A 230,686-nucleotide genomic window follows, 5' to 3' on the forward strand; every position below is an offset into this window, starting at 1 on the left:
CCGGCAGCAGAGCGCTATAACCTGTCTTTCAGAATCGACCGCTGGGTTGTTGATAACGCGTTTCTCTGGATCCACAAAAACCTGCAAAAGATCGGGCACATCGAGTTTTTTTCCATCAACCTTTCCGGCCAGTCAATCGGTGACGAAGCATTACTTAATCACATCATCAACCTGACAAATGAATTCAAACTACCCACGTCCCGAATCAAATTTGAAATCACTGAAACGGCAGCAATTGCGAACCTCAATGCCGCATATCGCTTTATTCAAACACTCAAAAAGCATGGCTACAGTTTCGCCCTCGATGATTTTGGCAGCGGTTTGTCATCTTTCGCCTACCTGAAAAACTTACCGGTGGACTATCTGAAAATAGACGGCATGTTTGTCAAAGATATCGCCGACGATCTGATCGATGAAGCGATGACCCGCTCCATCAACGATATAGGCCAGGTCATGGGGATGAAAACCATCGCCGAGTTCGTTGAAAGTCAGGTTATTGAGGAACGCCTGATAGCGATCGGGGTCGATTACGCTCAAGGTTATCATGTCAGTAAACCAGCACCTATAGACAGCCTTATTAACCCTGTACCAGAGCAAATCGAATAGATAACAAGCCGGGTAGATAGCGTCCAACCAGTTTCAGCAGCCATAAGGTAGAAAAATAATAATTCATGATTCTTCTACCCTCCACAGAAAGATACTCTTCATATTCAGATCACACAAAAACCTCTAGCCCCTTAGTTTTCATAAACATAGGGGTTTATACCTATAAAGACAAGCAGGTAATATTTTAATTAACCCGTATTTATACAGAGCATTTAACTTCTGTTTTAAATATTGACACTTATATAACCTGTTGACTTACCCACTATCCATCGCTAATGTTTAACGCCAGCTCACCCCAAAAGGGTACGACTGAACTTTATAGAATGACTACCGGCTTACCCGCCGGAACAATAAAAACAATATGTAGACCTGGCTGTGATCCAGCTAAGGTGAAAGGTAAAAATATGACATGCCGTCAATCCATCCGGCGCACACCGCTGTGCCAATCAGTTGTACCCGATAGTCAATTATTGATAGCCCGATACAGAACATTTGTACCGACAAGCACCTGACTCTTCGTTTTTCTGCTCCCTATTATCTGATTATCCGGTACCGGAAACTCCTGTTGGTTTTCAGAACCGAGCGCTATCTGTATCAAAAATCAGCCGTTCAAACAGATGATCAGGAAACAGAAGAAACACACTCTCAAATTGATGAAAACTCGCTACAGCTGAGTATTCAGAAAAGTTAAGCAATTCTGATTTAGGAAACACCGTTATGTCCGTTTTTAGTCATTCCGAATTTGATAACCATGAACAGGTTGTGTTCTGCCACGATGAGGCCACTGGCCTGAAAGCGATTATCGCCATTCATAACACTAATCGCGGCCCGGCACTGGGCGGCTGCCGTATGTGGCACTACACCAGCGATGAAGAAGCACTGAATGATGTGCTGCGCCTGTCTAAAGGGATGACCTACAAATCAGCCCTCGCCAATCTGGATCTGGGTGGTGGTAAATCAGTAATCATCGGCGATCCGCGCAAGCATAAAACTGAAGACCTGCTGGCTGCGATGGGACGCTTCCTTGAACGTACCGGCAATCAGTATATTGCCGCTGAAGACTCAGGCACTTCGGTACCGGACCTACAGGTAATGGGACGCGAAACTGCTAACGTGGCGGGAATCACTGAGCGTACCGGCATCGATGGCCTGCCATGCAATGGCGACCCATCCCCGGCTACCGCTTACGGCACCTTTATCGGCCTGAAAACCGCAGTTCAGTATCAACTGGATCGCACAGACCTGAAAGGTCTTAAGGTCGCCATTCAGGGTGTTGGCAATGTCGGCTATCGACTGGCCGAGCATCTGCATGACGCTGGCGCAGAACTCTTTGTTACCGATATCCATGAGGAACAGGTACAACGCGCTGTATCCGAGCTGGGTGCAACCGCGGTATCACAGAATGAGATTCTGTCACTGAATGTCGATGTCATAGCCCCTTGCGCCCTGGGTGCAGTACTGAATGATGAAAGCATTCCCCTGATCAAAGCAAAGGTCGTGGCTGGCGCCTCTAATAACCAGCTGGCATCCCAACGCCATGACCTGATGCTACGCGAACGCGGCATTCTCTACGCCCCGGACTACGTCCTCAATGCTGGCGGCATTATCGACATTTTCTATGAGCGAATCGGCCATGAACACACCAAGGTACGAGCTCATATCGAGACAATTGCCGACACCCTGACCGAAATTTTCCGCCGTGCCGATGCGCAGGACCGCCCTACCGGCGAGATCGCCAACGAGCTGGCTGAAGAACGCTTTATGAAGTAAAGCAAAACTAATTACTCCTGCAGCACTTATGCCCGTGACTTTTTTAAAAAAACGGGCTTTTTTTCTCTGAGCATAAAAATAAAATCTGGAGATAACCAATGACTGAACTGGTTCAGAATTCGGCGCTGGACGGCGCTGCCGATAATTCCCGCAAAGACCACCCGATGTGGTCCTCCCGCATGGCCTTTATCCTGGCCGCCAGCGGCTCAGCGGTAGGCCTGGGTAATATCTGGAAATTCCCTTATATCACCGGGGAGAACGGTGGCGGTGCCTTCGTACTGGTCTACCTGTTCTGTATTGCCCTGATCGGTATTCCGATCATGATCTCCGAGGTTATGATCGGTCGTCGCGGCGGCCGCAGCCCAGTTAACAGCATGCGCCAACTGGCTCAAAGTGATGCTCTGTCTAAACGTTGGGTCTGGATCGGCGGCATGGGTATGATCGCCTCCGTCCTTATCCTTTCTTTCTACTCTGTTATCGGTGGTTGGGCGCTGTCCTATGTCGGTAACTCTGCCAGCGGCCTGTTTGCTGGTGCCAGCACCGAGACTATCGGTGCAATGTTCGGCAACCTGTTAGCAGATCCTTATACCCTGCTGCTATGGCACTCCGTGTTTATGGTCTTGGTGATTATGATCGTTGCCCGCGGCCTCAGCTCTGGCATGGAAAAGGCGATCAATATCCTGATGCCTATCATGTTCGCCCTGCTGCTGGTTATGGTGGGCTACGCCATGAGCACCGATAACTTTGCTGAAGGTTTTGCCTTCCTGTTCCAGCCGGACTTCTCCAAGCTGACCACAGAAGGCGTACTGACCGCACTGGGCCATGCCTTCTTCACCCTGAGTCTGGGTATGGGTGTGATGATGGCTTACGGCTCTTACCTGCCTAAAAAGGTATCCATCGTTAAAACCGCTGTTACCGTTTCGATAGTAGATACCGTGGTTGCACTGCTGGCGGGTCTGGCGATCTTCCCTCTGGTATTTGCTAACGGTCTGGAAGCTGGCGCAGGTCCTGGTCTGATCTTCCAGACTTTGCCACTGGCCTTTGGTCAGATGAGCGGCGGTATACTGTTCGGCACCCTGTTCTTCGTATTGCTGGTTGTTGCCGCAGTCACCTCTGCAATCTCTCTGCTGGAGCCTGTCGTAGAATGGTTTGAAGAGCAAAAAGGCATCAACCGCCTGACAGCCACCCTGATCGGTGGTATCAGCATCTGGGGATTAGGCATTCTGACTATCCTGTCGCTGAATGTATGGTCTGACGTACACCCTCTGGGCATGTTTGAACGCTTCGAAGGTAAGACCTTCTTCGATCTCTTCGACTACGTTACTGCCAACCTGATGATGCCGCTTGGCGGCCTGGCCATTGCCATCTTCGTAGGCTGGTTTATGTCAAAGCAGGCGAGTGAAAACGAACTGGCTATGGGTAACGGCCTGGCTTACAAGCTGTTTATGTTCGTATTGCGCTTTATCACCCCGGCGGCGGTACTGGTAGTATTCATCTATAACCTGATGTAATTACATACTTCTTCACGGTAAAAGCCTCCTCTTCCGGAGGCTTTTTTATGTCATACGATGACTAAGAAGCCGACAATGCGTCATCAAAACCAGGCGCCTCATAAACCAATTAATACGAGCGCAGCAATAACTATCCAACTTAAAACAGCAGCATCAATTTCTTATTTAGTTTAATTTATACTTCACTGCATCCAAAACAGAATCATGGTCGTTTCTATGTTAGTTACTTAAATAACAACTGGAATCTGATAATGAAAAAAATTCTTAAGCCCCTCTCTTTTTTCCTTCTGGCGGCGGCAGTTAGCGCCTGCGCTACCAACACTGCGCAAAAAGATCCTGCCACAACTGCAGTTACACCATTGGGTGAGGTACTAACAACCCCCGAAGGCCTGACACTCTATACCTTTAGCAAAGACAGCCAGGGAATATCCAATTGCAACGGTGGCTGCGCCGAGAAATGGCCACCTTATATAGCAAACACTGAGATGGCTGTCGGTGATGACTATAGTGTTATCCGCCGCAGCAATGGTGATAAGCAGTGGACATACAAAGGAATGCCTCTGTACCGCTGGATTAAGGACCAGAAAACCGGTGACATTTCAGGCCACGGTATCAAAAACATCTGGTTTATAGCCCGGGCAGATGATGTACCGGTTAAGATATACCGTAATGCTGAAATCAGCGTATTAACTGACCTGAACCAGCGCAGCCTGTATGCTTTTGATAAAGACGACCAAGGCCAGTCAAACTGCTACGGCAAATGTGCAGAAATCTGGCCACCACTGTTTGCAGCCAAAGGCGCTAAGAAGAGCGGAGCCTTTGACATTACCGAACGTAAGGATGGCACGTTACAGTGGACATTGGACGGACACCCCCTGTACACCTGGGTTAAAGATCAGAAAGCCGGCGATATCACCGGCGACGGTGTGAAAGGAATCTGGCACGTAATAAAACAGCCATAATGAAGGTTCGGCCCGGCTACCCGGCCGGGCCTCTGAGGATGATAGTTTGAGTTCTGAAACTTTGGGTTCTGAAACTTTGGGTTCTGATACTTTAAGTTCCGCTGCTTTGAGTTCAAAAGCATGGAAAAAACAGATTGAGACGCTGCTGGGGCAAGTCAGGCTGAAGCATCAGCCTGCGTTTGAAAAACTCTATCAGCTGACCAGCGGCAAACTTTATGCGCTCATTCTGAAAATGATCCCGGACCCCGAACTGGCGGCCGATGCCTTGCAGGAAAGCTATACAAAAATCTGGCGGCAGGCGGATCGCTACCGCAGTGATCTGGGGGAAGACTGGGCCTGGTCCTGGATGTGCCAACTGACACGCAATACTGCAATTGATCGTATTCGTCAAACCGTGCGCCGACAAGAAACGCAGTTCGAAGAAGGTTTGCTGGAACACACCGTTGACCAGGATAGTTTTCTGGATGAACGGCGCGACCTGAATCGCTGCCTGCAAAGCATTAAGCAAGAACCCCGTCAGGCAATCATGCTGACCTACGTCTATGGTTTTTCAAATGCTGAACTGGCGGAGAAACTGAACACCCCATTAGGCACGCTAAAATCATGGATTCGTCGCGGTCTTAAGGAGCTACAGCAATGTCTGCAAAGTTGAATTCAGCACAGCGCTATAAGAACCCTGCTATCCGTTCCCATTTAGCCAGCCAATATGTACTTGCCACCCTGTCCAGCAGGGTACAACGACGCTTTGAAGCATTACTGAAAACTGATCCGGAACTGGAGCGGGAAGTCTATCAATGGCAACAGCGACTCGACCCTATGAACAACAATCTAAAAGAAGTCCCACCCCCGGAACGAGTTTGGTCTGAACTGAGCCAAACCCTGAACCTGAAAACCAATACAGCGACAAAACAGCAAGAGTCCTGGTGGCACCGCGGCTGGACAGCGATACCTATCTGGCGCTCAGCAACCGCAATGCTGGCGATCATCACCCTCTCTATCGCTATCTGGCCCAGTACCAACCAGATACAGTCGGTTGATTACCTTGCCGTCCTGCAATCAGATAGCAGCGTTGTGGAGCCTGAATTGGTAATTGCCGCCTATAAAGGTGCCAAGCCTGGAGAATCACATCTGCACTTACAATGGAATGATCGTGTAGAGAAAACCTCCACCAGCAATCTGACTTTATGGACTGTCAGTCGTGAAAATGGACAACAGATATCTCTCGGCCCGGTATCCGTAGCTGAAACCACCCGTTTACTGACACCGACTGAGTGGAAGCTGATTAAAAACAGCGCTGAATTACTACTAATAGAAGGCAACAGCCCCAGCGATCCAGTGCGCTTTCGAGGTCCATGCCTGCAGTTAAACCCATGGAATAAAGCCTAATAAAGTAATCTCTATAAGCGCTATCGGTAAGTAGCGCTAATGCTTAGGGAAGGTGCTAACAAGTCCCTTACGCCTCTGGCTTACAGAGAGATTGGAGATCAAGGCAATAATTACAGGCATACTGGTTGTACGTCGAAAATTATTAACACCGATATCCGATCTCTCTGAAAGCCCCGAAGGGCGAGCTCTATAACGGCCACCTGCTTTGTCAGCCAGTTTGAAAAGGTCCAGACATTTCACTGCTCTGTCTTTCGCGCATTTGGCCGTTTTATAGCCCGCAGAGAAAGCAAGGGACTTATTCGCACCTTCCTTAGCTCAGGAACAGAGGAATCGAAAATAGGTTAAACAACTATACTCATCTGACATTAAAAGATAACTGCGCGAAACATAATGCTACAACACTTTCCTCTACCTTCGATATGAACGCTGAACAATTTAATACTCCAGATTACGGATAAAGTTAAAGCCTCCTGCATCCGCTTTCATCCTGTACAGGCTGGCAGGCCTGCCCCGTTCAGAACGTTTATCCCCAGTATCAATCAGCAATTCAGCCTGTTCAATTCGGCGCCGGAATGATTTTTTCTGTAACGCCTTACCTATTAACAGCTCATGAACCTGCTGTAACTCAGGTAGCGTGAATACTTCAGGCAGAGCATAAGCCGGGACAATCGAATATAGCGCTTTCTGCCTAAGGCGCTCCCGGGCATCCACAATCAGTTGCCGGTGATCAAACGCGAGCTCAATATAATTAAGTTGCTCAACAGAGACCCACTGTACATCAGCAACAGAATCAATATGACTCTTACAGGCCTGAAAAGAAACCAATGCGGAATAACAGACCGTAACAGACCAGCCCCTTTTATCCCGTTGTGGCCCACCATAGGTTTTCAGCTGCTCTATATAGGGAGGTATTACGCCTGTTTTTTCCTTTAAACGCCGTAAAGCCGAATCAGACAGGCTCGAATCCAGCTGTAGATCAACAAACCCGCCGGGCAGCCCCCACTTACCCTGTTCAGGGTGATTAGCGCGCTCTACCAATAATACTTTAAGCTCACCTTCATGACAGGTAAACAAGACGCTATCCACAGTAATAAGTGGCGCTTCAAATTCCTGTTTATCGTAGTTTTCAAGATATTTCTGCTCACTCATCTTCAACCTGTCTCCCTCACTATTCGCCTCAATAGTAGATCCCCGAAGCAAGGCTATCAATTATTTTATTGTCCTTTAGACACTTTACTCCAATATCACCTTGACAATATTAGTGACTATTGGCCACTATATTAGTGACTAAACGACACTTAAAGGGTGAATATCATGTTTGGTATAAAATATTACAAAGCGGATTCTGCTACTTTCGTTATTAAAAGCGTCAACGGCCGCATCCGTAAAAAAGGCAAAGGGCTGAGCTTTTTTTATAACAAAGCAACCACATCTATCGCCGCTGTTCCGGTAAACGCCCAGGAGGCCCCCTTTGTTGCCAGCCTGCAAACTGCTGACTTCCAGACAGTTAAACTACAGGGACAAATTACTTACCAAATTGCAAAACCGGAGACAATTAACGAGATACTCAATTTCACTCTCAACAACAATGGTCTGTCATACCTTTCAGAAGATCCTATGAAGCTGAGTGACCGGATCATCAGAATCGTGCAAACCATTATTCAGAATGAGATTCAGAGCCGGACATTACGCCAGGCACTGAAACTTAATCAGTCTCTGGTTGAGCTGATCGGAAACCGCCTGCCAACAATGGAAACACTGCTAACTATGGGGGTAAGTGTTATTGATACTTCGATCAGCGCGATTACAGCAATGCCAGAAACTTCAAAAGCGCTGGAAGCTCAAGCCAGAGAAGAGATATTGAAAGAATCTGACGATGCGATCTACAGCCGCCGGGAATCAGCTGTAGAGCAGGAAAGAAAAATCAGAGAAGCAGAACTGCAAACCACACTTTCAGTACAGCAAAAAGAACAGGAGATCGAAGAGTCCAGAGTAGCTAACGAGCGAGCCCTGCTACGCAGTCAGACAGAAACTGAACAGGAACGGCTGCAGGCTGAAATTGATGCTGAAGATCAGCGTTCCCGTTTGGTAACGCTGAATGTGGAAAACCGAAAAATGGAAGCTGATGCAGAAGCTTATACGATCAGCACCCGGATGCAGGCTTTCAAAGAGCTGCCGGTTGAAAACCTGAAAGCTATCGCCCTGGCCAGTATGGAACCAGACCAGTTAATTGCGCAGGCCTTTGATTCACTGGCCCAGAACGCAGGAAAAATTGGTGAACTGAATATCAGCCCCGACCTGCTCGGACAGATAATCCGGAGGAGCTGAACTATGACCAACTCAAATCCATTCCGCTTCATCCTGATATACCGTAAAACTCGCTTACAGGAACTCATAGAGCGCTTTAATACCTGGCCCCAGGCCAGGTTCTATCTGGAACACAATCAGACAGACAGTGAAGACTATCTGCGGGAACACGACCTGTATAAACGACGTCTGGTAGAAGCAGAACAGACAATCAGGCCGTTAGGTAGGTTTCAGTTATTGGAACGCAGCTTCCTACCCAACTATCAATTCAGTCCAAATGATATCGTGGTCGTAATCGGCCAGGATGGACTGGTTGCAAATACCCTGAAGTACCTGAAAGGTCAGCCAGTAATTGCTATCAATCCCGAGCCCGATCGCTGGGACGGAGTCCTTCTGCCTTTTGAAATCGGACAGTTAACCAGCGTCTTAAAAGACACCATATCCGGCAACGTGGCGTCAAAAAACATCACTTTTGCCAGGGCATCAAGTAACGATGGTCAATCGATGTTGGCGGTTAACGATCTGTTTATAGGCCCGAAAAGCCACACATCAGCACGCTATAAAATCGACTGGAAAGGACAAACTGAAATTCAGAGTTCATCAGGAATTATTGTATCAACTGGTCTGGGCTCAACAGGCTGGTTTCAATCCATACTTGCTGGCGCTATCGGGGTAACGGGACAAGACAAACACGTTCTACAACAAGGTTTCGCCTGGGATGAACCACGTTTACAGTTTGCCGTGAGGGAACCTTTTCCCAGCCAGAATAGCGGGGTCAATATTGTATTCGGGGCTGTCGATATGAGATCCACTATCCAGCTTGAATCGCTGATGCCGGAAAACGGCGTAATTTTTTCAGATGGTATAGAAGCGGACTATATTCCCTTTAATGCTGGCGCCATTATTAAAGTAGATATTGCTGAAACCAGAGGAATGCTGATCTGTGAATAGATATTTTATCTCTCCATAAATCGGCCAAAGCTTGTTACAGCACCTTACTTCCAGACAAAAAAGGCATGCCCTTCGACACACTTTTAATTTTATTTTGGTAGCAGGGGCCAGATTTACTCGTTGCAGCCTGCAGGCTGTAACGCCCCTTAGGGCTTCGCGGCAAGCCGCTCGGTGCAAATTGTGCTCTAAGCACAATTAGTGATTCAAAACAGCCTGTTGACAGTTTTGCCCCTACGGGCATCGCCGCAAGCGGCTTGATGGTGATTGCTACGCAATCGCTGAACTGACGACCTTCTTGGACTTTGATGAAAAGCCGAGCCCGACGCTGTTCTTTGCCTTATTTCAGGCACAAAAAAAGGCGTATCTTACGACACACCTTTAATTATACGTTGGTAGCGGGGGCCAGCTTTAAACTGCCGACCTTCCGAGTCTTTATGAAGAGCCGAACCCGACGCTGCTCTTTGCCATATTTCGGGCAAAAAAAAGACCAACCTTTCGGTTAATCTGATTTTATACGTTGGTAGCGGGGGCCAGATTGACTCGTTACAGCCTGTAGGCTGCAACGCCCCTTCGGGCTTCGCGGCAAGCCGCTCCGTGCAAATTGTGCTCTAAGCACAATTAGTGAACTGACCAGCTCTCATCTGTCCCTTTTTCAAGGCAAAAAAAAGACCAACCTTTCGGTTAGTCTGATTTTATACGTTGGTAGCGGGGGCCAGATTTGAACTGACGACCTTCGGGTTATGAGCCCGACGAGCTACCAGGCTGCTCCACCCCGCATCAACGTGGGGCGAATCATACTGATCGACCTGACTAATAGCAAGAATAAATACGACCAAATAACAGAAAAAAAGCCAACCTCTCGGTTAGCTTCATCTTTTACGCTGGTAGCGGGAGTCAGCTTTAAACTGCCGACCTTCCCGAGCCCTTATAAAGAGTCGAGCCCGACGCATTTTTGTGCCTTATTTCAGGCACAAAAAAAAAGGCATGTCTTTCGACACACCTTTAATTATACGTTGGTAGCGGGGGCCAGATTGACTCGTTACAGCCTGTAGGCTGCAACGCCCCTTCGGGCTTCGCGGCAAGCCGCTCCGTGCAAATTGTGCTCTAAGCACAATTAGTGAACTTACCAGCTCTCATCTGTCCCTTTTTCAAAGCAAAAAAAAAGCCAACCTTTCGGTTAGCCTAATTTTATACGTTGGTAGCGGGGGGCAGGTTTGAACTGGCGACCTTCCTGAGTCTTTATGAAGAGCCGAGCCAGACGCTCTTCTTGCATCTTATTTCGGGCAAAAAAAAAGCCAACCTTTCGGTTAGTCTAATTTTATACGTTGGTAGCGGGGGGGGGGGCAGGTTTGAACTGGCGACCTTCCTGAGTCTTTATGAAGAGCCGAGCCAGACGCTCTTCTTGCATCTTATTTCGGGCAAAAAAAAAGCCAACCTTTCGGTTAGCCTTCTCTTTTCGTTGTGGTAGCGGGGGCCAGGCTTGAACTGCCGACCTTCCCGAGCCCTTATAAAGAGTCGAGCCCGACGCATTTCTGTGCCTTATTTCAGGCACAAAAAAAAGGCATGTCTTTCGACACACCTTTAATTATACGTTGGTAGCGGGGGCCTGATCTGAACTAATGAGCTTCCCGAGCCCTTATGAAGAGTCGAGCCCGACGCATTTTTGTGCCTTATTTCAGGCACAAAAAAAGGCATGTCTTTCGACACACCTTTAATTATACGTTGGTAGCGGGGGCCTGATCTGAACTAATGACCTTCCCGAGCCCTTATGAAGAGTCGAGCCCGACGCATTTTTGTGCCTTATTTCAGGCACAAAAAAAGGCATGTCTTTCGACACACCTTTAATTATACGTTGGTAGCGGGGGCCAGATTTGAACTGACGACCTTCGGGTTATGAGCCCGACGAGCTACCAGGCTGCTCCACCCCGCATCAACGTGGGGCGAATACTACTGAGCGGACTGACTAATAGCAAGAAAAAATATTAGTTTTCAATTAATTAATAACTATGTCTATTATAAGAGACAGATTATGCTTTCAGCGATAGTCCGAAACCGGAGGGCAGTAATGGCTCTAATCTATGTAATGGATCCGATGTGTAGCTGGTGCTATGCCTTTCATCCACACCTGAAAGAGTTGCTGACCAAGCTTAAACCAGGTATCAAAACCTACTGTTATATGGGCGGGCTGGCTCCCGACAGTGATGAGCCGATGCCAGCTGCGATGCAACAGGCGATACAACAAACCTGGCAGCAGATAGAAGCCAAAACCGGAGCCCCTTTTAATCAGGATTTCTGGCGCTTGTGCCACCCCCGCCGCTCTACCTACCCTGCTTGTCGTGCGATGATCAGCGCCGAGCTACTGGAGCCGGGCGCAGGTATGAAGATGGCTGAAATAATCCAACAAGGCTACTATCAGGAAGCCCGCAACCCATCAAACATTGACACCCTGATCGGTTTTGCTGAGAAAGTGGGCCTGGATAGGCAACGCTTTATCGAAACAATTCAGAGCACTGAGGCAGAACACACCCTGCAACAGGATCTGAGCTATTGCCAACAGCATAATATTACCGGCTTCCCCTATCTGGCATACGAGTCGGCAGGAAAGATCACTCCGCTGTGTATCGGCTATTGTGACCAGCAAACTCTGCTTAGCAGAGCCGCTCAGCTGGAATTAATTTAAGGCAAAAAAAACGGGAGCTAATTGCTCCCGCCTTTTGATCATTGCGCTCAGGATGTTCGCGCTATAGATACATCTTCAGCCTGCAAACCTTTATCACTCTCTTTGACTATAAAGCGTACGCTTTGCCCTTCAGATAGTGAACGATGGCCACGACCGCGGATATTACGGAAGTGAACAAATACATCATCGCCATTTTCACGGGTAATAAAGCCAAACCCCTTGGATACATTGAACCACTTAACCGTTCCCTGCTCCCTATCGTCATTCTCAGAGATATAGTCTTCATCTTCTGACTCTGATGAAGAGGAGCCCAGACCAGCGATAACACAGCTCACCAAAACAACAGCAAATACTAAAACCATATCCATAACTGGCAACTTGCCTTCACCTGGCAGCGATCCCTGAACAAAAAGGATGACTGCAGTAGCAAGTGCACTGACAACAACACTACGTATCAGTTGATTAACACTCATTGCGAATCTCTTATATTGATTAATGTAATTTCAAAAAAGAATCCAAAAAAAAAGAATCCTGATCATGTTATATACCTATTTTAATTTAACTATTCAATAGCTTAGGCAGATTTCATTAAAGTATTTTTAAATCAATACAGGCTATAATCTATAAACCTGTCCTACCCATCGGTGACAGCCTGTTTAATTTAGTTGGAATACCTACCCATGTCAGATCAACAACGGCTGGACGACCTGGAGTCCCGCCTCGCATTCCAGGAAGATTCTCTGGATAAAATGAGCGATGTAATGGCTCGCCAGTCACTGGAAATAGACAAGCTGACCCGAATGGTCAAACATCTGAATCAACAGGTGAAAACACTGGGTTCAGATAATATCAGCGCTCCGGAAGACGAGGCGCCACCGCCCCATTATTAAACTAAATATTTCACTACCAGAACCTAGGACCAGGGTGACGCCGTTGGCATCAGAAGCTTGCTATATGCAGCCAAACCGTGCAGTTTGGCTGAACCTCAATGGACTGGCGTGAACGCAAAAGTTAAACCAGTTTTTTCAGCGTATATATATCATACCGGCTGGATTTACCTTCCAGCTGGTAGCTCGGACTAACGCCCTGCAGTGATGGGCCTTCAATCAGCGGAGCCTTGCGCGAACGCTTAACCACAACCCGGTATTGTGCAGCATCCAGAGCTGCCCGAAGCAGTGCTTCCGCATCCATGTCATCCCCCACTACCGAACGGAACACCCGCATCTCTTTTTTAACCAGGGCAGACTTTTCGTTATGGGGGAACATCGGATCGACATACACAACATCCGGCCTCTCATCGCCTTGCAGGCTTTGTAACCAGTCAATACTATTCTGGTTAAAAAGGTGCATTCTGGCAGTAATCTCAGCCACCTCAGGTACCAGCGACGCACGCTCCAGACCGCTCTCCAACAGGCTATGGATAACCGGTGAACGCTCGACCATCTGCACCTCACAGCCCAGCGTGGCCAGGACAAAACTATCCCGTCCAAGTCCGGCTGTCACATCAGCAATCCGGGGACGTATAGAACCTTTTATACCTACCGCCTTGGCGATCATCTGGCCTTTACCGCCGCCAAACTTACGTCGGTGGTCCACGCTGCCACTGACAAAGTCAGCCATTACCGGTCCCGGTACTTTGCGCCCGGTCAATTGCAACTTGCAACCATCGATACCGACTAACAGTAGCAATCCATAATCGCATTTATCGATCTGAAAACGATTTAAAAAAGGCAATTGCAGGCGCTGTGCCAGCCGCTGCGCTGATTCAACATAGAAACTGTCTTCTGCAGCTACCGCCAGCTGCAACGCTTCGTCTTCTACTGATATCGACTTCTTACCCAATGTTGATCTACCCGTAACTGTCTGCAGAAATATTTGCTGAAAAACATGCCACACAACTACATGCCACATAATCAGGCGTCATAAATAAGACACTATTAACTATCTATAACCAGTGCCTGTGACTACCTGCCTATAACTAAGTATAAAATCAGATCACTATGCCATAAAGAATACAGCTAGTAATGCCACACCCAGCAGCATTCGGTAGATCACAAAAGGCAGCATACCGATCTTGTCTAACCACTTAAGGAAAAAGTGTATACAGCAAAATGCACTAACCGCAGCAATCCCTGTACCGGAAAGTAGCATAAGCCACTGCCCTGCCACGCCCGTCGAAGCTAGCTCTAAGGTTTTAAAAACACCTGCGCCAAGGATAACCGGAATAGACATAAGAAATGAAAAACGCGCGGCAGCCTGACGATCCAGTCCAAGCATAAGGCCTGCTGATATTGTAATGCCTGAGCGCGAAGTACCAGGGATCAAAGCGACCGCTTGGGCACAACCAATTGTGACAGCATCACGCAAAGAAAGACTGGTCAGGTTGCGCGCCTCGCTGCGACCAACATCAGCCCACCAGAGCAACCCACCAAAAATCATTGTGGTGCCCGCAATCACCAGCAGGCTTCGACCATAAAGATCAACCAGACCATGAAACATAAAGCCAAACATCAATGCTGGCAGCGTAGCAATCACCACAAACCAGGCGATACGTGCCTGCTCTCTATCATCCGAACTGGCCGCACTAACACAGCTTCTTGTCATAGTTAACAAATCATGACGAAAGAAATACAGCACAGCCAAAAGTGAGCCGATATGCACACCGACATCGAATGCCAGCCCCTGATCCTGCCAACCGAACAGTTGCGATGGCAAAATAAGATGCGCCGAACTAGAAATCGGCAAAAACTCCGTTAACCCCTGAATAACCGCCAGGGCGACTACCTGAAACCATTCCACTTTATACTCGTCCTTGTATAAATTCGATATTTTTCATTCAAAGAAGCTCACTGCTGATGCTTCTTTTTTTGTTGATCTTTCTTCTTCCAGGCTACTTCATCCCGTAAATAAACCGGCAAAGCATCGTCGGCTTTAACGGTTCGACCATTAGCTAACTCCTCTGCAGCAATCCTGACCATCGCCGCGGCCGTCGGATAAATCTCCAGCACCGGATCAGATACTGCGTCTTTTACTGCTGCAGGCATATCTTCCAGATACAGCCACCCTTTACCGGCAGCAAACCAGTTACCGCCATCCGGCTGTACTATTTCTGGCAGAACAATATCCTGCGGCGCACTGACCGTTTCAGAATCAAGTAATACAGGCAGCCCTGCTCTTATTTCATAGGCAGCAGAGTAAAGCTCATTCATCCGGGCATCGAGGGTACTGACTATACGCTCAACCCGGTATTTATCGGCACTAACCAGCGCAATAGCGGCCAGCGTCGATACCGGTATAACCGGAAGCTGCGCGGCAAATGCCAGGCCCTGAGCAACCCCGGTCGCAATCCTGATCCCGGCAAACGAGCCCGGACCACGGCCAAAAGCGACCGCATCGAGCTGACTAACTTTCAATCCAGCCTGATCCAATATCTCGGAAACCATCGGCAATAACTGCTTTGTATGCTGACGGGGGATAATGCGAAAATCTTCCCGGACCTCTCCGTCGATATACAGAGCGACTGAACAAGCGTCAGTAGAAGTATCCAGAGCTAGGATCTTGGCCATTTATGTAATCCGATGATAGGTGCTGATTGAGAAAGTTTTGCATTTTAATCGTTGTGCTTAGGAAACGCTATCTTCACCCCAGCGCGGTAACAACGACTGATCGATGTCCAGCTGATTTAGTATACGGGCAACAACAAAGTCGATCATATCGTCAATCGTCTGTGGCCGGTTATAAAATCCAGGGCTGGCTGGGATAACGACCGCCCCCATCCGGGTCAGCTTCAGCATGTGCTCCAGATGGATTTCAGAATAAGGCGCCTCGCGGGGAACAAGAATCAGTTTGCGCCGCTCTTTTAACGCCACATCTGCTGCCCGCTCAATCAAGGTGTTGCTGGCTCCGCAAGCGATAGCCGACAAAGTACTGGTACTACAGGGGCAAACCACCATCTTACTCGGAGCACCGGAACCGGAAGCAACCGGCGCCATCCACTGTTCTTTACCAAACACCCTGATCTGATCAGCCCGGGCGTCAAAACGGGAGATAAGGTACTCCATCTGCTCAGCAGATCCTCCCGGCAACGACTCATCAGTTTCAGTAGCAATTACCACCTGCGCTGCACGGGAAATCATAACAAACACCTGACAATTAGCCTGTATCAGACATTCCAGTAAGCGCAATCCGTATTGAACGCCGGAGGCTCCGGTGATCGCCAGGGTAACTGTTTCCCGATATTTATGAGTCATGCCTGATACCTGCATTTAATCATTCTGCTGTTAGCCTGCAAACTGCTGCTCCAGTGCTGAAACCAAACGGCTATGAATGCCATCAAAACCGCCGTTGCTCATAATAACCACATGGCTACCTGGCCGAATCGCGGCACACACCGATTCAATAATCTGGCCAGTACTGGTTGCCAGAGCTGCCGGCACCGGGCTGGCACTGATCAGATCATCCAGTGACCAGCCAAGGCCATCCGGTTGATACCAATACACCATATCAGCCATCCCCGTGGAAGCCGCCAACTGTTCACGGTGCAGCCCCATACGCATAGTATTAGAGCGCGGTTCTATAACTGCAATCACCGGAGCATCGCCGACCTGCGCACGAATCCCCTGCAAAGTGGTTTCGATCGCTGTCGGATGATGGGCAAAGTCGTCATACACTTTTACTGAGCCGATCTCGCCAATCAACTCCATGCGTCGCTTTACCCCGCCGAAGCGGCAAAGACCTTTGATACCGTGCTCCGTCTGTACGCCGACATGCCGGGCCGCGACCAGCGCCATCAATCCATTATTGACACTATGCAAACCTGTCATAGACCATGACACAACCCCGACAGACACTCCATCATGCAGTACTTCAAACCGAGTACCGTCATCCGTTAGCAAACGAGCCTGCCATTGCACCCCATCAACTATGACATTCAAATCTTTTTCGGTTATTGCCGTACGTACCACCGGCGTCCAGCAGCCCTGCTCAAGCACCTCTTCAAGAACCGGCTCGTTATGCGGCAGGATGAGCTGACCATTTTCAGGCACGATACGTACAAGATGATGGAATTGACGTTGAATCGCAGCAAGATCATCAAAGATATCAGCATGATCGAACTCAAGATTATTCAGGATCACTGTGCGCGGCCGGTAATGAACAAACTTGGAACGCTTATCAAAAAAAGCAGTATCGTATTCATCAGCCTCTATGACAAAAAACGGGCTACCACCCACCCGGGCTGAGCGATCAAAGTTTTTTGGCACGCCGCCAATCAGGAAGCCGGGCTCCATATCGGCGTATTCGAGCAACCAGGCCAGCATAGTCGCAGTAGTTGTTTTACCATGGGTTCCGGCCACAGCCAGCACCCACTTATCTTGCAACAGGTGTTCCGATAACCATTGCGGCCCCGAGGTATAGCGCAGGCCGCGCTCTAGCATATACTCGACACAGGGATTGCCCCGACTCATGGCATTGCCAACAATAATCATATCCGGGGCGGGCTCCAGCTGAGCCGGATCGAACCCCTCTATCAGCTCAATACCCTGGGCTTCCAACTGAGTACTCATCGGCGGATAAACATTGGCATCAGACCCGGTTACCTGATGCCCTAGCTCTTTAGCCAGCACCGCAAGACTGCCCATAAAAGTGCCGCAAACCCCCAGAATATGTACATGCACGGATAGTATCTCCAGATTGTCCTAGACCGTTATAACAATGGCGCTATGATAACAGCTTCATGTCTATAGTTTGGTGACTTTTTAACGATCTGCCGCTCCATATACGTGCTACATAACAGCTCACTAGATAAATTACACAGTATTTAAGACTTTTTAGCCTTAAATACTGTGTAATTCCCGACCAATTCAGCGTAAAATTGCCGCAACTTTTCCAGTCACCACACCTATAGGTTTACGGCACATGTTACTGCTGAACCAGCATCTGAAACATAATGACACTTCCGATGAACTGATCGAACTGATCGACAGCCTGATGCTCTCTTGTAAAGAGATTGCTATCAAGTTGCGTGAAGGCGCCCTTGCCGGCGTTTTAGGCACCTCTGAAGGAGTCAATGTTCAGGGCGAAACCCAGAAGAAACTGGATATCATCTCTAACGATATCCTCAAAGCAGTACTACTGGACAACCCAACCGTTGCCGGCGTCGCTTCCGAAGAGGAAGACCACCCGGTTCCTGGTAACCCTGATGGCAAATACCTGGTTACTTTTGACCCGCTCGACGGCTCATCAAACATCGATGTAAACGTATCGGTTGGCACAATCTTTTCCATTTTGGAATGCCCTGAGGGCGCCAATGGCGGCGATGACAGCGCTTATATGCAGAGCGGTCGCAAGCAGGTTGCAGCAGGTTATGTTCTCTATGGCCCTTGCGCAGTACTAGTGCTAACTACAGGCCAGGGCGTCAACATGTTTACCCTGAGCCACGGCGGTGATTTCATTCTGACCGAGGAAAACGTTCAGATCCCTGAGCTGACCCAGGAATTTGGCATCAACATGTCGAACCAGCGTTTCTGGGAACCAGAAATGCAGAGCTACGTTAACGATCTGCTGCAAGGCGAAGAAGGCCCTCTGGGCAAGCGTTACAACATGCGCTGGGTGGCATCAATGGTGGCTGAAGTTCACCGCATTCTGACTCGCGGCGGCATCTTTATGTACCCGTGGGATAAGCGCAATCCGTCAAAACCTGGCAAACTGCGCCTGATGTACGAAGGCAATCCAATGAGCTTCCTGATAGAACAGGCCGGCGGCTTAAGCACCACTTGTTACGACAACATTATGGATATTCAGCCAGAGAAGATTCATCAGCGTGTAGCTGTTGGCCTCGGCTCTAAAGCTGAAGTTGAAACCATGCTGAAGTATCACGCTAAAGACTAAATCCAATACCCACTGAATACGATATATGCTCTTTAAGTCGTATTCAGTTTTAAGCCCGGGACCGTATATAATTCGGCTTTGGTTTGAATACAGATTTCAACACTTTTAACAGGAAGGCGACACATGAGCTTCAATAAAGTATCTGCTGGTAAAGATCTGCCAAACGACATCAACGTAATCATCGAAATTCCGGCGGAAAGTTCTCCGGTAAAATACGAGATCGAAAAAGAAGAAGATGCGATCTTCGTTGACCGTTTCATGGCGGCGCCTATGTTCTACCCTGCAAATTACGGTTACATCAACAACACCCTGGCTGATGATGGCGATGCGCTGGACGTTCTGGTTCTGACCCCTTACCCGGTAATTCCTGGCTCTGTCATTCGTTGCCGTCCTGTTGGCGTTCTGAACATGACTGACGAAGCTGGCGAAGACGCTAAGCTGGTTGCAGTACCACACGACAAGCTGACCAAAGCATACAAAGATGTTAACGACATCGGCGATCTGCCACAGCTGACTCTGGATCGCATCAAGCATTTCTTCGAGAACTACAAAGGCCTGGAAGAGGGCAAGTGGGTTAAAGTTGAAGGTTGGGACAACGCTGATGCAGCCAAAGCCGCTATCATCGAATCTCAGAAAGCATACGAAGCTGCAAAGTAAGCTCTCGCTGTTTTTAAAAAAACCCGCTATCTGCGGGTTTTTTTGTGCCTTTGATTATTCAGCTGGGCACCATTTCTGTCCGTATATATCAACAATTGTCCGGTTCACGATACATGTTTTCTGCTAAAATCATATCCTTTCGTATCAGGCATTCTTGTTAGCTATAACAACTAACAATAACCACCAAAGGTAAATTTCGATGAAGTTTGAAGGTACCGAGCGCTACGTCGCCACCGATGATCTGCAGATGGCAGTTAACGCAGCAGCAACCTTGCAACGCCCGCTGTTAATTAAAGGCGAGCCGGGTACCGGTAAAACCATGCTGGCCGACGAGGTAGCCGGAGCCTTTGGCAAGAAACTGCTGCGCTGGCACATCAAATCCACCACTAAAGCTCAACAGGGATTGTATGATTACGATGCAGTATCCCGCCTGCGGGACTCTCAATTAGGCGATGACCGGGTTCATGATATTGCTAACTACATTAAGAAAGGGATGTTATGGCAGGCATTTGATTCCGACGAGCAGGTAGTACTGCTGATCGACGAGATCGACAAAGCCGATATAGAATTCCCTAACGACCTGCTGGTTGAACTGGATAAGATGGAATTCAGCGTTTACGAAACTGGTGAGCGGGTAGTTGCCAAACATCGACCTATCATTATTATCACCAGTAATAATGAAAAAGAGCTGCCGGATGCTTTCCTGCGCCGCTGCTTCTTTCACTACATCAGCTTCCCTGATGCCGATACAATGAAACAGATCGTCGATGTCCATTTCCCGGACATCCAGAAAGACCTTGTGAATGAAGCGCTGGAGATATTCTTCCAGGTGCGCTCGGTTAACGGCCTGAAGAAAAAACCTTCCACTTCTGAACTGATCGATTGGCTGAAATTGCTGCTAGCCGACAACATATCGACTGAACTATTACAAAACCGGGATAACTCTCAGGCGGTACCGCCACTGTATGGCGCTCTACTGAAGAGTGAGCAAGATGTACATATGCTACAACGCCTGGCCTTCATGGCGCGTCGCGAAAGCCGCTAAATAGAACAACAGGAGGCTTTATGTTAGTCGACTTTTTCTACACCCTGCGCAAAGCCAGGGTTCCGGTTACGATCAGGGAGCTACTGACCCTGCTGGAAGCGCTGGAACAGCATCTGGCGTTTGGTAGCTGGGATGATTTTTATCTGCTCGCCCGCACCTGCCTGGTTAAGGACGAAAAATACTTTGACCGTTTCGACCAGGCCTTCAGCCACTATTTCAAGGGCCTTGCCGAACTACCCGATCCGCTGGACAATCTGATCCCGGATGATTGGCTGGAATCGGATTTTATTCGCAATCTGAGCGACGAAGAAAAAGCTGAAATAGAAAAACTCGGCGGCCTGGACAAGCTGATGGAAACCCTGGCGCAACGCCTGGAAGAGCAGATGAAACGCCATGCCGGCGGCAGTAAATGGGTCGGTACCGGCGGCACTTCACCCTTCGGTCACAGCGGGTACAATCCTGAAGGGGTCCGCATCGGAGGACAGAGTAAGAACAAACGTGCGGTAAAAGTCTGGGAAAAACGTCAGTTCCGAGACCTGGATGACAATGTAGAGCTCGGTACCCGCAACATCAAAGTTGCCCTGCGCAAACTACGTAAGTTTGCCCGTACCGGCGCGGCTGAAGAGTTAGATCTGGATGACACTATCCGCTCTACCGCAAACAACGCAGGCCTGCTTGACCTGAAAATGGTTCCCGAACGACACAACGCTGCAAAGGTACTTCTATTTCTCGATGTTGGCGGCTCTATGGATCCATTCATTCGCCAGTGCGAACAGCTATTTTCCGCCGCCCGCACTGAATTCAAGCATCTGGAGTATTTCTACTTCCATAACTGTGTGTACGAAAAAGTTTGGAAAGACAATTCCCGCCGCTGGAATGAACATATCTCTATGTTTGATGTGCTGCATACTTATGGCAGGGATTATCGGGTGATCTTTGTTGGCGATGCCGCGATGGCGCCTTACGAAGTCAGTGAGCGATATGGCAGCGTTGAGCACCGTAATGAAGAATCCGGCGCTACCTGGCTACAGCGTATTACCGAAACCTGGGATAAAGCGATCTGGCTCAACCCCAGCCACGAACGCTACTGGGACTATACCGCCAGCACCCAGATGATCAGGAACCTGATGGATAACAAGATGTATCCGCTGACGCTGGAAGGCATGGACGCGGGGATTCGACATCTGTCGAAATAGGCAAACACAAAAAACGGGCATCGGCCCGTTTTTTTTATATCACAGTTACAATCAGTCGTAGTTGTAGAAACCACGCCCTGACTTACGCCCCAGATAACCGGCATCGACCATCTGTACCAACAGCGGGCATGGACGATACTTAGAATCCTTAAAGTTATCGTACAACACTTCCATAATACTGAGACAGGTATCCAGTCCAATCAGATCAGCCAACGCCAATGGCCCCATCGGATGACTCATACCCAGCTTCATTACGGTATCGATCTCTTCTGCAGAAGCCAGCCCTTCATAACGACAGAACACCGCCTCATTGATCATCGGCATGAGAATCCGGTTAGAAACAAAACCTGGCGCGTCTTTAACATCAACCGGCACCTTACTCATATCCAGCGACAGCTGCTTCACCGCATCAAATACTGCATCATCAGTTTGCAGAGCACGGATAATCTCCACCAACTGCATCATCGGTACCGGATTCATAAAGTGCATTCCGATCACCTGCCCCGGCCGGGAAGTCGCTGCCGCCAGACGGGTAATTGAGATCGAAGAAGTATTAGTCGCCAGAATAGCTTCCGGCTTACACACTTCATCCAAATTACGGAAGATAGTCTTCTTGATCGCCTCATCTTCGCTGGCTGCTTCCACCACAATATCCACATCCGACATCGCTGCCATATCAGTAGTCTGCAGAATACGGCTCAGCGCGGCATCAGCCTCGACCTGCGTCATCTTCTCTTTACTGACCATACGAGCCAGGCTTGAGCCAATAGCCTTCACACCACGGGTCAAAGCCTCATCATTCAGGTCAAACAGAACCACATCGAAGCCCGAGCATGCAGCAACCTGAGCGATACCACCACCCATCTGACCCGCACCGACTACACCAAACTTACTAATCGTCATTGTCCGCTCCGCTCTAAACTCAAAAGTGTAAAAATTGAATACAGTGTTCCACTGCAAGACCCTGAGCGCAACCCCAAAATAGGTACATACCCTTACGCCATATAAATATCAGCTAATTGAGATTGGCTAAGTCCCGGCTCTCTCATAACTGGCATACTAATCTTGTTATAATACATTGCAAAGATTCAGAGTAAGGAATAGAAAAGTGTCAAAGCAACAGCCGGGGCCAGGCAAACAGCTCCTGAAAAACATCTTCAAATTACTGCTGGCCTGCCTTTTGATCGGCGTTATCTGTGGCTATCTGTTTATAGAGCTTCCCGCCGGCACTCCCGCAGATGAACAGCTGCACTTCAGCGCCGCACTGGGCTTTGCCTACGGCAGCATCGCCAGCTTTATCGGCGCAGGCATATTGATCGCCCGCTACTTTATCCAGAACAGAAAAACCCGTTAGGCAAAAAAAGCGCCTTTAAACAGATATAAAAAAACCGGCCTGCAGCCGGTTTTTTTTTTAAAATAGGAAGCAAGCTTACTTCGCGTGGTCGATCAGATCATCAACCACTTCCTGCTCTTCATGCAGATCATCAGAAGACGCTTTATGCATTGGCAAGACCAGGTTCAGAACGATTGCCACAATGCCGCACAGGCTGACACCCTGCATACTGAAGCCGCCACTGCCTACAGACATACCGCCGATACCAAATACCAGGGTTGTAGCGACAATAACAAGGTTACGTTACTACCCGATTAGCACATATCCACTTTCGCCTTAACCAGACATACTATGCCTATCGAAGTAATTGCCTGGATATAAAAAAACCGGCCTGAGCCGGTTTTTTTTTAAAATAGGAAGCAAGCTTACTTCGCATGGTCGATCAGATCATCAACCACTTCCTGCTCTTCATGCAGATCATCAGAAGACGCTTTATGCATTGGCAAGACCAGGTTCAGAACGATTGCCACAATGCCGCACAGGCTGACACCCTGCATACTGAAGCCGCCACTGCCTACAGACATACCGCCGATACCAAATACCAGGGTTGTAGCGACAATAACAAGGTTACGTTACTACCCGATTAGCACATATCCACTTTCGCCTTAACCAGACATACTATGCGTATCGAAGTAATTGCCTGGATATAAAAAAACCGGCCTGAGCCGGTTTTTTTTTTAAAAATAGGAAGCAAGCTTACTTCGCATGGTCGATCAGATCATCAACCACTTTCTGCTCTTCATGCAGATCATCAGAAGACGCTTTATGCATTGGCAAGACCAGGTTCAGAACGATTGCCACAATGCCGCACAGGCTGACACCCTGCATACTGAAGCCGCCACTACCTACAGACATACCGCCGATACCAAATACCAGGGTTGTAGCGACAATAACAAGGTTACGTTACTACCCGATTAGCACATATCCACTTTCGCCTTAACCAGACATACTATGCGTATCGAAGTAATTGCCTGGATATAAAAAAACCGGCCTGAGCCGGTTTTTTTTAAAATAGGAAGCAAGCTTACTTCGCATGGTCGATCAGATCATCAACCACTTTCTGCTCTTCATGCAGATCATCAGAAGACGCTTTATGCATTGGCAAGACCAGGTTCAGAACGATTGCCACAATGCCGCACAGGCTGACACCCTGCATACTGAAGCCGCCACTGCCTACAGACATACCGCCGATACCAAATACCAGGGTTGTAGCGACAATAACAAGGTTACGTTGCTGCGCCATATCCACTTTAGCCTTGATCAGAGTATTCAGACCAACCGCTGCAATAGAACCAAACAGCAGAATCAGGATACCGCCCATAACCGGTGCCGGTATAGTCTGCAACAGCACACCAAACTTAGCCACAAACGCCAGCAGAATAGCAAACACTGCGGCCCAGACCATGATCATTGGATTAAATGAACGGGTCAGCATTACCGCACCGGTCACTTCTGAGTATGTGGTATTTGGCGGACCACCAAACAACGCTGCTGCCGAAGTTGCAACGCCATCGCCGAACAAAGTGCGGTGCAGGCCTGGCTTCTTGATATAATCCTTACCGGTCACACTACCGATCGCCAGCACATCGCCAACATGTTCAATAGCCGGCGCAATAGCAACCGGAATCATGAACAGAATGGCCTGCCAGTGAAACTCAGGGAGTGTAAACGCCGGTACGGCAATAAATGCAGCGTCATTAACGACCTGATAATCCACCATACCGAAGAAGTTAGCCATGATATAACCCACGACCACACCCGCCATAATCGGCAACAGACGGAAGATACCATGACCCAGGGTTGCCACCAGCAAAGTGGTTAACAATGCCGACATGGAAACAATCATCGCATCGACATAGGGAAACAGTTCAATACTGCCGTCGCCCGCTTTACCCATCGCCATATTCACCGCGATTGGCGCTAATCCTAAACCGATCACCATAATCACCGGACCAACAACTACCGGCGGCAACAGACGATGCAGAAATCCGGCACCGCGGAACTTAACGATCACTGCCAAAGACATATACACCAGACCGGCACAGAACAGCGCCCCCATAGTGGCAGGCATGCCCCAGGTCTGGGTGCTATAGATAATCGGTGCGATAAACACGAAGGAGGACGCTAGAAATACCGGTACCTGTCGTTTGGTAATAAACTGGAATATCAAAGTACCCAGGCCCGCAGTAAATAGCGCAACACTTGGATCCATTCCAGTCAGCAGCGGCATCAGAACCAGCGCACCAAATGCTACAAACAGCATCTGAGAACCCGCCAGCACGGTACGCCACATAGGCTCGTTGCCAGTCAGATCAGCCGGCTGTGAATTTGTTGAATGATTCATTCTCAGTATCTCCGACCTTACTTCGTTCCAAAGATTTTATCGCCGGCATCGCCCAGGCCCGGGATAATATAACCCTTTTCGTTCAGGTGGCTGTCGACCGCCGCTGTATACATTTCCACATCGGGATGCGCTTCCTGAACCGCCTTCACACCTTCCGGTGCAGCAACCAGAATCAATGCACGAATCGTTTTACAGCCAGCTTTTTTCAACATATCGATGGTGGCGTTCATAGAACCACCAGTCGCCAGCATTGGATCAATGATCAGCGCCATCCGCTCATCAATCTCTCCCGCCAGCTTTTCAAAATATGCAACAGGCTCCAGGGTTTCTTCATCCCGGTACAGACCCACGACACTGATTTTTGCACTTGGCACCAGCTCGAGTACGCCATCCAGCATACCAATACCCGCCCGCAGGATAGGTACTACAGTAATTTTCTTTCCCTTGATTCGCTCTGCAGTCATCTCACCGCACCAGCCTTCAAACTGATACTCTTCAGTTTCCAGATCCTTGGTCGCCTCATAAGTCAGCAAACAACCGACTTCAGCCGCCAACTGCCGGAAACTACGGGTACTGATATCAGCCGCCCGCATCAGGCCGATTTTATGTTTTACCAGTGGATGATTGATCTCGTTAATACGCATCGTATGGTTCTCACTTCAAGGCGTCAGGAAACAGTATTCAGCAAACCAGCCGGGATCTCCGTCTAATTTGCCACAAAATTCCCGGTATGATACTCGCTTGTAAGCAGAAAGTCTTAAGATAGTGTCAGAAAAAACACACCGAAAGGTCGAACAAAAGAGATGCCATGTATACAAAAACACCTATACAGACGGTACACTTGAACCAGATAAACAAAAACGCGCCCAAGCGCGTTTTTCCTAGCCAATAGCAAGTCTCTACACAACTTTTTAGCCAGTAATCTCTTCAAACAACGCAGTAAACTCATTGGTGAGCTTATGCTTAGGTGCAAAATAGATTAACGGCTTACATTCGTTATGGGATTCTTTCATCTTCACCGATGAGGATATTTTATTCTCAAGCACCGGCATGTCATCCGCCAGCAGGGCTTCAACAATCGATTTGGCCGCATTTGCACGGGGCTGATACTGATTCACCACGATACCTTCTACTTGCAAAGCCTCATTGTGGTCCTGCTGGGTTTCCTGAATGTTATACATCAGGCTATACAAAGCCTGTCGGGAAAACTCATCGCAGTCGAACGGGATCAGGCAGCTATCGGCAGTACAAAGTGCTGATAATGTATAGAAGTTGAAAGCCGGCGGGGTGTCGATAAAGATCGACTGATATTGATCAAGCTTAGACAAGGCATCACGCAGCTTATATATCTTATGTTTAGCTTCCAGCTTGGCATGCAGGTCACCCAGCTCAGGGTGAGATGGCAACAGATCCAGATTGTCATAGTCAGTGCTGTGGATAAACTCCGTGACCGGCTTAGGACTCATCTGAAAGCTCAGCGTCTGTTCGTAGAAATCTTTAATATCACCGACGGTATCATTAACCCGCTCACCCAGCAGATAATGACTGGTATTACACTGAGGATCGAGATCCACGACCAGGGTTTTAACCCCCTTACTGGCACTGATAGCAGCAAGGTTTGTGCTGATACTTGATTTTCCCACACCACCTTTCTGATTAAACACTACACGGATCATCTGGCATTCCTTTTAATCTTTAATTCAGCCACTCCCTGCTTTTCGATTACAGGCATCCTGCCCGACTCCTCATTCTGTTGCTGCCAGATACAAATCAGCCCTGCTCTAACAAACTACGCAGATCGATAATGGCCGCATTTGCACGGGATATATAGGATGCCATCACCAGCGAGTGGTTAGACAGTAAACCAAACTCGGTACCATTAAGAATCATCGGACTCCAGATAGTCGACTGGGTCGCCTCAAGCTCACGAACAATTTGACGCAGGCTGATCAGGGCATTTTTCTTCTCTAGTGCAGTCGCGAAATCGACCTCTACGGCCTTCAGTAGATGAATCAGCGCCCAGGCAGTACCTCGCGCTTCATAGAACACGTCGTCAATTTCCGTCCAGCTGGTTTTAACTTCCAGCTCAGAGGAAACCGATGTCGATTGTCGCGCATCAGCTTCACCGGCCAGATCGGTATTAACCCGCTTCTGTCCGACGCTGGCACTCAGGCGCTGAGACAAACTGCCGAGACGGGTAGAAACATCCGCCAACCAACCACGCAGATTATCAGCCCGGGCGTAAAACTGAGCATCTTGTTGCTGCGGGTCGGTCAGGCGAGTTTCATAGGCACGTAAATACTTAACAGCCTTACGGTACTCCCCCTCACTGGAGGGCAATAACCAACTGTTATTATCAAAGTGCAGCAGCGGCTCTGCCCCTTTAAGATCAACATCTTCAGTAGACTGAGATTGTGAACGACTGAAATCTTTACGCATTGCCCGCGACATATCCCGGGCCTGTACCAATACACCGAACTCCCAGTTAGGGATATTATCCAGCCACAGACCTGGCGGCAGACGATCATTAGACAGGTAGCCACCCGGCTTATCCAGCATCGTTTCAGTAATTCTGATCAGGCTTGATACCGTCGCGGAGCCGATCACCGGCTGTTCAGAACCATCCGCTTTCTGAACCGCAACGCTAGTTACCTCAAATGGTTCTTGCTCAGAGCTCCAGTAGATCCCCAACCCGACAGTAACTATCAGGTACAACATGATAGCCCCGGCCACCGAACCAATACCTTTTACACTCCCTGTAACAGCTACCAGCTTATCCCAGAAGGTAAACCACACACGCTGCAGCCAATCCATAAAGACACCTTTATCCCGTCATTTAAATACATATATTGCACTGCAATATGTCCGATTTTAGTAATAGGGTCAATGACTCCCCCAATAAACCCCGACTGCAACACATATATAAGCAAAAACGCATCCACAAACAGCGTTAGAAGCTAAGGTTATATTAAAGCCAACTTTAGTACCAAGTTGGTCAGAAAGCATACAGAACGTCGCCTATATTGATGTTAAAACACAATAAGTAGCAAATCTGTTTACACCCCTTCGCTTTTGCGGCAAACTAGCGAGTCTTTTATACCCATTTGGTCGCGATCATGCGTGGTTTGAGGCACATCTGATGGCAAAAATACTTGTTCTTAACGGTCCTAACCTGAATTTGCTCGGTACCCGCGAGCCCGAAGTTTATGGTGCCGATACATTACAGGATATTAACCTGCGCCTGACGACCATCGCATTACAGGCTGGTCATCAGCTGGATACCCTGCAATCCAATGCAGAGCATCAGCTGATCGACAGAATCCATCAGGCCCGTGACGAACAGATCGATTTTATCCTTATAAATCCAGCTGCTTTTACCCATACCAGCGTTGCCCTGCGCGATGCATTACTGGGTGTTGCTATTCCGTTCATTGAGATTCATATCTCGAACGTTCATGCCCGGGAAAGCTTCCGTCATCACTCCTACCTGTCCGATGTGGCAGTGGGTGTTATCTGCGGCCTCGGGGTACAGGGTTACGAATTCGCATTACAGTCCGCTATTAGCCGGATTGAAAACATTAACATCTGAATTTAGAGAATTTCATTAGCATGGATATTCGCAAAGTAAAAAAACTGATTGAACTGTTGGAAGAATCCAACATCAACGAAATCGAAATCAAAGAAGGCGAAGAGTCTGTTCGCATCAGCCGTGGCGCTACTGTTGTTGCAGCACCGGCTGCTGCGCCTGTTGCAGCAGCACCTGCGGCCGTAGCAGCACCTGTTGCGGCGGCGCCTGCTGCCGCAGCACCAGTAGCGCCAGCAACCACCGGTCATCAGGTACTGTCGCCGATGGTTGGCACCTTCTACCGTTCGCCATCACCTAGCTCCCCTTCTTTTATTGAAGTCGGTCAGACGGTTACAGCTGGCGACACTATCTGCATCATTGAAGCGATGAAGATGATGAACCAGATCGAAGCCGACAAATCGGGCGTTATCGAAGCGATTCTGGCTGAAGATGGTCAGCCGGTCGAATTCGATCAGCCGCTGGTTACTATCGTTTAAGCAATTCACCTGACGGGTTTACAACATGCTAGAAAAAGTTGTTATTGCCAACCGGGGTGAGATCGCGCTTCGCATCCTCCGGGCCTGTAAGGAACTGGGCATCAAAACAGTTGCGATCCACTCCACAGCGGATCGCGACCTGATGCACGTTCGACTTGCAGATGAAGCGGTATGTATCGGTCCTGCGTCCTCAACGCAAAGCTATCTGAACATCCCTGCAATTATTGCTGCGGCAGAAGTTACCGACTCGATGGGTATCCACCCGGGTTACGGTTTCCTCGCGGAAAATGCAGATTTTGCTGAACGCGTTGAGCAAAGCGGTTTTGCTTTTATCGGCCCTAAAGCGGAAACAATCCGCGTCATGGGTGATAAGGTTGCCGCAATCGAAGCGATGAAAAAGGCCGGCGTGCCAACGGTCCCCGGCTCCGACGGCGAACTGCCGGAAGATGGCGACAAGGTTAAAGCGATTGCCAAGCGCATCGGTTACCCGGTAATCATCAAGGCGGCTGCCGGTGGTGGTGGTCGTGGTATGCGAGTCGTTCACAATGAAGCTCACCTGCTGAATGCTATATACGTAACCAAAGCAGAAGCTAAAGGTGCTTTCGGCGACGATACGGTATACATGGAGAAGTTCCTGGAAAACCCACGTCACGTGGAAGTCCAGGTACTGTCCGACGGTCAGGGTAATGCTATTCACCTGTATGATCGTGACTGCTCAATGCAGCGTCGCCACCAGAAGGTAGTGGAAGAAGCACCTGCACCGATGATCGACGAAGAAGCTCGCGCCAAAGTGCTGCAGAGCTGCGTCGATGCCTGTATTGCTATCAATTACCGTGGCGCTGGTACTTTCGAGTTCCTGTATGAAGATGGTGGTTTCTACTTCATCGAGATGAACACCCGTGTTCAGGTGGAGCATCCTGTATCCGAGATGGTTACCGGTGTCGATATCGTCCGCGAACAGTTACTGATCGCATCCGGTCAGCCATTGTCACTGAAGCAGGAAGATATCAAACTGAACGGTCATTCTATCGAGTGCCGTATCAACGCCGAAGATCCGAAAACCTTCATGCCTTGCCCAGGTAAAATCACCCATTTCCACCCACCAGGTGGTATTGGCGTGCGGGTCGATTCTCACCTGTACAGTGGCTACAGCGTACCGCCACACTATGATTCACTGATCGCCAAGCTGATCACTTACGGCGAGACTCGTGAAGTCGCTCTGCGCCGAATGGAGATCGCTCTGGACGAGATGTTTATCGAGGGTATCCGCTGTAACATCCCATTGCATCAGGATATCATTCGCGATGCGAATTTTGCAGAAGGCGGTGTCAACATCCACTATCTGGAAAAGAAGCTGGGGCTCGATTGATCCCGGCTATCTGATCTGAAAGGCTAATTGATGTTAAAATTAGCTGATCTTAAAAAGCCTGTTTCTGACAGGTTTTTTTTTGCTTTAAACGCTTGCTATAACAAGCGTATACCTGCTATCACTGCATACATATTGTTTTTAAATATTGGGAATACTGATGCCCTGGTTACAGATCAAACTGGACGTTTTACCGGACAACGCTGAACAATACGAAGACCTGCTACTCGCTGCTGGCTGTGCCGCTGTAACATTGCAAGACTTGTCAGACCAGCCAATCTTTGAGCCGCCACTGGGCACCACCCCACTGTGGAGCAACACCGAACTAAGCGGGCTGTTTTCTGCCGATCACGATCTGGAAGCAACTACCCACTTCCTGCATAAGTCCCATCGCCAGCTATTCCCCAACAAACCATTTCCGACCATGAAAACCGAGATCCTGGAAGATAAGGACTGGGAACGCGAATGGATGGATAATTATCATCCGATGCAGTTCGGCGAGCGACTTTGGGTATGCCCAAGCTGGAAAGAAGCACCTAACCCTAATGCGGTTAACCTGATGCTTGACCCGGGCCTGGCATTTGGCACTGGTACTCATCCGACTACAGCCTTGTGCCTTAAGTTTCTCGATAGCCTCGAGCTGGACGGCAAACAAGTCGTCGATTACGGCTGTGGTTCAGGCATTCTTGGCATTGCCGCTTTATTGCTCGGCGCAGACCATGTGACTGCCGTCGATATTGATCCACAGGCACTTGAGGCCAGTGTCGACAACCTGGCCAGGAACAAACAGGCACCAGAAACAATGACTGTCTGCTTCCCGGAAAACACTCCAGAGATCGAAGCAGACCTTGTAATCGCTAACATTCTGGCAGGACCGTTAGTCGGCCTTGCTCCAACCTTGACCAAGCTGACCAAAACCGGAGGAAAGATAGTACTGTCCGGATTGCTCAGCCGCCAGGAAGAAGAGATCAGAGCGGCTTATGGCGACGCCTTCGAACTGGATCAGGTAGCCGAGTCAGAAGGCTGGATCAGAATCAACGGCATTAAGAAGTAACACCCTTTGACTATGATTCACCGCATTGTAACCGAGTGCCCTGCCTGCACTACCCGCTTTCAGGTAACCGACGGCCAGTTAAAGATTGCCAGCGGTAAGGTTCGATGCGGTTCATGCCTTGAAGTCTTCAACGCACAACTCTACCGCTGCGACGATATTAGTGATCCGGTAACATCGGTTTCAATATCGGCAGATGCAACACCGGAACAACCGTTCGAGCAGTTTGAAGTAGCTGAATTCATCCCGCCCCGACGTCGCTCCAGCAGTAGCCCGGAACAGAAGCATAATGAGGCCGGGGACTATAGCGAAAAGCAGATCAATCCGGAACATCAGGCCGTTGCAACAAATCCGGACGAGACAGAAAAAACTGAACATTCAGCGAGCCTGTTTCGCGATGAGTCCCTGACCGAACAGGTAAAGGCTGACTATGACACAGAGCCTGCAACAGCAATTGACCTGAACAAACCTGTTCAGGAACTGTTTCTTGAAACCCTGACCGGCCAGGCAACAACCGGACAAGCTGACGTGTCAGCGGACCCTGCCCTCTCTTCCCCATCACTTACAGAAAACCCCGAAGTGACAATCAACGCTCGGGACAGCTCTGCTACAGAGCATGCCTCACCATCAGAACCGACGTTAATGCAAACCCAGAATGAGCTAAACAACCCGGAACAACGACTCCAGCAGCGTTCGCCTGTCAATAGCATCCTCAGTGAACCGGTTATGATCAACAGCACCCGGCGTAAACCCGCGGCGTCAATTGGCTGGAGTCTGTTATCACTACTGACATTATTAGCCTTAATGGCACAGTTTCTCTGGTTTGAAAGAATCAGCTTGCGGCAGCAACCGATGCTGACCCCCTTCTATAGTCAGCTATGTCAGAGAGCCCCCTGCAATATGCCACTGCAGCGTGAAATCTCCAGCATTAGCACACAACAACTGATAGTGCAGCAACACCCTGAATATCAGGGCGCGCTCAATATCAGCGTTTTACTGGAAAACGCTGCTGGCTTCGAGCAACCCTACCCGGCAATTAAATTGTCATTTTCCGATCGTAAAGGCGAGCTGATCAGCCAACGCAAATTCCAGCCAGACGACTACCTGAGTAGCAGCGTAATAGATCCTCTGAAGATGCCGGTTAATCAGTCCGTTCAGGTTCGCCTGGAAATTCTCGATCCCGGTCGCAGAGCAGTAAGTTATCAGGCAGAGCTACTACCATCAAATAGCCTGACACCCTAGCAGAAAGCGCATACAGAACCCCCCTACCTAGCATTTTTCTGGTTTTTTGCAACACTAATAATGATCAAAAAACCATCAAAAACTGCTTGGCCCTTCCCCCCTGAAAGGGTATTATTGTCCGCCTTCCAAACGGCACAACAGTACGGGTTATGTTTCACTCCCGACGGTTGTTATTTCTTTAATTTTCAGGGTTGGCGCATGTTTCAGATCGGCCCCCATACCATTGCTAGCCAGGTCATTCTGGCACCAATGGCAGGCGTAACCGACTTACCGTTCCGACAACTGTGCAAACAGTTAGGCGCCGGTATGGTTGTATCTGAGATGGTGACCTCTGACACACGACTCTGGAATACCCGTAAATCCAGCTACCGCTTACAGAAAGATCAGGATGATGCTCTCTGCGTAGTACAGATTGCTGGCGGCGATCCACACATGATGGCTGAAGCAGCGCGAATTAATGCTGCTAACGGTGCGCATATTATCGATATAAATATGGGTTGCCCGGCGAAGAAAGTGTGTAATAAAGCTGCTGGTTCGGCATTGCTTAAAGATGAACAACTGGTTGCAGACATTCTCCAGGCAGCAGTCGCTGCTGTAGATATACCTGTAACGCTGAAGATCCGTACCGGTTGGGATACAAACAATCGAAATGGCGTCAGCATCGCCCGTATTGCAGAAGATGCGGGCATTAAGGCTCTGGCAGTACATGGCAGGACCCGGGCATGTGGTTATAAAGGGGAAGCGGAATACGACACTATCGCCGATATCCGTCAGGCGATATCTATTCCGCTATTCGCCAATGGCGATATCAATACACCACAAAAAGCCCGTCAGGTACTCGACCATACCGGTGCCAATGCAGTAATGCTTGGTCGTGCGGCCCAGGGAAACCCCTGGATTTTTCGCCAGATCAACCATTACCTGACGCAAGGTACCGAACTCCCCTGCCCCACCACTGAAGAAATACGCGACACCCTGCTAGGCCACCTGCAGGCATTGTATAACTTCTATGGTGACTACCTGGGTATCCGCATCGCCCGCAAACATGTGGGTTGGTACCTGAAGGATAAACAAGGGGCATCGGAGTTCAGAAAGGAATTTAACCGATTAGAAGAAACCCAACATCAGCTGGACAGCATCCGGAGCTATTTTTCGACCCTGCCCCGGACCGTAGCTGCAGCCTGAGTTAAGGTTCAATTTGGATTTTTGCAAGTGGATAACAAAACATTGAATACACAATTTAAAACCGGCGAATACGTAGAAGTCCAGGAGCGTACTTTGCGCGATAGCGTTGAAGTATCTATGAATAACTACTTCCATCAGCTGGATGGCCAGCCGGTCACAGACGTATACCAGATGGTACTCACTGAAATTGAAGCCCCGTTGTTTGAAGCTGTGATGACCTATACCAAGGACAATCAAACAAAAGCTTCAGAAGTATTGGGCCTGAATCGCGGTACCTTGCGCAAAAAGCTGAAGCAATACGGCTTGCTGTAATCAACTAAATTTCTTTAACTTACTTCAGAAGATTAAACCATGGCAGAGCAGAAAATCACTTCCGTTCGTCGCGCACTGATCAGTGTTTCCGACAAGACCGGTATCGTTGAATTCGCCCAGGCATTGAGCCAGCGCGGCGTTGAGATCCTTTCGACCGGCGGCACGTACAAGCTACTGAAAGACAGCGATGTTGCGGCGATCGAAGTTTCCGATTACACCGGTTTCCCGGAAATGATGGATGGTCGGGTTAAGACCCTGCACCCGAAAGTACATGGCGGTATTCTGGGCCGTCGTGGTACCGACGACGCGATCATGAACGAACACGGCATTACGCCGATCGACATGGTTGTCGTTAACCTGTATCCGTTTGAACAGGCGATAGCCCGTCCTGACTGTGATCTGCCTATGGCTATCGAGAACATCGATATCGGCGGTCCGACTATGGTTCGCTCTGCTGCGAAGAACCATAAAGATGTTGCCATCGTTGTTAATGCTGCCAACTACGACCGAATTATCAAAGAGCTGGATGAAAACAAGGGGCTGAGTCACCCGACCCGTTTTGATCTGGCTGTTCAGGCATTCGAACATACCGCAGCCTACGACGGTATGATCGCTAACTACCTGGGTGCTATCACCGATGGCAGCGAAGATGAGCCAGCAGATTTTCCACGTACCTTTAACACTCAGTTTGTTAAGGCTCAGGAGATGCGTTACGGCGAGAACCCACATCAGAAGGCTGCCTTCTACGTTGAAGCTAACCCGGCAGAAGCAAGCGTCGCTACGGCCCGTCAGCTGCAAGGTAAAGCGCTATCCTTCAATAACGTGGCAGACACCGATGCCGCCCTTGAATGCGTTAAACCATTTAATGAGCCAGCCTGTGTCATCGTTAAACACGCTAACCCGTGTGGCGTAGCCATTGGCTCTGACATTCTGGAAGCGTACAACAAAGCGTTCCAGACCGATCCAACCTCTGCTTTCGGCGGCATCATCGCCTTTAACCGAGAGCTGGATGCAGCAACGGCTCAGGCAATTGTCGAGCGTCAGTTTGTTGAAGTAATCATCGCACCAAGCGTTACTCAGGAAGCCTCGGATATCGTTGCCGGCAAGCCAAATGTACGTTTGCTTTCCTGCGGTGAATTATCAACCGATCGTGCCAGCCGTTTCGACTATAAGCGCGTTAACGGCGGCCTGCTGGTGCAGGATCAGGATCTGGGCATGGTTGATGCCAGCGAACTGAAAGTAGTGACTGAGCTACAGCCAACCGAACAAGAGATCCGCGATCTGCTGTTCTGCTGGGAAGTTGCTAAATTCGTTAAGTCCAATGCTATCGTATACGCTAAGGATGGACAGACTATTGGTATAGGTGCTGGCCAGATGAGCCGTGTATACAGCGCGAAGATCGCAGGTATCAAGGCGGCTGACGAAGGCCTGGAAGTTAAAGGTTCGGTTATGGCGTCTGACGCATTCTTCCCGTTCCGCGACGGTATCGACTCAGCAGCTGCCGCAGGTATTAAAGCGGTAATCCAGCCGGGTGGTTCAATGCGCGACCAGGAAGTAATTGATGCCGCTAACGAGCATGGCATGACGATGGTCTTTACCGGCATGCGCCACTTCCGCCACTAAACACTGTTATAACTAAAAGAGCCAGTTGATCTGGCTCTTCTCTTTTCTGGACGACTTCAGGATTAAGGTACAGATATGAACGTATTAGTAATTGGTTCCGGTGGCCGTGAACACGCACTGGCGTGGCAGGCAGCCAAGGACAGCAATGTCGCTAAGGTATTTGTTGCTCCCGGTAATGCCGGCACCGCGATTGAGCCTAAGCTGGAAAACGTTGCTATCGACGTTATGGATCAGGATACACTGGTTGCTTTCGCTAAAGAGAACAACGTAGCCCTGACCATTGTCGGCCCTGAAGCTCCACTGGTTGAAGGCATTGTTGATCGTTTTGAGAGTGAAGGCCTGCGTTGCTTTGGCCCGTCAAAAGGTGCAGCACAACTGGAAGGCTCTAAAGCGTTCACCAAAGACTTCCTGGAACGCCAGAAAATCCCTACCGGGAGCTATCAGAACTTTACCGAGATTGAGCCAGCCCTGGCTTATCTGCAGGAGAAAGGTGCGCCGATCGTTGTTAAAGCGGACGGTCTGGCCGCTGGCAAAGGTGTTATCGTTGCGATGACACTGAAGGAAGCTGAAGACGCGGTTAAAGATATGCTTGCTGGCAACGCTTTCGGCGAAGCCGGTCACCGGGTAGTTATCGAAGAGTTCCTGGATGGCGAAGAAGCCAGCTTCATCGTTATGGTTGACGGTACCAATGTACTGCCGATGGCCACCAGCCAGGACCATAAGCGTATGGGTAATGGCGACACAGGTCTTAACACTGGCGGTATGGGAGCGTACTCCCCGGCCCCCGTGGTAACCCCTGAGATCGATCAGCGCATTATGAACGAAGTTATCCTGCCGACCGTTAAAGGTATGGCTGAGGAAGGTAACACTTATGTTGGTTTCCTGTATGCCGGTCTGATGATTTCAGCCGATGGCACACCAAAGGTTATTGAATATAACTGCCGCTTTGGTGATCCGGAAACTCAGCCTATTATGCTGCGCCTGAAGTCCAGCATTGTCGAACTTTGCAATGCAGCCCTGGATGCCAAACTGGATCAGACTACTGCAGAATGGGATTCACGTTGCGCAGTCGGTGTTGTACTGGCCGCTGGCGGGTACCCGGGCGACTATGGCAAAGGTGATCCGATCAGCCTGCCAACAAGCGTTGCTGAAGGCACTAAGGTATTCCATGCTGGTACCGCTCAGAAAGATGGCCAGATTGTGACTAACGGTGGTCGCGTCCTCTGTGCTACTGCCATGGGCAACAGCGTTACAGAAGCCCAGCAACGGGCCTATGAACTGGTCAAGAAAATCGACTGGAATGGTGTTTACTATCGTGATGATATCGCCTTCCGCGCGATTGCCCGGGAACAGCAATAAGCTATTCTGCAGACCATCCCGAAACATCAAACAGCTGCTTTTTTGCAGCTGTTTTTTTATCCGGGCAGAGCGCTATAAAAGCATAATTAGGACTGGGGCTTACCCCAGCCGTTTTTCAGGCTATAATCGCCTGAATATGAATAACTAATCAGTCCTTAAATAGGTCGTAATCGATGTCATCCACGCTTAGTACCTGGTCTCTGAAGCAAGGTTTTGCCCGCACACTGCCACTGGTAATCGCTGTCTCCCTGACCTGCTTTACTGCAGTACAAGCCGCCGAGAAGAGGTCCACTTACTGTATGAATGCAGGGGCTGATAATAACTATGACTGCAGCAAATCACTGGATATCACTACCAACCAGGCCGATATTGATGCCAAGCTGAGCGAACTTAATCGCTGGTTGCAGGATGAAGAAAGTATTGCCAATGGCAGCAAGCCAGCGACTACAAGCTCGACACCGACCGACTCAGGACTAAGACAGAAGATCGAATTTAACTCTCAATTACTGGCTGATGAGCTCAAGCAAGCGAACCAGTTACAAACCCAGGGAAATCATCAGGCGGCTTTCGACCAGGTAAACAACTATCTGGTCACTAACCCGAAAGATCCTAATGGCTGGCTGTTATACGGCATCTCCCTGATGGATCAGAATAAACTGGATGCCGCCGCTAACGTATTCAGCAAATTGATTAAGCTCTATCCGAATGCACCCGAGCCGTATAATAATCTTGCGGCCATCTATGCAAAAAAGGGAGATAACGATAAAGCGGTCGATACACTGCTACAGGCGTTTAATACCCATCCGAGTTATGCCCAGGTTCAGCAGAACCTGAAAACAGTCTACGCAACCCTGGCAACCCAGGCTTATAATAGAGCGCTGGATCTGGATGAAGGCTCATCTGCGGGGGCCCCACAACTGGCTATTCTGGATCAGGTTTATCAACAGCCGGTACTGCCTGAAAAAACAACTTCGACAGCAGCACCAACACTTGGCACCACACTGTCCTCAACTATAACCTCTTCAGTGACTCAGGATACCGCTCAGAAGCCAGCAAAACTGGTAATTGAAGAACGTAAAGTATCCGAAGGTACGATTCCGGTGCTGGAGGAAGATACACCCGCTAAACCCCAGCCAATAGTTAATGTAGTTGCTAAGACAGCGGCTACTAATGAAGAAGTTACTGAAGATGCCGGAACAATTAAAGGTAATGCGGCCCATGAAGTAGCCGCCGCGATTGATCCGGCACTGCAGGCAGCTGAGACTCAGCGACAAAACCAGCAACAACAAACAACCAGCCCTGCAGCACAAGTTGCCAGCCAGCAGGCAGCCAACGCGGATGACCTGCTCAGCGAAACAAACGTACAGCAAATCCATGACCTGATCAGCCAATGGGCGAAATCATGGTCCGATCAGGACGTTGACCGCTATATCAGTTTTTACACTGAACAGTATCAGCCTGACAATAAGGTCAGCAACAAACAGTGGCGCTGGGGCCGTAACCAACGTCTGAACAAACCAAAGTATATCAAAGTTGCTATATCCGACATTTCCCTTGCAGCAATGCCTGAGGGCCGCATCAGAACCGTATTCTTGCAAAGCTATGAATCCAACACCTTCAGCGATTCGGTCTATAAGACGCTGATCTTTGTTACACAGAACGGCGAGTGGAAGATTGCAGCAGAAACATCTCTGTAATTACTTGTTGGTAAGTTAAGCCTGATCATCAGGAAACACACTAAAAATGAATAATAAAAAGGAGGCTTAAGCCTCCTGTTTATTATTGTCGCAACTAATGTATCAAGGTTTTCCGCGGTGCGGTTTGCCTTCGTAGGCGATCTTCCACTGGTCATTTTCCTGAATCCAGTACTGGCGCTTCTGGCTACTACCGCTGTAATTGTCACTGCTATAGTTCTGTTGAAAAGTCGCAATAAACATACCCGGCTTATCCGGGTGCTGATAAATACTTAAGTTTTCCAGCTCTACATCGATAAAGCTTTTGTTGCCGTTAACGCGACGTTTATGCTCAACAAACTGGCTATAGTCCATGTCACCACTGTTAAAGCTCGAGGCATAGTGCGTCAGATAACTATCGGCATCTAAGCTCTGCCAGTCATCACGCCACTGCTCAACGACGTCTTGCAGGGAAGCTTGTTTCGCCTGCCATGCACTGCGCTCCAGCCACTTAAACTCAGTGCCTATGAGCACCGGAGTGGCATTAAAATCAACGATCCCATCCAACTCGGTAAAATGATTGTTGCTCAGCGACAGGCACCCTTCACTGGCCTTTGGCGGACGACTGAAAGTGTCTTTCGGCGAACCATGAACCCAGATGCCACTGCCGGTATTCCCCAGACGGGTATCCCAGGCGTTAGGATAATTTATTGGTAAAGCACCGGTTCCGTAACGGGGAGGCAGCTGCTCATCTTTTAATCGGCCAGTTGTAAAATAGACACCCAGAGGCGTTTTAAGATCACCCCGTTTACGTTTATCGACACCACCCCGACCGTAAGACACATAGTAATCCCGGATCAGCTCCGGCACACCGTTCTGGTTAGAAAACAGATACAAACGGGAATTTTTCAGATCGATGACTATGACATGCTCCTGCTCAGGAGACATTTTCAACAGGCTGTCAGGTATTGTGCCGGGTTCAGGCTTACTGGCGGAAACACTTATTCTGGCACGGGCTTCAGAAATAAGACCCTGCAACGTTTTACTGTCGCTCTTACCATTATTGCCTACCGCACTCAAAGGGGCTCCCTGAGCCGCCATCAGGTCAGCATAGATCAGCTGTGCCAGACGAAAATCGGGTTGCTGTTCAAGCAGTGTCTTCAGCTTAGAGACGGCACCGCTCATCTGGTTGTTTTGCAGATCGCCCAGACTTGCCAGCAGCAAGGTCTCACGATCATAATTCATTTCTGAAACAACCGGATCAGCCTGCACCAAACAGGAAAATGAGGCATACAGCGTTACCAGCGCCAGGCGGCGCTTCAACCCATCCCTGTGGTCAGAAAACTTCTGCTTCATATATCCAACGACACCCCATTGATAACTACAGATAACCATAACAGATTACCATTGCGACAAACTTACCGGATTATACCTGCGTTAAGGAATCAGCCAAAGGCAGAATCCTACAAATTCAAACGGATATAGATAATTTTTAACCGTTAGCGGCAATTCATCTGCTTTCTTCAGCCATTTATCAACATATATCGACTTTGAACACCGTCAAAAAGTGCCATCTAGCAGCTAACAACAGGAAATCAAGCTACCAAAATGTGCATTTTTTTTTGCCGGTGACAATTTTCTCCTTGTTTATCACAGCTATCTATTCGCCACCCCTTATCAACAGTACCGATAATGCACTGCAGCATAAATTATTCGCTCTCGGCTAAGCGTCTGATTCTGCCAGCAATTATTTTTTCACCCCTGAACTTTCCTCAATCCTGTGCTATCCAAAGGGGGGGAACCTGTGCAAAAGGTGGTTTTCCAAAGTTTGATACGCGTACGGAGGATCCCGTCATGTTTAAACAGATGGAAAAAGCTGGCCTGCAGGATCTGCATTTTTGCAATGATCCTGATACCGGCTTACAAGCGATCATCGCGATCCACGATACATTTCGTGGCCCGGCTATCGGTGGCTGCCGGGTAATACCATACCCTTCAACGGAAGCTGCCATCGAGGATGCAATACGGCTTGCCAAAGGCATGAGTTACAAAGCAGCCCTGGCAGGTTTACCCCATGGTGGTGGCAAGGCGGTGATTATTAAACCGGAAAAAATCAATGATCGGCCCGCTATGATGCAATCATTCGGGCGCTTCATCGACACCCTGGGCGGGCGCTATATCACCGCTATGGATAGCGGTTCACAAATTGAAGATATGGATAATATTGCCCATGCCACCCGCTATGTTACCTGTACCAGTCATATGGGAGACCCCTCTCCTGCAACAGCCAGCGGTGTATTTGCCGGTATCCGAGCCACTATCGGTTTCAAACTGGGCCGTGACGATCTGGTCGGCATCCACGTAGCATTGCAGGGGCTGGGCCATGTCGGCTATGAAGTAGCCCGGCTGCTGTTCCACGCAGGAGCACGGCTTACCGTCTCCGATATCGACGCACTGAAAGTTGCCAAAGCCTGCAAGGAATTCAACGCCAACGCAATTAACCCACAGGAGATCTACAGTGCTCCTGTCGATCTTTTCTGCCCTTGCGGCTTAGGCGCCATCATAAATGAGGACACTATTAACCAGTTCCGCTGCCGCTGCATTGCAGGTTCAGCTAATAACCAGCTGGCTAATGATGCAATGGGGCAGGAACTGCTACAGCGCGGTATTTTGTATGCGCCGGACTACCTGATTAACTCCGGCGGACTGATCTTTGTAGCACTGCAGCACGCCCGCCATCCAGACTCTGTAATTCAGCAAAAAGTAGCCGGCATTCACGATGCCCTGCTAGAGCTATACCAGAACGCTGCCGAAGCTAACCTGCCGACCAATCTGATCGCCGATCAACGGGCAGAAGCAATTCTCAACCGTGCCAGCCTGAAACAATATACGGCGGCCTGAATCGCAGGCTAAAGGAGCATTTTATGGCCACTGTTTATCAAGCAGAAATCAATTACAGCTGTTTTCTCAACCCCGATGGCAGTACTTCTGGAAAGTTGCCAGACTGGACGGCCTCACCGGAAGCTCTGGTCGGTTACTACCGCAATATGGTACTGGCCCGTCAGCTGGACACCAAGATCATCGCCCTGCAGCGCACCGGACAGATAGGGACTTACGCTTCCCTTCTTGGCTCAGAAGCAATAGACGCAGTGACAGGCGCTTTGATGACAGCGCAGGATGTCTTGATCCCCTATTACCGAAATCACGCGCTGCAGATGTTTCGAGGGCAGGATATCGCCGACATGATGAGTTATTGGGGAGGTGATGAACGCGGCAACTCTGACCCAGCAATGGGACAGGATTTTCCTAACGCGGTGCCCATCGCCACCCAGGCATTGCATGCTACCGGAGTGGCCACGGCATTTAAAATTCGTGGCGAAAAGCGGGTCGCAGTCACCCATTGCGGCGACGGCGCGACGTCTAAGGGCGACTTTATGGAGGCCCTCAATGTCGCTGGCGCCTGGCAACTGCCGGTACTGTTCATCATCAACAACAATCAGTGGGCAATCTCTGTTCCACGCTCAATTCAGTGTGGTGCAGAAACCCTGGCGCAGAAAGCAATGGCAGCAGGAATTCGTGGGGAGCAGGTTGATGGTAACGATGTAATCGCATTGCATGAGGCGATCAGTACCGCGCTTAAACACGCGAGAGAAGGCAAAGGCGCCACCCTGATCGAAGCGATCAGCTATCGTCTTAGCGATCATACCACCGCCGATGATGCTACTCGTTACCGTCAGAACGACGAACTGAAAGAAGCCTGGGAGCGGGAACCGATAAAGCGCTTGCAGACCTTCCTCCACCAGCAGGGGTGGTGGGATGAAGTTCAGGAAAAAGCCTGGCTGGACGAAGTCAGTCAGATAATCAGTCAAAGTGTTGAACGCTATCTCAACATGCCGGATCAGCCGGTTACCAATATGATCGATTACCTCTATGCTGAATTACCGGTAGCGCTTCAGGAACAGCGTGAGCGAATCATCCGCAACGCTCAGCCAGGGGGGAATCATCATGAGTAATCCAATCACAATGATCGAAGCTGTCAATCTGGCGCTGATGTCGGAGATGGAACGGGATGAGTCAGTGATAATACTTGGTGAAGATGTCGGTGTTAACGGTGGCGTATTCCGCGCCACGGTTGGTTTAAAAGAAGCGTTTGGCATGAAACGGGTACTCGATACGCCACTGGCAGAAACCATGATCGCAGGCCTGTCAGTCGGTATGGCGACACAAGGCCTGAAACCGGTAGCCGAAATCCAGTTCATGGGCTTTATCTTTCCCACCATGGAACATCTGGTCTGTCATGCTGCCCGATTACGCAACCGTACCCGCGGCCGTCTCAGTTGCCCTCTGGTTATAAGAGTACCTTTTGGCGGGGGCATCCATGCCCCGGAACACCACTCAGAAAGTACCGAGGCACTGTTTGCCCACATCCCCGGACTTAGAGTAGTTATCCCCTCTTCACCGGCCCGTGCCTATGGCTTGCTACTGGCCGCAATACGTAACCCCGATCCGGTTATTTTTATGGAACCAAAACGGATCTACCGGCTCAATGCTCAACCCGTTGAGGACAGTGGTGAAGCCCTGCCGCTTGATACCTGCTACACCCTGCGCGAAGGCTCAGATATAACACTGGTGAGCTGGGGCGCGATGATCAAGGAAACTCTGGAAGCAGCGGAGCAGCTGGCAGAACAAGGCATCAGCTGCGAAGTGATAGACCTGGTTACTATCAATCCGATCGATCACGCCACTATTCTGGCATCAGTCACCAAAACCGGTCGTTGCGTGATCATCCATGAAGCGCCAAAAAGCTGCGCAGTCGGTGCAGAAATCTCTGCCACTATTGCCGAAAAAGCACTGCTACACCTGCAAGCCCCTGTGCTGCGAGTCGCCGGCTATGACACTGTAATGCCCTATTACCGGATGGAGAATCACTACATGCCGAATGGTGCAGATATTGTCGAAGCCGTAACCAACACATTGGAGTTCTCATGAAGTATTTCAAACTGCCAGACCTGGGCGAGGGCCTGCCAGAAGCTGAAATTCTGGAGTGGCACATTAGTGAAGGGGATAACGTAAAGACCGATCAGGCTCTGGTCTCGGTAGAAACGGCCAAAGCGATTATCGAAATCCCGTCCCCCCAGGATGGAGTGATAGCGCACCTGTTCGGGCAAGCCGGCGATACCATTCATACCGGCGAGCCGCTGATCGAATTTGGCGGCGATGAACACGAAGACAGCGGCACCGTAGTCGGTGAGCTAAAAAGTGCAGCGCCAAGCCACAGCGCCGACCATTTTTTCATCGGCGCATCCCCCAGTACGGCTCAGCATCAACCACAGATGACACCCTCGGTCAGAGCGCTGGCCAGCCGTTTAAATGTCGATATATCCAGTCTGAAAGGCAGCGGCCGTGATGGCCATGTCACTCCGGAAGATATTGAACGCGCAGCACAGGTAGACCGGACTCACGGTAAAGCAGAACCACTGCGCGGAGTGCGTAAGCAGATGGCAAAAAACATGGCCCGAGCCCATGCCGAAGTGGTCCCGGTTACACTCTGCGAAGATGTCGATATCCATGACTGGAGCGCGAATGAAGATATTACCATGCGTCTGATCCATGCTATCGCCGCAGGTTGTCAGGCAGAGGCAGCACTCAATGCCTGGTTCGACGGTCAACAACTGGCCCGCAGACTGCACAGTAAAATCAATCTTGGGGTTGCGGTAGATACCGATCAGGGGCTGTTTGTACCGGTGATTCGCGATATTGGCAACCGCAGCCTGGAAGACATCCGTACCGGGCTGAACCGCCTGCGTGAAGATGTTATCAAACGCACTATCCCGCCTTCGGAACTGCAAGGAGGAACAATCACCCTGAGCAATTTCGGCACTATCGCCGGGCGCTATGCCAGTCCGATTGTAGTCCCCCCTACTGTGGCAATTCTTGGCGCGGGAGTGATTCGCGAGCAGATCATGCCATTTGCCGGAAAAGCCCAAGTTCGCAAGGTACTCCCCCTGTCCCTAACCTTCGACCACCGCGCAGCAACCGGTGGCGAAGCGGCACGTTTTATGCGCGCCACGCTAGACGATTTATCCAAAAAATCAATCAGTTAATAATATTTTTATTTCCTGTTCCGGGGACAAAAAAAGTCAATAATTCAGCTTCTTTCAGTCTAGCTTGGACTAAACTGAAAGAAGCGATAACTGAGAGATAAGATTATGAGCCCTTAATATTATGCAGGGACGGCCCAGGCCTGAGCCCGAAAAGTAGAGTACAGATACAGGAAGGTGGCATATGAGTATTTTCGAAAAGTATAAGGCGCGGTACGACTCCAAACTGGAAGAAGAATATAGTCTGCAGGAGTATTTGGAGCTTTGTAAAAATGACCCACTGTCTTACGCCAGTGCTTCAGAACGCCTGTTGGCAGCAATCGGTGAACCTGAAATGGTCGATACCTCCCGCGATCCGCGACTAAGTCGAATTTTCTCCAACAAACTGATCCGGCGCTATCCATCCTTCAGTGAGTTTTACGGCATGGAAGATGCCATTGAACAGATCGTCGATTACTTCAAGCATGCTGCGCAGGGGCTGGAAGAGCGTAAACAGATACTCTACCTGCTGGGTCCTGTCGGGGGTGGTAAATCATCACTTGCTGAACGACTAAAATCACTGATGGAACACACCCCTTTCTATGCCATCAAAGGGTCTCCAATCCACGAATCACCACTGGGGTTATTTACCCCTGAAGAAGACGCCCAGATTCTGGAAGAGGAATACGGTATTCCCCGTCGCTACATTAAAGGCCTGATGTCGCCCTGGGCAGTGAAGCGCCTGCATGAGTTTGGTGGCGACATTACCAAATTCAGAGTCGTCAAACTCTACCCATCAATTCTCAATCAGATTGCCGTTGCCAAAACAGAACCCGGTGATGAAAACAATCAGGACATATCCAGTCTGGTCGGTAAAGTCGATATCCGGATGCTGGAAGAATTTCCACAGCACGATCCGGATGCTTACAGCTTCTCCGGAGCCCTGTGTCATGCCAACCAGGGCATGATGGAATTCGTGGAGATGTTCAAAGCGCCAATCAAAGTACTTCACCCACTCCTCACCGCTACCCAGGAAGGTAATTACAACAGCACCGAGGGCATGGCTTCGATTCCGTTCGACGGCATCATCATGGCGCACTCGAACGAATCAGAGTGGCAGAGCTTTAAGAACAACAAAACTAATGAAGCTTTCATCGATCGGGTTTATATCGTTAAAGTGCCTTACTGCATGCGGGTTTCCGAAGAAGTACGGATCTATGAAAAACTGTTGGAGAACAGCTCACTGAATCACTCTCCTTGTGCTCCGGACACATTGCTGATGCTGGCTCAGTTTTCCGTGCTGTCACGGGTTAAAGACCCTGAAAATTCAAATATATTCTCTAAGATGCGTATCTACGACGGTGAAAACCTGAAAGACACCGATCCTAAAGCCAAGTCGATGCAGGAGTATAAAGATACCGCCGGTGTCGATGAGGGTATGGAAGGTCTTTCAACCCGCTTCGCCTTCAAGATTTTGTCTAAGGTATTTAATTTCGATCCCACCGAGATCGCGGCCAATCCGGTACACCTGATGTATGTCCTGGAAAAGCAGATTGAACAGCAGCAATTCCCACCAGAAACTCAGGAAAAACTGATCGGCTATCTGAAGGAGTTTATTTCACCGAAGTATATTGAATTCCTCGGTAAAGAGATTCAAACCGCGTATCTGGAATCGTATTCAGAATACGGTCAGAACATCTTTGATCGCTATGTTACTTATGCTGATTTCTGGATTCAGGATCAGGAATACCGCGACCCGGATACCGGCGACATCTTAAACCGTCAATCCATCAGTGAAGAGCTTGAAAAAATTGAGAAGCCTGCCGGAATCAGTAATCCTAAGGACTTCCGCCACGAGATCGTTAACTTCGTTCTCAGGGCTCGGGCCGATAACGATGGCAAAAACCCTGCCTGGAGCAGCTACGAGAAGATGCGGACAGTGATCGAGAAGAAGATGTTCTCAAATACTGAAGATCTGCTGCCGGTCATCTCCTTCAACCCGAAAGCATCCACTGAAGATCAGAAAAAACATAGCGAATTCGTCAAACGGATGACCGAACGGGGTTATACCGAGAAACAGGTACGCTTGTTATCTGAGTGGTATATCAGAGTGCGCAAATCTCAGTAACCGATTTGCCCCCTAGATAGCTGCAGGAGTATTAGCAGGAGAGCGCAGTATGAGTTATATCATCGACCGCCGCCTCAACGCGAAAAAGAAAAGCACTGTCAACCGGCAGCGCTTTTTGCGTCGCTATAAGAAACATATCAAACGCGCCGTGGAAGATGCGGTAAACAACCGTAGTATCAGGGATATAGATCAGGGCGGCCAGGTCAGCATCCCCAGTAAAGATATCTCGGAGCCGATATTCCACCATGGTGAAGGCGGCGTAAGGCAGCGGGTATTCCCCGGCAACAAAGACTTTATTACCGGTGATGAGATCAAGCGACCCGAAGGTGGTGGCGGTGGTGGCGGCAGTGGCCAGGGTCAAGCCAGCAATCAGGGCGAAGGCGAAGATGAGTTTACCTTCCAGATTAATCAGGAAGAGTTCCTGAACTTCATGTTTGAAGACCTCGAACTGCCCTACATGATCAAAAAACAGCTGCGCGATGCAACCAGCTTTGAAACCAGACGCGCCGGTTTTACCAATGTCGGTTCACCGGACAAACTCAACATTATCCGCTCACTGAAAGCAGCCCACGCCCGACGTATAGCGCTGTCCGGTAAAGAGCGCCGTAAAGTTCGGGAATTGAAAAAAGAGATTGAAAGCCTCCAGGCCCGGTTACCGGACGAGGAAGCTGAACAACAGATCAGCCGATTCAACGAAGAGATCGAACAGCTACAAAAGCGCATCAAACGGATGCCGTTTATCGATGAATTTGATCTCAAGTTTAATAACCTGATCCGTACGCCGGTTCCTAGCAGCAAAGCGGTGATGTTCTGCGTAATGGACGTCTCCGGTTCCATGACCCAGTCGATTAAAGATATCGCCAAGCGCTTCTTTATTCTGCTCTATCTGTTCCTGACCCGCAGCTACAAACATATAGAAGTGGTATTTGTACGCCATCATACCCACGCCAAAGAGGTCGATGAAGAGGAGTTCTTCTACTCCCGTGAAACCGGCGGCACCATCGTCTCAAGCGCCCTCAACCTTTCTGCCGAAATCATACGTGATCGCTACCCCGCCGGTGACTGGAATATCTATGTTGCCCAGGCATCTGATGGCGATAACTGGGATGGCGACTCACATATCTGCAAACAGGTACTGGAACAACAAATACTGCCTCTGGTGCAGTATTTCGCCTATGTTGAGATCACCACCGGGCCACACCAGAACCTATGGCTTGAATATGAGCAGATAAGGGAAAGGTTTGAAGAAACTTTTGCTATGCAAACTATTGTCGAACCTACTGATATTTATCCAGTGTTCCGCAAATTATTCGAAAAAAAGGAGTGACCCTATGAAGAAGCGAGAACCTGTTTCTATCGGGTCAGCAATGCGGCACTTTCGAGTCGAAGCAAAAAATATTCGATTAATAGGAGCGACCTTATGAAAAAGAGAGAGCCTATTTCTACCGGATCTGAATGGACATTTGAGCTGATCCAGCGCTACGACGAAGAGATCTCAAGAGTAGCAAAGCATTACAACCTGGATACTTATCCCAACCAGATAGAGGTAATCACTTCTGAACAGATGATGGACGCTTATGCCTCTGTCGGTATGCCTCTGAACTACAACCACTGGTCCTACGGTAAGCAGTTCGTTTCCACCGAACAGCAATATAAACGGGGACAGATGGGACTAGCCTATGAGATCGTCATCAACTCCGATCCTTGTATCTCCTACCTGATGGAAGAGAATACTATGACAATGCAGGCGCTGGTTATCGCCCACGCCTGCTACGGCCATAACTCGTTTTTTAAGGGTAACTACCTATTTCGCACCTGGACCGATGCATCGGCAATTATCGACTACCTGTTGTTCGCGAAGAATTACATATCAAAATGTGAAGAGCGTTACGGACTTGATGCAGTTGAGCAGGTACTGGATGCCTGTCATGCATTGATGAATTATGGCGTAAACCGCTACCAGCGACCGCAGCCTATTACCCCGGAAGAGGAAAAGGCGCGCCAGGTCGAACGGGAAGAATATGTCCAGCGCCACCTGAATCAACTATGGAATACAATCCCTCAGAAAGAGGAAGATGAAACGGAAAAAAACCGCCGTTTTCCGGAAGACCCGGAAGAGAACCTGCTCTACTTTATCGAAAAAAATGCTCCTTTACTGGAGTCCTGGCAGCGTGAGATCGTCCGCATCGTCCGTAAAATAGCCCAGTATTTCTACCCTCAACGCCAGACCCAGGTGATGAATGAGGGTTGGGCCTGTTTCTGGCACTACACCCTACTGCACCACCTCCACGATGAAGGACTGGTTACCGATGGCTTTATTATGGAGTTCCTGCACTCCCATACAAGTGTCATCTACCAGCCCCCGTTCGACTCTCCCAACTTCAACGGCATTAACCCTTATGCTTTGGGTTACGGCATGATGCAGGATATCCGCCGAATCTGTGAGCATCCTACCGACGAGGACCGGAAATGGTTCCCTGATATCGCCGGCAGCGACTGGAATGACACTATTCAGGATGCCATGCGTAACTACAAGGATGAGAGTTTTATCCTGCAATTCCTGTCGCCACGCATGATCCGCGAGATGAAGCTGTTCACTATCACCGATAACTCAGAGTTAACCACTTTGCGAGTAACGGCGATTCACGATGACAGTGGTTATCAACAGATCAGAGAAGACCTCTCAGCCAGCTATAATATCGGCAACCGGGAACCCAACATCCAGGTCTATAACGTCAACGTTCGCGGCGACCGCTCACTAACTCTGCGTCACTATATCCACAATGGCCAGCCGGTCGGCGAGTCTACCGAGGAGGTACTTAAACACGTGCATGTACTGTGGGGCTTTGATGTTCACATGGAATCGGTCACCCCGGAAGGCACTGTGGATAAGTCTTTCCATTGTCCGCCGCTACCGCAAGCAGAAGAAGTAGCGTAAGCGACTTCTTCTGCTTGCAAGACCGCCATGCAAGCATGGCTAGCTAGAACGTCGCAAAAAACGCGACTCGCTAGTGGCTAGAAAAAGCAAAAACCCGCCATACGGCGGGTTTTCAATATGAACAATTTTAAATGTAGTTCTGGGCTTTTATACCGGGGTTTTCAGGGTTTCCTGGTATGGCGGCCAGCCCATCGGTTTGCCACCCAACAGGTGCAGGTGAATGTGGTAAACGGTCTGACCACCGTGGCTGTTACAGTTCAGTACCGAACGATAACCATCTTTAGCGAACCCCTGCTGTTCAGCAATCTTACCTGCAACCATCACCATATGACCGACAACATCGCAATCTTCCGGCTGGATATCGTTCAAAGTAGCGATATGCTTACGCGGTATGACCAGCGCATGAGTCGGTGCCTGAGGGCCGATATCATTAAAGGCGATTACTTTGTCATCTTCATAGATCACATCAGCCGGAATCTCTTTATTCAGAATCTTACAAAACAGACAATCCATTATAATCTCGCTTATTCTTCAGTCTTTGATTGGCATTACAGCACTTACATTACTGTCAGTTCAATAAAAATATTGCTCGTTGCTCGTTGCTCGTTGCTCGTTGCTCGTTGCTCGTTGCTCGTTGCTCGTTGCTCGTTGCTCGTTGCTCGTTGCTCGTTGCTCGTTGCTCGTTGCTCGTTGCTCGTTGCTCGTTGCTCGTTGCTCGTTGCTCGTTGCTCGTTGCTCGTTGCTCGTTGCTCGACAGAATTATCAGGTTGGCACCTTTCAAAGACAAAAAAACGTACCCACGCGCGTTTTATTTACCTACGTTTCTTACAACGTCCCTCTGCTCTAAGCCACCTCGGAAATGATTAAGAAGGCTATTCTATTTTTCGAGCTACGAACAACGTTCTTTTGCTTTTCCAAGCCTCGAGCAACTTACACAACATTTCCGCACCTGCGTCACATCAAGAAACTCCATTTTTTTAGTCGTCAAATAACCATTTTAGTAACCTTCTGTGTTGCAGTGCGTCATAGAAGGTTCATACTTGCGCCATAGAATAACTACAGCGTAGATATTACCGTACTGTAGTGGTTGTAACCCGGTGATCCCGGATACTTCCGGCTAGCCGCTAGAGGAATTTAAGCATGATCCTTACCGAAAAGCCTCCGGTGCACAATCAGCTGGAGTTCTTTATTGAAGAAGCTGTAAAATCCCGCCCGGTACGGACTGCAGTCGTCCATCCGGTAGAACGTAACGGGTTAAAAGGCGCGATTGAAGCTGCACAACGCGGCCTGATTGAGCCGATCCTGGTCGGACCTGAAGCGAAAATAAGAGTCACCGCCGAACGGGAAAGCCTTGATATATCCGGTTATCAGCTGATTGATGTTGAGCATAGTCACGCCGCCGCTGAAAAAGCGGTCGATCTGGTACGGGAAGCCAAAGCCGAAACCCTGATGAAGGGCGACCTCGGTACATCCGAACTGCTCAACGCAGTTATCCACAAGACCCGTGGCATCCGAACTGAGCGCCGCCTGAGCCATACCTTCGTGCTGGATGTACCAAACTATCACAAACCCTTGATGATCACCGATGCCGCTATCAACGTAACTCCGGATCTGCTGGTGAAACGGGATATCGTGCAGAATGCGATCAATTTCTGCCATGCTCTCGGCATCGAGCAACCTAAGGTCGCGATCCTGGCTGCGGTAGAAACAGTTAAGCCGTCTATGCCTAGCACCATCGATGCCGCTGCACTGTGCAAAATGACCGACCGGGGGCAGATCACCGGCGCGATTTTGGATGGCCCACTGGCTTTTGATAATGCGATCTCTCAGCAGGCAGCTATCGACAAACATATCTCGTCGCCGGTATCCGGTGATGCCGATATCCTGCTGGCGCCAGACCTCGAATCCGCTAATATGATCGCCAAGCAGTTAATCTATCTGGCAGATGCTAAATCGGCTGGTATCGCATTAGGTGCTAAAGCACCTATTATTTTGAATAGCCGTTCCGATGGCACGCTGGCTCGCCTGGCCTCCTGTGCCCTCGCATCCCATATGGTCCTGCACCCGGAGACCCTGAAGTAAAATGAGCTTAATACTAACCGTTAACGACGGTTCATCCAGCCTGACATATCTGTCTCTGGTATCTCACATGGTTCTGAACTCGGAGATCCTGAAGTAAAATGAGTTTAATACTAACCGCTAACGTCGCTTCATCCAGCCTGACAGATCTGTCTCTGGTATCTCACATGGTTCTGAACTCGGAGATCCTGAAGTAAAATGAGTTTAATACTAACCGCTAACGTCGGTTCATCCAGCCTGACATATCTGTCTCTGGTATCTCACATGGTTCTGAACTCGGAGATCCTGAAGTAAAATGAGTTTAATACTAACCGTTAATGGCGGTTCATCCAGCCTTAAATGTGCTCTGTTTTCCCGTTACGAAGAGCATGAGGAATGCCTGTATCGTTTCAAGCTGGGGAATATTCTCAATACCCCTGTTATGAGCGTGGCGTCTGGTAATGGACAAGCACTGGAAAAGTATACCCTGGAGATGACCAATGTGGATCGAGAAGAACGCCATCAGGCCTGTCTCGATAAAGTTATCCAGTGGGTACATGCACAACTGCCGGATACCCGGCTGAGCGCCTTTGGTCATCGCGTTGTACATGGTGGAGAAGCATTCAGTGATCCGGTACTGATCAACGATGCGATCATGGCTCAATTAGAAGAGTTTATTCCTCTGGCTCCCCTACATCAGCCTTACAATCTGAAACTGATCCGCGCCTGTCAGAAACTGGAACCAGAGCTACCACAGATCGCCTGTTTCGATACCATGTTCCATATCGGTCAGCCAAAGGTTGAACGCCACTATGCGATCCCCCGCAAATATACCGAGGCGGGTATCCATAAATACGGTTTCCACGGCCTGTCCTATGAGTTTATTCAACGCTCCCTGGAACAGATCGATGCTACCGCAGCCAACTGCAATACTATCGTCTGCCACCTGGGTGCCGGCGCCAGTATGTGTGCCATAAAACAGGGTAAGTCAATCGCTTCCACAATGGGTTTCACCGCCGTCGATGGCCTGCCGATGGGTAGCCGCACCGGCAATATAGATCCCGGCGTGCTGCTTTACCTGCAGCGTCATTACCACATGGACACCGATCAGCTGGAAAGCTTCCTCTACAAAGAGAGCGGCTGGCTGGGAGTATCCGGTATCAGCTCCGACATGATGGAACTGCATCAAAGCAACCGCGAAGAAGCCGAAGAAGCGATCGCTATGTTCAGCTACCGCGCAGCGCTCGAAATCGGTCGCCTGAGCGCCGCACTTCAGGGCCTGACCCAACTGGTATTCACCGGTGGCGTCGGCGAAAACGACAACGATGTTCGCCGCCGCATTTGCGAACAACTCGGATGGCTCGGCATTGAACTGAACGAAGACGCTAACAACGACAATGCTGCCATCATCAGCAAGGATGAAGGAAAGGTCATCGTGCGGGTAATTCCTACCAATGAAGAGGCCATGATTGCGCTTCATACTGAGGAGGTTCTAGCTGAGAAATGAGCGCGCGCAATCACAGTGGCTAGACCGCCGAACAAGTTCGGCTAGCTAGATCGTGGTGCAAGCACCACTGCTAGTGGCTAGAAAAAACATTCCCGCTCACGGGAACAAAAAACCGCCAGCAGGCGGTTTTTATGTTTTTGGCTTTTGATTATTCTAGCCACTAGCAGGAAGGCTTGCCTTCCGTTCTAGCTAGCTGCGTAGCAGCGTTCTAGCCACTGTTTCTTCGCGCTAAATAACACTTAACCCTTTCGCTGGCGCACTGCTTCAAACAGGCACACTCCGGTCGCTACCGATACATTAAGCGAAGAAACTTCGCCCGCCATAGGTATCTTGACCAGATGGTCGCAGTGCTCGCGAGTCAGGCGACGCATGCCTTTGCCTTCAGCACCCATCACCAATGCCATCGGGCCTTTCAAGTCGGCATTATTAACCAGTACTTCCGCTTCACCGGCGGTACCGGTGATCCAGACACCACGCTGTTGCAGGTCTTTCAGGGTACGGGCAAGATTAGTAACCAGTACGTAGGGCATCACTTCTGCGGCACCACAGGCCACTTTGCTGGCAGTTGAATTCAGCGGTGCAGACTTGTCCTTCGGCGCTATAACCGCGTGGACACCGGCTGCATCAGCGGTACGCAAGCAGGCACCCAGGTTATGGGGATCAGTGACGCCATCCAGTACCAACAGGAATGCAGGTTCTTCAAGACGATCCAGCATAGCATCCAGGAACTGTTCATTCTTCGTCTGGATCGGCTCACAGGCAACCACAACCCCCTGATGCACACCACCCTCGGCCATCTGATCAAGCTCTTTTTTAGCGGTCACTTCAACCCGGATCGAGTGCTGCTTAGCCAGCTCAAGAAGCGTCTGGATACGGGTATCACTGCGTCCTTTAAGGACCCACATGCCACGAATACGCTTGGCATCCCGCGTTATTGCTGTAGTGACAGCATGAATTCCAAAAATATACTCTGGGCGCATCTTAGTTCTCGAGGTATGTTAATTCTGTAGCCAGCCATTGGTGTGCTGTTTTACCAGTTCCACTAACAGTCTGATCATGGCCGGTTCTGCATTCAGCGCCGGTATATAGTTATAGCTTTCTCCACCCGCTGCTGTGAAGATATCCCGATTTTCTACTGCCAGTTCTTCCAGTGTTTCCAGACAATCCGCGGAGAAAGCTGGCGAGATAATATCGATATTTTTAATACCCTGCCCCGGTAAAGACTCGAGAGTCTTATCAGTATAAGGCTGCAACCACTGCATCGGTCCGAAACGGGACTGAAAGGTGGCCTGCCACTGATCATCGTGTAACCCCAGAGCCGCCGCCAACAATTCAGAGGTTCTCTGACACTGGCGCTGATATGGGTCACCCTTATCGACATACTCCTGCGGAATCCCATGATAGGAGAGAATCAGCTTATCGGCCTGCTCTTCGCTACGGTACTGGCGCACAGATTCAGCCAGGGCTTCAATATAGAGCGGATGATCATGATAGTCTTTCAATACCCTGATATCGGGTATTTCACGACAGCCCCGTTGAAAACGTCCGATCTGGTCATAGATCGGTGCGGTAGTAGTGGCAGAGTACTGAGGATAGAGTGGCAATATCAGGATTTTGCCATAGCCGGCATCGGTCAGCTCACGTAACCGGCTGGTCAGACCCGGATTACCATAGGTCATCGCCGGAAAAACCTGAATCGCAGTGTCGGGCAGCTCTGACTGCAATGCCAGATCCAATCCAGCAACTTGTTGATTCAGGATGCGGCGCAGTGGAGAATCCTCATCCCAGATCGAAGCATATAACTTAGCCACTTTCTTCGGCCGGAAAGTCAGGATAATGCTGTTCAGCACCGCCAGCCAAAGCAAACGTCGCGGCCCTTTACCTTCAACAACCCGGGGATCTGAAAGAAACTCTTTCAGATAACGCCTGACGGCTGCTGCAGTTGGCTCGTCAGGTGAGCCCAGGTTTACAAGGAGCACAGCTGTTTTCGGCTGAGTCATCTGTATCGGTCCGGTATAATAACGAAAGCCGCTATTATCCCGGAATCCCGGGCAATAAAAAACCGCTCAGTGAGCGGTTTTTTTAATTACTGTCTGATCAACTTACTTTTCCAGTGCAGCGAATACCGCATCACGGATATCTTCAACACCACCTACACCAGGGATGTAGTTATATTTTGGCGCATCGGCAGGTGCTTCTTCAGACCAGCCTTTGTAGTAGGTAATCAGTGGCGCAGTCTGCTCATGGTATACATCCAGGCGCTGACGTACGGTATCTTCCTGGTCATCGGCGCGCTGAACCAGTTCATCTCCGGTGACATCATCCTTACCTTCGTCCTTAGGGGGATTGAAGATAACGTGGTAAGTACGACCAGAACCCGGGTGCACACGACGACCCGCCATACGCTTGATAATCTCTTCGTCAGCAACATCGATCTCAACGACTGCATCGATAGCAACGCCAGCATCCTTCATTGCATCCGCCTGAGGGATAGTACGTGGGAAGCCATCGAACAGGAAACCCTTCGCACAATCAGATTCAGCGATACGCTCCTTAACCAGACCGATAATAAGATCGTCTGATACCAGGCCACCAGCATCCATCACTTTCTTGGCTTCGATACCCAGAGGGGTACCCGCTTTTACAGCCGCACGCAACATGTCGCCGGTTGAGATCTGAGGAATACTATATTTTTCACAAATATACTGGGCCTGAGTACCTTTACCGGCACCCGGTGCTCCCAAAAGAATCATACGCATATCAGGATTGCTCCATTTCAAATTTATAATTTTTAAAACTGTCCGGCCGCCCTGTTGTATAGCGACCGGTGGAATTCTTTCTGGACATACCACAAGGCCTCATCGACCATCTACGATACCGTCCGGCGCCTGCTACTCACAATTGGACATTAGGTCTAATACCAATATCTAACCCTATCCATGGCAATCAATCTAAGGAGGCGACTCGATCTTACTCTCTAAAGCGACTTCAGGTCAGTGAATACCTACTGACTTATTCCAGTTCCAACACAGACAATGACCAAACTGAAAATACGAACGCTCAAGGCTAGACAAAACCGCCGCCAGTATCAACCCCCTAATAGGTTAATGCGGCCCGGAAGTCGCATTAAAAAACACTAAGCAAAATTTTTCATTGTCGTTGCTCGACAAGATTTTCCAACCCGCACGTTCTCCCATACAAAAAAACGTGGCCGAAGCACCTTATTTTAACAATCTTTCATACAAGGCTATGCTGTTCAAATAAACCGCGACTCCCGCATAAGAAGGCACTTCTGAGCTACAAGCGAGTCGCGTAGTGACGTTCGAGCCACTAGCTACTCGTTTTACCCTGTATTCCGCATTCCTGCCGAGATCCCGGCCATAGTGATCATCAACGCATGCTCCAGCCGCTCATCCGGCTGGTTACGATCACGATTGAGCAGTTCAGCTTGCAGGAAATGCAGCGGATCGATATAGGGATTGCGGACATCAATGGATTGGCGAATTACAGGATTTTCCTGTAGCAGTTCATCCTGTTGCTTGATCTGTTTCACCAGTTCAACGGTATTCGCCAGTCGACAACGCAGATCGGCACCAAGCACTCTGAGTTCATCAGAAACGAGGCGCTTGTCATAGTAGGCGGCAATATTACCATCGGCTTTGGATACTACCATCTCCAGCATATCGATATAGGACTGAAAGAATGGCCACTCCCTGCGCATAGTCTGCACCAGTTCGAACTGATTATTATCCAACGCCTGTTGCAAGGCAGCATCACTACCCAGCCAGGCAGGCAACATCAGTCGTATCTGAGTCCAGGCAAAGATCCAGGGGATCGCCCGCAAACTTTCAACACCGCCGTCGGCTTTACGCTTCGCTGGCCGGCTGCCCAGCGGCAATTTAGCCAGCTCCTGTTCCGGCGTTGCAGCACGGAAGTAAGGCACAAATTGCGGATCACTACGAACCACTTCACGATAAGCATTAAGGGCACAGCTGGATAACTCATCCATCAACAGTCGCCACTCCGCCTTTGGCTCCGCCGGTGGTGCAAGTGAAGCTTCCAGTGTCGCTGAAGTATATAGTTCGAGGTTACGTACCGCGATCTCAGGCACGCCGAACTTAAAGCGGATCATCTCTCCCTGCTCGGTTACCCGCAGGCTGCCTGCCACTGATCCAGGTGGTTGAGCCAAAATTGCAGTATGACTCGGACCGCCACCACGACCCACTGTACCGCCACGGCCATGAAACAGGGTCAGATGGATATCATATTGCTGGCACAACCTTGTCAGCGCTTCCTGAGCCCGGTACTGGCCCCATGCAGCGGCAAGCTGGCCGGCATCCTTGGATGAATCGGAATAGCCAATCATCACCTCCTGATGACCTTCGGTATAGGCTTTATACCAGGGGATATCCAGCAGCTGACGAATGCAGTCTTCGGCATTATCCAGGTCATCAAGGGTCTCGAACAATGGCGCCACACGGATGTTGTGAGTAATGCCTGACTCTTTCAGTAACAGGATCACTGCCAACACATCAGACGGTTGGCTGGCCATAGAAATAACATAGGAACCAAACGATGTTTTTTCTTCTGTTGCGACAACCCGGCAGGTATCAAGAACCTCCTGCACATCGGTTGAAGGTTGCCAGTCGCGGGGCAATAGGGGACGTTTTTCCTGCAGCTCTTTCAGCAGGAAAATCTGCTTATTCTGCTCGCTCCACTCGCTGTAGCATCCCAGTTCATAATAATCGGTCAGTTCATCAAACACTTCGGCATGACGGTCGGAATTCTGTCGAATATCCAGATTCACCAACGTCATACCAAAGCAGGCAACCCGGCGAATAGTATCGGTTAACAAGCCTTCTGCGATGACCGACATGCCGCATTCCCGGAGTGAACGCTCAATTAGCAGCAGAGGATCAAGCAGTTGCTGGGCTCGAACATACACCCCTTTTTTATCTACCGGCTCGCCGTCCAGTCGCTGGGTCGACCAAAGCTTGGTCCGGCGCAGCATATTACGCACTTCGCGCAACAGCTCGCGGTATGGTTCAGGGTGATCACCGACCTGCTGACGAAGTTCAGCGGTACACTGGTGCATCGAAAGTTCGCCGCGCAACTGATCTATATCTTTAAGGTAAAGATCTGCCGCCATCCAGCGTGATAACAACAATACTTTTTCAGTCACCAGCGCTGTGACATTCGGATTTCCATCCCGGTCCCCCCCCATCCAGGAAGCAAACCGTACCGGCGAGCTATGCATCGGCAGATGCTGTCCGGTGGCATCGAAAAGCTGTTTGTCAATTTGTCGGAGAAACACCGGCACCGCCTCCCAGAGGGAGTTTTCAATCACCGCAAAGCCCCATTTAGCCTCATCAACCGGAGTCGGCCGCTGTTTACGAATAGTATCGGTATGCCAGGCCTGACTAATCAGTTCGTGCAGACGGTGACGTAAGTCTTCTCCGCGATCGATGCGTTGCAGGCAATCGGTGATAGCATCAAATTTCTGAATCAGGGTGCGTCGGTTGACTTCTGTCGGATGCGCAGTGAGCACCAACTCAACATCCATCTCGGCGACCGCTTGTGCCAGTTGCTCTTTGCTCAGACCTTTATGCAGTAATCGCCCAAGCAGGCCGCAGAAGGAATCACTGGTACAGGCGTCCATCACGCCGGAACGACGCCGCACGCGATGGTGTTCTTCTGCGATATTAGAAAGGTTAAGAAATTGGGTGAACGCCCTTGCCACTGGTAAGAGCTCATCATCATTGAGTTCACTCAGGGTTTGCAGCAACTCATCAGCGACAGGTTTTCCAGATGAACGACCAGCCTTGGAAAGCTTTCTGATCTGTTCGATTTTAGCCAGGAATTCCGGGCCTTTATGGGCTTCGATAGTCTGCCCCAGACAATCCCCCAGCATCCGTACATTATCACGCAGGTCTTCGTGCAAACTGGTCATACACTTCCCTCAATACCGATAACAACCTTATTGATACTACATAACTTGTGCGCAGCACAAATAGTATCTTAGTCCTATAGGGAGAGTATGTATGGTGCCAGAATGTTAGTTATTCAGGTATTGCTGCAGTTTTTTTAGTGCTGATTGAGCGCGGGCCTCATTTTCATAAGCCACCTCAACACTGTTCTGGCGGCCGCTCTGAGAACCGCTCTTGAGAGTAATCTGAAGACGATAATTAAACTCGGTCTGGGCATTACTATCGTGGCGCAACTCCAGCCCTGATACCTGACCGAAGTCAGCCCGCAGATAACTATCGGGAAACACTACAGCCAGTTGCTTCTGACTGCTACTTACCAGCAGCTTAGGATTGCCAGCTAACTGATCAGACACCACAAAGCCACCGTCTTTCAATACCTTTAACTGGGCATCAGTGCGTTGATGATTCCAGTAAGCCAGACCCGCCATTACGATTACGGCGAGGATTATCCAATGTACAGATGCCATAATTAAAGTCCTTTTTTCTTGGCCTCATCCCACCAGGAATCAAGCTCATCCAGGGTATAGTCCTGCCATTTTTTACCGCTGGCGCGCACCTGATCTTCAATATAACCGAAGCGATCTGTGAATTTCTTATTAGTGTAACGCAGCGCGGTTTCAGGGTTGATCTGCAGATGCCTGGCCAGATTTACCTGCGCAAACAGCAGATCACCCAGCTCATGCTCCATCTCCAGCTTGTCACCGCTGGCGATCGCTTCACGCAGCTCCGCTATCTCCTCTTCAATCTTATCCAGCACAGGCAGCGGATCCCCCCAGTCAAAACCAACCTGTGCAGCACGTTTCTGCAATTTATCGGCACGATTTAGTGAGGGCATTGCCGCGGGTATATCATCCAACACCCGGCTTTCCGATAATGTATTTTCATCAGCCGAGCTGCGTTCCTGCTGTTTTATCGCCTCCCAGGTTGCCTTAATAGAGGCCTCATCCGGCACATCGCCGATGCGCTGGCTTTGCAGAGAGCCATCCGGGAATACATGAGGATGACGCCGGATCAGCTTTTCCACCAGGGTATCGATGATGGCTTCAAACTCGAAACGTTGCTGTTCTTTACCCAACTGGGCATAGAAAATCACTTGAAACAGCAGATCCCCCAGCTCAGACTTAAGATGCTGCCAATCTTCTCTTTCGATGGTATCTGCCACTTCATAGGCTTCCTCCAGCGTATGCGGCACGATGCTGGCAAAATCCTGTTTCAGATCCCAGGGACAGCCGGTTTCCGGATCCCGCAGGCGGGCCATCAGATAGAGCAGATCTTCCAGGCTATAGTGGGCCATTTAGTTGGTCCCGCTACGCTGACGGTGAACATCAGTTACGTTCTGCACCTGATTGATCTTATCCATAATCCGTCCCAGCAGTTCCAGCCGGCCGACTTCGATCGTCATCGACAGATGAGCAATATTGCTCTTTTTATCCGACTGGGTGTTCGCTGAAAGAACGTTAATATTTTCGTTGGCCAGAACCATCATCACATCTCGCAACAGGCCTGAGCGGTCAAATGCTTCAATGAAGACATCCACCGGATAGGTCGACTCCGCATCCTCATTCCAGCTGACTTCGATGATCCGCTCACCCTCGTGCTCACGCAACTGAAACGCGTTGGTACAATCTTCCCGGTGAATCGATACCCCACGCCCCATCGTTATATAACCGATAATCGGATCGCCCGGCACTGGCTTACAGCAAGAGGCAATAGAGGTGAGCAGGTTACCGACACCGCGGATCTTGATACCATCATACTCGCCCTGAGCTTTCCCCGAGCTCAGCGGAAGTTCCAGATCGAGCTGTTCATCGTGGGGTTCTGCCTCAACCTGCTGCTGTGCCGCGTTGATTACTTGCGATAATCGGATATCGCCCGCTCCCAAAGCAGCGTACATATCATCCGGGGCTTTGAAATTGAGCTGATCAGCCATCACCCCAAAATTCAGTTCGGGCAGTTCCAGCGCCAGACGTTTAAATTCACGCTCGATAATCTTACGGCCTGCGGCAGCATTCTTATCTTTATCCTGTAACTTAAACCAGTGCTGAACCTTGGCCCGGGAACGGGCACTATTAATGTAACCAAGATTAGGGTTAAGCCAGTCCCGGCGAGGATGCTCAGTATTTGCCGTGAGAATCTCAACCTGATCCCCGGTTGCCAATTGCTTAGTCAGCGGAACGATACGACCATTCACTTTAGCGCCCCGACAGCGGTGACCCACTTCAGTATGTACCCGATAAGCAAAATCCACCGGCGTCGAACCCACCGGCATATCCACTACGTGGCCGTCAGGCGTAAACACATAGACCCGATCATGCGTCACATCGTTTGTAATCATATCAGTGAACTCTTCCGAGCCACCGAGGTCTTCATGCCACTCAAGGACCTGTCGTAGCCAGGCGATCTTATCTTCGTAACTGTTGCTCTGAGACTTAGTATCGGTACCTTTATATAACCAGTGGGCACAAACCCCCAGCTCCGCTTCCTCATGCATAGAATAGGTTCGAATCTGGATCTCCAGTACCTTGCCTGAAGGACCAAATACAGCCGTATGCAGGGAGCGATAGCCGTTCGGTTTCGGCGAGGCTATATAATCATCAAACTCATGGGGGATGTTACGCCAGCGACCGTGAACTATACCCAGCACGCTATAACAATCACGAATCTCAGGTACCAGAATACGTACCGCACGAATATCATAGACCTGACTAAAATCGATATTCTTGTTCTGCATTTTGCGCCAGATACTGTAGATATGTTTGGCACGGCCCATCACCTCGCCGTCAATATTTACGTTAGCCAGCTCAGTATTCATGATACTAAGCACATCTTCGATAAACTGCTGACGATCGAGACGTTTTTCATCCAGCAGCGTCGCGATCTGCTTATAGTCATTGGGCTTCAGGTAACGAAACGAAAGATCTTCCAGTTCCCATTTAATGTGACCGATACCCAAACGGTGAGCTAGCGGCGCATAGACATCAAATACTTCCCGGGCAACCAGGTAGCGCTTCTTGCGACTCCCCTCTTTTACGCCACGAATAGCACAGGTACGCTCGGCAATCTTAACCAGTACCACCCGCACATCATCGATCATCGAGACCAGCATTTTGCGGACGTTATCCAGCGGGTTACCACTCTGGCCAAGCACGTTTTCACGACGGGGATTCTGACGACTGCCAATAGCAGCCATCTGCAGTACACCTTCGATCAGCTTGGCAATATCCTTGCCGAAACGACGTTGAATGTGATCGAGGGTGGTTTTCTTTTCACGGACACTTCGATACAAAATACCGGCGATTATCGCTTCCTGATCCTGATTCAACTCGACCAGTATCTGGGCCATTTCCAAGCCAATAATGAAGCTATCGCTGGTGTTATGCCAGGCATCTTCACCTGGCTCGACCAGATCTTTTAACTCCTGCGCGTAGAGACAAGCTTGTCGCACAGCATCAATATCTTTGATTTCGATCTGTTCCTGCAGGCGTTCCAGCCATAGCTCCAGATCGACACTTCCATCATCGTGGATTGGGTGTTCTTCTCGTACTTTTACCATGGCGTTATGCCACTCCCAATGTAATCCTGACCACCGCTGCGCAGCTTATTATTGTTTTTATATAGGGGCGGAAAATATAATATAACGGTCCATGTCCCCCTGATCCTCCCTACGGAGAGGCGCGGACATTCTAGACTGTAAGACCAGTAATAGCGAGCAAGTTCAGTTTCATGCAGAGAAACCACTACTCAGGTATCAGGCATCAAAAATTAAAAAAGGAGCCCACAGGCTCCCTCGCTCAGGCCTGATAAGCAGTTACTTATTAAACACACCGGTAGACAGGTAGCGATCACCCCGGTCACAGATGATGCAGACAATGACCGCGTTCTCCACCTGTTGCGCCAGACGCAAAGCTCCGGCAACAGCACCGCCAGAAGAGACACCACAAAAAATACCTTCCTGCTGGGCCAGAGCCCGCATTGTATCTTCAGCTTCCTGCTGGGTAATATCCAATACCTGATCAACCCGGGAAGCATCAAATATTGTTGGCAGATACTCTTCTGGCCAGCGGCGAATCCCCGGAATCGAAGCATCTTCCGCTGGCTGCAGGCCGACAACCTGCACCTCCGGGTTTTGTTCTTTCAGAAAGCGCGAGGTTCCCATAATCGTCCCGGTTGTACCCATGGAGCTCACAAAATGGGTAATCTGCCCCTGAGATTGCTGCCAGATTTCCGGCCCGGTACCCTGATAATGGGCTTCCGGATTATCCAGATTGGCAAACTGATCCAGCACGATACCCTGACCTTGCTCTTGTAACTGCAACGCCAGATCCCGGGCGCCTTCCATACCCTCTTCCGGGGTTACTGTAATCAACTCGGCACCGTACGCGGTCATTGAAGCTTTGCGTTCTTCACTGCCGTTATCCGGCATGATCAGCTTCATCTTATAACCCTTAATCGCGGCAGCCATTGCCAGGGCAATGCCAGTGTTACCCGATGTCGCTTCGATAAGCGTATCACCCGGTTTAATTGCCTCCCGGGATTCTGCCAGCTGAATCATACTCAACGCTGGGCGATCTTTAACTGAACCAGCCGGGTTGTTACCTTCAAGCTTACACAGGATAGTATTTCCACGACCAACAGTAATACGCTGCAGGCGCACCAAAGGGGTATTGCCTACATAATCTTCAATGGTTGGAAATTGCGTGCTCATAACTAGTACCACTCACCGCTCCGGTAACATATAGATATAACCAGAAGGAATTAGAAAAATATTTCATATACCTAAATAACAAGTCCGGAATAATACCGGGACAACAGACAAAGCTCAATGCAGAATAATTCATGTTTTCGGAACTGAAAGAAAGCCTGAATTCAGATGAAACAGAGCCGCACGACATTAATCTGATGCAGGAAACAACAACACTGGCCGTTGCGTCTGCTTAATTACTTTCTGCGTAATATTATCCACCAAAAGGCCCGTTGCCGACTCCTTACCGGAACCTCCTAATACAATAAGATCAGCTTGCAAACGCTCGGCTTCAGCCAGAATAGCGACCGTAATAACGCCTTCCATCAATAACGCATGAGTCTCGACATCCTGATCACGAAACTGTTTTGCAAGATTATTAAGAGCTGCCGACTCATCAGCAAACTCCCGCCCGAACTCTTTTTTGTCTTTATAGCTACTGTCTTCGTTAGGCAGCACAATATGCAACAGGTAAACAGTACCGGACAGCGCTCTGGCCAACAGGATCGTCTTCTCATAAGCCCCGGCAAAGCCTGGTGAAAGATCGGTAGCGACCATAATCGTTTTCATCAAAACCACCTCTGTAAAACATACCGATAACTGGTATCAGTTTAGCCCATAGGGTTTCAAGTGGCGGTTATCAGGAGCAAGAATTCCGGAACACGATTAATAACGTTCAGCGCACCTCTGTAACCTTTTCCGCGACGACAAAAGCTATTACCTGGTCCTGCTCATCACTGTAAGAGAGGTGAAAGACACCGACGCCCATCGCATCGGCCCGCTGTTTGGCATAACCTGACAGGGTGAGCAAAGGCCGGCCCAGCTCATCGTGGCTGATTTCAAAATGCTGCCAACTGATTCCGCGGCCGATACCGGTACCCAGCGCCTTTACCGCAGCTTCTTTGGCCGCGAACCGTTTGGCCAGAAAACGTGTCTGCTGTCTGGAACCCTGAAACTGCTTCAGTTCAGCAGCGGTCAGAATCCTCTCCGACAGGCGCGGCGTTCGCAGCAGCGCCTTTTCAATACGCCGGATATCAAGCAGGTCGGTACCGACACCGAAGATCATCTGCGTACAGCGTCCCGTAATGGCTGAACCCGGGCCTGGGTTTCCATCATCAGGCGGCGCATCTCTGCAACAGCCTCTTTCAGGCCGACAAATACCGCTCTGGCGACAATGCCGTGACCGATATTCAGCTCACTGATTTCAGGTATCTCTGCAATCTGTTCAACATTATGATAGTGCAGACCATGCCCGGCATTGACGATAAGCCCTTTGCTAAAAGCGTAACTCGCAGCCTGCTGAATCCGTTGCAGCTCTGCTTTCTGCTCAGCGGTGGTCTCAGCATCGGCATAGGCGCCGGTGTGCAGTTCAATTACCGGTGCACCACAACGCACAGTGGCATCAATCTGAGCTTCATCTGCATCGATAAACAGAGATGCTTCAACCCCGGCTGCAGCCAGACGGTCACAGGCAGCTTTTACTTTAGCTTCCTGCCCAGCAACGTCGAGCCCGCCTTCAGTAGTCAGCTCTTCACGCTTTTCAGGAACCAGGCAGGCGTGACCCGGTTTTACCTTTTCGGCGATGCTCAACATCTCATCGGTCACCGCCATCTCAAAGTTCATTCGGGTCTGCAGCGTTTCAGCCAGCATATAAATATCCCGATCCTGGATGTGACGGCGATCTTCGCGCAAATGTACGGTAATACCATCAGCGCCGGCATCTTCTGCCAGCGCTGCAGCCTGTACCGGATCAGGGTAACGGGTACCACGGGCCTGGCGCAGGGTTGCAATATGATCGATGTTAACACCCAGCAGTAAACGACTTGGTTCTACCACGGTATACCTCTTAAAAAAACTGTTGAAATAATGACTCAGAGCTTACTAGAAAGCACGCTTATAACCTATCCCCCACCGCATACCGGAAACGAGATAAAATACCTCAGCCGACGCTGTATTTCTTAAACAGTTCGCGGCTACGTAATGGCTTAGTTCCCAGCTGCGCCTCAATAGCCAGACGCATCAGACGCTTAGCCGCCTGTCGGACAAGTTTCGAGCTGTAGTCTTCTGCTGCGATACCTTGCAACTGCTCACAGCTAAAGACATCAACAGCGCTAGCCCCCGCGACAGGATGGAAACCAGATTCAGCTGAATAACGGTAATATTGCCCGGACTGGCAATGATTAAAATCGAAATCATAACCCAGCTGCTGCAGCAAATGCCGCTCAAAGACTCTCAGTGCTAACTCAATATCGGTATCGGCAAGCAGCTCATTCAGTACGTACTGGTAATAAACATAGAGTCGGGGATGGGAATCATGGGGCTGCAGCAGACGTTCGAGCAATTCATTAACATAGAGGCCACACAACAGAGATCGGCCACCAAGAAATACTGGTGTTGCGACAGGCTCAGCCTGGGTCAGTGTTTTCAGCTCATGCCGCCCGCGCCAGCTAATCTGGAGCGGGGTAAAGGGTTGCAAGACAGAACGAAACTTAGAACGCGGGCTGCGCGCACCTTTAACCACTGCGCTGATCTTACCTTGCTCTAGGGTAAACAGATCGACCAGCACACTGGTATCCCGATAGGGGCGGGTATGGAGAACAAAAGCAGCCTGGGCTTCAACCTGAAAGCTCATGGTGTTCTGATCCGTTACTCTAGATCGTTATATCCGAGGCTGCGCAGGGCTCGCTCATCGTCAGACCAGTTACTGCGAACTTTCACCCAAAGGTTAAGCATAACCTTTGAATCAAACATCTTTTCCATATCCATCCGGGCATCACGGCCTATGCCTTTAATCTTGGCGCCTTTATCGCCAATCACGATCCGCTTCTGGCCTTCTCGCTCAACCAGAATCAATGCGCTGATGATCAGAATGCCTTTCTCGTTACGCTTGAACTCTTCAATCTCTACGGTAGTACCGTAAGGGATCTCATCACCCAGATTACGCATCAGCTTCTCACGTACTAACTCAGCAGCCAGGAAGCGGGAGCTGCGATCGGTCACCTGATCTTCAGGATAGAAGTGCATGCTCTTAGGCAGCTGTTCGTTAATTGCGGCTTCCATACGATCGATGTTAGTCCCCTGCTGAGCAGAGATTGGAATGATCTCAAGGAATTCCATCTTTTGTGACAACTCCGCAAGATGCGGCAACAGAGAGTCTTTGTCTTCCAGTTGATCAACTTTATTGATTGCCAGAATCACCGGACATTTAGCGCCCTGAACCTTTTCAAAGACGTGCTGGTCTTCTTCGGTCCAGGCGGTCCGGTCAATCATAAACACCACCACATCGACATCGCGCAAGGCGGAGCTGGCCGCCTTATTCATATAGCGATTGATCGCTTTATCCTGGTCCTTGTGTAGTCCGGGCGTATCGACATAGATAGTCTGAACATCGCCTTCAGTTTTAATACCGACAATCTGATGGCGGGTAGTCTGTGGCTTACGCGAAGTGATGCTCAGCTTTTGCCCGAGTATCTCGTTCATCAGGGTCGATTTTCCGACATTGGGGCGACCGACAATAGCCACGTAACCGCAACGTTGATTTTCATTAGGCTGATCCAGCAGATAGCTCAGGTCACGACTCATTATTTACCTACCTTCAGTGCCAACAGGGCCTGTTTAGCAGCTTCCTGTTCTGCTTGTCTGCGACTACTTCCCACACCTTCGGTGGGTTGATCCAATAGCTTAATATTACAACGGATCTGGAACGTCTGCTTATGCGCTTCTCCCTCAACGGAAAGCAACTCATATTCAGGCAATGGTGCTCGGCGCGATTGAAGAAACTCTTGCAACCGGGTCTTGGAATCTTTCTGGGTATTCTCCAGGCTGGTGCTTTCCAGTCGGCTTTGATACCAGTCGAGAATATAACGTCGGGCAATTTCCATATCACTGTCCAGATAGATTGCACCGATAATGGCCTCTACTGCATCAGCAAGAATAGAATCACGGCGGAAACCACCACTTTTCAGCTCACCCGAGCCCAGCCTCAGATAATCACCCAGCTTTTTCTCACGGGCGATTTCCGACAAGGTTTCTCCTTTTACCAACAAGGCCCGCAGTCGACTCAACTGGCCTTCACGGGCTTCAGGAAAACGTTTAAACAAAGCTTCAGCTATCACGAAATTAAGAATCGAATCGCCGAGAAACTCCAACCGCTCGTTATTACGTTTACCGTGACTGCGGTGGGTAAGAGCCAGCTCTATCAGGCTCTCATCTTTAAATTTGTAGCCCAGTTTACGGGCCAGATCTGTAGCAGGCTTAATGATCAACGGGATATCACTTCATATTGCTCGTCAAATTTGACCAGCGCATCAACATTAAAAAACATAGGCACCTGAACATCATATTTCAGACTGATGGTCATGGAACCCTCATCACGGGTAAAGATTAGCGCATCTTTACTCGGCAGCTTAACCTGATTGATACGTAAGCGTTTACTCAGCGTAGTACGTATCTCGTTGACCGGTTTAACGGCCTCGTCAGGGTTTGTCGCCACATCACCGACCACCGATTTAATCAGATAGTGATCATAGTAGGCAGGATACAACTTGAAGCCCACGGCCAGGAATATTCCTGCCACAATCAGTACGATCATGGTCGAAAAAAAAGTAGCTCCCTGCTGTCTGTTTTTTAAAGCCATAGGTGTTCCCCAAATCAATTATTTAATTGCTCTCGCAGCACTGATGTCCGGTAGCGTGAAGAAGTCCGGCCAGTGCATCCACACCGCAAACGCCTTACCCACCAGAAGCTCATCAGGAACATAGCCCCAGAAACGACTATCGTTACTATTATCACGATTATCGCCCATCACAAAATATTGCCCCTGCGGCACTACCCATTCTGCAGATATCCGCGGGAAACCCACATCACGATACATCTGGTGGGTAACATCGCCGAGCTGCTCTTCAACCAGCAACACTCTTGGCTTTTGTGGTGGCAACTGAGCCTTCAGCGTCTGCTCTTGCGGCTTACCGTTGATATAGATAGTTTTATCCTGATAACGGATACGATCACCGGGCAAACCGACTACACGCTTAATATAGTTGATACTAGGATTTTCAGGGTACTTAAATACCACCACATCTCCCCGCAGGGGATCGTTCATTGGCAACATTTTGGTACCCAGCACCGGCAGACGAAAACCATAGTGCCATTTATTCACCAGAATGAAATCACCGACCTTAAGAGTCGGCTTCATCGAACCGGAAGGGATCTGAAACGGTTCCACCACGAAAGAACGCAAAATCAGAACAACCAGCAATACAGGAAACAGCGAACGACACAGATCGATCAGGCCGTTTTCTTTCTCAAGTTTCTCCAGTGCAATGTCAGGCAATGGCTGAGATGCCTGCGCCTGAGCTGAAGCGATACGTTGGCGACGGGGTCCTGCCAACAGCGCCCGATCATAGATCCAGCCCAATGCTGTTACAAAGGTCAGTACTACCAGTACCAGTGCAAAATCGAAGTCCATATTAATCCTAACTGTTTACTTCTAGCTGTTAACTTCTAGCTATCTATTTTCAGTACCGCCAGGAATGCATCCTGCGGAATATCTACGCTACCAACCTGCTTCATCCGCTTCTTGCCCTCTTTCTGCTTCTGCAACAGCTTCTTCTTACGGCTAACGTCACCGCCATAACATTTCGCGGTTACGTTCTTACGCAGAGCTTTAACTGAGGTCCGGGCGATAATCTTACCGCCTATGGCCGCCTGAATTGCGACATCAAACATCTGGCGTGGAATCAGATCTTTCATTTTCTCGCACAACTGGCGACCACGATGCTGAGCGTTATCACGGTGCAGAATAACCGCCAGTGCGTCTACTTTATCGCCATTAATCAGGATATCCAGACGGACCAGTTGCGCCGGTTCAAAGCGAACAAAGTTGTACTCCAGAGAAGCATAACCACGGCTGACAGACTTAAGGCGATCGAAAAAGTCCAGAACCACTTCGGCCATCGGCAGCTCATACGAGACCTGCACCTGATTGCCGACAAAATTCATATTCTTCTGCACACCGCGTTTATCAACACAGAGACCGATAACCTGCCCCAGGTATTCTTGAGGTACCAGGATATTCGCTTCCACTATCGGTTCACGCATCTCTTGTATCGAAGCAGGGTCCGGCATTTTAGACGGGCTATCAATGTGGATAATGTCACCATTATTCAACGCCAGCTCGTAAACAACGGTCGGAGCCGATGTAATCAGGTCGAGATTATATTCCCGTTCCAAACGCTCCTGAATAATTTCCATGTGCAGCATACCGAGGAAGCCACAACGGAAGCCAAAACCTAATGCATCGGATGATTCCGGTTCAAAGAACAGGGATGCATCGTTCAGCGTCAACTTATTCAACGCTTCACGGAAATCTTCATAATCATCGGAGCTGGTCGGAAAGAGACCGGCATATACCTGCGGCTGAACCTTCTGAAAACCTGGCAGGCTTTCAACATCGGGAGTCTTGGCATGGGTGATAGTATCGCCCACTGGCGCTCCGTGAATATCCTTAATCCCGGCAACCACATAGCCTACTTCACCGGCTTTCAGCTCACCGGTTTCCTTACGCTTAGGCGTAAAGATGCCAACACCATCGACCGGATGTATCAGTCCGGTCGACTTCATCTTAATCTTGTCTTTTTTACGCAAAGTACCGTGCTTAACGCGGACCAGAGAGACCACACCAAGATAATTATCAAACCATGAATCGATAATCAGAGCTTGCAACGGGCCATCGACATCGCCTTCGGGAGCCGGGATATCATGTACCAGCTGCTCTAATACATCCTCAATACCCAGACCGCTTTTAGCGCTACAGGGCACCGCATGTTGCGCATCGATTCCGATTACTTCTTCAATCTCAGTACGCACGCGTTCCGGCTCGGCCTGCGGCAGATCCATCTTATTCAGCACCGGCATAACTTCCAGCCCTTGCTCCAGTGCGGTATAGCAGTTTGCAACAGACTGGGCTTCAACCCCCTGTGCCGCATCCACAACTAACAAAGCACCTTCACAGGCTGCCAGCGATCGCGATACTTCATAACTAAAGTCTACGTGCCCCGGCGTGTCGATAAAGTTGAGCTGATAGTCTTTACCATCCTGGGCGGTGTAATTCAGAGTTACACTCTGAGCCTTGATGGTAATACCCCGTTCACGCTCAAGATCCATAGAATCGAGCACCTGCTGTGCCATCTCACGTTCGGAGAGGCCGCCGCAGGTTTGAATGAAGCGATCTGCCAGAGTCGATTTGCCGTGGTCGATATGGGCAATAATCGAAAAATTACGAATATGTTCGAGCTTACTCACCGTGGATTCACCAGCCAAAAATAGTGGGCGCCATACTAGGTATAACAGGCGCGAATATGAAGCGGGCAAGTTTACCGTATTTAGCGACCTACGGCCAACGCAACGCGCGACAAGCAAAAACAAAAAAGGAGGCCGCAGCCTCCTTTAACAAATCCTCATTAGCGTAGTTTGAGAGGAATAAACACAGGACTGCCGCGCCGTACGATCCGCATCGGCACTGCCCGTTTTTCAGGCAATTCAGATACAGCCTCGGCAAACTGAGCTACCGAATTAATTTTGACGCCGTTGAGCATTGTAATTACATCTCCCACCATCAGGCCAGCGTCTGCTCCCGCGCCCTCTTCCACACGGCGAACCACAACACCCGAACCGACACTCCAACGCTCTTTTAGCTGATCGTCTAATTCACTGATCTGAATGTTGAGACGATTAACCTCTGGTTTAACGCTGTTCTTGGCCGTTTTAGCCGGCTTAGTCATATCAGGTAACAATCCGATAGTGACAGTAATATATTTCTTTTTACCGCCACGAATAACGCCCACTTCAGCATCTTTTTCAGGCTTGACCCGACCAACCTGATGCGGCAGGTCACCGGAGCGATCGATATTATGGCCATTAAAGCTGAGAATAATGTCTCCTTCTTTAATACCAGCAGCCATCGCCGGACTATCAGGTAAAACTTTAGCTACCAGCGCGCCTTCAGGCTTCTCCAGACCAAAGGACTCAGCCAGATCACGACTTACTTCCTGAATAATTACGCCTAACCAGCCACGATTAACATGACCATCCTGCTTCAGTTGTTCAGCCACCTCCATTGCTACATTCATTGGAATAGCAAAAGACAGCCCCATAAAGCCACCCGAACGGGTATAGATCTGGGAATTTATTCCGATCACCTCACCATCCAGGTTAAACAGCGGGCCTCCGGAATTACCCGGATTGATCGCTACATCGGTCTGGATAAACGGCACATAGGTCTCATTCGCCAGACTGCGATCAGTGGCACTGATGATGCCTGCTGTCACTGAATAATCAAAACCGAATGGCGAACCAATGGCCAGCACCCACTCACCCACCTCTGAGCGGTCTGAATTACCAACCTTTACCCGGGGCAAATCAGTCGCATCGATCTTTAGCAATGCAACATCAGAACGCTTATCGGAACCAATAACTTGCGCTTCCAGCTGGCGCCGATCATTAAGACGGACAATAACTTTATCCGCACCATCGACAACATGGTGATTGGTCAGAATATAGCCATCTTCAGAGATAATAAAACCCGATCCCAGCGATTGAGGGGCAGGTCTCTTAGGCGCATCACCACCATTAGGAGGGATACGGAAAAAATGCCGGAAAATTTCCGGAATCTGCTCGCCATCCGGCATTTCGAACTGCGGCCGCGCATTGGTACGGGTCTGCACATGCTGAACCGTGCTGATATTAACGACGGCAGGAGAAGCTTTTTTTACCAACTCCCGAAACTCGGGTAATGAGGCACTTGCGGTACCGGCAGCGAAAAGTAAAAGAACTAAACCAAAAGTGGCTTTAATTAGCTTCATAGATACTTCCTGTTCTTAAAAAGATCTTACTTCAAATAACCCGTAGCAAAACCGGACGGTAGCTACATGAACGTCCCAGTCGCAGCGATAAACCGCGACTAAAGAGAAACCCAATTGCAAGACCGGCCAGCGCACTGAATATCACAACAGGCTCGGTCGCGCCTTGTAGCTGAGGCACTAGAGCAAACATAAACATCATCAGAATCGGTAACAGATAAACGGTCAGCGATGCTGTGAGGAAAGAACGTTCTCCAACCCCGAGTACAACCTGATCATCAACCGCGACTCTCAGTTTGTCAGGGTTATCTGCTTGAATGAGCAATCTCTTGCCATCGCCTACTTTAGCCAACAAACTCTGACCACAGCCTTTCTGCGCGCTACAGCTGCTGCAGGCACTCTGTTTAATGGTTTCAATCCAGACACCCTGTGGCTCAACCCTTACTACAGTACCGGTTTCTTCAATCATAAGTTCATCAATGAATTGTTACAGAGCTGGCTATACGATCTGCCATCATCAATGGCAGGTCACCCACCACAGTAATGAAAAGGTTGTCAGTACGCTTACCTACGGCAACCATATCTCCAATCTGAGTTGCACCTTCTGGCACGGCCTGACTACCTGTACGCTCTACGCATACAGTAAAGGAGTGTTTACCATTACTGAACACTGTCAGATCTGTACCGGGAGCAACAGCACTTTGAACTTTTTCAAAGCCCTCCGGGAGCCAACCCGGGGAGGCACTCACAGACTCGCGCGACAGTAACAATTGATGTTGGTCAATATAACTATTAAGCCCTTGATTCAACCTGATTATATCGGGTTCAACCTGTTCAATTACAGGACTCTGACGGGCACCAAACTGGGCCTGCATAAAGTCGCGGGGAGCAGCAAGGGCTGGCAACTGGAAAGCCGACGTCTGAGCTGTCAGTGAGCTCCCCGTCTCAGATTGTCCGAGCCCAAAATTCTGCCCCCCCAGTATAACCATGGCGGTAACAGAAGCAGCAACAGCCATACTGGCTAACGGCTTAAGGAAATAGCTTTTAGCTTTATCGACAGGGCGAAGTTTTTCATCCGCGCTTACCACAGCCAACGGAGCCTCTTGCTCGAGCGCAGACATCACCGAAGCGCTGATATCTAACTTCTGATTCAGCCCCTCCTGCTTAAGCGCGGAACGAGTTATATGATAACGTCGCCAGCTATCACCAAGGCAATCATCCTCAGCAATCTGTTTCAGCACTCTTCGCAACTCAAAGTCACTAGCTTCGTTATCCATCAAAGCAGAGAGTGTTTCTTTGGGTTGTTCACTCATCGACCGACTCCTCAGACTTCTTTTGTAGCAACTGATACCCTTAACGAACAAGATAAATATCAGCAGTTAATTTAGTAATGGTGCGATCTCTTTATCGATCGCTTCCCGGGCCCTGAAAATACGAGACCTGACAGTTCCCACAGGGCAATCCATAACCTGAGCAATATCTTCATAGCTCAGGCCCTCAAATTCCCGCAAAGACAAAGCGGCCCTCAGATCCTCTGGCAACTTATCCATTGCATGCCGCACCACCCTGGCCAACTCATCGCGATACAGATTATTTTCAGGGCTTTCAATATCCTTTAATCCTCTGTCACCTTCCAGATGATGGGCATCATCGACATCGATATCCATATCAGGCGGTCTGCGACCTTTTGCAACAAGATGGTTTTTAGCCGTATTAATGGCAATACGGTACAACCAGGTATAGAACGCGCTATCCCCGCGAAACTTCGGTAACGCCCGATATGCTTTAATAAACGCTTCCTGCGATACATCCATGGCTTCATGATGGTCATATACGTAACGACCAATGAGCCCGATGATCTTATGCTGATACTTTTTTACCAGCAGATCAAAAGCAGATTTATCGCCTGCTTGCACCCGCTTAACAAGCTTCTGATCAATAGACGCTTGGCTTTCGCTAGACATTCGTTTCCTTAACTCTGCGCAATACGATTCTTAAATTCTGTCGCTGACAGCTACAAGGAAGTATGAATGCCACCTCCACCTTATTGCAACCCTGCGTCATTGAGGGTGCTAAGTTATAAGATATGAGCATGTAACATGCAGTAAGTTCCGCCACGGCAATTTTTTTTTAATAATTACTGTTCGGGGCTGGCTCAGAGTCACACTTCAGGCAATAATTAGCCTTTAGTTTTATTACAGAGACGGTCCCTGATAATGGGCAAAGAGTTGCAATTCGATGTATTGATCATCGGCAGTGGCGCATCCGGTCTGGGTCTGGCACTTCAATTACCTTCCAACACCCGTATCGCGGTGTTAAGTAAAGCGGACCTGACGAGCGGCTCCACCTATCAGGCGCAAGGCGGAGTCGCAGCAGTACTGGACGATAACGACAGCGCTAAATCCCACATACAGGACACTATTACTGCCGGCGTCAACCTGAGCCGAGCGGATGCCGTTAACTTCACGGTAGAGCATGGCAAAGAAAGTATCGATTGGCTTATCGAGCAAGGGGTACCTTTCACCCGCCAGGGTGACAGCTATCACCTGACTAAAGAAGGCGGTCACAGTCACCGTAGAATCATCCATTCCGCGGATGCTACCGGTCAGGCAATCCAGCAAACCTTGATTGAGCGGGCAAAGAGCAGCGATAACATTGATCTGTTTCAAGACTGTATCGCAGTTGACCTCATTACACGGCGTAAACTAAATTTGGCAGACAATCACTGTATTGGGGCTTACGTACTAGACAATAACACCGGGCAGATTAACGTCTTCAAAGCTGGGGCCGTGGTTCTGGCGACCGGCGGCGTCAGTAAAGCATACCTCTATACCAGCAATCCGGATGGTGCGTCCGGCGATGGTATCGCAATGGCATGGAGAGCTGGCTGCAGAGTAGGCAATCTTGAGTTTAATCAGTTCCATCCTACCTGCCTCTATCACCCGCAGGCAAAATCATTTCTGATTACCGAAGCGGTCCGCGGCGAAGGCGGAAAGTTACTGCTACCCGATGGCAGTCAATTCATGGACCGCTTCGATGAGCGCGGCGAACTCGCACCACGGGATATTGTCGCCCGTGCTATCGACCATGAAATGAAGCGCCTCGGCTGCGACTGCCTGTTCCTGGACATATCCCATAAACCAGCAGACTTTGTCACCAGTCACTTCCCGACTATTTACGAACGCTGTCTGGGCTACGGCATTGATATAACTAAACAACCAATTCCTGTTGTACCGGCAGCGCACTATACCTGCGGCGGCATCATGACCAATCAGCACGGAATGACAGATGTTGAAGGCCTGTACGCTATTGGCGAAACCGCGTTCACCGGTTTGCATGGAGCAAACAGGCTGGCCAGTAACTCACTGCTGGAATGCATCGTATACGCCTCTTCAGCAGCCAAGCATATCAGTCGCAACCTACCTAAGCAGACAGAACTACCAACAATTCCCGCCTGGGATGAGTCTCAGGTCACTGACTCAGACGAAGATGTAGTAATTGCCCATAACTGGGACGAACTGCGGCGTTTTATGTGGGACTATGTTGGTATCGTCAGAACTGATAAACGACTGCAACGAGCCAAGCACCGGGTCGATATGCTACAGCAGGAGATCAGCGAATATTACAGCAACTATAAAGTAAGTCGTGACCTTCTGGAATTAAGGAACCTGGCCGTAGTTTCCGACCTGATAATCCGCTCTGCCATGCTGAGAAAAGAAAGCAGGGGCCTTCACTACACCCTTGACTACCCAAAAGCGGTCACCGAACCCAGGGATACTATCCTTACTCCGATAAATTACGAGTGGAGCTAATTTCTGGCCCTGAGGAAAAACGGGCCAGAACTTTAAGTCGTCGGAATTGCTGCCGATCGACACTATCCCACCACACCAGAACTAACACCGGCAGCAATCGTTTGCTGGTTCTGACTTTAAGAGCAATCAATACCGGGCAAATAAAACGCTGCTCTATAGCGATCACCCTATCCCACTGCCCGTTATAAAACTGGATATTCAACAACTTAGCTTCCGCCAGCCAGCGCAAAGCTATGACTGAAGAAGTCGTCCTCAAAAACAGGTAACTGGTAAGAAAATAAGCAGCCAGCAGCAACAAAGACAACAGTAAAACGAAGCAGCTAAAAAGAGTAAGGCCGCTAATCAGAACAGATCCGATAGCGGCCAGAATGGTTATCGAGCAAAGTCCCGAAAACAGGTATGAGAAGCGTAATTTAACCTGCAGCGGGCTGAACACGATCAAGAATCATCCTGACAATTTTTTGCAGATCCGGGTCCTCCGGCTGCTCCCGTTCCATCAACCAAACAAACAGTTCAGTATCTTCACAAGCCAATAGCTTGACGAAACGATCCTGATCCTCTTCCGGCAGATCACGGAACACTTCATCCACAAACGGACCAAACAGCACATCAAGCTCTAACATACCGCGGCGACTCTGCCACTTTAAGCGTCGTACATCTTCCTCGGAATACATCATCTACCTACTAATTTGAAAGCTATGTTAATCGCGGCGGCTATTTTTCAGCCCCTGAAAACGTGATAAGCAATATATAGAATAACCGCCCCCCCTAGCAAGCCAAATAGCATTGCAATCGAAGAACACAACCAATCCGGTGAACAGGGCAAACCTATACTAACCATAACACCAGCACCGCGATTTATGGATGACAGATGTCATTATAGCCAGTTAAAAGCGTTGCACGCTTTTCTGGCTATAAAGGCAGACCGCCTCGAAGCGGCTAGCTAGAACGGGAAAAACAGTAGCTAGAAGAAGCCTTCTTTATTGAGTTAAGTAAAAACGTACGCTGTAAGGAAAGTGCTTGGCTTTTGACTTTGACTGTCGCTTTTGACCTGGCATTTTATTTTTCTAGCCACTAGCTAGCCGAACTTGTTCGGCGGTCTAGCGAGTCGCGTAGCGACGTTCTAGCTACTGTCCTTTCGTTTCAAGGCGAAGCCTAGAAACGAAAAAACCCCGATCACAAAGTGATCGGGGCTTTCCGTAATTAGGTGCTTGGCGATGACCTACTCTCGCATAAGGAAACCCTACACTACCATTGGCGCTAAGACGTTTCACTTCCGAGTTCGGTAAGGGATCGGGTGGTTCCATCTCGCTATGGTCGCCAAGCAAAAACTGTTAACAAAAGTAATCCTGTAAGAGAAGGAGAGTACAAGCTCTAATCCTTCGTCTGTTCTTATCGAACAGTGTATCTTAATCTATCAGCTCAACAAACGCTTTTGGCGTTATATGGTCAAGCCTCACGAGCAATTAGTACTGGTTAGCTCAACGCCTCACAACGCTTACACACCCAGCCTATCAACGTCCTGGTCTTGAACGGCTCTTCAGGGGGCTCAAGGCCCCAGTGAGATCTCATCTTGAAGGGGGCTTCCCGCTTAGATGCTTTCAGCGGTTATCCTGTCCGAACATAGCTACCGGGCAATGCCATTGGCATGACAACCCGAACACCAGAGGTTCGTTCACTCCGGTCCTCTCGTACTAGGAGCAACTCTTCTCAAATCTCAAACGTCCACGGCAGATAGGGACCGAACTGTCTCACGACGTTCTAAACCCAGCTCGCGTACCACTTTAAATGGCGAACAGCCATACCCTTGGGACCGGCTTCAGCCCCAGGATGTGATGAGCCGACATCGAGGTGCCAAACACCGCCGTCGATGTGAACTCTTGGGCGGTATCAGCCTGTTATCCCCGGAGTACCTTTTATCCGTTGAGCGATGGCCCTTCCATACAGAACCACCGGATCACTAAGACCTACTTTCGTACCTGCTCGACGTGTCTGTCTCGCAGTCAAGCGCGCTTTTGCCTTTATACTCAATGCATGATTTCCGACCATGCTGAGCGCACCTTCGTACTCCTCCGTTACTCTTTAGGAGGAGACCGCCCCAGTCAAACTACCCACCACACAATGTCCTCGATCCCGATAAGGGACCTGAGTTAGAACCTCAATATTACCAGGCTGGTATTTCAAGATTGGCTCCACCTGAACTGGCGTCCAGGTTTCAAAGCCTCCCAGCTATCCTACACAAGTAATATCAAAGTCCACTGCGAAGCTATAGTAAAGGTTCACGGGGTCTTTCCGTCTAGCCGCGGATATACGGCATCTTAACCGCAATTTCAATTTCACTGAGTCTCGGGTGGAGACAGTGTGGCCATCGTTACGCCATTCGTGCAGGTCGGAACTTACCCGACAAGGAATTTCGCTACCTTAGGACCGTTATAGTTACGGCCGCCGTTTACTTGGGCTTCGATCAAGAGCTTCGCCGAAGCTAACCCCATCAATTAACCTTCAAGCACCGGGCAGGCGTCACACCCTATACGTCCACTTTCGTGTTTGCAGAGTGCTGTGTTTTTAATAAACAGTCGCAGCCACCTAGTATCTTCGACCACCAACAGCTTAGGGAGTAAATCCCATCACCGTCAGCGGCGTACCTTCTCCCGAAGTTACGGTACCATTTTGCCTAGTTCCTTCACCCGAGTTCTCTCAAGCGCCTTGGTATTCTCTACCTGACCACCTGTGTCGGTTTGGGGTACGATTTCTTGTTATCTGAAGCTTAGAGGTTTTTCCTGGAAGCATGGCATCAACCACTTCGTCCAAAAGAGGACTCGTCATCAGCTCTCAGCCGTATGAGATCCCGGATTTTCCTAAGATCTCAGCCTACTGCCTTAAACACGGACAACCAACGCCGTGCCGGCCTAGCCTACTCCGTCACCCCATCGCAATAACAAAAAGTACAGGAATATTAACCTGTTTCCCATCGACTACGCTCTTCAGCCTCGCCTTAGGGGTCGACTCACCCTACCCTGATTAGCATTGGATAGGAACCCTTGGTCTTCCGGCGGGGGAGTTTTTCACTCCCCTTATCGTTACTCATGTCAGCATTCGCACTTCTGATACCTCCAGGATGCTTCTCAGCTTTCCCTTCAACGGCTTACAGAACGCTCCTCTACCACGCAATAAATTGCGTCCGTAGCTTCGGTGTATGGTTTGAGCCCCGTTATATCTTCCGCGCAGGCCGACTCGACTAGTGAGCTATTACGCTTTCTTTAAAGGGTGGCTGCTTCTAAGCCAACCTCCTAGCTGTCTGAGCCTTCCCACATCGTTTCCCACTTAACCATAACTTTGGGACCTTAGCTGACGGTCTGGGTTGTTTCCCTTTTCACGACGGACGTTAGCACCCGCCGTGTGTCTCCCATAATTGCACTCTACGGTATTCGGAGTTTGCATCGGGTTGGTAAGTCGGGATGACCCCCTAGCCGAAACAGTGCTCTACCCCCGTAGGTGAGATATGAGGCGCTACCTAAATAGCTTTCGAGGAGAACCAGCTATCTCCGAGCTTGATTAGCCTTTCACTCCGATCCACAAGTCATCCGCTGGCTTTTCAACGACAGTCGGTTCGGTCCTCCAGTTGATGTTACTCAACCTTCAACCTGCCCATGGATAGATCGCTCGGTTTCGGGTCTAATCCTAGCAACTGTACGCCCTATTAAGACTCGGTTTCCCTACGGCTCCCCTAAACGGTTAACCTTGCTACTAAAATTAAGTCGCTGACCCATTATACAAAAGGTACGCAGTCACGGTCTCAAGGACCGCTCCCACTGCTTGTACGTACACGGTTTCAGGTTCTATTTCACTCCCCTCACAGGGGTTCTTTTCGCCTTTCCCTCACGGTACTGGTTCACTATCGGTCAGTCAGGAGTATTTAGCCTTGGAGGATGGTCCCCCCATATTCAGACAGGATATCACGTGTCCCGTCCTACTCGATTTCACTGTAAGTAAGTTTTCGCATACGGGGCTATCACCCACTATCGCCACACTTTCCAGAGTGTTCTGCTAACTACATTACAGCTTAAGGGCTGGTCCCCGTTCGCTCGCCGCTACTAGGGGAATCTCGGTTGATTTCTTTTCCTCCGGGTACTTAGATGTTTCAGTTCCCCGGGTTCGCCTCTCAAAAGTTATGTATTCACTTAAGAGATACCCAGCTTATACTGGGTGGGTTTCCCCATTCGGAAATGTTCGGATCAAAGCCCATTTACCGGCTCCCCGAACCTTATCGCAGGTTAACACGTCCTTCATCGCCTCTGACTGCCAAGGCATCCACCGTGCACGCTTAGTCACTTGACCATATAACCCAAAAGGGTCTGATCGAAGAGACTGATAAAACTTCATGTCATTTTTCAATGACGATGAAATAACGATACATTTACGCCGGATTAGCGCTTGTACATATTTTTCATTCTCGTTACAGGATTCAATTGTTAAAGAGCGTTTAAAGCAAAAAGCTTTAAAAGATAGTCACTTAAGCAGTGAGTATGTTTTAGAGCTTTTGGGTATTCTTCAGTTAAGAAGAAATGGTGGAGCTATGCGGGATCGAACCGCAGACCTCCTGCGTGCAAAGCAGGCGCTCTCCCAGCTGAGCTATAGCCCCAGTTGCTCTCTCTAAAGAAGATCAGATAATTCGTGTGAACGCTTGCTAAGATTTCGCTATCGTTTAAGGAGGTGATCCAGCCCCAGGTTCCCCTAGGGCTACCTTGTTACGACTTCACCCCAGTCATGAACCACACCGTGGTAACCGCCCTCCCGAAGGTTAAGCTAGCTACTTCTGGTGCAATCCACTCCCATGGTGTGACGGGCGGTGTGTACAAGGCCCGGGAACGTATTCACCGCGACATTCTGATTCGCGATTACTAGCGATTCCGACTTCATGGAGTCGAGTTGCAGACTCCAATCCGGACTACGACCGGTTTTCTGAGATTAGCTCCCCCTCGCAGGTTTGCAGCCCTCTGTACCGGCCATTGTAGCACGTGTGTAGCCCTACTCGTAAGGGCCATGATGACTTGACGTCGTCCCCACCTTCCTCCGGTTTGTCACCGGCAGTCTCCTTAGAGTTCCCACCATTACGTGCTGGCAAATAAGGACAAGGGTTGCGCTCGTTACGGGACTTAACCCAACATTTCACAACACGAGCTGACGACAGCCATGCAGCACCTGTCACAGAGTTCCCGAAGGCACTAAGCTATCTCTAGCGAATTCTCTGGATTTCAAGAGTAGGTAAGGTTCTTCGCGTTGCGTCGAATTAAACCACATGCTCCACCGCTTGTGCGGGCCCCCGTCAATTCATTTGAGTTTTAACCTTGCGGCCGTACTCCCCAGGCGGTCTACTTAGTGCGTTAGCTGCGCCACTAAGAGATCAAGTCTCCCAACGGCTAGTAGACATCGTTTACGGCGTGGACTACCAGGGTATCTAATCCTGTTTGCTCCCCACGCTTTCGCACCTCAGCGTCAGTATCAGACCAGGTGGTCGCCTTCGCCACTGGTGTTCCTTCCTATATCTACGCATTTCACCGCTACACAGGAAATTCCACCACCCTCTTCTGTACTCTAGTTTGCCAGTATCAGATGCAGTTCCCAGGTTGAGCCCGGGGCTTTCACATCTGACTTAACAAACCGCCTACGCGCGCTTTACGCCCAGTAATTCCGATTAACGCTTGGACCCTCCGTATTACCGCGGCTGCTGGCACGGAGTTAGCCGGTCCTTCTTCTGCAGTTAACGTCACAGGATGCCGCTATTAACGACACCCCTTTCCTCACTGCTGAAAGTGCTTTACAACCCGAAGGCCTTCTTCACACACGCGGCATGGCTGCATCAGGCTTGCGCCCATTGTGCAATATTCCCCACTGCTGCCTCCCGTAGGAGTCTGGACCGTGTCTCAGTTCCAGTGTGGCTGGTCATCCTCTCAGACCAGCTACGGATCGTCGCCTTGGTGAGCCATTACCTCACCAACAAGCTAATCCGACGCAGACTCATCTAATAGCACGAGGTCCGAAGATCCCCCGCTTTCTCCCGTAGGACGTATGCGGTATTAATCCAAATTTCTCTGGGCTATCCCCCACTACTAGGTAGATTTCTACGCGTTACTCACCCGTCCGCCGCTCGTCATCTTCTAGCAAGCTAGAAATGTTACCGCTCGACTTGCATGTGTTAGGCCTGCCGCCAGCGTTCAATCTGAGCCATGATCAAACTCTTCAGTTTAAATCAAGAATATCGGAAAAAGACATTCTGTAAATCTAGCTCAAAGTACTAAACAACTACATGTAAATGAATTCACATATGGTCGCTTTGTCTTTGATAAAGCTTTTGTGCTCCATCTCAACAAGCGCCCACACGAATTATCTGATCAATCTGTTAAAGAGCGTGCCTGAGTGACTCAAACCGTTTCCGGTGTGTCGCCTCAAGCGAGGTGCGTATTCTACTCAACACCCTGTTGAAGTCAACCGTTTTATTTGAGAAGTTGTAATAAACTTACAAACAAACCGTTGTGCTTCATGTTGTGATTAATTCGTTTAAAAAACACTGTTTTTCAAAGAGTTAAACTCAACACCTCAACCTGTCTCAGTGGCCATTGCCGGCTGCTGTCTCAAGCGAGGAAGCGCATTCTACATCGACTGGCAGAGGAGTCAACAGGGGAGGCACAAAATAGTGTCGTTTTTATGAAATACATCGCACTTCGATAAGGCCAGTGGCTAGACCGCGACTGCATCGCTCGCTAGATCGCAAAGCAAGCTTTGCTGCTAGTAGCTAGAAGAAGCCTTCTTTATAGCTAAAGGTGACAACACTGACTTTGGATGCTTTTCCTTAAAACTAAAAAAACGCCTTCCGGCGTTTTTTTAGTTTTGCTTTTTCTAGCCACTAGCAGGAAGGTTTACCTTCCGATCTAGCAAGTCGCAAAGCGACGTTCTAGCTACTTGCGAAGCTAAGCTTCGCGCTATTTCTTCTTACCCTTTTTCTTCTGTCTTTCGAAGTGCTGCTTCTGACGCATTTTCTTCATCTGCTGGCGCTTGGACAGCTCGTTCTTTTTATCCTTGAACGGGTTTTCACTACTCTTAAACTCAAAGCGCAGTGGCGTACCTTTGATACCCAGAATTTTAGTAAATTTATTTTCGAGGTAGCGCTTATACGAACCGGGCAGTGCATTGGTCTGATTACCGTGAATTACGATAATAGGCGGGTTTGATCCCCCCTGGTGAGCATAACGAAGTTTGATACGATGACCGTGCACCATTGGCGGCTGGTGATCAGCAACAACATCTTCCAGCAAGCGCGTTAACTGATTTGTTGGCCATTTAGTCATAGCAAACTTGTAGGCTTCGTCAATCGAACCATAGAGCTCACCCACTCCACTCCCGTGCAGTGCAGAGATAAAGTGCATCCGGGCAAAAGTAACAAAATCTAATCGCCGACGAATCTGCTCACGCACCTGCTCTTTCTCTTCACCGGTCATACCGTCCCATTTGTTAAGCGCAATAACCAGAGAGCGCCCGGAATCAAGCACATAACCCAGCATATGCAGGTCCTGATCCGACACGCCCTCACGGGCATCAATGACCAGTACTACGACGTTAGCATCCTGTATCGCCCTGAGCGTCTTGATAATTGAAAACTTCTCAACGGCTTCCCTAACATTTTTACGACGCCGAACACCTGCAGTGTCAATTAATGTATAAGGCTCTTCATTCCGTTCAAAAGGAATATATATACTGTCACGCGTGGTGCCTGCCTGATCGAAGACCACAACCCGATCTTCGCCCAGCATACGGTTCACTAATGTTGACTTACCAACATTAGGACGACCGATTATTGCAATTTTCTTACTGCGCAGAGCTTCCTCTTCTTCCTCGGTAAGTTCAACTTCTGGAATATCCTGCAGTACATATTCAATCAACTGAGTAACACCCCGGCCATGGGATGCGGCTATAGGCAGAGGTTCTGACAGACCCAGCCCATAAAAGTCAGACAGCGCTACTTCAGGATCCAGGCCATCAGTTTTATTGACTATCAGGTAGCTATTTTTCTCACTTCTGCGCAGGTGATCCGCGATCATCTCATCAGCAGGATTCAGTCCAGCCCGACCATCAACCAGAAACAGAACTATATCTGCCTCTTCAATAGCCAGCAGCGACTGCTCTGCCATCTTATAGTCGATACCTTCTTCATCACCGGAGATACCACCGGTATCGACAACGATATATTCCCGCTCACTAAGGCGACCTTCACCATACTTCCGGTCCCGAGTCAGACCCGAGTAGTCAGCTACCAGAGCATCACGACTCTTAGTCAGCCTGTTAAACAGGGTGGACTTGCCAACATTAGGTCGGCCAACTAAAGCAATTACCGGAAGCATAATTTAAGTACCAAATATAAAAAATCGTTCAAGCTTAAAAAAACAAAATGGCGGCTACCCGTTTTCACAGGGAGCCGCCAGCTTTCAATGGCTATATCAATCCAGCTGAAGTGCTGCCAGACGGCCACCATTACTCAACACATACAAAGTGTCATCAATAACCCGCATATCACCACGAAGTCCGGATGAGTCAACCTTATAGCGACCCACAAAGTGGCCATCAATCTGTGACATAAAGTGCAGGTAACCTTCAAAATCACCAACAACAACCGTGTTACCTAAAACTACCGGCGATGTTGTCTGGCGATATTCCAATGCAGTCTGACTCCAAACACTGGCACTGCTACGCTGATCAAATGCCTGTATAAAACCTGTCGTTTCACTGACGTAGATATTACCGAAACCAGACGCAAGGCCACGGTAGCTCGACGCTGCCTGAGACCATAGAATCTGAGCATCACGGGCATTTATAGCAACCAGTCGACCCTGATAACTGACGATATAGATCACACCATCCACATAAAGAGGACGAGCATCAATATCAACCATTCGTTCCAGCTCAGTCTTACCTTGAGGGGCGGCAACCAACCTTTCCCAAACTTCGGCGCCAGTATCGTTACGCACAGCAACAAGCTTACCGCTGGCAAACCCTGCGATAGTAATATTTGCCGCTACAATCGGAGCACTGGTACCGCGTAAAGTAAGCCGGGGAATCTGACTGTCATAAGTCCAGCGACGTTCACCCGTATTCAGGTCCAACGCTACCAGCTTGCCATTAACCAACTGGGAAACCAGCAGGTTATTATTCATCTGAGCCGGACTTAATGCTTCTGAGCTCAACTGGCTACGCCACAGCTCGCTACCATTAGCAGAATTCAGAACAATGATCTCGCCCTGCTCAGTACTTACCGCCACATGCTGTGGACCAACGCCCACACCACCGATAACGGTAGTTCCAAGATCAGCGGACCACAACTCTTTGCCGTCAAGTCGATTTACCGCAACGATCTGGCCATCAACATCACTGACATAGATTACGTCGTCACTGACGCCAAACGTCAGTTGGCTAAACTTATCCCCAGCCCCAGAACCAACGGATCGGCTCCACAAGGTCTTAACATCTTTTTCCTCATCAAAGGAAACCAGATCGGCCGGTTCAATTTCAGCCTCACCGCCGAACCAACCACAAGCCGATAGACTCAGGCAGAGAAAGCCAGCCACAAAGATGCGAGCTAAAGAGTTCATTTAGTTATCCTCAACCGAAAGATTATCAAGCTTCATACTCAGAATCGGACGACTACCTTGCTGCTCAACGGCATCAACTGCAGCCTGATATGCAGTACGCGCTTTAGCCGGATCATTCATTTGCAGATACAGATCGCCTTTCAACTCTTCAACACTTACCTTGAAAGCCTCAGTTGATAACGACTCCAACAATGTAACAGCCTGCTCAAGATCGCCTTTTGCAGCGAGTACCCGAGCCTTTCTCATGGTGACAACTATTGTCATAACAGCATCTGGTGTTTGCCCAAGAACCCAGTCAAATTCACTTATGGCAGCATCAAAATCGCCCGACTCAGCAGACAATCTCGCCGCCAGCACTGCACCAAAACGGGCATAAGCTGAATCTGAATAATCCTGTTTCAGCGTACCCGCCAGATGCTGAGCCGTTACCTGCTGATCTTCAGTTGCACCCGGAGCACTCGCAATAGCGACAGCCTGAACCAGATTCTGATAAACAATCGCTGCATTCTCAGCGGTTACCTGCTGATTATTCTGCCAGCCTTTCCAGCCGAACACGATCGCCAGTGCCAGCGCAACACCGAGGAGAAGAGCTTTACCGTTCTCTTTCCACCAGTCCTTTAACGCTTCAACCTGTTCCTCTTCGGTGCGCATTTCAGCCACAACTTACTCCTAATACCCTGAATCGTTTTCTTTTACGTTTTCTGCAACCATTGCTGATGCAGCACATCAGCGATCTGCTCCTCAGCAATGTCAAACTGCGGTTCTGTGTTATACCACAGGTTTGCCATCAACGAATCGTTTTCTTCACGCACCAGCATTACCCAGGGGGCCCCGGACTGGCGTGCCTTATTGTTGATATTCTTTAAACCGCTGCAGTGCACGCGGATTCTCATTTCCGGTAACTGATCACGCAACTTATCGGCCAAGACTATCAACTGCTTTTGAAGCCCCTTATGCTCAGCAGCAAGATATAGATCAAACGGCTGCTTCACAGCTTCCGGGACCACCTCGAGCGTTTCCAGCATCAGAATCAGACGTTCAATCCCCATTGCAAAGCCAACCGCAGGAGTTGGACGGCCTCCCAGCTGCTTCACCAGACCATCATAACGACCGCCTGCACAAACAGTGCCTTGTGCACCTAACTTATCAGTAACCCACTCGAACACTGTCTTACAATAGTAATCCAGACCACGTACCAGCCTTGGATTCAATTCATAACGAATGCCGGCCTGATCAAGCATCGCACATAGCTCGGCAAAATGATCTTTCGATTCCTGATCGAGATATTCCGACAATACCGGCGCGTCATTCAATAACATCTGAGTTTGCGGATCCTTACTATCAAGAATTCGCAACGGGTTTGACTGCAGGCGACGCTGGCTATCTTCATCAAGCTGATCTTTACGCTCGGACAGATACGCGACCAGAGCATCCTTATATTCCGCCCGGGCCTCATTACTGCCTAAGGAATTAAGCTGCAACGTGACAGCGTCAAGAATACCGAGTTTCTTCCACAACCGGGCGCTCAACATGATCACTTCAGCGTCGATATCGGCGCTGGCCATACCAAAGGTCTCGACACCGATCTGATGAAATTGACGATAACGACCTTTCTGCGGTTTCTCATAGCGGAACATAGGTCCCTGATACCACAAACGCTGCGCCTGGTTAAACAGCAAGCCATGCTCTTCGCCGGCGCGGACACAACTAGCAGTACCCTCTGGTCGCAGCGTCAGGCTTTCACCGTTACGATCATCAAAGGTGTACATCTCTTTTTCAACGATATCGGTCACTTCACCAATAGACCGTTTAAACAGATCTGTCTGCTCAACGATCGGCATGCGAATTTCACTATAACCGTAACCGGCCAGTACGGATTTAACCGCACTTTCAAGGAACTGCCAGACCGGTGTCTGCTCTGGCAGGATGTCATTCATACCACGAATGGCTTTAATCTTAGCCAATGTTCTTTACCTTAACTCAAACTCTAAAATTCATCTTATTCCGACAACGGTAACGTCATCCGAACTACATTTGAACGGGTCGACTTCGCAAAAGATACGGCCTCGCCATTGAAAGATACCGAACTGATTGCAGCAGCATTACCCAGATGTACCTTCAAAGGCGTCTTACCGGATACATTCAACACACTACCAGCAGGTTTAACCCGCATGGCCAGCACTTCACCTTTATAGTCTTCAACACTCACCCAACACTCTTCAGTGAAAGTAATGTGTAAACGACCAACAGTTGCAGCGGCATCAACAAGTCCCGATACTTCAGCAACCGTAGCTTCCGCTATCAGAGTAGATGCCTGGACGGCTGGCAAAGTTTCAGCATTATCTGCAACCGGTTGTTCATCGGCCAGTTCTTCCACCGGCAGCTGGTCAATTAGCGCTGCCTCCTGAGTATCTGACGCAACAAACAGTGTACCGGCTACATTCTCAACTTCACCTTGAATATCGGATGTTTGATCCTGGTCCGCCGACACTGGCGCTACAGGGTCAATGATCACAGGATCAACTATAACCGTAGAGCCATCCGTAGACTCCACTTCAACCGGAGCTGTTACCGGCATCGCTTCAACAACCAGACTGTCGTTCTGCTGTGCTTTCCACCACCAGACAGAGACCGCGATCACCGCCAGTAAGAACAACCAGGCCGAACCACGAATAATAGGATCACCCAACTTAGCCTGCTGACCGACCGATGTCACCGAACGGACCGAGCCCCGATTACCGCCAGCGCCGTAAAACTCATCGAACAAAGTCAGATATCGATCAACATCAAGCTTTACCATTTTACAATAGGATCGCAAATAGCCTCTGGCAAATACCAAACTAGGCAAACTGGCAAAATCCCCCTGCTCAATCGCTTGAATATACTTCTCTGACAGACGTAACTCTTTAGCCACATCCTGGCAAGACAAATGCTCATTCTCTCGGGCCGCAATCAGCTCCGCAACAGGAAAACCTGAATCCTGTTCTTCACCATTATTTTGCTGCTCTGGATTACTCACCGGGTAGACTCCTTATACTGGCGGTACTCGCTCGAATCCGGGTATAGATTTTTCAGAATCAGACCGTAGGTCGAAGCGTCAATCGCATTATTCTGTAGCCGGGCGATCCGCACCCCCAACCACAGGCTTTTAGCATTATGCTGTGTCTGTTTGGCATCGATCATCTGACTAAACTGCTCAAAATAAGTTGCAGCCTGTTCATCATCCCCTTTATCAAGCGATAGCGTAGACAATTCAATAATTGCCACCGCCCGCATCGGACTTAACTTAAGACTGCGTTTAAAAGCATGTTCTGCTGCGTCCGACCGTTCAATTAATTGATAGCACCGGCCCAGATTCTCAAAAGCCTGAGCACGACGATTATAAAAAGGGTCTTCTGTTGCTCGGGCAAGCTCTTTGCAGGCCTCTGCATAGCGTTCAAGACTAAACAAGAATGCACCAAAGTTGTTATGTAGCATGGCGCTATCAGGGGCGATGGAAATAGCCTGCCTGAAATAATTTTCAGCTAATTCGGATTCCTGCTCTAGCTGGAACACCATAGCCAATCCGCTATAAGCCTGAACCGCATCATCATCAATTTCAGTAGCGCGCAAAAAGGCACTTTTGGCATTGGCTGAATCACCACCACGCAAATACTGCATACCCAGTTGCGTATATGCATTGGCAGCATCATCTGACGACTTGTCAGACGGCGAAACTGCCTGACCGGCACAACCGGCGAGTAACAGACTTATCAGTAATACCAGATAACCTTTCAACCGGACCCTCTCCTTGAGAAACTTTTAACTAACGGGAATGCTTCTGAATCTGCACAGCGGTTTCATCTTTTAACGGGATATATTTTTCGCTACGACGGGTTCGATCCATTACCTGACCAACCAGCTGACCACAGGCAGCATCAACGTCATCACCACGGGTTCGACGCACTGTTGTAATTATTCCTGCCCGCACCATCACCATTTTAAATGCCTGTATCGCATCTTCAGATGGGCGTTGATAGTCCGAATTTGGAAAGGGATTGAATGGTATTAGGTTTAGCTTGCAGGGTAAACGCTTTAATACCTTAACTAATTGCTTTGCCTGACTAGGATGATCATTAACACCGGCAATCATTGTATATTCAACCGTAACCACCCGCTTGTCGTTCAGGCTGTCCATATAACGATTACAGGCCGCAACCAATTCATCGATTGGGTAGCGTTTATTGATCGGTACCAGCTGATCCCGCAATTCATTAGTCGGGGCATGCAAAGATATAGCCAGAGAGACATCTGTCACCTCCCGCAGCTTATCCAGTTGCGGCACAACGCCAGCTGTACTCAGCGTAACCCGGCGCTTAGACAAGCCATAAGCATTGTCTTCCATCATCAGATGAATAGCATCGACAACATTATCGAAGTTCATCAGCGGCTCTCCCATCCCCATGAGAACCACGTTAGTCACACGACGATCACCGGACGGATCAAAAGGGCCAAAAGATCGAATCGCAACCCGAACCTGACCTATAATTTCTGCAGCACTCAGATTGCGGTTAAAACCTTGTTTACCCGTCGAACAAAAACTGCAATCCAGCGAGCAACCGATCTGAGAGGATACGCATAGCGTAGCCCGGCCATTATCTGGAATAAGTACCGCTTCAACCGCCGAACCGCCGTCGAGCTTGATCACCCATTTACGGGTGCCGTCTTTAGAAATATTCTGTACCTGTACTTCAGGCTCGCGGATCTCAGCAACAGCACTTAGTTTCTCACGCAGCACCTTACTGATATTAGTCATTTCATCAAAGCTGCTGGCACCGAATTGATGAATCCATTTCAATACCTGAGTCGCGCGAAATGGTTTTTCGCCAATGCTCTCAAAGAACGCTTCCAGTTTCTTTGGGGAATATCCCAGCAGGTTAACTTTGTTGGTGGATTCGATCATATCTGTCTCAACTTTCATGAAATGACGGGCCGCTAAAAAGCGGCCCGCAGGGGATTACTTACCGAAGAAGTAAGCGATCTCGCGCTCTGCAGAAGCAGGGGAATCAGAACCGTGTACCGCATTCGCATCGATAGACTCAGCAAAGTCACGACGGATAGTTCCTTCAGCCGCTTCCTGAGGGTTAGTTGCACCCATCAGTTCACGGTTAAGGGCGATTGCGTTTTCACCTTCCAGAACCTGAACAACAACAGGACCAGAAGTCATGAATTCAACCAGATCGCCGTAGAAAGGACGCTCTGCATGCTCAGCGTAGAAACCTTGAGCTTCTTCCTGAGACAGCTGCTTGAGCTTCATCTCAACGATTTTCAGACCGTTGGTTTCAAAGCGGGAAACGATTTTACCAATTACGTTTTTAGCTACTGCATCAGGTTTGATGATAGAAAACGTACGTTCGATAGCCATTTGCTATTAACCTCTTAAAGAGTTTGGGACACTATTAAAAATAAACGCGCCATTATACGCGAACTGCTGTGCTATGAACAACCAGTTCGATTACGCATCAACAATTAAAAAAGCCCGCAAAAGCGGGCTTCTTTTTCTTTATCTATTCTCGCTCTTCGATCCAGGCCATCTGGATCGCCTCAAGTACTTTTTCACCGCAATGATTCGGATCATCATCAAACCCTTCCAAAGCCATGACCCACTCATAGAGATCGGGAAAGCTAACAGTCATCGGATCCGTATCCGGATACTTTTCATCCAGATCGATAGCGATATCGTAAACTTCTATCCACTTCATCACTAACCTCCGATTCAGTGCCGTTCGGACACCTGATTGATCGTGTACTTAGGAATTTCCACTACCAGATCTTCATCACCAACTACCGCCTGACAACTAAGACGAGACTCCGGCTCCAGGCCCCAGGCCTTATCAAGCATGTCATCTTCCAGCTCATCAGACTCATCCATAGAACCAAAACCTTCACGCACGATCACATGACAAGTAGTACAGGCACAGGATTTCTCACAGGCATGTTCGATCTCGATACCTTCGCGCAGCGCAGCATCACAGACAGTCTCTCCACTTTCAGCTTCAATCACTTTACCTTCCGGACAAAGCTCATCATGGGGCAGAAATATAATCTGCGGCATCAGGAATCCCCCTCAATCTCATCAATACTATGCCCGGTCAGGGCGTCTTTTATACTCTGATCCATCCGTCGTGCGGCAAAAAAATCACTTGCCTGCGCCAACACCTGGACACCTTGTTCAATGGCTTTGTAGTCGTCACCATTTCGTAACGCCAGCAACACCCCCATCTGCTGTTGCAGATGAGCAATTTCCTGCTCAGAAAGCAGAGCCTTTCCATCACTATCAATAGCCTGATCCAGAGATACCAGCAATCGATCAGCCTCGACCTGCTGCTCACGCAGGTTACGCGCCTCCATATCATCTTCAGCATGGCTGAAAGAGGATTTGAGCATCTCTGCTATCTCGTTATCAGCCAACCCATAAGAAGGCTTAACCTGAATCTGACTCTCAACACCTGTGGATAACTCTTTTGCAGCAACACTTAACAGACCATCAGCATCGACCTGAAACGAGACCTGAATCTTTGCAGCGCCTGCTGCCATTGGCGGTATACCACGCAGCACAAACTGAGCCAGCGAACGGCAGTCTTCAACCAGCTCCCGCTCACCCTGAACCACATGAATCATCATGGCAGTCTGACCATCCTGATAAGTGGTAAACTCCTGTGCACGCGCTACTGGTATAGAAGTATTACGATGAATAACCTTTTCTGCCAGCCCTCCCATCGTTTCAAGGCCAAGGGATAGAGGCAGAACATCGAGCAGCAGCATCTCACTGTCCGGTTTGTTACCGGCCAGCACATCCGCCTGAATAGAAGCACCAACAGCAACTACCCGATCCGGATCAATATCAATATGGGGCTGACGACCAAAGAACATCTCGACCCGCGCCCGAACAACAGGCATGCGGGTACTACCACCCACCATCACAACATCCTGAACATCTTCCGCCGCAACACCGGCATCCTTCAACGCCCGCCGGCAAGCGCGGATAGTCTTTGTCACCAACGAATCACCCAGACCATCAAACAACTCGCGCGTTACCTGCAGAACAACCTTTTGTCCGGCGTGCTCCAGCTCAACGTTAACTGACTCATTATCCGTTAGCTGTTCTTTTGCCCAACGGGCTTTTTCGGTCAGGTAACGGGACTCGCCAGCTACGACCTCGGCGCCTCCCAACTGATCCAGGAACCACTGCGCCAGAGCCAGATCGAAGTCATCACCACCCAAGGCACTATCGCCACCGGTCGACAACACTTCAAAAACGCCTTTATTCAAACGCAGAATGGATATATCAAAAGTACCACCACCAAGATCATAGACCGCAATGACACCTTCAGTACCTTCGTCCAAACCGTAAGCTACAGCTGCTGCCGTAGGCTCATTTAGCAACCGCAACACTTTGATACCCGCCAGCTGGGCAGCATCCTTAGTAGACTGACGCTGAGCATCGTCAAAATAAGCCGGCACTGTTATTACGGCACCTTCAATTTCACCAGCCAGGGAAGCCTGCGCTCTCGCCTTAAGGGTCTTAAGTATCTCTGCGGAAACCTCAACAGGACTCTTATTACCCGCGACAGTCTTTATAAACGGCATACCGCTTTCAGATTTCTCGAAGTGATAAACCGACTCACCCTCGAGTCCTTTCAGATCATCAACACCACGCCCCATTAAACGTTTAACAGAAACAATGGTATTAAAAGGATCAACGGCCGCCTGCGCCAGAGCAGCCTGACCGACAATAATGCCTTGCTCGGTATAACGAACCACGGATGGCAAAAGGTGACTTCCACCCTCATCCGGCAGGGTTGTTGCAGCAGCGCTTCGTACTGTCGCAACCAGAGAATTAGTTGTACCTAGATCTATACCTACCGCCAGCTTACGCTGATGGGGCTCGGGACTCTGTCCCGGTTCTGCAATCTGCAATAACGCCATAATTATTTATTCGTCGAATAGTTGATCTTCGAGGGCTTCAATTTCGCGGCCCAGCTTATCAATAAACTGCATTTTACGCACGGCCATCGCCGCAGCATCCAGATCAGCGGCTGTACCATTCTCGAAATTGGTCTGAAATACCTGCCGCAGATCCGTCATCTCGCCATCGACTATAGCCTGCAAATGCTCCAGCGCGGAATCAGGATCAGCACTATCGCGAACCGATTCCAGCTCTTCCCGCAACTCCATCTGCTGGATCAGAAACATAGGATCAAGCTGTACTGAGCTTTCTGAAAAAGTATCTACACCTTTCAGATGCAACAGATACTGAGCACGGCTCAAGGCATTCTTTATAGTCGCGATCGCTTCATTGAGATAAGCAGTATATTGCACAGAAAGCCTGCGCTCACGATCGGAGAGGTGGGAAAACTTATCCGGATGCAATGTTTTTTGCAGTTCCCGGGAACGTTCAGCAAATGCTTGCTGATCAAGTGAATAGATCTCTGGTAAGCCCAGAAACTCAAAGTAATTCTGTTTGATATCCATCTATAGACCAGCAAGCAGCAGAGAGGGGTCAGATATTAAAGCTTTCGCCGCAACCACACTCATTTTTGACATTAGGATTATTGAACTTAAAGCCCTCGTTCAGACCTTCCTTTACGAAGTCCAGCTCAGTACCATCCAGATAAAGCAGACTCTTAGGATCGATTACAACCCTCACGCCGGCGGTCTCAAACACCTCATCCTCACCTTGAACTTCATCAACAAATTCAAGTACATAGGCCATTCCAGAACAGCCTGAGGTTCTCACCCCCAGACGAATTCCGGCGCCGTGACCACGGGATTCCAGAAACTTAGCGACATGATTTGCCGCCGCAGGAGTCATGGTAATTGCCATCGACTTAAAATCTCCTAAGATTCAATATTCAATCCGGTTACAGGGCTTACTTACCATCCTGCTTCTCTTTGTAATCGGCAACAGCTGCTTTAATAGCATCTTCCGCCAATACAGAGCAGTGGATTTTGACTGGCGGCAGCGCCAGCTCTTCAGCAATCTTCGTATTCTTCAACTCACCGGCCTCATCAAGGGTCATACCTTTAACCCATTCTGTCACCAGAGAGCTGGAAGCGATCGCAGAACCACAACCATAAGTCTTAAACTTAGCGTCTTCGATAACACCTTCATCGCTGACTTTAATCTGCAGACGCATAACGTCGCCACAAGCCGGTGCACCCACCATACCTGTACCTACGTTCGCATCTTTATCATCCATCTTGCCAACATTACGCGGATTCTCGTAATGATCGATAACCTGTTCACTGTAAGCCATAACGACCTCCTCAGTCAGAACGCACCACTATTATTTGTCACCGCTTAGTGGTGAACCCATTCAACCTTACTTAAATCTACGCCGTCTTTGTACATATCCCACAGCGGAGACAGTTCACGCAACTTAGTCACCGCAGTTCTGATCTCAGCGACAGCCTCATCAATATCCTGCTCAGTTGTAAAACGACCGATTGAGAAACGAATAGAGCTATGCGCCATCTCATCATTCAGCCCCAACGCCCGCAACACATAAGAAGGTTCCAGACTGGCAGACGTACATGCCGAACCGGAAGAAACCGCGAGATCCTTCAGCGACATCAGCAAAGATTCACCCTCAACAAAGTTAAAGCTGACGTTCATATTACCAATGTAACGCTGATCAGCAGAACCGTTCAGGTAGATCTCTTCCATATCGGCGAGGCCATCCCAGAAACGCGCCCGCAGCTTAGCAATTTTTAGTTCTTCCTGGTGCATTTCAGCTTTTGCAATTCTGGCCGCCTCACCCATACCAACGATCTGATGTGTTGCCAGGGTTCCGGAACGCATACCACGCTCATGGCCGCCACCGTGCATCTGCGCTTCAAGACGAACCCGTGGCTTACGGCGGACATACAACACACCGATTCCTTTAGGGCCATACATTTTATGCGCAGACACAGAGATAAGATCGACTTTCATTGCCGCTACATCGATATCGATTTTACCGGCACTCTGCGCCGCATCAACGTGAAACAGAACACCGTTGCTTCGGGTAATCTCACCGATAGCAGCGATATCATTAATCACACCGATCTCGTTATTAACATGCATAATAGATACAAGAATTGTATCTTCACGCAATGCATCAGCAACCGCCTGCGGCTGAATAATGCCATCACTACCCGGTTCAAGGTAAGTAACCTCAAAACCTTCACGTTCCAATTGACGGCAAGTATCAAGTACCGCCTTATGCTCAATTTTGGAAGTGATAATATGCTTGCCCTTCTTCTGATAGAAGTGAGCCACACCCTTAATCGCCAGATTATCGGACTCTGTAGCGCCCGAGGTCCAGACAATCTCCCGGGGATCTGCGCCTAGCAGATCAGCAACCTGTCGGCGCGCAGTCTCAACCGCTTCCTCAGCCTTCCAGCCATACATATGGGAACGCGAGGCAGGGTTACCGAAATTGCCCTCAATAGTCAGGCATTCGATCATCTTTTCCGCTACGCGGGGATCTACCGGAGTAGTCGCCGAGTAGTCAAAGTAGATTGGCAGCTTCATTCTTATTACTTCTCCAGATTCCTGATCAATATAGATCAGGCACTTACTTTAGCTGAAATTAGTGAATCAACCGACATCGCCAGATGCTGTTTATCTTGTCGTTCGACAACAGATTGGACATCTTTTCGCGCCATCAGGTCCGCCAGACTTATCTGACTTAAAAAACTATGTATCTGGCTGCTCAGGTCACACCATAAGTGATGTGTCAGGCAGGTATTGCCATCCTGACAACCACCGCTGTGACCGCAACCGGTAGCATCAACAGATTCATTGACGGCATCAATCACTTGCGCCACATCAATATCCTGCTGATCCCTGTTCAATTGGTAACCACCACCAGGACCACGCACACTACGTACTAATTCATTCCTGCGCAGTTTGGCAAACAGCTGTTCAAGATAGGATAGCGATATCCCCTGGCGCTCAGAAATATCCGCCAGACTAACCGGGCCTTCGCCAGCATGAATAGCTAAATCCAGCATCGCAGTCACCGCATAGCGGCCTTTTGTCGTTAATCGCATAAACTCCTTTCCTCGTCCGTTTGCGAGACTGCAGGCATTATGCGATAACCAACCATTTCAGTCAACTATTTAACCCAGCAATAAAGTCAACTTTACAGCAGCTCAGTAAGGGCGCATTCTAACACCTTTTAAGGACAATGACTGCACCGTAAACGACGCCAGAAGAATTCTCAAAAAACAGACTATGAGTCTTTTTTCGCAGACTTGCTCATCGCACTTAACATACCCCTGAGCACATTCACCTCAATTTTATCCGGCACCGCCCTGAGCAATAACCGCCGTAGTCGCGGCATCAGATTTCTCGGCTTCTGCGGATCAAGAAATTCAACTTCAGTCAGCACCTGCTCCAGATGATCAAACATTAATTCCAGTTCACGACCATCAGCCAGCTCAACATCCCATTCAGTACCCCATTGCGGTTTAGCTCCAGGTTCAGCTTGCAACAACTCAGCCATTCGCAACTCATAGGTAATAACCTGCACAGCAGCAGCGAGGTTCAGCGAGCTAAACTCTTCATTAACAGGAATATGAACATGGTGATGACAACGCTGTAACTCATCATTTGTTAAGCCGCGATCCTCCCGACCAAACAAAATTGCCACTTTAGTTTCCACAGGAAGCGGCGCTACTATGGCAGCCAACTCTCGTGGATTCACCAGCGGCCAGGGTATCGATCGACTCCGCGCACTGGTACCGACCACCAGATGACAATCCGCCAGTGCGTCATCCAGAGAGTCAACAACCAGCGCTCCATCTAATAGATCACCGGCACCAGCCGCTCGTGCTAACGCATCCTCATGAGGGAATTTTTTCGGTGCTACAAGACAGAGCTCGCTCAGCCCCATATTTTTCATCGCCCGGGCCACACCACCGATATTTCCCGGATGAGTTGTATTTACCAGTACAATCCGAACATTATTCAGCATCAGTCATCTTATTTATCATTAAAAACCAACTATTTTAGCAGATCATGTGCAACTATTGATGCTAGGTTGTTCTTTCCTGAGCAACTGTTTTGTATAATACCGCTTTTGCCCCAATTACTGGTGTTAGATAGATGCAACCGATGGTTAATATCGCCCTGCGCGGAGCTCGCGCCGCAGGTGAGCAGATCGCCCGTTCAGTAGAACGCCTTGATCTGATCAAATCCGAGCAAGCAAGTGTAGACGAGTTCATCGAAGACACCTGCAAACACGCCGAGCGACTGATTGCCCAGGCCATTCAGAAAGGATACCCGGACCACACCGTCAACGGCGAGTATACGGGCACCCATCCGGCAGTAGGCGACAAAGCCGAAGCGGTATGGACAGTTAATCCAATCGACAGTATCTCAAACTTTTCTAATGCCCTGCCGGTATTTGCACTGAGCATCGCCTGCCATCAGAACGGAAAAATTGAGCACGCAATCATTCTCAACCCGATCACTGGCGAAGAGTTTACTGCCAGCCGCGGGCGTGGCGTCCAACTGAACGGCAAGCGCCTGCGCGTCAGCAATAACAAAACTCTGGAAAACTGCCTGATCGGCAGCGGCTTCTTTGGCCGCAGCAGCGACAAAGACCACCTCGATGCTTTCCAGCAGATTTTCAAAACCATCACCATGGAAAACTGTCGCATCTATAGTGCCGGCTCTCCCGCACTGAATATGGCATACACTGCCGCAGGTCGCCTTGACGGATACTTCCAGATCGGCCTGAAACAATGGGAGATGGAAGCTGGCACACTGATGATCCAGGAAGCCGGCGGCCTGCTATGCGACTTTACCGGCAACAACAACCACCTGAAATCAGGCAATCTGGTTACCGGTAACGCCAAGATTCTCAAAGCGCTGCTAAAAATCATTCGCCCGACACTGACCGACGAACTGAAATAAACAAAGCACTTAACCGGCTCCACTGAAGCCGGTTAAAGACAATAAAAAACCCGGCCATGGCCGGGTTTTTTTTTGCACTAATCAGATCAATCAGGCATCAAACGGATGCCGCAGAACGATAGTTTCAACACGATCAGGACCAGTTGATACGATATCGATCGGCGCTCCAACCAACTCTTCCAAACGCTTAATATAAGCGATGGCAGCAGCAGGCAACACATCCAGAGACTGAACACCTAACGTTGTTTCAGTCCAGCCCGGCATCTGCTCGTATACCGGCTCTACGGCTTCATAATCTTCGCTACCGCTCAGAGAAGTAACAACGTTGCCAGCCGCATCTTTATAGCCCACACAGATACTGATACTTTCCAGACCATCCAGCACATCCAGCTTAGTCAGACAGATACCGGAAACAGAGTTAACCTGAATCGCATGCTTCAGAGCAACCGCATCAAACCAACCACAACGACGGGCACGACCAGTAGTCGCACCAAACTCGTGACCACGCTCAGCCAGACGCTCACCAACCTCACAATCCAGCTGAGTAGGGAACGGACCAGAACCAACACGAGTAGTGTACGCCTTGGTAATACCCAGAACATAATCCAGGTACAGCGGACCAAAACCACTACCAGTAGAGGCTCCGCCAGCAGTCGTATTTGAAGAAGTCACATAAGGATAGGTACCGTGATCGATATCCAGCAGAGAACCCTGCGCACCTTCAAACATGATGTTCTCGCCACGCTCACGATACTCATGTAGCTGAGCAGTTACATCAGCAACCATTGGACGCATTACCTCAGCCATTTCCAGCGCTTCTTCCAGCACTGCATCATAGCTAACCGGCTCAGCGTTATAGTAGTTCTGCAGCATAAAGTTATGATATTCCATCACCCCTTTCAGCTTCTCGGCAAAACGTTCTGGATTCATCAGATCTTCCAGACGCAGACCGCGGCGCGCAACCTTATCTTCGTACGCAGGCCCGATACCACGACCAGTGGTACCGATCTTAGCATTGCCACGCGCAAGCTCACGTGCCTGATCCATAGCGATATGGTACGGCAGAATCAGCGTACAGGCAGGACTCAGACGCAAGCGCTCTCGCACTGGCACACCACGACCCTCCAGCTCAGCAATCTCTTTCAGCAATGCCTCTGGTGACAGCACAACACCGTTACCGATCATGCAGAGTACGTTTTCACGCAGAATACCGGACGGAATCAGGTGTAAAACCGTCTTCTCACCATCGATGACCAACGTATGACCAGCGTTATGCCCACCCTGAAAGCGAGCAACGGCAGATGCCTGGTCGGTTAACAGGTCGACGATTTTACCTTTACCTTCGTCGCCCCACTGCGTTCCTAACACAACTACATTTTTACCCATTGGTTGTCTCTAACGGTTATTTAGTCAATCTTAAAAAATCTGTTACAGGCTCTCGAGAACCCAAACCCCATCCTGCTGCACCAACCGCTGAGAAAATGCCTGAGCATCCTCAACCAGATCAGCATCCAGCAGTTGTACGACGCGCTCACCCTGAGCCCGCAAATCAGTCACAGCCTTAAGCAGTTCAGGATCATCCCCAACCGGGGCAAGAATCCCCCTGCTTGCCTGCTCAGACTCAGTAAGCGCAAGCTCAACCAGAGTCTTAAGATCAGCACTGAATCCGGTAGCAGGACGAGCCCGCCCGAAATCCCGACCAACCTCATCATAGCGTCCGCCCTTGGCGACCGCCTGTCCAAACGCCGGCGTATATGCTGCAAACACAACACCGGTATGGTAGTTATAGCCACGTAGCTCACTTAGATCGAAGTACAGATCCAGCCGCGGATATCGCAGTGCAATCCGCTCAGCGATTGCATCCAACTCATTCAACGCATCAAGAATACCCGCATCAACGCTGGCAAACCGCAAGCGCGCAGTCTCCAGCACTTCACGACCACCATGCAGCGTCGGCAGCACTGTCAGGTGCTCGATAACATCTGCACTGAGATCAGCCTCACTCAGAAAACGTCCAATCTCTGGCCGATCCTTTCGCTGCAGCAATTCAAAGTATTCAGCTTCCTGAGACTCAGTCAGACCAGCCTCCTGCATCAGGCCACGGTAGATACCCACGTGACCCAGATCCAGACTCAGCTCATGTTCAACTTGCAATGCCGTCAGAGTCTCGACCATCAGCGAGATAATCTCGACATCACTGGCGACACCTGAATGGCCAAACAGCTCAGCTCCGACTTGTAGCGGATTGCGTGAAGCCAGCGGATTAGCTGGCAAAGTGTGCAACACCGTACTGCAGTAACATAACCGTACCGGCCCTTCGATGCTCAGACGATGGGCATCGATACGCGCCACCTGCTGTGTAATATCAGAACGAATACCCAGCATCCGACCGGTCAACTGGTCAGTCACTTTAAAAGTATTCAGTTCAAGGTCCCGACCAACACCCACTAACATCGAATCCAGATGCTCGATCAGCGGGGTCATAACCAACTCGTAGCCCCAGCTATCATATAGATCAATCAGACGGCGACGCGCCGCCTCAACCTGCCGTGCCTGCGGTGGTAACACCTCTTTGACGCCGTCCGGTAGTAACCAGCGATCTGCCAACGCCATGCAACTCTCCAATAAACCGATGGATCAGTTAAATATATACAACATGATGACCCCGGCCATCATACTGACAAAACCTGTAATGCGTAGCGTCGGATTGCTAACCAGAGCGAGCTGCTGAACCAGATTTCGCCACCGTTGCGGATAAAGAAAAGGAATAATCCCTTCCAGCACCAACATCAGACAAAAACCGATCAATAACTGATGCCAGAACTCTGAACCCATGCTCTCACACCTTCACTTACGCCTACGCCACACACAAAAAAACCGGGTCAAAACCCGGTTCGGAATTCTATCACGGAATGGGTACAAGAGTGCAGCCCATTCCGCGTGAATTTTATACAACTTTCAGATAGTGCCTTTCAGCACCCTAATCAGCTGCAATTTTCAGAATTATTACTCTGGCTGACCGTCCGGCCGACCCAGATAGCGGAAGAACTGACTATCTGGCTTCAACACCATAATGTCGCCTTGCTGATTAAACGCCTCTTTATAGGCATTCAGACTACGATAAAATGAGTAGAACTCTGAATCCTGATTATAGGCATCGGCGTAGATCTTGGCAGCCAGAGCATCGCCCTCACCACGAAGCTCCTGCGCTTCACGATAAGCATTCGCCTCGATAACCGCTTTCTGACGGTCTGCGTCGGCACGAATACCTTCCGCTAACTCCTGACCACGGGAACGTAATTCACGGGCCTCACGCTCACGCTCGGTCCGCATCCGCTCATATACAGAGTTAGATACTTCCTGCGGCAGATCGATCTTTTTAACCCGGATATCAACCAGTTCAATACCCAGCTCCCGCTTGGTAATTTCACTCAGAGATTCGGTCAGCTCGACCATCAGCTGATCTCGTTCGCCAGACACCACTTCGGTCAGAGTCCGCTCACCAAACTGGTTACGCAGACCAGCATCCACACTCGGGAACAAACGCTCCGCGGCACGATACTGATCACCAGACGTCGCCGTATAGTATGTTTGCGGATCAACGATGCGCCACTTAATAAACGAATCAACGATCAGACGCTTTTTCTCAATCGTCAGATACGCCTGCGGCTGCGCATCAAGGGTAATAACCCGACCATCAAACTTGCGCACTTTATTGATCAGCGGGAACATCACGTGCAGACCCGGCTCAATATCCGAGTTTACGATCTCACCGAATTTCAGCAATACCGCACGATCAGTCTCTTTAATGATATACAGGGAGTTAGTCCCGACAACCAGCAAAAGCACCGCGATTATCAGCCCTGCCATAGATTTACCAGACATTAGCGAGCCTCCCGACGATTAGTTTGCTGACGTTGACGGATCTGATCGACCACCTGATTGGTGATCTCCCGCAAATCATTGCCACTCAGGCGAGACGAGCCACCTGTTATATCGGAGCGCTGACGTCCTTCGGTTAATTTATCCAACGGCAGGTACATCATATTATTACCGCCTTCGACATCAACCAGTACTTTCGAATTATTCGAATAAACTGCTTCCATCGCATCCAGATAGAGACGCTCACGAGTTACTTCAGGAGCCTTCTTATACTCAGATAGCAATGCCACAAAACGATTTGCATCACCTTCTGACTGAGCCACAACACGCTCACGGTAACCGTTCGCTTCTTCCTTCATCCGCTGTGCAATACCACGCGCCTCAGGAACGATACCGTTACGATAAGATTCAGATTCGTTAATCGAACGTTGCTCATCCTCACGGGCCTTGATCACGTCATCGAAAGCATCCTGCACCTGGGAAGGCGCTTTCGCTTCCTTAACGTTGACCTGAGTTATCCGCAGACCGGTCTGATAAGCATCCATATAACTCTGCAACCGAGTCTTAACATCGGTACCCAGAATCTCACGCCCCTCAGTCAGGATGGAGTTCATTTCAGAACCACCCACCGTATGCCGCAGAGCAGATTCAGAGGCATGCGCCAGACTGACTTCAGGATCACGCACCTTCAGCTTATACGCTTTAGGATCGGCGATGACGTACTGTACTGTAAGAGACACATCAACGATATTCTCATCTTCAGTCAGCATCAGCGAGCGATGATCATAGGCATTAACCCGGGTCACATTGACTGTCATCACATCGTCGATCAACGGCGGATTCCACTGCAGACCAGGCATCACTGTTTCATAGTATTTCCCCAGACGCAGCACTACGCCCCGCTCCTGCTGGTCGACGGTATAAACACCCATCACACCCCAGCCGATAAGCAGAACCAGCGCAATCACACCCAGAAAACCGCCACTGGAAGCAGGCCCGGAACCGGAACCACCACTCCCTTTACCGCCGGACTTACCGAAGATACCGTTTAACTTTTCCTGCAATTTCTGCAGCGCCTCATCAAGATCAGGAGGCCCCTGATCATTACCGCCACCGCCACCACGGCGACCGCCACTATTCCAGGGATCCTGATCTTTCCCGTTACCACCAGGCTCATTCCAAGCCATACTGTTCTCCGTTATAGAACTGTTTAACGTACTAAAAAAATAAGTAGTCAGCCTTAAGTATGCAACCACTCAGGCCTGTTGACATCCGGACCGAGGTATCGTTCCGGCGCAATATTCATTCGACTTAGAATCTGCAGCAGATCTTTCCTCTGCAAGCGAACTTCAAGATTCATCTGCCCCTGCTCATCAACCATCTCATTAACCACTGCGCCCTGAGCGTAAAATTGAGCACGTAGATTACCCTCATTTGGCTTTAAGCATAGCTGCTGATGAAATATGTCGTCAGCAAGAAGCTCTGAAACTGCCTGAAACAGCAGATCTGTTCCAGCACCGGTCACTGCAGACAACCATACTCGCACAGGCTTACCAAGATCATCTCTATCGATACGCGCTTCAGCGCCATCCATCAGATCAATCTTGTTGTATACCTCGAGAGTCGGCACCTCTTCAGCACCAATCTCACTTAATACTGAAAGCACTTCATCGATATGTGATTGCCGGTCTTCATCGAAAGCGTCGATCACATGGAGCAACAACGTCGCTTCAGTAGTTTCCTGCAAGGTGGCGCGAAACGCCTCCACCAATTTGTGTGGCAGATGACGAATAAAACCAACCGTATCCGCCAGAATAGCAGGACCGACATCGTCCAGTTCAACCCTGCGCAAAGTCGGATCCAGTGTTGCAAACAGCTGATCCGCCGCATACACCTCAGACTGGGTAATATTATTAAATAAGGTCGACTTACCGGCGTTGGTGTAACCCACCAGCGAAACCGTCGGTACTTCGGCACGACTTCGTGCGCGACGCCCCTGATCCCGCTGCTTACGCACTTTACCCAACCGCTTGAGTATACTTTTTATCCGGGCACGCAATAAGCGACGGTCGGTTTCTAACTGAGTCTCACCCGGACCACGCAGACCGATACCACCCTTCTGCCGCTCCAGGTGGGTCCAGCCACGAACCAGACGGGTCGACATATGCTCAAGCTGAGCGAGCTCAACTTGCAACTTACCCTCATGAGTACGGGCACGCTGGGCAAAGATATCCAGGATAAGACCAGTACGATCAAGAACCCGGCACTGAATCTCCCGCTCCAGGTTTCGTTCCTGGCCGGGACTCAGTGCATGGTTAAAAATCACCAGCTCAGCTTCATGCATCCGCACCAGAGCCTTAAGCTCTTCCACTTTGCCGGAACCGATAAATGTTTTGGGACTTGGCTGGAAACGGGACCCCGTCAGCATATCAACGGGGTCGGCACCTGCAGAAAGCGCGAGTTCTTCCAACTCTTTCGGGCTTTCACGATCCGCTTCATCAGCCATATCGAGATGAACTAGAATGGCGCACTCGCCAGACTCGGGACGCTCAAAAAACAATGAGGACCTCAGTCAGCAGATTCATCAGCCTGTGGCAATTTAACCGGACGCGCCGGTACCACAGTTGAGATAGCGTGCTTATATACCATCTGGCTGACAGTATTTTTCAACAGAATAACAAACTGGTCGAACGACTCAATCTGGCCCTGTAGCTTGATACCGTTAACCAAAAAAATTGAAACGGGTACGCGCTCTTTACGCAGTACATTCAGATAAGGGTCTTGTAAAGATTGCCCTTTTGACATTGGAAGCTCCTTCCTAAGAGTTGTGGTGCACCGCGGAACAACATGTTTAATAAAACCGCAGATGCAAAATGCCGCCTCAAAAAAGCCGGACGGCGCAAAAAATGTGTTTCAATAGTGCATTATATAATGATCCTTTCCAATAATTTCAAGGCATTATTGGTTAAATTAGGATCACCACTGGCTAAAGTATGCAGATCGGGCCAGCTACGCAACCAGGTAACCTGCCTTTTCGCCAGTTGCCGGGTTGCGATAATGCCCTTTTCGACCATCGTATCGTAATCCCAGACACCGGAAAAATATTCCCACATCTGACGGTATCCGACGCAGCGAACCGATGGCATCTGCAGATCCAGGTCACCCCGATTCCACAACGCTCTGACCTCATCTTCGAAGCCTTGTTCCAGCATAATATGAAATCGTTTTTCGATCCGTTCATGAATCGTTTTACGTTCCGGCGGCATGACACAAAGTTGCATCAGATTATATGGCAACTTCTGCTGCTCTTGCTCTTGCCACAGCTCTGTCATAGACCTGCCAGTCAGTTCATAAACTTCAAGTGCCCGCTGCATTCGCTGCGGATCATTTGGATGAATCCTTTTCGCCGCAACCGGGTCAACCTGCTGCAAACGCTGATGCAAAAAAGCCCAGCCATGCTGTTCGGCTTCCGCCACCAGACGATCACGAATCGTCTGATCAGCCTGAGGCAGCTGCGCCAGGCCTTTCACCAGCGCCTGATAGTAAAGCATGGTACCGCCAACTAACAGCGGAATACGGCCCGCGGCCGTTATTTCAGCCATTTGAGCTAAAGCATCCGCCCGAAAATCCGCTGCTGAGTAACTTTCAGCCGGGTCAAGAATATCCACCAGCCGGTGCGGATAACGTGACAGAAACTCTGCATCCGGCGTCGCCGTACCGATATTCATGTCACGGTAGATCATCGCCGAATCGACACTAATAATGTCACAGGGAAGCTTGTCATATAGCGCCATTGCCAGATCGGTCTTACCTGAGGCAGTTGGTCCCATCAGAAAAATAGCTGGCGGCAGTTGGGTGCTATGTAGTTGAGAGCCCTGTAATTGTGCGTTCTGCGTCACCTCACTGCCCCCGCATAAACAGACCATCAAGGTCGGTCATCGACATCTGTGTCCAGGTTGGACGGCCATGGTTGCACTGACCGCTACGCTCAGTTTGCTCCATATCCCGCAGCAGCGCGTTCATCTCTGTAATTGTCAGCTGACGGTTGGCACGGACAGAGCCATGACAGGCCATAGTGGCAAGCAGTTCGTTCGTGTGCTGTTGTATTTTCTGACTGCTACCATACTGCACCATTTCACCCAACACATCCTGCAACAGATTACTGACATCACCAGCCGCTAAGGAGACCGGCACTTGCCGGATAACCAGTGTTTCTTCGCCCATCCGGGCTATTTCAAAGCCCAGCTGGCCGAACACATCACTCTGCTCTTCAGCACAATCGGCTTCACCGGAGCTTACCGCCATACTCACAGGTACCAATAGCGGCTGACTCCTGACACCTTCGGCGTCATAGGCGGCTTTCATTCGCTCATAAACCACCCGTTCATGGGCGGCATGCATATCAACGACAATAAGCCCGCTATCGTTCTGCGCCAAAATAAACACCCCGTGCAACTGTGCAAGCGCATAACCAAGCGGTGGACAGCGGGTATCATCGGCCACCGCCAGTGACGCTGCAGCCTGGGCTGCATACCCCGCGCCGCCCACCGGCATTGAAGTTACCGGCGCAGCCACTGTACTTCCAGCCTGGGGGTGAAGTTGCGCATATTGCGCTACCTGATCCCTGACCTCGTTACCTGAAGGTCGCTCACCCTGATAGCCCTGATACCCGCCTCCCTGAAAACCGCCACCTTGCGGCCTTTCACTTTGACTTAATGCCATCCGACTCTGTTGAAAATCCTGCTGACTGACGACAGCACCCGGCGCCTGGCCTAGCTGTAAAAATGGGTTTACAGCAGGCTCTGATGCCGGCTCAGCACCCGCTTCAGGGCGAATATCGGCAATTACCCGATGGGTAGTCCGGAAAATAAAGTCATGCACCAACCGACTTTCACGGAACCTCACTTCATGCTTGGTTGGGTGCACATTAACATCCACCAGCTTCGGATCCAGCTCCATATACAGTACATAGGCGGGATGTCGCCCGTGATACAGTACATCCTGATACGCCTGCCGCAGCGCATGGGAAACTACTCTGTCACGGATAATCCGACCATTAACGAAAAAATATTGCAGATCCGCCTGACTACGAGAAAAAGTCGGCAAGCCAACCCAACCCCAGATTCGTAAACCAGAGGCCTCGGCCGCGACATCTACTTTCATCGAGCTTTCAATAAATGCGGGCGCTAACAGAGATGCAATTCGGCGCTCCTGCTCAGCCTCTGTAGTGGCCGGCCTTAACTGATGGATCACTTTCTGGTTATGACGCAAGGTAAAACCGACATCAAACCGGCTCAGCGCAAGCCGCTTAACGACCTCTTCAAGATGTTTAAATTCAGTTTTCTCTGTTTTCAGAAACTTGCGCCGCGCCGGGGTATTAAAAAACAGGTCCCGCACTTCAACTGTCGAGCCCTGCGGATGAGCCGCGGGAGCAACTTCAGCAAGCATATCCCGGCCTTCTGTCTGTACCTGCCACGCAGTATCCTGGTCTTCTGTACGAGAGGTCAGGGTGAGACGGGAAACAGAGCTGATACTGGCCAGAGCCTCGCCCCGGAAACCGAGACTCTCAACCGCCTCAAGATCATCCAGGTTGCGAATCTTACTGGTCGCATGACGACTCAGGGCCAGCGCCAGATCGTCCTTTTCAATACCGCGGCCGTCGTCGCGCAACCGAATCAGCTTGACGCCACCCTGTTCAATATCCAGTTCGATACGGGTCGCACCTGCATCCAGGCTATTTTCAAGAATTTCTTTAACGACAGACGCGGGACGCTCAACAACTTCGCCGGCCGCTATCTGGTTCGCAAGACGCGGCGTTAACAGGTGTATACGGGACATATTATGAGACTATTTATTCGTTATTGGCTATAAATTACTTAGCGACTATTTAGCGACTAACTAAATGGGTTAACTGGCCGGAATTTTGAGGGTTTGTCCGATCCGGATATGATCAGCATTTCTCAGGCCATTGGCCTTGCGCAGTGCGACCAACGATACACCGTTACGACTTGCAATAACAGACAGGGTATCGCCACGCACAACTTTATATCTGGCAGTCGCTGGGCCAGCAGTTTGCTTACCACCATTCTTCTGCCAGGCCAGCCAGGTCAGTGCCGGTGGTTTATTGGTAAAATGCGCCTTAATGCCGGTAAAGATCGCCTGCGCCATCTTCTTTTGATAAGCCCGGGATTTCAGTTTTGCAGCCTCACCAGGGTTCGTTATAAACCCGGTTTCGACCAGAATTGATGGAATATCCGGTGATTTAAGCACCACAAAACCAGCCTGCTCCACCTGTTTTTTATGCATCCGGGCAAAACGGCCCAGATTGCGATGAATACTGCTGGCAATCTCCCGACTATCACTACGGCTGGCGGTCATCGACATATCCAACAGCACTTTCGCCAGTACATCATCCTTATCTTCCAGGCTAACACTCCCCACGCCACCGATCAGGTCGGCACTATTTTCCTTTTTCGCAAGCCATCGTCCCATCTCACTACTGGCCCCTCGCGGAGACAACACCCACACCGAGGCACCTTTAGCGCGTTTATCTTTAAAACCATCAGCATGAATCGAGACAAACATATCGGCGTTATGCTTTCGCGCCCGCTTGGTACGATTACGCAGGCTGATATAGTAATCACCATCACGGGTCAGCTGCGGGGTAAAGCCTTTCTCTCGTTGCAGCAGAGTTTTCAGCTCCCGGGCTATACCCAGCACCACGGTCTTCTCTTTAACCCGGCCTGGCCCTATTGCCCCCGGATCTTCACCGCCATGGCCGGCATCGATAGCGATTACGATGTCACGTAAAGTCGACGGCTTTTCTAATGATGCGACTGCTGACTTAGTCGTTTCAGTTGCGCTGATCTTACGATGCAAATCAACCACCAGGCGGTGGCCATACTTATCATTCGGTTTCAGTGCAAAGCTCTTCGCTTTTACCGACTCCTTCAGATCCAGCACGATGCGCAGATCTTTACCTTTATTCCGGGACCCGGAACGCAGTCGGCTAAGCGGGCTTTTTGCCAGATCCAGGGATGAAAAGTCTGAGGTTATACTGGCTGCGGTGATATCCAGAACGATCCGATCAGGTTTCGATAAAGTGAACAGCTTGTGCTCAGTCGCGGCACTAAGGTCAAACACCAGGCGCGCATTATCCGGGGCTATCCAGAGCCTGACATTATTAATCTCAGCCGCATATACAACAGGCGACCCAAAATGAGCCATCAGCATTAGCAAAAACAGTAATAACGATTTAATCCTTTGCTCCATCATCGCCTTCCATCATTCCAAGTCAGTTCAGCTTTTTCCAGTATTGCTATGCAACACCTTACTCAGGTTATCGGCCAGCTGGCGACCTTTTTCAGTTTCTATCTGCAATGTTAAACGGCGTCCGCTCTGCTCAACCTGCAGAAAAAGCTCAATATCAGCCTGCGGCAGTACCCCTGCACCTTTATCAGGCCATTCAATCAGACACAACGCATCATCGGTAAAGTAATCACGGATGCCAAGGTACTCCAACTCTTCCGGATCACCCAACCGGTAAAGATCAAAATGAAATACCGGACGTCCATCGATATCGTAAGGTTCCACCAGCGTATAGGTGGGACTCTTAACAGAACCTTGATGGCCCATCCCCCGTAGCACCCCCCGACAGAAAGTTGTTTTACCCATCCCCAGATCGCCGATCATAAAGATAACTTCTCCGCCGCTGGAGGCATTTGCCAGCGCACTGCCAAACGCAACCATTTCTGCCTCATCGGCAATAAACCAACTGTAATCTGTACTGACCTGCACGGTCGCTCCTTCAAATACTATTTACTATTTACTATTTACCACAAACTGATGAAACTGTGCCAACAGATCGATCTGTTCAAACTTGCACCGCTGCTGCTTCAGATATCATTTACCACAAGTTGCTGAAACTGCGCCAACAGATCTGTTGATCTGTACGGCCTACAGGACTGCTTTTTCACTGACCGTTTACCACAGGTTGTAATTGTGCCAACAGATCGGTCGCTTGCATACCTCGGGTTCCCATCTCTGTAGCGCAACGGTCAGCAGCAGTGGCGTGCACATAGACACCAAGCCGTGCAGCATCCACTGGTTCAAGCCCCTGCGCCAGCAACGCGGCAACAATACCGCTGAGTACATCCCCCATACCACCACTTGCCATGCCGGGATTACCGGCTGAACACAGATGCAAGGCATCACCGTCACAGGTAAGGCTACCCGGCCCTTTTAAAATAGCGGAGCCACCAAATTTCGCCTGTAGCTGTTCCACCGCCATAAAGCGATTACCTTGCACCGTCGCAACATCCGTTTGCAATAAACGCGCAGCTTCGCCCGGATGCGGTGTAATAACCCAGTTATTGCCATTCAGTACACCAAACTGTTCTTTAAGCTGTAACAAATTCAGCGCATCAGCATCAATAACGGCAGGTTTACCCGAGCTAAGAGCCAGTTGCAGCAACTGTTCACCCCAGGCTTTCTGTCCAAGCCCAGGGCCTACAACCAGCACATCCGCACGCTCCAGCAGGGGGAGCAGATCCTGGGCGGAAGTTATACCAACAGCCATCGCCTCAGGATAACGGGTAAGCAAAGCCTGAATATGCTCAGGCCGGGTCGCAACTGTAACCAACCCGGCACCACAGCGGCCAGCAGCCTGCGCAGCCATGATCGCAGCACCGCCCATCCCCCGATCACCACCAATAATCAGAACGTGACCAAAGCTGCCTTTGTGACTGGATCGAGTCCGGGCCGGCAGCAGCGCATTAAGGTCATCACGGCAGGTACGAAAACCACTGACCGGCACCGACTCATAAACCTCGTCAGGCACCCGCAAGCCATCAAAGATAATATCGCCGCAACAATCCACGCCACGGTGAGTAAACAGGCCCTGTTTAAGCCCGATAAAAGTCACCGTCAGATCAGCCTGCACCGCACAACCCAGAATCCCGCCGCTATCGCTACACAATCCCGAGGGTATATCGATAGCAATTACCGGTCTGGCAGTTTGATTGACCTGCTTGATCGCCTTAGAAAAATCACCACGCACCTCACCGGTCAAACCGGTTCCCAGCATGGCATCAATAATCAGTTCGCCGGTAAAACGCATGCCTGGCTGATAAAATTCAATAGCCAACCCCTGCTCCAGCAACCACTGATACGCTTGCAGGGCTTCCCCTGACAGCCGATCAGCAAAACCTTCTGAACCGATAGCAAGCAGCTGCACATCTATACCCTGCCGCTTTGCCAGTACCGCTATAACAAAACCATCACCACCATTATTGCCGCCACCACAGAGAATGGTCAGGCTTTTTGTACCGGGCCAATGCTGAAGGATCCGGTCAAAGGCGGCATGACCGGCCCGCTGCATCAGTTTAAACCCGCTTATACCGCCATTTATTGCGGTACGATCCAGGGCACGGGTCTGTTCAGCTGTGTATAATGTTGCCGGTAACTCAGTTCGGTAGAGGGACATAGTCAACTCTCATCTCAGTTCGGTATTACTACTCATTCATTCCATTATATATAGCCGATGACTCAATACGACCCCGATCAGATGCAGGCCCTGGCTGAGCAGATAAAAGAAATCGCCGCGCAACTGGGTTTTCAACAATGCGGTATCACCGACACCGATCTTTCAGCTGAAGCAAAGCCGTTTCAGGACTGGCTTGATCGCGGCTATCAGGGCGAAATGGGCTATCTCAATAACAACATTGAAAAGCGTATCAATCCTGCTCTGCTGGTTGAAGGCACGCAGCGGATTATCTGCGTCAGAATGAACTGCCTGCCGCCAAAGGTCAGTACGATGAAAGTACTGCAACAGCCGGATCGGGCCTATATTTCCCGATATACTATGGGGCGTGACTATCACAAAGTCATGCGCAAACGACTGACTCAGCTGGGCAAAGAGATCGAAAAGTTGATTGGCGAATTCGGGTACCGTGCTTTTGTTGATAGTGCGCCGGTACTGGAGCGCCCCCTGGCCCAAAAAAGCGGTATCGGCTGGCAGGGTAAACACACCCTGATCCTTAACCGGCAGGCCGGCTCCTGGTTTTTGCTTGGGGAGCTGTTCGTAGACCTGCCACTCCCGATTGACCAACCCTACAACGAAGAGCATTGTGGTAAGTGTCAGGCCTGTATCGATATCTGTCCGACCCAGGCAATTGTCGCCCCTTATCAGCTGGATGCCCGACGCTGCATCTCATATCTGACTATTGAACTGAAAGGTTCAATCCCTGAGCCTTTACGACCACTGATCGGTAATCGAATATTCGGCTGCGACGACTGCCAGCTGATCTGCCCCTGGAACCGCTTTGCTCAGCACTCAGATGAAGACGACTTCACTCCCCGCCACCGACTCGATGAAATGACTCTGCTTGAGTTACTGGAATGGGATGAAGCTACTTTCCTGAAACGCACTGAAGGATCGGCCATTCGCCGTACTGGCTATCAGGGCTGGTTACGTAACATTGCGGTTGCTCTGGGTAATAGTAATGGCGGGGACAAGGTGGTACAGGCCCTGACCAAACTCACGCAAAACCCGTCTGAGCTGGTACAAGAACATGCTCACTGGGCACTGGAGCACCTTCAGTCCAGAGATAAAGTCACAAGCGCGCCAATTCTCATCCACCCACGCGCTGCCAAGCTGGAACCTTAATAGCTACAGGCATAACGACGGCAAGTATGGCAACAGGAAGCGATTACGGAATACTCTCTTCCGGTTCTGAGAACAGGTAACCCTGCGAGTATTCGATACCCAGCTCATCCACCACATCCTGAACCGCCTGACTGTGAACAAATTCGGCTACCGTAGCAATACCGGCATTTTTGGCAAAAAACACGATGGCCCGGGTGATCTCGTAGCTCTTATTATCTTCAGCAATATTCTTAATATACTTCGCATCGACTTTGACGTAATCAACCTGCAACTCAAGAATCCGTTCAAAATTCGAGTATTCTGTTCCAAAATCATCAATCGCCAGCCGGAACCCGGCCTGCTTCAGACGATTAAGCTGTGCTATATGGTTTTTCTTACCGCTGGCACTGACACCCTCAAGAATTTCCAGCACGACCCGCTCCGGCGCTACACTATACTGTGACGTTTTCTGTTCAAGATAATCCTGCAGGTACTCCTGGGTCAGGTCTTCCTCGGTGATATTCAACGACAACAGACACCGCTTATCCTGAATATGTGCCAGCCCCTGATCGATCATCAGTCGGGTAATTGTTGGTAGCAAACCGGATAACCGCGCCACCTCAAGAAAACGATAAGGACTATAGATCTGCCCTTCATGCTCCAGTCGTACCAGAGCCTCATAGGAGACCAGTTCGCCACTACGGTTATCTCTGATACCCTGAAAAAAAGGCCGGATCCGGCCTTCGTTAAACGTCTGGTGCAGCAAACCATTCCAGTGAAGATACTCCATCCGCAGGGTCTGATCCGGCTCATCCTGACCGGCATCATAGATGTGAAAGCGATTTTTACCTTTTGCCCGGGCCTGGCTAAGCGCCTGAGTCGCCAGTTCTAAAACGCCCTTACGCTCACTGGCACCGCCGATTGTCACCGTAAGGCTAAAGCCCTGCCCATTGATAACCAGCGGATGACTGAAGAAGTAACGCCTGATACGTTCAATCTCTGCCGCCAGATCCGCCACCCCTTTATCAAAATACAGGGCAAACTCATCGGCATTAATTCTGAACAGCTCAGCATCGGGAGAGATCTGCTCAAGCACTTGCGCCACCCGGCACAGGAATTGATCACCGAATTCCGGACCGTAGGCAGTATTAATAAAACTGAAATTATCTAAATTCAACAGCAGCAGTGACTGATGTGTAATTGAAGCCCGCAAGCTTATAAGCAGCTTAGATTTATTGGGCAGCCCCGTCAGCTGATCATGCTCCAGAGCATAAATCAGGCGCTGGCGATTCTGTTCCAACTGCTGTTCCTGGGTGTATTTCGCCAGAACTATATTGACGATTGATGCGCCAACATCCAGCAAACGCTTATGAAAAGTCGAGGGGGCGCGATGCTCAAACGATGACAGGGCGAAAGACCCTATCGGCTTACCTACTTCATTCCTGATAGGCATCGACCAACAAGAACAGAGATTAAAATCGTAGGCTATCTGGCGCAGATCATTCCAGCGGGAATCAGTAAAGGTATCAGTGACATAAATTGGCTCATTGTGAAACACCGCATTTCCGCAAGAACCTCCTTCGGCACCTGGCTGCAAATTTTTCAGGGCATCGATCCCTTGCTGCGGCACACTCGGAGCACATAATACGCTCAGCAATCCGGTCGATTGATCCTGCAACATGATCGACGCGACAGAGTTGGGCAAAAGTCCTTCTGCCATCTTACATAAGCTGTTAAGCACAACCAGATGGTCAATATTTGTTGCCACCTGGGTAAATATGGACTGCTGTAGCTGTAATACCCGGTCCAGTTCAGCGACCGATAATTCAACCGTACCCTGACCAGCTACAACAACGGCATCAACATCTGATTCCATCGTCGTTCCCGATAAATCTGTCATAAAAATACCGTCTGATAAATAAGACAACACGAGTTACAGGTATATCGGGCATTCCCTGTAAAAACAATACCCTAGTTGTACCATGCCACTCAGCATGGGTATCGGCAGCAGCAATAAAAACTGAATCACAGACGAACCAGTTTTTAACCGTCATAGCCTCCCATTAAAGCAAGACCGGCTTCATAAAATAGCGTCAATCAATGCCAATCAGACCAGCGGAGCATCATAGGCTTCAGGCTCATCGGAATAGACACAAACATTCCAGCTATCGACCAGGCCGCTCTCAGCAACGCACTGTTGCTCAAAAAACTGTGCAATCTCCTGTCTCTGGCAATGCGCTTCAAACGCCGGCATATCGCGCCATATTTCATTGAATACGATTGGATAGCTATCGCCCTCGGCAAACGGGCTCGGTATGTGACGGGTCACCGTATACTGAATACAACCATCTTCACGGGTGGTATTAGGTTCCAGCATCTGCAATACACGAAACAGTTCTGCATCCTTACCCGGCTTCGGCCGGAATTGCGCCAGGCAGTAAACTTTACTCGACATAAATGCTCTCTACTTGAAGAAATACTGACGGTAGTGAATCAATTCATTAATTGAATCTTTAATATCGTCCAGTGCCAGATGAGAGCCTTTCTTCTTCACCGATGCCAGCACTTCTGGCTGCCAGCGTCGGGCCAGCTCTTTAATCGTACTGACATCCAGGTTGCGGTAGTGAAAATACTGTTCCAGCTGTGGCATATACTTCACCAGAAAGCGGCGATCCTGGCCGATACTGTTACCACAGATCGGTGATGCGCCCTGATCGACATATTCAGCAAGGAAATCCAGCGTTGCCTGTTCAGCCTGGTTATCACTGATAGTTGAATCCTTGACCTTTTGCGTCAGGCCGGACTGACCATGCTGACGGGTGCACCACTCATCCATCCCAGCCAATAATTCATCCGACTGATGCACTACCAGGTTCGGGCCTTCAGCAAGAATATTCAGCTGGGCATCGGTAACAATAGTGGCAATTTCAATAATCCGGTCACGTTCCGGGTCCAATCCTGTCATCTCAAGATCGATCCAGATCAGGTTTTCCTGCCTCGACATAGTGAGTTTCCTCTTTATCAGCACTATAAATTTGTTGCGGAATAGAATACCTTAGCAAGCTAAATTATCCCAAGACTCTATTCAGCTGATTTAATGTCTAAAAGAAAACTGACCCGCCGCCAAGCCTGGCGCATCAAGAAAATCCAGGACGAACGCGCGAGCCGCGCAACGCGTAAGGATTCAGATATCGATCAACAGCTCGAAGGGGGCGACCTGGGACCAGAACAACATGGCCAGATCATTTCCCACTTCGGCCGTCAGGTCGATGTCGAAGCGCTGGACGGCGACCAAACCGGCGAAATATTCCGATGCCATATGCGCACCAATCTGGACGCACTGGTTACGGGAGATAACGTCATCTGGCGTGCCGGCAAGGAAACCGGTGTCGTAGTCGCAACCTTGCCCCGAACCAGCATTCTGCAGCGGCCAAACACTCAAGGCGAACTAAAACCGGTGGCATCCAATCTCAACTACATAGTTATTACTATCGCTGTCGAGCCACTGGCCCACTACAACCTGATCGACCGCTATCTGGTGGCGGCCCAGCTCAGTGGCATTGAGCCGGTTATTCTGGTCAATAAAACTGACCTGATCAACGACACTAACCGGTCGCGAATCGAAACCATGATTGAGCTATACCAGAATATTGGCTATAAAGTGCTTACCGTGTCTTCAATAGAAGGCAACGGACTGGATCAGCTGAAACAGGAACTGGATAATCGCATCAGCGTTTTCGTCGGCCAGTCAGGCGTTGGCAAATCATCACTTATCAACGCTCTGCTACCCGGCGTTGATCTGCGAGTCGGAGCCTTATCTGAAGCGACAGGTAAAGGTACCCACACTACAACCACGGCCCGTCTATTCCACTTCCCTGACGGCGGTGACCTGATCGATTCACCCGGAATCCGCGAATTTGGCCTCTGGCACATTGACGAACAGAAGCTAATCGAAGGCTTTACCGAGTTCACAGACTACCTGGGCTATTGCAAATTTCGTGACTGCAAGCACGAGCAGGAGCCAGGCTGCGCCATTAAACAAGCGATTGCAGAAGGTAAGATCAGCGAGCAACGGATCAACAGTTATAAACACATTCTGTCATCCCTTCAGGAAAGCTGAGCAGCCCCAGGACTAACGATGGCAACAGAACAGATACCACAAAACGCAAGTCAATGGACCACATTTCTGGCAGCAAAGAAACTGCCGGTTCGCGCCAGCGCTCTGGCCCGCCTGAATAAAAAAATCGGTCAGAGCAACACCTCACTGATGGAGCTCAGCAAGACCATCAAGTCCGATCCGGTACTCTGCCTGCATGTTGTTATCCTGGCAGGTACGCTGCACCAGGAAAAAGACTCCGAAGTAACCAGTATCGACCATGCGATCAGCTCACTGGGCATGCAAAAACTGGAACAACTGATCAGTAGCTTGCCTGAAATTAAGCTCAGTCCAAAAAGCGTAGCCCATAAAATGTACTTCCGGGCGATTGCAAACAGTCACCATGCTGCGACTCAGGCGAGACAGTGGTTACAGCTGAGTCGTGGCGGTATGTTCGCCGAAGAGAGCTATCTCGCAGCGCTCTTTTATGGCGCAGGCCACTGGCTGCTGTGGCAGTTTGCCCCCCTGCATATGTCGCAGATTCAAATACTGATAAGGGAACAGGGTATCGCCCCGGAACTCGCAGAGTCAAAGATCCTGGGCTGCACTGTTGCCGCTATATCGAAAGGCCTGATCGAGCGCTGGCACGCCTCTCCCCTGGCACTGCATACGCTGAAACAGGAATCCCCGCTGAGCAAGCAGGTGATTACCAAACTGCATCAACGTGCCCTCGGCGATCCACGTCTTAAGGGTGATGACCTGAGATCATTGAACCATCTGATTCAGCAAAAATTTTTCCCTATCCACCTGGCTAACCTGCTGGCCTGGAACGCCTCCTATGGCTGGCAAAACGACAAGACTCTGAATATTATCGATATCATCAGTGACTATCTGAAAATCGAACTGGGCAGCAGCATATCGCTATTACATAAAAACTGCGCCTTATCGGCACGCCAGTACCATGTCGTAGGAACATTATCGCCAGCAGCCGAAATGCTGATGTTACCTTCGAAACTCCAGGCCGGTTACAAACTATCTAAGGCAGAACAGCAGCACTTCGCACAAAAATGTCCGGTGCCACTGAGCCAAAAACCAGCCGCAGAAAAAAACCGCAACGCAGAGTCAGCACCGGTCAGTTCAGATTACCTGAATGCTACATTGTTCGCAGATATTGCAAAAAAACTCCTTAAGCAGCCCGAGCAGTTCACTCAAGCCAGTGAAGTATTGGCCGCACTGGTCAGCGGACTAACCGAGGGGCTGGGAATGACGCGGGTCGCTTTGCATATCGTTTCTACCAGAGACGAAAGCCTTAAAGTGATTCGTGCTACGGGTTTTGAGGCGGGCCACCCGCTGCCGAACTCCAGCCATAAACTGGCCTCAAACAGCTTATTCTTGCGACTTTATGAAAAAAACAGCTGCATAATGGTCAATGAAAGCAATCGTCAAAGAATCAAAGGCTTGTTACCTGGCAGCTACAGTCGCTATCTCAGTGACAGTAATTATCTGCTGATGTCGGTATTTGTCGGTAATAAGCCGGTCGCTGTGGTTTACGCCGACCGTGACGGTAAGGCCGGAGGCGCTCAGGACTTTCATCATGAGAAATTCAAATACCTCTGCACTGCCGCAGGCGAATGCCTCAAAACAGTAACAAAGAATAAAAACGGAAACTAATCATGAACCTGCCCCTGGTAATTGAACCGGAACAGTTAGCCCAGACACTGGATGCCCCGGAACTTCTGATTATCGACCTGTCAGCACGACAAACCTATCTCGACGGGCATGTTCCCGGCGCTATTCATATGGACCCTGCCCACCTGCTGTGCGGTAAGGCCCCGGTACCTAATAAGCTACCGGATGCAGAACAGCTTTCCAGCCTGTTCAGCACTCTGGGAATCAGCCAGGATAAACACGTCGTAGTCTATGACGATCAGATGGGACCCTTGGCGGGCCGCATGATCTGGACCCTGCATTGCGCCGGCCATCAACACTGTTCATTTCTCAACGGCCACCTGCGGGCCTGGCACAATGCCGGTCTGCCACTTGAAGACGGGAGCAATGAGCCACAACCATCTGACTATACTGTCGAGCTGTCAGACCAATATCTGGCGGATGTGAGTTATATCCTGCAGCACCTTAACCAGGCCGACCATGCAATTCTTGATGTCCGCTCCGCGGCCGAATACAGTGGCGAGAAAATCATCAACGCCCGCAAAGGCGGCCATATACCCGGCGCCGAAAACTATGAATGGACCCGGGCACTGATCTCTGCGGAAGATACCCGCCTGCGGCCAGCAAACGAAATTCTGCAGGAACTGGCTGTGCTGGGCGTTACCCCGGAGAAAACCATTATCACCCACTGCCAGACCCATCGCCGCTCAGGTCTGAGCTATCTTTTTGCAAAACACCTTGGGTTCAAAAATATACGCTGTTACGATGGCTCCTGGTTTGAATGGGGCAACCTGCCGGATACCCCGGTAGAACGATAATCCTGAATACTACAGCCCAGAACTGAATATTAACCAGCCGGAATGACACCGTGAAAGACACTCTTTTTATCCTGCTACAACACTTGCTTCCACAACATCTGTTATCGCGGGCAGCTGGCTTCCTTGCCGACAGCCGGATCGGCTGGATAAAATCCACTTTTATTAAACTGTTTGCCAAACACTACCAGGTCAACATGGCCGAAGCGCTGATCGAAGATCTGGACCGGTACGGCAACTTTAATGAATTCTTCACCCGGGAACTGAAACCCGGCATGCGCCCTATCGCCGAAGCCGATATTGTCAGCCCGGCGGATGGCGCAGTCAGCCAGATCGGCAGCATCGACTATGGCCGCATCTTCCAGGCTAAAGGCCGTGGCTATGGCCTGACAACACTTCTGGGCGGCCATACTGAACTGGCGGATCCGTTCATCAACGGTCGCTTTGCGACAATTTATCTTTCACCAAAAGATTATCATCGGGTCCATATGCCGGTGACCGGCACCCTGCGGGAAACAATTTACATCCCGGGCGATCTCTATTCTGTGAACCAGACCACCGCCGAAGGCGTCGATAATCTGTTTGCCCGCAACGAGCGCCTGGTGGCAATTTTCGATACTGAGTTTGGCCCTATGGCGATGGTACTGGTGGGCGCTATGATCGTGGCTGGTATTGAAACCGTCTGGGCAGGGCAAGTTGCGCCACAACAGAACAAGAGCTGGCGTATCAACCATCAGACACCACCACAACCGGTTATACTGGAGAAAGGTGCCGAGATGGGTCGCTTTAAGCTGGGCTCAACCGTAGTGCTGCTGTTCGGTAAAGACGCTACTGAGTGGAGCGATCAGCTACAGGCTGAAACACCAGTGCAGCTGGGGCAGGCAATCAGCCAATCGTAAACGATTGGCTTGAGAACGCCGCAGTGCGGCTCGCTAGAACGTGGTGCAAGCACCACTTGCTAGTGGCTAGAATAAACTGAAAGAACCATACTTTTTAAGACTTGCAAGTTTGCGGGTACTTACATACTTTTTTATTTTAGGTTTACTTATGAGCTGGTTGGATACACTTAACGCACTTGGTGTTCAGGTTGATGATTTGGGTAACTGCCAATTAGCAGAGCCGCAGTCGGGCACGACTACAGTTACTCCGCTGACCCACCTGGGTATTTTCGATGTTACCGGACCTGAGGCTGAGAAGTTCCTGCAGGGGCAACTGTCCTGTGATATCGCTGAAGTTGCCGCGGGTAAAAGCCTGCTCGGTTCACACTGTAATATTAAAGGCAGTATGGTCAGCCTGAATCGCCTTATGCCAGTCGACGGCGGTTTCTGGCTGCGCACCGAAGCCAGCGTTCTGCCGCAAGGCCAGGCAAATCTGAACAAATACATGATGTTCTCCAAGGCCGAGAGCAAAAATATCTCAGAACAGGTTGTCGGTCTGGGAATTCAGGGCGAACAGGCGCAAGCACTATTACAGAGTATCTACTCTTCGGTTCCCGGCGAAACCAATCAGACAACAGCCTGCAACGAAGGCGTTCTGATCCGCGTTCCTGGCGATCGCTTTGAATTATGGCTGCCGCTAGCTGAAGCCGAAACACTACTGCCGACACTACTGCAGCAAGCGGTTCTGGCTAACAGTAACAGCTGGCGTCTGTCTGAAATCCGCAACGGCATCCCAACCATAGCCCCTGAAACGCTGGAAACATTCATCCCCCAGATGACCAATCTCCAGGTATTTGGCGGCGTCAGTTTCACTAAAGGCTGTTACACCGGTCAGGAGATCATTACCCGTCTGCAACATCGCGGTAAACTGAAACGCCCGATGTTCCGTCTCAGCGTAAGCACGGAAAATGCCCCGCTCGCAGGCACTAGCATCAACAGCCCGGATCGGGCAGGTGTCGGTACCGTAGTTGCCTGCGCTGCAGCAGAAGAACAGCGTTATGAACTGCTGGCGGTAATGCTCAAAGACAGCTTCGATGATCAGGCACTTGACCTGACCCTGGAGACTGATACCAACGCGCCCCTGAACCGGCTCGACCTGCCCTACCAACTTGACCCGGAACTGTTTGAAAGTAAACGCTAATTGACATGCACTCAGAACAGCATCCAGGACTGACCGGATGCTGTTCTGAAGCAATTCCTGTGTTACAGTAAATTCAAATCCGCTGTAACGGAATGGACTATGACCGATCCTGTTCGTCTCAAGGTTTTTCATCTCGACAACTGCGCTCAACAGACCCTGTCCCTACTATTTGAACAGCGCCTGGATGAATTCTGGGTTGGCGGCCTGCAGGCCTGCTTCGGCCAGGATCTGTTCCGTGCCAGCTGGCTGCGCATCAGACTGGATGATGAACACTGGATCGAGATCGGTGTGCAGCGGCATGAGTTCAAAGATGGCTTCAGCGTCGGCAGCTTAAACGTAGCAACAATTGCCGATACTCTCCCCGCACCGGAAAATACCAGCTGGGTTGCACTACCCGCAGCAGCGACCGTCTCATCTATCGATATCTACGAACAACGGGAGCTTATCGATGTAGTCGCACCAGACCTGAATATCCCTGCCGAATCCCTCAACTACGACGCCCTGCTGGTGCTGAAACTGAATAACGGCTCCGCCATAATGCTCGGCATGGAACAGGACTTTATCGATGGCGAGTTGGTTATGTTGCAGACTGATTCGCCGGAAAACCAGATTGGAGAAGCCCTCAAGCTACGGCGTTCTTTAAAAGCAGAAGAGCAGTAGCTAGAACGCGGCTGCGCCGCTCGCTAGAACGTGACGCAAGCGTCACTGCTAGTGGCTAGAAAAAACAAAACAAAGTCAAAACATCGCCAGAGGGCATGGCTCCCACAATAGTCAAGCGACAAGGCTTACTGAGTGAATAGCTTTCGTTTGAATGACAAAGGCAAATAAGAATGGTTTTCAAGCTTTTTCTAGCCACTAGCAAGTCGCGTAGCGACGTTCTAGCTAGGAAGGTTTACCTTCCGGTCTAGCCACTGCCCCTTCCTAGCCACTTGTCAGCTAAACCTCCGGCGTCTCCGGCAGCCGCCAATCTATCGGGATTCTGCCGTGACTGGAGAGATATTCATTCGCCTGACTAAAATGCCGACAACCGAAAAAGCCTCGATAGGCAGCCAGTGGTGAAGGATGCGGGGCCTGCAGTACACAGTGACGTTGCTGATCGATTGCAGCACCTTTCTTCTGCGCATAACTGCCCCAGAGCATAAAGACTACATTGTGGCACTGCTCATTGACCGTTGCGATCACCCGATCGGTGAACTGCTCCCAGCCTTTGCCCTGGTGAGAATTAGCCTGGGAGTCCTCTACCGTAAGTACCGCATTGAGCAGCAACACCCCCTGTTTAGCCCAGCTTTCAAGATAACCGTGCGCAACAGGAGTAATGCCCAGATCAGAGTTCAGCTCTTTATATATATTCACCAGCGAGGGCGGCGTTTTAATGTCCGGAAGCACAGAGAAACAGAGGCCGTGGGCCTGATCCGGCTGATGGTACGGATCCTGCCCGATGATCACCACTTTCACCTGATCCAGTGGCGTTGTTTCCAGGGCATGAAACCAATGTGAAGTCTGTGGATAGATCGTCTTATGGGCTGCCTCCTCCTGCTGTAAAAAATGCTTCAGGCTCAGCATATAAGGTGCATCAAATTCTGCATTCAACCAGGGTTGCCAGCTCGGAGCATTCTCCAGCGCCGTCGTCAGATCTTCATTCACTTAATTATCACCACAGTCACGAATCTTCGGATTCTGCTCTCCCTTCCATACTTCACGGGTCAGGATCTTGCCATAGAAAAAGGAGTAGTAACGTACCTTACCCGGAGCATGGGAGATCACCCCGGAGATCAGAATCACAACGATATAGATCCAGGCCTGGGGATGCTCAAACCAGTATAGGCCCGCTGCCAGCAAGACGAGCTTAAACAGCACCAGCTGGCCACGCAGCTGGTACAACCAGATGCTATCCACCCAGAGTTCCTTTGCCATCAACAGTACGCCACTGCCGACCCCGAGGATCAGATAGGGAAACCAAACCGATTCTGGCTGACTGAACAGGTAAGCTCCGGCCAGTCCGGCAATCCCCACCAGATGCAGGGAGCGCAGGATAATACTGATCCAGCGTTTACCGGGAAGGGGCCTTTTCTTCAGCGGGATTAACCAACTCATCATAGTCTCCGGATAGAGGCCAAAAAAAAGGCTGTCATACGACAGCCCTTCTTTTTTAACCCCGTGGGCGCATGGCAGGGAACAATATCACGTCCCGAATCGACGGCGAGTCAGTAAACAGCATCACCAGACGGTCGATACCGATACCTTCACCGGCGGTCGGTGGCAGGCCGTATTCAAGGGCATTGATATAGTCAGCATCGTAGTGCATCGCTTCATCATCACCGCTATCTTTCTCGGCAACCTGCGCCAGAAAACGCTCCGCCTGATCTTCAGAATCATTCAACTCGGAGAAGCCATTCGCCAGCTCGCGGCCTGCGACGAAGAACTCAAAACGGTCAGTAACAAACGGATTATCGTTGCTGCGACGCGCCAGCGGAGAAACCTCTGTCGGGTACTCGGTGATGAATGTCGGCTGGTCCAGACGGTGCTCAACTGTCTTCTCGAAAATCTCGATCTGCACCTTACCCAGGCCCCAGCTATCTTTAACATCGATATCCAGGCGCTCGGCGATCTGACGGGCAGCGTGATCATCTGCCAGTGCTTCGGCAGTAATATCAGCATTGTAATGCAGGATAGAGTCAAACACGCTCAGGCGGACAAACGGCTTAGCCATATCATATTCGAAGGTTTCCAGTACTTCGCCATCTTCGTTACGGACAGTGTTAACGATTGTCGTGGTACCCAAAACATCCTGTGCAACGGTGCGCAGCATATCTTCGGTCAGGTCCATCAGATCCTTGTAATCCGCGTAGGCCTGGTAGAACTCAATCATGGTGAATTCAGGATTGTGACGGGTCGACAGACCTTCGTTACGGAAGTTACGGTTGATCTCGAATACCCGCTCAAAACCACCGACAACCAGACGCTTCAGGTACAGTTCCGGCGCAATCCGCAGGTACATATCACGGTCCAGCGCGTTATGGTGCGTAATAAACGGACGCGCGCTCGCACCACCCGGAATAACCTGCAGCATCGGCGTTTCTGCTTCAATAAAGCGACGCTCGGTAAGGAAGTTACGAATGCCGGAAACGATCTTAGAGCGAGTTTCGAAAACCTTGCGCGAGTGCTCATTGGTGATCAGATCGACATAGCGCTGGCGGTAACGGGTTTCAGTATCCTGCAGGCCCTTATGCTTCTCTGGCAGTGGACGCAGGTTCTTGGTCAGCAGCTGATACTCACCCAGGTCAACGTACAGATCGCCTTTACCCGACTTATGCAGGACCCCGGTCACGCCGATAATATCACCCAGATCCAGACTCTTGGCGAATGGACGGGCTTCTTTGTTTACATAGAACTGGATACGACCAGTCATATCCTGGATCACACCAAAAGCACCACGGTTCAGCATCACACGACCGGCAATACTTACCTTGATTTCTGCCTCAGCCAGCTCTTCCTTCGATTTATCGCCGTACTGATCCTGCAGATCCTGGGCATAGGTATCGCGACGGAAAGTGTTCGGGAAAGCGTTACCCGCTTCACGCAGCGTATTGAGTTTTTCACGACGCTCGGTGATCAGGCGGTTTTCATCTTGCTGCTGAGTGTTATCAGACATTTCGTGGAACCTTTAAATGGTTAAAGCTTTAATTCTTTTAAATCGCTCATTTGCGATCCAATCAATTATTCATTTTGGTTAGAGCGCAGTAGCTTAAAGCCCGGCTTTCAGGCTGGCCTCGATAAACAGGTCAAGATCTCCGTCCAGCACCTTATCGCAGTTACTGCTCTGGACGTTGGTGCGCAGATCTTTAATACGCTGATCATCCAGTACATAGGAGCGGATCTGGCTACCCCAGCCGATATCGGCCTTATTATCTTCCTGCTCCTGTGCCGCTTCGGAGCGTTTCAGCATCTCCAGCTCATACAGTTTCGCCCGCAGCTGCTTCATACAGGTATCTTTGTTCTGATGCTGGGAACGCTGGCTCTGGCTCTGCACAACCACACCAGACGGACCGTGGGTAATACGTACCGCAGATTCGGTCCGGTTTACGTGCTGACCACCAGCACCGGAGGCACGATATACATCGACCCGCAGATCGGCAGGGTTGATCTCGATATCAACGTTGTCATCGATCTCCGGCGATACGAACACCGAAGAGAAAGAGGTATGACGACGGCCGCCGGAATCAAATGGTGACTTACGTACCAGGCGGTGTACGCCGGTTTCAGTACGCAACCAGCCAAAGGCATATTCACCCTGGAAGCTGATCGTAGCCGATTTAATACCCGCCACATCACCGGCGGAACATTCCAGCAGCTCGGTTTTAAAACCTTTATCTTCGCCCCAGCGCAGATACATCCGCAACATCATCTCGGCCCAGTCCTGGGCTTCAGTACCACCGGAACCGGATTGGATATCCAGGAAGGCATTATTGCCATCCGCTTCACCGGAGAACATACGACGGAACTCCAGCTGATTCAGCAACCCTTCGAGAGTAGCAACTTCAGCGCGAACATCTTCAACGGTATCTTCATCATCTTCTTCGACCGCCATATCCAACAGATCGCGGGCGTCAGCCACACCGCTGGTCAGGTCATCGATGGTCTTAACCACGCCTTCCAGAGTGGAACGCTCCTTACCCAGAGCCTGAGCCCGTTCCGGCTCATTCCATACCGCCGGATCTTCCAGCTCGCGGGTCACCTCTTCCAGGCGCTCCTGCTTTTCAGGGTACTCAAGATAGTTACGCAGTACCTCGGTACGCGCACTAATATCTTTCAGGCTAGTGGTGATCGGATTTATTTCCATCGTATATGCTTACACTTATTCGTAATTAAAGTTCGTAGTCGCCGCTGTAAAAGCTTAAGTGGAATCTATGAACAAGTCCTCTAGCGTCTCTGCCAGCCATCTGGCACCGGTCTGACTTAAACCGGAAACACTACAGGAGTTATTCACAGTTTCCTGAAAAAAGCAGCGTATTTTACCTGATACGGGGCCGCGTTGAAACGTTATCAGCATAGCAATAATCGCAAAATACTCGACTTTACCCCCTGTTTTCGTACAGAATCATTGTCAATGCATGGCTAATGCCTGAGCCAAACCAGCTCAGGGCCGAACCGGGATGCTACTAAGGCACTTCTTAAGGCACTTTAACAGGCACTTAAAAAGGACAGTCAATGCGAATGAATCGTCTACTGTTACCAGCCATTACCAGCTTGGCACTGCTGTCGGCACAAGCTCTGGCCGCCCCCTCAGCATCGGCTTCTACGACCGCCTCAACAACCATCGACTTCACCACCAGCCTGCCCGGTATACTCTGCCTGATTATCTTTGTTGTCGGTTACCTGTTCGTCCTGGGCGAAGAGTTTTTTCATCTGCGAAAGTCAAAACCGATCATTGTTGCCGCCGGTTTGATCTGGCTGTTAGTCGGCCTGGCCTATGCCAACACTGGTGATACCGAAACGGCTGCAGCAGCCCTGCGCCACAACCTGCTTGAATATGCAGAGCTTTTCTTCTTCCTGCTGGCGGCAATGACCTTCATCACAACGCTGGAGGAGCGCCTGGTATTTGCCGCACTGCGAGCATGGTTAGTTTCCCGAAAACTCACCCTGGTACAGATTTACTGGGCCACCGGAGTAATGGCCTTCCTGCTGTCACCGATCGCCGATAACCTGTCCACCGCACTGCTGATGGGCGCCGTTGTGATGGCAGTTGGCCACAATAACGTTAAGTTTGTTGCTGTCGGTTGTATCAATGTTGTAGTCGCCGCCAATGCCGGTGGCGCTTTCAGCCCGTTTGGCGACATCACCACACTGATGGTGTGGCAAAAAGGGCTGGTCAGTTTCAGTCAGTTCTTCAACCTGTTTATCCCATCTCTGATCAACTGGCTGATCCCGGCCCTGTTGATGAGCAAAGCCATAGAGCACGTTGAGCCCACCACAGAGCGACGCCACGCTGAACGTCATATGAAGCCCGGCGCGATCACCATTATCATCCTGTTCCTGCTGACCATTGTGCTGGCGGTCAGTAGCCACAGCATGCTGCACCTACCTCCGGTACTCGGCATGATGACCGGTCTGGGTGTACTCAAACTCTATGGTTTCTATCTCAGCAAGCGGGAACCGGCATTGCGTGATACCGGGCATATTCACAACCTGCACAGTGATGACCTGACCGACATGAGCCAGCTGGAAGGCGATCATACCGATGTTATCCGCCGCTTTGATATGTTCCAGGTGGTTGAACGTTCCTCCTGGGATACCCTGATGTTTTTCTATGGCGTAGTACTCTGCGTTGGTGGGTTATCCACCCTTGGCTACCTGAGTCTGCTATCTGATCTTGTGTATAACAATCTTGGCCCGACACTGGCCAACTCGCTGATCGGAGTTTTGTCAGCCCTGGTGGATAATATTCCGGTGATGTTCGCAGTGCTCAGCATGCAACCGGATATGTCACTGAATCAGTGGCTGTTGGTGACATTGACTGCGGGAGTGGGAGGCTCGCTGTTATCGGTTGGGTCGGCAGCAGGCATCGCCCTGATGGGCCAGGCCCATGGCGTGTATACCTTCTACAACCATCTGAAATGGAGCTGGGCGATCGCACTGGGCTACATTGCCAGTATCGCCGCCCACCTGTGGATAAATGGCTATTAGGGAAGTTTTGAACAAGTCTCTTACGCCTCTGGCCGTTCAATAGCTCGCAGAGGATATATTGGACTTATTTGCCCGTCCTTAGAACAGCTGATTCGACTCGCCTGACAGCTTAATGCTAAACAATAAGCGAATAGCGGGAGTCTGCATTTAACGCCGCAGTGTCAACTATGATAGTTTTTGAAACGGTTTAAGTTCGACTTAAAGTTCAAATTCGGCAATAACCTGGGGCCCCCAAAGTTCAATCCGCTCCGACGAACGATCAGCCTGCCCATCTTCATCCAGCGCCAGCCCGACGAAACAGGATTGATCCTGGGTCAGGGCCTTAGACTCATCGAAGCTATAGCCAGCCACAGGCCAGTAACCGACCATCTTCGCGCCACGGCTGACCAGCTTATCGTGCAGTGCACCCATAGCATCCAGAAACCACTCGCCATAGCCGATCTGATCACCCAGGCCAAACAAAGCACAACGGACACCGCTGAGATCCATATCATCCAACTCAGCCCAGACATCAGACCAGTCTTCCTGTAACTCACCGTAATCCCAGGTCGGTATACCCATCACCAGATAGCGATAGTCAGTAACCTGATCAATGCCTTCTGCTGCAATATCATGCAGGGTTACCAGCTCAGTTCCCAGGGCAGCAGCAATCTGTTCGGCAGCATCTTCGGTATTGCCCGTGGTTGATCCGTAAAACAGTCCAATAGTTTTGCTCATAGTGTTACAAATCGACTCTTTAATCAGGGCGCCCCGTCGGGAGCGTATTTCTTAGAATTTATTTTTCAAGGCGTTTTTCAAGGCTTAGGCGCGAATGCATCAAAAGCATCATGCGCCAGCTGTTCTACTGACTCCCGGGCGTCCGCCAGGGCTTGCATGTTTTTGTCATTTGCAGCCTTCAGAGTGTCTTCCAGCTCTTTGGCATAGGTTTGCTGTAACTGCACCAGCTCATCGGGGGTCGTACACTGCTGCATCTGTCGGGTTTGCTCGACGGTGGCATCGATACAGGCTTTAGTACATACCATCTGCTGACGGGTCAGTTCCTCCAGCATACGGGTCTGAATATTTACCAACTCTTTAAATGGGCCCATAGACTGATTCAGGGCTTTAGACATATCTTGAAACATATAGATATCCTGTTACTCAGACGAACACTCCAATACAGCCGTTTTCCCCTAAACTGAACTGAAGCACCTTAATTTTGTCAGACAAGCGCTTTATATTACGATGAATCACTACATCGCCACAATAAAGGAACGCCTCTATGAGACTGTTACATACCATGCTCCGGGTTACCGACCTGCAAAAGTCGATCTCGTTCTATACCGGGATTCTGGGTATGAAGATGCTGCGCCGCAAAGATTTCAGCGATGGTAAATTCACCCTCGCCTTTCTCGGCTACGGTGATGAAGCCGATAACACAGTGCTGGAGCTGACCCACAACTGGAATACCGACAGCTACGATATGGGCAACGCCTATGGCCACATCGCGATCGAAGTAGAAGACGTCTACGCCGCCTGTGAACAGATTAAAGCCAAAGGCGGCCAGGTGGTACGTGACGCCGGACCGATGAATCATGGCTCGACAATTCTGGCCTTTGTACGAGACCCGGATGGCTATATGATCGAACTGCTGAGCGCAAAATAGCCTGAATCAAAAGCGATTTTCTAATTTTCTTGATATGCGACATTTTGCCGCCCCTGTTTTTTTCCGGGGAAAAGAGTAAAATGCCGCCACATATTAGCACTTACTAATTAATTTTCTGTGCCGAAGCGACATAACCGGTCAGATAGTACCGGTCAAAAAGTTCCGATCTGTCTCTTTTCCGTACAGGAAAATGGCCGCTATAATAAGCGCCGATTTTACAACCTCTGAAACCATACGGGCGCATCTCGATGAGCAAAAAACTTCTTCTGGTCGTTACCAGCCTGCTGCTAAGCCTGCAAACAGCCTCAGCACTCGCCGCCAACCTGGGCAAAGGTATCCGCGCTTTTGAAAGCAAAGATTACCCGACCGCTATGTCAGAGCTGGAACCACTGGTCAATGAGAACAGCTTCGAAGCGATGAACTATGTTGGCCAGATGTATGAGTTTGGCCTGGGTGTTGACGCCGATACAGATAAAGCACTGGAGCTGTATAACCGCTGTGCTGATCAGGGCCACCTGGGCTGTGTAAACAGCCGCCGTGCATTCAAAGATAAAGAGTACAAAGTTGAGCTGGAAACAGTTCAGCCAGCGGCACAATCCGGCGATGCCGTCGCGCAGAACCGTCTCGGTGAGATGTATGAATTCGGCTACGGCGTCAGCCGCGATGCCAGTCAGGCGATCAGCTGGTATCAGCAGGCTGCCGATCAGGGCCTGGTTGTCGCGCAGCACAACATCGGCCGCGCTTATAACTTCGGCACCGGCGTAAAGCAGGACTTCAGTCAGGCTGAAAACTGGTACCGCAAAGCCGCTGAACAGGGGCACATGGACGCGATGTTCTTCCTCGGTGCTTTGTACTCCAACGCGCACGGCTCCGATGCCGGCCAGAGTACTAACATCATCGCTTACGCATGGCTGCAGAATGCCCTGGAACTGGGTAACCCTACCGCTTACGCGATCCAGTCCCGCATCGTGATGAAGCTATCCGACGCGGAGCTGGCACAGGCCAAGGCACTGGCCGAAGAGTACAAGACTAAGTACGTAATTCCTTTTAAGTAAGGTCTCCCTGCATAAAAAAAACCGGGCTACTGCCCGGTTTTTTTTGGCTTTTCCGGTACTTATGTCGCAGCCAGGCGGCTCACATTACAATCCTGTAAATGCTATAGTGTGCAACTTTTAAACAGCCGCCATATTTTCTTGCTGTTTCTATTCCTGCTGAGCACACCGGTACCATGAACCAATCAACAACCCTGCCCGTTACGGCAACCTTTAACAACCTGAAAAACACCTTTCTGGCAGTGATCCTGATGCTGTCCGGTGCACTTTACCTGTACCAGCAACAAGGCGAACACCAGGCTTTGCTGTTGCTCCTGGGCGGATCCTTAGGACTGACTTTGTACCATGCATCGTTTGGCTTCACGACCGCCTGGCGCAGTCTGGTCATTGACCGTCGGGGTCGCGGCCTGCGCGCCCAGATGCTGATGCTGGCCATCGCCGTCTGCCTGATATTCCCGGCATTGAGTAGCGGCACTCTGTTCGGCAACGAAGTCAGAGGATATGTCCGGCCGCTGGGATTTTCCGTATTAGCCGGCGCATTTATTTTTGGCATAGGCATGCAGCTGGGTAATGGCTGCGGCTCAGGCAATCTGTACCATGCAGGAGGCGGTCAGCTACGCGCGATTCCCAGCATTATTGGTTTTATGTTCGGTGCCCTCTGGGCCACCGCAGACTACGAATGGTGGACCACCCTGCCGCAACTGTTGCCGATCTCTAGTATCGACAGCCTCGGCCTGATGCCCGCAATTATCAGCAACCTTATACTATTCGCTATGATTGCCGGATTCTCCGTGTGGCTTGAAAAGCGCCGCTACGGCAGCCTGGAAAAAGATGACGCTGGCAGTGCACTACCCCTCAGCCGACGCCTGCTCCGGGGCCCATGGCCCTTTATCTGGGGCGGTATCAGCCTGGCACTGCTTAACTTTGCCGTTCTTGCCATAACCGGTTACCCCTGGTCAGTGGCGCTATCCTATCCACTATGGGGTGCTAAGGCTGCACTCTGGCTGGATGAAGCGCTGAGCCTTGGATTAGAACTGGATCTGGATTTCTGGAGCTACTGGCTGCAGCCAGGGCGTGAATCAGCCCTCGGCGAATCGATCCTGCAGGATACGGTTTCGGTGATGAATATCGGTATCCTGCTCGGCGCTTTCCTGGCCGCAGCCCTGGCCGGAAAGTTCAGCTGGCAATGGCGTATTCCCTTGCTGCACTGGCTGGCCGCAGCTATCGGTGGCGTCTTGCTGGGTTACGGTTCAACAATTTCATTTGGCTGCAACATCGGTGCTTATTTTGGTGGTATAGTCTCCGGCAGTTTACACGGCTGGCTGTGGCTGGTTGCCGCCTTTATCGGCAGCATGGTCGGAACCCAGTTACGACCGCTGTTCCGGCTTGATAAAACAGCCTGACAGCCGTGGATACATAAAGCACTTTATTCGGACTAAGACGCACGTATGAACAGACCTTTTCCCGAGCTCGACGGTGAACTCACACAAGCAACGCTGCTCCGCCGTCTGGCGGCGATGGTTTATGACAGTCTTTTAGTATTAGCCATCTGGATGTGTACCGGCTTTGTCGCTGTCGGCCTGAATGATGGTGAATCCGTCAGCGGCCCGTTGTTTCAATCCACCCTGTTCCTGTTGACGTTCGCCTTCTTCGCCTATTTCTGGATTCGCCTCGGCCAGACGCTGGGTATGCAGGCCTGGCGACTGCGCATACAGACCCTGGACGGCAAACATATCAACCTGAAACAGGCCCTATTGCGTTTCATGATGGCCATCGCCTCATTCGCCTGCCTCGGTCTCGGCTTTATCTGGATGCTGTTCTCCGCCGAAAAAGCCACCTGGCATGATAGTTTTTCCGAGACGCAGATCGTCGTTTTACCAAAGCAGAAGAAGTAACGGGAAGATCTCTGAGGTAGCAGACCAGTTGCTAGGAAATAGCAGTAGCTAGAACGTCGCTTCGCGACTCGCTAGACCGCCGAACAAGTTCGGCTAGCTAGTGGCTAGAAAAAACATGCCCGCGTTGCGGGCATAAAAAAACCGCCAGATGGCGGTTTTTTTCTTTTGATCTTTGCTTTTTCTAGCTACTAGCAGGAAGGCTAGCCTTCCGTTCTAGCTAGCGGCGAAGCCGCGGTCTAGCCACTTGCCGTTTAAAACAACCTTAATCCCAGCCCTATCCAGCCTTTTTCAACAACCACATCCCCAACAGCACGCACACCATAATAGGCCCAAGAGCGGCCCACACCGGAGCTATGTCATACAGCGCGCTGGTCGGGGCCAGCAGGTCCTGGCTGAACTTGAAGATCATGCCCACCACGACGCCGGAGACAATCCGCTGGCCGGTGGTTACGCTGCGCAGCGGGCCAAATATAAACGACACGGCAACCAGCACCAGACCAATAATAGTCAGAGGCTGCAGGGCTTTACGCCAGAACGCCAGCATATAGACATTATTATCCAGTTCCTGCTCTTCGAGATAGCGGCTGTAGCTGTATAAACCGGTGATCGGCAGCTCTTCCGGTTCAACAATAACCACCGCCAGTCGTTGCGGCGTCAGCTGTACATCCCAGATCTGTTTGCGATATGTTTTTAACTCGGTTCTGTCTTCTAAGAAACGTGTTTCTTTTATATTTCTTAACACCCAACGGCCATCTTCAAATACACCCCGGCGGGCAAAACTACTGTATTTCAGGCTGCGATCCGGGTTAAAGCCGTAACGGGTCACGCCCCGTATCCGCCCATCGGGCTTAACCACGTTGATATGGATATATTCATCTCCCTCACGGTGCCAGACACCATAGCCGGAAGATATCGCCCCCTTACTCAGCAGGCTCGCGCGCTGACTTTCAGCCAGGGGTTCCGTATATGGCACCACATACTCACCCAGCACCATCGCCAGTGCAGCCAGCATCAGCACGGGCTTTAACACCGCCAATACGATCCGCCAGATAGACACCCCGGCGGCACGCATGACCGTCAATTCACTGCCGCTGGCCAGGGCACCGAGGCCGATCAGGCAGCCAACCAGACTGCTCAGCGGAATAAATTCATAGAAACGACGCGGCGTGGTCAGGCCAATATATTGCAGCATGGCCGTCATCGGATAACGGTCATTGACATCGCCCATCTGATCCATCACCGCAAACAGGAAGTCCAGGCCGACCACTACCAGCAATACCAGCATAATAGAAGCCAGTACACTCTTACCGATATAGCGATCCAGTTGACTAAGCATCGGCAGACTCCCGTGACAACATACGCTTAACGGCACGAATCTTCCGCCGCCAGAAGCGCTTCATAAATAACAGACTCATCGCCAGAGCAAAAAACAGCAGGTGGATCAGCCATAGCAGGCCAACATGCCCACCACCATCTTCCAGATAACTACGCATGTTAGTCAGCAGTATCAGGTATATCAGATACAGCACAATAGAAGGAATCAACTTGGCAAAACGCCCCTGACGCGGATTGGTCTTACTCAACGGCACCGCCATCAGCGCCATAATCAACGTCAGCACCGGCAGAGAAATACGCCAGTGCAGCTGAGCCTGTTGCGCCGCATCTCCACCAATCAGACTGCCGGTAGACTGTGTTTCAAGCCCTTCAGCCGAACTAACCTGTTCTTTTTCCGGCAGCCTGATGCCGTACTCCTTAAACTTAATCTGCCGGTAATCCGCTTCACCCGGATTACCTTCATAGCGGTAACCATTCTCCAGCACCAGATAGCTGACGCCGGTCTCCGCGCTGGTGAACTGACGACCTTTTTCCGCCTGTACTACAACAAGCCGCGGCTCTTTCGCTTTAGCATCCCGCTCAGAGATAAAGATACCGGTCATATTGTCGCCATTCTCGCCCAGGGTTTCGGTATAGGATACCCGTTCGCCCCGGGGCGTTGACTGAAAGCGACCCGCAACCAGGCCATCAAATTCACCGATAGCACTCTGGTTCTGCAGTAAGAGGTCAGCCTTAGCCGCTCCCGCCGGAGTTAATACCAGGCTTATACCACTGACCATCAGCGCGACCAGCAATGCAGGTCCCAAGGTATACATAGTCAGGCGACGCTGACTCATACCGGTCGCCTTAAGCACCACCATCTCACTTTCCAGATAGAAGCGGCCATACGCCAGCAGCACACCCAGAAACAGGCCCAGTGGCAATATAAGCTCGAGGAACCCCGGCAAACGGTACAGCATAAACAGGAATACCACTTCCACCGAATATTTACCGGCGGCGGCATTGGCGAGATACTTAATGAACCGGCCGCTCATAATAATCAACAGCAACACACCGGTTACAGCGGTCATGCTGAGCAATACTTCCCTGGCCAGATATCGAAAGATGATCAAACTGTTCTATCCTGTCTATTGCCTGCAAAAAGAATTACAGTGGAGTCCGAAATCGGGGTTTTGTTTCTCTGTCATTGCGATAAAATCCTGACAAAGCTTAAACCGGCATCCTTCTTAATTGCCGGTGCGTCATTATCTAACAAACCAAACACGATGTCTTGTGTGGAGAAAGCATGGAATTTGAAATCGTTACCGGTTCGGTCGAATCCCTGGAAACTGATTGTTTAATCGTCGGCGTAGCGCCGGAAGGTGAGCTGGCCCCATCTGCACAGCAGATCGACGCTGCAGCCAGCGGCTACCTGAAAGAGGTCATCGGCGACCTTCAGGGTAAAGCCGGCGAAGCCCTGCTGCTACACAAGGTACCAGGCATCAGTGCCACCCGGGTACTGTTGATGGGTCTGGGTAAAGCAGATGAGCGAAACGACCGCAATCAGCTGAAGATTATTAAAAGCGCCCTGAGCAACCTCAAAGCGATCCGCTGCAAAAGCGCCGTCATCGCTCTCGACGGTCTGGAAAGCAGCGACGACGACCTTTACCGCCAGCTACGCCACAACACCGAATGGGCCAGTGCCGAGCTGTACCAGTACGATGCGACCAAGAGTAAGAAAGCTGATCCATTAAGCCTGGAATCTATCGGTTTTCTGCTCAGCCAGGACAACGCCGAACTCGGCGAATTCTCTATCAGCGATGGTTCCGCTATCGCCAACGGTGTCGATACTGCCCGTGAACTGGGCAACCTGCCAGGCAATGTTTGCACACCAAACTATCTGGCCGAACAAGCGATCGCACTGGCTGAAGAGTGTGACGAGCTGACCACAACGATTCTCGAAGAAGACGAGATGGACAAGCTGGGCATGCACTCCCTGCTGTCTGTCGGTAAAGGCAGCTCCGAGCCATCCAAGCTGATCGTTATGGAATACCAAGGCGCCGCTGCCGATGTCAAACCTCACGTGTTAGTTGGCAAGGGCATCACCTTCGATACCGGCGGCATCAGCCTTAAGCCGGGCGGCAAGATGGACGAGATGAAGTTCGACATGTGCGGTGCAGCCAGCGTTATGGGCACTATGGAAGCACTGACCGAACTCGGCCTGGATCTGAACGTTGTCGCGATTATCGCGGCCGCAGAGAACATGCCAGCGGGCAACGCGTCCAAGCCGGGCGATATCGTCACTACGATGTCCGGGCAGACCGTTGAGATCCTCAACACCGACGCCGAAGGCCGTCTGGTACTGTGCGATGCGCTGACCTATGCCGAGCGTTTCGAGCCCGAAACCGTAGTTGATGTTGCGACCCTGACCGGCGCCTGCATCGTCGCCCTGGGCCATCACGCTACCGGCCTGCTGACCAACGACGACGATCTGGCCGCTGATCTGCTGGTGTCCAGCGAATTCGCCGCCGACAAAGCATGGCGTCTGCCATTGTGGGATGAATACCAGGAGCAACTGGACAGCAACTTCGCCGATATCGCCAACATCGGCGGACCTGCAGCGGGTACAGTAACCGCCGCTTGCTTCCTCTCCCGTTTCACCAAAAAGTACCGCTGGGCGCACCTGGATATCGCCGGTGTAGCATGGAACAGCAACGGTAAGGCCAAAGGCGCTACCGGTCGTTGTGTACCATTGCTTTGTCAGCACCTGATCTCTCAGGTTGACGAGTCGCCTGAAGAATAACGGTTCTAGCATGCCAGGGCGGCGTTAATAATTTGCTTATAATGCTCACCTACAAATGTAGGCTCCGCTTATGCGCAATTTTTTGCCTTGCCCTGGCGCACTATCCCTCGTGATTCAAGTGACTTTCATTAAAGATTTTTTTGTTAAGCTACTTAAAACAGGCTCAGGCTGAATTAAAGGTATATGTAACATGAGTCAGGCTGATTTCTATGTCTTACCCGATGCCGAACCGGACAGCCGTACTGCGTTCCTCTGCCGTCTGGCGGATAAGGTATTAGGTAAAGGGCTACAGGCTTATATCCAGGTCGCCAGCGAATCAGAAGCCGAGCGACTGGATCAGCTGCTGTGGGACTACCGCCCCGATGCGTTTATCCCCCACGGCAAACTCGACAGCAAGCCCGACTCCCCGGTACAGATCGGCTGGGGTGACCAGTTGCCCGAGCACCGGGACGTCTATATCAACCTCAACCTGGAAGCCAGCGAAGAGATCCTGAAATTCAGTCGTATCCTGGAAATCGTTATCCAGCAGCCGGACATCCTCGCCGCCACCCGGAAAAACTATGCCCTGTACAAAGCCAACGGGATCACGCCGAAGATGCATGACATGAGACCGGCGGCGAAGCCGCCGAGTAGCTAGACCGGAAGGTAAACCTTCCTTGCTAGAACGTCGAGCAAGCTCGACTGCTAGTGGCTAGAAAAAACATACCCGCTACGCGGGAACAAAAAACCGCCTGATGGCGGTTTTTATGTTTTTGACTTTGCTTTTCCTAACTACTTCACTAAGTAAACCCGTGGGAGGCGCGCCCTCGCGGCGATTCTTTTAGCTTTTGACTTTGTTTTTTTGATTTTTCTAGCCACTAGCAGGAAGATTTACCTTCCGTTCTAGCTAGCGGCAAAGCCGCGATCTAGCTGCTCTCTTGTTCTAGCTACTGATTTTTGTAGCGTCTCGTCTCATCGATTAAAATCTTAAGCCATTTAAGGTAAGGCGGGTCTTCTTTGCCGCGGCGGGCGATGTATTTAATTACCCAGTGGTAATGCACTTCCCTGAACTGAGCCAGCGCTTCGAGGATGCCGTCGAATAGTTCCGGCGGGGTCAGCGGCTTAGGATCAGGTATCTGTTCCACCTGTTCAATGTAGTAACGGTGTTCGGCGGGCATATAGTGACGCATCTCGAGCAGGTGCGTCAGCAGTCGGGTCGGTTGATGAGGTACCTTCAGGAATGCCAGCAGCGCAGGCATCACTGCACTCTGGGTGCCAGCCTCGCCACTGAAACTCATGGTCAAACCGGTACCTTCATAGACTACGCTATCAAAATGGCCGATATAGGGCCTAAAGTGGGAGAAAAACAATTGATCTGACATCTTTTCCGGGATTCGCTGCAATACCTTAGTCATCGCGACAATCGCCTCGCAGATCTGATCCATCGCATTCTGCAAACGCGCCTCACGCGAGGCATCAACACAGCCTAAAGCGCTATGCCATAATTCTATGGAATTTAGAATCCTGGCGGCTATCGCTTCGATCTCGACATGGACCAGAATAAACCAGCGCTCGTCATAGAGATGCACGAAGTTCTGCAACGTGTCGATATTCCCCAGCGCTATCGATCCACTTTTGTCATAGCGCCGCCAGTTATACAACGCATACCCGCTATAACTCAACATCGGCTCACAACCCAGCAATCCAGCCACCTTCACCAGCGGCTTAGCTATACTCTCCGGCAGACTATGACAGTGAGGCTGACCGACCTGATTGATGTATCCGGAAGCGATAAAACCCAGTCGCACAAAATACAAACGCGCCTGCGACAGCAACCCCGGCGATATATTGTCACAGGGCCAGACAGGAATAACCTGCTGTGACAAAAAGCGACGACAATCATCCTCGAGCAGCAGACTCGGCAACTCCTCCCCAAGACGATCCAACGCCTCGAAATCCTCGCCTAAAGTCAGTTTTTCGTCAGGGTCGCTGCAAGGAAGAAATCCTCTGGTTTTAAAACAGTTTTTCATAGGCCTACCTTTGGGCTGTAAAAACTGACGAGTGGCTAGATCGCGGCTTTGCCGCTAGCTAGAACGTCAAGCAAGCTCGACTGCTAGTGGCTGGAGTAGGACCGTGGCTAGATCGCGGCTTTGCCGCTAGCTAGAACGTCGAGCAAGCTCGACTGCTAGTGGCTAGAAAAAGCATTACCGCTGCGCGGGAACAATACCGCCTGAGGCGTTTTATATATCTCTGGCTTACGCCCTTTTCTTTTCGCTTTTCGCTTTTGATTTTTCTAGCCACTAGCAGGAAGGTTTACCTTCCGTTCTAGCGAGTCGCGAAGCGACGTTCTAGCCACTGCTCTACTCTAGCCACTGTTTTTCTCTAGCCACTGTTTTTCTCTAGCCACTGTTCTTTCCTATTCACTACTTTTCAATCAGAACCGCCAGCATTTTCTGTATCTCATCCAGCTCTTGTCGCCAGCGGATCGCTTTTTCGCTGTGGATATAACCGATGCGCTGACCGATGTAGACCTGGGTTTTAAGCTCTGCCAATGAACCTTTGGCGTAAAACAGAAACTGCCGTTTTTCTTTTACAGAGCCGCGTTCAAAGCCTTCGGCTATATTGCTGGGTATCGACAGACCACTGCGGGTAATCTGATCCCGAAAGCCAAAATCCCTACAGTGGGACAATGTCGTATACACCTCACAACTGAGACGACACGCCCGTTTCCACACATCCAGATCCTCATAACTCATAACAAAGTCCTTTTTGTTAGTTGCTGGGGTTAAGTTTAGTAAAGAAAACCCCAGGGGCTGAAACAGCCTGCCAGAAGAAGGCAAGTGGCTAGGCAAGGACAGTGGCTAGACCGGAAGGCAACCCTTCCTGGCTAGAACGTCGCTGCGCGACTTGCTAGTGGCTAGAATAAACTTAAAAGCCTTCTTAATAGGCTTATGCATGTGGACGAATTTAGTTAATTAGTAAAAAATATCTTCAATCTACAGTGGGAGGCGCGCCCTCGCGGCGATTCATTTTAGGTTTTGACTTTGTTTTTTGCTTTTGATTTTTCTAGCCACTAGCAGGAACCGGAGGTTCCGTTCTAGCAAGTCGCGCAGCGACGTTCTAGCCACTGCTTTTCTGCTTTTGATTTTTCTAGCCACTAGCTAGCTAAACTTGTTTAGCGGTCTAGCAAGCGGCACAGCCGCGTTCTAGCTACTATTTTTTACCTCTCGCCTCCAGCGCCTGCCGCAGGTATAATATCCGCCTATTTTTTTGCCCTAATTTCAGCTTCGAGAACGGTCGACAATGGATAAAACCTACCAGCCAAACGAGATCGAAAAATCCTGGTACAAAACCTGGGAAGACAACGGTTACTTCGCGCCATCCGGTGAAGGCGATGCTTACAGCATCATGATTCCACCGCCGAACGTCACCGGCAGCCTGCACATGGGCCATGCTTTCCAGCACACGATCATGGATGCCCTGACCCGCTACCAGCGGATGAAAGGCAAAAATACTCTATGGCAGGTTGGTACCGATCACGCCGGTATCGCGACCCAGATGGTCGTCGAGCGTAAGCTGGCAGCCGAAGAACAGAAAACCCGTCACGATCTGGGCCGCGACGCCTTCATCGAGAAGATCTGGGAATGGAAAGAAGAGTCCGGCGGCACCATCACTAATCAGATGCGCCGTCTGGGTAACTCCGTTGACTGGCCAACCGAACGCTTCACCATGGACTCCGGTTTCTACAACGCGGTTCAGGAAGCCTTTATCAGCATGTACGACGATGGCCTGATCTATCGCGGCAAGCGCCTGGTGAACTGGGATCCTAAACTGCACACCGCAATCTCCGACCTGGAAGTAGAGAACCGCGAAGTACAGGGCAAGATGTGGTACCTGCGCTACCCACTGGCCGATGGCGTTAAAACCGCTGCCGGTGACGACTTCCTGGTAGTCGGTACGACTCGTCCGGAAACTATGCTGGGTGATACCGGCGTGGCGGTTAACGCCGAAGACGACCGCTACAAAGACCTGATCGGCAAATTTATAACCCTGCCGTTAGTTGGTCGTCGTATCCCTATCGTGGCTGACGAACATGCCGATATGGAGAAAGGTACCGGTTGCGTGAAGATCACCCCGGCGCACGACTTCAACGATAACGAAGTGGGCAAGCGTTGCCAGCTGCCGATGATCAACATCCTCACCCTCAACGGTGATATCCGCGAACAGGCGCAGACCTTCAACACCGACGGCAGCGAAAACCACGAGCTGGATAAGACCCTGCCGGAGAAATACCGCGGCATGGAACGTTTCGCTGCGCGTAAGGCGATCGTTGCCGACATGGAAGAGGCCGGTCTGCTGGTTAAGATCGAAGAAAACGCCATGACCATCCCGTACGGCGACCGTGGCGGCGTGGTTATCGAGCCGATGCTGACCGATCAGTGGTTTGCCGATGCCAAGACCCTGGCCAAGCCGGCTATCGAAGCGGTTGAGAACGGTGACATTCAGTTCGTACCTAAGCAGTACGAAAACATGTACTTCGCCTGGATGCGCGACATTCAGGACTGGTGTATCTCCCGTCAACTGTGGTGGGGCCACCGCATCCCGGCATTCTACGACAACGACGGCAACGTCTATGTTGCTAAAGATGCCGACACCGCCCGTGAAAAATACGGTCTGGACCTGGAAACCGAGCTGCGTCAGGACGATGACGTACTGGATACCTGGTTCAGCTCCGGCCTGTGGACCTTCGGTACCCTGGGCTGGCCTGAAAACACCCAGCGCCTGCAGACATTCCACCCGACCGACGTGCTGGTAACCGGTTTCGATATCATCTTCTTCTGGGTTGCCCGGATGATGATGATGACCATGCACCTGATCAAAGATGACGCCGGCAAGCCGCAGATTCCGTTCAAGACCGTTTATGTGACCGGCCTGATCCGTGATGAGAACGGCGACAAGATGTCCAAGTCCAAGGGTAACGTACTCGACCCGCTGGATATGATCGACGGTATCGACCTGCCGACACTGCTGGACAAACGTACCGGCAACATGATGCAGCCGCAACTGGCACAGAAGATTGGCAAGCGTACCGAGAAGCAATTCCCTGAAGGTATTGCTGCCCACGGTACAGACGCCCTGCGCTTCACCCTGGCAGCACTGGCCTCAACCGGCCGTGACATCAACTGGGACATCAAGCGCCTGGAAGGTTACCGTAACTTCTGTAACAAGATCTGGAACGCCGCCCGTTACGTACAGATGAACGCCGAAGGCGAAGACTGTGGGCAAAACGGTGGAGATCTGGAACTGTCTCTGGCAGATCGCTGGATCGCCAGCCAGTTGCAGCGCGTCGAAGCCGACGTGACAAAGCACCTGGATGAATACCGTTTCGACCTGGCAGCCAAGACCCTGTATGACTTCATCTGGAACGAATACTGTGGCTGGTATCTGGAGCTGTCCAAGCCGGTACTCTGGGACGACAACGCATCCGACGCTGCCAAACGCGGCACCCGTCACACACTGGTTCGCGCGCTGGAAGTTATCCTGCGTCTGACCCACCCGATCATGCCGTACATCACCGAAGAGATCTGGCAGTCCATTAAAGACCTGGCCGGTGTCGAAGGCGATACCATCATGCTGCAGGGCTACCCTGTTGCTGATGAATCCAGGATCGATGCAGCAGCAGAAGCCGATATCGAATGGCTTAAAGGCGTGATCACCGGAGTACGTAACATCCGTGGTGAGATGGGTATCTCCCCGGCGAAAGAGCTGGATATCCTGATCCAGAACGGCAGCGCTGACGATAAAGCCCGTCTGGAAGCTAACCAGGCATTCCTGGCTAAGCTGGCATCCCTGGCTACCGTTACCTGGTTGAACGAAGGCGACGAAGCACCGATGTCTGCGGTACAACTGGTAGGCGAGATGCAGGTACTGGTACCGATGGCCGGCCTGATCGACAAAGACGCCGAACTGGCCCGTCTCAAGAAAGAGATGGACAAGCTGGAGAAAGAGTCCGGTCGTCTGGCGGGTAAGCTGGGCAATGACAAATTTGTTGCAAATGCGCCTGAGGCTGTCGTCGCCAAAGAACGAGAAAAATTGGCTGAGTTTAAAGTTGCTCTGGAGCAGCTGAAAGAGCAGTCGGCTAAGATAGAAGCGCTGTAACGTTCTTTGACGAGACAGTAGCTAGAACGCGGCTTCGCCGCTCGCTAGACCGCCGAACAAGTTCGGCTAGCTAGTGGCTAGAAAAAGCAAAAAGCAAAAAACAAAAAGCCCGGCAGTGATGCCGGGCTTTTTTGTATTCGTGAACTGCGATGGTTTATAACAGCATTGTAGGAGGCGCGCCCTCGCGGCGATGATTTAACAGTAGCAGAACGCCGCCCAGCCTGAGTTTGAAAGGATAACTAGACCCACCGAAAAGATGTGTAGTCCTGAGATATGTTTCATCTGACCCCAGTTATTTTTTTCCACTTATTTCGTCTAGCCACTAGCAGGTGCGCTTGCGCGCCGTTCTAGCCACTCTCGCAAAGCGAGCAGCTTGGGCCTTTCACTTTTTCTAGCAAGCGGCTCCGCCGCGTCTAGCCACCAGCAAGTCACGCAGTGACGTTCTAGCCACTGCCTTTATAGCCACTAGCAGGAAGCTTCGCTTCCGTTCTAGCTACTCGGATCTATTCGTCCGTCTTTTCCGGTACAAACATAAATATTGTAAATGTAATTAAGCTGATAGCACCCACTATATAGCCCATACGCAGCAGGCTTATCCCCTCCATTTCATTCGCTTGAAAGAATAAAAACGTAGCCAGACACAGTGCTACAGTTGCTGAAAATATTTTCATACATAACCCCATTTAATTTGCGCTAATAAGGAAGAAGTTAAACTCCCCATCAGTGGCGGCTTGCACCATTAACTTTATGACGGCGCTTATGATTGTAAAACCAGAGCCACTGCGAGTCACGAAGTGACGTTCAAGCTACTCTCGCAAAGCGAGCAAACCAGCCTCTATGACAGAGATAATACTTGCTACCTAAAATAGTACTTGGGCCTTTCGCTTTTTCTAGCAAGTATCGCTCGCGATACGTCTAGCCACTAGCAGGTGCGCTTGCGCGCCGTTCTGGCTACTGTTATGCGTTACCAATCTGGTTGCAGTTACGGTTAACCTTAACTACACTTGTTACCAGATTGGTTACAGTGATTCGTAATGGCAATCATAAGTTTCAGGCATAAGGGACTGGAAGGTTTCTTCTATGAAGGAACAACCAGGGGCATACACAGCAAGCATAGTGCTAAGCTGGCCAGCCGTCTGGATAGGCTGGATGCTGCAATCAGCCCAGAGGATATGAACCTGCCCGGCTATCGGTTACACAAACTGGAACCTAAAAAATATAACCGTTGGGCGATTAATGTTTCAGGTGCGTGGCGGCTGACATTCGAATTCGATGGCACAAACGCCACAGTCGTAGATTATGAACAATATCACTAAGGACATTCTTGAGGAGAACAGGTATGAGTAGAGTACGCAATCGCAAACCCACCCATCCAGGACAAACACTCCTGACTGATGTTCTGCAACCGCTTCATATAAGCATCAGCGAAGCCGCCACCAAACTGGGGGTTTCCCGAAAACATCTTTCACTGTTCATCAACGGTCATATCTCCTGTTCCAGAGATATGGCAACCCGGCTGGGCAAAGCCACTGACACCAGCATGGAAAGCTGGCTGAATATGCAAACCGCTGTCGATGTCTGGGAGGCAGAGCATGAAGGGATTGAAGCGGAGAAGTATGCAGGGATTGAGCGGTTAACAGCGTAGTTATTCATCACAGCTGAAGTCCTGGATATGGGATGATAAAATTTATCTGATCCCATTTATGATTTGCGAACCGTTCTGGCTACTCTCGCTCCGCTAGCCAATCGGCACGAAGGCGTGCCTCCCACATAACGATCAGAAAATCACTGCGGTAAGCCCTGCTTTTTCTAGCAAGCGGCTTCGCCGCGTCTAGCCACTAGCAAGTCGCGAAGCGATGTTCTAGCGACTCCCGCTCCGCTATCCAATCGGCACGAGGGCGTGCCTCCCACATAACGATCAGAAAATCACTTCGGCAGACCCGTTGACCTGTCTATAAGTGGAGGGTTGATAATCGCATCTCGATTGATACAAGAGGTGGGCAATGCTAATTCAGCTGTTAACTAAACGATCTTTATTCCTCGTCTGGAATATCTGGTTGCCCGTGCGTTTCCAGCGCCGGTGAGGGGAATCTTGCTAGCGCTGGTATCCACCGCTCTATTTGTACTGGTGGGTGTACTGGTTCGAATACTGAGTGAAAGGATTGATGTATTCCAGATTCTGCTGTTCCGCCAGCTGGTGTTTGTTGCACTGCTGATCCCCGCTATCGCAGTTTCTATCGATACTTTGTTAAAGCCCCGAATGATTCATTTGCATCTGCTGCGCATCGCCGGTGCGTTTGCAGCACTCTATCTGGGCTTTATCACCGTCAGCAATATTCCGCTGGCCGATGCAACGGCACTGGGCTTCACACAGGTTTTGTTTGTCGCCATTATCTCCAGGATCTTCCTTTCTGAAGCGGTGGGCATTGCCAGACTGGTTACTGTATTGGTTGGTTTCTGCGGAGTGATACTGGTTGTTCAGCCTGTATTTGAAGATACATCCATTATCTATACCCTGGCAGGGCTGGGCGGTGCACTGGGGGCTGCCGCTGCTGTCGTATGTGTCAGGCGAATGGCGCAAACTGAGTCGAGGGTGGTCCTGCTTACGTATCAGGCCGTGTTCGTCGGGCTGATTACGTTGCTACCGGGTCTTATTGCCTGGCAATGGCCAACCTTATATGAGCTGGTTTTGCTTATCTTTGTCGGTGTGAGCTCTTCCGTCGCCCAATGGATCGGAGTGACCGCTTACAAGTTAGGAGAAGCGAATGTGATCGCCAATATCGAGTATGCAAAGATCATCTACTCACTGTCATTTGGTTACTGGCTGTTCGCAGAAGTGCCTGATAGCCTTGCAGTGGCTGGCGTACTGATTATCATCGCGAGTGCGTTTTTGCCTTTGGTTTCAAGATATTGGCCTAAGCGCTGTAAAAGCAGTTGCTAGAACGTCGCTCTGGCCAATCTAGCCAATCAGCACGGAGACGTGCCTCCCACATCACGATCAGAAAATTACTGCGGTAAGCCCTGCTTTTTCTAACAAGCGGCTCCGCCGCGTCTAGCCACTAGCGAGTCACGAAGTGACGTTCTAGCTACTGCTTTTAAATTTGAATATTTCAGCCAGTCGTAACAGAATAGCCGCCCTTGCGCGGTTAATTCAGATATTAAGGATTTGAGCATAATTGTTCTGCCGCTATGCTCGGTCATTTCCTGTACCAGAGGATGTCAGATGCCATCATTTCGTTTTGAGTCTCAGCGGGCAACGCCGACAGCGCTGGTTATTATGTTCCACGGCGTTGGCTCAAGCCCTAAATCATTACAGCCTCTGGCAACCTATCTGTATCAGCAGTGCGATGATCTTGCCATCAGTATCCCGACGGGGTTTTCAAAATCGCCGCTCAACCCTAAAGGCTTTCACTGGTTTGGTATTGCGGATATCAGTGAAGAGAACCGCCAGGCCCGTATTGATGCGGTGATGCCCGCTTTTGATCAGTTGATCCGCCGGGAGGCGGAAAGCTTTGGCGTCCCTCTGGATAAGGTAGTACTGCTGGGCTTTTCTCAGGGCACAATCATGTCGCTGGAGTGGTTCAAGCAAAGCCGGGATCGCGTCGCAGGCATCATTGCTATCGCAGGCCGCTTCGCTGAACTGCCTGAGCAGCAACCGCTTTGTGATATACCGGTCTGCCTGATTCATGGCGAGCAGGATGAGGTGAGCGATCCCGTCCATGCGCAACAGAGCTACAACGCCCTGTTAAAGATGGGGGTAAGCGCTGAACTTAACCTGATAGCCGACGCACCACACCGGCTGACCCCGGATATGGAATCTCTGATGTACGATTTTATCCAACGCGTTGCTATAAATTGAGACATTGAATCGCCTTCTCTCAGGCTGCCCTGCTCTGGCACTGTGACAGAGATCAGTTCCTCTGCCCAAAATGAGAGTTGAGCCGCAACTATCAGGTGGGAGCGACACTGGCATGCCCCATCGGGTCTCTCGTCGCGAGATTCTCGGCACGGGGCGTGCCTCCCACAATGTAGATTCAGACATTTGTAACCACTACGGCTTTTTCTAGCAAGTCACGAAGTGACGTTCTAGCCACTGTTTTATCCTAGCCACTGTTTTATCCTAGCCACTCGCGTGCCGCGAGCCTATACTGATTAAATTGATCAATTTAATTATTTGGTACATTTATGGAAGTTCTAAATGCCAGTGACGCCAAGCGTGAGTTTGGTGAACTGCTTCTGAAAGCTCAGAGCGCACCTGTTGGTATCAATAAGAATGGTAAACCGGTCGCGGTGATGGTTTCTGCAAAAGAATACGAGCAGCTACAAGCGTTACAGGAAGCGGCGCTGAAAGTTGAGATTGATGCCGGGCTGGAAGACATTAAGCAAGGTAATATCAGCGATGGTCATAATGTAATTAACAGACTTCGCCAACGTCTGTAGGGGCTGGTTATGAAATACAGCTTTACGGACAAAGCTGAAAAAGACCTTGAAGGGATTATTGATTTTACTCGTGATCACTGGGGCAAGCTGCAAGCGTCTGAATACATAGACGGCCTGGTAGATACGGCCAGGAATATCGCCCAATACCCCGCTATAGGCAAACAGCGCCTGAGGTTATCCCCCGATGTTTATAGCTTTCCTTATAGAAAACATATTCTCTACTACATCCACGCCACAGACAGAATAATCATTATTCGGGTGCTCCATGCCTCCATGGATCCCCACATTCATATTAAATAGAATCATCAGCAAGTCCCGCTGGCTTTTTCTAGCAAGCAGCTCCGCTGCATCTAGCCACTAGCAGGAAGCTTCGCTTCCGTTCTAGCCACTCTACGCGAAGCGGAGCTAATCAACCGATAAGAATTACTCAATCGTACTGTAGCCCCCAAACCAGTAGTGTATCGCCTTTAAGCTAAGCCACAGAGAGCGTGACAGTGTCGAACGATATCAACCTGATTACACAACAGATCGAAACAAAAATGGACGCGATAGAGGGCCAGATTTTCAGCGGCGAGATGTTCGCCCAGTGGCGCGGTTCGTTTGAAGTGAAGAAGGTGTATATCAAGAAAGAAAACGCGGATATCAAATGCGATCTTGATGTCCGTTTAAAGCACTGGCCTGAAGGTGTTGTGGTTAAGGTCTACAAGCACAAGGCACTGGCCGTACTGCCCAGCGTCAACGATGATAAAGTTGCCAGAGAGCAGCTGAAACAAGAGCCTGTACCAAGCAAATTCTGGAAAGATACCTTCTACTTCTCCCACCGCACCGATCTGGACGATGCCCGTTATGTACTGCGCGAAGGAAACGATATGACCGATGCCGATGCTGATACCTGTCTTACGATGCTGAAAGGTTTTATTGACGATATTGAAGCAATTCTTACGAAGTAAGAATCACCAGGAATATAACCCAGAGTTATCGCTTTGGGTTTTCGTTTTTGCTTTTTCTAGCAAATATCGCTCGCGATACGTCTAACCACTAGCAGGAAGCTTCGCTTCCGTTCTAGCGACTGCTTTTATTAAGCAATTCAATCATTTTGCGGGGGTTATCCTGAATCAGGGTGAGCAGTTTCTTGGTGACACCGGAGGGATTACGGCGGCGGTTTTCCCAGCTCTTCACGGTTTCGTAGCTTGCACCTATAATCTCTGCAAATTCATTCCGGTTTTTACCAGACGCTTCACGAATCGCTTTAACATCCAGAGTCTGATATTGATGAACAGTCCTGGGCTTCTGTTCACCGTTCTCGATAGCAACCATCTCTTCGGCGCTACTCATCAGATCTGTGAACAACTCATCTTTCATGATTTACTCCTGCTGATTTAAGTCTTCCGGCAATCCGTTTAAGCATCCCTTACTGCTTAGCGGTCAGATTATCCGCTTCATTTTTTGCATAGATCAGTGCCAGATAGAGACGGTCCTGCGAGGGCACCAGGCTATAATATATGACCCTGACGCCTCCACTCTTCCCTACACCGGGACGCGACCAGCGAAGCTTCCTGAAGCCACCGGTTCCCTGCATAACAGGACCCAATTCAGGATTAACAATCAACGCTTCCTGAAGTAGCCGGTATTCTTCATCCTGTAGAAAACCTTGCCGACGCTTGCTAAATCCGTTTAGCTCAATAAATGTAAACATCGCACTTCCATGTACTTTGTACCCAAATAACTATAGTTCAGATTGTGTACTATGTACACAACCAGAGATACTCTCTCTAAATGGCAATTGGATTCTGAGTAAAATAATTCAAAACTAAAAAGCCCAGCACCACAGTCAGGCTTTTTGCTTTTTCTAGCCACTAGCTAGCTGAACTTGTTCAGCGGTCTGGCAAGTCACGAAGTGACGTTCTAGCCACTGGGCGCTATGCGCCCTGCCATTCCTGCATAACAATATGGGTGGTGACTTTAACGCTGTCAGGCAGCTGGCTATCAAGATCGTGGCGAATGTCATGCAGACGCTGCATATGGGGTAATTCAAGATACACCAGCAGGTCTACTTCGCCGCTGGTGCCGTGGCAATGTTTAACTTCCGGGTGTTGCAACAACACCTCGGCAATTGATGAGCACTGGTAGCCGCGCTGGCGAATCTCGAAATAGGCTTTTACCGCATTCGACGTATCCGTGCCCGATGGTGTGAGAACCTGATAGCCGAGAATATCCCCCTGCTCTTCCATCCGCTTTATCCGTTCGGAAACCGCCGAACGGGACAAATTTACCTGTTCGGCGATAGCGGAGACGCTCTGCCGGGCGTTCTGGCGCAGCGCTACGATTATTTTCTGATCAAATCCGTCCATCTGTTAATCCGTTCAGGCAAAGCGTTGGTAAGGGGCATAAAATCCGTCAGATTGAAATAGCAATGCGACACACTGTCGGCGGCATCGGCAGTACACTATCTCAACACACTAGCACACTAGAAATAACCAGGGCTCTATTCAGGATGACTAGGCTAAATCAAACAATCACCCGCTGGCAAGGGATGGGACTGATTGCCACTACCTTATTAGGTACCGGGGTATTTATACTACCGCAGCTGACCATCGCTGCAGCTGGTGACAAAGCCCCCTTGGCATGGGGTTTGTTACTGCTGGCAATCCTGCCCCTGGCACTGGTATTTGCCGAGCTGGGCCGCCGCTATACTCATGCTGCAGGCCCCGCGTATTTTGTCGAACAGGCGTACGGCAAAGTTGCCGGCCGGATTATCGGCCTGATGTTCCTGTTTGTGGTACCTCTGGGCGCACCGGCTGCGCTGATCATGACCTTTGAGTTTTTAAAGCCTCTTATTGCACTGACGCCACAACAGGCGGTTATCGGTGAACTGCTGGTCATTGCAGCGCTGTTCTTTGCCAACCGTCGTGGGCTGCAACTGTCTGGCAAGGTCCAGCTTGGCCTGACGCTGGCGATTCTGGCGGTAGTCGTGCTGATGCTGGGCGCGCTGTTTATCTCGCCACAACCGACGATGCCGGTACCTGTGTCGGTAAAGAGCGGCAGCGGTCATGATGTGCTGGCCGCCATCGGCCTGGCGATCTGGAGCTTTCTGGGCATTGAAGCCGTGACCCACCTGGCCTCTGAGTTCAAAGATGTAAAGCGGGATTTCATCCCAGCGATTCTGGGCGGTGTTACTCTGGTTGGACTGATCTTTATCTGTTGTACCTATCTATCTCTGCTGGCACCGTTTGACAGCCTGGCGATGGTGGGAGCATTTGAGCTGCTGCTGGGCGAGAGCGGCCGCTGGGTGATCGGGCTGCTGGGCCTGGTCTGCGGTATTGCGACGGTCAACGTTTACTTTGCCAGCCTTGCCCGGCTGGCCTGGAGTTTCAGCCATGATGGCGCTTTGCCGGCCTGTCTGAAGCCTCTTAACAAGCACAATGTGCCCGCCGCCGCGTTGCTTTCTTTCCTGCTGCTGTCAGCGTTGATTCTGGTTGCATGTTATCTGCTGGATCAGGATTTCCCGGCTATTGTACGCTGGGTGAACGGGGTGTTTGTACTGGTTTACGGCGCAGCGATGCTGGCCGCCTGGAAGCTATTGCCCCGGCGCTATCGCCCGGCAATTGCTGCAGGGCTGGCTGCTTGTTTCGTATTTGCTTACAGCTTGGGCAGCGCTACGGCCTACGCGCTTATTCTGGTCGTCGTGCTGGCCGGCTGGGTACTGGGACAGCGATATTGGCAGCTGCGTGAAGTGAGCGCCTGATCAGTTAGCTTGCCTAAAATTGCCACTGAGGTTTTTGCTTATTCTAGCAAGTATCGCTCGCGATACGTCTAGCCACCAGCAGGCGCGCTTGCGCGCCGTTCCAGCTACTCTCGCTCCGCGAGCCTAATCATTCTCTTGCAGGTCTTTTCGCAGATAGAGCGCACAAATTACCATGACAGCAAACATCGACAGCGGGAAACAAAGCAGGTCCATTTTTCAGTCCATTTTATCGGGGATCACCGATATTCGGAGCCCCCAGTCCTCGGGTCTTCGTGACCAACTACATGATTACCAGGATAATCTTGCACGCAGATAAGTATTTAACAAGTAAACTACTCCTTCGCCCCTTTATCCACAACCCTGACACTGTGATCCAGATCACAACTGCGTTCCAAAGTGGTGCACGCACCAAGACTCTTAATTATTCCTTTAAATTTGTTTTTCGCTCTTCGTTTTTTGCTTTCGACATTCGCTTTTTCTAGCAAGTATCGCTCGCGATACATCTAGCCACTAGCAGGTGCGCTTGCGCACCGTTCTAACTACTGAGCTTCTTTTCATACCCTACGACAATTATTTTCAACGCGGCAAGGATGAAAACAAGCCCCTGATTTATCTACATTTACGTGCCACATTTCACATAATGAAAAAATATCATCTTATTTGCACTTTCTTAGGTTTATTGATTCCACTATGATGAACTTTCAAAACTTAACCGCGGGGTCAGGTTCTTTGTAATACAAATAACCGGCCTTAGTAAGCTAACCAACCAGAGAATAATAATTATGGAGCAGGTTAACCAAGCAGCCGCTCAGCCTGGCAGCGGCAGCCTTTTAGATAGGGTGTTCAAGCTTTCAGCACACAAAACAACCACGAAAACCGAGATAATAGCGGGTCTTACGACATTCGTGACCATGTCTTACATCATGTTCCTTAACCCGATTATCATGTCGAAAACAGGTATGCCGTTTGATGGTTTATTCCTGGCGACCTGTATCGGTGCCGCGATTGCATGTATCTTCATGGGTGTCTATGCCAATTGGCCGATCGGTCTTGCACCGGGTATGGGCCTTAATGCATTCTTCACTTTCACCGTTGTTCTGGAGATGAACTACAGCTGGGAGATCGCACTGGGTGCGGTATTCTGGTCAGGTATTCTGTTTGTCCTGATGAGTGTCACCCGACTGCGCGAATGGATGCTGGAAAGTATTCCGTTGAGCCTGCGTCTGGCAATGACCGCCGGTGTCGGCCTGTTCCTGGGTTTCATCGGCCTGCGTTTCACCGGCCTGATCGTGCCTAACCCGGACAACGTTGTAGCCCTGGCTGACCTGACCCATTTCGGTTTCGGTAAGTTTGGTCCTGAGGCTCCGGCACTGGGTCTGTTAAGCTTCCTGCTGATCGCAATCCTGAGCTACCGCAAGGTGTTCGGTTCCGTGATCATCGGTATCGGCCTGACCACTGCGATCGCGTTCCTGATGTCTGCAGTACTGCCTTACGAGTTCTTCACTGTTAGTGTTGACTGGGCGCCGGCTTCCGGTTTTGTATCCTGGCCTGATGGTGGTCTGGTTGCCGTACCTGATTTTGCTGCGATCGAGCCTATTTTCCTGAAGCTGGATCTTATGGGAGCTCTTGATGTAGCCCTGATTCCGGTCATCATAACCTTCCTGTTTGTAAACATCTTTGATACTGCTGGTACTCTGATGGGTGTTGCCCAGCGGGCCAACCTGCAGGACGAAAACGGTAAGATCGAAGGCCTGAGCAAGTCTCTGAAAGCTGACTCTATCTCTTCTGTACTGGGTACTGCTTTCGGTTGCCCACCAGTAACCTCTTACGTCGAGTCTGCTGCAGGTGTATCCGTTGGTGGCCGTACTGGTCTGACTGCGGTCGTTATCGGTCTGATGTTCCTGCTGGGTCTGTTCCTGTTGCCGCTGGCGCAGATGCTGCCAGGCTTTGCTGTCGATGGCGCGCTGATCTATGTCGCTATGCTGATGATGGGTTCTCTGGCTGCGCTTGACTGGGAAGACATGACCGAGTTCGCACCGGCGATCATGACGACCATCATGATGCCGCTGACATTCTCTATTGCGAACGGTATCGCGGTTGGTTTCATTACCTACACTGCATTGAAACTGTTCACAGGTAAATCATCTCAGATCTCTAACGGTGTCTGGGCGCTGACTGCACTCTTTGTCGCGAAGTTTATCTTCCTGCCATAAGATTAAAACGAACCATTCAAAAGCCTTCCTTCGGGAAGGTTTTTTTCGTTGTGCCAAGCCAGACAGCTTACTCTTTGATTTCGTAACCAACAGCTTCTATTACAATCAGGTTGTGAACAACCTCTCTGAATTACACATCTAGTTAGCAGCGAAGCTGGGGTCTAACTTCCGAGAAGCGACGTTCTAGCCACGGCCCTTCCAATGCTTTCCGCTTTGGCGGGTTAAGGGTTTTGCTTCGCCAAAATCCTTAACAATCAAAAGGCGACCCCACCGTTGCCGAAACCCCTGAATCAAAACAACCTAACGCTTTTTCGGAACACACAGATTCGGCAAAAAGCGCGCCTCAGAACTGTGCTTGGCCTACGGCCATCCTAAGCAGGTTGTTCTGCTTCAGCGGCAACAAAGGGGGGAGTTCTGGTGCCAAATCCCTACACTGGTGGCTCTTACACAGCCCACAGCGAGACCTAACACAAGAACAGTTAAGAAGGCTCTTATGCTCTTTCTAGCTACTAGCTAGCTGAACTTGTTCAGCGGTCTGGCAGTCGCAAAGCGACGTTCTAGCCACTGTTGCGAAGCAATTCCGCAAACTGCCGCAACCATTCCGGATGCGCAGGCCAGGCGGGCGCAGTTACCAGCTTGCCATCGGTGATCGCGCTATCGATTCCTATCTCGACATACTCTGCACCAGCAGCCCTTACTTCGGGTGCGCAGGCTGGATAAGCCGAACACCTCTTACCTTCCAGCACTTTTGCAGCAGCCAGTAACTGAGCCCCATGGCAGATAGCTGCAACAGGCTTATCGGCGGTAAAGAAGTACTGCACCATTGCAATCACGTCCGGGTTTAAGCGCAGGTATTCCGGAGCCCGTCCGCCAGGGATCAACAGGGCATCGAATGTAGCGGGGGCGATACTGGCGAAGCTGCCGTTAAGGGTGAAATGGTGGCCTGGCTTTTCGCTATAGGTCTGATCGCCTTCAAAATCATGGATGGCGGTTTTTATGGTGTTACCCTCCGACTTATCGGGACACACTGCGGTGACCTGGTGGCCCATCGCCTGCAGGCATTGAAAAGGTACCATCACTTCGTAATCTTCGACAAAGTCTCCGGTAATAATCAGAACATGAGACATGACATACCTCCTGCTTATGTAATATCTGAAGTATATTGAAAGCATAGCCCTGACTTCTGATACTGCTGAACAGCTACAGGATTTTTTTCCTCGCACACTTTGCCTTTTCTCCTGAAGGAAAAGGCGGCATAGCTGTCTTTTCTCTCCCCTGGTAGAAAAGAATTCCCCTCTGCCTAATAATTAAGTGGTGGGGCTTTCTATTTGTCCCTACCGAGGATGGTGAACATGCAATCGGTACGACTTAATTCTCTCAGCCCTACTCCTACGGTGCTGGTGATAATGTTCCACGGGGTCGGGGCGAATCCTGAATCAATGCAACCCCTGGCCGAATACCTGAAATCGCAGTCGCAGGATATCGCTGCCAGCATTCCTGCCGGGTTTGATCAATCACCTTTTAATCCGGCTGGTTTTCAATGGTTTAGCATTAACGGGGTAACTGATAAGAATCGCCAGTCACGGGTCGATGCCGTAATGCAACGGTTCGACCAGCTGATCAGGGATGAAGCAAAACGATTTAATGTGGCGCTGAATCAAGTCATTTTGCTGGGTTTTTCACAAGGCGCAATTATGTCGCTGGAATGGTTTAAGCAAGCCGATCAGCCAATTGCCGGCATTGTTGCTATGTCGGGTCGCTTCGCTACTTTGCCTGAAATCCAAGAGCAGCCTGATAGCCAAGCGCGACCCGATAACCAGGCGCTGCAAACAACACAACCACTGCCTGTCACTCCTGTATGCCTTATTCACGGTGCAGACGACCTTGTTATTCCGACGTTACACTCTCAACAAAGTAACACCGCGCTACACGCCTGCAAGCATCAGGTTGAATTGCATCTGCTGCCGGGAACAGCACACCAGATAACTCAGACCGGGGCCGACCTGGCGTTCCGCTTCATCGTGCAACAGTTCCATTGAAGGTACTTACGTAGCGCTGGAATGGAATCTGGCAAAATAACAGTTAAGAAGGCCCTTATGCTTTTTCTAGTCACTAGCTAGCTGAACTTGCTCAGCGCTCGGGCAGTTGCAAAACGACGTTCTAGCTAGCAGCGAAGCTACTGTCTATCCTACCTGAAGCGACATTCTAGCCGCAGCCCTTACCATGCTTTCCGCTTTGGCGGGTCAAGGGTTTTGCTTCGCCAAAATGGGATCTGGAACCGTAACAGTTAAGAAGGTTCTTATGCTTTTTCTAGCCACTAGCTAGCTGAACTTGTTCAGCGGTCTGGCAGTCGCGCAGCGACGTTCTAGCGAGCAGCGAAGCTGCGGTCTGATATCCGCGTAGCGACGTTCTAGCCACTGTTCTATGCTATGCTCCGGCCCCTTTAAATTTATAACTGAACAACTCCGGATTTACTGCCTGTGGACTACGAATTTACCCGAGACCTGTGCGGCGATTATTGCGCTGAATTTTCGATGGGCCATGAAGCCCTGGGGTATTGGCTGAGCAATGAACTTGGCTGCCGCCAGTCAGTCATCGCTGAAATCTTCAGCGCGATTGAACAGCTGCAAAACCGACAATGCTGGGAATATACATTGGAAGGCGCAGAATATAATCTGCTGCTGACCCGTGATGATGCCACCATCCGTGCACACGGGCTGGATTCCGATTTTTCCGATGATGAACCGGAAGAGGAACTTGATTATTACGATCAGGAGTCAACCGCCAGCTGTGGCCTGGAAGACTTCATTGAAATACTCAATGGCTGGCAGGCTTTTATTGCCGGTTAGATCTGTCTGCATTAATTTTCCAGCACCTGACTTTCATCATTCAGCAACGCATTATGGTCACAATATAATCAGTCAGTAGTTGATTTTTGCACAGTATATTTAACAATGGCATATCGGTAGTTACTAGCAATTTAAGCAGCCTGAATACCGCTACGGAGCGGTATGGCAGTTGCTATTTTTTGAGGAAACCACAGTGTCTTTATTCATACAAAGAATTTTCCTTCTGGCTTTACTGACGTCACTGCCTTTTTCAGCTTCGGCCGGGCAGAAGCCAGTTGAGCTGTTTGCTATCGATTATCCGCCCTATACCATCGTCAACGGGCAGTCACAGGTCAGCGGTATCGATGTTGATATTGTCACGGCGGCCTTTGCCAGCGTAGGAGTTGAGGTGGCATTCAACACGGCACCCTGGGTAAGGATCAAGAAGAACCTTGAACATGGCTATGTGGCAGGCTATACCAGCTGTGCCCGGCGACCGGAGCGGGAAGCCTATATTCTGTTCAGCGATAAGGTCAGTGAAGCAAATCAGGTAGCGGTAATGGCGGTCGATACGGATGACCATAAACTGACAAATCTGGCGGACCTGCGCCATTATAAAGTCACCTCGATTGACGGCTGGGCGATTCAGAAAGAACTTGAAAGTAAAGCTATTGAACATGTAAAAGCCCCGGATATGGACAGCGCTATCCGCTCGGTGATCTTCCGGGATATCGATGTACTCTATAACGGCGAATTAACAACACGTTACAGGGCTCAACAGCTCGGCCTGCAGGATAAGATCAAGACCAAACGGTTTGCCGACAAGGCAAGCTCCTCTTTTTATCTTTGCCTGAGTAAGCTATACCCTGGTAACCCTGAACTGCTGGAACAATTTAATGCAGGCCTTAAACGCATTAAGGAATCCGGCGAATTTGATGCTATTTATGACAAGTACTTATAACGTGCTTTACGGTAAAATTGTCCGGGTTGACACTGGCCTGCAAGGACTAAGCTGATGGCTTTCAGATTCAGGAACCGGATTGCGTTTAAGCATGCACGAACGATTCTGCTGATCTCATTACTGTTGGGATTAATCTCCAGCAGCTGGCAAATTTATTTTGATCTGCAGTTAGAACAACAGAGTTTGCAGGCAAAGGTTGAACGGATAATTGCACTGCATAGAGACAGCGCAACCCGTGCCGTCTACAACCTTGATTCCGGGCAAGCGAAAGCGGTTACCGCTACGCTGATAAGCGATCCTATGATCTATCGTGCCAGCCTGACCGACGATTTCGGCGATCTACTCAGTGAAAACACCCGGGTGCCTTCTGAACAAACCACCCTGGCCACCATTGGCGGATACTTTTTCCGGGTAGAAAGCCATATTAATACCCCATTAAGTATTGCAACCTCTAAAGGGCTTTCCGCTCAGCTGCTTATCGATCTGGATACAACATTCATTGCAGCTAACTTTGCCCACCGGGCTGCTACCGGCCTGGGAGTGGGATTAATACACGGCATCATACTGGCTTGTATATTCCTGCTGCTGGTTTATCGCTATCTGTCACAACCGGTGTTGAATATCGCCAACTGGGTCAACCAACTCCGCCATAGCAGTGACTGCACCACGCTGCCCTATACTGAGCCGGATGAGATCGGTGATCTGGTCTCTAGTTTTGCCAATCTGTGGCATGAAAAAAAGCAGATGACCGATCAGTTGAATGGCACCATTCAGAACCTGTCAAAAAGCGAATACTTTTCCCGCTCTCTGATGGAGAATGCCGGCGACGCGATGTTTCTCTGCCTTCCCGACACGACTATTATTCAAGCCAACAATCAGGCTATTGAGACCCTTGGCGCGACCCGGGATAACCTGCCGGGACGAAAACTGGCAGACTTCAGCCAGAACTATTCTCTTGAGCAACTTCAGGATCTGTTTGCCAACATCGACGAAAAACAGGCCCGCACGTTTGAAGATGTACAGCTCGGTACGAATAGGCAGCCCCTGCCAATTGAGGCCAGAGGCATAAAGCTGACCCTTCAGGATACAAACTATATTCTAATCCTTGCCCGGGACATATCAGTACGTAAACAAGCTGAGCAGCAGATTTTCGAACTGGCTTTCTTTGATACCCTGACCGGACTGGCAAACAGAAGACTATTCCTGGATCGCCTGACTTCGTCTCTGGAACTTCACCATGCCAATCAAAATTATGGGGCTGTGCTGTATCTTGATCTGGACCGGTTCAAAACCATTAATGACTCCCTCGGGCACGGCATTGGCGATATGCTGCTCTGCGAATTATCTCAACGTTTGACCGAATTATTACCCGCAGAAAGCACTTGCGCCCGCTTCGGCGGCGATGAGTTTGTCGTGCTGTTACCGGAAGCAGGGGACTCAAGAGAATACTGTGCCGAAGCTGCCGCAAATATTGCTCTGCAGATTCTCGATCAGATGACAATTCCATTTGAGATTGATAATCACCTTCTCTACTGCACCACCAGTGTTGGTATAGCCGTATTCCCTGACAATAAAAATGGTGCATTGGATATCCTCCGTCACGCCGATACGGCCCTCTATCGCGCCAAGGCACTGGGCAGAAATGACTTCCAGTTCTACGATCCGGAAATGCAGTCTTCCGCACAGGAGCGGCTGGAAATTGAAAAAGGCTTGCATCAGGCACTTGAGAACAATGAGTTTGAACTCTGGTTTCAACCCCAGGTTGGTCCCGATAAACGGATGATCGGCGCCGAGGCTCTGCTACGCTGGCGTCACCCGGATAAAGGTATAATTTTTCCCGGCGACTTTGTTTCTATTGCAGAAGACAGTGGCCAGATAATAGAGATCGGTAACTGGGTGCTCGCCCAGGGGCTACAGCAACTCTCAAGCTGGCTTGAGCAAGGCTTGCCCGAATCATTCCGACGTCTGGCGATTAATATCAGTCCATTGCAGTTTATGCAGGTTGATTTTGTTGATCGGGTCTTCAGACTGATGAATGAAATCAAGATCCCCGGCCATATGCTCGAGCTGGAAATCACCGAGAATATGCTGCTCAATAATTTTGAGATTGCCAGTAACAAAATGAAGTTGCTTAAGCAGAGAGGGATCTCATTTGCGATCGATGATTTCGGCACTGGCTACTCATCACTCAAGTACCTGCGAAATCTGCCGCTGGATATCCTGAAGATCGATCGATCGTTTGTTACCCATCTCAGCCCTTCATCTGAAGAAGCGGCCATCGTTCAGGTTATCATTGCTACCGCAGACCGACTGGACCTGGTGGTCATCGCCGAGGGCGTAGAAACCCCTGAGGAAAGAGATACTCTGCTTGAACTGGGCTGTTATGTCTTTCAGGGTTACCTGTATTCCAAGCCAGTGCCCGCGACAGAGCTTTACAAAATGTTACAACAGGAAATTACAGTCGCTGAGCTCTGAATACATCCCTATATAACCTGGCGTTCCGGCCTCAATCGCCACCCTACGCTGCTACTTGTACAAATACTGGCAACAAAAAAGGAAGCCGCAGCTTCCTTCCATACAACGCTTTCACTCTTTTTGCTTTTGATTTTTCTAGCCACTAGCAGGAAGGTTTACCTTCCGTTCTAGCTAGCCGAACTTGTTCGGCGGTCTGGCCACTGTCCTTCCCTAGCTACTTATGTGCCGCCTTACCTTCAGGGTCATCCCTTCGCAGCCATAGACTTCGATACGGGTACCCGGCTCCAGTTCATCATCAGCTTCGACCTTCCAGAAAGTATCTCCGATCTGAATCCGCCCCTGACCATTTTCCAGAGCCTGCTCCAGCTTAAGACGACGACCGATCAGCTGCGCTGCCCGATCGTTCATCAACGGCTCTTCGGACTGGGTATTGAAATTGCGGAATAAGCGCCAGTAAAGCACGGTACAGATCATCCCTAGCAAAGCAAACCAAAGCAACTGATACTGCCAGGTCGAAACCAGATCAAGATAAGCCACTCCCGCCAGCGCCAGACTGGCAACCGCCAAACCGACGAGAAAACCGGACGCCCCCATAATCTCAAGAATCAGCAATACTACACCCAGGCTGAGCCAGTGCCAGTGGGTTAATGTGGAAAACCATTCAGCCATCAGAAAAGTCCTTAGGATTTAGTTTCTTTAAGCAACTCGGCAATACCGCCAACGGATCCAATCACGCTACTTGCTTCCAGTGGCATCAGCACAACTTTGCTGTTTTCACCGGCACCGATACTTTGTAGTGCTGCGGTGTATTTTTGCGCGACAAAATAGTTAAGCGCCTGCGGATTACCTTCGCTGATCGCTTCCGATACCACTTTGGTCGCCCGGGCTTCTGCCAGCGCTTCCCGTTCCCGAGCTTCAGCTTCGAGAATTGTCGCCTGCTTATTACCTTCGGCGCGCAGAATCTCACCCTGTTTATCACCCTCAGCCACTTTAATCGCAGCCTCACGCTGACCTTCGGCAACCAGTATCGCGGCCCGCTTATCACGCTCAGCTTTCATCTGGTTAGCCATCGATGCCACCAGATCAGCCGGCGGAGAGATATCACGAATTTCTATCCGGGTTACTTTAATACCCCAGGGATCGGTCGCTTCATCGACCTTACCTAACAGCTTGGTATTGATGGAATCACGATTGGAGAGCATCTCATCCAGCTCCATTGAACCTAACACCGCCCGGATATTAGTCATCACCAGGTTTTGCATCGCCCGGGGCAGATCATTGACTTCATAGCTGGCCTTACCGGCATCCAGTACCTGAAAGAAACAAACGGCATCGGTATTCACCATCGCGTTATCAGAGCTGATTACTTCCTGAGGCGGGACATCCAGTACCTGTTCCATCATATTTTTCTTGGAACCGATTTTATCGATAATCGGGATAATCAGATGTAATCCCGGCTGTAATGTTCCGGTAAAACGGCCAAACCGTTCAACCGTCCAGGCGTAACCCTGGGGTACCATTTTCACGCCGGCGAAGACCATCGCCAGAGCAAAAACTACAATCACTACAATCGCAATTTCAAAGCCGAACATATTTTTCATCCTTGTGTTTAAACCTGTTTAAGTAACGACCGGTTTGATTTTTAAACGAGATTTCAGTCTAGCACTTTTCTGGTTTCAGAGGCCTGGGAAGTCGCAATGCCTTATATTGCGCTACGATATCCTCCGCAGAAGTACTACCAACAGCGGACTCACGACGCTGACTCATGCGCTCATAATGGGCGATGGTTCGATCGAGATATTGTTGATGCTCAGTTTTTGACAGATCCCACATCCGCTTGCCGACCGGCGAGATAGGTTCCGCTTCGATATCCGTGGCGCTGCTTGCCAGATGCAGAACTTCATAACTCTGACGATTTTCATGGACCAGCTGTTCATCGATCAGACTTAAGCTAAGCTCTCTCAATGCCTGTCGTACTTTGTAATTGTGATATACCGGACAGAGAATAAATTCCAAACTTCGATCCGGATGCGCGCTGACCAGTGCCGTCACCAGATCGATTAACAGGTCTCCGCCAACACCGGCAATAATAACTAACGTTGAACCGTCCTTTGGAAGCGATAGCGCGGCGACATCCTGGCACTGAACCTGCCAGCTATTACGGGGATAACCTGTACCGTAAAGCCGCTCTAGCTGATCTTGCAGTTCAGCCATAATCGGCTCAACCACGTCGACGAAATGAACGGTATCAGCAATATTTCGTTGCAACAGGGCCTGACCTAAAAAGCCATGGTCACAGCAACAATCAAAAATGTGATTATAGTGGCGGGTGACCATCCGGTCGATCTGCTGTAAACGCTGGCTCTGTTTCAATCAGGGAACTCTCAATAATGCGGTGACTTTCTGGCGGTCCTGTTTCAGGCGTTTAAATGCTGTCCGCTTAAGCGCAGCATCCTTCTCCTGCAAGCTGTGCTTAAGATGCAGGGCCTGCTTCTGCAGATCATCATAACATTGAAACAGGGATTCAAGCTGGTGTCGGTAGATATAGGCTTTATTCCGATGCAGCACCTGCTGATAAAACGCCTTCTGTTCAATATAGCGGGGCGTCCACTGCTGATTACGATAATCGATAAAACCTGAAGCATCACCGGTCTTTTCAAACTCAGAAAATCTCTGTTGCAACTGTTCCGAAGTTAGCAGGTAATCACTAACCATAGACTGAACAAATGCCTTCTGATTTTCTTGACTGAGGGAAATTATCTCTTTTTTAACTTCAATCAGAGGCTCTTGCTCCTGACTACAGCCAACCATTAACAGACTGATAAACAAACTACTCAACAAAAGCGCTTTTGATACGAGCTTGTGTTTCACAACGATCCCGGCAGTAACCAACCAGGAGTTTGCTGTTAGCTGTTTATCCATAGCGCTGTTCCTTCAGAATTAGTGGCTGCAAATAATATATCGCAGTCAGTAATACATCGGGGAAACCAGCACCTTATTCTGGGTAGCAAAAATTCAGCGACTGAAACAGTCTGTGTAAATCAGCTTTTTAACGCGGTAAAAATTTCGTTGATCAGTGTCTCGACATCGCCCGGCTCCTGGCTGGAGCGCAGATAGGTGCGCAGGCCTATCAGCTGCACCTGGAGATATTTTGCCAAAAGCTGTGGATCTTTATGGGCCGGTATCTCACCAACTTTTTGCGCCTGTTCCAGCAAAGCAGCAAAACGCTGCTCGTTTTTTTTCATCAGGGCCTGACTCTGTTGCAGCAGCTCCGGATGAGTTTCCGTTATCTCAGCAACCGTTTTCACCAGCATACACATATCGCTGGGGGCGCTATCCCTTCGTTCGATGACGACACAGCGGATATAAGCCTGCAGACCAGCGAGAGACGATCCTTCCTGGGTAACCTTTTCCTGTAACAGGCTAGCCATGGTCACGGAGTAATGCTGTAAAGATTCTTTGAATAAGCCCTCTTTACTGCCAAACGCGGCATAAATACTGCCAGGGCGCATATCGACCGCTTGCTGAAGGTCTCTGGTTGAGGTGCCATTAAAGCCCTGACGCCAGAACAGTTTCATCGCGCGGTCTACGACATCTTCACGGTCATACTTCGCTACGTTCGCCATCAACACTTCCTATCAACATCTCTATCAAACCAGTACAGACACCAACCTGAACAACTGCTCAAATTTTAACTTGAACAGCTGATCAAGTTCAAGTAGTCTAAAATTATTGAACGATCGATCAAGTTATATTTTATAAGCTTAGCATTCTGAAAACTGATCTATTCAGGAACGCGGTTTAACAATTGATGAGGGCGTTATGAACAACCTGACAGTACACACAATGGCAACAGCCCCGGAAGCAAGTAAGCCATTGCTGGAAAACTCAATCAAAAACTTCGGTTCTATACCTAGCCTGCATGGAGTGATGGCTGAATCGCCAGCGGTGCTTGAAGCCTATCAGATGCTGCATAAGTGGTTTCAGGAGACCTCCTTCAACGCCGACGAGCTGACCGTAGTCTGGCAGACCATCAATGTCGAACACAACTGTCACTACTGTGTACCGGCACACGCCGCTATCGCAAAGATGATGAAAGTGGATGATGCCCTGACCGCGGCCCTACGCCACGGTGAGCCGATGCCAACTGCAAAACTGCAGGCGCTGCACGATATGACACTGTTGCTGGTGCGTAATCGCGGCCTGGTGGATGAAGCCGAAGTACAAAAATTCTACGCTGCCGGCTATAGCCAGAAAGAACTGCTGGAAATAATTCTCGGCATGGCGCAGAAAGTGATGAGCAACTACATCAACCACCTGGCGGATACCCCGATCGATGAACGGTTTGCCGCGTTTGTAGAGTAGCTCGGTTAAAGTTTGCGTGCGGCCAGCGGCCCCTTTGGTTCCCCCACTGCCGTTGGTTGCACCTCATTTTAAAAAACGCCGAAGGGCGTTTTTTAAAATGAGGTGGCTAGACCGCAAAGCAGAGCTTTGCTAGCTAGAACGTGACGCAAGCGTCACTGCTAGTGGCTAGAAAAAGCATTCCCGCTGCGCGGGAACAAAAAACCGCCTGCTGGCGATTTTTATATTTCAGGATTACTTCTCTCTGTTTTGGCTTTTGATTTTTCTAGCAGTCGCATAGTGACGATCTGCTCTTTTTGTGGGAGCGACGCCTCGTCGCGATAACCAAATTAAAAAATCGCCGCGAGGGCGCGCCTCCCACGTCAAGGTATGAGCTATGCCACTGAAGAATGTATTTTTACACAGCCTCTGCTGGCGTTTTTTATATTTCAGGATTACTTCTTTCTGTTTTGGCTTTTGACTTTGCTTCTGCTTTTTCTAGCCACTAGCAGGAAGGTTTACCTTCCGTTCTAGCAAGTCGCGCAGCGACGTTCTAGCCACTGTTTTTTTCTAGCTAGCAGCGAAGCTGCGGTCTGGTTTCCGTGCTGCGTAGTTCTAGCTGCTGCTTATTCTTTTCAGGCTTTATTTATGTTGCTGGTATAAAATGACGAGCCGGTATTGTTAACTAATGAAATTCACACTGGATAATCAATATCAAGCGTAATGATTATTACGACAATCTAAAGTAAAGCTAAGGAAAAGGATTTCTGAATGAAGCTATATTCAAATCGCGCAATACAACTGGCGCTGCTGTTTTTACTTAGCCAAAATATCGCCTTTGCATCATCGGATGGCGAAGTGTTTCATAACCAGTGGAACGAAACCCGGGTCTATTACAAGGACTGGCTAACCGTTTGTAAAAAACGCGGTGAAGACACTTGCCGGATGGTGACCTACGCGGGTAAAAAAGAGCCCAGCGGTTTTTCCACCAGCTCGCTGACGCTCTTTCCGGCGCAAGCAGGTAAACCTGCATTTATTGAATTCTTTGACCGTGGCGCACCATCCCCACCGCTTCGCGGCATCACCATACAGATTGATGATCGGCAGTTTCATCTTTCTAACAAAGAAACCCTTCAAAAGACTACACCTCTGGGCGATAAGATTCTGGAAACCTATGCGATCAACAGCGCTAAAGTTGAAAAAATCATCACCGCCATGCGTGACGGTCGCTGGCTGTTCCTGACCTATGACCGGGGTAATCAGGTTAAAACCATTCGCTTTTCTCTGCTCGGCGTGACCCACAGTGCGGCGTTTATTCAGGCTATTAAAGAGCAGTAGCTAGACCGCCGAACAAGTTCGCCTCGCTAGAACGCGGCTTCAGCATCTACAACTAGTGGCTAGAAAAAGCATTCCCGCTCTGCTGGAACAAAAAACCGCCTGCTGGCGTTTTTTAATTTTCTAGCTTCAGACTTACGCCTTTTGACTTTGCATTTGATTTTTCTAGCCACTAGCTAGCTAAACTTGTTTAGCGATCTAGCAAGTCGCGTAGCGACGTTCTAGCCACTGTTTTTTTTTCTAGCTACTGCTTTTTAAGACCCATCGCTGTCCGAAGGCTGTGTATATTTCTGCAGCAGATCCACCGGCAGCGGAAACACGATAGTATTGCTGTGTTCGCCGGCAATCTCTGTCAACGTCTGCAGGTATCTGAGCTGCAGCGCCTGGGGTTGATGCGCCAGAATTTTCGCCGCCTCACTGAGTTTCTCTGCCGCTTCCTGCTCACCTAGCGCGTGAATGACTTTAGCCCGTCGTTCACGTTCAGATTCGGCTTGTTTTGCAATCGCCCGGATCATCGATTCGTTGAGGTCCACATGCTTGATCTCAACATTACTGACTTTTATGCCCCAGATATCGGTTTGCTGATCCAGAATCGTTTGTATATCGCTATTTAGCTCTTCGCGGGAGGCCAGCATATCATCCAGCTCATGCTGACCCAGCACAGAACGCAAGGTCGTCTGAGCCAGCTGGCTGGTCGCATCATGGAAGTTTTCGACATTGATAATGGCTTTCTGCGAGTCCACCACCCGGTAATAGACTACCGCATTAACCATCACCGATACGTTATCCCTGGAGATTACGTCCTGGGTCGGCACATCCATCACCACAGTACGGATATCAACCCGCACCATTTGCTGAATCAACGGTATAACGATGATCAGGCCAGGCCCTTTAACCCGGTAAAAGCGGCCTAACAGAAAGATCACACCCCGCTCATATTCCCGCAGGATTCGGAAGATACTGACTATCAGCAGTATCATCAGCATGATCGACGCCAGCGTTATATAGTAAGTAATCATCAGGATCTCCCTTCGATTGCATTGACGCTCAGTATCAAGCCGTCGACAGCAGTAATAGTCACAGTTTCACCCCGTTTTACCGGAGCTGGCGAGCAGGCATTCCAGATTTCACCGTTAATCATCACCCGGCCTTCACTGACAAAGTCTTCAATGGCAACGGCTTCATCACCGATCATGGTCTGCACCCCGCTAACCACAGCACTGCGTCGTGCTCTGATCGCCATTCCCAGAACAAAGACAGAGAGACCAGCAGTCAGCAGAGTAAACATAGCGATAACTGGAATGGCGATCTGATAGGCGGGGAGTTCGGTATCCATCAGCATGATAGAGCCCACCACAAAAGCGATGGCACCACCGATACCTAACACGCCAATACTGGGCGTCAGCGCTTCAACCGACATCAGCGCTACACCCAGAAGGATCAATCCCAATCCGGTATAACTGATCGGCAAAAGCTGTAACGCATACAAACCGATTAACAGACAGATTCCCCCTACCACACCGGGCAAACCGAACCCCGGGTTATAGAATTCAAGTAACAGACCATAGAATCCGATCATCATAAGAATGTAAGCAACATTGGGATTAGTAATCACCAACAGAAACTGGTTACGCCAATCCGGCTGCACCGCAAACAAGGTCGCCTCAGCAGTTGCTATTGTGTAATCCCGGTTCTTAACCTGTACGACCCGGCCATCCAGCTGCTGCAGCAAGTGCTCCATATCATTGGCGATGAGATCGATCACTTTCAGCTCCAGCGCTTTACCCGAATCCAGGCTGGCAGCATCCCGCACCGCTTTCTCTGCCCAATCAGCATTTCGCCCGTGCAGCTCTGCCAAACCACGGATATAGGCCACCGCATCATTCATAATTTTGCGTTGCATGGTCGTCGCCTGCTCAATGACCTCCTCCCGACGTTTTTTATCATCGCCGGAAAGTGGCTTCTGAGACGGCGTTATTCCCGGCGCTCCGATCTGCACCGGACTGGCGGCACCAAGGTTTGTTGCCGGTGCCATAGCGGCGACATGGCTGGCATAAAGAATAAAGGTCCCGGCACTCGCTGCACGGGCACCCGAAGGGGAGACATAGGTCACGACAGGAATTGGCGAGGCGATAATCTGCTGGATCATGCTGCGCATCGATTTATCAAGGCCGCCGGGAGTATCCAGCTCAATCACTAATAACTCAGCGCCACCGGTGACGGCCTTTTCAAGGGTTCGAACCACCAGGTCACTACTGGCAGGACCAATTGCTCCGACCAGCGTCAGGCTCCAGACCTGGAGCCCATTTGATTCAGGATTGTCTGCCGGTTCCTCACTCTGCGCCGCCGATGTACTCCATAACAGCAGGCCAATTCCTAATAGCAGCAGCAACCAGAACAGATGAAACAGTGCGTTGTTGCGAGTAGACATAGAGACCGATCTTCAGTTAACCACGCCGGAGATCAAAATAATGACCCCGACCTGTTAAGCATAGCAGGGCAGACTGTTTTAGTTTTCGGGCCTCATCTCAGCCTCCGCGATACAGGGAGCTGCAATAACAGGCATAGCTGGAAAGACAGTTTTAGCTTTCTGAACCTAATCTCAGCCTCAGAAATACAGGGAACGGCAATAACGGATCAAATCAACAAAATGGGCAGTTAATACTATGATTCCAGTCAAATGATCCCCCCCTACGCGTTGTATCACTCGCATATGATCCTACTATTTAGATTCAGCATAAAAACAACTACAGGAAATTATCGCTATGGAATCATTCCACTGGGATGAAGGATTTCTGACGGGGATTGCCGACGTCGATGATCAGCATCATCATCTGGTCAACGTAATCAACAAATTCGGTAATCTGGTCGCCCATGATGAAGGCGCTTCGATGGACGCCATCAACATGGTGTTTAAAGAGCTGACCGATTATACCTACCATCATTTTTCTGAAGAGGAAGCTTTTATGGAAGCTTCCGGAATCGATCCACGTCATCTGGAACCCCATAAAGAGGCTCACCGACAGTTCATCAGCGATGTTATTCAGCTGCATGATTCGATAGTTCCGGGTGACGCGAAAAGTGGCGAGCAGGTAATGAAGTTTCTCACCCACTGGCTGGCCTACCACATTCTCGGGACCGACAAAGGGATGTCACGGCAGATCAGCTCTATCAAAGCCGGCATACTACCCGCTCAGGCGTTCGATAATGAGCAACAGGAGAACAAAGCGTCTACCGAGCCTTTATTAGCCGCACTGCATGGGCTGTTCCAACAAGTATCGGCCCGCAACAAAGAACTGTCTGAACTGAATCGTTCGCTGGAACAACGGGTTGCAGACCGAACCAAAGATCTGGCTGAAGCTAATACTAAACTCGAGTATATAGCCCTCACCGATGTCCTGACCGGACTGCCCAACAGACGCTTCGCTCTGGAAATCTTCGCTAAAGAGTGGCAACGCAGTAGCGACCGGGACAACCCGATCAGCTGCATGATGATTGATGCCGATGGATTCAAGCAGATCAACGATACTTATGGCCACGACGCCGGCGATGAAGTGCTGCGCCAACTATCCCAGATGCTCAGGGACTCGGTACGCAGTGATGACTTTACAGCTCGACTTGGCGGTGATGAATTTCTGATAATCTGCCCAGGCACCGACCTGAAAGGAGCGCTTCTGGTCGCTGAACAGATACGTGCTTCTGTCGATGCGATGCGGGTTCCGGCGGGGACTGATGGTGTCTGGAAAGGCAGCATCAGTATTGGCGTTGCCAGCCGTAATGGTGCAATGAATGGCCCCGACGATCTGATTAAAGCAGCTGATAATGGCGTCTATCTGGCTAAAGAAGCAGGCCGGAACTGTGTGCGCCACACTCATGTGATGTAGCTATTCCAGGTTCAGGCTCAATAAAGGAAATAAGGCAGCCGACTGAGACAACAGTGCCTTGAAAAGGATAGTGGATAGAACGCGGCTGCGCCGCTTGCTAGATCGTGACGCAAACGTCACTGCTAGTGGCTAGAAAAGTCAAAGTCAAAGTCAAAACCTCGAAAGCAGGTCGAAACAGGGCGAGTCAATACAGTTTCAGGCAATAAAAAAGGCCGCATTTCGCGGCCTTTTTTTACTGATAAAGGATCACTTTGGCTGATCTTCGGTCATCAGTTTACGAATTTTGATAAACGCCCAAATCATGGCAACAGACATACCAGCTACTCCGAGCAGGCTTGGCCAAAGCGTTTCTAACAGATACGGATCCATACCATTCACCCTTTAATTTGTTGTTTCAAACTAATAACGGATGTTACTCCTCTTCACATTAGCGAATATTGATATAACTCAACCTTTTTACTGTTTGATAAATGATCAACCCACTATGCGTACCTGCATTACTGCGGTTCTTGCAAAATTGTGTTTTATATCTCATACCTAATATGAAGCCCATTCTTAATGAGCCATAAATTACAGAGCGAGAAGACCGATGCCGCTGAAACAAAAAACCTGGAACAAGGAACAGCTTCGCCAGATGAATGAGGAAGCCTTTCTGGTCGATCTGCTGGACATGCTAAAAATATCCCCTGTCATCGATAGCAACGATGCAAACGTTGATGCGATGAAAGACAAACTCGCCATTGTGGAAGCAATGATCAAGGATCGCCTGGATTGAGTACCCTACCCGGTATTTTTGCACTGCCACAAACCTGAACCCAGACAGATAATTAACAATGCTCCCGACGGGAGCATTTTTTTGTCTGCTCTCCTGCTGTAACCGCCATTTATTTTTCACTTGTAACAACGCCTCGCAAAACCCCATCTCACCAGTCTCACCTATCTAATCTATCTGACCTTCTGACCTTCTGACCTTCTGACCTTCTGACCTTCTGACCTTCTGACCTTCTGACCTGCTTGCGAATTATCAACCGATCCATCATTACTAAAAAACTAGCGACTCATCAAAAGATAATTTCTGAATTATCATAAATCATCTTTTGATATATCTAACATCACTTAACTTCCACTTTTTAATAACAAAATACAATAAAAAACCGAATTGAAAATACCTTTATATTTCAACCATTTACATTCAAATTCTCACAGAATCATCGCACTTCAAACTCTCCGAAAAATTCCTTTTACTTTCAACAAGTTAGCCTTTTAGACTTCGCTATTAAAACTTTTGATTTATTGTTATTTGATTTATACTGATCAATAGATATTTAAGATAATTCAAATAGTGAGTAACGAGCATGCAAGAAAGAGAAATTAAGCTACTTTTCAAAGCTGGCGTTTTTGACTCTTGTCAGGCAGCTCCGGTGTCTATGGCGAAAGGCTGGACGCTAAAATTCATCACTAAGCAGAGCGAAACACTGACACTGAATCTGCAACGGTCTAAAGGCGAGCGGGAGTTTAAAAGCCTCGACGGAGCAGCAGCAGTCGCCAGGCGAATTGGCTTTGAGTGGCTGAATGTTCAGATCGGCGATCTGGAATGGCAGGAAAAGGTTTAGCCAATAAAGAACAGGCTTAAGGGGCTGAAACAGGGCTTATCTGACAACTCTGAGTTGCCGGCAATGAACCCAACCAGTCACCTGTAAAATTGCCAGCAGTGGCTGTAAGGAATAATTGAAAAAAGTTAGCCTGTACCCGGGCAGCGCAAGCCAGCAATGGCCAGGCCGGACCAGATAGCATCTGACCAAAGCTTACCAAGATAAGCTCCAGATGCTGAGACAAGGTTCGTTCGAAGGGGATGTGTTTCCGGGTATTATCAGGGCCGGTTGCTTCAATAATAACGATTGAAAAGAAGCACCGGCCCAAGGCTAATCCGAATAGCATTATCGCCACTGCGGATCATCCAGAGCGCATAGAGAAGCTATGCGCTGCATCTAAGTTCTAACTCCAAGCTTGTATCAACTATCCTTCTGACCAAGAGCCTGTTCAATCTTCTTATCGGTCTTGTACTGACTCAACGCGTATACCGACCATATCGCGGCAGGCAACCAACCGATCAGGGAGATCTGCAGAATCAGGCAGATAATACCGGCGACAGGTCGACCGATCGTAAAAAACTGCACCCACGGCAGCAGAATCGCTAAAATCAAACGCATTTTTCTTTCCCTAAAAATTACTGAACACCGTCACGCAGTTCTGCTTCAGTTGCATTGCGCACATTCATCACTTCTACTTCGAAGTTCAGAATCTGACCGGCAAAAGGATGGTTAGCATCGATGGTCACTTCATCGTCATCGATCGCAGTGATGGTAATCAACAGCGGCTCACCATTCTTATCTTCGATCTGGCAGAGCATGCCCGGCTCGATGTTATCGAAACCGGCAAAAGAATCAGCGTGCACAATCGACACCAACGTCTCATCACGCTTGCCATACCCCTTCTCAGGCTTGATGGTCACGTTAAACTTGTCGCCCTCTTCATGGCCTTCCAGCGCAGCTTCAAGACCCGGTATAATGTTACCTTTACCATGAATGTATGGCAGCGGCTCAGCACCACGGGAACCATCGACAACTTCGTTATCCTGGTTCACCAGGGCATAGTGAAATTCTACAAAGGCGTTTTCGCTAATCTTCATTGTGTTAGGTTCTCTGTTAGTAAAATATCCTGCAACCAGTGGCCGATCGCTTCGACCTCTTCCAGACACAGACCATGATCCACCGGATAGGTTAACCACTGAGGCTGATAACCCAGCTGCTGCAATGTTGTTACCGCCTGCTGCCCAAGAGACAGCGGCACCACATCATCGGCGACACCATGGGCGATTAGAATCGGTAGTGACTTATTCGCGGCGGCGTCCTGATCAGCGATCCGGTCGGCGGTTGCGATATAGGTTGAAAGGGTCAGCAAGCCAGCCAGTCGACGGGGATAGCACAGCGCCGTATGGTATGCCACTGCACCACCCTGGGAGAAACCTGCCAGAACGATTCGGTGTTCCGGCACGCCACGATCTACTTCCCGCTGAATCAAGGCTTCGATCTGGGCAGACGATGCCAGCAAACCTTCAGTATCGATCTTACGTTCGATACTCATCTCCAGAATGTCATACCAGGCAGGCATGACATAACCACCATTAACGGTGACCGGTTGCTGCGGTGCATTGGGGAAAACAAACCGCACCGGCAGCTCTGGTGGCAGCTGCAGTGCCGGTACAACCGGCTCAAAATCACTTCCATCGGCACCTAAACCATGTAGCCAGATAACACTGGCAACCGGAGGCTGAGAAGGCTCGACCTCGACACAAGGCAATAAATTATCTGTCATAGCTATCTCTTAATTGGGCTTTTATTAAGGAGAGAGTCGATCGATATGCCACTGGCCATCGACCAGGTCATAGCTAAAGCGATCATGGAGTCGGTTTTCACGCCCCTGCCAGAATTCGATATGACTCGGGATCAGGCGATAGCCACCCCAGAATTCTGGATGAGGAATATCACCATCCGGATATTGCTGTTGCAGATCAGTCACCGCCTGCTCAAGGGTCTCACGACTATCCACCACCGCACTCTGGTAAGATGCAGCAGCACTAAGACGACTACCCACAGGGCGCTCATTAAAGTATTTACGACCTTGTTCTGCCGGGAGTTTTTCAACCCGTCCCTGAATTCGTACCTGACGCTCCAGACCGTACCAGTAAAACATCAGCTCTGCCTGCGGGTTTTCCGCCAGCTCCTGGCCTTTACGGCTGCGGTAATCGGTATACCAGGCAAAGCCCTGCTCACCGAAGTGCTTCAGCAGCACAATCCGCGCCGACGGCATACCACTCTTACTGGCGGTCGCCAGAGTCATCGAAGTAGCATCGTCGGGACTGTATTCTGTGGCCGTTTCCATCCACTGTGCGAACTGCACCAGCGGGTCTGCCGCCAGCTCTTCACGGCGCAGAGGCTGCGCCACATATTCACGGCGTAACGCTTTGAAATCGCCCTGATCAGATTGACTCATAATTCACTCATTACCTTATCTGTATACTCTGCTTCACAACGGTCTGAGCCGCTACAGAGTCATGTTTCAGCCGGGTATTTCACGGCTATATATCAGGCGCTATAGTACTGCACTATTCGCTTCACATCACTGTGATATGCACCGCCAAACAATAAAAGGTGGTTAAGATAGTGGTACAGATTGTACAGGTCCGCCCGCTGACGCCAGTCTTTTTCAACGCTGCCGGCCTCGGCATACGCGGCATAGAAATCACGGCTAAAGCCACCAAACATCAGAGTCATTGCCAGTTCCGCCTCGGCCCAGCCAAACCAAACTGCGGGATCGATCAGTACAGGTTCGCCACCGGGTCCGATAAGCACATTACCGGACCAGAGGTCTCCGTGCAGCATCACTGCAGGCTGTGACGGTATCAGCTGGGGCAGGCGTTGAGACAGTTGTTCAATCTGGTACTGTTCATTTCGGGTCAGCCTTCCGGTAACAACACAACGCTCTGCCAGCACCTGCAACCGCTGCCGGGCGAAGAAATCATAGCCATCGCTCGCTGGTGTATTCGGTTGTCGGGTACCGCCACAAAAGGTATCCCGACTGAATCCGAAATAGTCGTTTTTTTGCTGATGCTGCAATGCCAGCCCCCGCCCTAAGCGCTGATCATAGTCAGGCACCGGGCCTGCAGCAGGAAGGTACTCCATCAACAAGCAGTCACTGTTTACAAAACAAACCTGGGGAACCCGTAAATAACCGCTACCCTGGCTTTTCAGATGCAACGCCTTTAGTCCCTCAGCTTCCGCCTCAAACAGTTCATAACCGGCGCCAGCCATCTGTTTCAAGACAAGCCTGATCTCTGTGCCTGAGGCCCCCTGCAATGTCAGCAGTAATACACTCGCCACACTGCCACCGCAAAGAGGTTCACTCGCTATCAATCGGAGCCTTTCGCGGACTAACCACCCGGTTAGCGCAGGGGGTATCAAATCTGGCATACTCATACACTCCTCAGGCAGTTTCTGAGCCGCACGCTTTGGCCAGGCATTGCCTTTTATCATCGGGTACAACGGGCTGGTTCATTTATGCAACAAGCTACTCAGGATGTCACCGCATGCCATGAATGTGATCTGCTGATCGCACGCCTGCCTGTAGCAACCGGCCAGGATGTTCTTTGCCCGCGTTGTAATGCCCGTTTATTTTACACCACCGCCAATGGTACCGAACGGGTAATGGCCCTGGCCATTGCCGGACTTATCCTGTTCCTGCCCGCTAACATGCTGCCTATCCTGACCCTGAAAGTACTGGGGCAGAGCCAGAGTGAGATTATACTCAACAGCGCATTATCACTGTTTGATGGCGACCTGTTTCTGGTTGCCATTCTTATTCTGCTATTCGCCATCGTAGTGCCACTACTGCAGTTACTGCTATTATTTTACATCTCGAGCGCGCTGCATTTTCACTGGGGTGGCCGGTTACTGCGACTGGCGATGCACAGCTATCAGCACTTGCGCGGCTGGGGGATGCTGGAAATATACCTGCTGGGGACACTGGTCTCTATCATCAAACTTAAGGATATCGCACAACTTGAGATCGGCCTGGGCCTGTACTGTCTGGCGGCCCTTATACTGATCATCACCCTGAGCAGCATTATGTTTAATCCCCACCAGCTGTGGCACCAGATTCACAACCACCGGCGACCGAATCCAGATAAGAGCAAGGGAGTAGCTGATGCCTGAAACAGCATCTTATCGCTCGGCACGACAAGCAGGCTATCTGCTCTGCACTGAGTGCAGCCTGCTCCATACAATTGAGCGGGAGGGCAGTGCTTGCGACCGCTGCGGCGCCCGCCTGCACAGCAGACACCCCAACGCCCTCAGCCACAGCTGGGCCTGCCTCGCCGCTGCGGTGCTACTGCTATTACCTGCAAACCTGTTACCGATTATGACCTTCCGGTCATTCGGCAAGGGCGAACCCAGCACTATCATCAGCGGGGTTCTCGATCTGCTAGAGCACGATATGCTGTTTATCGCCCTGATAGTACTGATCGCCAGCATCGTAGTTCCGGTGTTGAAGATCCTGGCCCTGACCATACTGCTCTGTACCGTACAGTTTGGCTGGGTAACTAATCTGCGGCAGAAAACTCTGATGTACCGGCTAGTCGAGTGGATCGGCCGCTGGTCGATGCTTGATATATTTGTTATCGGTATCCTTGTGGCACTGGTACAGCTAGGAAATATCGCCACCATCGAAGGTAACCAGGGTGCAACTGCCTTCGCCACAGTGGTACTGTTAACTATGTTTTCCGCAATCAGTTTTGATACCCGACTGATCTGGGATAATGGCTCACCCGCACAACACAGGGACGACACAGAGTCGGTTCAAGAGGACAAAACATGACCCGGGAGCACGATGATTCACCGGCAACTCCAGTGATAAAAAAGCACCACGGACCGTCTGTGGTCTGGTTACTGCCGCTGCTTGCCGCAATGATCGCCGGCTGGCTGGTCGTAAAAAGCTATCAGGAAGCGGGGATCATGATCGAAGTTCAGTTCGATTCCGCGCAAGGGCTGGAAGCCGATATCACTCAAGTTATGTATCGGGGCCTGCCCACCGGCAAAGTCAAAAGCCTGCAGCTGAATGATGACCTGCAGAGTGTCACTGCAATCATTGAGATGGCCGCTGAGACCGAGGACGTACTGGTTCAGGGTGCTCGTTTCTGGCTGGTCAAACCCCAGGTTTCCCTCAGCGGTGTGCGTGGTCTCGAAACCCTGTTTTCCGGCTACTATATCGAGTTTCAACCAGGTACCGGCGACGAAACAAAAAAGTTTGTTGCTGATAACGAACCACCACCGCCATTGCGCAATCAGGCCGGTCTTTATATATCCCTGATTGCCGATTCCGCACAATCTATCTATCGTGGCGCCAAAGTATTTCACCGCCAGATCGAAGTCGGCGAAGTGATCGACTTCAGGCTTGCCAGCAACGGAAAACAGGTCCATGTTGACCTGCATATAGACCCGGCATACAGCCACCTGATCAATAACCGTACCCGTTTCTGGAATGCCAGCGGCGTCACCCTGAAAATGGACCTGCCCCAGATTGAAGTCCATTTTAATTCCCTGGCATCGATCATCGCAGGAGGCATAAGCTTCTACACCCCGGCGGGAGAAGAGCAGCCTTTAGACAGCAACAGAACATTCACCTTATATAACGATTATGAAGCCGCTGAGGATGGCGTCAGGGTCAGCGTTGAGTTTTCCGCACGCACACCGCTGCATGAAGGCACCCGGGTGGTCAGCCAGGGAATTGAAATTGGCCGGGTGCAGCGGCTCGAATTCAGTCCGGACCTGAGTACCCAGACCGCTTATCTGCTGATCGATCCCAGGGCAAAGCCCCTGCTCCGCGCCGGCAGCCGTTTCTGGCTACCCGAGCCGCAGTTTTCTCTGTCACAGCTAAAGCAGGTCAGTGAGCTGATCACTGGCAAAGCGATAGAGATGCAACCCGGCCCTGGCGCCCCACGTTTTAAATTCACTGCGTTGAATACACCTCCGGCAAAGCAACCAGGCCCTCCCGGTCTGGACATTCAGCTGGTCAGCGACCAGCTAGGCTCTCTCAGCTACGGCTCACCAATTTTGTATCGTCAGATTCCAGTGGGAGAGATCCGTGGCTATGAACTGATTGAAGGTGGTCATAAAGTACTGATTCACGGCACCATCAAGCCAGAACACGCCGCGCTGGTAAAACAACACAGTCGATTCTGGAATAGCAGTGGAATTAAGTTCAGCGCCGGAACTGACGGCGTAAAACTGGAAACCGGCTCGGCTGCCACTGTCATCAGTGGCGGTATCAGCTTTTTCACACCGCACACCCGGGAACAGAAAGAGATCACACCGGAGCACCGCTTCCATCTATTCAATAACTTCGATAATGCCAGTAACCAGGGACGCCTGCTGTACCGCGAAAATGCAGGTAAGCTGCCTCTGCGTCTGAAAGCCGAATCACTGGGCTCTGTCAGCGTTGGCTCACCGGTTCTGTTTAAGCAGGTCGAGGTAGGTAAGGTCAGCCATTACGCGCTGGCAAAAGATGGCAATAACGTGATCATCCATCTGCTAATTGATGCCACTTATAAACACCTGGTAACCGATCAGAGCAGATTCTGGAATGCCAGTGGTATAACGGCAGAACTTAACCTGCAGGGCGTGGATCTGCGTACAGAATCCATTGCCGCCCTGCTCGACGGAGGCATCGCCTTCGCCAACCTGAATCGGCCCGGCAATGCAGCTAAGCCAAGGCAACTATTCACCCTGCACCCCAATGCTGAAAAGGGACTGCAGCAAGGCCCGACGATTAAAGTAAGCTTTGCCGCCGGACCTGATCTGTCAAATGGTGCTGAAGTTCGCTACAAAGGCCTGGAGATGGGCCGGGTGGAACAGGTCAGTTTAACCGGTGCAGATGGCAGTATTGAGGCCACTATTGCTCTCAACCAACAAGGCGCGTTACTGGCTCGCCGGGGCAGCCAGTTCTGGATTGCCGAGCCGGCGATATCGCTGGCAGGAATCGACAACCCCCAGGCGCTGCTATTTGGCAACCATATCGAGGCACTGCCTGGTACCGGCGATCCGGTAACTACATTCTCAGGCCAGCCCTCCCCACCGACACGACCGCAACCGGCCGGACTCAACATCATCCTCGAAACACCGCAACTGGGATCAATTGAACTGGGGAGCCTGCTCTACTACAGAGGCATTCCGGTCGGCAAAGTGACCGGCTATGAGCTGAGTGAAAACAAACAGAAGGTCGAACTCTATGCCAATATCCAGCCACGCTACAGCGAGCTGGTCACCCACGCCAGCCGCTTCTGGGAAATAAGCGGTTTCAGTGCTGAATTCGGGCTGTTCAGTGGTCTGGAGCTGAAAACCGATAACCTGGATAGTTTCGTCAGAGGCGGCATCGCCTTTATCAATCCGACAGAGGCCCCTGCTGCTGCTGCAGACAGTCGCTTCAAGCTGAACAGCCAGGCTCCGAATTGAAGATGATGATCAACGTCCAACAACCAGCAGTCCAGTTATGCCGTTTGATAACACTGCTGGCCTGCTGCCTGCTGCTCAGCGGTTGTATCGCCGGTGGTCAAAGCTCGTTTCAGATCACCGATCTGGCCAAGTCCGATATCGATAATGTCACCGACATGCATATCAACGAGGTCCGTAATCTGACCCTCGAGCTGATGGTCAAGCTATATAAACGCAACCCCCGCGAGCTGGCCAAAGCAGTACCGGGGACCACTATCAATGACCGAATCAGGCAACTGTTCAACAAACCCCGTGCCGATGGCTTTTCAGAACTGAGAGGACTGGACGGCACCGCCGCCATCCCACTTGCGTTTGATCCACAATTTGGCGGCGATCGGGTTTTTGCCCTGATGGCCGGAATTAGTGGCATGCTGCACGCCTCATATAACAATCAATATGAGTTCTTTATTCTCGACGAACTGGACCAGCAGAAATTATATAACAGCGCTCGTAATCTAGAAGCGATCGCCTGGCGCCTTAACAACCGCCGGGATGCCGGAGGCGGGCTGTTTATTCTCAGCAACGGCACGACCCCGAACGGCATAAGAAACCTCAGCTACGAGCGTCAGTTCGGCAAAATGATCGCCCTGCAAGACATGATGGCTCTGCTGATCGCCGACGGTACAAATCGGACTATAACTAAAATCGTGCATAGCGCGGCTTCTATGACTTTGTTGCCAATTTGATTACTGCAGAGCTTGGCGAAAAGTGGCTAGAACGCGGCTGCGCCGCTTGCCAGAACGTGACGCTAGCGTCACTGCTAGTAGCTAGAAAAATCAAAAACTGAAAAGCGGAAAGCGGAAAGCGGAAAGCGGAAAGCCATTAATTCACGAGCCAGATTTTCTCCAATGGATAACGCATTAAAAGCTGGGCTGCCTCTCTGTTAAGGAAAGAGCAAATAAGTTTTCCAATGCAACAAAATCTCCGTTGAAGCGTATTGCTGCCATACTTTAACCAGACTCTTGTGGAGTATGGTGTTGTATGAACTATCAACATAAATCGCTGGATTTTGATCGTCTGGCAGAGTTGGCACGTACCAAACCTCAAGTACTGGAGCGTTACCTGCGGTTGAAGGTTAATCAGATAATTGCCGGGGCAAAGCCTGAAGAGAGGATTCGCTTGCGGCATTTACAGTTTCGTATCGACAGTGTCAAACACCGGGCTAAAACACCGCTTGCCGCCTGTATAAAAATCTCTCAAATGATGCATGATGAGCTTTGGTGCTTAAGACAAGCATTAAGTAGTGGCGCTAATTCCGCTTCAAACTCAAACTCAAACTCAAACTCAAACTCAAACTCAGCAAATGTATCAGCGCAGGTAGACAGCAAGCCGCGATCCCGCGGCAAAGTTGTACCACTGCATCGTTCTGGTAAATTTAACGCCTGAACCGATCTGTTCAGGTTTTCGTCGGCCAGTAAACCAGCAGCCCCGTTAACGCAGTGACGCTGTATAAGAAGAACCAACGCTCCCTTCATTTCGCACTGTGCTTCTGCCTCTTTCTTAACAAACTATTCGTTGATCTCAGCTTTATATTTAGTTAATATATTAACTAAATATCGGAGATATAAATGAATATTAAACTGTCTGTTGTTGATCAATCCCCGGTCCATGGCTCCCACCCGGCCATTGACGCCCCTAACCTGACCGTTCAATTGGCAAAAGCCTGCGACGAGCTGGGCTATTACCGCTACTGGGTAGCTGAACACCATGACAGCATCCATTTCGCTATCCCATGCCCGGAAATAGTGGTCGCAGCCATCGCCAGTGCAACTAAAAATATCCGTGTCGGTAGTGGTGGCGTTATGCTGACCCACTACAGTCCGCTGAAAGTGGCTGAAAGCTTTAAAATGATGGCAACATTATTCCCGGATCGTATCGACCTGGGTATCGGCCGCGCCCCCGGTGGTACCGGTCTGACATCCCACGCCCTGGCCTTCCCACATGAGCCTCATCATGGTGATATGTACGGCCATCAGGCACAGGAACTAAAGGGGTTTATTGAAGGCAATCTGCCAAAAGACAACCCTTTCCACAGTATTAAAGTACTGCCGGACACCAGTCCTCAACCGGAACTCTGGATGCTGGGTTCAAGTGGCGGCAGTGCAGGTCTTGCCGGACATCTGGGCTATAACATCGCTCTGGCACGGTTTATTGATCCGGATAACTGCCGCCCTGCAATCTTCACCGAATACATGGAACAGTGGAAACGAGCAGGCCACGAAACAACGCCTAATAAGATGCTCGGCATCGCCTGTATTTGTGCATCAACTGAAGAAGAAGCCAAGCTACGTGCCGGCACTGCGGTGTACCGTAAGCTGGCTGCTCAGCTGGGCATGCGGGAAGCCTTTCTCACCCCCTCAGAAGTTCAGGATCGCTACCAGCAGCTTTCTGTCAGCCAGCAAGCTGATTACGATCAGATCCTCAAAGGCTATACCGTGGGCACGCCGGAGCAGTGCGCTGAAGAGATCAACCAACTGGCAAAAGAGTTTGACTGCGATGAGGTCACTACCGTGACCGTGACCCACAGCTTTGAAGACCGGCTGGACAGTTACCAACTACTGGCACAAGGGTTATGAAATCAGACCGCGGCTTTGCTTGGGAGAAGCTAGATCGCGGCTGCGCCGCTAGCTAGAACGGAAGGCAAGCCTTCCTGCTAGTTGCTAGAAAATTCAAATGAGAAAAGCCATTGATTCACGGATCAGTGGCTTTTTATTGTTTAGGTAATAGTAAGTATCTGCTTTGTGCCAATAATGACCTTTGGGTACAGCGGGAGTATTGCGCTTAGGAGTTGAATTCGCGGTCATTTTCTTTTGATTCCCCTTTCCAATTCAAAGTCATATTTGAGATAACGCTCGGTAATAGAGTATATAAGAAAGGCTGGAGCTATTATCAGAAACACATTGATGTCTTTATTTTCTTCCAAATACAATATCTCTCCCGTTAATCCAAGCGATGATAGGGCACTGTAAAATAAGACAAAAATCCCAATACAAACAATGGAGTATGAGAATATATTGATAAAGCTAACTATTTGTCTTGTAGATAATAATTTCAAAATCTGGAACTCTGAATTATTGATACTTCGATTTATTCCAGCATCCTTATATTGTAATGTCTATTATTCGAGCTGAATCCTTTACTTAAATTGGGCACCATATTTCTGGATGAGTGACTATTTCTGACTGTTTTATGGCAAACAACCTAAATGCCTGAAGGTCTGCTTTGGCCGGAAGCAGACTATAACGAAGATAGTGCATAGCGCCGCTTCAATAGCTTCGCTATCAATTTGATCATGACAGGTTTGGGAAACAGTCAATAGAACATGCATTCCCGTTGCACGGGTATAAAAAAACCGCCAACTGGCGGTTTTGATTTTTCTAGCAACTAGCAGTGACGCTTGCGCCACGTTCTGGCAAGCTGCGAAGCGGCGATCTAGCCACTCCCCTTACTAAAGCGCCTTCGTCACAGCCTACTGCTTCATTTCCTTAATAAACTGATCAGACTGCTGGATAGATCGCTGCATTTCTGCGACTAAGCGATCGATATCCTGTTTAATGCCTGCAAATTCACCTTTCAGGGAGCCGATGGCCCGGGCATTAAGATTGTGTTTCAGGTACAGAGTATTATCCAGCAGGGCTGACAGTACCGGCTGCATCTTTGACTCGGCACGTTTCAGGCTGGTGTGCAGGGTTTTGTAGCGGGCTTTGGTATCGCGCAGGGAGCGGGCGCTCTGACTACGCAGTTTCTGGCTGGTGTACTGATCAAGTTCATCCTGCCACTCTTCGAACAGCGCTTCAGACACATCTTCCACCTGACGAATATTATCGCTGACCTCTTCTGCTGCCGCGACACTATCGTCATACTCAGACTGCAGATCGTTATACACCTCTTCCAGTTCGCCGCCATCGAAATTAACCACCGTGCGGAACTGCTCCAGCGCTGACAGGAATTGTTCCTGCGCGTCATCCTGAGCGTTGCGGGTATCTTCCACCCGATCCACCAGAATATCCCGCTTGTGAACCCCTACCTGTTCCATCGCCGAGTAATAAGCGCTCTGACAGCCACTGACCAGTGGTATGGTCAGGCCAAGGGCACAAACCAGAATAAAACGTTTCATCTGAATATCCTTAATCGTTCTTTAAAACCGGGTGGTTGATATGGATCTTACTGGTTTTATGGTTTTCGTTCAGCTCCAGACAGATATCGGCCCGACCCGGCATCTCTTGCAGCATATTCCGCGTCAGCCGTTCATAGTGCTGAATAAAGCGTTTGATCTGGGCTTCATCCATAATCCGCAGGTGCTGTGTTGGCTGCTGAGTGTCATAGATGTACTTCACCCGCTCGGCCAGTTTCTTTTCCTGCTGGGAGCGCCAGCTGAACACCGCTTCCATGCTCGGCACTTTCAGCATCACCAGCACATCGATCATATCGAACAACTCTTTATAAGGCCCTGCCAGCTGATCGTTAACATAGTTACGCCAGCACCCATCGGGGTCCTCATCTGCTTCCAGACTATTTACCGGTTGCTGCAATTCTGCTGTATTTTGCGCATGAGCACCGACACACCAGCCTTCCAGCACGACGATGTCGGCTTCTCCGCTCCACTCCTGCCACAAAGCAGGGGAGCAGCGGTCGTCGATCGATTTATCAAATGCAGGAATCTTGACGATCTGCTCAGCGCCACTTTTAAGGTCCCGTAACAGCTCTATACCAAGCGAGACATCATGGGTACCGGGAACGCCGCGGGGTTGTAATAACGGATGAACAGTCGTCGCCAGCTGCTCCCGCTCAGCCCGGGTTTTATACAGGTCATCGATTGACAGACCAACGACTTTGAGTCCGAAGCCATCTTCCAATATAACTTCGAGCAGATTAAACAGGGTCGATTTACCCGCTCCCTGGGCACCATTAATACCCACGACTAAAGGTCCCTGCTGTTGCTCTTTACGCGCCACCAGCCAAGCCCCCAGCGGGACGTAGATAGATTCCAGTAACTCCACCAGCCCGATATCCACTTTAAGGGTTTCCAGGGTCGAGGCAAACGCCTGCTCAACCGCCTGTACCGCCTGACGGCGAACTTCAGGACTGAGACAAAGCTGATCCTCGGGCCATTGTGTAAGTAAAGTCATGAATCCCTCTGTATTCTGAAAATAAGCGGTTCCCCGATCTGTGGCATCGGGTAAATGTATTCTGGCCGACTATCGCTAGCGGTTGCGGTGATCCCGCAACCAGCGCACAACGGCATCAATCTGTTCAGATTCCATCAGCGACGGAGCATGTACCATACCCTTAATCCGGTACAGGTCCAGCTCCGGTTTATATTGCTGCATCTGCGCCACGGTCTCCGCGTTTAGCACATCGGATTGATCACCCCAGATCAACAGCTGTGGACAAGTCACCTGCTGCCATATCGGTTGCAGGTCAATATCCTGATCTTGCGCCGCCTGGGTCGCCTGCGCCAGTCGCGGATCATAATGCAGCGCCAGCTCATCATCAGCCAGTTGACGATGACCATGCTGAGCCAGGTGACGCCATTGCTGATCGCTCAGGCCGGCGTAGGCGGTATAGGTCCGGCGCATATATTGCTCCACCTGATCAGGGTTGGCAAAACGATGATCGCCCAGGTACTGACTGATACGCTGCAACGCCTGCTGCGGGATAAAGCTTCCGATATCATTCAGTACCAGGCTACGGATTGGCGAGTTAGGCAGCGCCGCCAGGCACATACCAATGATACCGCCCATCGAAGTGCCGACCCAGTCCACCTTATTCACATCAAGCCGGGCCAGCAGCGCGGTAATATCTCCCAGGTACTGGGGAATATCATACGCAACCCCTTCCGGCAGCCAGTCACTTTGGCCTCGGCCGGTAATATCAGGGCAGATCACCCGATAGTCGCGGGACAGAGCCAGCGCCAGATCATCAAAGTCACGACTGTTACGGGCCAGGCCATGCACACATACCAGCACCCGATCATTGTCGGCATTGCCCCACTCGTGATACACCATACGGTGAAACCCCTGTGGATTAAGCGCTAATACTGAACTGGTCCGCATGCCCTGCTCCTTCCTGTCACTACCATTTGCATTCGATCGGTTGATCCAACCTGTATCAAACTACCAGCTAGTAAAGAATTGTAAAGAATTGCCTTAACTGATGCTTCGGCCGGATAATGTGTATTATGATTCACTTATATACCTGCCTTTAGGAAGGGGGTTGTTAGCACCTTCCTTAGATCTGACATGGACCCGATAATGGCCGCCACTGATGAGACTTTTTTCCAGCGTAACAAGGGCTGGATACTACCGATTGTTATATTACTCTTCGCGGTAATACTATTTGCGGTGCTGAAGGCCACTAAGCCGACAGCGCCGTCACGCCCGGTACAGGAAAAGCAGTGGAATGTTAAAACCGTGCCCGCCCGCTTTGAGTCCCGCCAACCCCGGCTGACACTTTATGGAAAAGTCGAATCGCCCCGTAGCAGTACGTTATCGTCCTCTGTGACCGCTTATGTCGCAGAACAGGCTATCGCCGAAGGTAACCGGGTCAGCGCCGGCCAACTGCTGATTCAGCTGGATAACAGGGATGCTCAACTGCTGTTGACTCAACGCCAGGCCGACGTTGATCGCATCAACGCCCAGATCGAAGCAGAGAAGGTACGTTACCAGTCAGACCTGAAGGCATTGCGGATCGAACGCGAGCTGGTCAGCATCACGCAACGCACCCTGGAACGTTTTAAAAATCTGAGCAGCCGTCAGGCCGCCAGCCAGAACCAGCTGGATGAAGCCCGCCGCACCAAACAACAACAAGCCCTGTCGCTTAACAGCCGCGAACAATCGATTGCCGATCATCCCAACCGGATGGCCCAGCTCACCGCACAGCAGCAACAGGCCAGCGCCTTGCGGGACAGCGCCGCGCTGGATCTGGAGCGCACGTCGATCAGGGCGCCCTATGCCGGCAGGATCGCCAGCATCAGTGTTGCCCCGGGGGACCGTGTCCGCAGCGGCGATACGCTGTTATCGATCTATAATGACAGAAACCTTGAGATTCGCGCCCAGATACCCAGCCGTTTTCTGCCCCGTATTCGCAGCCAGCTGGCGGCAAGTGCCAGCATAATCGCCCGCGCAGAGCTGGATGGTCAGACTCTCGATCTGCAACTGGACCGCCTGGCGGGTGAAGTTGGCAGCGGCCGGGTCGGTGTCGACGCCTTGCTTCGGGTGGTCAGCTCCGGTTTCAGCCTGGAACCAGGACGCGCTATCGCTCTCGATGTAGCGCTGCCCGCCATCGATCGGGTTCTGGCCCTGCCTCCCCAGGCAATCTATGGCACCGATCGACTCTACAGCGTAACCCGGGGCCGGCTCGAATCCCACCGTATCATTAAGGTTGGTGACACCATCGACAGCCAGGGTAAACCGATCATTTTGGTACGCAGCGACAGCCTGCAAAGCGATGATCAGATACTGGCGACTCAGTTACCCAACGCAATCTCAGGCCTGCTGGTTAAGGTCGTCGGGGCCGGTCCTTTGCCAGAGTCTGAGCCCCGCGTCGAATCAGCCCCCACTACTGCGCCATCGGCGGAGCCCGATCAGCAAGCAAAAAACGCCGCGGAGTAAGTGATGAAACAGTATCAGGGTCCGTTGCAAAATCTGACCGCGGTTTTCACTGAACACCGGGTCGCCTCTAATCTGCTGATGATGCTGATGATTCTTGCCGGAGTCTGGGGGCTTAAAAAACTCAACACTCAGTTTTTCCCCAGCTTCGAACTGGATGTAATTACTATCGCAGTACCCTGGAGCGGCGCAGCGGCAGAAGATGTCGAGCGCTCCATTGTGCTGCCGATCGAACGCGAGCTGAAAGCGGTCAACGGCATCGACAACATCTATTCCACCGCGACCCAGGGCGCAGCTTCGATCCGCCTTGAGCTGGAAGAAGACAGTGATATCGCTTATATCCAGGATGAGGTAAAACAGAAAATCGACGGTATCTCGAGCCTTCCCAGTGATTCAGAAGAGCCGGTGGTGCAACAGATCATTCGCTATGAAAATATAGCCAGCATACTGCTTACCAGCCCCAGGACATCACAACAGGAGCTACGCACACTGGCCCGTCAGTTTGAAAGGGAACTGCTAGACCAAGGCATTCGCAAAATCGATTTCATAGGCATGCCGGAAGAAGAGATCGCGATCCAGATATCCTCCGCTCAGCTCCATGAACTAGGCATGACCCTGGGCGCTGTCGCCCAGGTAATCGATCAGCGCAGTGTCGATCTGCCGGCAGGTACTGCCGCTAAAGGCGATGGATCCCGTCAGGTACGCAGCCTGAACCAGCAGCGGGATGTCGATGGCTTTGAGCAGCTGCCCCTGCTGACTGAGCGGGAAGGCCGCTTAGTCCGGCTCGGCGATATTGCCGACATTCAGTGGCGCAGCCAGGACAACCAGACCTTTCTCACTTACAAGGGCCAGCCGGCCATTCAGCTGAAACTACGCCGCACCGAAAGCGATGACACCCTGCAGGCAGCAGCCATCATGCAGGAATGGCTGGCGCAACGCACCCCGACCCTGCCGCCGGATATCCAGCTGATCACTTTTGACGCCCGCTTTACCGCAATACAGGACCGCATCAACCTGTTGCTCAAGAACGGCCTGGGCGGACTGGTGCTGGTTATCGCTATCCTGTTCCTGTTTCTCAACGCCCGGGTGGCATTCTGGGTCACGGTGGGCATTCCGGTATCATTTCTGGCCACAATCGCTGTGCTGTATGGCATTGGTGGCAGCATCAATATGATCAGCCTGTTCGGTATGATTATGGCGCTGGGTATCATTGTCGATGATGCTATTGTCGTCGGCGAAGACACCCTGACCCACCTGCAGATGGGCGAACCCGGCCTGCAGGCGGCCATCGGCGGTGCCCACCGTATGCTGCCACCGGTCATGGCATCATCGCTCACCACCATCGCAGCTTTTCTTCCATTGCTGCTGATCGGGGGTAACATAGGTAACATCCTGATCGACATTCCAACGGTGGTGATCTGCGTTATCGTCGCCTCGGTGGTGGAGTGCTTCCTGATCCTGCCCGGCCATCTGCACCACAGTCTGCACCGGGCGGAAGACCTGCACCCATCAAACCTGCGCCTGAAGCTCGACGCCGGTTTTAACAACTTTAAGGAAAACCGTTTCCGGCGCTGGGTAGAAAACGCTATCGAGTTCCGCTGGATCACACTGTCTATTGCCATCGCTGCCTTTATTATCGCGATAGGCCTGGTCAACAGTGGCCGGATCAAGTTCACTTTCTTCCCGGCGGTTGAACTGGAAACGATGAACGCCAACATTCAATTTGCGGCGGGAACCGATCCGCTGCATGTCGATAATTTCATGCAGCACCTTGACCGCACCCTGAGCGAAACAGAACAGGAACTGGGTGGCAATCTGGTGGTGATGGCGCTGCAACAGCACCGCAAAACCAACTCCAACCGGACCAGTGAACGCAGCGGGCTGGGCGATGAGTTCGGCTCGCTCTATGTGCAGCTATCACCCATTGACGACCGGGATGTTACTAACTCTGAATTCATCAAGCGCTGGCGCAGTAAAATTCAACTGCCCGCGGGTATCGAAAAGTTCACTATCGACCTGAACCGAACGGGACCAGCGGGCAGATCCCTTGAGGTGAAGCTTACCGGCACAGATATCGATAGCCTGAAAGCCGCGTCACTGGAGGTTCAGGACACCCTGCGCAAGTATAACGGCGTCAGCAATGTCGATGATGATCTGCCGTTTGGTAAACCCCAGCTGATCTATCAACTGACCCCGGCGGGCAAAACCGCCGGACTCAATCTGAATAGCGTCGGTCGCCAGTTACGATCAGCCTTCGACGGTCAGCTGGTACAGATTTTCCACCGCGGTGAGGATGAGATAGAGGTCAGAGTAGTACTGCCCGACAGTGAGCGGGATCGTCTCAGTGCCCTGGAACAGCTACCGATTTTACTGCCCGACGGCAGCAGCGCTCCGCTGGCTAACATTGTCGAGTTCAGCGATAAACAGGGACTGGACCGGCTACAACGGGTCAACGGCCAGCTGGCGATCAATGTCTCGGGGGATCTCGATGAGGCAGTAGCCAATGCCAATGAAATAATCGCCGACTTCCGCGCCGGACAGTTACAACAGATTATTGCTGATTACGGTATTCAGGCCAGTTTTGAAGGGCGTAATAAGAATCAGCGTGAAACTATGGCAGATATGCAGATGGGCCTGTTACTGGCACTGACGTTGATCTTTATCATCCTGAGCTGGGTGTTCGCGTCCTACAGCTGGCCGCTGGCGGTAATGCTGGCGATTCCCCTGGGCCTGACCGGCGCTATCGCAGGCCATCTGCTGACCGGTCAGAATCTGACCATACTGTCACTGTTTGGTTGCTTCGGACTATCCGGTATTGTCATCAACGACTCTATCGTCCTGATCACTTTCTATCAGAAGTTGCGTAAAAAGGGCGTCGCGGTCCACGAGGCTATCGTTGAAGCTGCCTGTCAGCGTTTGCGAGCTGTACTGCTGACCTCGCTAACCACCATTGCAGGTCTTACGCCGATCCTGTTTGAAACGTCACTGCAGGCCCAGTTCCTGATCCCGATGGCAACCTCAATCGTTTTTGGTCTGGCTTTTGGCACCGTGCTGATCCTGCTGGTTGTACCATGCCTGCTGGTAATACTGGAAAACGGCAAAGCACGATTTCAGATTTTTACGGGGGCGATGAGCTCTAAAAGTTCTTAACCCCCCCCTGCAACCGACATAAAAAATCCCGGCATGGCCGGGATTTTTTTATTGACTGTATTCAACCAGCTCTGCGTACATGGTTGTTGATGTAATCAGAAATAGCGGCAACATCATTGAGATTCAGTTCGAGAAACTTCAGACCAAACTCATATTCGATCTGAGACAAACGCCTGACATGAACCAGCCGACACAGTTTGCTGAACGCCTGACTGGGCAGGTCAAAGCTGAGCTGGTGCTCGCCACCTTCGCCCTGGGAATTTTCCAGAGCCAACGCCTGAGCCAACTCGCCATCGCCTTTAATAGTTACGCCACCAAGGCTGATATCGATAATCCGGGCGTGGGTATTGTCACCGTGAGTTCCAACCTTCACCTCAAGGCTTGTAACAACCCGAGGGTGTAATCGACTATCTGCAAGCACTTTCCACTGCCTCCTTACACTTCCCCCACTCCTTCAAGATTATGATGTTAATTTTAATTTGTCACCTTTTTAGCCGATGATCCGGCTTAATTTCGTAGCATTACGGGTTAAAGCCGCTATTCCATTGGCCTGAAAGCCGCCATCCGGTATAATTTCCGCTCTTTTATCCACCGCAAAACCGGGCATACAACAAGGTTATTCCATGAATCCAGATTTGCAGAAGCTGCAACCTTATCCATTTGAGAAACTGGCTAAGTTGAAAGCGGCCGTTACACCACCTGCCGAACTCGAGCATATCGCCCTTTCCATCGGCGAGCCGAAGCATCCGTCACCTATGTTCGTGATGGAAGAGTTTACTCGCAATCTGGATAAGCTGGCTAACTACCCCACTACGGCCGGCGTACCAGAACTGCGTCAGACTATTGCCGATTGGTGCGGCCGTCGTTTTAACCTGCAGCCAGGTTCACTGACCGCCGCAGATAATGTGTTGCCGGTTAACGGCACCCGGGAAGCGATCTTTGCTTTCACGCAGGCAGCGATCGCCCGTACTCCGGATAGCGAAGACGCACCGTTAGTGGTCTCGCCTAACCCGTTCTATCAGATCTATGAAGGGGCTGCGTACCTGTCCGGTGCCGAGCCTTACTACCTGAGCTGTATCGCAGAAAACAACTTTGTCCCTGATTTCGATGCGGTGCCCGAGGCTGTATGGCAGCGTTGCCAACTACTCTATCTGTGTTCACCAAGTAACCCGACCGGGGCAGTGACTGACGCAGAAACGCTGGCTAAACTGATCAACCTGTCTGACAAGCACGACTTTATCGTGGCGTCGGATGAGTGCTACTCAGAAATCTATTTCGATGAAGAGCAGCCCCCTGTCGGCCTGCTGGAAGTCTGCGCACAGATGGGACGCAACGATTACAAAAACTGTGTTGTTTTCCACAGCCTGTCCAAGCGCTCGAATCTGCCTGGTTTGCGTTCAGGATTTATCGCCGGTGATGCTGCTCTGATCAAACCGTTTCTGAGTTACCGCACCTATCACGGTTGCGCCATGTCTCTGCCGACACAAATGGCCAGCATCGCAGCCTGGAATGATGAAGCTCATGTCCTGGAAAATCGTGATAAATACCGCGCCAAATTTGACGCAGTGATCGAAATACTGTCGCCAGTGATGGATGTTAAGCTGCCGGATGCCAGCTTCTACCTCTGGGCCGGCACGCCGATCGACGACGATACGTTCGCGCAAGGTCTGTTCGAGCAACAAAACGTGACCGTGTTGCCTGGCCGTTATGTATCCCGTGAGTCCGACGGCATACTGCCGGGCGCTGGCCGGGTGCGTATGGCTCTGGTTGCGACTCTGGAAGAGTGCGTTGAAGCAGCGTGGCGTATCCGTCGCTATGTAGAATCCCTGCAAGGATAACTGAGAGGAAAACTACGATGACTACACTGTACGGTATTCCTAATTGCGATACGGTTAAAAAGGCCCAGCGCTGGCTGCAGGCAAACGGTATTGAATTCAGTTTCCATGATTTCCGTAAAGACGGTCTGGAACAGCAACAACTGGAGCAATGGGCTGCAACCCTTGGCTGGGAAACCCTGCTAAACAAACGCAGCACCAGTTGGCGCCAACTGGACGACGAGATAAAAAACAACATTGATGAACAGAGTGCGATCCGCGAAATGCTGATTAGCCCAACCCTGATCAAGCGCCCTTTACTGGAGCTAAATGGTCAGTACCAGGTGGGTTTTAAAGAAGCCAACTACGCGTCCCTGTTCTGATTCAAATTTATACGTTCTATGGAGTTACAAACGATGACAACTTTTGCATTTGGCCTGGGTATTGGCACTCAATCTTCCACTGGCGAACTATTAGAAGTTTACTTTAACCAGCCTCTGCTGAACCCGTCTGATGAGCTGATCAAAGCAGTATCCGACAAGCTCGGTTACACCGGTGGCAATCAGGCGATCGAACTGAACGCAGCACAACTGACCGATCTGGAAGGTGCATTCCTGTCCGTTGACGCTGAAGACCAGGCCGAGATCGTTGAGATCTGTAAAGGCACCGCCCAGCCGATGATCCTGACCATTCTGGAGACGGATGCTGATCCTGAAACAACGGCTGAGGTTTACCTCAAGCTATCCCTGCTGTCCCAGCGTCTGGTCCAGCCACACGGCCTGAACCTGAACGGCATGTTCGGTAAACTACCAAACGTTGCCTGGACTAACGAAGGCGCAATTTCCCTGGCCGATCTGCCAAAGCGTCAGCTGGCCGCCCGTGCCCAGGGTCGTATCATCGATGTTCACTCGGTTGATAAGTTCCCGAAAATGGCTAACTACGTTGTTCCTGCTGGCACTCGTATTGCTGCAACTTCCCGTGTTCGTCTGGGCGCTTACGTCGGCGAAGGCACTACCGTAATGCACGAAGGTTTCATCAACTTCAATGCCGGCACTATGGGTGTAAGCATGGTTGAAGGCCGTATCTCTGCAGGCGTTGTAGTCGGTAACGGTTCTGACCTGGGTGGCGGCTGCTCTACTATGGGTACACTGTCCGGCGGTAACAATGTGGTTATCTCTGTCGGCGAAAACTGCCTGCTGGGCGCTAACGCTGGTCTGGGTCTGCCACTGGGCGATCGCTGTACTGTTGAAGCAGGCCTGTACGTTACTGCCGGCTCTAAAGTCAGCCTGCTGGATGACCAGAACAACGAAGTCGGTACAGTAAAAGCAGCTGATCTGGCTGGCAAACCTGACCTGCTGTTCCGTCGCAACTCGCTTAACGGCCGTATCGAAGTGAAGACCAACAAGTCTGCAATCGAGCTAAACCAAGAGCTGCACGCACACAACTAAGCAAGCCTGGTTGTACCTGCCGGGATACTGTCACAAGACGGTATCCCCATTCCCCCGCTAAAGTATTCCCTAAGGTATTTCGATGACCACTCACTCCCCCACTGTTGAACTCGCTAAGGCACTGATCTCTCGCCGCTCAATCACTCCGGAAGACGCCGGTTGTCAGGAGCTTCTGATCGAACGCCTGGTAAAGATGGGTTTTCATATCGAGCGACTGCAGTTTGAAGAGGTTACTAACCTGTGGGCTCGCCGGGGTACCGAAGGACCACTATTCTGCTTCGCCGGGCATACCGATGTAGTACCAACCGGTCCGGAAGAGAGCTGGGATCACCCTCCGTTTGATGCCGTCATTGAAGAAGGTTTTCTCTACGGTCGCGGTGCTGCCGACATGAAAGGCGGACTAGCAGCTTTTATGACCGCTCTGGAACGCTTTATCGAGCACCACCCGGATCATGACGGCTCTATCGCATTGCTGATCACCAGCGATGAAGAGGGCCCGTTCGTTAATGGCACGACCCGGGTTATCGATCATCTGGAAGCACGCAACGAAAAGATCACCTGGTGCATCGTCGGCGAGCCTTCCAGCACCACATTGGTCGGCGATGTGATCAAAAACGGGCGTCGTGGCTCGATCAGCGGCGATCTCACTATTCGCGGTAAGCAGGGCCACGTTGCCTATCCGCACCTGGTAGAAAATCCTATCCACCTGTCAGCTCCGGCACTTAATGATCTGGCGACAGAAAAGTGGGACGACGGTAACGAATTCTTCCCGCCAACCAGCTTCCAGGTATCCAACATTCACGCTGGTACCGGTGCGACCAATGTTGTTCCGGGGCATATTGATGTGCAGTTTAACTTTCGCTTCTCAACCGAAGTGACTGCCGATGAGATTAAGCAGCGCACCCACGAGATCCTCAATCGCTACGGCCTGAACTATGACATTAAGTGGATCCTGAGTGGCAATCCGTTTATCACCGGGCGCGGCGACCTGGTAGACGCCTGTGTCGACTCAATCAAAGCGATCACCGGACTGGATACCGAACTTTCAACCTCCGGTGGCACCTCCGACGGTCGCTTCATTGCACCAACCGGCGCCCAGGTAGTAGAGCTCGGACCGATCAACGCCACTATTCACCAGATCAACGAACGGGTTAAAGCAGAGGATCTTGATACGCTCTCTTCCCTGTATGAAAACGTTCTCGCACGCTTGCTCAGCACGAACAGCCGGCAGGTCTGATTATGACTGCTGATCAATTCCAACTCAGCTGCCCGGTCTGCAAGCTGCCACTGATGGGTGATAACAAGCGCCTGGAATGCACTAACAGGCACAGTTACGATGCCGCAAAGCAAGGTTACTGGAACCTGTTGTTAGCTAACCAGAAGCGCTCTAAAGATCCCGGCGATAATGCCGAAATGGTGCAGGCCCGACGCAGGTTTCTGGAGCTAAACTATTACCGGCAACTGGCCGATACCGTTGCCCGCAAGATAACAACACTGACCAGCTCTACCGAAAGCCCTCGCATTCTCGATATGGGCTGCGGGGAAGGCTACTACACGCAAAAGATGCAACAACAGCTGAGCGATTCAAATCCGCAGGCACAGCTGGCCGGACTGGATATCTCGAAGCACGCAGTCAAGGCGGCCTGCCGCCAGGACAAGAACATTCTCTGGCTGGTCGCTTCAGGCGCTAATATTCCTGTCGCTGATCACTCATTAGATTTAGTCAGCCTGCTGTTCTGTCGCCTGATGCCAGAAGAGCTCAGCCGGACCATCAAGCCCGGTGGCGATCTGCTGATCGCCTATCCGGGAGAGCAACATTTGATCGAACTGCGGGAACTGATTTATGACCAGGTACGCAACTCTGGTTTTAATCCGGCCCAGACCCTCGGCGATGACTTTTCATTCCAGGACACCGAAACCATCAACTATCGCTTTACACTTCCCGATCAGCAGCAGATTCAGCAACTGCTTGCCATGACTCCCCATGGCTGGCGCATCGGTCAGGCGGCAAAAGACAAACTGGCACAACTGGACAGCCTGGAACTGACGCTCGACGTTCAACTGGCCCGGTTCAGCCGTCGCTAGGCCGTTATGCACAACAACTCCCTGAAACATCGTTTACGCTTACGTCTGATCCATCGCGCCGATAACGTACGGCAGAACCTGAACATTCTGCTAGTCGGCATCGGCTTGTTTATGCTGGGCTTTATTCTGCTCGTGGTTACCGAGTTTTTGCTACAAAGCTCACTGGCACAAGAGGTAATCGCACTGGCCGGACTGATCACTGCTATTATCGGCGCAGCTGTAGCGGCTTTCGGGTATATTAGCCTGAGCGTCTTACGCATCTTCCGTTTTCTGTTAACCGACAATTCATCTGAGCAGGATTATGAGCGATAACCAACGTCATCCGGATATTGAAATCTACATTAAAGACCGCTCTCTGGAGCAGATTACCCACTGGCTGGAATCGATCTGCAAGCAACTGGAAAACGAATACAACCAGGGACAGGTACATCATTTCGTTGCCCGGATGGATACGCAGACAGTACCCGTTATGATCCATGAGAAGGTATCCGGTAAGGCCTGGACCAGCGTCTGGTTCAACTCAGACCAGAGCCCGTGGCAGAAAGACCTGGATTGCGCCCTGCAGGCAGCTGAACAGCTCGACACTCAGGTTCGCTGCATCGCCGGCGGCTGGAATACCGGCGACGATCCGGATGAATGGTGGAAAGTTGAGAGCACTGGCGAAACCAGTAAGATGGTGTGGCAGACCTGATATACGACACTCAAGCCCGAGCAATAACTCTACTTTAAGCGACGGCGCTAAACTGCTGGCCCGACCTGTCGATCTCATCGACCATCAGACGACCGGCAGAAGCCAGACCCACCCGGGCAAAGTAATCGGCACTGAGATTTTCATTCTGTGGCGTTGCCGCCTGCATATTCAGGTGACTCAGCAAATAGGCAAAGTCACCCTGCCTATCCTCGTTCACAGCCCGATTAAGCCGCTCAACCACCTCTCCACTATACAGGCTATCCGGATCAGGATAGCTCAGCGCGTTATCGGGTAAGCTGAATTCAGCGCTGCTGCGCTGCGCCTTCTTAGTGGCCAGATCTTCTGAGGTTGTAATCAAGCTCAGCAGCATAGAAAACTCGGCACCACGCCCCTCATGCACCGCATGGGCGAGTGACGAGGTATAGGTTTCTATCTGTTGCTCAATCCGTTCAATCTGCATGAAAAACAACTAATATTTTTGCTAAAGTAAGGTTCAGACTATTTCGGCTTTTAATACCGATTCTTTAGTAAATTCTAGAGGTTATTACTTATTCATGGGACGCTATCGCACACCCGCCGCACCGAAATCCCGCTATATCACAGCCGTTGGCGCCAAAGCACTGGATGACGAGCTGAAATACCTGTGGAAAGTAAAGCGCCCGGAAGTAACCCAGGCAGTAAAAGAAGCCGCGGCCCAGGGTGACCGATCGGAAAATGCTGAATATATTTACGGCAAAAAACAACTGCGTGAGATCGATCGCAGGGTACGCTACCTGTCGAAACGACTTGATGTACTGACAGTAGTTGATCGCCTGCCGGAAGACCGGGGTACCGTCTTCTTCGGCGCCTGGGTAACCATTCTCGATGAACAGGAACAAAAGCACCGCTATCGCATCGTCGGCCCCGATGAGCTGGGTGCCGAAGATGGCTATATCAGCATGGACTCACCGATGGCGCGGCAACTGTTAAAAAAACACAGAGGCGACGAGTTCTTTATCCGTAAACCGGATAACAGTGAAATCTGGTACGAAATTATCGACATCGAATATATAGCTGACTGATATGGCCAAACGGCGGATAAAAATCTAGTTTATGGCGCAGCGCTTATACGATGCTCCTGGCGGATATATCGCGACGAGAGAATCATCCTACTCAATAATGATCGGAACGCATGAGAGAGGCGCTAACCAGCGCCCCTGAACACTTCGCAGCGATCATTACCTGGTACGAATTTCAGATATAAAAAACCACCTCTGCTGGCGTGCTTATATGTAGTTTTACCGGATATTATCGCGACGGGGGCGTCGCTCCCACAATGATGATCGGAGCGCATGCAGGAGGCGCGCTAGCATGCCCTTTGGGTACTTCGCGGCGATCATTGCTTGGTACGAATTTCAGGCATAAAAAAACCACCTTACGGTGGCATTCTTATATGAAGTGGTGGGTCGTATAGGATTACTTCGCCCTTCGGGCCGTCGTCGCAGGCTTCAACGTTGTCTCGCAGACAAGCTGCTCGGCTCGAACACTCTCTAATCAAGATCAGGGTTCTCATCCTATCCTCACCACAAATTCCAGGCATAAAAAACCACCTAACGGTGGCTGGTCTATATGATGCCCTTGGTATCGCTGGGTCGTATAAAATAGCTTTACTCAAATCGCAGGCATAAAAAAACCACCCTACGGTGGCATTCTTATATGAAGTGGTGGGTCGTATAGGATTCGAACCTATGACCAATTGGTTAAAAGCCAACTGCTCTACCAACTGAGCTAACGACCCACACCGAACTTCATTCCCATCCCACTCACTTTCGCAAAACCTGAAGTTTTACAGAAGAAGTGGTGGGTCGTATAGGATTCGAACCTATGACCAATTGGTTAAAAGCCAACTGCTCTACCAACTGAGCTAACGACCCATCTGGCTCCTCGAGCTGGACTCGAACCAGCGACCAATAGATTAACAGTCTACTGCTCTACCAACTGAGCTATCGAGGAACACTATTCTCACTTATGGCGGAGGGGCAGGGATTCGAACCCTGGGAGGGCTATTAACCCTCGCTGGTTTTCAAGACCAGTGCTTTCGACCACTCAGCCACCCCTCCAGTGAGGACGCGTATATTAAAGGATTTGGCCGGACTGTCAATAGTTAACCGGCTGAAAATGTAGATTTTTTTAAAGCTAACTTTACAGCCCCCCAGAACCGCTCCAATACGCGAAAAGAAACCCTCATGATCTCAATTAGTTCCGAGACTGTACTTCTGCCCGTAGCTGTCACTTTTACGATATTCACCCGGGGTCATACCGGTCCATTTCTTGAACGAACGAAAGAAAGCAGAAGGCTCATCAAAGCCCATCAGCGCAGCCACATCATTGATCGACAACTGAGGTGAGTCCATATAGTTCACCGCCGCTTTCTTACGGCACTCGTCTTTAATCTTCTGATAGGAGGTCTCCTCTTCAGACAGTCTGCGCCGCAGAGTCGATACTGACATATTCAGCTTAAACGCAACCTCTTCCGAGCCCGGCAGTTCACGGCTGAAATCTTTACCGATCAGTGCCACAACCTGAGAGGTCAGCGTCTGGTCATTATCCACCATCACAATCAGCTGATACGGTGCGGTCTGCAAAAAGCCGCGCAGGGTTTCATCATTCTGTACGATCGGGTAGTCGAGATAACGGGCCGGAAATACGATCGCATTGTCGTGCTGATCAAACTTTATTTCCGACTGAAACAGGGTTTCATAATGATATGCATCCTCCGGCTGCTCCGACATAAAGTAAGCCGCCTTAAGATCCAGCCGGGTACCGATCAGCCAACTGATAAAGTGGTGCCACATCGACAAACCGGTACGCACAACTTCCGGCGCTTCATTTTGCAGCAACTCGCGTACCTCCTCCTCCGGTACAGTGCTGACCGGGGCAAAAGATATTTTGGCATAACGCCCCTTTCTCACCAGCAGCGGTTTGACCTTAGTACCCCGGCATATCTCATAGAAAGAGTTGCAACGGTAGATAGCCCGTTCCAGCGTGGTACAGTGAATAATGGCATGGCACATCATTCGGAACGTACCATTTGGTACCCGACCACCGGATACCATACCGAAAGACTCATCCTGCGCGTTCCACATGATCCGCTGATAGAGTTGACCGAATTTGACAGCAGAGAACTCTGTTCTCATCTCGACTTCCCGGGGATCAATTCCCAGTTCATCTAACAGTTCGGACAGGTTAAAGCCGTGTTTATCAACCTGCTGCAACAGATATCGGACATAGCCGGATGGTACTGTGATGGTTTTTTCCATCGAATTCACTCTGCTCTGTTTCTGTTGTTATAGAATAATTCAGCCCACAAGCTATTCTTTTAACTTATATCAGTAAAACTCAAAAAAACAGCTGCGACACATTTTGTCAGTAATTATGATGGCAAATGTTATTGTTAATGGACTGCCTGATAATGGATTATCTACCCTACCTTAAATTCATATTCCGATCAGCTCCGCCAGCCAGCACGATGGCCCGGAACGATCTGTTGCTGCATATCGCAGCGACATGCTCGAACAACAATAAAAACGAACTCAAAAGGTGAACGAAATGGCAAAAAGATCGACCAGGATGTCAATTTCCGACGCTCCGGCATTTAAGCCGAACCGTCTGGCTCGCAGTGTGGCATATGGAATTCTCGCCACGACCCTAGCAACCCCGGCTTTCGCAGTCGAATTTAACCTCGGTGAGATCGAAGGCCGTTTCGATTCACAGCTGTCCATTGGTACCAGTATCCGGATGGACGATGCAAGCCCAAGCCTGATTTCTCAGGCTAACGGCGGCACAAGCGCTGGCTCCGGCAGCTATGACGACGCCAATCTGAACTTTGAAGATGGCGACGCTTTTTCAACCGTGTTTAAAGGCGTGCACGATCTGCAACTGAACTATCAGAACTACGGAGCTTTCGTTCGTGGCAAGTACTGGTACGACTTTGAGCTTGAAGATGGCAATCGCCCTCATGGCCACGCGCCGAATGGTTACCAGGCTGGCGCCGGACTGGATGATAGTGACTTCAACGATTTCGCTCAGTTCTCTGGTGCTGAGATTCTCGATGCCTATGTCTTTGGTGAGTTCGATATTAACGACCAACCGCTGGACGTTCGTCTTGGTCGCCAGGTATTAAACTGGGGTGAAAGTACTTTTATTCAGGGCGGTATCAACGTAGTTAACCCTTTCGACGTCAATGCATTTCGCCGGGCAGGGGCAGAAGTTAAAGAAGGCCTGCTACCAGTCAATATGGCATTTGCCTCGCTTGGTCTAACCGACAACCTCAACATTGAAGGTTTCTATCAGCTTGAATGGGAACCCACCGCGATTGATGGCTGCGGTACCTATTTTTCAAGTAACGACTTTGGTGCAGAAGGTTGTGATGGCATCCGCATCAGAAGCACGTTGATCGCACCAACCCTTCAGGCGGACGCTCCATACTTTGATACTGCAAGTGGCTTATTCGTTATAAATCGCCATGCTGATGGACGGCGGGAAGCAGATGATGACGGACAGTTTGGTCTGGCTTTCCGTTATTTCGCAGAAGAACTGAATAATACCGAATTCGGCTTATATTTCGCGAAATATCATAGCCGACTGCCCATCTCCAGCGGTGTAAAATATACAGCAGGGGGAGTACCCGGTGTATTTACTTCGGAATACTATATTGAGTACCCTGAAGATATAAAAATGGCCGGTCTGAGTTTTAATACCAACCTTGGATCAGTTGCCTGGTCAGGCGAAATCAGCCATAAACAGGATGTTCCGGTACAGGTCAACGGGTCCCTTCTCGTTTCAGCAATCCTGACTTCTGGACTAGGCTCTTCAAGCGGTAACGCAGCGGCTGACGCTCTGGTAGCAGCTGCAGCTTCAGGTGAAGAAGTTCAGGGCTACACTGCTTTTGACATAACCCAGGTACAGACTAGCTTCCTGCAGTTCTTTGATAATGTAATGGGCGCCAGCCGCTTAACCGTTATAGGCGAACTGGGCTGGACCCATATCAACAGCTTTGATGAAGATGCTAACGCACTTAAATATGGACGTCATGGCACTTTTGGTTACGCTTCCGGTGAAACTGAAGGTTTTGTAACTGCAGATTCTTACGGTTATGTAGTGCGGGCGAACCTGGCTTATTCCGATGTCTTTGCAGGTGTAAACCTGAAGCCTGAAGTCAGCTTCAAGCATGGCCTGAGCGGCTATGGTCCACAGCCGGGCGCAGCATTTAACGAAGATGAAAAGACCTTGTCGCTGAGTCTGACGGCTGATTACCTGAATCAGTACTCGGTGCAACTGGCTTACACTGACTTCTTCGGCGGTGACTTCAACGCCCTCGATGATCGTGACTTCCTGTCACTCAGTGCCTCAGTGTCTTTCTAATCGCAGCGTCACCAGGAGAATTGATAATGAATTTTAAATCGACGGCCCTGATCCTTGGCTCTGCTATGGGTCTGAGTTTCAGCATTAATACAATCGCGGCGGTATCTGAAGCAGATGCAGCCAGACTGGGCGCCAGCCTGACTCCGATGGGGGCCGAGAAGGCGGGTAATGCCGACGGCTCTATCCCAGCCTGGACTGGCGGCCTGCCAGCAGGAGGCGAGCGCTACACCGACCCTTACGCCTCTGAGCAGCCAGTGCTGACTATTACGGCGGCTAATGCGGCTGAGCATCAGGCAAAACTGACTCCGGGTCAGGCAGCGATGTTTGGTAAGTATCCGGATTCATTCAAAATGAATGTCTATCCAAGCCATCGCAGTGCTTCATTGCCTCAGGCCCAGTATGAAAATGTACGTCACAATGCGGTCAATGCAGAGCTGACCGATAACGGCAACGGCCTTAGCCAGAATACCCAGGAAGGTATCCCCTTCCCGATTCCGCAAAACGGTCTTGAAGTCATCTGGAACCATATGACCCGCTATCGTGGCGGCGCACTGGAGCGTACTTTCGTTCAGGTGCCGGTGCACGAAAATGGCAACTTCGTTCCGGTTAAGATCAATGAGCGGATGTCCTGGCCGGATTACCTGAAGGAGGGACGCAATGGCAAGGATGACAACATCCTGTTCTACTTCACTCAGCAGATTCAGGCACCGGCACGTCTTACCGGTAATGTACTACTGGTACACGAAGCCCAGAACCAGATCGCCAAGCCACGTCAGGCGTGGCTGTACAATGCCGGACAACGACGTGTTCGCCGTGCTCCACAGATAGCCTACGATGCACCAGGTACCGCCTCAGACGGTCAACGGACTTCAGACAACCTGGATATGTTTAACGGTGCACCGGATCGCTATGACTGGAACCTGGTAGGTAAAGAGGAGATCTACATCCCCTACAACAGCTTTAAGCTGGCCGACCGCGATCTGAGCTATAAACAGATCCTGCAGCCGGGGCATATGAACCCTGACTATTCCCGTTATGAGCTACACCGGGTCTGGAAGGTTGAAGCGACTCTGAAAGAGGGTGCCCGTCATATCTATGCAAAACGGGTATTCTACATCGATGAAGATACCTGGCAGGTTGCCGTTGTCGATCACTACGATGGCCGCGGCCAGCTGTGGCGAGTCGGTGAAGCGCATCAGCTGCAATATCAGGATGCCCAGGTACCATGGCTGACCGCAGAAGTACTGTATGACCTGCAATCCGGCCGCTACCTTGTCGGCAGTCTGACCAACGAAGAGGGCGATGGCTTCGACTTCAACGCACGCTTCAAGCATCGCGACTTTACCCCACAGGCAATTCGCCGGATGGGTAAGCGATAAAGCAAACATTGCGGTACAGCTATGCTGTACTGCAATTCTGACTAACTACCAGCAATGCCCAGCAAGCAACTGGTTTGTTACTCAAAAAAAAGGAGCCTGAGGCTCCTTTTTAATATCTATCTTATTTTTATTCTGTCGTTGCACTTTCTTCTTGTTATAGCCGTCGTTGTTATAAGCTCGCGCTTGCCTGCATCTGTGAAGACTGCCGGATGCCCTGATGCCAGGCCGCCATCGCGTGTTCACAACCGCTACAAATCCCGACCCCCAGTTCACGATCAACAATAATCCAATCGCACTTACCATAATCGGTATCACAACTGTGATGATCATCACAGCCGCAGCTGATACAGTGTGCGGGTGTCAGTGGCTTTTTCATTATTTTCTCCCGGAGCTGTTATTTTTATCTCTCCTAGCGCAGGTCTGTAATGATAGGCAATCGGTTTCGATATTACTGTTCAACTAAATGTTTAAATTACATGAAAGATAAACAGCCTTATCTAAGTTGTTATGAACAGGCTTAATATACAGCCTAAAAATCATGATCTACGTCAAACCTTGCGCTGCACCGCAGCATATAATCCAGCTTACTGACTCAGAGAAATAGCGATGAACGGTGTTGAAGTTTTCCGGTGTTATGACGAATTCGGTCCGATTCAGGTATTCGACGAGGGTCCTTACCGCTACCTGACCTTTGGTGAGGGCGGCGAGCAGAGCCGGATTTTAGTCGATACGCCAGCAGTGCCCATCTATCAATACACCCAGGCTATGCTTATGGCTTTGCTGTTTCAGCCAGCACCGGGCCAGGTCACTCTGCTGGGGCTTGGCGCAGGCAGCTTAGCAAACGCCCTGCTGGACTACTCGGACAGTGTTACAGTCACAGCGGTGGAACTCAGGCCGCAGGTTCTGGCGGTCGCACAACGTTGGTTTCAGCTAAGTTCCAGCCCCAGGCTGACGATCCATATTCGTGACGCCTGCCACTATATAAGTCAGTTCAGCCATCAACTGGAGCAGCAGAGCACGGCTGATAACAGCCTTGACGATGCCCCCGCTGATCTGATTTTTACCGATATCTATAGTGATCAGGGTATGCAACATGAACAACTGGACCCAAACTTCATTTTCGACTGCTACACGTCTCTTTCTGATCAGGGCGTGCTGGTACTGAATCTGTGGGACGAAGGCAAAGGCTTTCATCCCCTGGCACGGGAGCGGCTGACACAACAGTTTGGCGAACAATGGATCTACTGCCCGGTCGATAGCGGCAACCTGATTGTGTTTGCTTTTAAGGGCGGGGTACCGGAAATCAGCCAGCGCCGACTCATACCGCTGGCCAATAAACTGGGCAAACAGCTCAATGTGCCGTTCAAACGGCTACTGAACAACCTGCACAGTGCCTGATTCAGGCAACGCCGGAAAAAAGCTGAAAAACCACTTAAACTAAAGCTTAAATTCCAACCGGATTACTGGGATAATCACAGGCATATAGTTTGCCGTAACGGATAGAGAGATTTCTGATGCCACTGTTAGATAGTTTTACTGTAGATCACACCCGCATGAACGCCCCTGCTGTGCGTGTTGCAAAGACCATGACTACTCCTGGCGGCGATACTATCACCGTATTTGACCTGCGCTTTTGCCGCCCTAACGAAGAGATTCTGACTGAACGCGGTATTCATACTCTGGAGCACCTGTTTGCAGGGTTTATGCGTGACCACCTGAATGGCAACGGTGTTGAGATTATCGATATCTCACCAATGGGTTGCCGCACCGGTTTCTACATGAGCCTGATCGGCACTCCTGAAGAGCAAAAAGTTGCCAATGCATGGCTGGCGGCGATGGATGACGTACTGAAGGTAGAACAGCAGAATCAGATTCCAGAGCTTAACGAGTATCAGTGCGGTACTTATGAGATGCACTCCCTGGAACAGGCCAAGGCGATCGCTGAAGATATCAAAGGCAAAGGCATCGGCGTCAACAGCAACGCCGAACTACAGCTGGATACCGAGTTCCTGAAAGATCACTCGTAAGCAGTTCAGATCAAGATAGCTTTTAAAACGGAGCTGCGCTCCGTTTTTTGGTTTATAAAGAGAGGCCCAGCATGGCAATGATCGGCAGATATAATAATCTGGAAGTAGTGAAAGAGGTCAAATTCGGCGTCTATCTTGACGGTGAAGAACTGGGTGAGATCCTGTTACCCCAGCGCTACGTTCCGGAAAACACTCAACCCGGCGACCGCCTGGATGTGTTTATCTATCTGGATTCAGATGACTACCTTATCGCTACCACAGAGAAGCCAAAAGCCCAGGTCGGTGAATTTGCCTGTCTTAAGGTTGCCGACCTGAATCGTACCGGCGCTTTTTTTGACTGGGGTCTGCCGAAAGATCTGCTGGTCCCCTTCAGCGAACAGAAAAAGACTGTCGAGAAAGATCAGGAACAGATCGTCTATGTCTACCTTGATCAGGAAAGCGATCGTATTGCCGGCTCCACTAAACTGAATAAATTTCTCGATAACTATCCACAGAAATACAGTAAAGGCCAGCAAGTCGATCTGATCATCGAAGATCACACCCATATCGGCTATAAGGCGATCATTAATGGCCAGCACTGGGGCGTGGTCTATGACAGCGACGTCTTCAAGCCACTGCGCTACGGCCAGAAGATGAAAGGCTTTATCAAGCAGATCCGGCCCGACGGCAAGATCAACCTGAGCCTGCAGCAGCTTGGCTATGGCAAGACCGATGACCTGACTAAACGTATCCTGCAGCAGCTGAACGAACATGATGGTTTTATTGCAGCCAACGACAAGGCCTCACCGGAGATGATCAAGAAGCTGTTCGGCTGCAGTAAAAAAGCCTTCAAACTGTCGATAGGCCGTCTCTATAAAGAGCGTAAGATCGCAATTGAAGAGCGCGGCATTCGCCTGATTGAGGAGTAGCTATTCAGCCGGCATAAAGCGATTCTGAACTATGCTGCCCGGTATGAGCTCTTAGCAATAATGACTGAATGGAGACTAAGCTATGAAATTCAAAGGTTTGTTTACTTTTATCATTGCAGCGACACTGGTGAGTCCGGTCAGCGCCCACAACCAGAAAGATGCTGGCAAGAAACCCCAACATCAGGATAAGCGCAGCGAACAACAGCTGCAGCAACAGCAACGCGCTACTGAGCGAGCTGACGAGATGGAACAGCGACGTGCGGCGTGTATTAACAACTCTGAGGCAGCCGAATGCGCGGGCTTACAGAAAGGTCGCAACAAGAACTCCCAGGAATAACTTATCCCGATAACCGGGCATCGCCTAGAATCGGATGCCCGATCGCACCACCGGTGATGACCGGGCTCAACTCCATAGACACCCCATTGAACTTATTCACTAACAACCTGATTTATTTCTGCCAGCTACTGATTATCCATACTGATCTTCGTTACAATTAGCATTTTTTGGGGCGGGAATATTTCGATGACATCAGTGGACAATTCCGGCTGGAAGCCAGCCGTATTAATTATCTGTAATGTGGCAGCACTGCTGTTGTTCACCAGTTGGTTGCTTGAGCCTACCCGCAGCTTCTGGCTCTACCTGGATAATCAAAGCTTCTGGGCCATGAATAACTCTCTGGCCTGGGGCGAAACCTGGCAGAAGATCTGGGCTATCGCCAATAACCGGGCGTTCGATCTGGTTGCCGCTTTCGCTATGCTGTCTCTGTTTGCCTATCCGGCGCTGATCAGTGACCGCAGTAACCAGCGCCGCTATATCGCGATTTTTGCCCTGGCCATTCTGACTGTCCTGATCTTTATCACTATCGGCAAAGAGATCCCGGTAGACCGGGTCAGCGCCACCACTGACTATAAAGATGCGCTGCGCCTGAGCCAGCTGGTACCGGATATTCCAACCAAAGACATTGCTTCTGATAGCTTTCCCGGCGATCACGGTCTGGTGCTCTTCATCTTTGCTGGCTTTGCCTGCTACTACCTGAGCCGTGCTGCCGGAGTTCTGGCCTGCCTGTTTATGGTGGCTTTTGCCCTGCCCCGCCTGATGAGCGGCGCGCACTGGCTTACCGATGAGATCGTCGGTGCAGTATTCCTCGGCACAATTGCACTAAGCTGGGTATTTGCTACCCCGCTAGGCTATAAAGTGGTCAACTGGATCGAACAAAAAATCCCACGCTGGTTAAAAATCTGAGCCTTCAACAAATCATCGAGAAACGGCATACCGATAATCGGATGCCGTTTTTTATTGCCTTGAAAAGATCGGACTGCGCGCTACAAAAAACAGGAGAATACAGGAAAACCCTGATAAACTAATCTACCCATCGTCTGTGGATAATTTTCTGATGTCTCAAGCCCTGATTATCTCCGCTGCTAAAACCGTTGATGATAGCGGTTGCCTGCAACAAAGCCTGCAACTGGAAGCCCGTATCAAGACTCTGGGTTACAGCCCGGTTCAGCTCACTATTGATCCTCTCAAAACCCCCTGGCACAGCCCTGAAGCAGAGAACCACTTTCGTAGCGGCTGCGCCCCTATTGAGGCCCTGCATAGGGCGAAAGAGCTTATCAACAACGGTACAGATGTCGTGGTTATCAGCGGTAAAGATGACCTCAAAAGCGGTTATGAACGGGATGAGAGACTCAACCTGATGGCGGTCTATGGGGAAGATTACCCACTGACCCACGCTTATAATGATCTGGCTGAACTGTTTATCCACCGTCATGGTGCCGATGCAGCCCTGTTCCACCAGCTGGCCCACCACCTGTTCGAAAATTATAAGTGCAGCTACCGTAATGCGATTTCCGACACGCTGGCTGCCGAACAACTCCCGGATGAGCGTTGGTACAACCATATCACTCCGCTGTTCCGGGGTGTTGATATAGCCAACCCTCTGATCGACTTCGCCGGCCGGGTTATTCTCTGCAGCAAAAAACTGGCAGATGAACTGAGTATCCCGCAGCAAGAACAGATCGATGTCTGCGGAGTCGGACTCGGATTTCTGCCCGGTGACGGCAAGCAACATGTCGAAGATATCGTCAGCTATCAACATCTCGAAACAGCCTACCAGACAGCCTGTGACACTGCCGGTATCGATTTCGCAAATGAGTTCCGTAACGGTAACGCACTGCTTGAAACTTATACCTGCTACCCGGTAGTGCCGATCGCTTTTCTGCTCGCCAGCGGCTTAGTCGATCTGCTGCAGGATATCCCCGACTTTCTTGAACAACACCGGATTACGATTACTGGCGGCATGAACCTGGCTAAAGGTCCGTGGAACAATCCGGCTCTGAACAGCCTGATTGAGATGTACCATCAACTTACCAGCAGCGATCAGACGATTGGCGCAGTGCATGGTAACGGGGGCCTGGGATACAGACAGGGCGTGGCCATCCTGAAGCAAACTACAGATCAGGTTTAGAGCGCAGCAGATTACAGCCAGCAGGCGCTCTGCAAAGTGTTTATAAACCCATCACAAGTTATCCACGCATTCTGTGGATAAGCTTTGGGGAAAACCATGCATAACCTGAAAAACGCCCCTAAGAGGCCCGTTATTGCTAGGCTCTACTATAACGAGCACTTTCTATTCAAGTGCTGTTAAATCACTGTATGGGTGGTTTCAGCACAGGCATAAAACAGACAATCGCTCTGTGCTATCACCGGATTTGTAGTCACCATAAACAGCTTCAGCCGTTGTGCAGAATATAAGCCCTCACTACGCGCCAACAGGTAGTGTGATAAGCGATCAGTACCATCAGCATCATGCACTTTCAGCACATCCAACCCTTTCGGACCAAGCCAGCCGAGTCGGGTCAGCGCGGGAATCGCACCGAAGTTTAGCTTTTCCACATCGAACGGAACTGTCAGATCGGCCCCGGCAAGCGGCTGATCGGCATAGGCGATTTTTACCCCCTCATTGAGTTCAATGCGTACCGCATTGTGATACAGATCCATCGGTACCTGCGGCTGCTTAATCAACTGTGTATTAAACAGATAATCCTGCAGGCCCTGCTTTGCAGTTACATCAGATTCCGGCTGATTGGAACCGCCGCATTCGATAGTAACCACCGGACGCTCTACGGTGCTCAGTTCCATCAGGGCACCGAGCCTCAGACTGGTCAGAATCAGGCGTTCGGTAAACAAACTCACCAGCGCTTCATGGGCATCACAGGCGTAGGTAACAACACCAAACGACGGACTCATACCCGAGGTATTGTGAATATCAAGGACCGCCTCTGGCTGGTAATGTTCAAGGATGCTGATAAATTGCTCTGCTATCCTTCCCTGATGATCTTCATAAGGCGGCTCAAAACAACGGTTCATATCCCGCTGTCCAGGAATCATACGGTGATGAAAAGGCGGCTCATGCAGCGCCGCTTGTACCGAAGCAATAAGACAGATGATTCTTACCGCAGGTGTTTTACCACTGCGCAACCATTCCAGAATGGCTTTAGTCCCAGAGGGTTCATTGCCATGCAGTAAAGTGGCAATAGCCCGGCATCTGCTGTTATCTTCGCCATCAATTACAATCAGGGTTGGTCCGCCAAGCTGGTGCAGGAACTGTAAGCAACTTTCGGCTAAGGTATGAGGTGCCGGATTATGCAAGAAATGGATCGGCTTATGCTTACGGTGGTGTCCTGATACGGACATCAGATATTCCCCCATTCCGATACTGGCCGGTTCTGCAGCGAGTTTTCGATATAATGCTCCAGCAGGCAGCGCAAGGCCCGGCGTTTAACCATAGAACGGGATAAGCGGCTGTACTGACGTAACTGCCAGCAAGCACCATTAGTATTAGCATCCAGTCGCCGCTCGATTATCCCCAGATAATGCTCAGCTTCAGTTTTGCTTATACCTGCCGCGTGTAAACCTCGTCTTGCGATCGGCATTAGCTCTTTGACTATTTCAACTGCGGGCAGCCGGGTTAGCTGTTCACGAGGCCCTTTCGGCCACATTAAACGGGCATTGATACCTTTTTCAGCCGCATGATAGAAATTGTATTCCAGTGTATGGAAAGGCAGGGCCGGGATAATATCCTCCATTCTGTGGCATAGCCCTTCAGCCAGCCCAATAGTCAGCGCCGCGTTGGCCATCATATCACTGGCACTGGGCCCGGCAGGCAAAGCCCGCATCTCAATGCGCAGATGACCTCCGTCACCCGGATCATAGATAGGACGATTCCAGGGCCATACAGTGCCCTGATGAAGAGTCAGTTCAAATAGCGAGGGAATCTGGCCTTCAGCGAGTAAACGACGCGCGCTCTCCCGACGACATACAGGGATTATTGGTTTATGCAGGTAAACGTTTTCAGCAAAGAGTTCATAGGCACCGTGGCGTACCCAACCATGACCAAAACTGACCCGGTCCGGCTCTCCGGTCTTACCTGAATTATGACCGCAACCATCAATAGCGTGTTTAAACAGCGGAATTCTGGTTTCATGCCAGAGCCGATTACCCAAAAGAAAGGGGGAGTTCGCAGAGATAGCCAATACCAACGGCGTTACCAGTTGAATCGCATTGTAACTGGCAGCAAATCGTTCAGGACTAACCCGGTAGTGCATCTGCATCGAAGTGTTAGCCCCTTCCAGCGTCACATCATTAGCACGCAGAGAGATCGGCTCTGGGCCATCAATCTTGATCGAGATGGTCTCACCACGCATCTCCGCCAGAGCCTTAGTCAGGGCATGGTAACGGGACAGGTCCGTCATCGCATGTAAACCGAAGTCACAACGCTGCAGCGTCGGCAGGATACCAATAGGAACAACCCGGCCGTTATGCTGCCGGGCAAGCTGATTGAGTGTCTCCAGTACACTGAGAATCTCGCGCTCAATCAAAGAGAAAGGCGCTCCGCTTACCGCTACCGGCGTAAGGTTATACTCGAGATTATAACGATTCAGTTCCAGGGTTAACTGTGGATCTCCCAGTTCTTTCTGGATCTGTGTATTAACCGGCAACGGGCGCCCCTGGTCATCAACAATATAGAGCTCCAGCTCTGCGCCTACCGTCGCGTCGCCTTCGCCAAATCCAGGCCGTTGCAACAGCTGTTGAAAAGCATCCAGATTATGGAATAGCTTACTGGTGAAGCGCTCGAACTCCTGACCGGTAAATTCAGATTTTTTTATCTCAAGTCCCATATCCTGATCGTCTCAATATGGCTTGCGGGAAACCTGGAAGGAAATATACGGGAGGAGTGAACAACTCCCTTATTAACAGGTTTACATAGTAGTTAAGACGCTCAAACCTGATAGAGCAATGTTTGTTCACTCGCAAAATTAATCGAGATCAACTTGTCCCCAGTTTTTGTGGATAACCTATGGGGAAAATCCGGGATAAGCCTGAGATCAGAGCCACAGCCCGCACCGTGTCTGCATCGGTAAAAATCGCTCAGTTTATATTCAGCGCTGTCACAAGACTGTCAGGTAACGCTGCTAAGAGGTCAGCGAGGCGCTAAGTGAAAATAATTCTCAAACGCTATTGATAATGATTATCATGTAGATTAATATCTATCTCGCTCGTAAGTGGTTGGCAGAATACTCTCACCTCACCGGTATTCTGTCATAGGAGAAGGGGTCTGATTTGGCCAGGCCCCTTCCCCGCCTCCGTTCAGGGTGGTTGCGGGGAAACTGTGAATTGGCTTTGCAGTCTTTCCTCACTCTGTCGGCAAGCAACAAGCTCTTGTCATAAGTATTTACCGGGTGCTCTCACCCGGTTTTTTTTGCCTTTTTTCAGGCCTTCCTGCCTTATTTCGCTACCAGATAGCCCCCCGATACAGAGCTAGCGATAACATGCAACAGGACTCAACTCAGTTAACAAAACTCCTGATCTTCTTTGGCGGAGGTCACGGCTATACCATGGCGCTGAAAATGTTAGCGATGGAGAAACCTGCCGGCGGGCTACTACAGCAATGCCCGCTGATCGATGTGAAGATATTCAGGCCCGGTTGATCGAAGCGGGTTATAGCGATGCCACGGTGATCGGTACTGTTATCGCGACTGAATCAGAATCAGACTCCGTACAGGTCGCCAGCGTGACACTAAAATAATAAAGCGACGCCAGGACCTCAGAAATATTCACTGATGGAGTCCAGCTTCAGAGAGGTAATATAGCGCTGAATTAGCTCTTTGCCCTCAGCAAATGAAAGGCCAAGCTGTTTTTCATTGGCCAGCACCGCCATCAACTTACCTTTAAGCTGGGCAGGCTCATCATCAAAAGGCAGCTGCAGACTGAGCGATACATCCAGATCATCATCTTTCGCCTGCAGTAAAGTTACCTGATCTATCTCTTCTGTTAGCTGGCACAAACCACCACTCTGGCTGAAATTAATCATTACACCTGAGAGATTAGTTTCACCCACCGTTATCTTCGCCGGCAAAGTACAGGGATAACGGGGCTCCTTGCGTAACATCCGGCCCTGCACCAGTTTCGGGTATGTACTCATCAGCAATCTACTGCCCTGCACAAACAGATCCATAACATCCGTTTCAAAGGCGTAAACATGGCCGTTAGAAATCAGTCGCATTACCAGCTTACGTTTTTTAAAAAAAGTATCCCGATAGATCAGTTCTGCACTGCCCATCTCGCTCTTTTTTAACTGAGATATCGACGGCAACCGGCTAATAATCACGTCGCTATCAACGCCGACAAAACGGGTCACGTACTTCATCGTGCCATTAGCATCACTCACCTGAAGCACCGCACCGCTTTCAATTGGCGGTAGTTTTTCCAATGTCTTATTCTCAGGCATCACCGTCCCCCCCGGGCGTTATACTGATCCGGCTGACTGTCCAAATCACATAAATATACCTTAAGATTTACACAGCCCCACAAGCAGGTCAAAAAGGAGATGCCCATTTTGGTATTTTCAGTTTTATTTCAGCCGCCGGGTATATCGTGCAGGGATAAACCACACAGGAACTGAATACCAGAGGGACTCAGGATGCGATACAAACAAACAATCCCCGTACTTTTATTGATTGCCGGCGCCAGCGTTTACACTTTAGCGCAAGAGCCCACGACTGCAGCAACACCGGTAACGCAAAACGCCAGCCCGCTAAACCAGGACGGCTTGGCTGTGGCAACTTTTGCCGGTGGCTGCTTTTGGTGCACAGAGTCAGGGTTTGAAAAGCTTCCCGGGGTAAAAGAGGCCGTATCCGGATATACAGCAGGCAATACCGAAAATCCGACATACTCTCAGGTTTCATCCGGCAGCACCGGCCACACTGAAGCGGTACAGGTTTTCTATGATCCACAGATCATTACCTATGCCGGACTATTAGAATCGTTGTGGCGTCAGATGGATCCAACCGATGGTGACGGCTCTTTCGTCGATCGCGGCAAGCAATACCGGCCCGGAGTGTATTACCATAATGATAGCCAGAAGATGATCGCCCAGCAGTCAATGCAGGCGCTGTCGAATTCCGGACGTTACAGTAAACCCCTGGCGACGGAGCTGGCTAAGCTGACTGTATTCTACCCGGCCGAGGACTATCATCAGGATTACTACAAGCGCAATCCGGTACGCTATAAATTTTACCGTTTTAACTCCGGCCGCGATCAATACCTGGAAAAGACCTGGGGTGATGAGTTACACCCGGATTTCAGCCAGTTTGGCCGTGGCCAGCAGCCGTCGAATAAGCAGGTAAACGAGAGCAGCGAAGCAAATAAAGCTCCAAATAACTCTACTGAAAACTCCTTTGATAACTCTTTTACTAACTCCTTTGATAACTACAGTAAACCGTCAGACACGGAGTTGAGATCACAACTGACCAAACTGCAGTATGACGTGACCCAGAACGATGCCACTGAGCGAGCTTTTCAGAATGAGTTCTGGAATGAGAAACGGGACGGAATCTATGTCGATATCGTCAGCGGTGAGGCGCTATTTTCATCTCGGGATAAGTTCAAGTCAGGCACCGGCTGGCCCAGCTTTGCTAAGCCGATCACGTCAGCTGCAGTCTCAGAACACAGTGATACCAAGTTCTTTATGACCCGCACCGAAGTACGCAGCCGGTTCGCCGATTCGCACCTGGGTCATGTCTTCTCAGACGGCCCTGCGCCAACTGGTTTACGCTACTGTATCAACTCGGCCTCGATGCGCTTTATTCCGGTTGAGGAGATGGCTGAGGCGGGCTATAGCGAACTACTGGCACAGTTCAAGTAAGCGATTCAAACAGCTCAAAAGCAGAGAGGCCGGCAAGCAGTTCCCGTAAGCCGGTCATTATTTGCAACAACCTAAACTTTTCCTCCGTCGGGTCGCTAACCTGTATCTCAGCCAACCAGTTCCCGGTGTCTCTGTGCTCAGACCGTTAGCTTTAACTTTATTCATGCTGATAGCGATGCCGTTATCGGCGATGCAGATCATTGATGCCCGCTCTGCGGCGGTGTACATCCAGAAGCAACGACCACTGGTCCAGGCTTGCCTGAAACAGGCCCTGCGCAGCACTGCGCTGGCCGAAATCTGGTCATACTCTGCCTGTGAACAGCTGCTCACCAGGGATCAGCAGATTAAAACCGCCTGGGCACTGCTGTTACCCCAGGGATCAGTCACCGGCCTGATTGGTGTACCTTATGGTTTACGCCAGCCAACCGTCGATGCTTACGCAGAATACAAAGCGCTCGCCGAGCGTATCGCCCAATTGGCACGCTAAGTAAATAAGCATTCAGCCCGGCTCAATAATCTGAGAGCGAGCCAGGTTATCCACCAGCCACTGACTGAACTGACGCACTTTTAGCTGATGCCTTTTATGTTCAGGAGCGCTGAGATAATAGCCAAAGCCACTCACCATACTCAGCCCCAGCGGCGCTACCAGGCTGCCTGACTCCAACTCCCTCTGCACCAGAAAGTCAGGCAACAACGCCAAACCAAGCCCCTCTTTAACAGACTGTAGCGACATAAAGAAATGCTGCGCCGCGATGCCCGTATCGATCAGTTTCGGATCAAGATTCAACTGCTGAAAAAATGTTTGCCACATCTCCGGCCGTGTGGTCTGAGCAAGCAATTTATGCTGTGGAATATCCGACAAGCGGTTAATCGGAAGTCCCTGAATCAGGCTCGGCGAGGCAACCAATAACAATCGTTCTGGCAATAACAGGCTGGCCCTGGCCGGCGCTTTATCTTGCTGAAAACAACGGATTGCCAGATCCGCCTCGGAGGCGACAAAATCGGGCACCCCTTCGCCACTGATCAGTTCTACATTTAACTTCGGATAACGCTTTTCAAACTGCTGTAAGCGGGGAATCAGCCAGATACTGGAAAGTGAAGGCAGCATATCCAGCCGCAGGCTCTCCTTACCGTTAGCCGTACCCTGCAACTCGGCGGTAGCCTGATCAATACTATCCATCGCCGTTGAGATTGCCGCCAGATAGCGATTGCCTTTAACCGTCAGCTTTAGCTGATTAGGATTCCGCTGAAACAGTTGCTCGCCGAGATACTGCTCCAGCTGTTTAATCTGTTTACTGATTGCACTCTGAGTGACACAAAGCTCTTCTGCGGCGGCGGTAAAGCTCAGATGCCGGGCTGCTGCTTCAAAGGCTTTGATTGAATTAAGCGGGGGTATATGACGACGCATTATTTTTTCCTGTTCTGGAAACGATCAGCCCTCACAAGCCATTCCTTTTTCTCATACCCTAAAGAGGATAACGCGTTTGCCGGAAAATGCTATTGCCCGTTTAATAGCCATACCCAACTAAGCCAGCCCGGACCCCTGCATTATGACTCATGTTTTTCACCGCCACTGCCACAGTAACCTGCCTGTCGCAGCCAGCGGAGACGGCCCTTACATAATCGATAAACAAGGTAACCGTTACCTTGATGGCTGCTCCGGTGCGGCGGTATCCAGTCTCGGCCATAATCATCCCGCCGTGCTTGATGCGATCCGAAATCAGTTACAATCCATTCCTTACGCTCATAGCGGATTCTTCACCTCGGAACCTGCCGAACAACTCGCCAGCTTACTGGCAGATAAAGCGCCGGGAGACCTGAACCGGGTGTATTACACCAGCGGTGGATCGGAAGCGGTCGAAGCCGCTCTGAAAATGGCCCGCCAGTACTTTCTGGAACAGGGCGATACGCAACGCCAGTATTTTATCGCCCGTCGACAAAGCTATCATGGCAATACATTAGGCGCGCTGGCTGTAGGCGGCAACCAGTGGCGCAGGGAGCAATTTGATCCCCTGCTCAGCCCGGTACAGCACATCGCCCCCTGCTACAGTTACCGCGACCAGCGGGATGACGAAACTGAGACAGAATACGGTCTGCGTATCGCCAATGAACTGGAACAAGCGTTGCTCGAAACCGGAGCAGAAAAAGTGTTGGCCTTTATCGCTGAACCGGTGGTTGGAGCAACCGCCGGCGCCCTGCCAGCGGTACCCGGCTATCTGAAGCGGATCAGGGAGATCTGTGATCGCTATGGCATCCTGCTGATCCTCGATGAAGTAATGTGCGGCATGGGCCGCACCGGCAGTCTGTTTGCCTGTGAACAGGATGACGTGGTGCCGGACATGATCACTGTGGCTAAAGGCCTGGGGGCTGGTTATCAGCCAATTGGCGGGGTTTTGGTCAGGGAACCGATCTATCAGGCATTTGCCCGGGGCAGCGGTTTTTTTCAGCACGGCCATACCTATATGGCGCACCCAACCGCCTGCGCGGCTGCACTGGCAGTGCAGCAGACAATTGAGCAGGATCAGCTGCTAACCAGGGTTAACCAGCTAAGCAGCCATATTTTCAGTCACCTGAACGAAGTGTTCAGCGATCATCCGAACGTGGGCGACATCCGCGGGCGCGGCCTGCTGATCGGCCTGGAACTGGTTGCTGACCGGGAAACTAAGCAACCCTTGCCGGCAGACAGTAATATCCATCAACTGATCAAGCAGTCAGCAATGCAGCGAGGTTTGATGTGTTACCCGATGCCCGGCACAATCGATGGCAAACGGGGTCACCATATTCTGCTGGCACCGCCGTATATTCTGTCTGATCTGCAAGCCGACGAGCTGGTTGGCAAACTACAACTATCGCTTCAGGATGCCTGCAAGCAGCTATAGATAAATACAGAAAAACGCATAAGAAAACAGGAAACTCGTTGGGAACTAACAGGAAACTACAGCGATGCATGAATCTCCGGTTATCATTACCGTAGCGCCAAACGGCGCCTATAAACAGAAAGCGGATCACCCGGCACTGCCGATTACACCTGCTGAAGTTGCTCTGACGGCAGAACAGGCACAGCAGGCGGGCGCCACTGTTATCCACGCCCACGCCCGCGACGAGCAAGGCAGACATTCCCTTGACCCAGAGCTTAACCAGCGGGTGTGGGATGCGATCAGAGAACGAACCGGCGATAAGATCGTAGTGCAGCTGACCACTGAGGCAGCGGGGATCTTTCAGCCGGAGCAGCAGATGCGAATGGTCCGCCAGGTAAAACCCGAAGCCGTCTCATTTGCCCTGCGGGAACTGATTCCGGATGCTGCAGCAGAGCAGCAGGCAGCCACATTCTTTCACTGGGTTGCCGAACAGCAATTGATTGCTCAGTATATTCTCTACTCTGCGCAAGAACTGAGCTGGTATAAAAAGCTACGTAGCAGCGGGGTTATCCCGAATCAGCCGCATCAACTGTTATTTGTCTTAGGTCGGTACCAGCAACAACAACAATCCACCCCGCAGGATCTGGAGCCATTCCTGCAATCAGGCTGTGACGATCTTGACTGGATGGTCTGCGCTTTCGGTAAACAGGAAAGTCTTTGCGCCCGACACGCCCTTGAACTGGGTGGTGATGTCAGGGTCGGATTTGAAAACAACCTGTTGAATAGTCAGGGAATACAAGCCGAGAATAACGCTGAGCTGGTGCAGCAGGTCACTGATCAGGCCCGGGAACTTAAGCGCCCATTGATGACTGCAGCGCAATTCCGCCAACGCTTTATTTCTTAAAAGCCAGTCCCTGACAGCCTTACCAAGATAAGTTTAAGACCGTCACTGACGATTAAAATAACCGGAAACGCCCGCCTTGGGCGTTTTCGACAACTGTTGCAGCTGACGAAAGGTCAATTCCACCTTGCCGTAATCCAGTTCAATATCCTCCAGCATCTGCAACCATAACCTTGCAGTCATCTCAGCATCGGCCAGGGCGCGGTGAAATACGCCGTCGGTAGGTATATTTTTATATTCGACCAAGCCTCCCAGGCGGTGGTTTGGCGCGCCCTGATACAAACGACGGGCGATCAGCATAGAACAGGCGAACTGACCCGGATAACCGGCCCCGATACGTTCCAGTTCAGCATCGAGGAAGCGGCGATCAAAGGAAGCGTTGTGGGCAACTAAATTGTAGCCATCGATAAATTCGGCAAACTCAGCCATGACCGAAGAACAGTCCTGAGCATCCTGCAACATCGCATTACTGATCCCGGTATATTGCTCGATGAAACTACTGACTCTTCGACCCGGATTCATCAGCCGCTGAAAGCTGTCTGTAATCCGGCCTTGCTCAATAATAACCGCACCAATTTCAATCGCCCTGTCGCCCTGGTCCGGCGATAATCCGGTGGTTTCAAAGTCAAGAACTATAACAGTATCAGCAGGTTGCTTATGCATTCTAATCACTATGGTAAACAGTCTAAAAAATGGGATGAAAAAATAACTAAATTTCAAGTCTTACCTTTCACAAATCCGGCTCTATAATACGCGCTTTTTGTCAGGCAGTAGTGCATTTTTAAAAGCACGGAGTTACCCCATTTGATCATCTTCACCATCACCAATTCTATTACTGATCAAGTTTATGTAGGATCGACCCGCGACAGTACCGATAGTCGCTGGGAACAGATTCTTGTTGCCGCTGAAACCGGCCTTGAACACCCGTTATATACCGATATCCGTGAACATAACCCACAAAATTTCATCATTTCCGAATGGGCCATCGCCGAAGATCTTCAGGATCTGCGCGAGCTGACTAAGGAAGCGATTGAAACCTTCAGTGCGATTGGTCTGCAAGGACTGCGCACCTCGGCACCTGTTGCAAAACCAACCCGTGCCAAGCCGAAGAAAAAAGAGGTCCCGGAGGAGCCTTCGCTCAGCGAAGCTGCCGCCAACATTTTCGCCAGTCGCAATGCATTAGAGAACGACAGTGAGTCCGCCCTGGACGATCTTGACAGCTTCGATGGACTGGAGTTTTCAGGGCTTGATAAAGAGACCGATAAGGAATCAGATAACGGCGACGCTGACGCCGTAAAATCCGCACCAGTCAAACCGGTTGAGCAGGAAAAAAGCCTGACTCAGATGGCTGAGGATAGAGATAAGCAACTGGCCGGAAAGATCGCTAAAGAACGCGCCGAAGCACTCGAGATGGCCAAATTGATGGCCCGGGTAGACGCCAGAAGACGTAGTCCGAAAAGCAAAGCCGCCAGCGCTAAAAAAGCAGCTGGCACAGCTAAAACCAAAGCTAAAACAGCCACCAGCAGTGCACCTAAGCTGTCCAGCGGCAAGGTGGGCTCAGCTACCCAGGAACGCAAAATCCGCGAAGCCATTGAGCAGGAGAAGGAACAGCGCCAGGCTGAAAAGCTTGCTCAGCAGCAGGCCGAATCCAAAGAGATGGCCGAGCTGATGGCGCGGATCGACAGCCGTGGTAAACCTGCAGCTAAGGCTAAGGCTAAACCGAAAGCCAAGAAAACCCTGTCTCTGAAAACCACAGTTACCAGCCAGCCTGCAAGCAGTGCTGCAGCCAGAACCCCTGACGTAGCAGCTCAGCCTGCCTTAGCAGATAAGATCCCTGCCCGGAATATGGAGCGTGTACTGGAACATGCTCAGCAAGCGACAGTGGAAAGACCGTCCGCCTCCCGGTTCTCTACTGCACTACGGGAACGCAAGATCCGCGATACTATCGCCCGGGAGAAATCCCAGCGCATCCAGCAGCAGCAGAGCCAGCAGTCTGCCCAGGCTGATCAGCTGAATGCTCTTCAGGCTCGGCTTGCAGCCAGGGCGGCTAGTAAACAGTAGCTAAAAGCAGCTGCTAGATCGCGGCTTCTATTAAACAGTAGCTAGATCGCGGCTTCTATTAAACAGTAGCTAGATCGCGGCTTCGCCGCTAGCTAGAACGGAAGGCAAGCCTTCCTGCTAGTGGCTAGAAAAAGCGAAAGTCAAAAACATAAAAACCGCCGATTGGCGGTTTTTTATTCTTAACTGGATTACTGGCCAGACGCATCATTATCTCTATGGGAATGTCCGCTTTGATACAGAGCGGAGATCTCAGAACCTAACGCCGTGCTTTGCCGGCTGAGCGTAGCGTAGCTCCGCAACAGCACCTTGTTAGCACTGAGCTTTTACTCAAATTTACTGGTAAAACTGTAGTTATCACCAGCTTCAATAATAAATTCAAATTCCCACGTTGAATTTACATTTACGCCACAATAGCTAAATAAAATAGTCGACCCAACGGTTATGTATGACAATTCAAATTCATAGTCTTTATAAGAATTCATTTTTCTTGCGACGATTGAATCTAGCTCTACCACACTCTTTAGCAAGCTAAATAATATGGCCCTATCTTCATCAGTTAACTCTATTTTGCCTTCAAAAACGACCGTAAATTCACAACCATCTGCTCCAAAGTCAAAACATAAATCCGTTTCGTAAGTGTACATTTTGCCTTCCTCGAAATCATCAAAGAAGTTTGGCGGATTTTTCTCTGAGAGAGTATAAATGTTGTTAATCATAATTTAGTGCTAACAGCTTAATTGTGTGCGTGCGCGTTTTACTGCCGCAGGGTTTGCGGCAAGGGGGGAGGTATCTATCTGAAAGAAATGAGACTTTCTGAAGCACATTGATTTTCATCCCCTGAAAACGCGCTGGCACGCTTTGTCATTTTCAACCGGCCGGTAAGATCGCCTGTTGATATCCGTATCTGACTGATATTGCCCGATTATTTTGAGTTATACCAGTATCCTCCCCTTCTTACAGCGCGTGGAAGTGGCCTGCACACATAAAATATTTAGAAGGCTTTATGCTTTTGATTTTTCTAGCGACTAACAAACGGCGAAGCCACGTTCTAGCTAGCCGAGCTTGTTCGGCGGTCTGGCGAGTCGAGCTTGCTCGATGATCTAGAATGAACGTTGGGCTTCGCTACGCTCAAACCAACCTACCGCTCTTACGAAGTTAGGTGGTCAGTCATAAACCCATGAGAAGAAAGAAGGCTTTTTGCTTTTGATTTTTCTAGCCACTAGCAAGCGGCGAAGCCACGTTCTAGCTAGCCGAACTTGTTCGGCGGGCTGGCGAGTCGAGCTTACTCGATGATCTAGAGCGAACGTTGGGCTTCGCTGCGCTCAGACCAACCTACCGTTCTTACGAAGTTTGGTGGTAAGTGTTTAAGCAAACCAAAATTAAGAAGTTTTTTTGCTTTTGATTTTTCTAGCCACTAGCAAGCGACGAAGTCGCGTTCTAGCGAGTCGAACTTGTTCGGCGGTCTAGCCACTGCTTAAAACCCCTTCGGGGTTTTAATTACCGGAGAGCTGAATTCTTCGATAAGATCCGGGAAAAAGCTCTCGAAGCCCTGTTCAAATGTCTGGTAGTTCTGTTCCAGCTCCTTACCGACTCCGGCGAATCGGTGTTGAAACCTGATCCGGCTGGCGATCCGATCCAAGGCGTAGGCGACGCCTTCAAGCTCTTCATAGGAGCTAAACCAGTCTTGTGCTGATATACGCTGGGTCACCTGCTGCATGCGTTCCGGCATCAGCTTCTGCCCGCTATCAAGATCGCGGTATAACTCACGGATAAACGACTGTTTCGGGACCTCGCTGAAGCGTTCCCAGTGCAGTAGCAGATAATGATCGAACAGGACATCCAGGGCGATTCCGGCAAAGCGTCTGCGCTGGGGTGAAAAGCAGGCTTTCAACTCCCGGACTGCGGGATGCTGATCGGTAAAATGATCAACCCGGCGATGGTTGACCAGCCCCTGATAGATCTCAGGCGACAGGGATTGCGTGTCGATACCGCGGGCAAAGTCCCCCAGCAGGTTGCCGACACGGGACGGCACTGTCGGTTGCGCGAGAACAAGATGGGCAAAAAAATTCACAAAAAAAACCGGATACCAAAAGAGTTACTTTCAGTATCCGGCGTTTTATCGACGACTGCAACGACAGTGCCGTTGCGTAGTCCGGTCAGACTGAGTTCAGCAGCCTAGTTGAGGCGTTCAAAGACAGTCGCAATGCCCTGTCCCATACCGATACACATAGTTGCCAGACCCAGCTCACCGTCATTCTGCTCCATCACGCTGAGCAGTGAGGTTGAGATACGGGTGCCGGAGCAACCCAGCGGATGACCCAGAGCGATAGCACCGCCGTTCAGGTTAACCTTCTCTTCCATCTGATCCAGCAGCTTCAGACCATTCAGCACCGCCAGGCCCTGCGCTGCAAATGCTTCGTTGAGCTCGATATAATCGATATCAGCAATGGTCAGACCGGCACGCTTAAGCGCTTTCTGAGATGCCGGTACCGGACCGTAACCCATAATGGAAGGATCGCAGCCAGCAACGCCCATTGAGCGGATCTTAGCGCGTGGTTTCAGCCCCAGTGCCTGCGCTTTAGCGGCAGACATCAGCAACATACCGGAAGCGCCATCAGAGAAAGCTGAGGAGGTACCCGCGGTCACTGTACCAACCTTAGGTACGAAAACCGGCTTCAGGGCAGACAATGTTTCTACTGTAGTTTCCGGGCGGATAACCTCATCCTGCTCCAGCAGGCTCTTAAAGCCATTTTCGTCATGGCCTTCCACTGCAACGATCTCATTGTCAAAGCGGCCCTGACTGCGGGCTTCATCCGCCAGGCGGTGGGAGCGGGCACCAAAGGCATCCTGCTGTTCCCGGCTGATACCGTTCATCTTACCCAGCATCTCGGCGGTGATACCCATCATCATCGCCGCTTTCGCCACCTGCTTACTCATCTGCGGGTTAACATCGATACCGTGCAGGATATCCAGATGCCCCATATGCTCAACACCACCGACCATAAACATATCGCCGTTGCCGCTCATAATTCCCTGCGCGGCAGTATGTAACGCCGCCATTGAGGAGCCACAGAGACGGTTAACGGTTTGTGCGGCAACAGTATGCGGCAAACCAGCCAGCACCAGCGCGTTACGTGCAATGTTAAAGCCCTGCTCTTTGGTCTGGTTGACACAACCCCAGATCACATCTTCAATTTCAGCCGGATTAACCTCTGGGTTGCGCTCCAGCAGCGCATTCATTACCCGGGCAGACAGCGCTTCAGCACGCACATTGCGGAAAGAACCGCCTTTGGATTTACCCATTGGGGTACGGACACCGTCGACGATGACCACATCATTCGGATTCAGACTCATCTTCGATTCCTCTTATTTTGCAGCACTGGAATTTAAGTACTTAGCGCCAGTGGCAGCCATCTCTTTCATCCGTTCGGTCGGCTGGTACAGCGGCCCCAGATCGGCATATTTTTCGGTCATAGCACAGAATGCAGCCATACCCATCTCATCCAGATAATGGAATAAACCACCACGGAACAACGGGAATCCGATACCATAGATCAGTGCCATATCGGCTTCTTCAGCAGAAGCGACGATCCCCTCTTCCAGACAACGAACGGTCTCGATGCATAGCGGAATCATCATCCGCTCGGTAATTTCTTCAGCTGAGAATTCGCGAGTCTGTGCAGCAATATCGCCGATCTGTTGACCGACTTCATCATCAGACAACTTCTTCGGACGACCGCGACGATCCATCTCATAGCGATAGAAGCCTTTACCATTCTTCTGGCCATAGCGTTCCAGGCTGTACATCCGGTCAATCACGGTTTCACCTTCATGCGACATCCGCTCAGGGAAGCCTGCTGCCATCACCTGATCGGCGTGATGCGCGGTATCGATACCGACAACATCCAGCAGGTAAGCCGGGCCCATCGGCCAGCCAAAGCCTTCCATTACCTTATCTACCTGACGGAAATCGGCGCCGTCCTGCATCAGGCCGCTGAAACCGCCGAAGTATGGGAACAGCACCCGGTTTACCAGGAAGCCAGGACAATCATTCACCACGATCGGCGTCTTACCCATGGCGCTGGCGTAAGCCACTGTCCGCGCGATGGTTTCATCCGACGTTTTCTCACCGCGGATAACTTCCACCAGCGGCATTTTGTGTACCGGATTAAAGAAGTGCATACCGCAGAAGTTTTCCGGGCGTTTCAGTACTTTAGCCAGAGCATTGATCGAAATAGTCGAAGTATTGGAAGCCAGTACCGCATCGTCAGCAATGTGTTGCTCCGCTTCTGCCAGCACCATCTCTTTAACTTTCTGATTCTCTACTACCGCTTCGACCACTAAGTCGACGCTGCCAAAATCACCGTAGCTAAGCGTCGGACGAATCATGTTAATCGTCGCGGCCATCTTAGCGCCATCGATACGGCCGCGCTTGAGCTGGCCACCGAGCAGCTTATTGGCTTCATCCAGGCCCAGCTGAATTGCTGCTTCGTTGATATCCTTCATCAGGATCGGCGTACCTTTAGAGGCCGACTGGTAGGCGACTCCGCCGCCCATAATACCGGCACCCAATACCGCAGCCTGTTTCACCTTCGCGGCTTGTGCTTCGTAGCCCTTGCTGACCTTCTTCACATACTGGTCTTTCAGGAACAACCCGACCAGCGCTTTAACAACAGGGCCACCCGCCAGCTTCGCTACGCCACGTACTTCGGCTTCGATCGCTTTGTCGCGGCTCATACCACAGGATTTCTGGATCGTCTTAACTGCCTGCATCGGTGCCGGGTAATGCGGTCCGGCTTTAGCGCCAATCAGCCCCTTAGCGGTTTCAAACGCCATCATCTGCTCAATCTGGTTGAGCTTAACCGGCGATTGTTTCTCATCACGTCGGGCCTGGAAATCAAACTTACCCGCAATACACTTGTGCAACAGGTCCAGACCTGCGTCCCGTACTTTATCCTGGCTGACAACCGCATCAACGGCGCCATCCTTCAGAGCTGCCGGAGCGCGTTTTTCAGCACCGGTACAGATCCAGTCATGGGCATTATCAATACCGATCAGGCGAGGCAGACGAACGATGCCACCCCAACCCGGGTTAATACCTAACTTAACTTCCGGCAAACCAACTTTTGCCTTTTCAGCCATGACCCGGAAATCGGTTGCCAGACAGAGTTCGAAACCGCCGCCGAATGCGACACCATTAATGGCAGTCACCGTCGGGCAAGGCAGATCTTCAACTGCGCTGAAGATTGCATGCTGTTCAAGCAGCTTGGCGATCAGCGCTTCTTCGCCGTCGGCGAACAACGAACTGAATTCGGTAATATCTGCACCAACGATAAAACAATCTTTGGCGCTGCTGAACAACACCCCTTTAATACCATCAACGGCGCTCAGCTGACTAACAGATTCCTTCAGTTCAGCCAGGGTAACCTGATTAAACTTGTTTACCGGTTCACCCTGCAGATCAAATACCAGCTCATAAATGCCGGTCTCAATTTCCTGAACCCGTATCGCTTGACCTTCAAATAGCATGGTCGACTCCATACGTATGTATTTATTTTAAGAAGCAGTCGCTCGCTTCAATGCTCAAAACTCAGCTCATTACGCAGCTAGGGAAGGTGCGAACAAGTCTCTTGCGCCTCTGGCTTTCAGAGAGATTGGAGATCAAGGCAACAATTACAGACATACGGGTTGTACGTCGAAAATTGTTAACACTGAGATCCAGCCCCTCTGAAAGCCCCAAAGGGCGAGCTCTAGGACGGCCACCTGCTTTGTCAGACAGTTTGAAAAGGTCCAGACATTTCACTGCTCTGTCTTTCGCGTATCTGGCCGTTCTATAGCTCGCAGAGAAATACATTAGACTTATTTCACACCTTCCTTAATTCTAGTAGTGCATCCTGATGCTGATTAATACTAGACAGTTTACCCGGCACAACAATGACAAAAAGGCCCTCAATCAATGACAAAAACATTTATAGCGAAAGATATTCTTTGTTTATCAGTAAGTTAACAGAAAATAGACAATCACTAAAAGCGCTACAGATATGTAACAAATCCGGTCTTAAAATTAACTTAGCCGTAGACTGCTTAAATCATTAAAATAACCGCTTTGAAAAGCCGGAATCTGCCCTGATGCATCGCACTATATTTTCCACCCCAGTTATCAAACCCGCTCTGCGCTGGTTCTCCCGAACCTTGCTAAGGTTACGTGGCTGGGAGCTGGACTTCTCCGCGACTGAGAATGTGGATCGTTGCGTCATCATCGGCGCCCCGCATACCACTAACTGGGACCTGCCCTACGCTCTGTTGCTGGCATTCAGCCAGGACATGCCGATCTACTGGATGGGTAAGATTCAGATATTCCGTTTTCCGTTTAAACGGCTGATGATGTGGTTAGGTGGAGTGCCTATTGATCGCTCCCGCTCGAAAAATGTCGTGACTCAGGCGATCGGACAGCTGCAGGACGCCGATAATCTGTATCTGGTCATAGCACCGGAAGGAACGCGCTCAAAAGTCGAACAGTGGAAAACCGGCTTTTACCATATTGCCGATGGAGCCGGAGTACCGATTCTGACCGCCTATATTGATCACAAAGCCCGCCGCGCCGGAATCTATAAAGCGTACCAGACCAGCGGTGACGTCGAGGCCGACGTCGCTGAAATTCAGGCGCTGTATGGCGATCTTTTACTGCGTCATAAGGACAATCAATAAATCGGCTGGGTGGAAAACATTTTCTAGCCTGACCGGTATAAACATTGTCTGAAATAACCCAGCGAAAGCCTGCCCTAATAACGTTTTCGTACAGCCTCATTACCACGCCATTTTTAAACATCAAAGTGGGTAATATAGTCATTTAGTGCGAATTTCGCGTGCTACACTTCTCGCTATTAACGCAAGAGTGATAGCTGTCTTGAGTAATTTTTCTTCTCAAAATATCGACGCGCCTCAGGAAATAGATGAAGCGGTTTTTATAACCCAGACTGATCTGTTACTGGAACGGGGCATTCGCAGTAAATGGGCGATTCTCGCTGGCGGCGTCGTGTTTGCTTGCGTACTTTACTACTACAATACGCCACTGCAGTTGCTTATCCCCTGGTATCTTGCACTGATATTTTCCAGTTATATGCTGGCCCGGGCATGCCGCTCACAGCCAGACAAAAACACCCTGAAAGACAAAGCCAGCCAGCTTCTTTGGCGCACTGTCTTTAGCTGTATGAGCGCCTTTCTGTACGGCGTTTCAGTATTTCTTCTGCCGCAGGCTGTCGCCGAAATAGCCATCGCGATGCTGTTCACGATTCTGGTTATTGCCGTCACGGTCACCGTCGTAATCTGTATTAACTTCCCGCACAACTATATCGCATTTGATCTTGCCGCTATGCTGCCCGTTCAGTTGTATTTCTTACTTAACTGGAATGTCCCGATGCTGCTGCTGACGTTGATTATGCTGATCGGGCATATCGCTTTTACACCGATGGCCTTCCATCTGTCCCGTATATCGAAACAGGCAATTCGTGCCAATCTGTTACTGCAGCGCGAGATAGAAGAGCATATACAGTCGAAGAAGCAGGTTCAGCATCTGGCGCTGCATGATCATCTGACCGGCGTTGCCAACCGCCGGCATTTTGAAGATCATGCTGAAAACATGATTGAAGCGGCAGAAACATTTGGCATCATTTTTATCGACCTTGATGACTTTAAACAGGTCAACGATAGCTTTGGTCATAAGATCGGTGATCAGGTACTGAGAGTTGTCGCTGAGCGGATCTCCCGGCAGATCAAAAGCAGCGATTTTGTCGCCCGCCTGGGCGGCGACGAGTTCTGTATTCTGATTCAGGGCGGTGATACCCGCGCCAGTCTGAACCGGGTAGCACGGGACATAGCCAGCGCGTTTTCAGCACCGATTCTGATTGAAGACCTGCAACTACAGCTCACCTGCAGCACAGGTTCCGCGCTGTATCCGGATAACGCCCTGGAGCTGGATGCGCTGATCAGTATCGCCGATCATCGCATGTACGATCACAAGAAAAATAGTAAGCCTGTATCCGCCTGAAAACGATTGAACAGTGTTTTAAAACCTGGAATTAAAACCGGGAGAAGTCCGCTGCACGTTTCTCAGTAAACGCCTGTAGCGCTTCCATCGCTTCCGGTGACTTAAGCCGGGCAGCGAACTGCTCAATTTCAGCCACCAGCACCTGCTGCAGTTGTTCCTGCTGACCGCGACGCAACATCGCCTTACTCTGACGTACGGCATCCGGCGCAAGAGCCGCTAGTTTCTCAGCTTGTGCGCGGGCTACATCCATCAGTTTGCCATGTTCAACCACCCGGTTTACCACACCCAGGTCAGCCGCTAATGAAGCGTTGAAGGCCTCTCCCATCACCACTAACTCAAAAGCCTTACGATGTCCGACAAGTTGTGGCAGCAATAAACTTGCCCCGCCTTCAGGCACCAGTCCAAGACGGACAAAAGGCAGCTGAAAATGTGCCTGATCACTCGCGATTACCAGATCACAATGCAACAGCATCGTAGTACCAATACCGACCGCGACACCAGGTACGACAGCGATAACAGGTTTGCTCACCGTAGTAATGGTCTGCAGGAATTTCAGCGGGGCCTGAACCGCATCGGGACGATCCAGAGCGGCTATAAAATCGAGTATATCGTTACCGGCCGAGAAACAATCTCCGGCGCCGGTCAGCATAATCACCCGCACCTGCGGGTCGCTATCCGCTTCAAGCAACGCTTCCGACAACTGCTGATACATCGCCAATGTCAGGGCATTTTTCTTATCCGGACGATTCAGGGTCAGTTCCAGAATGGAACCGGTACGTTGCACAAGCAGTTGATCGTTCATCAGTTAACTCTCTTCTGGCTGATATGAAATAAAAGCACCACCAAACCGGTTCGCGAAAGGTGCTGTTGACTAACTACTGTAATAGAAAGCAAAGCGATATTGCGGTCAAAAACTTAACCATTTCGGTCTGAATAGACTTTTAATAAGAAACCCAGGCCTGGTGGAGCCATTTAGAAAAGAGCTATGACAAAGGTTTATAATGTTCCGGCAGCAGCTCTTTAATAACGTTACTGTCCTGCGCCCAACTATGACAACTATTGATCATGAATCCGGCGCCCTGCTTCATCACATCAATCTCAATATTCGGCCACAACGTTTGAATCGCCGTTGTCGCGACAGGCTGCAGCAGCTCATATAGATGGGTACAGCCCTGAGTGCCGCCCAGCAGATCTTTGCATTGCCGGGACCAGCCGGGACCGATACGAGTGCCTTCAAGCTTGCGAAAAGCGCTGGTTATCCCCGGGCAGATACTGAATGGCGAATGCTCAATGAATGCTTCAACCTGATGAATCAACAGTTGCTGATCCAGCGTAATACGCAACCCGAGATCATGAAACGGGTCACCGGCAGCGACCTCGCCTCGCTCTGGCAGCTCAACAGTTTCGGTTTTAACATCCAGCATCCGGGCTTCTATATCCCACAGGCCATCGGTTCTTTTATAACCACAGCAATCCACTGTGCGGCGGTGCTGCAGCATCCGCCGTACCGGTTTCGAAAAAGCCATTAAATTCTCCTGCGACCTGAGAATCAGGCTGCGTCTTTGCGCAACATGCGGCGTAGTACTTTACCCACGTTTGATTTAGGCAGCTCGTCGGTAAACTCGACGATTTTAGGTACTTTATAAGCGGTCAGGCGCTCTTTACACCAGCTGCGGACCTCATCGACTGACAACTCTTCATTGCTCACTACATACAGCTTCACAACCTCGCCACTGTGCTGATCAGGCTCGCCAATCGCAGCACACTCAACGACTTTAGGATGCGAG

Annotated in this window: 217 protein-coding genes, 7 tRNA genes, 3 rRNA genes, 1 other RNA gene and 3 pseudogenes (2 of these 231 running past the window's edge); 101 read left to right on the forward strand and 130 right to left on the reverse strand. The window is 50.4% G+C overall.

The window, feature by feature from the left end; genetic code table 11:
• From ACQUQM_RS15085 to ACQUQM_RS15110, 6 genes are all read left to right on the forward strand, one after another.
• A protein-coding gene (locus tag ACQUQM_RS15085; protein WP_432470717.1) for an MASE3 domain-containing protein crosses the window boundary here: on the forward strand, window positions 1–606 show its end. 1,923 nt of this gene lie to the left of the window's left edge; the window shows 606 of its 2,529 coding nt (coding positions 1,924–2,529); its start codon lies beyond the left edge, outside the window; it ends in the stop codon at window positions 604–606.
• 717 nt (window positions 607–1,323) lie between these two features.
• Window positions 1,324–2,376: a Glu/Leu/Phe/Val dehydrogenase dimerization domain-containing protein gene (locus ACQUQM_RS15090; protein ID WP_432470718.1), complete on the forward strand. Its 1,053-nt coding sequence runs from the start codon at window positions 1,324–1,326 to the stop codon at window positions 2,374–2,376.
• Window positions 2,377–2,474: 98 nt separating this feature from the next.
• Entirely contained in the window at window positions 2,475–3,887 is a 1,413-nt protein-coding gene (locus ACQUQM_RS15095; RefSeq protein ID WP_432470719.1) for a sodium-dependent transporter, read from the forward strand.
• A gap of 251 nt (window positions 3,888–4,138) precedes the next feature.
• A complete protein-coding gene (locus ACQUQM_RS15100; RefSeq protein WP_432470720.1) occupies window positions 4,139–4,849 on the forward strand; it encodes a hypothetical protein in 711 nt (236 codons plus the stop codon).
• 46 nt (window positions 4,850–4,895) lie between these two features.
• Window positions 4,896–5,501, forward strand: a complete 606-nt coding sequence (locus ACQUQM_RS15105) for an RNA polymerase sigma factor (protein ID WP_432470721.1) — start codon at window positions 4,896–4,898, stop codon at window positions 5,499–5,501.
• Entirely contained in the window at window positions 5,486–6,235 is a 750-nt protein-coding gene (locus ACQUQM_RS15110) for an anti-sigma factor (protein WP_432470722.1), read from the forward strand. The genes ACQUQM_RS15105 and ACQUQM_RS15110 overlap by 16 nt, the downstream gene beginning before the upstream one ends.
• 435 nt (window positions 6,236–6,670) lie before the next feature.
• On the opposite strand, the gene ACQUQM_RS15115 is transcribed toward ACQUQM_RS15110, so the two are convergent.
• Window positions 6,671–7,384, reverse strand: a complete 714-nt coding sequence (locus tag ACQUQM_RS15115; RefSeq protein ID WP_432470723.1) for an NUDIX hydrolase — start codon at window positions 7,382–7,384, stop codon at window positions 6,671–6,673.
• 165 nt (window positions 7,385–7,549) lie between these two features.
• Between ACQUQM_RS15115 and ACQUQM_RS15120 the strand changes: the two genes are divergently transcribed.
• Both ACQUQM_RS15120 and ACQUQM_RS15125 read left to right on the forward strand, forming a co-directional pair.
• Window positions 7,550–8,563, forward strand: a complete 1,014-nt coding sequence (locus ACQUQM_RS15120) for an SPFH domain-containing protein (RefSeq protein ID WP_432470724.1) — start codon at window positions 7,550–7,552, stop codon at window positions 8,561–8,563.
• 3 nt (window positions 8,564–8,566) lie between these two features.
• A complete protein-coding gene (locus tag ACQUQM_RS15125; RefSeq protein ID WP_432470725.1) occupies window positions 8,567–9,493 on the forward strand; it encodes a sugar kinase in 927 nt (308 codons plus the stop codon).
• Window positions 9,494–10,193: 700 nt separating this feature from the next.
• Here ACQUQM_RS15125 and ACQUQM_RS15130 read toward each other — a convergent pair.
• Both ACQUQM_RS15130 and ACQUQM_RS15135 read right to left on the reverse strand, forming a co-directional pair.
• Window positions 10,194–10,270, reverse strand: a tRNA-Met gene (locus ACQUQM_RS15130).
• Window positions 10,271–11,346: 1,076 nt separating this feature from the next.
• Window positions 11,347–11,423: transfer RNA gene (locus ACQUQM_RS15135), tRNA-Met, on the reverse strand.
• A 135-nt stretch (window positions 11,424–11,558) separates the two neighbouring features.
• On the opposite strand from ACQUQM_RS15135, the gene ACQUQM_RS15140 reads away from it, so the two are divergent.
• A complete protein-coding gene (locus ACQUQM_RS15140) occupies window positions 11,559–12,173 on the forward strand; it encodes a DsbA family protein (RefSeq protein ID WP_432470726.1) in 615 nt (204 codons plus the stop codon).
• Between the two features lie 47 nt (window positions 12,174–12,220).
• Here the strand turns inward: ACQUQM_RS15140 and ACQUQM_RS15145 are convergent, their stop codons facing one another.
• Complete coding sequence (locus ACQUQM_RS15145; protein WP_432470727.1) at window positions 12,221–12,646, reverse strand: cold-shock protein; 426 nt, start codon at window positions 12,644–12,646, stop codon at window positions 12,221–12,223.
• 207 nt (window positions 12,647–12,853) lie between these two features.
• Between ACQUQM_RS15145 and ACQUQM_RS15150 the strand changes: the two genes are divergently transcribed.
• Window positions 12,854–13,063: a SlyX family protein gene (locus tag ACQUQM_RS15150; RefSeq protein WP_432470728.1), complete on the forward strand. Its 210-nt coding sequence runs from the start codon at window positions 12,854–12,856 to the stop codon at window positions 13,061–13,063.
• Between the two features lie 121 nt (window positions 13,064–13,184).
• On the opposite strand, the gene ACQUQM_RS15155 is transcribed toward ACQUQM_RS15150, so the two are convergent.
• From ACQUQM_RS15155 to mpl, 5 genes are all read right to left on the reverse strand, one after another.
• Window positions 13,185–14,015, reverse strand: a complete 831-nt coding sequence (locus ACQUQM_RS15155; protein ID WP_432470729.1) for a class I SAM-dependent methyltransferase — start codon at window positions 14,013–14,015, stop codon at window positions 13,185–13,187.
• Window positions 14,016–14,171: 156 nt separating this feature from the next.
• Entirely contained in the window at window positions 14,172–14,972 is an 801-nt protein-coding gene (locus ACQUQM_RS15160) for an undecaprenyl-diphosphate phosphatase (protein ID WP_432470730.1), read from the reverse strand.
• Window positions 14,973–15,019: 47 nt separating this feature from the next.
• Window positions 15,020–15,739 (reverse strand): tRNA (adenosine(37)-N6)-threonylcarbamoyltransferase complex dimerization subunit type 1 TsaB, encoded by a 720-nt coding sequence (gene tsaB / locus ACQUQM_RS15165; protein WP_432470731.1) that lies wholly within the window; start codon window positions 15,737–15,739, stop codon window positions 15,020–15,022.
• Window positions 15,740–15,796: 57 nt separating this feature from the next.
• On the reverse strand, window positions 15,797–16,423 hold the full coding sequence (locus ACQUQM_RS15170; RefSeq protein WP_432470732.1) for a flavin prenyltransferase UbiX: 627 nt from the start codon (window positions 16,421–16,423) through the stop codon (window positions 15,797–15,799).
• Window positions 16,424–16,453: 30 nt separating this feature from the next.
• Window positions 16,454–17,848: a UDP-N-acetylmuramate:L-alanyl-gamma-D-glutamyl-meso-diaminopimelate ligase gene (gene mpl / locus ACQUQM_RS15175; RefSeq protein ID WP_432470733.1), complete on the reverse strand. Its 1,395-nt coding sequence runs from the start codon at window positions 17,846–17,848 to the stop codon at window positions 16,454–16,456.
• 241 nt (window positions 17,849–18,089) lie between these two features.
• Here mpl and ACQUQM_RS15180 point away from each other — a divergent pair, with 241 nt between their 5' ends.
• The 4 genes from ACQUQM_RS15180 (at window position 18,090) to ACQUQM_RS15195 (ending at window position 21,959) form a co-directional block, all read left to right on the forward strand.
• Complete coding sequence (locus ACQUQM_RS15180; protein WP_432470734.1) at window positions 18,090–19,061, forward strand: class 1 fructose-bisphosphatase; 972 nt, start codon at window positions 18,090–18,092, stop codon at window positions 19,059–19,061.
• A 123-nt stretch (window positions 19,062–19,184) separates the two neighbouring features.
• Entirely contained in the window at window positions 19,185–19,718 is a 534-nt protein-coding gene (gene ppa / locus ACQUQM_RS15185) for an inorganic diphosphatase (RefSeq protein WP_432470735.1), read from the forward strand.
• Window positions 19,719–19,917: 199 nt separating this feature from the next.
• Window positions 19,918–20,763, forward strand: coding sequence for an AAA family ATPase (locus tag ACQUQM_RS15190; RefSeq protein WP_432470736.1), 846 nt, complete (start codon window positions 19,918–19,920; stop codon window positions 20,761–20,763).
• A 20-nt stretch (window positions 20,764–20,783) separates the two neighbouring features.
• Window positions 20,784–21,959, forward strand: a complete 1,176-nt coding sequence (locus ACQUQM_RS15195; RefSeq protein WP_432470737.1) for a vWA domain-containing protein — start codon at window positions 20,784–20,786, stop codon at window positions 21,957–21,959.
• Between the two features lie 51 nt (window positions 21,960–22,010).
• On the opposite strand, the gene ACQUQM_RS15200 is transcribed toward ACQUQM_RS15195, so the two are convergent.
• Window positions 22,011–22,862 carry a 3-hydroxybutyryl-CoA dehydrogenase gene (locus ACQUQM_RS15200; protein ID WP_432470738.1) on the reverse strand — a complete coding sequence of 284 codons (852 nt, stop codon included), beginning with the start codon at window positions 22,860–22,862 and terminating at the stop codon, window positions 22,011–22,013.
• A 205-nt stretch (window positions 22,863–23,067) separates the two neighbouring features.
• Here ACQUQM_RS15200 and ACQUQM_RS15205 point away from each other — a divergent pair, with 205 nt between their 5' ends.
• On the forward strand, window positions 23,068–23,313 hold the full coding sequence (locus ACQUQM_RS15205) for a hypothetical protein (RefSeq protein WP_432470739.1): 246 nt from the start codon (window positions 23,068–23,070) through the stop codon (window positions 23,311–23,313).
• Between the two features lie 75 nt (window positions 23,314–23,388).
• Here the strand turns inward: ACQUQM_RS15205 and ACQUQM_RS15210 are convergent.
• The 7 genes and pseudogenes from ACQUQM_RS15210 to ACQUQM_RS15240 all read right to left on the reverse strand — a co-directional run.
• Window positions 23,389–23,595: pseudogene (locus ACQUQM_RS15210) on the reverse strand (uracil permease); the annotation flags it as partial.
• A 122-nt stretch (window positions 23,596–23,717) separates the two neighbouring features.
• Window positions 23,718–23,924, reverse strand: a pseudogene (locus ACQUQM_RS15215) (uracil permease); the annotation flags it as partial.
• A 124-nt stretch (window positions 23,925–24,048) separates the two neighbouring features.
• Window positions 24,049–24,255: pseudogene (locus ACQUQM_RS15220) on the reverse strand (uracil permease); the annotation flags it as partial.
• A 121-nt stretch (window positions 24,256–24,376) separates the two neighbouring features.
• The gene (locus ACQUQM_RS15225; RefSeq protein ID WP_432470740.1) at window positions 24,377–25,696 is read right to left on the reverse strand and encodes a uracil-xanthine permease family protein; all 1,320 of its coding nucleotides are present in this window, start codon (window positions 25,694–25,696) and stop codon (window positions 24,377–24,379) included.
• A 17-nt stretch (window positions 25,697–25,713) separates the two neighbouring features.
• Window positions 25,714–26,340 carry a uracil phosphoribosyltransferase gene (gene upp / locus ACQUQM_RS15230; protein WP_432470741.1) on the reverse strand — a complete coding sequence of 209 codons (627 nt, stop codon included), beginning with the start codon at window positions 26,338–26,340 and terminating at the stop codon, window positions 25,714–25,716.
• Between the two features lie 267 nt (window positions 26,341–26,607).
• Complete coding sequence (locus ACQUQM_RS15235; protein WP_432470742.1) at window positions 26,608–27,372, reverse strand: ParA family protein; 765 nt, start codon at window positions 27,370–27,372, stop codon at window positions 26,608–26,610.
• Window positions 27,373–27,466: 94 nt separating this feature from the next.
• Window positions 27,467–28,510: a DUF2333 family protein gene (locus tag ACQUQM_RS15240; RefSeq protein ID WP_432470743.1), complete on the reverse strand. Its 1,044-nt coding sequence runs from the start codon at window positions 28,508–28,510 to the stop codon at window positions 27,467–27,469.
• A gap of 325 nt (window positions 28,511–28,835) precedes the next feature.
• Between ACQUQM_RS15240 and aroQ the strand changes: the two genes are divergently transcribed.
• The 10 genes from aroQ to ACQUQM_RS15290 all read left to right on the forward strand — a co-directional run bounded on the left by aroQ (window position 28,836) and on the right by ACQUQM_RS15290 (window position 39,593).
• Window positions 28,836–29,285, forward strand: coding sequence for a type II 3-dehydroquinate dehydratase (gene aroQ / locus ACQUQM_RS15245; RefSeq protein WP_432470744.1), 450 nt, complete (start codon window positions 28,836–28,838; stop codon window positions 29,283–29,285).
• Between the two features lie 20 nt (window positions 29,286–29,305).
• Entirely contained in the window at window positions 29,306–29,758 is a 453-nt protein-coding gene (accB, locus tag ACQUQM_RS15250; RefSeq protein ID WP_432470745.1) for an acetyl-CoA carboxylase biotin carboxyl carrier protein, read from the forward strand.
• 25 nt (window positions 29,759–29,783) lie between these two features.
• Window positions 29,784–31,127 (forward strand): acetyl-CoA carboxylase biotin carboxylase subunit, encoded by a 1,344-nt coding sequence (gene accC / locus ACQUQM_RS15255; protein WP_432470746.1) that lies wholly within the window; start codon window positions 29,784–29,786, stop codon window positions 31,125–31,127.
• 157 nt (window positions 31,128–31,284) lie between these two features.
• Window positions 31,285–32,178, forward strand: a complete 894-nt coding sequence (gene prmA, locus ACQUQM_RS15260) for a 50S ribosomal protein L11 methyltransferase (protein WP_432470747.1) — start codon at window positions 31,285–31,287, stop codon at window positions 32,176–32,178.
• A gap of 12 nt (window positions 32,179–32,190) precedes the next feature.
• Window positions 32,191–33,417, forward strand: coding sequence for a DUF3426 domain-containing protein (locus ACQUQM_RS15265; RefSeq protein WP_432474833.1), 1,227 nt, complete (start codon window positions 32,191–32,193; stop codon window positions 33,415–33,417).
• A gap of 198 nt (window positions 33,418–33,615) precedes the next feature.
• Window positions 33,616–34,602: a tRNA dihydrouridine synthase DusB gene (gene dusB, locus ACQUQM_RS15270; RefSeq protein WP_432470748.1), complete on the forward strand. Its 987-nt coding sequence runs from the start codon at window positions 33,616–33,618 to the stop codon at window positions 34,600–34,602.
• A gap of 42 nt (window positions 34,603–34,644) precedes the next feature.
• Window positions 34,645–34,914, forward strand: a complete 270-nt coding sequence (gene fis / locus ACQUQM_RS15275) for a DNA-binding transcriptional regulator Fis (RefSeq protein ID WP_432470749.1) — start codon at window positions 34,645–34,647, stop codon at window positions 34,912–34,914.
• Between the two features lie 39 nt (window positions 34,915–34,953).
• Window positions 34,954–36,537: a bifunctional phosphoribosylaminoimidazolecarboxamide formyltransferase/IMP cyclohydrolase gene (purH, locus tag ACQUQM_RS15280; RefSeq protein WP_432470750.1), complete on the forward strand. Its 1,584-nt coding sequence runs from the start codon at window positions 34,954–34,956 to the stop codon at window positions 36,535–36,537.
• Window positions 36,538–36,612: 75 nt separating this feature from the next.
• Entirely contained in the window at window positions 36,613–37,896 is a 1,284-nt protein-coding gene (purD, locus tag ACQUQM_RS15285) for a phosphoribosylamine--glycine ligase (RefSeq protein ID WP_432470751.1), read from the forward strand.
• A 173-nt stretch (window positions 37,897–38,069) separates the two neighbouring features.
• Window positions 38,070–39,593 (forward strand): L,D-transpeptidase Cds6 family protein, encoded by a 1,524-nt coding sequence (locus ACQUQM_RS15290; protein ID WP_432470752.1) that lies wholly within the window; start codon window positions 38,070–38,072, stop codon window positions 39,591–39,593.
• 102 nt (window positions 39,594–39,695) lie between these two features.
• On the opposite strand, the gene ACQUQM_RS15295 is transcribed toward ACQUQM_RS15290, so the two are convergent.
• Window positions 39,696–40,925, reverse strand: a complete 1,230-nt coding sequence (locus tag ACQUQM_RS15295; protein WP_432470753.1) for a L,D-transpeptidase family protein — start codon at window positions 40,923–40,925, stop codon at window positions 39,696–39,698.
• A 498-nt stretch (window positions 40,926–41,423) separates the two neighbouring features.
• On the opposite strand from ACQUQM_RS15295, the gene ACQUQM_RS15300 reads away from it, so the two are divergent.
• The 7 genes from ACQUQM_RS15300 to ACQUQM_RS15330 all read left to right on the forward strand — a co-directional run bounded on the left by ACQUQM_RS15300 (window position 41,424) and on the right by ACQUQM_RS15330 (window position 50,715).
• Complete coding sequence (locus ACQUQM_RS15300; protein ID WP_432470754.1) at window positions 41,424–42,470, forward strand: Leu/Phe/Val dehydrogenase; 1,047 nt, start codon at window positions 41,424–41,426, stop codon at window positions 42,468–42,470.
• Between the two features lie 23 nt (window positions 42,471–42,493).
• Complete coding sequence (gene pdhA / locus ACQUQM_RS15305; protein ID WP_432470755.1) at window positions 42,494–43,582, forward strand: pyruvate dehydrogenase (acetyl-transferring) E1 component subunit alpha; 1,089 nt, start codon at window positions 42,494–42,496, stop codon at window positions 43,580–43,582.
• Complete coding sequence (locus tag ACQUQM_RS15310) at window positions 43,575–44,558, forward strand: alpha-ketoacid dehydrogenase subunit beta (RefSeq protein ID WP_432470756.1); 984 nt, start codon at window positions 43,575–43,577, stop codon at window positions 44,556–44,558. Before pdhA ends, ACQUQM_RS15310 begins: the two co-directional genes overlap by 8 nt.
• Window positions 44,555–45,673 carry a dihydrolipoamide acetyltransferase family protein gene (locus tag ACQUQM_RS15315; RefSeq protein ID WP_432470757.1) on the forward strand — a complete coding sequence of 373 codons (1,119 nt, stop codon included), beginning with the start codon at window positions 44,555–44,557 and terminating at the stop codon, window positions 45,671–45,673. The genes ACQUQM_RS15310 and ACQUQM_RS15315 overlap by 4 nt, the downstream gene beginning before the upstream one ends.
• Window positions 45,674–45,854: 181 nt before the next feature.
• Window positions 45,855–47,777 carry a PrkA family serine protein kinase gene (locus tag ACQUQM_RS15320; protein WP_432470758.1) on the forward strand — a complete coding sequence of 641 codons (1,923 nt, stop codon included), beginning with the start codon at window positions 45,855–45,857 and terminating at the stop codon, window positions 47,775–47,777.
• Between the two features lie 49 nt (window positions 47,778–47,826).
• A complete protein-coding gene (locus ACQUQM_RS15325; protein ID WP_432470759.1) occupies window positions 47,827–49,104 on the forward strand; it encodes a YeaH/YhbH family protein in 1,278 nt (425 codons plus the stop codon).
• A 93-nt stretch (window positions 49,105–49,197) separates the two neighbouring features.
• A complete protein-coding gene (locus ACQUQM_RS15330; RefSeq protein WP_432470760.1) occupies window positions 49,198–50,715 on the forward strand; it encodes a SpoVR family protein in 1,518 nt (505 codons plus the stop codon).
• A 147-nt stretch (window positions 50,716–50,862) separates the two neighbouring features.
• Here ACQUQM_RS15330 and ACQUQM_RS15335 read toward each other — a convergent pair whose 3' ends face one another.
• Window positions 50,863–51,228, reverse strand: a complete 366-nt coding sequence (locus tag ACQUQM_RS15335) for a histidine triad nucleotide-binding protein (RefSeq protein ID WP_432470761.1) — start codon at window positions 51,226–51,228, stop codon at window positions 50,863–50,865.
• A gap of 627 nt (window positions 51,229–51,855) precedes the next feature.
• Between ACQUQM_RS15335 and ACQUQM_RS15340 the strand changes: the two genes are divergently transcribed.
• A complete protein-coding gene (locus ACQUQM_RS15340) occupies window positions 51,856–52,797 on the forward strand; it encodes a bifunctional enoyl-CoA hydratase/phosphate acetyltransferase (RefSeq protein WP_432470762.1) in 942 nt (313 codons plus the stop codon).
• Window positions 52,798–53,089: 292 nt separating this feature from the next.
• Window positions 53,090–54,280, forward strand: coding sequence for an acetate/propionate family kinase (locus ACQUQM_RS15345; protein WP_432470763.1), 1,191 nt, complete (start codon window positions 53,090–53,092; stop codon window positions 54,278–54,280).
• A 239-nt stretch (window positions 54,281–54,519) separates the two neighbouring features.
• Here the strand turns inward: ACQUQM_RS15345 and rlmB are convergent, their stop codons facing one another.
• The 21 genes from rlmB to rpoE form a co-directional block, all read right to left on the reverse strand.
• On the reverse strand, window positions 54,520–55,260 hold the full coding sequence (rlmB, locus tag ACQUQM_RS15350) for a 23S rRNA (guanosine(2251)-2'-O)-methyltransferase RlmB (protein WP_432470764.1): 741 nt from the start codon (window positions 55,258–55,260) through the stop codon (window positions 54,520–54,522).
• A gap of 18 nt (window positions 55,261–55,278) precedes the next feature.
• Complete coding sequence (hemH, locus tag ACQUQM_RS15355; RefSeq protein ID WP_432470765.1) at window positions 55,279–56,280, reverse strand: ferrochelatase; 1,002 nt, start codon at window positions 56,278–56,280, stop codon at window positions 55,279–55,281.
• A 102-nt stretch (window positions 56,281–56,382) separates the two neighbouring features.
• Entirely contained in the window at window positions 56,383–57,039 is a 657-nt protein-coding gene (adk, locus tag ACQUQM_RS15360; protein WP_432470766.1) for an adenylate kinase, read from the reverse strand.
• Window positions 57,040–57,623: 584 nt separating this feature from the next.
• Window positions 57,624–60,230 carry a phosphoenolpyruvate carboxylase gene (gene ppc, locus ACQUQM_RS15365; RefSeq protein WP_432470767.1) on the reverse strand — a complete coding sequence of 869 codons (2,607 nt, stop codon included), beginning with the start codon at window positions 60,228–60,230 and terminating at the stop codon, window positions 57,624–57,626.
• A gap of 105 nt (window positions 60,231–60,335) precedes the next feature.
• Window positions 60,336–60,734 (reverse strand): hypothetical protein, encoded by a 399-nt coding sequence (locus ACQUQM_RS15370; RefSeq protein ID WP_432470768.1) that lies wholly within the window; start codon window positions 60,732–60,734, stop codon window positions 60,336–60,338.
• A gap of 2 nt (window positions 60,735–60,736) precedes the next feature.
• The gene (gene mazG, locus ACQUQM_RS15375; RefSeq protein WP_432470769.1) at window positions 60,737–61,561 is read right to left on the reverse strand and encodes a nucleoside triphosphate pyrophosphohydrolase; all 825 of its coding nucleotides are present in this window, start codon (window positions 61,559–61,561) and stop codon (window positions 60,737–60,739) included.
• Window positions 61,562–63,820, reverse strand: a complete 2,259-nt coding sequence (gene relA, locus ACQUQM_RS15380; protein WP_432470770.1) for a GTP diphosphokinase — start codon at window positions 63,818–63,820, stop codon at window positions 61,562–61,564.
• Window positions 63,821–64,075: 255 nt separating this feature from the next.
• Window positions 64,076–64,972, reverse strand: coding sequence for a cysteine synthase CysM (gene cysM / locus ACQUQM_RS15385; RefSeq protein WP_432470771.1), 897 nt, complete (start codon window positions 64,970–64,972; stop codon window positions 64,076–64,078).
• Window positions 64,973–65,158: 186 nt separating this feature from the next.
• On the reverse strand, window positions 65,159–65,578 hold the full coding sequence (locus ACQUQM_RS15390; protein ID WP_432470772.1) for a universal stress protein: 420 nt from the start codon (window positions 65,576–65,578) through the stop codon (window positions 65,159–65,161).
• Window positions 65,579–65,684: 106 nt separating this feature from the next.
• Entirely contained in the window at window positions 65,685–66,074 is a 390-nt protein-coding gene (gene acpS / locus ACQUQM_RS15395) for a holo-ACP synthase (RefSeq protein ID WP_432470773.1), read from the reverse strand.
• On the reverse strand, window positions 66,071–66,844 hold the full coding sequence (gene pdxJ / locus ACQUQM_RS15400) for a pyridoxine 5'-phosphate synthase (RefSeq protein ID WP_432470774.1): 774 nt from the start codon (window positions 66,842–66,844) through the stop codon (window positions 66,071–66,073). The genes acpS and pdxJ overlap by 4 nt, the downstream gene beginning before the upstream one ends.
• A 103-nt stretch (window positions 66,845–66,947) precedes the next feature.
• A complete protein-coding gene (recO, locus tag ACQUQM_RS15405; RefSeq protein WP_432470775.1) occupies window positions 66,948–67,640 on the reverse strand; it encodes a DNA repair protein RecO in 693 nt (230 codons plus the stop codon).
• Between the two features lie 14 nt (window positions 67,641–67,654).
• A complete protein-coding gene (gene era, locus ACQUQM_RS15410) occupies window positions 67,655–68,590 on the reverse strand; it encodes a GTPase Era (protein WP_432470776.1) in 936 nt (311 codons plus the stop codon).
• Window positions 68,590–69,270 (reverse strand): ribonuclease III, encoded by a 681-nt coding sequence (gene rnc, locus ACQUQM_RS15415; RefSeq protein ID WP_432474834.1) that lies wholly within the window; start codon window positions 69,268–69,270, stop codon window positions 68,590–68,592. Before rnc ends, era begins: the two co-directional genes overlap by 1 nt.
• Window positions 69,270–69,644 (reverse strand): DUF4845 domain-containing protein, encoded by a 375-nt coding sequence (locus tag ACQUQM_RS15420; protein ID WP_432470777.1) that lies wholly within the window; start codon window positions 69,642–69,644, stop codon window positions 69,270–69,272. The genes rnc and ACQUQM_RS15420 overlap by 1 nt, the downstream gene beginning before the upstream one ends.
• Before the next feature lie 18 nt (window positions 69,645–69,662).
• Window positions 69,663–70,475 (reverse strand): signal peptidase I, encoded by an 813-nt coding sequence (gene lepB / locus ACQUQM_RS15425; protein ID WP_432470778.1) that lies wholly within the window; start codon window positions 70,473–70,475, stop codon window positions 69,663–69,665.
• A gap of 35 nt (window positions 70,476–70,510) precedes the next feature.
• Complete coding sequence (gene lepA, locus ACQUQM_RS15430; protein WP_432470779.1) at window positions 70,511–72,310, reverse strand: translation elongation factor 4; 1,800 nt, start codon at window positions 72,308–72,310, stop codon at window positions 70,511–70,513.
• Between the two features lie 158 nt (window positions 72,311–72,468).
• Window positions 72,469–73,869 (reverse strand): DegQ family serine endoprotease, encoded by a 1,401-nt coding sequence (locus ACQUQM_RS15435; protein WP_432470780.1) that lies wholly within the window; start codon window positions 73,867–73,869, stop codon window positions 72,469–72,471.
• Window positions 73,870–73,900: 31 nt separating this feature from the next.
• The gene (locus ACQUQM_RS15440) at window positions 73,901–74,335 is read right to left on the reverse strand and encodes a SoxR reducing system RseC family protein (RefSeq protein WP_432470781.1); all 435 of its coding nucleotides are present in this window, start codon (window positions 74,333–74,335) and stop codon (window positions 73,901–73,903) included.
• A 7-nt stretch (window positions 74,336–74,342) separates the two neighbouring features.
• Window positions 74,343–75,179 (reverse strand): MucB/RseB C-terminal domain-containing protein, encoded by an 837-nt coding sequence (locus tag ACQUQM_RS15445; protein ID WP_432470782.1) that lies wholly within the window; start codon window positions 75,177–75,179, stop codon window positions 74,343–74,345.
• Between the two features lie 66 nt (window positions 75,180–75,245).
• Window positions 75,246–75,830: an RNA polymerase sigma factor RpoE gene (gene rpoE / locus ACQUQM_RS15450; RefSeq protein ID WP_432470783.1), complete on the reverse strand. Its 585-nt coding sequence runs from the start codon at window positions 75,828–75,830 to the stop codon at window positions 75,246–75,248.
• Window positions 75,831–76,082: 252 nt separating this feature from the next.
• On the opposite strand from rpoE, the gene nadB reads away from it, so the two are divergent.
• Window positions 76,083–77,678, forward strand: coding sequence for an L-aspartate oxidase (gene nadB / locus ACQUQM_RS15455; RefSeq protein ID WP_432470784.1), 1,596 nt, complete (start codon window positions 76,083–76,085; stop codon window positions 77,676–77,678).
• Here the strand turns inward: nadB and ACQUQM_RS15460 are convergent.
• The 23 genes from ACQUQM_RS15460 to trmJ form a co-directional block, all read right to left on the reverse strand.
• Complete coding sequence (locus ACQUQM_RS15460; protein ID WP_432470785.1) at window positions 77,650–77,973, reverse strand: hypothetical protein; 324 nt, start codon at window positions 77,971–77,973, stop codon at window positions 77,650–77,652. The genes nadB and ACQUQM_RS15460 overlap by 29 nt on opposite strands.
• A 118-nt stretch (window positions 77,974–78,091) precedes the next feature.
• Window positions 78,092–78,352 (reverse strand): succinate dehydrogenase assembly factor 2, encoded by a 261-nt coding sequence (locus ACQUQM_RS15465; RefSeq protein ID WP_432474835.1) that lies wholly within the window; start codon window positions 78,350–78,352, stop codon window positions 78,092–78,094.
• A gap of 535 nt (window positions 78,353–78,887) precedes the next feature.
• A 5S ribosomal RNA gene (gene rrf / locus ACQUQM_RS15470) occupies window positions 78,888–79,003 on the reverse strand.
• Window positions 79,004–79,123: 120 nt separating this feature from the next.
• Window positions 79,124–82,016: ribosomal RNA gene (locus ACQUQM_RS15475) — 23S ribosomal RNA — on the reverse strand.
• A gap of 228 nt (window positions 82,017–82,244) precedes the next feature.
• Window positions 82,245–82,320: transfer RNA gene (locus tag ACQUQM_RS15480), tRNA-Ala, on the reverse strand.
• A 64-nt stretch (window positions 82,321–82,384) separates the two neighbouring features.
• Window positions 82,385–83,925 (reverse strand): 16S ribosomal RNA (locus tag ACQUQM_RS15485).
• Together the 16S, 23S and 5S rRNA genes with 1 tRNA gene alongside form the textbook arrangement of a ribosomal RNA operon.
• Window positions 83,926–84,658: 733 nt before the next feature.
• Window positions 84,659–86,074, reverse strand: a complete 1,416-nt coding sequence (gene der / locus ACQUQM_RS15490) for a ribosome biogenesis GTPase Der (RefSeq protein WP_432470786.1) — start codon at window positions 86,072–86,074, stop codon at window positions 84,659–84,661.
• A gap of 96 nt (window positions 86,075–86,170) precedes the next feature.
• A complete protein-coding gene (bamB, locus tag ACQUQM_RS15495) occupies window positions 86,171–87,319 on the reverse strand; it encodes an outer membrane protein assembly factor BamB (protein WP_432470787.1) in 1,149 nt (382 codons plus the stop codon).
• Complete coding sequence (locus ACQUQM_RS15500; RefSeq protein ID WP_432474836.1) at window positions 87,320–87,970, reverse strand: YfgM family protein; 651 nt, start codon at window positions 87,968–87,970, stop codon at window positions 87,320–87,322. It abuts the gene before it with no gap.
• Window positions 87,971–88,011: 41 nt separating this feature from the next.
• Entirely contained in the window at window positions 88,012–89,256 is a 1,245-nt protein-coding gene (gene hisS / locus ACQUQM_RS15505; protein ID WP_432474837.1) for a histidine--tRNA ligase, read from the reverse strand.
• A 62-nt stretch (window positions 89,257–89,318) separates the two neighbouring features.
• Entirely contained in the window at window positions 89,319–90,338 is a 1,020-nt protein-coding gene (locus ACQUQM_RS15510) for a RodZ domain-containing protein (RefSeq protein WP_432470788.1), read from the reverse strand.
• Complete coding sequence (gene pilW / locus ACQUQM_RS15515; RefSeq protein WP_432470789.1) at window positions 90,335–91,096, reverse strand: type IV pilus biogenesis/stability protein PilW; 762 nt, start codon at window positions 91,094–91,096, stop codon at window positions 90,335–90,337. Before pilW ends, ACQUQM_RS15510 begins: the two co-directional genes overlap by 4 nt.
• Window positions 91,097–91,124: 28 nt before the next feature.
• Window positions 91,125–92,279 carry a 23S rRNA (adenine(2503)-C(2))-methyltransferase RlmN gene (gene rlmN / locus ACQUQM_RS15520; RefSeq protein ID WP_432470790.1) on the reverse strand — a complete coding sequence of 385 codons (1,155 nt, stop codon included), beginning with the start codon at window positions 92,277–92,279 and terminating at the stop codon, window positions 91,125–91,127.
• Between the two features lie 36 nt (window positions 92,280–92,315).
• A complete protein-coding gene (gene ndk / locus ACQUQM_RS15525) occupies window positions 92,316–92,723 on the reverse strand; it encodes a nucleoside-diphosphate kinase (protein WP_432470791.1) in 408 nt (135 codons plus the stop codon).
• 142 nt (window positions 92,724–92,865) lie between these two features.
• Entirely contained in the window at window positions 92,866–93,060 is a 195-nt protein-coding gene (gene iscX / locus ACQUQM_RS15530; protein ID WP_432470792.1) for a Fe-S cluster assembly protein IscX, read from the reverse strand.
• 14 nt (window positions 93,061–93,074) lie between these two features.
• Complete coding sequence (gene fdx / locus ACQUQM_RS15535) at window positions 93,075–93,413, reverse strand: ISC system 2Fe-2S type ferredoxin (RefSeq protein WP_432470793.1); 339 nt, start codon at window positions 93,411–93,413, stop codon at window positions 93,075–93,077.
• Window positions 93,413–95,287: a Fe-S protein assembly chaperone HscA gene (gene hscA / locus ACQUQM_RS15540; protein WP_432470794.1), complete on the reverse strand. Its 1,875-nt coding sequence runs from the start codon at window positions 95,285–95,287 to the stop codon at window positions 93,413–93,415. The genes fdx and hscA overlap by 1 nt, the downstream gene beginning before the upstream one ends.
• A 6-nt stretch (window positions 95,288–95,293) precedes the next feature.
• Window positions 95,294–95,833 carry a Fe-S protein assembly co-chaperone HscB gene (gene hscB, locus ACQUQM_RS15545; RefSeq protein WP_432470795.1) on the reverse strand — a complete coding sequence of 180 codons (540 nt, stop codon included), beginning with the start codon at window positions 95,831–95,833 and terminating at the stop codon, window positions 95,294–95,296.
• 28 nt (window positions 95,834–95,861) lie between these two features.
• Complete coding sequence (gene iscA, locus ACQUQM_RS15550) at window positions 95,862–96,185, reverse strand: iron-sulfur cluster assembly protein IscA (RefSeq protein ID WP_432470796.1); 324 nt, start codon at window positions 96,183–96,185, stop codon at window positions 95,862–95,864.
• Window positions 96,186–96,231: 46 nt separating this feature from the next.
• Window positions 96,232–96,618 carry a Fe-S cluster assembly scaffold IscU gene (iscU, locus tag ACQUQM_RS15555; protein WP_432470797.1) on the reverse strand — a complete coding sequence of 129 codons (387 nt, stop codon included), beginning with the start codon at window positions 96,616–96,618 and terminating at the stop codon, window positions 96,232–96,234.
• A gap of 44 nt (window positions 96,619–96,662) precedes the next feature.
• A complete protein-coding gene (locus ACQUQM_RS15560) occupies window positions 96,663–97,877 on the reverse strand; it encodes an IscS subfamily cysteine desulfurase (protein ID WP_432470798.1) in 1,215 nt (404 codons plus the stop codon).
• Window positions 97,878–97,912: 35 nt separating this feature from the next.
• Window positions 97,913–98,398 carry a Fe-S cluster assembly transcriptional regulator IscR gene (gene iscR / locus ACQUQM_RS15565; protein WP_432470799.1) on the reverse strand — a complete coding sequence of 162 codons (486 nt, stop codon included), beginning with the start codon at window positions 98,396–98,398 and terminating at the stop codon, window positions 97,913–97,915.
• 182 nt (window positions 98,399–98,580) lie between these two features.
• Window positions 98,581–99,324: a tRNA (cytosine(32)/uridine(32)-2'-O)-methyltransferase TrmJ gene (trmJ, locus tag ACQUQM_RS15570; RefSeq protein WP_432470800.1), complete on the reverse strand. Its 744-nt coding sequence runs from the start codon at window positions 99,322–99,324 to the stop codon at window positions 98,581–98,583.
• Window positions 99,325–99,455: 131 nt separating this feature from the next.
• Between trmJ and ACQUQM_RS15575 the strand changes: the two genes are divergently transcribed.
• The gene (locus ACQUQM_RS15575) at window positions 99,456–100,268 is read left to right on the forward strand and encodes an inositol monophosphatase family protein (RefSeq protein WP_432470801.1); all 813 of its coding nucleotides are present in this window, start codon (window positions 99,456–99,458) and stop codon (window positions 100,266–100,268) included.
• Window positions 100,269–100,358: 90 nt separating this feature from the next.
• Here ACQUQM_RS15575 and ACQUQM_RS15580 read toward each other — a convergent pair whose 3' ends face one another.
• From ACQUQM_RS15580 to ACQUQM_RS15635, 12 genes are all read right to left on the reverse strand, one after another.
• Entirely contained in the window at window positions 100,359–101,654 is a 1,296-nt protein-coding gene (locus ACQUQM_RS15580) for an adenylosuccinate synthase (RefSeq protein WP_432470802.1), read from the reverse strand.
• A gap of 42 nt (window positions 101,655–101,696) precedes the next feature.
• A complete protein-coding gene (locus ACQUQM_RS15585) occupies window positions 101,697–102,881 on the reverse strand; it encodes an ATP phosphoribosyltransferase regulatory subunit (protein ID WP_432470803.1) in 1,185 nt (394 codons plus the stop codon).
• A gap of 24 nt (window positions 102,882–102,905) precedes the next feature.
• Window positions 102,906–103,103 carry a DUF2065 domain-containing protein gene (locus ACQUQM_RS15590; RefSeq protein ID WP_432470804.1) on the reverse strand — a complete coding sequence of 66 codons (198 nt, stop codon included), beginning with the start codon at window positions 103,101–103,103 and terminating at the stop codon, window positions 102,906–102,908.
• Between the two features lie 171 nt (window positions 103,104–103,274).
• Window positions 103,275–104,153, reverse strand: a complete 879-nt coding sequence (hflC, locus tag ACQUQM_RS15595) for a protease modulator HflC (protein ID WP_432470805.1) — start codon at window positions 104,151–104,153, stop codon at window positions 103,275–103,277.
• A complete protein-coding gene (hflK, locus tag ACQUQM_RS15600) occupies window positions 104,153–105,337 on the reverse strand; it encodes an FtsH protease activity modulator HflK (RefSeq protein WP_432470806.1) in 1,185 nt (394 codons plus the stop codon). The genes hflC and hflK overlap by 1 nt, the downstream gene beginning before the upstream one ends.
• A 53-nt stretch (window positions 105,338–105,390) precedes the next feature.
• Window positions 105,391–106,710, reverse strand: a complete 1,320-nt coding sequence (gene hflX, locus ACQUQM_RS15605; RefSeq protein ID WP_432470807.1) for a ribosome rescue GTPase HflX — start codon at window positions 106,708–106,710, stop codon at window positions 105,391–105,393.
• 8 nt (window positions 106,711–106,718) lie between these two features.
• On the reverse strand, window positions 106,719–106,955 hold the full coding sequence (gene hfq, locus ACQUQM_RS15610; RefSeq protein ID WP_290701510.1) for an RNA chaperone Hfq: 237 nt from the start codon (window positions 106,953–106,955) through the stop codon (window positions 106,719–106,721).
• Window positions 106,956–107,074: 119 nt separating this feature from the next.
• Entirely contained in the window at window positions 107,075–107,980 is a 906-nt protein-coding gene (miaA, locus tag ACQUQM_RS15615; RefSeq protein WP_432474838.1) for a tRNA (adenosine(37)-N6)-dimethylallyltransferase MiaA, read from the reverse strand.
• 70 nt (window positions 107,981–108,050) lie between these two features.
• Complete coding sequence (gene mutL, locus ACQUQM_RS15620; RefSeq protein ID WP_432470808.1) at window positions 108,051–109,988, reverse strand: DNA mismatch repair endonuclease MutL; 1,938 nt, start codon at window positions 109,986–109,988, stop codon at window positions 108,051–108,053.
• 69 nt (window positions 109,989–110,057) lie between these two features.
• Complete coding sequence (locus tag ACQUQM_RS15625; protein WP_432470809.1) at window positions 110,058–111,425, reverse strand: N-acetylmuramoyl-L-alanine amidase; 1,368 nt, start codon at window positions 111,423–111,425, stop codon at window positions 110,058–110,060.
• 24 nt (window positions 111,426–111,449) lie between these two features.
• On the reverse strand, window positions 111,450–111,899 hold the full coding sequence (tsaE, locus tag ACQUQM_RS15630; protein WP_432474839.1) for a tRNA (adenosine(37)-N6)-threonylcarbamoyltransferase complex ATPase subunit type 1 TsaE: 450 nt from the start codon (window positions 111,897–111,899) through the stop codon (window positions 111,450–111,452).
• A 223-nt stretch (window positions 111,900–112,122) separates the two neighbouring features.
• Window positions 112,123–113,634, reverse strand: coding sequence for an NAD(P)H-hydrate dehydratase (locus ACQUQM_RS15635; RefSeq protein WP_432470810.1), 1,512 nt, complete (start codon window positions 113,632–113,634; stop codon window positions 112,123–112,125).
• A 57-nt stretch (window positions 113,635–113,691) separates the two neighbouring features.
• Between ACQUQM_RS15635 and queG the strand changes: the two genes are divergently transcribed.
• Window positions 113,692–114,816 carry a tRNA epoxyqueuosine(34) reductase QueG gene (gene queG, locus ACQUQM_RS15640; RefSeq protein WP_432470811.1) on the forward strand — a complete coding sequence of 375 codons (1,125 nt, stop codon included), beginning with the start codon at window positions 113,692–113,694 and terminating at the stop codon, window positions 114,814–114,816.
• Between the two features lie 43 nt (window positions 114,817–114,859).
• Here the strand turns inward: queG and ACQUQM_RS15645 are convergent, their stop codons facing one another.
• From ACQUQM_RS15645 to orn, 3 genes are all read right to left on the reverse strand, one after another.
• Window positions 114,860–116,695 (reverse strand): EAL domain-containing protein, encoded by a 1,836-nt coding sequence (locus ACQUQM_RS15645; protein ID WP_432470812.1) that lies wholly within the window; start codon window positions 116,693–116,695, stop codon window positions 114,860–114,862.
• A gap of 207 nt (window positions 116,696–116,902) precedes the next feature.
• Window positions 116,903–117,250, reverse strand: a complete 348-nt coding sequence (locus ACQUQM_RS15650) for a putative quinol monooxygenase (RefSeq protein WP_432470813.1) — start codon at window positions 117,248–117,250, stop codon at window positions 116,903–116,905.
• A 9-nt stretch (window positions 117,251–117,259) separates the two neighbouring features.
• A complete protein-coding gene (orn, locus tag ACQUQM_RS15655) occupies window positions 117,260–117,799 on the reverse strand; it encodes an oligoribonuclease (RefSeq protein ID WP_432470814.1) in 540 nt (179 codons plus the stop codon).
• A gap of 93 nt (window positions 117,800–117,892) precedes the next feature.
• Here orn and rsgA point away from each other — a divergent pair, with 93 nt between their 5' ends.
• The 6 genes from rsgA to ACQUQM_RS15685 all read left to right on the forward strand — a co-directional run bounded on the left by rsgA (window position 117,893) and on the right by ACQUQM_RS15685 (window position 124,113).
• The gene (rsgA, locus tag ACQUQM_RS15660; RefSeq protein WP_432470815.1) at window positions 117,893–118,915 is read left to right on the forward strand and encodes a small ribosomal subunit biogenesis GTPase RsgA; all 1,023 of its coding nucleotides are present in this window, start codon (window positions 117,893–117,895) and stop codon (window positions 118,913–118,915) included.
• An 18-nt stretch (window positions 118,916–118,933) separates the two neighbouring features.
• Entirely contained in the window at window positions 118,934–120,562 is a 1,629-nt protein-coding gene (locus ACQUQM_RS15665; RefSeq protein WP_432470816.1) for an HDOD domain-containing protein, read from the forward strand.
• A 2-nt stretch (window positions 120,563–120,564) separates the two neighbouring features.
• Complete coding sequence (locus tag ACQUQM_RS15670; RefSeq protein WP_432470817.1) at window positions 120,565–121,377, forward strand: sulfurtransferase; 813 nt, start codon at window positions 120,565–120,567, stop codon at window positions 121,375–121,377.
• Between the two features lie 50 nt (window positions 121,378–121,427).
• The gene (gene asd, locus ACQUQM_RS15675; protein WP_432470818.1) at window positions 121,428–122,273 is read left to right on the forward strand and encodes an archaetidylserine decarboxylase; all 846 of its coding nucleotides are present in this window, start codon (window positions 121,428–121,430) and stop codon (window positions 122,271–122,273) included.
• Window positions 122,274–122,421: 148 nt separating this feature from the next.
• Window positions 122,422–123,453 (forward strand): YgfZ/GcvT domain-containing protein, encoded by a 1,032-nt coding sequence (locus tag ACQUQM_RS15680; RefSeq protein WP_432470819.1) that lies wholly within the window; start codon window positions 122,422–122,424, stop codon window positions 123,451–123,453.
• Between the two features lie 99 nt (window positions 123,454–123,552).
• The gene (locus ACQUQM_RS15685) at window positions 123,553–124,113 is read left to right on the forward strand and encodes a hypothetical protein (RefSeq protein ID WP_432470820.1); all 561 of its coding nucleotides are present in this window, start codon (window positions 123,553–123,555) and stop codon (window positions 124,111–124,113) included.
• 276 nt (window positions 124,114–124,389) lie between these two features.
• Here the strand turns inward: ACQUQM_RS15685 and ung are convergent, their stop codons facing one another.
• The 4 genes from ung to prfB form a co-directional block, all read right to left on the reverse strand.
• Window positions 124,390–125,097, reverse strand: a complete 708-nt coding sequence (gene ung, locus ACQUQM_RS15690; RefSeq protein ID WP_432470821.1) for a uracil-DNA glycosylase — start codon at window positions 125,095–125,097, stop codon at window positions 124,390–124,392.
• On the reverse strand, window positions 125,098–125,547 hold the full coding sequence (locus ACQUQM_RS15695) for a hypothetical protein (RefSeq protein WP_432470822.1): 450 nt from the start codon (window positions 125,545–125,547) through the stop codon (window positions 125,098–125,100).
• A gap of 55 nt (window positions 125,548–125,602) precedes the next feature.
• Window positions 125,603–127,105: a lysine--tRNA ligase gene (gene lysS / locus ACQUQM_RS15700; RefSeq protein ID WP_432470823.1), complete on the reverse strand. Its 1,503-nt coding sequence runs from the start codon at window positions 127,103–127,105 to the stop codon at window positions 125,603–125,605.
• A 93-nt stretch (window positions 127,106–127,198) separates the two neighbouring features.
• Window positions 127,199–128,293 carry a peptide chain release factor 2 gene (prfB, locus tag ACQUQM_RS15705; RefSeq protein ID WP_432470824.1) on the reverse strand — a complete coding sequence of 365 codons (1,095 nt, stop codon included), beginning with the start codon at window positions 128,291–128,293 and terminating at the stop codon, window positions 127,199–127,201.
• A gap of 374 nt (window positions 128,294–128,667) precedes the next feature.
• Here prfB and nhaD point away from each other — a divergent pair, with 374 nt between their 5' ends.
• Window positions 128,668–130,137, forward strand: coding sequence for a sodium:proton antiporter NhaD (nhaD, locus tag ACQUQM_RS15710; protein ID WP_432474840.1), 1,470 nt, complete (start codon window positions 128,668–128,670; stop codon window positions 130,135–130,137).
• A gap of 198 nt (window positions 130,138–130,335) precedes the next feature.
• On the opposite strand, the gene fldB is transcribed toward nhaD, so the two are convergent.
• A complete protein-coding gene (gene fldB / locus ACQUQM_RS15715; RefSeq protein ID WP_432470825.1) occupies window positions 130,336–130,854 on the reverse strand; it encodes a flavodoxin FldB in 519 nt (172 codons plus the stop codon).
• Window positions 130,855–130,931: 77 nt separating this feature from the next.
• Window positions 130,932–131,261, reverse strand: a complete 330-nt coding sequence (locus ACQUQM_RS15720; protein ID WP_432470826.1) for a phasin family protein — start codon at window positions 131,259–131,261, stop codon at window positions 130,932–130,934.
• A gap of 137 nt (window positions 131,262–131,398) precedes the next feature.
• Here ACQUQM_RS15720 and gloA point away from each other — a divergent pair, with 137 nt between their 5' ends.
• The 4 genes from gloA to ACQUQM_RS15740 all read left to right on the forward strand — a co-directional run bounded on the left by gloA (window position 131,399) and on the right by ACQUQM_RS15740 (window position 134,729).
• The gene (gloA, locus tag ACQUQM_RS15725) at window positions 131,399–131,782 is read left to right on the forward strand and encodes a lactoylglutathione lyase (protein WP_432470827.1); all 384 of its coding nucleotides are present in this window, start codon (window positions 131,399–131,401) and stop codon (window positions 131,780–131,782) included.
• 248 nt (window positions 131,783–132,030) lie between these two features.
• On the forward strand, window positions 132,031–132,837 hold the full coding sequence (locus ACQUQM_RS15730) for a tetratricopeptide repeat protein (RefSeq protein ID WP_432470828.1): 807 nt from the start codon (window positions 132,031–132,033) through the stop codon (window positions 132,835–132,837).
• A 173-nt stretch (window positions 132,838–133,010) separates the two neighbouring features.
• Window positions 133,011–134,237: a YeeE/YedE family protein gene (locus ACQUQM_RS15735; RefSeq protein WP_432470829.1), complete on the forward strand. Its 1,227-nt coding sequence runs from the start codon at window positions 133,011–133,013 to the stop codon at window positions 134,235–134,237.
• A gap of 45 nt (window positions 134,238–134,282) precedes the next feature.
• Window positions 134,283–134,729, forward strand: a complete 447-nt coding sequence (locus tag ACQUQM_RS15740) for an RDD family protein (RefSeq protein WP_432470830.1) — start codon at window positions 134,283–134,285, stop codon at window positions 134,727–134,729.
• 274 nt (window positions 134,730–135,003) lie between these two features.
• Here ACQUQM_RS15740 and lptG read toward each other — a convergent pair whose 3' ends face one another.
• A complete protein-coding gene (lptG, locus tag ACQUQM_RS15745) occupies window positions 135,004–136,065 on the reverse strand; it encodes an LPS export ABC transporter permease LptG (RefSeq protein WP_432470831.1) in 1,062 nt (353 codons plus the stop codon).
• Window positions 136,058–137,176, reverse strand: a complete 1,119-nt coding sequence (lptF, locus tag ACQUQM_RS15750) for an LPS export ABC transporter permease LptF (RefSeq protein WP_432470832.1) — start codon at window positions 137,174–137,176, stop codon at window positions 136,058–136,060. The genes lptG and lptF overlap by 8 nt, the downstream gene beginning before the upstream one ends.
• Before the next feature lie 173 nt (window positions 137,177–137,349).
• Here lptF and ACQUQM_RS15755 point away from each other — a divergent pair, with 173 nt between their 5' ends.
• Window positions 137,350–138,846 carry a leucyl aminopeptidase gene (locus ACQUQM_RS15755; protein WP_432470833.1) on the forward strand — a complete coding sequence of 499 codons (1,497 nt, stop codon included), beginning with the start codon at window positions 137,350–137,352 and terminating at the stop codon, window positions 138,844–138,846.
• A 190-nt stretch (window positions 138,847–139,036) separates the two neighbouring features.
• Window positions 139,037–139,483, forward strand: coding sequence for a DNA polymerase III subunit chi (locus ACQUQM_RS15760; RefSeq protein WP_432470834.1), 447 nt, complete (start codon window positions 139,037–139,039; stop codon window positions 139,481–139,483).
• A 289-nt stretch (window positions 139,484–139,772) separates the two neighbouring features.
• Here the strand turns inward: ACQUQM_RS15760 and ACQUQM_RS15765 are convergent, their stop codons facing one another.
• The gene (locus ACQUQM_RS15765; RefSeq protein ID WP_432470835.1) at window positions 139,773–140,855 is read right to left on the reverse strand and encodes a hypothetical protein; all 1,083 of its coding nucleotides are present in this window, start codon (window positions 140,853–140,855) and stop codon (window positions 139,773–139,775) included.
• 393 nt (window positions 140,856–141,248) lie between these two features.
• The gene (locus ACQUQM_RS15770) at window positions 141,249–141,581 is read right to left on the reverse strand and encodes a four helix bundle protein (protein ID WP_432470836.1); all 333 of its coding nucleotides are present in this window, start codon (window positions 141,579–141,581) and stop codon (window positions 141,249–141,251) included.
• Between the two features lie 547 nt (window positions 141,582–142,128).
• On the opposite strand from ACQUQM_RS15770, the gene ACQUQM_RS15775 reads away from it, so the two are divergent.
• Window positions 142,129–144,984 carry a valine--tRNA ligase gene (locus tag ACQUQM_RS15775; RefSeq protein ID WP_432470837.1) on the forward strand — a complete coding sequence of 952 codons (2,856 nt, stop codon included), beginning with the start codon at window positions 142,129–142,131 and terminating at the stop codon, window positions 144,982–144,984.
• A gap of 503 nt (window positions 144,985–145,487) precedes the next feature.
• Here ACQUQM_RS15775 and ACQUQM_RS15780 read toward each other — a convergent pair.
• Window positions 145,488–145,655 carry a hypothetical protein gene (locus ACQUQM_RS15780; RefSeq protein ID WP_432470838.1) on the reverse strand — a complete coding sequence of 56 codons (168 nt, stop codon included), beginning with the start codon at window positions 145,653–145,655 and terminating at the stop codon, window positions 145,488–145,490.
• 363 nt (window positions 145,656–146,018) lie between these two features.
• On the opposite strand from ACQUQM_RS15780, the gene ACQUQM_RS15785 reads away from it, so the two are divergent.
• From ACQUQM_RS15785 to ACQUQM_RS15815, 7 genes are all read left to right on the forward strand, one after another.
• On the forward strand, window positions 146,019–146,300 hold the full coding sequence (locus ACQUQM_RS15785; protein ID WP_432470839.1) for a type II toxin-antitoxin system RelE/ParE family toxin: 282 nt from the start codon (window positions 146,019–146,021) through the stop codon (window positions 146,298–146,300).
• 23 nt (window positions 146,301–146,323) lie between these two features.
• Complete coding sequence (locus ACQUQM_RS15790; protein ID WP_432470840.1) at window positions 146,324–146,629, forward strand: HigA family addiction module antitoxin; 306 nt, start codon at window positions 146,324–146,326, stop codon at window positions 146,627–146,629.
• 447 nt (window positions 146,630–147,076) lie between these two features.
• Complete coding sequence (locus ACQUQM_RS15795; RefSeq protein ID WP_432470841.1) at window positions 147,077–147,925, forward strand: DMT family transporter; 849 nt, start codon at window positions 147,077–147,079, stop codon at window positions 147,923–147,925.
• A 282-nt stretch (window positions 147,926–148,207) separates the two neighbouring features.
• Window positions 148,208–148,843 (forward strand): dienelactone hydrolase family protein, encoded by a 636-nt coding sequence (locus ACQUQM_RS15800; RefSeq protein WP_432470842.1) that lies wholly within the window; start codon window positions 148,208–148,210, stop codon window positions 148,841–148,843.
• A gap of 326 nt (window positions 148,844–149,169) precedes the next feature.
• Window positions 149,170–149,424, forward strand: a complete 255-nt coding sequence (locus tag ACQUQM_RS15805) for a type II toxin-antitoxin system Phd/YefM family antitoxin (protein WP_432470843.1) — start codon at window positions 149,170–149,172, stop codon at window positions 149,422–149,424.
• 9 nt (window positions 149,425–149,433) lie between these two features.
• Window positions 149,434–149,724 carry a type II toxin-antitoxin system RelE/ParE family toxin gene (locus ACQUQM_RS15810; RefSeq protein WP_432470844.1) on the forward strand — a complete coding sequence of 97 codons (291 nt, stop codon included), beginning with the start codon at window positions 149,434–149,436 and terminating at the stop codon, window positions 149,722–149,724.
• A gap of 194 nt (window positions 149,725–149,918) precedes the next feature.
• A complete protein-coding gene (locus ACQUQM_RS15815) occupies window positions 149,919–150,374 on the forward strand; it encodes a hypothetical protein (protein WP_432470845.1) in 456 nt (151 codons plus the stop codon).
• Window positions 150,375–150,486: 112 nt separating this feature from the next.
• Here the strand turns inward: ACQUQM_RS15815 and nadS are convergent, their stop codons facing one another.
• From nadS to ACQUQM_RS15830, 3 genes are all read right to left on the reverse strand, one after another.
• Window positions 150,487–150,786 carry a NadS family protein gene (gene nadS / locus ACQUQM_RS15820; RefSeq protein WP_432470846.1) on the reverse strand — a complete coding sequence of 100 codons (300 nt, stop codon included), beginning with the start codon at window positions 150,784–150,786 and terminating at the stop codon, window positions 150,487–150,489.
• Between the two features lie 49 nt (window positions 150,787–150,835).
• The gene (locus ACQUQM_RS15825; RefSeq protein WP_432470847.1) at window positions 150,836–151,120 is read right to left on the reverse strand and encodes a type II toxin-antitoxin system RelE/ParE family toxin; all 285 of its coding nucleotides are present in this window, start codon (window positions 151,118–151,120) and stop codon (window positions 150,836–150,838) included.
• 223 nt (window positions 151,121–151,343) lie between these two features.
• Entirely contained in the window at window positions 151,344–151,775 is a 432-nt protein-coding gene (locus ACQUQM_RS15830) for an Lrp/AsnC family transcriptional regulator (protein ID WP_432470848.1), read from the reverse strand.
• 143 nt (window positions 151,776–151,918) lie between these two features.
• Here ACQUQM_RS15830 and yjeH point away from each other — a divergent pair, with 143 nt between their 5' ends.
• The gene (gene yjeH, locus ACQUQM_RS15835) at window positions 151,919–153,169 is read left to right on the forward strand and encodes an L-methionine/branched-chain amino acid transporter (protein ID WP_432470849.1); all 1,251 of its coding nucleotides are present in this window, start codon (window positions 151,919–151,921) and stop codon (window positions 153,167–153,169) included.
• Between the two features lie 782 nt (window positions 153,170–153,951).
• Complete coding sequence (locus ACQUQM_RS15840; protein ID WP_432470850.1) at window positions 153,952–155,382, forward strand: NCS2 family permease; 1,431 nt, start codon at window positions 153,952–153,954, stop codon at window positions 155,380–155,382.
• Between the two features lie 557 nt (window positions 155,383–155,939).
• Here the strand turns inward: ACQUQM_RS15840 and ACQUQM_RS15845 are convergent.
• On the reverse strand, window positions 155,940–156,509 hold the full coding sequence (locus ACQUQM_RS15845) for a DJ-1/PfpI family protein (RefSeq protein ID WP_432470851.1): 570 nt from the start codon (window positions 156,507–156,509) through the stop codon (window positions 155,940–155,942).
• A 225-nt stretch (window positions 156,510–156,734) separates the two neighbouring features.
• Between ACQUQM_RS15845 and ACQUQM_RS15850 the strand changes: the two genes are divergently transcribed.
• The 4 genes from ACQUQM_RS15850 (at window position 156,735) to ACQUQM_RS15865 (ending at window position 161,646) form a co-directional block, all read left to right on the forward strand.
• Complete coding sequence (locus ACQUQM_RS15850) at window positions 156,735–157,421, forward strand: alpha/beta hydrolase (protein WP_432470852.1); 687 nt, start codon at window positions 156,735–156,737, stop codon at window positions 157,419–157,421.
• A gap of 441 nt (window positions 157,422–157,862) precedes the next feature.
• The gene (locus ACQUQM_RS15855) at window positions 157,863–158,231 is read left to right on the forward strand and encodes a YacL family protein (RefSeq protein ID WP_432470853.1); all 369 of its coding nucleotides are present in this window, start codon (window positions 157,863–157,865) and stop codon (window positions 158,229–158,231) included.
• Window positions 158,232–158,424: 193 nt separating this feature from the next.
• Window positions 158,425–159,171: a substrate-binding periplasmic protein gene (locus ACQUQM_RS15860; RefSeq protein WP_432470854.1), complete on the forward strand. Its 747-nt coding sequence runs from the start codon at window positions 158,425–158,427 to the stop codon at window positions 159,169–159,171.
• Window positions 159,172–159,225: 54 nt separating this feature from the next.
• The gene (locus ACQUQM_RS15865) at window positions 159,226–161,646 is read left to right on the forward strand and encodes a putative bifunctional diguanylate cyclase/phosphodiesterase (protein WP_432470855.1); all 2,421 of its coding nucleotides are present in this window, start codon (window positions 159,226–159,228) and stop codon (window positions 161,644–161,646) included.
• Between the two features lie 210 nt (window positions 161,647–161,856).
• On the opposite strand, the gene ACQUQM_RS15870 is transcribed toward ACQUQM_RS15865, so the two are convergent.
• The 5 genes from ACQUQM_RS15870 to ACQUQM_RS15890 all read right to left on the reverse strand — a co-directional run bounded on the left by ACQUQM_RS15870 (window position 161,857) and on the right by ACQUQM_RS15890 (window position 165,272).
• On the reverse strand, window positions 161,857–162,315 hold the full coding sequence (locus ACQUQM_RS15870; RefSeq protein ID WP_432470856.1) for an NfeD family protein: 459 nt from the start codon (window positions 162,313–162,315) through the stop codon (window positions 161,857–161,859).
• Between the two features lie 11 nt (window positions 162,316–162,326).
• Window positions 162,327–163,238 carry an SPFH domain-containing protein gene (locus ACQUQM_RS15875; RefSeq protein ID WP_432470857.1) on the reverse strand — a complete coding sequence of 304 codons (912 nt, stop codon included), beginning with the start codon at window positions 163,236–163,238 and terminating at the stop codon, window positions 162,327–162,329.
• A gap of 67 nt (window positions 163,239–163,305) precedes the next feature.
• Window positions 163,306–164,019: a tRNA (adenine(22)-N(1))-methyltransferase gene (locus ACQUQM_RS15880; protein WP_432470858.1), complete on the reverse strand. Its 714-nt coding sequence runs from the start codon at window positions 164,017–164,019 to the stop codon at window positions 163,306–163,308.
• Window positions 164,020–164,568, reverse strand: coding sequence for a hypothetical protein (locus ACQUQM_RS15885; RefSeq protein WP_432470859.1), 549 nt, complete (start codon window positions 164,566–164,568; stop codon window positions 164,020–164,022).
• 119 nt (window positions 164,569–164,687) lie between these two features.
• Entirely contained in the window at window positions 164,688–165,272 is a 585-nt protein-coding gene (locus ACQUQM_RS15890; protein WP_432470860.1) for a TetR/AcrR family transcriptional regulator, read from the reverse strand.
• A 196-nt stretch (window positions 165,273–165,468) separates the two neighbouring features.
• Between ACQUQM_RS15890 and ACQUQM_RS15895 the strand changes: the two genes are divergently transcribed.
• Together ACQUQM_RS15895 and ACQUQM_RS15900 are read left to right on the forward strand one after the other, a co-directional pair.
• The gene (locus ACQUQM_RS15895; RefSeq protein WP_432470861.1) at window positions 165,469–166,011 is read left to right on the forward strand and encodes a carboxymuconolactone decarboxylase family protein; all 543 of its coding nucleotides are present in this window, start codon (window positions 165,469–165,471) and stop codon (window positions 166,009–166,011) included.
• A 747-nt stretch (window positions 166,012–166,758) separates the two neighbouring features.
• A complete protein-coding gene (locus tag ACQUQM_RS15900) occupies window positions 166,759–167,325 on the forward strand; it encodes a hypothetical protein (protein ID WP_432470862.1) in 567 nt (188 codons plus the stop codon).
• Between the two features lie 251 nt (window positions 167,326–167,576).
• On the opposite strand, the gene ACQUQM_RS15905 is transcribed toward ACQUQM_RS15900, so the two are convergent.
• Together ACQUQM_RS15905 and ACQUQM_RS15910 are read right to left on the reverse strand one after the other, a co-directional pair.
• On the reverse strand, window positions 167,577–168,341 hold the full coding sequence (locus tag ACQUQM_RS15905) for a slipin family protein (protein WP_432470863.1): 765 nt from the start codon (window positions 168,339–168,341) through the stop codon (window positions 167,577–167,579).
• On the reverse strand, window positions 168,341–169,753 hold the full coding sequence (locus ACQUQM_RS15910; RefSeq protein ID WP_432470864.1) for an NfeD family protein: 1,413 nt from the start codon (window positions 169,751–169,753) through the stop codon (window positions 168,341–168,343). Before ACQUQM_RS15910 ends, ACQUQM_RS15905 begins: the two co-directional genes overlap by 1 nt.
• 334 nt (window positions 169,754–170,087) lie before the next feature.
• Between ACQUQM_RS15910 and ACQUQM_RS15915 the strand changes: the two genes are divergently transcribed.
• Window positions 170,088–171,206 (forward strand): GGDEF domain-containing protein, encoded by a 1,119-nt coding sequence (locus ACQUQM_RS15915; RefSeq protein ID WP_432470865.1) that lies wholly within the window; start codon window positions 170,088–170,090, stop codon window positions 171,204–171,206.
• Window positions 171,207–171,452: 246 nt separating this feature from the next.
• Here the strand turns inward: ACQUQM_RS15915 and ACQUQM_RS15920 are convergent, their stop codons facing one another.
• Window positions 171,453–171,575 carry a hypothetical protein gene (locus ACQUQM_RS15920; RefSeq protein WP_432470866.1) on the reverse strand — a complete coding sequence of 41 codons (123 nt, stop codon included), beginning with the start codon at window positions 171,573–171,575 and terminating at the stop codon, window positions 171,453–171,455.
• A 220-nt stretch (window positions 171,576–171,795) separates the two neighbouring features.
• Between ACQUQM_RS15920 and ACQUQM_RS15925 the strand changes: the two genes are divergently transcribed.
• Both ACQUQM_RS15925 and ACQUQM_RS15930 read left to right on the forward strand, forming a co-directional pair.
• On the forward strand, window positions 171,796–171,981 hold the full coding sequence (locus ACQUQM_RS15925) for a hypothetical protein (RefSeq protein ID WP_432470867.1): 186 nt from the start codon (window positions 171,796–171,798) through the stop codon (window positions 171,979–171,981).
• Between the two features lie 646 nt (window positions 171,982–172,627).
• A complete protein-coding gene (locus ACQUQM_RS15930; protein ID WP_432470868.1) occupies window positions 172,628–172,819 on the forward strand; it encodes a hypothetical protein in 192 nt (63 codons plus the stop codon).
• Between the two features lie 399 nt (window positions 172,820–173,218).
• Here ACQUQM_RS15930 and ACQUQM_RS15935 read toward each other — a convergent pair whose 3' ends face one another.
• From ACQUQM_RS15935 to ACQUQM_RS15955, 5 genes are all read right to left on the reverse strand, one after another.
• Window positions 173,219–173,416: a YqaE/Pmp3 family membrane protein gene (locus tag ACQUQM_RS15935; RefSeq protein ID WP_432470869.1), complete on the reverse strand. Its 198-nt coding sequence runs from the start codon at window positions 173,414–173,416 to the stop codon at window positions 173,219–173,221.
• 17 nt (window positions 173,417–173,433) lie between these two features.
• Window positions 173,434–173,895 carry an FKBP-type peptidyl-prolyl cis-trans isomerase gene (locus tag ACQUQM_RS15940; RefSeq protein WP_432470870.1) on the reverse strand — a complete coding sequence of 154 codons (462 nt, stop codon included), beginning with the start codon at window positions 173,893–173,895 and terminating at the stop codon, window positions 173,434–173,436.
• Complete coding sequence (locus ACQUQM_RS15945; RefSeq protein ID WP_432470871.1) at window positions 173,892–174,581, reverse strand: alpha/beta hydrolase; 690 nt, start codon at window positions 174,579–174,581, stop codon at window positions 173,892–173,894. The genes ACQUQM_RS15940 and ACQUQM_RS15945 overlap by 4 nt, the downstream gene beginning before the upstream one ends.
• 24 nt (window positions 174,582–174,605) lie before the next feature.
• Window positions 174,606–175,259 carry a pyridoxamine 5'-phosphate oxidase gene (pdxH, locus tag ACQUQM_RS15950; protein ID WP_432470872.1) on the reverse strand — a complete coding sequence of 218 codons (654 nt, stop codon included), beginning with the start codon at window positions 175,257–175,259 and terminating at the stop codon, window positions 174,606–174,608.
• 92 nt (window positions 175,260–175,351) lie between these two features.
• The gene (locus ACQUQM_RS15955; protein WP_432470873.1) at window positions 175,352–176,299 is read right to left on the reverse strand and encodes a fructosamine kinase family protein; all 948 of its coding nucleotides are present in this window, start codon (window positions 176,297–176,299) and stop codon (window positions 175,352–175,354) included.
• A gap of 24 nt (window positions 176,300–176,323) precedes the next feature.
• Here ACQUQM_RS15955 and ACQUQM_RS15960 point away from each other — a divergent pair, with 24 nt between their 5' ends.
• The 6 genes from ACQUQM_RS15960 (at window position 176,324) to ACQUQM_RS15985 (ending at window position 182,886) form a co-directional block, all read left to right on the forward strand.
• Entirely contained in the window at window positions 176,324–176,977 is a 654-nt protein-coding gene (locus ACQUQM_RS15960) for a paraquat-inducible protein A (RefSeq protein ID WP_432470874.1), read from the forward strand.
• Window positions 176,970–177,638, forward strand: a complete 669-nt coding sequence (locus ACQUQM_RS15965; protein WP_432470875.1) for a paraquat-inducible protein A — start codon at window positions 176,970–176,972, stop codon at window positions 177,636–177,638. The genes ACQUQM_RS15960 and ACQUQM_RS15965 overlap by 8 nt, the downstream gene beginning before the upstream one ends.
• On the forward strand, window positions 177,635–180,271 hold the full coding sequence (locus tag ACQUQM_RS15970; RefSeq protein WP_432470876.1) for an MlaD family protein: 2,637 nt from the start codon (window positions 177,635–177,637) through the stop codon (window positions 180,269–180,271). Before ACQUQM_RS15965 ends, ACQUQM_RS15970 begins: the two co-directional genes overlap by 4 nt.
• Window positions 180,272–180,273: 2 nt before the next feature.
• A complete protein-coding gene (locus ACQUQM_RS15975) occupies window positions 180,274–180,996 on the forward strand; it encodes a hypothetical protein (protein ID WP_432470877.1) in 723 nt (240 codons plus the stop codon).
• A gap of 295 nt (window positions 180,997–181,291) precedes the next feature.
• Window positions 181,292–181,696, forward strand: a complete 405-nt coding sequence (locus tag ACQUQM_RS15980; RefSeq protein WP_432470878.1) for a DUF3135 domain-containing protein — start codon at window positions 181,292–181,294, stop codon at window positions 181,694–181,696.
• Between the two features lie 182 nt (window positions 181,697–181,878).
• Complete coding sequence (locus tag ACQUQM_RS15985) at window positions 181,879–182,886, forward strand: MsnO8 family LLM class oxidoreductase (protein WP_432470879.1); 1,008 nt, start codon at window positions 181,879–181,881, stop codon at window positions 182,884–182,886.
• Between the two features lie 893 nt (window positions 182,887–183,779).
• Here the strand turns inward: ACQUQM_RS15985 and ACQUQM_RS15990 are convergent.
• The 3 genes from ACQUQM_RS15990 to ACQUQM_RS16000 all read right to left on the reverse strand — a co-directional run bounded on the left by ACQUQM_RS15990 (window position 183,780) and on the right by ACQUQM_RS16000 (window position 186,366).
• Window positions 183,780–184,427, reverse strand: a complete 648-nt coding sequence (locus ACQUQM_RS15990) for a DUF2959 domain-containing protein (protein ID WP_432470880.1) — start codon at window positions 184,425–184,427, stop codon at window positions 183,780–183,782.
• Between the two features lie 10 nt (window positions 184,428–184,437).
• Window positions 184,438–185,439 (reverse strand): hypothetical protein, encoded by a 1,002-nt coding sequence (locus ACQUQM_RS15995; RefSeq protein ID WP_432470881.1) that lies wholly within the window; start codon window positions 185,437–185,439, stop codon window positions 184,438–184,440.
• Window positions 185,440–185,514: 75 nt separating this feature from the next.
• Window positions 185,515–186,366 (reverse strand): alpha/beta fold hydrolase, encoded by an 852-nt coding sequence (locus tag ACQUQM_RS16000; protein ID WP_432470882.1) that lies wholly within the window; start codon window positions 186,364–186,366, stop codon window positions 185,515–185,517.
• Window positions 186,367–186,564: 198 nt separating this feature from the next.
• On the opposite strand from ACQUQM_RS16000, the gene ACQUQM_RS16005 reads away from it, so the two are divergent.
• Window positions 186,565–187,923, forward strand: a complete 1,359-nt coding sequence (locus tag ACQUQM_RS16005; protein ID WP_432470883.1) for an HlyD family efflux transporter periplasmic adaptor subunit — start codon at window positions 186,565–186,567, stop codon at window positions 187,921–187,923.
• A 3-nt stretch (window positions 187,924–187,926) separates the two neighbouring features.
• On the forward strand, window positions 187,927–191,070 hold the full coding sequence (locus ACQUQM_RS16010) for an efflux RND transporter permease subunit (protein WP_432470884.1): 3,144 nt from the start codon (window positions 187,927–187,929) through the stop codon (window positions 191,068–191,070).
• A gap of 61 nt (window positions 191,071–191,131) precedes the next feature.
• On the opposite strand, the gene ACQUQM_RS16015 is transcribed toward ACQUQM_RS16010, so the two are convergent.
• A complete protein-coding gene (locus ACQUQM_RS16015; RefSeq protein ID WP_432470885.1) occupies window positions 191,132–191,491 on the reverse strand; it encodes a PilZ domain-containing protein in 360 nt (119 codons plus the stop codon).
• 202 nt (window positions 191,492–191,693) lie between these two features.
• On the opposite strand from ACQUQM_RS16015, the gene dapC reads away from it, so the two are divergent.
• From dapC to ACQUQM_RS16050, 7 genes are all read left to right on the forward strand, one after another.
• Window positions 191,694–192,908, forward strand: coding sequence for a succinyldiaminopimelate transaminase (gene dapC, locus ACQUQM_RS16020; RefSeq protein ID WP_432470886.1), 1,215 nt, complete (start codon window positions 191,694–191,696; stop codon window positions 192,906–192,908).
• Window positions 192,909–192,925: 17 nt separating this feature from the next.
• Window positions 192,926–193,267 (forward strand): ArsC family reductase, encoded by a 342-nt coding sequence (locus ACQUQM_RS16025; RefSeq protein WP_432470887.1) that lies wholly within the window; start codon window positions 192,926–192,928, stop codon window positions 193,265–193,267.
• Between the two features lie 33 nt (window positions 193,268–193,300).
• Window positions 193,301–194,332, forward strand: a complete 1,032-nt coding sequence (gene dapD, locus ACQUQM_RS16030) for a 2,3,4,5-tetrahydropyridine-2,6-dicarboxylate N-succinyltransferase (protein ID WP_432470888.1) — start codon at window positions 193,301–193,303, stop codon at window positions 194,330–194,332.
• An 82-nt stretch (window positions 194,333–194,414) separates the two neighbouring features.
• Window positions 194,415–195,569, forward strand: a complete 1,155-nt coding sequence (gene dapE, locus ACQUQM_RS16035; RefSeq protein WP_432470889.1) for a succinyl-diaminopimelate desuccinylase — start codon at window positions 194,415–194,417, stop codon at window positions 195,567–195,569.
• Between the two features lie 2 nt (window positions 195,570–195,571).
• Entirely contained in the window at window positions 195,572–196,417 is an 846-nt protein-coding gene (locus ACQUQM_RS16040) for a putative RNA methyltransferase (protein ID WP_432470890.1), read from the forward strand.
• 6 nt (window positions 196,418–196,423) lie between these two features.
• On the forward strand, window positions 196,424–196,729 hold the full coding sequence (locus tag ACQUQM_RS16045; RefSeq protein WP_432470891.1) for a hypothetical protein: 306 nt from the start codon (window positions 196,424–196,426) through the stop codon (window positions 196,727–196,729).
• Window positions 196,719–197,108, forward strand: coding sequence for a hypothetical protein (locus ACQUQM_RS16050; protein ID WP_432470892.1), 390 nt, complete (start codon window positions 196,719–196,721; stop codon window positions 197,106–197,108). Before ACQUQM_RS16045 ends, ACQUQM_RS16050 begins: the two co-directional genes overlap by 11 nt.
• 34 nt (window positions 197,109–197,142) lie before the next feature.
• Here ACQUQM_RS16050 and ACQUQM_RS16055 read toward each other — a convergent pair whose 3' ends face one another.
• Window positions 197,143–197,568: a hypothetical protein gene (locus ACQUQM_RS16055; protein ID WP_432470893.1), complete on the reverse strand. Its 426-nt coding sequence runs from the start codon at window positions 197,566–197,568 to the stop codon at window positions 197,143–197,145.
• Between the two features lie 94 nt (window positions 197,569–197,662).
• Here ACQUQM_RS16055 and greB point away from each other — a divergent pair, with 94 nt between their 5' ends.
• Window positions 197,663–198,169, forward strand: coding sequence for a transcription elongation factor GreB (gene greB, locus ACQUQM_RS16060; RefSeq protein ID WP_432470894.1), 507 nt, complete (start codon window positions 197,663–197,665; stop codon window positions 198,167–198,169).
• A gap of 377 nt (window positions 198,170–198,546) precedes the next feature.
• Here the strand turns inward: greB and ACQUQM_RS16065 are convergent.
• From ACQUQM_RS16065 to ACQUQM_RS16090, 6 genes are all read right to left on the reverse strand, one after another.
• A non-coding RNA gene (locus ACQUQM_RS16065) (RtT sRNA) lies at window positions 198,547–198,681 on the reverse strand.
• 128 nt (window positions 198,682–198,809) lie between these two features.
• Window positions 198,810–198,885 (reverse strand) — tRNA-Lys (locus ACQUQM_RS16070).
• A 60-nt stretch (window positions 198,886–198,945) separates the two neighbouring features.
• Window positions 198,946–199,021: transfer RNA gene (locus tag ACQUQM_RS16075), tRNA-Lys, on the reverse strand.
• A gap of 3 nt (window positions 199,022–199,024) precedes the next feature.
• Window positions 199,025–199,100, reverse strand: a tRNA-Asn gene (locus ACQUQM_RS16080).
• Between the two features lie 16 nt (window positions 199,101–199,116).
• Window positions 199,117–199,207: transfer RNA gene (locus ACQUQM_RS16085), tRNA-Ser, on the reverse strand.
• Between the two features lie 132 nt (window positions 199,208–199,339).
• Window positions 199,340–200,407 (reverse strand): AraC family transcriptional regulator ligand-binding domain-containing protein, encoded by a 1,068-nt coding sequence (locus ACQUQM_RS16090; RefSeq protein ID WP_432470895.1) that lies wholly within the window; start codon window positions 200,405–200,407, stop codon window positions 199,340–199,342.
• A gap of 289 nt (window positions 200,408–200,696) precedes the next feature.
• On the opposite strand from ACQUQM_RS16090, the gene ACQUQM_RS16095 reads away from it, so the two are divergent.
• Together ACQUQM_RS16095 and ACQUQM_RS16100 are read left to right on the forward strand one after the other, a co-directional pair.
• Entirely contained in the window at window positions 200,697–202,511 is a 1,815-nt protein-coding gene (locus ACQUQM_RS16095; protein ID WP_432470896.1) for a DUF1302 domain-containing protein, read from the forward strand.
• 26 nt (window positions 202,512–202,537) lie between these two features.
• Window positions 202,538–203,890, forward strand: a complete 1,353-nt coding sequence (locus ACQUQM_RS16100; RefSeq protein ID WP_432470897.1) for a DUF1329 domain-containing protein — start codon at window positions 202,538–202,540, stop codon at window positions 203,888–203,890.
• 169 nt (window positions 203,891–204,059) lie between these two features.
• On the opposite strand, the gene ACQUQM_RS16105 is transcribed toward ACQUQM_RS16100, so the two are convergent.
• Window positions 204,060–204,266: a hypothetical protein gene (locus ACQUQM_RS16105; protein WP_432470898.1), complete on the reverse strand. Its 207-nt coding sequence runs from the start codon at window positions 204,264–204,266 to the stop codon at window positions 204,060–204,062.
• A 230-nt stretch (window positions 204,267–204,496) separates the two neighbouring features.
• Here ACQUQM_RS16105 and ACQUQM_RS16110 point away from each other — a divergent pair, with 230 nt between their 5' ends.
• The 6 genes from ACQUQM_RS16110 (at window position 204,497) to ACQUQM_RS16135 (ending at window position 209,293) form a co-directional block, all read left to right on the forward strand.
• Entirely contained in the window at window positions 204,497–205,288 is a 792-nt protein-coding gene (locus ACQUQM_RS16110; RefSeq protein ID WP_432470899.1) for a spermidine synthase, read from the forward strand.
• A gap of 116 nt (window positions 205,289–205,404) precedes the next feature.
• The gene (luxS, locus tag ACQUQM_RS16115) at window positions 205,405–205,917 is read left to right on the forward strand and encodes an S-ribosylhomocysteine lyase (protein WP_432470900.1); all 513 of its coding nucleotides are present in this window, start codon (window positions 205,405–205,407) and stop codon (window positions 205,915–205,917) included.
• Window positions 205,918–205,994: 77 nt separating this feature from the next.
• Window positions 205,995–206,825: a CvfB family protein gene (locus tag ACQUQM_RS16120; RefSeq protein ID WP_432470901.1), complete on the forward strand. Its 831-nt coding sequence runs from the start codon at window positions 205,995–205,997 to the stop codon at window positions 206,823–206,825.
• 82 nt (window positions 206,826–206,907) lie between these two features.
• The gene (locus ACQUQM_RS16125) at window positions 206,908–207,162 is read left to right on the forward strand and encodes a hypothetical protein (protein ID WP_432470902.1); all 255 of its coding nucleotides are present in this window, start codon (window positions 206,908–206,910) and stop codon (window positions 207,160–207,162) included.
• Between the two features lie 186 nt (window positions 207,163–207,348).
• A complete protein-coding gene (locus ACQUQM_RS16130; RefSeq protein WP_432470903.1) occupies window positions 207,349–208,068 on the forward strand; it encodes a phosphatase PAP2 family protein in 720 nt (239 codons plus the stop codon).
• 151 nt (window positions 208,069–208,219) lie between these two features.
• Complete coding sequence (locus tag ACQUQM_RS16135; RefSeq protein WP_432470904.1) at window positions 208,220–209,293, forward strand: hypothetical protein; 1,074 nt, start codon at window positions 208,220–208,222, stop codon at window positions 209,291–209,293.
• A gap of 176 nt (window positions 209,294–209,469) precedes the next feature.
• Here ACQUQM_RS16135 and ACQUQM_RS16140 read toward each other — a convergent pair whose 3' ends face one another.
• On the reverse strand, window positions 209,470–210,522 hold the full coding sequence (locus ACQUQM_RS16140) for a hypothetical protein (protein ID WP_432470905.1): 1,053 nt from the start codon (window positions 210,520–210,522) through the stop codon (window positions 209,470–209,472).
• Window positions 210,522–212,006 carry a glutamate--cysteine ligase gene (locus tag ACQUQM_RS16145; RefSeq protein ID WP_432470906.1) on the reverse strand — a complete coding sequence of 495 codons (1,485 nt, stop codon included), beginning with the start codon at window positions 212,004–212,006 and terminating at the stop codon, window positions 210,522–210,524. Before ACQUQM_RS16145 ends, ACQUQM_RS16140 begins: the two co-directional genes overlap by 1 nt.
• Before the next feature lie 770 nt (window positions 212,007–212,776).
• Here ACQUQM_RS16145 and ACQUQM_RS16150 point away from each other — a divergent pair.
• On the forward strand, window positions 212,777–212,914 hold the full coding sequence (locus ACQUQM_RS16150) for a hypothetical protein (protein ID WP_432470907.1): 138 nt from the start codon (window positions 212,777–212,779) through the stop codon (window positions 212,912–212,914).
• 18 nt (window positions 212,915–212,932) lie between these two features.
• Here the strand turns inward: ACQUQM_RS16150 and ACQUQM_RS16155 are convergent, their stop codons facing one another.
• Window positions 212,933–213,616, reverse strand: coding sequence for a PilZ domain-containing protein (locus ACQUQM_RS16155; RefSeq protein ID WP_432470908.1), 684 nt, complete (start codon window positions 213,614–213,616; stop codon window positions 212,933–212,935).
• A gap of 192 nt (window positions 213,617–213,808) precedes the next feature.
• On the opposite strand from ACQUQM_RS16155, the gene msrB reads away from it, so the two are divergent.
• Both msrB and ACQUQM_RS16165 read left to right on the forward strand, forming a co-directional pair.
• Entirely contained in the window at window positions 213,809–215,032 is a 1,224-nt protein-coding gene (gene msrB / locus ACQUQM_RS16160) for a peptide-methionine (R)-S-oxide reductase MsrB (protein WP_432470909.1), read from the forward strand.
• Between the two features lie 133 nt (window positions 215,033–215,165).
• Complete coding sequence (locus ACQUQM_RS16165) at window positions 215,166–215,519, forward strand: hypothetical protein (RefSeq protein ID WP_432470910.1); 354 nt, start codon at window positions 215,166–215,168, stop codon at window positions 215,517–215,519.
• A 12-nt stretch (window positions 215,520–215,531) separates the two neighbouring features.
• On the opposite strand, the gene ACQUQM_RS16170 is transcribed toward ACQUQM_RS16165, so the two are convergent.
• Entirely contained in the window at window positions 215,532–216,440 is a 909-nt protein-coding gene (locus ACQUQM_RS16170) for a LysR substrate-binding domain-containing protein (protein ID WP_432470911.1), read from the reverse strand.
• A 142-nt stretch (window positions 216,441–216,582) separates the two neighbouring features.
• On the opposite strand from ACQUQM_RS16170, the gene ACQUQM_RS16175 reads away from it, so the two are divergent.
• Together ACQUQM_RS16175 and ACQUQM_RS16180 are read left to right on the forward strand one after the other, a co-directional pair.
• Window positions 216,583–217,911 carry an aspartate aminotransferase family protein gene (locus ACQUQM_RS16175; protein ID WP_432470912.1) on the forward strand — a complete coding sequence of 443 codons (1,329 nt, stop codon included), beginning with the start codon at window positions 216,583–216,585 and terminating at the stop codon, window positions 217,909–217,911.
• Between the two features lie 64 nt (window positions 217,912–217,975).
• Window positions 217,976–218,794 (forward strand): 3-keto-5-aminohexanoate cleavage protein, encoded by an 819-nt coding sequence (locus ACQUQM_RS16180; protein ID WP_432470913.1) that lies wholly within the window; start codon window positions 217,976–217,978, stop codon window positions 218,792–218,794.
• A gap of 42 nt (window positions 218,795–218,836) precedes the next feature.
• Here ACQUQM_RS16180 and ACQUQM_RS16185 read toward each other — a convergent pair whose 3' ends face one another.
• Window positions 218,837–219,454 carry a 3'-5' exonuclease gene (locus ACQUQM_RS16185; protein ID WP_432470914.1) on the reverse strand — a complete coding sequence of 206 codons (618 nt, stop codon included), beginning with the start codon at window positions 219,452–219,454 and terminating at the stop codon, window positions 218,837–218,839.
• A gap of 141 nt (window positions 219,455–219,595) precedes the next feature.
• Between ACQUQM_RS16185 and ACQUQM_RS16190 the strand changes: the two genes are divergently transcribed.
• Window positions 219,596–220,852 (forward strand): GIY-YIG nuclease family protein, encoded by a 1,257-nt coding sequence (locus ACQUQM_RS16190; protein WP_432470915.1) that lies wholly within the window; start codon window positions 219,596–219,598, stop codon window positions 220,850–220,852.
• Between the two features lie 323 nt (window positions 220,853–221,175).
• Here ACQUQM_RS16190 and ACQUQM_RS16195 read toward each other — a convergent pair whose 3' ends face one another.
• From ACQUQM_RS16195 to fadB, 4 genes are all read right to left on the reverse strand, one after another.
• Complete coding sequence (locus ACQUQM_RS16195) at window positions 221,176–221,496, reverse strand: hypothetical protein (protein WP_432470916.1); 321 nt, start codon at window positions 221,494–221,496, stop codon at window positions 221,176–221,178.
• Between the two features lie 830 nt (window positions 221,497–222,326).
• Complete coding sequence (locus ACQUQM_RS16200; protein WP_432470917.1) at window positions 222,327–222,923, reverse strand: ACP phosphodiesterase; 597 nt, start codon at window positions 222,921–222,923, stop codon at window positions 222,327–222,329.
• A gap of 104 nt (window positions 222,924–223,027) precedes the next feature.
• On the reverse strand, window positions 223,028–224,206 hold the full coding sequence (gene fadA / locus ACQUQM_RS16205; RefSeq protein WP_432470918.1) for an acetyl-CoA C-acyltransferase FadA: 1,179 nt from the start codon (window positions 224,204–224,206) through the stop codon (window positions 223,028–223,030).
• A 12-nt stretch (window positions 224,207–224,218) separates the two neighbouring features.
• Window positions 224,219–226,381 carry a fatty acid oxidation complex subunit alpha FadB gene (gene fadB / locus ACQUQM_RS16210; protein WP_432470919.1) on the reverse strand — a complete coding sequence of 721 codons (2,163 nt, stop codon included), beginning with the start codon at window positions 226,379–226,381 and terminating at the stop codon, window positions 224,219–224,221.
• Between the two features lie 600 nt (window positions 226,382–226,981).
• On the opposite strand from fadB, the gene ACQUQM_RS16215 reads away from it, so the two are divergent.
• Entirely contained in the window at window positions 226,982–227,560 is a 579-nt protein-coding gene (locus tag ACQUQM_RS16215) for a 1-acyl-sn-glycerol-3-phosphate acyltransferase (protein WP_432470920.1), read from the forward strand.
• Window positions 227,561–227,759: 199 nt separating this feature from the next.
• Window positions 227,760–228,899 carry a diguanylate cyclase domain-containing protein gene (locus ACQUQM_RS16220; RefSeq protein ID WP_432470921.1) on the forward strand — a complete coding sequence of 380 codons (1,140 nt, stop codon included), beginning with the start codon at window positions 227,760–227,762 and terminating at the stop codon, window positions 228,897–228,899.
• A gap of 31 nt (window positions 228,900–228,930) precedes the next feature.
• Here the strand turns inward: ACQUQM_RS16220 and ACQUQM_RS16225 are convergent, their stop codons facing one another.
• From ACQUQM_RS16225 to ACQUQM_RS16235, 3 genes are all read right to left on the reverse strand, one after another.
• Entirely contained in the window at window positions 228,931–229,701 is a 771-nt protein-coding gene (locus ACQUQM_RS16225) for an enoyl-CoA hydratase (RefSeq protein ID WP_432470922.1), read from the reverse strand.
• A 181-nt stretch (window positions 229,702–229,882) separates the two neighbouring features.
• Window positions 229,883–230,425 carry a DUF2889 domain-containing protein gene (locus ACQUQM_RS16230; RefSeq protein WP_432470923.1) on the reverse strand — a complete coding sequence of 181 codons (543 nt, stop codon included), beginning with the start codon at window positions 230,423–230,425 and terminating at the stop codon, window positions 229,883–229,885.
• Between the two features lie 23 nt (window positions 230,426–230,448).
• A protein-coding gene (locus ACQUQM_RS16235) for an AMP-binding protein (RefSeq protein ID WP_432470924.1) crosses the window boundary here: on the reverse strand, window positions 230,449–230,686 show its 3' portion. The gene runs 1,412 nt beyond the window's last position; only the last 238 of its 1,650 coding nucleotides appear in the window; its start codon lies off the right edge, out of view — the gene reads right to left on this strand; its stop codon occupies window positions 230,449–230,451.

The organism is Amphritea sp. HPY (genome assembly GCF_050870985.1).
Classification (GTDB): Bacteria; Pseudomonadota; Gammaproteobacteria; order Pseudomonadales; family Balneatricaceae; genus Amphritea.

Bases quoted from the DNA above. Each gene is read 5' to 3' on its own strand.
- prfB (WP_432470824.1), bottom strand. From the start codon at position 128,293: ATGGAAATAAATCCGATCACCACTAGCCTGAAAGATATTAGTGCGCGT.
- ACQUQM_RS15200 (WP_432470738.1), bottom strand. From the start codon at position 22,862: ATGACGATTAGTAAGTTTGGTGTAGTCGGTGCGGGTCAGATGGGTGGT.
- mazG (WP_432470769.1), bottom strand. From the start codon at position 61,561: ATGGCCCACTATAGCCTGGAAGATCTGCTCTATCTGATGGCCCGCCTG.
- ACQUQM_RS15340 (WP_432470762.1), top strand. From the start codon at position 51,856: ATGATCCTTACCGAAAAGCCTCCGGTGCACAATCAGCTGGAGTTCTTT.
- yjeH (WP_432470849.1), top strand. From the start codon at position 151,919: ATGACTAGGCTAAATCAAACAATCACCCGCTGGCAAGGGATGGGACTG.
- ACQUQM_RS15465 (WP_432474835.1), bottom strand. From the start codon at position 78,352: ATGTATTCCGAGGAAGATGTACGACGCTTAAAGTGGCAGAGTCGCCGC.
- ACQUQM_RS15785 (WP_432470839.1), top strand. From the start codon at position 146,019: ATGGCAATCATAAGTTTCAGGCATAAGGGACTGGAAGGTTTCTTCTAT.
- ACQUQM_RS15865 (WP_432470855.1), top strand. From the start codon at position 159,226: ATGGCTTTCAGATTCAGGAACCGGATTGCGTTTAAGCATGCACGAACG.
- rsgA (WP_432470815.1), top strand. From the start codon at position 117,893: ATGTCTAAAAGAAAACTGACCCGCCGCCAAGCCTGGCGCATCAAGAAA.
- ACQUQM_RS15435 (WP_432470780.1), bottom strand. From the start codon at position 73,869: ATGAAGCTAATTAAAGCCACTTTTGGTTTAGTTCTTTTACTTTTCGCT.
- ACQUQM_RS15955 (WP_432470873.1), bottom strand. From the start codon at position 176,299: ATGATAAAAGGCAATGCCTGGCCAAAGCGTGCGGCTCAGAAACTGCCT.
- mutL (WP_432470808.1), bottom strand. From the start codon at position 109,988: ATGTCCCGTATACACCTGTTAACGCCGCGTCTTGCGAACCAGATAGCG.
- ACQUQM_RS15975 (WP_432470877.1), top strand. From the start codon at position 180,274: ATGATGATCAACGTCCAACAACCAGCAGTCCAGTTATGCCGTTTGATA.
- ACQUQM_RS15720 (WP_432470826.1), bottom strand. From the start codon at position 131,261: ATGTTTCAAGATATGTCTAAAGCCCTGAATCAGTCTATGGGCCCATTT.
- ACQUQM_RS16125 (WP_432470902.1), top strand. From the start codon at position 206,908: ATGAAATTCAAAGGTTTGTTTACTTTTATCATTGCAGCGACACTGGTG.
- fldB (WP_432470825.1), bottom strand. From the start codon at position 130,854: ATGAGCAAAACTATTGGACTGTTTTACGGATCAACCACGGGCAATACC.
- cysM (WP_432470771.1), bottom strand. From the start codon at position 64,972: ATGAGCACGCAATTTCCAACCATTGAAGATTATGTAGGCAATACCCCT.
- ACQUQM_RS15755 (WP_432470833.1), top strand. From the start codon at position 137,350: ATGGAATTTGAAATCGTTACCGGTTCGGTCGAATCCCTGGAAACTGAT.
- ACQUQM_RS15645 (WP_432470812.1), bottom strand. From the start codon at position 116,695: ATGACAGATTTATCGGGAACGACGATGGAATCAGATGTTGATGCCGTT.
- ACQUQM_RS15125 (WP_432470725.1), top strand. From the start codon at position 8,567: ATGACCAACTCAAATCCATTCCGCTTCATCCTGATATACCGTAAAACT.
- ACQUQM_RS15095 (WP_432470719.1), top strand. From the start codon at position 2,475: ATGACTGAACTGGTTCAGAATTCGGCGCTGGACGGCGCTGCCGATAAT.
- ACQUQM_RS15885 (WP_432470859.1), bottom strand. From the start codon at position 164,568: ATGGATAAACAGCTAACAGCAAACTCCTGGTTGGTTACTGCCGGGATC.
- ACQUQM_RS15115 (WP_432470723.1), bottom strand. From the start codon at position 7,384: ATGAGTGAGCAGAAATATCTTGAAAACTACGATAAACAGGAATTTGAA.
- ACQUQM_RS15790 (WP_432470840.1), top strand. From the start codon at position 146,324: ATGAGTAGAGTACGCAATCGCAAACCCACCCATCCAGGACAAACACTC.
- ACQUQM_RS15960 (WP_432470874.1), top strand. From the start codon at position 176,324: ATGCAACAAGCTACTCAGGATGTCACCGCATGCCATGAATGTGATCTG.
- accB (WP_432470745.1), top strand. From the start codon at position 29,306: ATGGATATTCGCAAAGTAAAAAAACTGATTGAACTGTTGGAAGAATCC.
- ACQUQM_RS15195 (WP_432470737.1), top strand. From the start codon at position 20,784: ATGTTAGTCGACTTTTTCTACACCCTGCGCAAAGCCAGGGTTCCGGTT.
- nhaD (WP_432474840.1), top strand. From the start codon at position 128,668: ATGAATCGTCTACTGTTACCAGCCATTACCAGCTTGGCACTGCTGTCG.
- fadA (WP_432470918.1), bottom strand. From the start codon at position 224,206: ATGAGTCTGAATCCGAATGATGTGGTCATCGTCGACGGTGTCCGTACC.
- ACQUQM_RS15850 (WP_432470852.1), top strand. From the start codon at position 156,735: ATGCAATCGGTACGACTTAATTCTCTCAGCCCTACTCCTACGGTGCTG.
- ACQUQM_RS15830 (WP_432470848.1), bottom strand. From the start codon at position 151,775: ATGGACGGATTTGATCAGAAAATAATCGTAGCGCTGCGCCAGAACGCC.
- adk (WP_432470766.1), bottom strand. From the start codon at position 57,039: ATGCGTATGATTCTTTTGGGAGCACCGGGTGCCGGTAAAGGTACTCAG.
- ACQUQM_RS16000 (WP_432470882.1), bottom strand. From the start codon at position 186,366: ATGCGGACCAGTTCAGTATTAGCGCTTAATCCACAGGGGTTTCACCGT.
- tsaE (WP_432474839.1), bottom strand. From the start codon at position 111,899: ATGGTTGCGTTTGGCAGTGCGCTGGCAAATGCCTCCAGCGGCGGAGAA.
- ACQUQM_RS15370 (WP_432470768.1), bottom strand. From the start codon at position 60,734: ATGGCATCTGTACATTGGATAATCCTCGCCGTAATCGTAATGGCGGGT.
- ACQUQM_RS15870 (WP_432470856.1), bottom strand. From the start codon at position 162,315: ATGGCTGAATGGTTTTCCACATTAACCCACTGGCACTGGCTCAGCCTG.
- ACQUQM_RS15420 (WP_432470777.1), bottom strand. From the start codon at position 69,644: ATGGCTTTAAAAAACAGACAGCAGGGAGCTACTTTTTTTTCGACCATG.
- ACQUQM_RS15290 (WP_432470752.1), top strand. From the start codon at position 38,070: ATGTCATCCACGCTTAGTACCTGGTCTCTGAAGCAAGGTTTTGCCCGC.
- ACQUQM_RS15970 (WP_432470876.1), top strand. From the start codon at position 177,635: ATGACCCGGGAGCACGATGATTCACCGGCAACTCCAGTGATAAAAAAG.
- rlmB (WP_432470764.1), bottom strand. From the start codon at position 55,260: ATGCGCCCAGAGTATATTTTTGGAATTCATGCTGTCACTACAGCAATA.
- ACQUQM_RS16150 (WP_432470907.1), top strand. From the start codon at position 212,777: ATGCCCGCTGATCGATGTGAAGATATTCAGGCCCGGTTGATCGAAGCG.
- ACQUQM_RS16135 (WP_432470904.1), top strand. From the start codon at position 208,220: ATGTCTCAAGCCCTGATTATCTCCGCTGCTAAAACCGTTGATGATAGC.
- rpoE (WP_432470783.1), bottom strand. From the start codon at position 75,830: ATGTCTAGCGAAAGCCAAGCGTCTATTGATCAGAAGCTTGTTAAGCGG.
- ACQUQM_RS15875 (WP_432470857.1), bottom strand. From the start codon at position 163,238: ATGTTCGGCTTTGAAATTGCGATTGTAGTGATTGTAGTTTTTGCTCTG.
- purD (WP_432470751.1), top strand. From the start codon at position 36,613: ATGAACGTATTAGTAATTGGTTCCGGTGGCCGTGAACACGCACTGGCG.
- ACQUQM_RS15840 (WP_432470850.1), top strand. From the start codon at position 153,952: ATGGAGCAGGTTAACCAAGCAGCCGCTCAGCCTGGCAGCGGCAGCCTT.
- ACQUQM_RS15625 (WP_432470809.1), bottom strand. From the start codon at position 111,425: ATGATGGAGCAAAGGATTAAATCGTTATTACTGTTTTTGCTAATGCTG.
- ACQUQM_RS15990 (WP_432470880.1), bottom strand. From the start codon at position 184,427: ATGAAACGTTTTATTCTGGTTTGTGCCCTTGGCCTGACCATACCACTG.
- orn (WP_432470814.1), bottom strand. From the start codon at position 117,799: ATGTCGAGGCAGGAAAACCTGATCTGGATCGATCTTGAGATGACAGGA.
- dapD (WP_432470888.1), top strand. From the start codon at position 193,301: ATGACAACTTTTGCATTTGGCCTGGGTATTGGCACTCAATCTTCCACT.
- ACQUQM_RS16105 (WP_432470898.1), bottom strand. From the start codon at position 204,266: ATGAAAAAGCCACTGACACCCGCACACTGTATCAGCTGCGGCTGTGAT.
- accC (WP_432470746.1), top strand. From the start codon at position 29,784: ATGCTAGAAAAAGTTGTTATTGCCAACCGGGGTGAGATCGCGCTTCGC.
- greB (WP_432470894.1), top strand. From the start codon at position 197,663: ATGGGACGCTATCGCACACCCGCCGCACCGAAATCCCGCTATATCACA.
- ppa (WP_432470735.1), top strand. From the start codon at position 19,185: ATGAGCTTCAATAAAGTATCTGCTGGTAAAGATCTGCCAAACGACATC.
- ACQUQM_RS15730 (WP_432470828.1), top strand. From the start codon at position 132,031: ATGAGCAAAAAACTTCTTCTGGTCGTTACCAGCCTGCTGCTAAGCCTG.
- recO (WP_432470775.1), bottom strand. From the start codon at position 67,640: ATGAGCTTTCAGGTTGAAGCCCAGGCTGCTTTTGTTCTCCATACCCGC.
- ACQUQM_RS15170 (WP_432470732.1), bottom strand. From the start codon at position 16,423: ATGACTCATAAATATCGGGAAACAGTTACCCTGGCGATCACCGGAGCC.
- ACQUQM_RS15900 (WP_432470862.1), top strand. From the start codon at position 166,759: ATGAAGCTATATTCAAATCGCGCAATACAACTGGCGCTGCTGTTTTTA.
- ACQUQM_RS15590 (WP_432470804.1), bottom strand. From the start codon at position 103,103: ATGGGTTCAGAGTTCTGGCATCAGTTATTGATCGGTTTTTGTCTGATG.
- ACQUQM_RS15345 (WP_432470763.1), top strand. From the start codon at position 53,090: ATGAGTTTAATACTAACCGTTAATGGCGGTTCATCCAGCCTTAAATGT.
- ACQUQM_RS16045 (WP_432470891.1), top strand. From the start codon at position 196,424: ATGCACAACAACTCCCTGAAACATCGTTTACGCTTACGTCTGATCCAT.
- hisS (WP_432474837.1), bottom strand. From the start codon at position 89,256: ATGAATGACATCCTGCCAGAGCAGACACCGGTCTGGCAGTTCCTTGAA.
- ACQUQM_RS15765 (WP_432470835.1), bottom strand. From the start codon at position 140,855: ATGAAAAACTGTTTTAAAACCAGAGGATTTCTTCCTTGCAGCGACCCT.
- ACQUQM_RS15895 (WP_432470861.1), top strand. From the start codon at position 165,469: ATGAACAACCTGACAGTACACACAATGGCAACAGCCCCGGAAGCAAGT.
- ACQUQM_RS15445 (WP_432470782.1), bottom strand. From the start codon at position 75,179: ATGAGTGAACAACCCAAAGAAACACTCTCTGCTTTGATGGATAACGAA.
- purH (WP_432470750.1), top strand. From the start codon at position 34,954: ATGGCAGAGCAGAAAATCACTTCCGTTCGTCGCGCACTGATCAGTGTT.
- ACQUQM_RS15150 (WP_432470728.1), top strand. From the start codon at position 12,854: ATGTCAGATCAACAACGGCTGGACGACCTGGAGTCCCGCCTCGCATTC.
- hflC (WP_432470805.1), bottom strand. From the start codon at position 104,153: ATGTCTGGTAAATCTATGGCAGGGCTGATAATCGCGGTGCTTTTGCTG.
- ACQUQM_RS16195 (WP_432470916.1), bottom strand. From the start codon at position 221,496: ATGTACACTTACGAAACGGATTTATGTTTTGACTTTGGAGCAGATGGT.
- ACQUQM_RS15915 (WP_432470865.1), top strand. From the start codon at position 170,088: ATGGAATCATTCCACTGGGATGAAGGATTTCTGACGGGGATTGCCGAC.
- ACQUQM_RS15890 (WP_432470860.1), bottom strand. From the start codon at position 165,272: ATGGCGAACGTAGCGAAGTATGACCGTGAAGATGTCGTAGACCGCGCG.
- aroQ (WP_432470744.1), top strand. From the start codon at position 28,836: ATGGCAAAAATACTTGTTCTTAACGGTCCTAACCTGAATTTGCTCGGT.
- ACQUQM_RS15390 (WP_432470772.1), bottom strand. From the start codon at position 65,578: ATGAAAACGATTATGGTCGCTACCGATCTTTCACCAGGCTTTGCCGGG.
- ACQUQM_RS16050 (WP_432470892.1), top strand. From the start codon at position 196,719: ATGAGCGATAACCAACGTCATCCGGATATTGAAATCTACATTAAAGAC.
- dusB (WP_432470748.1), top strand. From the start codon at position 33,616: ATGTTTCAGATCGGCCCCCATACCATTGCTAGCCAGGTCATTCTGGCA.
- hemH (WP_432470765.1), bottom strand. From the start codon at position 56,280: ATGACTCAGCCGAAAACAGCTGTGCTCCTTGTAAACCTGGGCTCACCT.
- ACQUQM_RS15995 (WP_432470881.1), bottom strand. From the start codon at position 185,439: ATGACTTTACTTACACAATGGCCCGAGGATCAGCTTTGTCTCAGTCCT.
- ACQUQM_RS15320 (WP_432470758.1), top strand. From the start codon at position 45,855: ATGAGTATTTTCGAAAAGTATAAGGCGCGGTACGACTCCAAACTGGAA.
- ACQUQM_RS15145 (WP_432470727.1), bottom strand. From the start codon at position 12,646: ATGAGTGTTAATCAACTGATACGTAGTGTTGTTGTCAGTGCACTTGCT.
- ppc (WP_432470767.1), bottom strand. From the start codon at position 60,230: ATGACCAGTTTGCACGAAGACCTGCGTGATAATGTACGGATGCTGGGG.
- ACQUQM_RS15140 (WP_432470726.1), top strand. From the start codon at position 11,559: ATGGCTCTAATCTATGTAATGGATCCGATGTGTAGCTGGTGCTATGCC.
- ACQUQM_RS15090 (WP_432470718.1), top strand. From the start codon at position 1,324: ATGTCCGTTTTTAGTCATTCCGAATTTGATAACCATGAACAGGTTGTG.
- lepB (WP_432470778.1), bottom strand. From the start codon at position 70,475: ATGGACTTCGATTTTGCACTGGTACTGGTAGTACTGACCTTTGTAACA.
- ACQUQM_RS15740 (WP_432470830.1), top strand. From the start codon at position 134,283: ATGAACAGACCTTTTCCCGAGCTCGACGGTGAACTCACACAAGCAACG.
- ACQUQM_RS15315 (WP_432470757.1), top strand. From the start codon at position 44,555: ATGAAGTATTTCAAACTGCCAGACCTGGGCGAGGGCCTGCCAGAAGCT.
- ACQUQM_RS15560 (WP_432470798.1), bottom strand. From the start codon at position 97,877: ATGAAGCTGCCAATCTACTTTGACTACTCGGCGACTACTCCGGTAGAT.
- fadB (WP_432470919.1), bottom strand. From the start codon at position 226,381: ATGCTATTTGAAGGTCAAGCGATACGGGTTCAGGAAATTGAGACCGGC.
- miaA (WP_432474838.1), bottom strand. From the start codon at position 107,980: ATGGGACCAACTGCCTCAGGTAAGACCGATCTGGCAATGGCGCTATAT.
- ACQUQM_RS15985 (WP_432470879.1), top strand. From the start codon at position 181,879: ATGAATATTAAACTGTCTGTTGTTGATCAATCCCCGGTCCATGGCTCC.
- ACQUQM_RS15585 (WP_432470803.1), bottom strand. From the start codon at position 102,881: ATGGCGTTGGCAGATCGCTGGTTACTACCGGACGGCGTCAAAGAGGTG.
- der (WP_432470786.1), bottom strand. From the start codon at position 86,074: ATGCTTCCGGTAATTGCTTTAGTTGGCCGACCTAATGTTGGCAAGTCC.
- ACQUQM_RS15685 (WP_432470820.1), top strand. From the start codon at position 123,553: ATGACCGATCCTGTTCGTCTCAAGGTTTTTCATCTCGACAACTGCGCT.
- ACQUQM_RS15810 (WP_432470844.1), top strand. From the start codon at position 149,434: ATGAAATACAGCTTTACGGACAAAGCTGAAAAAGACCTTGAAGGGATT.
- dapE (WP_432470889.1), top strand. From the start codon at position 194,415: ATGACCACTCACTCCCCCACTGTTGAACTCGCTAAGGCACTGATCTCT.
- ACQUQM_RS15575 (WP_432470801.1), top strand. From the start codon at position 99,456: ATGCAACCGATGGTTAATATCGCCCTGCGCGGAGCTCGCGCCGCAGGT.
- nadS (WP_432470846.1), bottom strand. From the start codon at position 150,786: ATGAAAGATGAGTTGTTCACAGATCTGATGAGTAGCGCCGAAGAGATG.
- ACQUQM_RS16215 (WP_432470920.1), top strand. From the start codon at position 226,982: ATGCATCGCACTATATTTTCCACCCCAGTTATCAAACCCGCTCTGCGC.
- ACQUQM_RS15635 (WP_432470810.1), bottom strand. From the start codon at position 113,634: ATGTCCCTCTACCGAACTGAGTTACCGGCAACATTATACACAGCTGAA.
- ACQUQM_RS15190 (WP_432470736.1), top strand. From the start codon at position 19,918: ATGAAGTTTGAAGGTACCGAGCGCTACGTCGCCACCGATGATCTGCAG.
- ACQUQM_RS16025 (WP_432470887.1), top strand. From the start codon at position 192,926: ATGACTACACTGTACGGTATTCCTAATTGCGATACGGTTAAAAAGGCC.
- pdxH (WP_432470872.1), bottom strand. From the start codon at position 175,259: ATGAGTCAATCTGATCAGGGCGATTTCAAAGCGTTACGCCGTGAATAT.
- relA (WP_432470770.1), bottom strand. From the start codon at position 63,820: ATGGTAAAAGTACGAGAAGAACACCCAATCCACGATGATGGAAGTGTC.
- hscA (WP_432470794.1), bottom strand. From the start codon at position 95,287: ATGGCGTTATTGCAGATTGCAGAACCGGGACAGAGTCCCGAGCCCCAT.
- ACQUQM_RS15650 (WP_432470813.1), bottom strand. From the start codon at position 117,250: ATGTCGAGTAAAGTTTACTGCCTGGCGCAATTCCGGCCGAAGCCGGGT.
- ACQUQM_RS16095 (WP_432470896.1), top strand. From the start codon at position 200,697: ATGGCAAAAAGATCGACCAGGATGTCAATTTCCGACGCTCCGGCATTT.
- ACQUQM_RS15580 (WP_432470802.1), bottom strand. From the start codon at position 101,654: ATGGGTAAAAATGTAGTTGTGTTAGGAACGCAGTGGGGCGACGAAGGT.
- ACQUQM_RS15335 (WP_432470761.1), bottom strand. From the start codon at position 51,228: ATGGATTGTCTGTTTTGTAAGATTCTGAATAAAGAGATTCCGGCTGAT.
- ndk (WP_432470791.1), bottom strand. From the start codon at position 92,723: ATGGCTATCGAACGTACGTTTTCTATCATCAAACCTGATGCAGTAGCT.
- ACQUQM_RS16040 (WP_432470890.1), top strand. From the start codon at position 195,572: ATGACTGCTGATCAATTCCAACTCAGCTGCCCGGTCTGCAAGCTGCCA.
- ACQUQM_RS16145 (WP_432470906.1), bottom strand. From the start codon at position 212,006: ATGGGACTTGAGATAAAAAAATCTGAATTTACCGGTCAGGAGTTCGAG.
- lptG (WP_432470831.1), bottom strand. From the start codon at position 136,065: ATGCTTAGTCAACTGGATCGCTATATCGGTAAGAGTGTACTGGCTTCT.
- ACQUQM_RS15825 (WP_432470847.1), bottom strand. From the start codon at position 151,120: ATGTTTACATTTATTGAGCTAAACGGATTTAGCAAGCGTCGGCAAGGT.
- acpS (WP_432470773.1), bottom strand. From the start codon at position 66,074: ATGATCTTCGGTGTCGGTACCGACCTGCTTGATATCCGGCGTATTGAA.
- fdx (WP_432470793.1), bottom strand. From the start codon at position 93,413: ATGCCGCAGATTATATTTCTGCCCCATGATGAGCTTTGTCCGGAAGGT.
- ACQUQM_RS15920 (WP_432470866.1), bottom strand. From the start codon at position 171,575: ATGGATCCGTATCTGTTAGAAACGCTTTGGCCAAGCCTGCTCGGAGTA.
- hscB (WP_432470795.1), bottom strand. From the start codon at position 95,833: ATGGATATCAAACAGAATTACTTTGAGTTTCTGGGCTTACCAGAGATC.
- ACQUQM_RS15680 (WP_432470819.1), top strand. From the start codon at position 122,422: ATGAGCTGGTTGGATACACTTAACGCACTTGGTGTTCAGGTTGATGAT.
- ACQUQM_RS16005 (WP_432470883.1), top strand. From the start codon at position 186,565: ATGGCCGCCACTGATGAGACTTTTTTCCAGCGTAACAAGGGCTGGATA.
- upp (WP_432470741.1), bottom strand. From the start codon at position 26,340: ATGCGTATTAACGAGATCAATCATCCACTGGTAAAACATAAAATCGGC.
- ACQUQM_RS15120 (WP_432470724.1), top strand. From the start codon at position 7,550: ATGTTTGGTATAAAATATTACAAAGCGGATTCTGCTACTTTCGTTATT.
- ACQUQM_RS16155 (WP_432470908.1), bottom strand. From the start codon at position 213,616: ATGCCTGAGAATAAGACATTGGAAAAACTACCGCCAATTGAAAGCGGT.
- ACQUQM_RS15965 (WP_432470875.1), top strand. From the start codon at position 176,970: ATGCCTGAAACAGCATCTTATCGCTCGGCACGACAAGCAGGCTATCTG.
- ACQUQM_RS15240 (WP_432470743.1), bottom strand. From the start codon at position 28,510: ATGGATTGGCTGCAGCGTGTGTGGTTTACCTTCTGGGATAAGCTGGTA.
- hflK (WP_432470806.1), bottom strand. From the start codon at position 105,337: ATGGCTTGGAATGAGCCTGGTGGTAACGGGAAAGATCAGGATCCCTGG.
- ACQUQM_RS15775 (WP_432470837.1), top strand. From the start codon at position 142,129: ATGGATAAAACCTACCAGCCAAACGAGATCGAAAAATCCTGGTACAAA.
- queG (WP_432470811.1), top strand. From the start codon at position 113,692: ATGACTCAATACGACCCCGATCAGATGCAGGCCCTGGCTGAGCAGATA.
- ACQUQM_RS15330 (WP_432470760.1), top strand. From the start codon at position 49,198: ATGAAAAAGAGAGAGCCTATTTCTACCGGATCTGAATGGACATTTGAG.
- bamB (WP_432470787.1), bottom strand. From the start codon at position 87,319: ATGAACTCTTTAGCTCGCATCTTTGTGGCTGGCTTTCTCTGCCTGAGT.
- ACQUQM_RS15845 (WP_432470851.1), bottom strand. From the start codon at position 156,509: ATGTCTCATGTTCTGATTATTACCGGAGACTTTGTCGAAGATTACGAA.
- ACQUQM_RS15935 (WP_432470869.1), bottom strand. From the start codon at position 173,416: ATGCGTTTGATTTTAGCGATTCTGCTGCCGTGGGTGCAGTTTTTTACG.
- iscA (WP_432470796.1), bottom strand. From the start codon at position 96,185: ATGGCAATTACCATGACTCCTGCGGCGGCAAATCATGTCGCTAAGTTT.
- ACQUQM_RS15695 (WP_432470822.1), bottom strand. From the start codon at position 125,547: ATGAGTTGGTTAATCCCGCTGAAGAAAAGGCCCCTTCCCGGTAAACGC.
- ACQUQM_RS15500 (WP_432474836.1), bottom strand. From the start codon at position 87,970: ATGCGCACCGAAGAGGAACAGGTTGAAGCGTTAAAGGACTGGTGGAAA.
- ACQUQM_RS15110 (WP_432470722.1), top strand. From the start codon at position 5,486: ATGTCTGCAAAGTTGAATTCAGCACAGCGCTATAAGAACCCTGCTATC.
- ACQUQM_RS16100 (WP_432470897.1), top strand. From the start codon at position 202,538: ATGAATTTTAAATCGACGGCCCTGATCCTTGGCTCTGCTATGGGTCTG.
- ACQUQM_RS15180 (WP_432470734.1), top strand. From the start codon at position 18,090: ATGTTACTGCTGAACCAGCATCTGAAACATAATGACACTTCCGATGAA.
- pdhA (WP_432470755.1), top strand. From the start codon at position 42,494: ATGGCCACTGTTTATCAAGCAGAAATCAATTACAGCTGTTTTCTCAAC.
- lysS (WP_432470823.1), bottom strand. From the start codon at position 127,105: ATGTCTGATAACACTCAGCAGCAAGATGAAAACCGCCTGATCACCGAG.
- trmJ (WP_432470800.1), bottom strand. From the start codon at position 99,324: ATGCTGAATAATGTTCGGATTGTACTGGTAAATACAACTCATCCGGGA.
- iscR (WP_432470799.1), bottom strand. From the start codon at position 98,398: ATGCGATTAACGACAAAAGGCCGCTATGCGGTGACTGCGATGCTGGAT.
- ACQUQM_RS16120 (WP_432470901.1), top strand. From the start codon at position 205,995: ATGATCGGCAGATATAATAATCTGGAAGTAGTGAAAGAGGTCAAATTC.
- ACQUQM_RS15780 (WP_432470838.1), bottom strand. From the start codon at position 145,655: ATGAAAATATTTTCAGCAACTGTAGCACTGTGTCTGGCTACGTTTTTA.
- ACQUQM_RS15670 (WP_432470817.1), top strand. From the start codon at position 120,565: ATGAACCTGCCCCTGGTAATTGAACCGGAACAGTTAGCCCAGACACTG.
- ACQUQM_RS15265 (WP_432474833.1), top strand. From the start codon at position 32,191: ATGATTCACCGCATTGTAACCGAGTGCCCTGCCTGCACTACCCGCTTT.
- ACQUQM_RS16230 (WP_432470923.1), bottom strand. From the start codon at position 230,425: ATGGCTTTTTCGAAACCGGTACGGCGGATGCTGCAGCACCGCCGCACA.
- ACQUQM_RS15940 (WP_432470870.1), bottom strand. From the start codon at position 173,895: ATGAAGATTAGCGAAAACGCCTTTGTAGAATTTCACTATGCCCTGGTG.
- ACQUQM_RS15310 (WP_432470756.1), top strand. From the start codon at position 43,575: ATGAGTAATCCAATCACAATGATCGAAGCTGTCAATCTGGCGCTGATG.
- ACQUQM_RS16090 (WP_432470895.1), bottom strand. From the start codon at position 200,407: ATGGAAAAAACCATCACAGTACCATCCGGCTATGTCCGATATCTGTTG.
- ACQUQM_RS15235 (WP_432470742.1), bottom strand. From the start codon at position 27,372: ATGATCCGTGTAGTGTTTAATCAGAAAGGTGGTGTGGGAAAATCAAGT.
- era (WP_432470776.1), bottom strand. From the start codon at position 68,590: ATGAGTCGTGACCTGAGCTATCTGCTGGATCAGCCTAATGAAAATCAA.
- iscX (WP_432470792.1), bottom strand. From the start codon at position 93,060: ATGAAGTGGATAGAAGTTTACGATATCGCTATCGATCTGGATGAAAAG.
- dapC (WP_432470886.1), top strand. From the start codon at position 191,694: ATGAATCCAGATTTGCAGAAGCTGCAACCTTATCCATTTGAGAAACTG.
- ACQUQM_RS15665 (WP_432470816.1), top strand. From the start codon at position 118,934: ATGGCAACAGAACAGATACCACAAAACGCAAGTCAATGGACCACATTT.
- ACQUQM_RS16140 (WP_432470905.1), bottom strand. From the start codon at position 210,522: ATGTCCGTATCAGGACACCACCGTAAGCATAAGCCGATCCATTTCTTG.
- ACQUQM_RS16185 (WP_432470914.1), bottom strand. From the start codon at position 219,454: ATGCATAAGCAACCTGCTGATACTGTTATAGTTCTTGACTTTGAAACC.
- ACQUQM_RS15325 (WP_432470759.1), top strand. From the start codon at position 47,827: ATGAGTTATATCATCGACCGCCGCCTCAACGCGAAAAAGAAAAGCACT.
- gloA (WP_432470827.1), top strand. From the start codon at position 131,399: ATGAGACTGTTACATACCATGCTCCGGGTTACCGACCTGCAAAAGTCG.
- tsaB (WP_432470731.1), bottom strand. From the start codon at position 15,739: ATGGCCAAGATCCTAGCTCTGGATACTTCTACTGACGCTTGTTCAGTC.
- ACQUQM_RS15770 (WP_432470836.1), bottom strand. From the start codon at position 141,581: ATGAGTTATGAGGATCTGGATGTGTGGAAACGGGCGTGTCGTCTCAGT.
- ACQUQM_RS15905 (WP_432470863.1), bottom strand. From the start codon at position 168,341: ATGATTACTTACTATATAACGCTGGCGTCGATCATGCTGATGATACTG.
- ACQUQM_RS16170 (WP_432470911.1), bottom strand. From the start codon at position 216,440: ATGCGTCGTCATATACCCCCGCTTAATTCAATCAAAGCCTTTGAAGCA.
- hfq (WP_290701510.1), bottom strand. From the start codon at position 106,955: ATGTCAAAAGGGCAATCTTTACAAGACCCTTATCTGAATGTACTGCGT.
- ACQUQM_RS15800 (WP_432470842.1), top strand. From the start codon at position 148,208: ATGCCATCATTTCGTTTTGAGTCTCAGCGGGCAACGCCGACAGCGCTG.
- ACQUQM_RS16010 (WP_432470884.1), top strand. From the start codon at position 187,927: ATGAAACAGTATCAGGGTCCGTTGCAAAATCTGACCGCGGTTTTCACT.
- prmA (WP_432470747.1), top strand. From the start codon at position 31,285: ATGCCCTGGTTACAGATCAAACTGGACGTTTTACCGGACAACGCTGAA.
- ACQUQM_RS15980 (WP_432470878.1), top strand. From the start codon at position 181,292: ATGAACTATCAACATAAATCGCTGGATTTTGATCGTCTGGCAGAGTTG.
- ACQUQM_RS16110 (WP_432470899.1), top strand. From the start codon at position 204,497: ATGAACGGTGTTGAAGTTTTCCGGTGTTATGACGAATTCGGTCCGATT.
- ACQUQM_RS15295 (WP_432470753.1), bottom strand. From the start codon at position 40,925: ATGAAGCAGAAGTTTTCTGACCACAGGGATGGGTTGAAGCGCCGCCTG.
- ACQUQM_RS15440 (WP_432470781.1), bottom strand. From the start codon at position 74,335: ATGATTGAAGAAACCGGTACTGTAGTAAGGGTTGAGCCACAGGGTGTC.
- ACQUQM_RS15805 (WP_432470843.1), top strand. From the start codon at position 149,170: ATGGAAGTTCTAAATGCCAGTGACGCCAAGCGTGAGTTTGGTGAACTG.
- ACQUQM_RS15910 (WP_432470864.1), bottom strand. From the start codon at position 169,753: ATGTCTACTCGCAACAACGCACTGTTTCATCTGTTCTGGTTGCTGCTG.
- ACQUQM_RS16175 (WP_432470912.1), top strand. From the start codon at position 216,583: ATGACTCATGTTTTTCACCGCCACTGCCACAGTAACCTGCCTGTCGCA.
- ACQUQM_RS15925 (WP_432470867.1), top strand. From the start codon at position 171,796: ATGCCGCTGAAACAAAAAACCTGGAACAAGGAACAGCTTCGCCAGATG.
- ACQUQM_RS16225 (WP_432470922.1), bottom strand. From the start codon at position 229,701: ATGAACGATCAACTGCTTGTGCAACGTACCGGTTCCATTCTGGAACTG.
- ACQUQM_RS15760 (WP_432470834.1), top strand. From the start codon at position 139,037: ATGAGTCAGGCTGATTTCTATGTCTTACCCGATGCCGAACCGGACAGC.
- ACQUQM_RS15100 (WP_432470720.1), top strand. From the start codon at position 4,139: ATGAAAAAAATTCTTAAGCCCCTCTCTTTTTTCCTTCTGGCGGCGGCA.
- iscU (WP_432470797.1), bottom strand. From the start codon at position 96,618: ATGGCTTACAGTGAACAGGTTATCGATCATTACGAGAATCCGCGTAAT.
- rlmN (WP_432470790.1), bottom strand. From the start codon at position 92,279: ATGAAAGTTGAGACAGATATGATCGAATCCACCAACAAAGTTAACCTG.
- ACQUQM_RS16055 (WP_432470893.1), bottom strand. From the start codon at position 197,568: ATGCAGATTGAACGGATTGAGCAACAGATAGAAACCTATACCTCGTCA.
- ACQUQM_RS15945 (WP_432470871.1), bottom strand. From the start codon at position 174,581: ATGACAGATAATTTATTGCCTTGTGTCGAGGTCGAGCCTTCTCAGCCT.
- luxS (WP_432470900.1), top strand. From the start codon at position 205,405: ATGCCACTGTTAGATAGTTTTACTGTAGATCACACCCGCATGAACGCC.
- ACQUQM_RS15735 (WP_432470829.1), top strand. From the start codon at position 133,011: ATGAACCAATCAACAACCCTGCCCGTTACGGCAACCTTTAACAACCTG.
- nadB (WP_432470784.1), top strand. From the start codon at position 76,083: ATGGGCAAAGAGTTGCAATTCGATGTATTGATCATCGGCAGTGGCGCA.
- ACQUQM_RS15225 (WP_432470740.1), bottom strand. From the start codon at position 25,696: ATGAATCATTCAACAAATTCACAGCCGGCTGATCTGACTGGCAACGAG.
- msrB (WP_432470909.1), top strand. From the start codon at position 213,809: ATGCGATACAAACAAACAATCCCCGTACTTTTATTGATTGCCGGCGCC.
- ACQUQM_RS15300 (WP_432470754.1), top strand. From the start codon at position 41,424: ATGTTTAAACAGATGGAAAAAGCTGGCCTGCAGGATCTGCATTTTTGC.
- ACQUQM_RS16180 (WP_432470913.1), top strand. From the start codon at position 217,976: ATGCATGAATCTCCGGTTATCATTACCGTAGCGCCAAACGGCGCCTAT.
- ACQUQM_RS16130 (WP_432470903.1), top strand. From the start codon at position 207,349: ATGACATCAGTGGACAATTCCGGCTGGAAGCCAGCCGTATTAATTATC.